Origin of the sequence: Paenibacillus taichungensis, assembly GCF_047302525.1 — a bacterium.
In the GTDB taxonomy this organism is placed as follows: domain Bacteria; phylum Bacillota; class Bacilli; order Paenibacillales; family Paenibacillaceae; genus Paenibacillus; species Paenibacillus taichungensis_B.
The window spans coordinates 3,801,234-4,031,919 of the sequence record NZ_CP168020.1; the positions used below are offsets into that span (position 1 = coordinate 3,801,234).

At 45.0% G+C, this 230,686-nt stretch carries 212 protein-coding genes, 2 riboswitches and 1 other annotated feature (2 of these 215 only partly in view); of the genes, 51 read left to right on the forward strand and 161 right to left on the reverse strand.

What is annotated here, in order from left to right:
* The 3 genes from ppsA to ACDJ58_RS16880 form a co-directional block, all read right to left on the reverse strand.
* Positions 1-1,560: the 5' portion of a phosphoenolpyruvate synthase gene (ppsA, locus tag ACDJ58_RS16870; RefSeq protein ID WP_413372040.1), read on the reverse strand. Its footprint begins 1,056 nt before the window's first position; 1,560 of the gene's 2,616 nt are visible here — the first part of the coding sequence; the start codon lies at positions 1,558-1,560; its stop codon lies off the left edge, out of view.
* A 359-nt stretch (positions 1,561-1,919) separates the two neighbouring features.
* Complete coding sequence (locus ACDJ58_RS16875; RefSeq protein ID WP_413372041.1) at positions 1,920-3,659, reverse strand: sensor histidine kinase; 1,740 nt, start codon at positions 3,657-3,659, stop codon at positions 1,920-1,922.
* The gene (locus ACDJ58_RS16880) at positions 3,656-4,408 is read right to left on the reverse strand and encodes a response regulator transcription factor (protein ID WP_413372042.1); all 753 of its coding nucleotides are present in this window, start codon (positions 4,406-4,408) and stop codon (positions 3,656-3,658) included. Before ACDJ58_RS16880 ends, ACDJ58_RS16875 begins: the two co-directional genes overlap by 4 nt.
* Positions 4,409-4,560: 152 nt before the next feature.
* On the opposite strand from ACDJ58_RS16880, the gene ACDJ58_RS16885 reads away from it, so the two are divergent.
* Together ACDJ58_RS16885 and ACDJ58_RS16890 are read left to right on the forward strand one after the other, a co-directional pair.
* Positions 4,561-4,881 carry a YbjQ family protein gene (locus ACDJ58_RS16885; RefSeq protein WP_413372043.1) on the forward strand — a complete coding sequence of 107 codons (321 nt, stop codon included), beginning with the start codon at positions 4,561-4,563 and terminating at the stop codon, positions 4,879-4,881.
* A 15-nt stretch (positions 4,882-4,896) separates the two neighbouring features.
* Positions 4,897-6,156 (forward strand): TraB/GumN family protein, encoded by a 1,260-nt coding sequence (locus ACDJ58_RS16890; RefSeq protein ID WP_413372044.1) that lies wholly within the window; start codon positions 4,897-4,899, stop codon positions 6,154-6,156.
* A 97-nt stretch (positions 6,157-6,253) separates the two neighbouring features.
* Here the strand turns inward: ACDJ58_RS16890 and ACDJ58_RS16895 are convergent, their stop codons facing one another.
* Complete coding sequence (locus ACDJ58_RS16895) at positions 6,254-6,745, reverse strand: MepB family protein (RefSeq protein WP_413372045.1); 492 nt, start codon at positions 6,743-6,745, stop codon at positions 6,254-6,256.
* Positions 6,746-6,911: 166 nt separating this feature from the next.
* On the opposite strand from ACDJ58_RS16895, the gene ACDJ58_RS16900 reads away from it, so the two are divergent.
* Entirely contained in the window at positions 6,912-7,877 is a 966-nt protein-coding gene (locus ACDJ58_RS16900; RefSeq protein ID WP_413372046.1) for a DMT family transporter, read from the forward strand.
* A gap of 132 nt (positions 7,878-8,009) precedes the next feature.
* Here ACDJ58_RS16900 and ACDJ58_RS16905 read toward each other — a convergent pair whose 3' ends face one another.
* The 4 genes from ACDJ58_RS16905 to ACDJ58_RS16920 form a co-directional block, all read right to left on the reverse strand.
* Entirely contained in the window at positions 8,010-9,143 is a 1,134-nt protein-coding gene (locus ACDJ58_RS16905) for a serine hydrolase domain-containing protein (protein WP_413372047.1), read from the reverse strand.
* 166 nt (positions 9,144-9,309) lie between these two features.
* Entirely contained in the window at positions 9,310-9,825 is a 516-nt protein-coding gene (locus tag ACDJ58_RS16910; protein ID WP_413372048.1) for a GNAT family N-acetyltransferase, read from the reverse strand.
* Between the two features lie 194 nt (positions 9,826-10,019).
* The gene (locus ACDJ58_RS16915; RefSeq protein WP_413372049.1) at positions 10,020-11,528 is read right to left on the reverse strand and encodes a response regulator transcription factor; all 1,509 of its coding nucleotides are present in this window, start codon (positions 11,526-11,528) and stop codon (positions 10,020-10,022) included.
* Positions 11,529-11,546: 18 nt separating this feature from the next.
* On the reverse strand, positions 11,547-13,310 hold the full coding sequence (locus ACDJ58_RS16920; protein ID WP_413372050.1) for a cache domain-containing sensor histidine kinase: 1,764 nt from the start codon (positions 13,308-13,310) through the stop codon (positions 11,547-11,549).
* Between the two features lie 212 nt (positions 13,311-13,522).
* Here ACDJ58_RS16920 and ACDJ58_RS16925 point away from each other — a divergent pair, with 212 nt between their 5' ends.
* The 8 genes from ACDJ58_RS16925 to ACDJ58_RS16960 all read left to right on the forward strand — a co-directional run bounded on the left by ACDJ58_RS16925 (position 13,523) and on the right by ACDJ58_RS16960 (position 19,970).
* On the forward strand, positions 13,523-14,830 hold the full coding sequence (locus tag ACDJ58_RS16925; protein WP_413372051.1) for an ABC transporter substrate-binding protein: 1,308 nt from the start codon (positions 13,523-13,525) through the stop codon (positions 14,828-14,830).
* Between the two features lie 68 nt (positions 14,831-14,898).
* The gene (locus ACDJ58_RS16930) at positions 14,899-15,771 is read left to right on the forward strand and encodes a carbohydrate ABC transporter permease (protein WP_413372052.1); all 873 of its coding nucleotides are present in this window, start codon (positions 14,899-14,901) and stop codon (positions 15,769-15,771) included.
* 1 nt (position 15,772) lies between these two features.
* On the forward strand, positions 15,773-16,603 hold the full coding sequence (locus tag ACDJ58_RS16935; protein ID WP_076289194.1) for a carbohydrate ABC transporter permease: 831 nt from the start codon (positions 15,773-15,775) through the stop codon (positions 16,601-16,603).
* A gap of 280 nt (positions 16,604-16,883) precedes the next feature.
* On the forward strand, positions 16,884-17,615 hold the full coding sequence (locus ACDJ58_RS16940) for a dihydrofolate reductase family protein (protein WP_413372053.1): 732 nt from the start codon (positions 16,884-16,886) through the stop codon (positions 17,613-17,615).
* Positions 17,616-17,651: 36 nt separating this feature from the next.
* Positions 17,652-17,969 (forward strand): carboxymuconolactone decarboxylase family protein, encoded by a 318-nt coding sequence (locus tag ACDJ58_RS16945; protein ID WP_413372054.1) that lies wholly within the window; start codon positions 17,652-17,654, stop codon positions 17,967-17,969.
* A 21-nt stretch (positions 17,970-17,990) separates the two neighbouring features.
* Entirely contained in the window at positions 17,991-18,386 is a 396-nt protein-coding gene (locus ACDJ58_RS16950) for a cupin domain-containing protein (RefSeq protein WP_413372055.1), read from the forward strand.
* Between the two features lie 38 nt (positions 18,387-18,424).
* Complete coding sequence (locus tag ACDJ58_RS16955; protein ID WP_413372056.1) at positions 18,425-19,171, forward strand: SDR family oxidoreductase; 747 nt, start codon at positions 18,425-18,427, stop codon at positions 19,169-19,171.
* Between the two features lie 376 nt (positions 19,172-19,547).
* Positions 19,548-19,970, forward strand: coding sequence for a hypothetical protein (locus ACDJ58_RS16960; protein ID WP_413372058.1), 423 nt, complete (start codon positions 19,548-19,550; stop codon positions 19,968-19,970).
* 145 nt (positions 19,971-20,115) lie between these two features.
* Here the strand turns inward: ACDJ58_RS16960 and ACDJ58_RS16965 are convergent, their stop codons facing one another.
* Positions 20,116-21,156: an NAD(P)-dependent alcohol dehydrogenase gene (locus ACDJ58_RS16965; RefSeq protein WP_413372059.1), complete on the reverse strand. Its 1,041-nt coding sequence runs from the start codon at positions 21,154-21,156 to the stop codon at positions 20,116-20,118.
* Between the two features lie 179 nt (positions 21,157-21,335).
* Here ACDJ58_RS16965 and ACDJ58_RS16970 point away from each other — a divergent pair, with 179 nt between their 5' ends.
* On the forward strand, positions 21,336-21,749 hold the full coding sequence (locus tag ACDJ58_RS16970) for a MerR family transcriptional regulator (protein ID WP_413372060.1): 414 nt from the start codon (positions 21,336-21,338) through the stop codon (positions 21,747-21,749).
* A 92-nt stretch (positions 21,750-21,841) separates the two neighbouring features.
* Here ACDJ58_RS16970 and ACDJ58_RS16975 read toward each other — a convergent pair whose 3' ends face one another.
* The 4 genes from ACDJ58_RS16975 to ACDJ58_RS16990 form a co-directional block, all read right to left on the reverse strand.
* Positions 21,842-22,321: a DUF6530 family protein gene (locus ACDJ58_RS16975; RefSeq protein WP_076289188.1), complete on the reverse strand. Its 480-nt coding sequence runs from the start codon at positions 22,319-22,321 to the stop codon at positions 21,842-21,844.
* Between the two features lie 102 nt (positions 22,322-22,423).
* Positions 22,424-22,783 (reverse strand): GIY-YIG nuclease family protein, encoded by a 360-nt coding sequence (locus tag ACDJ58_RS16980; protein WP_413372061.1) that lies wholly within the window; start codon positions 22,781-22,783, stop codon positions 22,424-22,426.
* Entirely contained in the window at positions 22,770-23,999 is a 1,230-nt protein-coding gene (locus ACDJ58_RS16985) for an MFS transporter (RefSeq protein ID WP_413372062.1), read from the reverse strand. The genes ACDJ58_RS16980 and ACDJ58_RS16985 overlap by 14 nt, the downstream gene beginning before the upstream one ends.
* A 424-nt stretch (positions 24,000-24,423) precedes the next feature.
* A complete protein-coding gene (locus ACDJ58_RS16990; protein ID WP_413372063.1) occupies positions 24,424-25,644 on the reverse strand; it encodes an MFS transporter in 1,221 nt (406 codons plus the stop codon).
* 233 nt (positions 25,645-25,877) lie between these two features.
* Here ACDJ58_RS16990 and ACDJ58_RS16995 point away from each other — a divergent pair, with 233 nt between their 5' ends.
* Positions 25,878-26,741: an AraC family transcriptional regulator gene (locus ACDJ58_RS16995; RefSeq protein ID WP_413372064.1), complete on the forward strand. Its 864-nt coding sequence runs from the start codon at positions 25,878-25,880 to the stop codon at positions 26,739-26,741.
* Positions 26,742-26,840: 99 nt separating this feature from the next.
* On the opposite strand, the gene ACDJ58_RS17000 is transcribed toward ACDJ58_RS16995, so the two are convergent.
* Positions 26,841-27,743, reverse strand: a complete 903-nt coding sequence (locus ACDJ58_RS17000; RefSeq protein ID WP_413372066.1) for a cation diffusion facilitator family transporter — start codon at positions 27,741-27,743, stop codon at positions 26,841-26,843.
* A gap of 314 nt (positions 27,744-28,057) precedes the next feature.
* Here ACDJ58_RS17000 and ACDJ58_RS17005 point away from each other — a divergent pair, with 314 nt between their 5' ends.
* Both ACDJ58_RS17005 and ACDJ58_RS17010 read left to right on the forward strand, forming a co-directional pair.
* Positions 28,058-28,597 (forward strand): GNAT family N-acetyltransferase, encoded by a 540-nt coding sequence (locus ACDJ58_RS17005; RefSeq protein ID WP_413372067.1) that lies wholly within the window; start codon positions 28,058-28,060, stop codon positions 28,595-28,597.
* Between the two features lie 22 nt (positions 28,598-28,619).
* Positions 28,620-29,438, forward strand: a complete 819-nt coding sequence (locus ACDJ58_RS17010; RefSeq protein ID WP_413372068.1) for a MerR family transcriptional regulator — start codon at positions 28,620-28,622, stop codon at positions 29,436-29,438.
* Positions 29,439-29,581: 143 nt separating this feature from the next.
* On the opposite strand, the gene ACDJ58_RS17015 is transcribed toward ACDJ58_RS17010, so the two are convergent.
* The 7 genes from ACDJ58_RS17015 to ACDJ58_RS17045 all read right to left on the reverse strand — a co-directional run bounded on the left by ACDJ58_RS17015 (position 29,582) and on the right by ACDJ58_RS17045 (position 38,757).
* Positions 29,582-30,454 (reverse strand): YitT family protein, encoded by an 873-nt coding sequence (locus ACDJ58_RS17015; protein ID WP_024634073.1) that lies wholly within the window; start codon positions 30,452-30,454, stop codon positions 29,582-29,584.
* A gap of 111 nt (positions 30,455-30,565) precedes the next feature.
* Positions 30,566-31,693 (reverse strand): Ger(x)C family spore germination protein, encoded by a 1,128-nt coding sequence (locus ACDJ58_RS17020; protein ID WP_413372069.1) that lies wholly within the window; start codon positions 31,691-31,693, stop codon positions 30,566-30,568.
* Positions 31,690-32,784 carry a GerAB/ArcD/ProY family transporter gene (locus ACDJ58_RS17025; RefSeq protein WP_413372070.1) on the reverse strand — a complete coding sequence of 365 codons (1,095 nt, stop codon included), beginning with the start codon at positions 32,782-32,784 and terminating at the stop codon, positions 31,690-31,692. The genes ACDJ58_RS17020 and ACDJ58_RS17025 overlap by 4 nt, the downstream gene beginning before the upstream one ends.
* A 3-nt stretch (positions 32,785-32,787) precedes the next feature.
* Positions 32,788-34,263 (reverse strand): spore germination protein, encoded by a 1,476-nt coding sequence (locus ACDJ58_RS17030; RefSeq protein ID WP_413379711.1) that lies wholly within the window; start codon positions 34,261-34,263, stop codon positions 32,788-32,790.
* A 323-nt stretch (positions 34,264-34,586) separates the two neighbouring features.
* Positions 34,587-35,714 (reverse strand): carboxynorspermidine decarboxylase, encoded by a 1,128-nt coding sequence (gene nspC / locus ACDJ58_RS17035; protein WP_413372071.1) that lies wholly within the window; start codon positions 35,712-35,714, stop codon positions 34,587-34,589.
* A 1-nt stretch (position 35,715) separates the two neighbouring features.
* Positions 35,716-36,954, reverse strand: coding sequence for a saccharopine dehydrogenase family protein (locus tag ACDJ58_RS17040; RefSeq protein ID WP_413372072.1), 1,239 nt, complete (start codon positions 36,952-36,954; stop codon positions 35,716-35,718).
* Between the two features lie 681 nt (positions 36,955-37,635).
* Entirely contained in the window at positions 37,636-38,757 is a 1,122-nt protein-coding gene (locus ACDJ58_RS17045; RefSeq protein WP_413372073.1) for an NADH-dependent flavin oxidoreductase, read from the reverse strand.
* Positions 38,758-38,966: 209 nt separating this feature from the next.
* On the opposite strand from ACDJ58_RS17045, the gene ACDJ58_RS17050 reads away from it, so the two are divergent.
* Entirely contained in the window at positions 38,967-39,476 is a 510-nt protein-coding gene (locus ACDJ58_RS17050; protein ID WP_413372074.1) for a MerR family transcriptional regulator, read from the forward strand.
* Between the two features lie 148 nt (positions 39,477-39,624).
* Here ACDJ58_RS17050 and cydC read toward each other — a convergent pair whose 3' ends face one another.
* The 14 genes from cydC to ACDJ58_RS17120 form a co-directional block, all read right to left on the reverse strand.
* The gene (gene cydC, locus ACDJ58_RS17055; RefSeq protein ID WP_413372075.1) at positions 39,625-41,358 is read right to left on the reverse strand and encodes a thiol reductant ABC exporter subunit CydC; all 1,734 of its coding nucleotides are present in this window, start codon (positions 41,356-41,358) and stop codon (positions 39,625-39,627) included.
* Positions 41,355-43,193 carry a thiol reductant ABC exporter subunit CydD gene (gene cydD / locus ACDJ58_RS17060; RefSeq protein ID WP_413372076.1) on the reverse strand — a complete coding sequence of 613 codons (1,839 nt, stop codon included), beginning with the start codon at positions 43,191-43,193 and terminating at the stop codon, positions 41,355-41,357. Before cydD ends, cydC begins: the two co-directional genes overlap by 4 nt.
* Positions 43,194-43,257: 64 nt before the next feature.
* On the reverse strand, positions 43,258-44,271 hold the full coding sequence (locus ACDJ58_RS17065; RefSeq protein ID WP_063562783.1) for a cytochrome d ubiquinol oxidase subunit II: 1,014 nt from the start codon (positions 44,269-44,271) through the stop codon (positions 43,258-43,260).
* A complete protein-coding gene (locus ACDJ58_RS17070; RefSeq protein ID WP_413372078.1) occupies positions 44,268-45,632 on the reverse strand; it encodes a cytochrome ubiquinol oxidase subunit I in 1,365 nt (454 codons plus the stop codon). Before ACDJ58_RS17070 ends, ACDJ58_RS17065 begins: the two co-directional genes overlap by 4 nt.
* A 620-nt stretch (positions 45,633-46,252) precedes the next feature.
* Complete coding sequence (locus ACDJ58_RS17075) at positions 46,253-46,798, reverse strand: TlpA family protein disulfide reductase (protein WP_413372079.1); 546 nt, start codon at positions 46,796-46,798, stop codon at positions 46,253-46,255.
* A gap of 32 nt (positions 46,799-46,830) precedes the next feature.
* Positions 46,831-47,544, reverse strand: coding sequence for a heme ABC exporter ATP-binding protein CcmA (gene ccmA, locus ACDJ58_RS17080; RefSeq protein WP_413372081.1), 714 nt, complete (start codon positions 47,542-47,544; stop codon positions 46,831-46,833).
* Positions 47,537-48,358, reverse strand: a complete 822-nt coding sequence (locus ACDJ58_RS17085) for an ABC transporter permease (RefSeq protein WP_413379713.1) — start codon at positions 48,356-48,358, stop codon at positions 47,537-47,539. Before ACDJ58_RS17085 ends, ccmA begins: the two co-directional genes overlap by 8 nt.
* Positions 48,359-48,383: 25 nt before the next feature.
* Complete coding sequence (locus ACDJ58_RS17090; RefSeq protein ID WP_413372082.1) at positions 48,384-48,959, reverse strand: nitrous oxide reductase accessory protein NosL; 576 nt, start codon at positions 48,957-48,959, stop codon at positions 48,384-48,386.
* Positions 48,956-50,314, reverse strand: coding sequence for a right-handed parallel beta-helix repeat-containing protein (locus ACDJ58_RS17095; protein ID WP_413372083.1), 1,359 nt, complete (start codon positions 50,312-50,314; stop codon positions 48,956-48,958). Before ACDJ58_RS17095 ends, ACDJ58_RS17090 begins: the two co-directional genes overlap by 4 nt.
* A gap of 185 nt (positions 50,315-50,499) precedes the next feature.
* Positions 50,500-51,153, reverse strand: a complete 654-nt coding sequence (locus ACDJ58_RS17100) for a response regulator (RefSeq protein ID WP_413372084.1) — start codon at positions 51,151-51,153, stop codon at positions 50,500-50,502.
* Complete coding sequence (locus ACDJ58_RS17105; protein WP_413372086.1) at positions 51,150-51,995, reverse strand: sensor histidine kinase; 846 nt, start codon at positions 51,993-51,995, stop codon at positions 51,150-51,152. Before ACDJ58_RS17105 ends, ACDJ58_RS17100 begins: the two co-directional genes overlap by 4 nt.
* A gap of 28 nt (positions 51,996-52,023) precedes the next feature.
* Complete coding sequence (locus tag ACDJ58_RS17110) at positions 52,024-52,752, reverse strand: response regulator transcription factor (RefSeq protein ID WP_413372087.1); 729 nt, start codon at positions 52,750-52,752, stop codon at positions 52,024-52,026.
* Positions 52,753-52,942: 190 nt separating this feature from the next.
* Positions 52,943-54,025: an ABC transporter substrate-binding protein gene (locus ACDJ58_RS17115; protein WP_413372088.1), complete on the reverse strand. Its 1,083-nt coding sequence runs from the start codon at positions 54,023-54,025 to the stop codon at positions 52,943-52,945.
* A gap of 101 nt (positions 54,026-54,126) precedes the next feature.
* The gene (locus ACDJ58_RS17120) at positions 54,127-55,740 is read right to left on the reverse strand and encodes a helix-turn-helix domain-containing protein (RefSeq protein ID WP_413372089.1); all 1,614 of its coding nucleotides are present in this window, start codon (positions 55,738-55,740) and stop codon (positions 54,127-54,129) included.
* A gap of 281 nt (positions 55,741-56,021) precedes the next feature.
* Here ACDJ58_RS17120 and nrdI point away from each other — a divergent pair, with 281 nt between their 5' ends.
* From nrdI to nrdF, 3 genes are read left to right on the forward strand one after another with little or no spacing between them, the layout of a single operon-like run.
* A complete protein-coding gene (gene nrdI / locus ACDJ58_RS17125; protein ID WP_413372090.1) occupies positions 56,022-56,381 on the forward strand; it encodes a class Ib ribonucleoside-diphosphate reductase assembly flavoprotein NrdI in 360 nt (119 codons plus the stop codon).
* Positions 56,368-58,452 carry a class 1b ribonucleoside-diphosphate reductase subunit alpha gene (gene nrdE / locus ACDJ58_RS17130; RefSeq protein WP_413372091.1) on the forward strand — a complete coding sequence of 695 codons (2,085 nt, stop codon included), beginning with the start codon at positions 56,368-56,370 and terminating at the stop codon, positions 58,450-58,452. Before nrdI ends, nrdE begins: the two co-directional genes overlap by 14 nt.
* Before the next feature lie 42 nt (positions 58,453-58,494).
* A complete protein-coding gene (nrdF, locus tag ACDJ58_RS17135; protein WP_413372092.1) occupies positions 58,495-59,457 on the forward strand; it encodes a class 1b ribonucleoside-diphosphate reductase subunit beta in 963 nt (320 codons plus the stop codon).
* Between the two features lie 87 nt (positions 59,458-59,544).
* On the opposite strand, the gene ACDJ58_RS17140 is transcribed toward nrdF, so the two are convergent.
* From ACDJ58_RS17140 to ACDJ58_RS17175, 8 genes are all read right to left on the reverse strand, one after another.
* Complete coding sequence (locus tag ACDJ58_RS17140) at positions 59,545-60,588, reverse strand: hypothetical protein (protein WP_413372093.1); 1,044 nt, start codon at positions 60,586-60,588, stop codon at positions 59,545-59,547.
* A gap of 12 nt (positions 60,589-60,600) precedes the next feature.
* On the reverse strand, positions 60,601-61,314 hold the full coding sequence (locus ACDJ58_RS17145) for an ABC transporter permease (protein WP_413372094.1): 714 nt from the start codon (positions 61,312-61,314) through the stop codon (positions 60,601-60,603).
* A 102-nt stretch (positions 61,315-61,416) separates the two neighbouring features.
* A complete protein-coding gene (locus ACDJ58_RS17150) occupies positions 61,417-62,226 on the reverse strand; it encodes an ABC transporter permease (RefSeq protein ID WP_413372095.1) in 810 nt (269 codons plus the stop codon).
* Positions 62,223-63,206, reverse strand: a complete 984-nt coding sequence (locus ACDJ58_RS17155; RefSeq protein WP_072733265.1) for an ATP-binding cassette domain-containing protein — start codon at positions 63,204-63,206, stop codon at positions 62,223-62,225. The genes ACDJ58_RS17150 and ACDJ58_RS17155 overlap by 4 nt, the downstream gene beginning before the upstream one ends.
* A 59-nt stretch (positions 63,207-63,265) precedes the next feature.
* Positions 63,266-64,441, reverse strand: coding sequence for a radical SAM protein (locus tag ACDJ58_RS17160; protein ID WP_413372096.1), 1,176 nt, complete (start codon positions 64,439-64,441; stop codon positions 63,266-63,268).
* The gene (locus ACDJ58_RS17165; RefSeq protein ID WP_413372097.1) at positions 64,413-65,519 is read right to left on the reverse strand and encodes a hypothetical protein; all 1,107 of its coding nucleotides are present in this window, start codon (positions 65,517-65,519) and stop codon (positions 64,413-64,415) included. The genes ACDJ58_RS17160 and ACDJ58_RS17165 overlap by 29 nt, the downstream gene beginning before the upstream one ends.
* A gap of 23 nt (positions 65,520-65,542) precedes the next feature.
* Positions 65,543-66,934: a hypothetical protein gene (locus ACDJ58_RS17170; protein ID WP_413372098.1), complete on the reverse strand. Its 1,392-nt coding sequence runs from the start codon at positions 66,932-66,934 to the stop codon at positions 65,543-65,545.
* The gene (locus ACDJ58_RS17175) at positions 66,921-67,196 is read right to left on the reverse strand and encodes an acyl carrier protein (protein WP_064637210.1); all 276 of its coding nucleotides are present in this window, start codon (positions 67,194-67,196) and stop codon (positions 66,921-66,923) included. Before ACDJ58_RS17175 ends, ACDJ58_RS17170 begins: the two co-directional genes overlap by 14 nt.
* 350 nt (positions 67,197-67,546) lie before the next feature.
* Here ACDJ58_RS17175 and ACDJ58_RS17180 point away from each other — a divergent pair, with 350 nt between their 5' ends.
* On the forward strand, positions 67,547-68,425 hold the full coding sequence (locus ACDJ58_RS17180) for an aminoglycoside phosphotransferase family protein (protein ID WP_413372100.1): 879 nt from the start codon (positions 67,547-67,549) through the stop codon (positions 68,423-68,425).
* Between the two features lie 506 nt (positions 68,426-68,931).
* On the opposite strand, the gene ACDJ58_RS17185 is transcribed toward ACDJ58_RS17180, so the two are convergent.
* Together ACDJ58_RS17185 and ACDJ58_RS17190 are read right to left on the reverse strand one after the other, a co-directional pair.
* Entirely contained in the window at positions 68,932-69,825 is an 894-nt protein-coding gene (locus ACDJ58_RS17185) for an aldo/keto reductase (RefSeq protein WP_413372101.1), read from the reverse strand.
* A gap of 153 nt (positions 69,826-69,978) precedes the next feature.
* Positions 69,979-70,467, reverse strand: a complete 489-nt coding sequence (locus tag ACDJ58_RS17190) for a GNAT family N-acetyltransferase (protein ID WP_076289151.1) — start codon at positions 70,465-70,467, stop codon at positions 69,979-69,981.
* A 159-nt stretch (positions 70,468-70,626) separates the two neighbouring features.
* On the opposite strand from ACDJ58_RS17190, the gene xerS reads away from it, so the two are divergent.
* Positions 70,627-71,733 carry a tyrosine recombinase XerS gene (gene xerS, locus ACDJ58_RS17195; protein ID WP_076289150.1) on the forward strand — a complete coding sequence of 369 codons (1,107 nt, stop codon included), beginning with the start codon at positions 70,627-70,629 and terminating at the stop codon, positions 71,731-71,733.
* Between the two features lie 187 nt (positions 71,734-71,920).
* Here the strand turns inward: xerS and mobB are convergent, their stop codons facing one another.
* Positions 71,921-72,466, reverse strand: a complete 546-nt coding sequence (gene mobB, locus ACDJ58_RS17200) for a molybdopterin-guanine dinucleotide biosynthesis protein B (protein WP_413372102.1) — start codon at positions 72,464-72,466, stop codon at positions 71,921-71,923.
* A gap of 7 nt (positions 72,467-72,473) precedes the next feature.
* Positions 72,474-73,742, reverse strand: coding sequence for a gephyrin-like molybdotransferase Glp (gene glp, locus ACDJ58_RS17205; protein ID WP_413379715.1), 1,269 nt, complete (start codon positions 73,740-73,742; stop codon positions 72,474-72,476).
* 172 nt (positions 73,743-73,914) lie between these two features.
* Between glp and ACDJ58_RS17210 the strand changes: the two genes are divergently transcribed.
* Positions 73,915-74,205 carry an HNH endonuclease gene (locus tag ACDJ58_RS17210; protein ID WP_413372103.1) on the forward strand — a complete coding sequence of 97 codons (291 nt, stop codon included), beginning with the start codon at positions 73,915-73,917 and terminating at the stop codon, positions 74,203-74,205.
* A 113-nt stretch (positions 74,206-74,318) separates the two neighbouring features.
* Here the strand turns inward: ACDJ58_RS17210 and ACDJ58_RS17215 are convergent, their stop codons facing one another.
* The 5 genes from ACDJ58_RS17215 to ACDJ58_RS17235 all read right to left on the reverse strand — a co-directional run bounded on the left by ACDJ58_RS17215 (position 74,319) and on the right by ACDJ58_RS17235 (position 77,249).
* Positions 74,319-75,065, reverse strand: a complete 747-nt coding sequence (locus ACDJ58_RS17215) for a DUF4247 domain-containing protein (protein ID WP_072733273.1) — start codon at positions 75,063-75,065, stop codon at positions 74,319-74,321.
* A gap of 11 nt (positions 75,066-75,076) precedes the next feature.
* The gene (locus ACDJ58_RS17220) at positions 75,077-75,583 is read right to left on the reverse strand and encodes a DUF4178 domain-containing protein (RefSeq protein ID WP_163757911.1); all 507 of its coding nucleotides are present in this window, start codon (positions 75,581-75,583) and stop codon (positions 75,077-75,079) included.
* Positions 75,584-75,606: 23 nt separating this feature from the next.
* Complete coding sequence (locus ACDJ58_RS17225) at positions 75,607-76,008, reverse strand: DUF350 domain-containing protein (protein ID WP_063562809.1); 402 nt, start codon at positions 76,006-76,008, stop codon at positions 75,607-75,609.
* A 95-nt stretch (positions 76,009-76,103) separates the two neighbouring features.
* A complete protein-coding gene (locus ACDJ58_RS17230; protein WP_024634017.1) occupies positions 76,104-76,775 on the reverse strand; it encodes a PspA/IM30 family protein in 672 nt (223 codons plus the stop codon).
* 129 nt (positions 76,776-76,904) lie between these two features.
* Positions 76,905-77,249 (reverse strand): hypothetical protein, encoded by a 345-nt coding sequence (locus ACDJ58_RS17235; protein WP_413025261.1) that lies wholly within the window; start codon positions 77,247-77,249, stop codon positions 76,905-76,907.
* 147 nt (positions 77,250-77,396) lie between these two features.
* On the opposite strand from ACDJ58_RS17235, the gene ACDJ58_RS17240 reads away from it, so the two are divergent.
* Positions 77,397-78,185: a polysaccharide deacetylase family protein gene (locus tag ACDJ58_RS17240; RefSeq protein ID WP_413372105.1), complete on the forward strand. Its 789-nt coding sequence runs from the start codon at positions 77,397-77,399 to the stop codon at positions 78,183-78,185.
* Positions 78,186-78,316: 131 nt separating this feature from the next.
* Here ACDJ58_RS17240 and ACDJ58_RS17245 read toward each other — a convergent pair whose 3' ends face one another.
* The 3 genes from ACDJ58_RS17245 to ACDJ58_RS17255 form a co-directional block, all read right to left on the reverse strand.
* On the reverse strand, positions 78,317-78,973 hold the full coding sequence (locus ACDJ58_RS17245) for a 3D domain-containing protein (protein WP_413372106.1): 657 nt from the start codon (positions 78,971-78,973) through the stop codon (positions 78,317-78,319).
* 2 nt (positions 78,974-78,975) lie between these two features.
* A riboswitch (cyclic di-AMP (ydaO/yuaA leader) is annotated at positions 78,976-79,172 on the reverse strand.
* 285 nt (positions 79,173-79,457) lie between these two features.
* Positions 79,458-80,180 carry an amino acid ABC transporter ATP-binding protein gene (locus tag ACDJ58_RS17250; protein WP_413372108.1) on the reverse strand — a complete coding sequence of 241 codons (723 nt, stop codon included), beginning with the start codon at positions 80,178-80,180 and terminating at the stop codon, positions 79,458-79,460.
* Entirely contained in the window at positions 80,167-81,633 is a 1,467-nt protein-coding gene (locus ACDJ58_RS17255; protein WP_413372109.1) for an ABC transporter substrate-binding protein/permease, read from the reverse strand. The genes ACDJ58_RS17250 and ACDJ58_RS17255 overlap by 14 nt, the downstream gene beginning before the upstream one ends.
* Before the next feature lie 181 nt (positions 81,634-81,814).
* Between ACDJ58_RS17255 and ACDJ58_RS17260 the strand changes: the two genes are divergently transcribed.
* Both ACDJ58_RS17260 and ACDJ58_RS17265 read left to right on the forward strand, forming a co-directional pair.
* Positions 81,815-82,990, forward strand: a complete 1,176-nt coding sequence (locus tag ACDJ58_RS17260) for a M20 family metallopeptidase (RefSeq protein ID WP_413372110.1) — start codon at positions 81,815-81,817, stop codon at positions 82,988-82,990.
* Positions 82,991-83,235: 245 nt separating this feature from the next.
* The gene (locus tag ACDJ58_RS17265; RefSeq protein ID WP_413372111.1) at positions 83,236-84,987 is read left to right on the forward strand and encodes an alpha-glycosidase; all 1,752 of its coding nucleotides are present in this window, start codon (positions 83,236-83,238) and stop codon (positions 84,985-84,987) included.
* A gap of 89 nt (positions 84,988-85,076) precedes the next feature.
* Here ACDJ58_RS17265 and ACDJ58_RS17270 read toward each other — a convergent pair whose 3' ends face one another.
* The 3 genes from ACDJ58_RS17270 to glgB form a co-directional block, all read right to left on the reverse strand.
* Positions 85,077-86,783: a NosD domain-containing protein gene (locus tag ACDJ58_RS17270; RefSeq protein WP_413372113.1), complete on the reverse strand. Its 1,707-nt coding sequence runs from the start codon at positions 86,781-86,783 to the stop codon at positions 85,077-85,079.
* A 73-nt stretch (positions 86,784-86,856) separates the two neighbouring features.
* Positions 86,857-88,299: a glycogen synthase GlgA gene (gene glgA, locus ACDJ58_RS17275; RefSeq protein WP_413372114.1), complete on the reverse strand. Its 1,443-nt coding sequence runs from the start codon at positions 88,297-88,299 to the stop codon at positions 86,857-86,859.
* Positions 88,296-90,317, reverse strand: a complete 2,022-nt coding sequence (gene glgB, locus ACDJ58_RS17280) for a 1,4-alpha-glucan branching protein GlgB (RefSeq protein ID WP_413372115.1) — start codon at positions 90,315-90,317, stop codon at positions 88,296-88,298. The genes glgA and glgB overlap by 4 nt, the downstream gene beginning before the upstream one ends.
* A gap of 195 nt (positions 90,318-90,512) precedes the next feature.
* On the opposite strand from glgB, the gene ACDJ58_RS17285 reads away from it, so the two are divergent.
* Entirely contained in the window at positions 90,513-91,739 is a 1,227-nt protein-coding gene (locus ACDJ58_RS17285) for a glucose-1-phosphate adenylyltransferase (protein WP_413372116.1), read from the forward strand.
* 106 nt (positions 91,740-91,845) lie between these two features.
* On the opposite strand, the gene ACDJ58_RS17290 is transcribed toward ACDJ58_RS17285, so the two are convergent.
* The 5 genes from ACDJ58_RS17290 to ACDJ58_RS17310 all read right to left on the reverse strand — a co-directional run bounded on the left by ACDJ58_RS17290 (position 91,846) and on the right by ACDJ58_RS17310 (position 97,383).
* On the reverse strand, positions 91,846-93,342 hold the full coding sequence (locus ACDJ58_RS17290) for a sensor histidine kinase (RefSeq protein WP_413372118.1): 1,497 nt from the start codon (positions 93,340-93,342) through the stop codon (positions 91,846-91,848).
* On the reverse strand, positions 93,339-94,037 hold the full coding sequence (locus ACDJ58_RS17295; protein WP_063562821.1) for a response regulator transcription factor: 699 nt from the start codon (positions 94,035-94,037) through the stop codon (positions 93,339-93,341). The genes ACDJ58_RS17290 and ACDJ58_RS17295 overlap by 4 nt, the downstream gene beginning before the upstream one ends.
* A complete protein-coding gene (locus ACDJ58_RS17300; RefSeq protein ID WP_413372119.1) occupies positions 94,030-95,307 on the reverse strand; it encodes a hypothetical protein in 1,278 nt (425 codons plus the stop codon). Before ACDJ58_RS17300 ends, ACDJ58_RS17295 begins: the two co-directional genes overlap by 8 nt.
* Before the next feature lie 67 nt (positions 95,308-95,374).
* Entirely contained in the window at positions 95,375-96,100 is a 726-nt protein-coding gene (locus ACDJ58_RS17305; RefSeq protein ID WP_024634002.1) for a phosphonate ABC transporter ATP-binding protein, read from the reverse strand.
* 83 nt (positions 96,101-96,183) lie between these two features.
* Positions 96,184-97,383 carry an MFS transporter gene (locus ACDJ58_RS17310; RefSeq protein WP_413372120.1) on the reverse strand — a complete coding sequence of 400 codons (1,200 nt, stop codon included), beginning with the start codon at positions 97,381-97,383 and terminating at the stop codon, positions 96,184-96,186.
* Between the two features lie 201 nt (positions 97,384-97,584).
* On the opposite strand from ACDJ58_RS17310, the gene ACDJ58_RS17315 reads away from it, so the two are divergent.
* Both ACDJ58_RS17315 and ACDJ58_RS17320 read left to right on the forward strand, forming a co-directional pair.
* Positions 97,585-98,505 (forward strand): ArsR/SmtB family transcription factor, encoded by a 921-nt coding sequence (locus tag ACDJ58_RS17315; protein ID WP_413372121.1) that lies wholly within the window; start codon positions 97,585-97,587, stop codon positions 98,503-98,505.
* Between the two features lie 45 nt (positions 98,506-98,550).
* The gene (locus ACDJ58_RS17320) at positions 98,551-99,315 is read left to right on the forward strand and encodes an HAD family hydrolase (RefSeq protein ID WP_413372122.1); all 765 of its coding nucleotides are present in this window, start codon (positions 98,551-98,553) and stop codon (positions 99,313-99,315) included.
* Between the two features lie 92 nt (positions 99,316-99,407).
* Here the strand turns inward: ACDJ58_RS17320 and ACDJ58_RS17325 are convergent, their stop codons facing one another.
* The 9 genes from ACDJ58_RS17325 to pdhA all read right to left on the reverse strand — a co-directional run bounded on the left by ACDJ58_RS17325 (position 99,408) and on the right by pdhA (position 111,464).
* Complete coding sequence (locus tag ACDJ58_RS17325) at positions 99,408-101,756, reverse strand: DNA topoisomerase 3 (protein WP_413372123.1); 2,349 nt, start codon at positions 101,754-101,756, stop codon at positions 99,408-99,410.
* 125 nt (positions 101,757-101,881) lie between these two features.
* Positions 101,882-102,349 carry a Fur family transcriptional regulator gene (locus tag ACDJ58_RS17330; RefSeq protein WP_024633997.1) on the reverse strand — a complete coding sequence of 156 codons (468 nt, stop codon included), beginning with the start codon at positions 102,347-102,349 and terminating at the stop codon, positions 101,882-101,884.
* Between the two features lie 305 nt (positions 102,350-102,654).
* A complete protein-coding gene (locus ACDJ58_RS17335; RefSeq protein WP_413372124.1) occupies positions 102,655-104,142 on the reverse strand; it encodes a glutamate synthase subunit beta in 1,488 nt (495 codons plus the stop codon).
* 625 nt (positions 104,143-104,767) lie between these two features.
* Complete coding sequence (locus tag ACDJ58_RS17340; protein WP_310853431.1) at positions 104,768-105,256, reverse strand: dihydrofolate reductase; 489 nt, start codon at positions 105,254-105,256, stop codon at positions 104,768-104,770.
* Positions 105,257-105,281: 25 nt separating this feature from the next.
* Positions 105,282-106,076, reverse strand: coding sequence for a thymidylate synthase (gene thyA, locus ACDJ58_RS17345; RefSeq protein ID WP_063562828.1), 795 nt, complete (start codon positions 106,074-106,076; stop codon positions 105,282-105,284).
* Between the two features lie 329 nt (positions 106,077-106,405).
* A complete protein-coding gene (gene lpdA, locus ACDJ58_RS17350) occupies positions 106,406-107,821 on the reverse strand; it encodes a dihydrolipoyl dehydrogenase (protein WP_063562829.1) in 1,416 nt (471 codons plus the stop codon).
* A 3-nt stretch (positions 107,822-107,824) separates the two neighbouring features.
* Positions 107,825-109,138 carry a dihydrolipoamide acetyltransferase family protein gene (locus ACDJ58_RS17355; protein ID WP_413372125.1) on the reverse strand — a complete coding sequence of 438 codons (1,314 nt, stop codon included), beginning with the start codon at positions 109,136-109,138 and terminating at the stop codon, positions 107,825-107,827.
* A 175-nt stretch (positions 109,139-109,313) separates the two neighbouring features.
* The gene (locus ACDJ58_RS17360; RefSeq protein ID WP_062325380.1) at positions 109,314-110,291 is read right to left on the reverse strand and encodes an alpha-ketoacid dehydrogenase subunit beta; all 978 of its coding nucleotides are present in this window, start codon (positions 110,289-110,291) and stop codon (positions 109,314-109,316) included.
* Between the two features lie 105 nt (positions 110,292-110,396).
* Positions 110,397-111,464, reverse strand: a complete 1,068-nt coding sequence (gene pdhA, locus ACDJ58_RS17365) for a pyruvate dehydrogenase (acetyl-transferring) E1 component subunit alpha (RefSeq protein ID WP_053780908.1) — start codon at positions 111,462-111,464, stop codon at positions 110,397-110,399.
* A 255-nt stretch (positions 111,465-111,719) separates the two neighbouring features.
* Here pdhA and ACDJ58_RS17370 point away from each other — a divergent pair, with 255 nt between their 5' ends.
* The gene (locus ACDJ58_RS17370; protein WP_413372126.1) at positions 111,720-112,454 is read left to right on the forward strand and encodes an alpha/beta hydrolase; all 735 of its coding nucleotides are present in this window, start codon (positions 111,720-111,722) and stop codon (positions 112,452-112,454) included.
* A 160-nt stretch (positions 112,455-112,614) separates the two neighbouring features.
* Here ACDJ58_RS17370 and ACDJ58_RS17375 read toward each other — a convergent pair whose 3' ends face one another.
* Complete coding sequence (locus tag ACDJ58_RS17375) at positions 112,615-113,085, reverse strand: low molecular weight protein-tyrosine-phosphatase (RefSeq protein WP_413372127.1); 471 nt, start codon at positions 113,083-113,085, stop codon at positions 112,615-112,617.
* 1 nt (position 113,086) lies between these two features.
* Positions 113,087-113,755 carry a trimeric intracellular cation channel family protein gene (locus tag ACDJ58_RS17380; protein WP_063563197.1) on the reverse strand — a complete coding sequence of 223 codons (669 nt, stop codon included), beginning with the start codon at positions 113,753-113,755 and terminating at the stop codon, positions 113,087-113,089.
* A 187-nt stretch (positions 113,756-113,942) separates the two neighbouring features.
* Here ACDJ58_RS17380 and ACDJ58_RS17385 point away from each other — a divergent pair, with 187 nt between their 5' ends.
* Both ACDJ58_RS17385 and ACDJ58_RS17390 read left to right on the forward strand, forming a co-directional pair.
* Positions 113,943-114,584: a thiamine diphosphokinase gene (locus ACDJ58_RS17385; protein WP_413372129.1), complete on the forward strand. Its 642-nt coding sequence runs from the start codon at positions 113,943-113,945 to the stop codon at positions 114,582-114,584.
* 281 nt (positions 114,585-114,865) lie between these two features.
* A complete protein-coding gene (locus ACDJ58_RS17390; RefSeq protein ID WP_053780904.1) occupies positions 114,866-115,366 on the forward strand; it encodes a C40 family peptidase in 501 nt (166 codons plus the stop codon).
* Positions 115,367-115,492: 126 nt separating this feature from the next.
* Here ACDJ58_RS17390 and ACDJ58_RS17395 read toward each other — a convergent pair whose 3' ends face one another.
* From ACDJ58_RS17395 to metH, 26 genes are all read right to left on the reverse strand, one after another.
* On the reverse strand, positions 115,493-115,945 hold the full coding sequence (locus tag ACDJ58_RS17395; RefSeq protein ID WP_413379718.1) for a winged helix-turn-helix domain-containing protein: 453 nt from the start codon (positions 115,943-115,945) through the stop codon (positions 115,493-115,495).
* 411 nt (positions 115,946-116,356) lie between these two features.
* Positions 116,357-117,406 (reverse strand): MoeB/ThiF family adenylyltransferase, encoded by a 1,050-nt coding sequence (locus tag ACDJ58_RS17400; protein ID WP_413372130.1) that lies wholly within the window; start codon positions 117,404-117,406, stop codon positions 116,357-116,359.
* A complete protein-coding gene (locus ACDJ58_RS17405) occupies positions 117,403-118,170 on the reverse strand; it encodes a thiazole synthase (protein WP_413372132.1) in 768 nt (255 codons plus the stop codon). The genes ACDJ58_RS17400 and ACDJ58_RS17405 overlap by 4 nt, the downstream gene beginning before the upstream one ends.
* Before the next feature lie 3 nt (positions 118,171-118,173).
* On the reverse strand, positions 118,174-118,377 hold the full coding sequence (gene thiS / locus ACDJ58_RS17410; RefSeq protein WP_063562837.1) for a sulfur carrier protein ThiS: 204 nt from the start codon (positions 118,375-118,377) through the stop codon (positions 118,174-118,176).
* Positions 118,374-119,606 (reverse strand): glycine oxidase ThiO, encoded by a 1,233-nt coding sequence (thiO, locus tag ACDJ58_RS17415; protein ID WP_413372133.1) that lies wholly within the window; start codon positions 119,604-119,606, stop codon positions 118,374-118,376. The genes thiS and thiO overlap by 4 nt, the downstream gene beginning before the upstream one ends.
* Before the next feature lie 4 nt (positions 119,607-119,610).
* Positions 119,611-120,228, reverse strand: coding sequence for a thiamine phosphate synthase (locus tag ACDJ58_RS17420; RefSeq protein WP_413372134.1), 618 nt, complete (start codon positions 120,226-120,228; stop codon positions 119,611-119,613).
* 290 nt (positions 120,229-120,518) lie between these two features.
* A riboswitch (TPP riboswitch) is annotated at positions 120,519-120,628 on the reverse strand.
* Positions 120,629-120,764: 136 nt separating this feature from the next.
* A complete protein-coding gene (locus ACDJ58_RS17425) occupies positions 120,765-122,315 on the reverse strand; it encodes an ABC-F family ATP-binding cassette domain-containing protein (protein ID WP_063562839.1) in 1,551 nt (516 codons plus the stop codon).
* Positions 122,316-122,447: 132 nt separating this feature from the next.
* Positions 122,448-123,431 carry a hypothetical protein gene (locus ACDJ58_RS17430; protein WP_413372135.1) on the reverse strand — a complete coding sequence of 328 codons (984 nt, stop codon included), beginning with the start codon at positions 123,429-123,431 and terminating at the stop codon, positions 122,448-122,450.
* The gene (locus ACDJ58_RS17435; RefSeq protein WP_413372136.1) at positions 123,418-123,969 is read right to left on the reverse strand and encodes a hypothetical protein; all 552 of its coding nucleotides are present in this window, start codon (positions 123,967-123,969) and stop codon (positions 123,418-123,420) included. Before ACDJ58_RS17435 ends, ACDJ58_RS17430 begins: the two co-directional genes overlap by 14 nt.
* Positions 123,966-124,364 carry a hypothetical protein gene (locus tag ACDJ58_RS17440; protein WP_413372138.1) on the reverse strand — a complete coding sequence of 133 codons (399 nt, stop codon included), beginning with the start codon at positions 124,362-124,364 and terminating at the stop codon, positions 123,966-123,968. The genes ACDJ58_RS17435 and ACDJ58_RS17440 overlap by 4 nt, the downstream gene beginning before the upstream one ends.
* A 16-nt stretch (positions 124,365-124,380) precedes the next feature.
* Entirely contained in the window at positions 124,381-124,866 is a 486-nt protein-coding gene (locus ACDJ58_RS17445; protein ID WP_063562843.1) for a hypothetical protein, read from the reverse strand.
* A gap of 55 nt (positions 124,867-124,921) precedes the next feature.
* Positions 124,922-126,988 (reverse strand): hypothetical protein, encoded by a 2,067-nt coding sequence (locus tag ACDJ58_RS17450; protein WP_413372140.1) that lies wholly within the window; start codon positions 126,986-126,988, stop codon positions 124,922-124,924.
* Entirely contained in the window at positions 126,978-128,804 is a 1,827-nt protein-coding gene (locus tag ACDJ58_RS17455) for an ATPase, T2SS/T4P/T4SS family (protein ID WP_413372141.1), read from the reverse strand. Before ACDJ58_RS17455 ends, ACDJ58_RS17450 begins: the two co-directional genes overlap by 11 nt.
* A gap of 7 nt (positions 128,805-128,811) precedes the next feature.
* Positions 128,812-129,642 (reverse strand): hypothetical protein, encoded by an 831-nt coding sequence (locus ACDJ58_RS17460; protein WP_413372142.1) that lies wholly within the window; start codon positions 129,640-129,642, stop codon positions 128,812-128,814.
* A complete protein-coding gene (locus ACDJ58_RS17465) occupies positions 129,639-130,352 on the reverse strand; it encodes a hypothetical protein (RefSeq protein ID WP_413372143.1) in 714 nt (237 codons plus the stop codon). The genes ACDJ58_RS17460 and ACDJ58_RS17465 overlap by 4 nt, the downstream gene beginning before the upstream one ends.
* A gap of 69 nt (positions 130,353-130,421) precedes the next feature.
* Positions 130,422-131,444 (reverse strand): SAF domain-containing protein, encoded by a 1,023-nt coding sequence (locus tag ACDJ58_RS17470; RefSeq protein ID WP_413372144.1) that lies wholly within the window; start codon positions 131,442-131,444, stop codon positions 130,422-130,424.
* Positions 131,445-131,470: 26 nt separating this feature from the next.
* Complete coding sequence (locus ACDJ58_RS17475) at positions 131,471-132,949, reverse strand: serine/threonine protein kinase (protein ID WP_413372145.1); 1,479 nt, start codon at positions 132,947-132,949, stop codon at positions 131,471-131,473.
* Between the two features lie 179 nt (positions 132,950-133,128).
* Positions 133,129-134,178, reverse strand: coding sequence for an SAM-dependent methyltransferase (locus tag ACDJ58_RS17480; RefSeq protein ID WP_413372146.1), 1,050 nt, complete (start codon positions 134,176-134,178; stop codon positions 133,129-133,131).
* 6 nt (positions 134,179-134,184) lie between these two features.
* Positions 134,185-134,964: an ABC transporter ATP-binding protein gene (locus ACDJ58_RS17485; RefSeq protein WP_413372147.1), complete on the reverse strand. Its 780-nt coding sequence runs from the start codon at positions 134,962-134,964 to the stop codon at positions 134,185-134,187.
* Entirely contained in the window at positions 134,961-135,278 is a 318-nt protein-coding gene (locus ACDJ58_RS17490) for a thioredoxin family protein (protein ID WP_053780884.1), read from the reverse strand. The genes ACDJ58_RS17485 and ACDJ58_RS17490 overlap by 4 nt, the downstream gene beginning before the upstream one ends.
* Complete coding sequence (locus tag ACDJ58_RS17495; protein ID WP_413372149.1) at positions 135,278-135,616, reverse strand: cyclic-phosphate processing receiver domain-containing protein; 339 nt, start codon at positions 135,614-135,616, stop codon at positions 135,278-135,280. Before ACDJ58_RS17495 ends, ACDJ58_RS17490 begins: the two co-directional genes overlap by 1 nt.
* A 21-nt stretch (positions 135,617-135,637) precedes the next feature.
* Positions 135,638-136,486, reverse strand: a complete 849-nt coding sequence (locus tag ACDJ58_RS17500; RefSeq protein ID WP_413372150.1) for a deoxyribonuclease IV — start codon at positions 136,484-136,486, stop codon at positions 135,638-135,640.
* Entirely contained in the window at positions 136,476-137,297 is an 822-nt protein-coding gene (locus ACDJ58_RS17505; RefSeq protein ID WP_413372151.1) for an Fpg/Nei family DNA glycosylase, read from the reverse strand. The genes ACDJ58_RS17500 and ACDJ58_RS17505 overlap by 11 nt, the downstream gene beginning before the upstream one ends.
* Before the next feature lie 7 nt (positions 137,298-137,304).
* The gene (locus ACDJ58_RS17510; RefSeq protein WP_063562855.1) at positions 137,305-138,114 is read right to left on the reverse strand and encodes a TIGR01457 family HAD-type hydrolase; all 810 of its coding nucleotides are present in this window, start codon (positions 138,112-138,114) and stop codon (positions 137,305-137,307) included.
* A gap of 354 nt (positions 138,115-138,468) precedes the next feature.
* A complete protein-coding gene (rnz, locus tag ACDJ58_RS17515; RefSeq protein ID WP_064640783.1) occupies positions 138,469-139,407 on the reverse strand; it encodes a ribonuclease Z in 939 nt (312 codons plus the stop codon).
* A 74-nt stretch (positions 139,408-139,481) separates the two neighbouring features.
* Positions 139,482-142,922, reverse strand: a complete 3,441-nt coding sequence (gene metH / locus ACDJ58_RS17520; protein WP_413372152.1) for a methionine synthase — start codon at positions 142,920-142,922, stop codon at positions 139,482-139,484.
* A 178-nt stretch (positions 142,923-143,100) separates the two neighbouring features.
* On the opposite strand from metH, the gene ACDJ58_RS17525 reads away from it, so the two are divergent.
* Positions 143,101-143,646: an acireductone dioxygenase gene (locus ACDJ58_RS17525; protein WP_413372153.1), complete on the forward strand. Its 546-nt coding sequence runs from the start codon at positions 143,101-143,103 to the stop codon at positions 143,644-143,646.
* A gap of 89 nt (positions 143,647-143,735) precedes the next feature.
* Here ACDJ58_RS17525 and ACDJ58_RS17530 read toward each other — a convergent pair whose 3' ends face one another.
* From ACDJ58_RS17530 to ACDJ58_RS17565, 8 genes are all read right to left on the reverse strand, one after another.
* Positions 143,736-144,410 carry a GntR family transcriptional regulator gene (locus ACDJ58_RS17530; protein WP_076289099.1) on the reverse strand — a complete coding sequence of 225 codons (675 nt, stop codon included), beginning with the start codon at positions 144,408-144,410 and terminating at the stop codon, positions 143,736-143,738.
* A 104-nt stretch (positions 144,411-144,514) separates the two neighbouring features.
* The gene (locus ACDJ58_RS17535) at positions 144,515-146,146 is read right to left on the reverse strand and encodes an extracellular solute-binding protein (protein ID WP_413372154.1); all 1,632 of its coding nucleotides are present in this window, start codon (positions 146,144-146,146) and stop codon (positions 144,515-144,517) included.
* A gap of 69 nt (positions 146,147-146,215) precedes the next feature.
* Positions 146,216-147,085 (reverse strand): carbohydrate ABC transporter permease, encoded by an 870-nt coding sequence (locus ACDJ58_RS17540; RefSeq protein ID WP_053780875.1) that lies wholly within the window; start codon positions 147,083-147,085, stop codon positions 146,216-146,218.
* Positions 147,086-147,097: 12 nt separating this feature from the next.
* A complete protein-coding gene (locus tag ACDJ58_RS17545; RefSeq protein WP_371129169.1) occupies positions 147,098-148,027 on the reverse strand; it encodes an ABC transporter permease in 930 nt (309 codons plus the stop codon).
* Between the two features lie 580 nt (positions 148,028-148,607).
* Entirely contained in the window at positions 148,608-149,408 is an 801-nt protein-coding gene (locus tag ACDJ58_RS17550) for an HAD family hydrolase (protein ID WP_413372156.1), read from the reverse strand.
* 27 nt (positions 149,409-149,435) lie between these two features.
* Positions 149,436-149,948: a hypothetical protein gene (locus tag ACDJ58_RS17555; protein WP_413372157.1), complete on the reverse strand. Its 513-nt coding sequence runs from the start codon at positions 149,946-149,948 to the stop codon at positions 149,436-149,438.
* 126 nt (positions 149,949-150,074) lie between these two features.
* Entirely contained in the window at positions 150,075-150,284 is a 210-nt protein-coding gene (locus ACDJ58_RS17560) for a DUF896 domain-containing protein (protein WP_024630398.1), read from the reverse strand.
* 96 nt (positions 150,285-150,380) lie between these two features.
* Positions 150,381-150,758: a LysM peptidoglycan-binding domain-containing protein gene (locus tag ACDJ58_RS17565; RefSeq protein ID WP_413372158.1), complete on the reverse strand. Its 378-nt coding sequence runs from the start codon at positions 150,756-150,758 to the stop codon at positions 150,381-150,383.
* 305 nt (positions 150,759-151,063) lie between these two features.
* Between ACDJ58_RS17565 and lexA the strand changes: the two genes are divergently transcribed.
* A complete protein-coding gene (gene lexA / locus ACDJ58_RS17570; RefSeq protein ID WP_024630400.1) occupies positions 151,064-151,690 on the forward strand; it encodes a transcriptional repressor LexA in 627 nt (208 codons plus the stop codon).
* A gap of 112 nt (positions 151,691-151,802) precedes the next feature.
* Here lexA and ACDJ58_RS17575 read toward each other — a convergent pair whose 3' ends face one another.
* Entirely contained in the window at positions 151,803-153,104 is a 1,302-nt protein-coding gene (locus ACDJ58_RS17575; RefSeq protein ID WP_413372159.1) for an aldehyde dehydrogenase, read from the reverse strand.
* A gap of 549 nt (positions 153,105-153,653) precedes the next feature.
* Between ACDJ58_RS17575 and ACDJ58_RS17580 the strand changes: the two genes are divergently transcribed.
* A complete protein-coding gene (locus tag ACDJ58_RS17580; protein ID WP_413372161.1) occupies positions 153,654-154,313 on the forward strand; it encodes a CatB-related O-acetyltransferase in 660 nt (219 codons plus the stop codon).
* A 110-nt stretch (positions 154,314-154,423) separates the two neighbouring features.
* Here ACDJ58_RS17580 and glnA read toward each other — a convergent pair whose 3' ends face one another.
* The 20 genes from glnA to ACDJ58_RS17680 all read right to left on the reverse strand — a co-directional run bounded on the left by glnA (position 154,424) and on the right by ACDJ58_RS17680 (position 179,540).
* Positions 154,424-155,752, reverse strand: coding sequence for a type I glutamate--ammonia ligase (glnA, locus tag ACDJ58_RS17585; RefSeq protein WP_024630465.1), 1,329 nt, complete (start codon positions 155,750-155,752; stop codon positions 154,424-154,426).
* A gap of 129 nt (positions 155,753-155,881) precedes the next feature.
* Entirely contained in the window at positions 155,882-156,295 is a 414-nt protein-coding gene (locus ACDJ58_RS17590; protein ID WP_024630466.1) for a MerR family transcriptional regulator, read from the reverse strand.
* Positions 156,296-156,378: 83 nt separating this feature from the next.
* Complete coding sequence (locus ACDJ58_RS17595; RefSeq protein WP_413372162.1) at positions 156,379-157,632, reverse strand: aminotransferase class I/II-fold pyridoxal phosphate-dependent enzyme; 1,254 nt, start codon at positions 157,630-157,632, stop codon at positions 156,379-156,381.
* Positions 157,633-157,716: 84 nt separating this feature from the next.
* Positions 157,717-159,003: a GTPase HflX gene (gene hflX, locus ACDJ58_RS17600; RefSeq protein ID WP_413025223.1), complete on the reverse strand. Its 1,287-nt coding sequence runs from the start codon at positions 159,001-159,003 to the stop codon at positions 157,717-157,719.
* A gap of 125 nt (positions 159,004-159,128) precedes the next feature.
* A complete protein-coding gene (locus ACDJ58_RS17605) occupies positions 159,129-160,094 on the reverse strand; it encodes an AAA family ATPase (RefSeq protein WP_413372163.1) in 966 nt (321 codons plus the stop codon).
* Positions 160,095-160,203: 109 nt separating this feature from the next.
* Positions 160,204-160,767 (reverse strand): DUF402 domain-containing protein, encoded by a 564-nt coding sequence (locus ACDJ58_RS17610; protein WP_099858299.1) that lies wholly within the window; start codon positions 160,765-160,767, stop codon positions 160,204-160,206.
* A gap of 283 nt (positions 160,768-161,050) precedes the next feature.
* Complete coding sequence (locus ACDJ58_RS17615; RefSeq protein ID WP_413372164.1) at positions 161,051-163,699, reverse strand: PBP1A family penicillin-binding protein; 2,649 nt, start codon at positions 163,697-163,699, stop codon at positions 161,051-161,053.
* Positions 163,700-163,867: 168 nt separating this feature from the next.
* On the reverse strand, positions 163,868-164,110 hold the full coding sequence (gene hfq, locus ACDJ58_RS17620) for an RNA chaperone Hfq (RefSeq protein WP_017687918.1): 243 nt from the start codon (positions 164,108-164,110) through the stop codon (positions 163,868-163,870).
* A gap of 234 nt (positions 164,111-164,344) precedes the next feature.
* Positions 164,345-164,566: a hypothetical protein gene (locus ACDJ58_RS17625; protein WP_413372166.1), complete on the reverse strand. Its 222-nt coding sequence runs from the start codon at positions 164,564-164,566 to the stop codon at positions 164,345-164,347.
* Positions 164,567-164,812: 246 nt separating this feature from the next.
* Positions 164,813-165,760: a tRNA (adenosine(37)-N6)-dimethylallyltransferase MiaA gene (miaA, locus tag ACDJ58_RS17630; protein ID WP_413379721.1), complete on the reverse strand. Its 948-nt coding sequence runs from the start codon at positions 165,758-165,760 to the stop codon at positions 164,813-164,815.
* Positions 165,750-166,529: a class I SAM-dependent methyltransferase gene (locus ACDJ58_RS17635; protein ID WP_413372168.1), complete on the reverse strand. Its 780-nt coding sequence runs from the start codon at positions 166,527-166,529 to the stop codon at positions 165,750-165,752. The genes miaA and ACDJ58_RS17635 overlap by 11 nt, the downstream gene beginning before the upstream one ends.
* Before the next feature lie 17 nt (positions 166,530-166,546).
* Complete coding sequence (mutL, locus tag ACDJ58_RS17640; protein ID WP_413372169.1) at positions 166,547-168,766, reverse strand: DNA mismatch repair endonuclease MutL; 2,220 nt, start codon at positions 168,764-168,766, stop codon at positions 166,547-166,549.
* 21 nt (positions 168,767-168,787) lie between these two features.
* Entirely contained in the window at positions 168,788-171,592 is a 2,805-nt protein-coding gene (gene mutS / locus ACDJ58_RS17645) for a DNA mismatch repair protein MutS (RefSeq protein WP_413372170.1), read from the reverse strand.
* Between the two features lie 199 nt (positions 171,593-171,791).
* The gene (locus ACDJ58_RS17650; RefSeq protein ID WP_413372171.1) at positions 171,792-173,042 is read right to left on the reverse strand and encodes a putative amidoligase domain-containing protein; all 1,251 of its coding nucleotides are present in this window, start codon (positions 173,040-173,042) and stop codon (positions 171,792-171,794) included.
* A gap of 112 nt (positions 173,043-173,154) precedes the next feature.
* On the reverse strand, positions 173,155-173,715 hold the full coding sequence (locus ACDJ58_RS17655; protein ID WP_076289080.1) for an outer spore coat protein CotE: 561 nt from the start codon (positions 173,713-173,715) through the stop codon (positions 173,155-173,157).
* Between the two features lie 75 nt (positions 173,716-173,790).
* Positions 173,791-174,768, reverse strand: a complete 978-nt coding sequence (locus ACDJ58_RS17660) for an aromatic acid exporter family protein (RefSeq protein WP_024630479.1) — start codon at positions 174,766-174,768, stop codon at positions 173,791-173,793.
* A 451-nt stretch (positions 174,769-175,219) separates the two neighbouring features.
* Entirely contained in the window at positions 175,220-176,011 is a 792-nt protein-coding gene (locus tag ACDJ58_RS17665) for an ABC transporter permease (RefSeq protein ID WP_413379723.1), read from the reverse strand.
* Positions 176,012-176,049: 38 nt separating this feature from the next.
* Complete coding sequence (locus ACDJ58_RS17670) at positions 176,050-176,844, reverse strand: ABC transporter ATP-binding protein (protein ID WP_413372172.1); 795 nt, start codon at positions 176,842-176,844, stop codon at positions 176,050-176,052.
* 30 nt (positions 176,845-176,874) lie between these two features.
* Entirely contained in the window at positions 176,875-177,879 is a 1,005-nt protein-coding gene (locus tag ACDJ58_RS17675) for an ABC transporter substrate-binding protein (RefSeq protein WP_413372173.1), read from the reverse strand.
* Between the two features lie 146 nt (positions 177,880-178,025).
* Complete coding sequence (locus tag ACDJ58_RS17680; protein WP_413372174.1) at positions 178,026-179,540, reverse strand: carboxypeptidase M32; 1,515 nt, start codon at positions 179,538-179,540, stop codon at positions 178,026-178,028.
* A 226-nt stretch (positions 179,541-179,766) separates the two neighbouring features.
* Here ACDJ58_RS17680 and ACDJ58_RS17685 point away from each other — a divergent pair, with 226 nt between their 5' ends.
* The 4 genes from ACDJ58_RS17685 (at position 179,767) to ACDJ58_RS17700 (ending at position 181,970) form a co-directional block, all read left to right on the forward strand.
* Positions 179,767-180,342, forward strand: coding sequence for a beta-class carbonic anhydrase (locus ACDJ58_RS17685; RefSeq protein ID WP_413372175.1), 576 nt, complete (start codon positions 179,767-179,769; stop codon positions 180,340-180,342).
* Positions 180,343-180,516: 174 nt separating this feature from the next.
* The gene (locus ACDJ58_RS17690; protein ID WP_063563090.1) at positions 180,517-181,083 is read left to right on the forward strand and encodes a PadR family transcriptional regulator; all 567 of its coding nucleotides are present in this window, start codon (positions 180,517-180,519) and stop codon (positions 181,081-181,083) included.
* Between the two features lie 99 nt (positions 181,084-181,182).
* The gene (locus ACDJ58_RS17695; protein WP_063563091.1) at positions 181,183-181,686 is read left to right on the forward strand and encodes a hypothetical protein; all 504 of its coding nucleotides are present in this window, start codon (positions 181,183-181,185) and stop codon (positions 181,684-181,686) included.
* A gap of 5 nt (positions 181,687-181,691) precedes the next feature.
* Positions 181,692-181,970, forward strand: coding sequence for a YxcD family protein (locus ACDJ58_RS17700; protein ID WP_413372176.1), 279 nt, complete (start codon positions 181,692-181,694; stop codon positions 181,968-181,970).
* Between the two features lie 157 nt (positions 181,971-182,127).
* Here ACDJ58_RS17700 and tyrS read toward each other — a convergent pair whose 3' ends face one another.
* From tyrS to ACDJ58_RS17715, 3 genes are all read right to left on the reverse strand, one after another.
* The gene (tyrS, locus tag ACDJ58_RS17705; protein WP_063563092.1) at positions 182,128-183,387 is read right to left on the reverse strand and encodes a tyrosine--tRNA ligase; all 1,260 of its coding nucleotides are present in this window, start codon (positions 183,385-183,387) and stop codon (positions 182,128-182,130) included.
* Positions 183,388-183,506: 119 nt separating this feature from the next.
* Positions 183,507-183,728 (reverse strand) — a binding site (T-box leader).
* Between the two features lie 99 nt (positions 183,729-183,827).
* Positions 183,828-183,968, reverse strand: a complete 141-nt coding sequence (locus ACDJ58_RS17710; protein WP_413372177.1) for a hypothetical protein — start codon at positions 183,966-183,968, stop codon at positions 183,828-183,830.
* A 28-nt stretch (positions 183,969-183,996) separates the two neighbouring features.
* The gene (locus tag ACDJ58_RS17715) at positions 183,997-185,466 is read right to left on the reverse strand and encodes a protein adenylyltransferase SelO (protein WP_413372179.1); all 1,470 of its coding nucleotides are present in this window, start codon (positions 185,464-185,466) and stop codon (positions 183,997-183,999) included.
* A gap of 253 nt (positions 185,467-185,719) precedes the next feature.
* Here ACDJ58_RS17715 and ACDJ58_RS17720 point away from each other — a divergent pair, with 253 nt between their 5' ends.
* Positions 185,720-186,127 (forward strand): hypothetical protein, encoded by a 408-nt coding sequence (locus ACDJ58_RS17720; protein ID WP_413372180.1) that lies wholly within the window; start codon positions 185,720-185,722, stop codon positions 186,125-186,127.
* 146 nt (positions 186,128-186,273) lie between these two features.
* Here ACDJ58_RS17720 and ACDJ58_RS17725 read toward each other — a convergent pair whose 3' ends face one another.
* The 4 genes from ACDJ58_RS17725 to ACDJ58_RS17740 form a co-directional block, all read right to left on the reverse strand.
* Complete coding sequence (locus ACDJ58_RS17725; protein WP_413372181.1) at positions 186,274-187,590, reverse strand: nucleobase:cation symporter-2 family protein; 1,317 nt, start codon at positions 187,588-187,590, stop codon at positions 186,274-186,276.
* A 353-nt stretch (positions 187,591-187,943) separates the two neighbouring features.
* A complete protein-coding gene (locus ACDJ58_RS17730; RefSeq protein WP_063563097.1) occupies positions 187,944-188,243 on the reverse strand; it encodes a Dabb family protein in 300 nt (99 codons plus the stop codon).
* Between the two features lie 33 nt (positions 188,244-188,276).
* Positions 188,277-188,822, reverse strand: a complete 546-nt coding sequence (locus ACDJ58_RS17735) for a PadR family transcriptional regulator (protein WP_413372182.1) — start codon at positions 188,820-188,822, stop codon at positions 188,277-188,279.
* Between the two features lie 70 nt (positions 188,823-188,892).
* Positions 188,893-190,050 carry a YhgE/Pip domain-containing protein gene (locus ACDJ58_RS17740; protein WP_413372183.1) on the reverse strand — a complete coding sequence of 386 codons (1,158 nt, stop codon included), beginning with the start codon at positions 190,048-190,050 and terminating at the stop codon, positions 188,893-188,895.
* Positions 190,051-190,147: 97 nt separating this feature from the next.
* Here ACDJ58_RS17740 and ACDJ58_RS17745 point away from each other — a divergent pair, with 97 nt between their 5' ends.
* Entirely contained in the window at positions 190,148-191,401 is a 1,254-nt protein-coding gene (locus ACDJ58_RS17745) for a cytochrome P450 (protein WP_413372184.1), read from the forward strand.
* A gap of 110 nt (positions 191,402-191,511) precedes the next feature.
* Here the strand turns inward: ACDJ58_RS17745 and ACDJ58_RS17750 are convergent, their stop codons facing one another.
* On the reverse strand, positions 191,512-192,096 hold the full coding sequence (locus ACDJ58_RS17750) for a TetR/AcrR family transcriptional regulator (protein ID WP_413372186.1): 585 nt from the start codon (positions 192,094-192,096) through the stop codon (positions 191,512-191,514).
* Positions 192,097-192,306: 210 nt separating this feature from the next.
* On the opposite strand from ACDJ58_RS17750, the gene ACDJ58_RS17755 reads away from it, so the two are divergent.
* The 3 genes from ACDJ58_RS17755 to ACDJ58_RS17765 all read left to right on the forward strand — a co-directional run bounded on the left by ACDJ58_RS17755 (position 192,307) and on the right by ACDJ58_RS17765 (position 195,427).
* Positions 192,307-193,449 carry an NADH:flavin oxidoreductase gene (locus ACDJ58_RS17755; RefSeq protein ID WP_413372187.1) on the forward strand — a complete coding sequence of 381 codons (1,143 nt, stop codon included), beginning with the start codon at positions 192,307-192,309 and terminating at the stop codon, positions 193,447-193,449.
* A 203-nt stretch (positions 193,450-193,652) separates the two neighbouring features.
* Complete coding sequence (locus ACDJ58_RS17760; protein ID WP_413372188.1) at positions 193,653-194,507, forward strand: AraC family ligand binding domain-containing protein; 855 nt, start codon at positions 193,653-193,655, stop codon at positions 194,505-194,507.
* The gene (locus ACDJ58_RS17765; RefSeq protein ID WP_413372189.1) at positions 194,504-195,427 is read left to right on the forward strand and encodes a DMT family transporter; all 924 of its coding nucleotides are present in this window, start codon (positions 194,504-194,506) and stop codon (positions 195,425-195,427) included. Before ACDJ58_RS17760 ends, ACDJ58_RS17765 begins: the two co-directional genes overlap by 4 nt.
* Before the next feature lie 100 nt (positions 195,428-195,527).
* Here ACDJ58_RS17765 and ACDJ58_RS17770 read toward each other — a convergent pair whose 3' ends face one another.
* A complete protein-coding gene (locus ACDJ58_RS17770; protein WP_413372190.1) occupies positions 195,528-196,220 on the reverse strand; it encodes a pseudouridine synthase in 693 nt (230 codons plus the stop codon).
* A 200-nt stretch (positions 196,221-196,420) separates the two neighbouring features.
* Between ACDJ58_RS17770 and ACDJ58_RS17775 the strand changes: the two genes are divergently transcribed.
* The 6 genes from ACDJ58_RS17775 (at position 196,421) to ACDJ58_RS17800 (ending at position 202,776) form a co-directional block, all read left to right on the forward strand.
* Positions 196,421-197,305, forward strand: coding sequence for a hypothetical protein (locus ACDJ58_RS17775; protein WP_413372191.1), 885 nt, complete (start codon positions 196,421-196,423; stop codon positions 197,303-197,305).
* Positions 197,306-197,377: 72 nt separating this feature from the next.
* Entirely contained in the window at positions 197,378-197,827 is a 450-nt protein-coding gene (locus tag ACDJ58_RS17780; RefSeq protein WP_413372192.1) for a hypothetical protein, read from the forward strand.
* Positions 197,828-198,179: 352 nt separating this feature from the next.
* Positions 198,180-199,388 (forward strand): MFS transporter, encoded by a 1,209-nt coding sequence (locus ACDJ58_RS17785; RefSeq protein ID WP_413372194.1) that lies wholly within the window; start codon positions 198,180-198,182, stop codon positions 199,386-199,388.
* A gap of 90 nt (positions 199,389-199,478) precedes the next feature.
* On the forward strand, positions 199,479-200,717 hold the full coding sequence (locus ACDJ58_RS17790) for an aspartate aminotransferase family protein (protein ID WP_024630502.1): 1,239 nt from the start codon (positions 199,479-199,481) through the stop codon (positions 200,715-200,717).
* A gap of 200 nt (positions 200,718-200,917) precedes the next feature.
* Positions 200,918-201,967 carry a zinc-dependent alcohol dehydrogenase gene (locus ACDJ58_RS17795; protein ID WP_091000370.1) on the forward strand — a complete coding sequence of 350 codons (1,050 nt, stop codon included), beginning with the start codon at positions 200,918-200,920 and terminating at the stop codon, positions 201,965-201,967.
* Between the two features lie 71 nt (positions 201,968-202,038).
* Positions 202,039-202,776: an HAD family hydrolase gene (locus tag ACDJ58_RS17800; RefSeq protein WP_413372196.1), complete on the forward strand. Its 738-nt coding sequence runs from the start codon at positions 202,039-202,041 to the stop codon at positions 202,774-202,776.
* A gap of 101 nt (positions 202,777-202,877) precedes the next feature.
* Here the strand turns inward: ACDJ58_RS17800 and ACDJ58_RS17805 are convergent, their stop codons facing one another.
* From ACDJ58_RS17805 to ACDJ58_RS17825, 5 genes are all read right to left on the reverse strand, one after another.
* The gene (locus ACDJ58_RS17805; protein ID WP_413372197.1) at positions 202,878-203,060 is read right to left on the reverse strand and encodes a YjfB family protein; all 183 of its coding nucleotides are present in this window, start codon (positions 203,058-203,060) and stop codon (positions 202,878-202,880) included.
* A 109-nt stretch (positions 203,061-203,169) separates the two neighbouring features.
* Complete coding sequence (locus tag ACDJ58_RS17810; protein ID WP_413372198.1) at positions 203,170-203,430, reverse strand: hypothetical protein; 261 nt, start codon at positions 203,428-203,430, stop codon at positions 203,170-203,172.
* A gap of 32 nt (positions 203,431-203,462) precedes the next feature.
* On the reverse strand, positions 203,463-204,323 hold the full coding sequence (locus ACDJ58_RS17815; protein WP_413372199.1) for a Cof-type HAD-IIB family hydrolase: 861 nt from the start codon (positions 204,321-204,323) through the stop codon (positions 203,463-203,465).
* Positions 204,324-204,381: 58 nt separating this feature from the next.
* Complete coding sequence (locus ACDJ58_RS17820; RefSeq protein ID WP_413372200.1) at positions 204,382-204,618, reverse strand: hypothetical protein; 237 nt, start codon at positions 204,616-204,618, stop codon at positions 204,382-204,384.
* A gap of 248 nt (positions 204,619-204,866) precedes the next feature.
* A complete protein-coding gene (locus ACDJ58_RS17825; protein ID WP_413372201.1) occupies positions 204,867-205,397 on the reverse strand; it encodes a GNAT family N-acetyltransferase in 531 nt (176 codons plus the stop codon).
* 208 nt (positions 205,398-205,605) lie between these two features.
* Here ACDJ58_RS17825 and ACDJ58_RS17830 point away from each other — a divergent pair, with 208 nt between their 5' ends.
* Complete coding sequence (locus ACDJ58_RS17830) at positions 205,606-206,766, forward strand: S8 family peptidase (protein WP_413372202.1); 1,161 nt, start codon at positions 205,606-205,608, stop codon at positions 206,764-206,766.
* A gap of 122 nt (positions 206,767-206,888) precedes the next feature.
* Here ACDJ58_RS17830 and ACDJ58_RS17835 read toward each other — a convergent pair whose 3' ends face one another.
* The 10 genes from ACDJ58_RS17835 to ACDJ58_RS17880 all read right to left on the reverse strand — a co-directional run bounded on the left by ACDJ58_RS17835 (position 206,889) and on the right by ACDJ58_RS17880 (position 219,088).
* Positions 206,889-207,287 carry a RidA family protein gene (locus tag ACDJ58_RS17835; RefSeq protein ID WP_413372203.1) on the reverse strand — a complete coding sequence of 133 codons (399 nt, stop codon included), beginning with the start codon at positions 207,285-207,287 and terminating at the stop codon, positions 206,889-206,891.
* 311 nt (positions 207,288-207,598) lie between these two features.
* Complete coding sequence (locus ACDJ58_RS17840; RefSeq protein ID WP_413372205.1) at positions 207,599-209,041, reverse strand: 6-phospho-beta-glucosidase; 1,443 nt, start codon at positions 209,039-209,041, stop codon at positions 207,599-207,601.
* A 34-nt stretch (positions 209,042-209,075) separates the two neighbouring features.
* Complete coding sequence (locus tag ACDJ58_RS17845) at positions 209,076-210,986, reverse strand: beta-glucoside-specific PTS transporter subunit IIABC (RefSeq protein WP_413372206.1); 1,911 nt, start codon at positions 210,984-210,986, stop codon at positions 209,076-209,078.
* Between the two features lie 366 nt (positions 210,987-211,352).
* Positions 211,353-212,192, reverse strand: coding sequence for a BglG family transcription antiterminator LicT (licT, locus tag ACDJ58_RS17850; protein ID WP_413372208.1), 840 nt, complete (start codon positions 212,190-212,192; stop codon positions 211,353-211,355).
* A gap of 740 nt (positions 212,193-212,932) precedes the next feature.
* Complete coding sequence (locus tag ACDJ58_RS17855) at positions 212,933-213,238, reverse strand: DUF456 domain-containing protein (protein WP_113052062.1); 306 nt, start codon at positions 213,236-213,238, stop codon at positions 212,933-212,935.
* Between the two features lie 21 nt (positions 213,239-213,259).
* A complete protein-coding gene (locus ACDJ58_RS17860; protein WP_413372209.1) occupies positions 213,260-213,820 on the reverse strand; it encodes a shikimate kinase in 561 nt (186 codons plus the stop codon).
* 179 nt (positions 213,821-213,999) lie between these two features.
* Positions 214,000-215,088: an acyltransferase gene (locus tag ACDJ58_RS17865; RefSeq protein WP_413372210.1), complete on the reverse strand. Its 1,089-nt coding sequence runs from the start codon at positions 215,086-215,088 to the stop codon at positions 214,000-214,002.
* Between the two features lie 132 nt (positions 215,089-215,220).
* Positions 215,221-215,748, reverse strand: coding sequence for a GNAT family N-acetyltransferase (locus ACDJ58_RS17870; RefSeq protein ID WP_413372211.1), 528 nt, complete (start codon positions 215,746-215,748; stop codon positions 215,221-215,223).
* A 51-nt stretch (positions 215,749-215,799) separates the two neighbouring features.
* Entirely contained in the window at positions 215,800-216,195 is a 396-nt protein-coding gene (locus ACDJ58_RS17875; RefSeq protein WP_413372212.1) for a VOC family protein, read from the reverse strand.
* Positions 216,196-216,376: 181 nt separating this feature from the next.
* Entirely contained in the window at positions 216,377-219,088 is a 2,712-nt protein-coding gene (locus ACDJ58_RS17880; protein WP_413372213.1) for a family 78 glycoside hydrolase catalytic domain, read from the reverse strand.
* 137 nt (positions 219,089-219,225) lie between these two features.
* Between ACDJ58_RS17880 and ACDJ58_RS17885 the strand changes: the two genes are divergently transcribed.
* Positions 219,226-220,107, forward strand: a complete 882-nt coding sequence (locus ACDJ58_RS17885; protein ID WP_413372214.1) for a helix-turn-helix domain-containing protein — start codon at positions 219,226-219,228, stop codon at positions 220,105-220,107.
* A gap of 31 nt (positions 220,108-220,138) precedes the next feature.
* Here ACDJ58_RS17885 and ACDJ58_RS17890 read toward each other — a convergent pair whose 3' ends face one another.
* The 8 genes from ACDJ58_RS17890 to zwf form a co-directional block, all read right to left on the reverse strand.
* Entirely contained in the window at positions 220,139-220,732 is a 594-nt protein-coding gene (locus ACDJ58_RS17890) for a 5' nucleotidase, NT5C type (RefSeq protein WP_413372215.1), read from the reverse strand.
* 122 nt (positions 220,733-220,854) lie between these two features.
* Positions 220,855-222,318: a glycoside hydrolase family 1 protein gene (locus ACDJ58_RS17895; protein WP_163759729.1), complete on the reverse strand. Its 1,464-nt coding sequence runs from the start codon at positions 222,316-222,318 to the stop codon at positions 220,855-220,857.
* 50 nt (positions 222,319-222,368) lie between these two features.
* Positions 222,369-224,288 carry a beta-glucoside-specific PTS transporter subunit IIABC gene (locus ACDJ58_RS17900; RefSeq protein WP_413372216.1) on the reverse strand — a complete coding sequence of 640 codons (1,920 nt, stop codon included), beginning with the start codon at positions 224,286-224,288 and terminating at the stop codon, positions 222,369-222,371.
* A gap of 144 nt (positions 224,289-224,432) precedes the next feature.
* Positions 224,433-225,275: a BglG family transcription antiterminator LicT gene (gene licT, locus ACDJ58_RS17905; RefSeq protein WP_062328359.1), complete on the reverse strand. Its 843-nt coding sequence runs from the start codon at positions 225,273-225,275 to the stop codon at positions 224,433-224,435.
* Positions 225,276-225,645: 370 nt separating this feature from the next.
* A complete protein-coding gene (locus tag ACDJ58_RS17910) occupies positions 225,646-226,749 on the reverse strand; it encodes a metallophosphoesterase (RefSeq protein WP_413372217.1) in 1,104 nt (367 codons plus the stop codon).
* A 288-nt stretch (positions 226,750-227,037) separates the two neighbouring features.
* Entirely contained in the window at positions 227,038-228,456 is a 1,419-nt protein-coding gene (gndA, locus tag ACDJ58_RS17915) for an NADP-dependent phosphogluconate dehydrogenase (RefSeq protein WP_413372218.1), read from the reverse strand.
* A 60-nt stretch (positions 228,457-228,516) separates the two neighbouring features.
* Entirely contained in the window at positions 228,517-229,182 is a 666-nt protein-coding gene (gene fsa, locus ACDJ58_RS17920) for a fructose-6-phosphate aldolase (protein ID WP_079693978.1), read from the reverse strand.
* A 43-nt stretch (positions 229,183-229,225) separates the two neighbouring features.
* Positions 229,226-230,686, reverse strand: partial view of a glucose-6-phosphate dehydrogenase gene (zwf, locus tag ACDJ58_RS17925; protein ID WP_413372219.1) — the 3' portion only. The gene runs 57 nt beyond the window's last position; 1,461 of the gene's 1,518 nt are visible here — the last part of the coding sequence; its start codon lies off the right edge, out of view; the stop codon is at positions 229,226-229,228.

The following is a 230,686-nucleotide window of genomic DNA, read 5'->3' on the forward strand; positions in this document are numbered from 1 at the left end:
AGACAGCGTATCTGCTGCATTTTTCTCACCCAACCACTCTTTCATGTTTTCATTGATCCATGCTGAAGCATTCATGGCGGTCATAAATACATTTGAGCTTTGTGGGTCAGATAGAAATTTCTTCAATTCTTGCAGATCTTCAAGGATAAATTCAAACAAATCCAATCCAGATTTGTTTTGGATACTCCTTTTTAACATCTCTACTGAGGCTTGATTGCTCTTAATCAAATCAGAGACGATGGTCGATTCATTTTCAATATGTGCTTGAAAACCCTCAGACGTGCTCTGTAGATTGTTAGTACGTGGAGTTGGTGCTGGCTGATCAATAGGTAACGATTTTATGAAATTCCCGCGCTCGATTACAGTTGTAAGTGCGTCCTTAAGGAGCGGATCGGATTGTCCCATGGTATTTATGAAGTTTTCTCTCATGACAGGCGAAGCCAGCCTAGGCGTAATATCAACAAACAATCTTCCACCAGCTATACGCATGGGTGCCGGAGTCGTTAATAGAAAGAAAGATAAGCCCAGCGGTTTCATGGGATCAGTCATCATTTGTTGATGACCCACAGATAGGTACACATGATTTTCTAGGTCACTCGCTTCAGGAATCGGGTATAACGTTGTGATTGGCCGACTTTGGACTATATAAAACGTATCATCCGCCAAACACCATTCGATATCTTGCGGAAAACCAAAATGAGCTTCGATCTGTCTTCCTATACGTGCCAGTTCTAAAATTTGTTGATCAGTAAGTGTTTGCGTCTTTTGCAGAATGGGATCGATCTGATGAGTATACGTTCCACCATCTTTGCGTCCATAGATAGCCAACGTTTTGGCAGCTATCCTCTTATCGACAATTTCACCTTCCCGTACTTTATAACAATCGGCAGATACCAAGCCGGACACCAGCGCCTCACCAAGTCCAAAACTGGCGTCGATGGAAAGCAGTTTCCGGTTGGATGTAATCGGATCAGCCGTAAATAAAATCCCTGAGGCCGTTGGGGAAACCATCTTTTGAACGATAACGGACAAATGAACTTGAACATGGTCAAATCCATTTTGAATACGGTAGATTACTGCGCGATCCGTAAACAGGGAAGCCCAACATTTGCTGATATGCTGCATGATTGCTTCTTTCCCAATGATATTTAAGTAGGTGTCTTGTTGACCCGCAAAAGAGGCATGTGGTAAATCTTCAGCGGTCGCACTGGAACGCACTGCATACGCATGCTCCTCTCCAAACTTGGAGAGATGGTGAGCAACTTCTTTTTCAACATCGGAAGGGATTTCTACGCCTATAATAAGTTCCCTTATCTTCCTGCTGATTTCACCAATTTGCTCTCGTTCTTCTACTTTCAACAAGGTTAATTGATCCAGCAAAGCATGATACGTTTCATTTTGTTCAATGGCTTTTTGATATCCGACGGTTGTAACACAAAATCCATCGGGGACCTGTACTCCTTCAACCTTTGATAACTTCGCTAGATTTAATCCTTTTCCACCAACGAGCGCAAGCTGCAATTTTTCCATTTCCTGAAACCTGATAACCAAAGAACTCATTCCGTATCTCCCCTAACCAATAAATTGAGAAAAAAACATTTGACAAAGAGTTTACCGCCATGATAAGATTTAAATATAAGATAAGATATTTATGTCTAAGTATCTCAGGAAACTGTAATCTGATTATATCATTGTGTTTGTTTATATACAATATTGAAGAACCGGGGATAATCACCCAGGTTCTTTTTTTGATTTTAAATAATATTAATCCTATAAAAACATGCCTCTCCTCAACCAGATTACAGTCGTGCAGCATGTTCTGTATTACAGATGTAGAAGCCAACAAAAAAAGCAACCTGCCCTCAAATGAGGTTGGTTGCTTTTTCCAGTAAAGACATTTTCCCAAGACAGTAAACATTTCAACAAGGTAAAAAAATCTCAATCTTCGTACCTTGTCGCACTTTGGATTGTACATGAATTTCTCCGCCGTGTGCTTCCACGATCGTTTTGGCAATGCTCATCCCGAGTCCAGAGCCAGCCGTCGATTCCTCTGTATTTGTTCCCCGATAATAACGATTGAACAAATGCTGCAGCGTTTCCTCGTCCATCCCTTTCCCATTATCGAATACGCGAATACATGCCTTATTGTTCATTCTGCCGATGGAGACGGTGACGTTCACGCCTGGCGGGTTATGCTTCACGGCGTTGGACAGCAAGTTATCCATTAACCGCAGCATCCAGGTTTCATCAGCCTGTACCCACAAGGGATGCTCCTCCCCAATATAGTGAAACTGGTATTCAGACAGCGTAGCGTCATTGACATACTTCAGCACGGAGCAGCGCACCAGCTCAACCAAATCGATTTTCTGAAGCTCCATAATCGAATCGCCTTGCTTGAGCTGATGGATCATGGAAAAGTCAGAGATCAGCTCGAGCATATAATCCCCTTTTTCCCGGATCGTCGCCCCCATGGTACGCATCTCTTCTTGGCTCCATTGTTCCGGTAAACTCTCCAGCATATATCCATAACCTTGAATTGTGGACAGCGGCGTACGCAGATCATGTGAAATTCCTGACATCCACTCTCTTTGATCTTTCTCCAGCCGCTCGCGCTCCTTCTCGGTTTGGGCCAATTGATCAGCCATTTGATAGAAGGATTCAATGACTTCCTTATAGAGCCTGTAGCGGTTTCGCATCGTTCCATTGGAACGGAATATCTTGCGCTTGTCCTTGGCGGTTAGTACCTGATCGTACTGCCCACGCCCCATACGTTCGAACCAGCCTGCGAACAAAATCAGCGGCTGACCGTAACGGTAGCCATGCCAGATCGATAAGGGTACTGCCAAGAGAAGAGCTAGGCCTGCAAACCACATAAGTCCGCGCGTTGCCGTATCCATCGCCGGATGTTTCAAAGGACCTCCCGTTGGATTGGGCGTATAAAGGATCCAGGTCATTCCACTGAGCTGGTCCCGATGGGCGACAATATTCGTATCGTAGTTGCTGGGCGATTGCTGGATTGCCAGAATGTCCAGTGGACGGTACCCCTTCTGTAAATACGTTCCATCGCCGATGGCTTGTTCGATATGACCCGTGGAGTTGATTACCTGCAGATAACTGCCTGTTTCACGCAGTCGCTGATCCAGAAAGGATACCTTTTCGCTAGATACCATGCCCTGCTGCCCGTATTCGTCAAACCAGGCCATGAGCTGGTCAAGGTCAGAACTTTGGTAGCCAAGGATGTACAGAACCGGCACATTAAAAGCAAAGTTCAGATGAGTTTGAACGGCATACGTCCCAAGTGTCCGCGTCTCCTGAATATCAAGTAACTTGGTGATAGAGTACGATGGCGACAGCCCATCATGCGAATTTGTATTTACTTCGTAGATGACCTCACCTTCGGCATTTACAACCTGCATCCACATTCCTTTTTCCTCAATGAGCTTATCCCACTTAGGGGAGATCTGAATCGTCCCGTCCTTTGAAGAAGCTTCTTGAGCAATCAGTTGCAAGGCGCCCACCGGAAAGTTCCGGCGCAACTCACTATTTGTCGTGTTTTGAAAGAATATAATGCAAGCAATGAGGGTAATGGCCAGAATGATCAGGGCATAAAAGATCAATTGATACGTGAAGTGGAATGACATGCGCTGTTGTATCTTCATTGCTCCTGAAACTCCTTTGACAGCTTGTAGCCGAGCCCACGTACGGTCAGCAGCAGCTTTGGATTTCCTGGATCGATCTCGATCTTCTCTCGTATGCGCCGAATATGCACCATTACCGTCGAGTCATCTCCCTGTCCATTGATCCCCCACACCTGATCGTAGAGCTGTGTTTTGGAAAATACGATCCCCGGAAACTTGCAGAAGTGCAGCAGCAGATGGAAAACCTGTGCAGGGCAAGGGACGGGCTGTCCCTCCACGATTAACTCGCCCTCCGCCTCATTCACGGTGAAGCGGCCGAATTGGTAAATCCCTGGTTCAGGACGTTTCACCTGACTCACAGTTGGAGCTTCCGGCTCCAAACGGCGTATGCGTGCCTGAATTCTTGCAGCTACCTCCAAAGGATTGAAGGGCTTGGTAATATAATCGTCCCCGCCCATGGCGAATCCCCTCAGCACATCGAGATCGGATGCCTTAGCCGTCAGAAACAAAATATGCGGATTTCCGTATTCACGAAGCTTGGAGCAGAGCTCCAGACCACTCCCGTCTGGGAGCGTGATGTCGAGCAGGACGATATCCGGGGAAACCCGCTGTACCAGATTGAGAGCTTCCGCACAGGTGGAAGCATCGTACAGCTGATGAAACCCTGCCCTGCGAAGCACCATTTGCAGCATGGTGACTATTGAGGGTTCGTCGTCGACGATTGCGATTTTAATATCCGTTTGATTGGTCATCATTTTCACCCATTTCATAGTAGCATACTCACATTAACAGAACCTAAACGGCCTGTGCAAACTTAAACGATTGTTCATCAACTCGTTAAGGCTCTGTTTCAATAACACTGTTAGCATAGGAAATGAGAACCTGATTCCGACAAATCTATTTTATTTTAGGAGGAAAACATTTGATTATTACAACAACAGCAATTGTTGAAGGTTCCCCCGTCAGACAGTATATCGGCGTTGCAACCGGTGAAGTCATTATCGCTGCCAATGTCGGGAGGGACTTTCTCGCTTCATTCAGAGATCTTGTAGGTGGGCGTTCTCGTACCTATGAGAACAAGCTAAAGGAAGCAAGAGACGCTGCCTTTGAAGAGATGACCCAGCAAGCCTCACAGATGGGAGCCAATGCCTTAATCGGTGTCGATCTGAATTACGAAGTTGTTCGTCAAGGTATGCTCATGGTTGCTGTCAGCGGAACGGCAGTTATTATTAATTCACTATAAGGAGCTTACATGCAAATGAAAAAAATCACCGCTTCAATTCTGTCCCTATGTTTACTTACCTCTGGACTTTCCTCCGTTCATGCTACAGAAAAAGCTATATCCGTATCGCTAAATGGCGAGCCGATCCAGTTCAATCAATCCTCAGCGGTTGTAGATAAAGGTGTAACCCTTGTCCCATTACGTCTCCTTCTGGAGAAGATGAATGTCCATGTGAAATGGGATGAAGCGAACCATACCGTCACGGGTGTCAAAGATGGCCTCTCCTTATCCCTGAAGCTCGGCAGTACGAATGCCATTGCAAACGGCAAAGCAGTCAATTTGGATGCAGCACCAAAGCAAATTCGGAATGTAACGTATGTGCCGCTCCGCTTTGTCGCTGAAACTGCAGGTTATCAAGTGGCCTGGGATCAATCGCTGCGCCAAGTTTCCCTTACTTCTAAGCATCAATCCGATGAAAGCCGAGGCTTTCTGTGGAAAGTAGAGCATAAAGGCAACACGGTATATCTTCTCGGTTCAATTCATTATGTACAGGAAGGCATGTACCCTCTTCGTCCAGAGATTGAAAATGCGTTAAAAGCTGCGGATTACTTGGGCGTGGAGGTTGACTTGTCCAAGATCGCTCCCGAAGAATTGCAAAAACATATATTGGACCTTGGGGTTTATAAAGACGGAACCACACTGAAAGATCATATATCCGCTGATACGTATACCAAGGTTACCACATTATTGAAAGCCAATGGGCTGCCGGAAAACAGCTTTGATAGCTTCAAACCATGGTTTGCTCAACAAAATATTCTGGGCATTATCGTTGGAAATGAAGGTTATCAGTCAGAGATAGGGATAGACCAGTACCTGATCGATAAAGCCAATCAAGCAAACAAACCGGTTATTTCGCTGGAAACTCTTGATTCCCAGTTCCAAACGAACAACAACTACTCCGACGCTCTGCAGGAAAAGCTGTTGCTGCAAACCGTGGACCCATCTGCTCCGGTCACCCTTGCTCCAAGTGGTGGACTCGATGATCTTTCTAAAATGTGGACAGAGGGCGATGATAATGCCTTGAATGCATATACTAATTCTTCTGATTGGGATGCTGAATATCACAAAGCCCTGCTCACTGACCGCAATGTAGAAATGGCTGAGAAGATTAAAGGCTATCTGAACAGCGATAAAAAAGAAACGTATATGGTGGTCGTTGGAATGCTGCATATGCTTGGAGATCAAGGTGTGGTGCCATTGCTGGAGAAAGAGGGCTTCAACCTGGAAAGAAAGTAGTACTTATAGGATCATTGTTCATAACACGGCGGAGCTAACCTTTCAGGTTGGCTCTGCGCCAAAAGCGACTATACATAAATTCATAGTGTATAAAAACCTAACCAAAATATAAGTCTATTAATTTTTGGTCATCTATTTCATCAGATAAATCAATAAAATATTCTTGTTGCCACTTTTGTGTTTGCGCAGCTGATTTATTTAACTCTTTTTCCCCAGAGGGGTAAACTCTAATAGCCATCTTCCCTTTAGTGTCCTCGTTTTTCAAAATTCCTTTTTCGAGTAATTTAGATTTTGGAAAAACAAACTGTCCCTTCATATTTCCATTTATAATTGAGATTATTAGTTTGTCTGGACTTTCGAAAAAGGAATACGGTTGATTTTGATTTTTTTCGTCTTTTTTCCAAAACACAACAAAAAATCCTTTTTTCTTTGGAGTTAATTTGGCGAGGCGACTTCGATATTTATAATCTCCAATATAGATAATCATTCCTTCGTATTCTCTATTATGCTTTTCTTCAATGACGTTCGTAATCTCTATATTATTAAAGTTAGCAAGTATACTATCTATTAGTTCTTTAGATTTAAACATGCCTTCATCCCCTCAATCATTTTTCACAACGTTAATTATAGCCTCTTAGTCTTGTTATGAAACGGAATTTCATTTTTTTGTTACAGCTACTAGCAGTTTGTGATATGGTCAGTGAGGTGCGATCAGCCCGTACACATTTACATATCATGCGAGGAGAAGATTGAAAGTGAATGAAATAAAAGCATTGGAGAACCCGAATAAGTTTAGTGATCCTTTATTTGTGACACTAGTTGCAAGTTTATGTTGCTTGTTATGGGGGAGTGCCTACCCGTTTATTAAGCTAGGATATAGTGCTTTTGACATCCTGGCAGAAGATATTCCATCCAAATTTGTATTTGCGGGTTATCGATTTATTTTAGCAGGATTACTGCTTCTATTCCTGTTTCGTGTCATTAGTAAACGGAAATTTGAACTGTCTGGACGACAATTTTCAAGTTTAATATTGCTTGGCATGTTCCAAACGGGTCTGCAGTATATGTTTTTTTATGTGGGTGTAGCCAATACAACAGGTGTCAAAGGTTCGATTATGAATGCGACAACGACCTTTTTCAGTGTTGTTCTAGCTCATTTTTTATATAAAAATGATAAACTGAGCAAAAATAAAATAGTCGGCTGTTTACTAGGATTTATTGGCGTAATTATTGTTAATTTCCACTCCAATCTGCTGGAATTCTCCTTCTCTCTCACAGGTGAAGGTTTCGTTATTATGGCGGCTCTTATTTTTTCCATTACGGCCATCTATGCAAAGCACTTAACAGGCTCCATCGACGTGCTGGTTATTACCGGAGTTAGCCTGTTTGTCGGCGGACTGGCACTCACCATACTGGGACTCCTGCTTGGCGGCCGGGTTACACATTTTACACTTGAATCAACGGGTATCCTGATTTATTTAGTTTCACTTTCATCAGCCGCATTCTGCTTGTGGAATCTGCTTCTGAAATACAACAAAGTGGGGAAAGTATCTGTGTATAACTTCCTTATCCCTGTCTTTGGTGCATTGCTATCGGCGTTGTTTTTGGGAGAAACGATTTTGGAATTTAAAAACCTAATCGCATTGCTGTTTGTATCAATCGGTATTTATATGGTCAATAGAGTAACCTCTCGAAAGTTCTCAAATACCCTCGAACCTTAGTTCAAAAAGAAAAGGAAAAAATAATAACAGGGGCGCGACATTGCTCGCGTCCCTGTTTGTTTCCAATTGTACGAATACTCAACATCAAGTCGTTGAATTAAGCAAAATGCCTCGTCAGATTCCACTCCCGCTTTACAAACAGGAATAAACAACATTACGCAAGCGGCGATGAACATAAGGCTCCTGATTGTTCAGCAGATGCTGCGCATACATGACCGTGAGTTCAGAATCCGGATCAATGATGGCCATGCAGCCGGCAGCACCACTCCATCCAAATTCACCAAGTGGGCTTAACGAACCGCTGCCGGCTTTGGAGATATGCGTACGTACACCCAGCCCATAACCATACCCTCCCATATGATCCCAGGAGTAATCACCACGGGTCAGATCGTTCAGATGGTCTGTGCGCATCAGTTCAACTGAAGCCTGTGACAGAATGCGAACGCCTTTTGGACTTGTTCCTTTTCCCGTCAGCGCGCTAAGGAACAGTGCATAGTCGCTAACGGTGGACAATAGTCCGGCACCGCCGCTCTCCAAATCCGTGCCTACCCGGAATCCGTTTCCGTCCATTCGGACGGGTTTTTCAAGCTCATCATTGTAAGCATACTGCGGAATCAGGCGGGTCTGCTGTTCCTCGTTCAGGTCGAATGTCGTATCGTTCATACCTAGCGGTCCGATAATTTCTTCTTGCAGATATTTACCAAAACGTCTACCACTCACAACCTCCACCAAAGCTCCGAGCACATCGTGACACATGCTATAGTTCCAATGCGTACCTGGCTCAAACAGAAGCGGTTCCTTGGCGAGCGCTTTCGCGAAGTCTCGTGTCGATAATGTTCCGTTGGTGCTCTGCACAGCTTCCTGAATGCTTGGCGAGCCAATATCATAGGAGAACCCGGCAGTCATCGTAAACAAGTCACGTACTGTAATCGCCTTTGTCGCTTTTTCCAATCTGACCTCGCCGCTCGATAATGTTTTCTTCACCGTCATCTCGGCATATTCAGGCAGATAGTCGGATACCGGATCGCTCAGCAGCATTTGCCCTCTCTCTACAAGTTGAAGCGCTGCCACACAGCTCATGATTTTCGTCATGGAGTAGAGATTAAAGATCGCCCCATCGCCGATGGGCGTTTGTTCCTCCAGATTAGCATAACCATTCCGGTAACGGAAAACGGTATCATTTTGATGCATCACAAGGACCTCTGCCCACGGAATTCTCCATGATGTAATACGGTCAATAAATGAAGCAAGCGGTTTAAAGTCCATATTTCCCCGTCCTTCTATGTAGAATCGTTTATCGTAACACAATGTGGATCTGTATCATACCCAGACCCACATAGTATTAATATACGACCATTCACGTGCGTTGACCATATCTAATAGAAAGCAACTTTTAAACAATCTGTACAATTTTTTAGGAGCGATAAGATTACTAGAGTGTCTTGACCATAATAAAATCGATTTGTTCCTCGTCCCCCATATAAAATGAGTGTGAGCCAGTTTGCACAAATCCCATCTTCTTGTAAAAAGCAATGGCATTGTCATTCTTTTCCCATACTCCGAGCCAGATTTCCTTCTTTTTGTGTTCCAATGCGGTCTCCATGGATTTATTTAGCAGATATTTACCTAGTCCATGCTTTTGGAATTTTTTCCTAATATAAATTCTCTCAATTTCAAGTGAAACATCACTCATTTGTTCGGATTGGGCGCCATCTCTGTTCACTTTTAGATATCCGGCAAGTTCATCATTGTAGTAGACGAAAAAGATGTATGAACAGCTATTGGACAGTTCAGCTTCCAACTGTTTAGCGTTAAATGCTCTTTCCAGATAGGCTCTCATATTATCAGGAGAATTCTGATCTTTAAATGTATCGTTGAATGTTTCTATACTTATTTCTTGTAGTATTTTTAAATCCTCGTGACTGCATGCTCTAATTTCCACTGTCATTCTGATGAATCTCTCCTTCTATAAATCAATTACTTGTTTAAAACAGTTCGGTTTTTTTGTTGCAAATACAACATTAATCACACTCTTAATCTACTCTAAATTTGTATAGTTTGCAACATAAAATAATGAGACCAGGCAGATTAAAATACATAGCAAACGTTTTCGGAATTTTTAATATGTTTTCCTCGGTCAGACTATTTAAGCAGTATTTCTTTATATTCTGTCGGACTGAGTCCCGTATATTCCTTAAACACCTTGGAGAAATAATGCTGATCACTGAACGATAACAGATCCGATAACTCCTTAAACTTCATATCCGGTTGACATTCCATCAGTCTGCATGCTTCCTTAATCCTAAGCTTTGTATAATACTGCACAAACGTGACTTGCGTTACGTTTTTAATGACTCTGCTAACGTAAGAGGGGCTGACGTGAAACTTCATTGCAATGTCATTGATCGATATTTGGGTATACTTGTTCCGTTTGATGTACTCATCCATTTGCACAAACAGATCTTCTCTGCTTTTCCGACCATGGGATTGAAGCATTTCAAAACATTGTCCAATCCATTCCGTTAATTCACTGCAGAAATCACCATATGTTTCTTTATCAAATAGTTTTTTTGCTCTAAGCTCCAGACCAAGCCTAATTCCCGCCCCTTGCTCTTCAACCAAATGTGCGAATGTATCCACCACTAAATTGATAAATCGTTCCAATTCCTTTACATGTACGTTATCCTCCGTCCATCGATTCATCAACTCGGACAGCTTAAGGGTAAGATGCTCCTTCTGACGAGCTTGTATCATGTGGACAAAAGCAGATTCCAATGTGGAATCCAGACAACCTGCTTCAGTTCTTGTTATGGAGACGGGATTTCCGCTATCCAGCACCAATCCATTGTTCAATCGCTGATGCATCGATAAAATGGACGATATTTGGTGATAAAGCTCCGACAGATTAGCGGATTCCGACCATACTAGCTGCCCAGCGATTGTAGTGTCCTTACCTTGTACAACTAAATGACGCCGCAACGATTCGAGACATTCATGTACAGAAGAATACAAATCAAGAATCCCCCTGTTTACAAAAACGATGAATTGCTGCGGAGTTTGACTTAGAAAAACTTTACATGGACGAGGAGCAAAAAAATCTTCTAAAGAAGCCTGTAACGTCTTTTGTCCCCAGCGTTCCCGTTCCGAGGTGAAAGGCTGTCTGCGCAGAATGATCATCATTTGGGCCAAAAAAGCAGCATGTTCTCCTGGCTTAAGTTCAGCATAACTATGGGGATCAACGATCTCCTGCAACTCATGGAAGTTCCTAGACCTCGATTGATCGAGCTGTTTAATAACTCTGCCCATGACTTCCTCCAGCGCCTCAGGTTCGACGGGCTTCAGCAAATAGTCGAACACCTGCAAATTCAATGCTTTTCGTGTATATTCAAAATCACTATACCCGCTAATTAGAATGACCTTCAACTCAGGCTGGGCTAATTTCGCCTGCTCAATTAGTGATAAGCCATCCATCTTGGGCATCCGTATGTCTGTCAACAGGAGATCAATTGGCTGCTTCTGAAGTGCTACTAACGCCTCTTCCCCATTTGTGGCCGTAACTGCCACGTGAATGGGAAAATCCAGCTTATCCATCAGCATTTTAATATTGCGCAATATAGGTTTGCTATCCTCAACGATCATGATATTGTACATGGTCTATCCCTCCTGTGTTCAGTAAAAATCCCTCGTCATCGATCCGATGATTTGAATGGTTGCTCCTTTTTCATTGTCTGAATGATTGTTGTAAATGTTAAATAAAAGCCGATTGCTATACATCAGTTTAAGCCGATTGACGCTATTGACGATCCCCATGTTGCCAAGAGCTGTCTGGCGATCGGGGGTTTGATTCATTCCGGAGCCGGACTTCTGAATATTGGACAAAATCTCTTCTATTTTGTTTGGTTGGAAGCCTTCTCCGTTATCTTTGATCTCCAACGCCCATAATCCGTTATACTGCTTCACGGTAATTTGGATACGCCAGGGAGGTGTGGTATTAAAGAAAGCGTGCTCAATACAGTTTTCAACGAAAGGCTGAATGACCAGCCGCGGCAGCCGGATTTCACTCGTCAGTTCATCAGCATCGATGTTCCACTCCAAATCTTCTTCATACTTTTGTTGTACCAACGACAAATAATGTCTTGTATGCTCAAGCTCATCCGTCATCGTCACATGTGCATAAGGAGATGAAACAATATAACGTAAACTGCCTGACAGATGTTTGCACATATCGGACACGACTTGGGTTCTCCCCTCTTGAGCAGCAATGCTGATCAAATAAAGGACGTTATGAAGGAAATGGGGAGCAATCTGGGCTTGCAATGCGGAATTCCGCGCAGTGACTTCTTCATGTAATGCCTTCTTCTCACGGTCAATGGACTGCTGTAATCGTTCCATCAAGTCCTGAAAAGCTTCATTCAGCAGAATCAGGTCGTTATTTTTGGGTCGATCATCGACTTTCAGCTTCATATTGCTGTAGTTGATGCGCCAAATCTGGCTGCGAAGCTTACGAATGGGAAGCAACAGGTTGCGTGTGGAGAAGAAAATATACACGAAAGAAATGAGCATTAAGACAGTAATCAGTAGAACGGACATGCTTTGTACAGAACGGATCGAGCCTAAAACCGAATTTTTCGGCGTTATTATAAAAGTAATCCAACCCGTATGGTGAGATGTAGAATGCGTAACGTAATTATTTTGTTCATCAACTGCCAGTCCCTCGTCGGATAATGGCTCTTTCCACACCAATGCGTTCTTTCTCGCTTCCGAGCCAGTCATTTGCTCACCTTGCTTGTTCAAAATGAATACATCTCCTGCTGTAATTCCTTCCGTAAGGTTTTGAATGTATGCTTGATCCATTTGAATACTAAGATATCCATATAGCTTGCCATTCTGATCGTTGACCGTACGGACAAATGAGATGGTGTCAGCCTCTCGAAGCAGAATAAAACCGTTCCCGGTCCACTCTCGTCCACTCCTGCTTTTTTCCGTTAGGGTACTTAGGATTGTTGGAGGATGCCCTGAACCCAGATACGATGTGAGCAGCACACCTTGTTTATCATAAATGGACATGTCCTTGATGTTCATGCTGGGGCCAATAGCCTGAAACATGATATCTTTTAGTTTCCGAATCTGCTTTAGTCTTTCATAATTGCTTGGGGCTAAAGAACTCTTGTCCATCGTTGCAAAGATGTCCTTATTGGACAATATGCGCTGGGACATCTGGTTTTGCTGCTCTACATATAGGTCAACTTGTTCTCGTACCTTTGTGGCAGTGACCAGCGTATCCTCCTCCGTTTTTTGTGTGAGCGGGCGGATAACGACAAGGTTCACATAAACGATAAAGCAACCCAGCACGAACAAAAGAAGGGCCAGAAATGTCAAAAGTACTTTTGTCTGCAAGCTGAATTGTGTGGCTCTATGTATAAATTTAGCCATGCTTCGCGAAGCCTCCTGTCCTGTCATGCTGTGAAACTCGTCTGGATCATGTCTTAATGTAGCATGGGTTTGAATGAAATGATAGCGATTTCAAGTTCAGGATTTTACACATAAATATTCAAGCACAGACATGTACCGAAGTAACAGAGGATTTTATAATTGGATTTGTAAACGGATTCATCACATGTTTCAGAGGGGGATTTGCGTTGAACATGCATAAAAGAAAAAAAGCAGCATCCATTTTACTGGCAAGCTTGTTGTCCATTTCACTGACCGCTTGCGGATCAGGAGGTACTGATTCTGATACGTCTGCAAGCAATGGCAATAAGAACAGCAAGGTCACACTGGAATTGGCCATTTCAAAGAGTTCACAGGATTCTGCCTTTATACAGCAGGATATTCTCGATGAGTTTGAAAAACAAACCCATATTTCTGTTAATCTGCAGCTCATTCCGGCTGAGCAAACAACGACCGTGCTGCAAACCAAGCTGGCTGTAGATGAAACGCCCGACATCATCCAGTACAATTTGGCCAGCGCGATTACGGATCTGAATCTTGAACGCAATTTCGAAATTCTGGATAACGAGTCCTGGGCCAGCAGAATTGTAAACAAAGACGTACTCTCCGCTGCCGGCCATATCTACAGCTTCCATGTCAGCCAGGACACGGGCATGCAAGGCGTCGTGTACAACAAACAGATTTTTGCTGACCTGGGTCTGTCCATCCCTACAAGTTACGAACAATTTTTGGCTATTTGTGAAAAAATTAAAGCTGGCGGCATTACTCCGGTATTCATGCCCTATAAAGATGCATGGGCTGCGAACATCTGGCCTGCGGCAGCATTTGCCGATTTTGTAGCCAAAAACGATCCTTCTTTTTTCGATGAGCTCAACAGCAACAAGAAAAAATGGTCCGATATTCCCGAGTTCAAAACATTTTTGCAGCAGCAATACGAAGTCTACACCAAGGGGTATACCAATACGGATGTGCTGAGCGATAGCTATGACATGGCGGTTGGCAAATTCCTGAACAAAGAAGTCGCCATGATGTTTATGGGAGATTGGTTAATCGAAGGCGTAGCAGAACAGGATCCAAGCATGGAACTCGGCGTATTCCCAATTCCGTCTTCCGATGATGCCAAACTGGGTGCAAGTCCGCTTGGAGGACAGCTGTTCATTCCGAAAAAGGCTAAGCATTTGGACGAAGCCAAACAGTTCCTGGACTTTATCGCCTCCAAGGAAATTGCACAACAGATCGTCGATTCCAAGGGCTATGTATCCAATTTTAGCGATGTTACTACACCAGAGTTGCCTGCTTACAAACAGGATATCGTCGACAATTACATCCTGCCCAAGAAAACTGTGTTGACAACGGATGCTTACATGCTGGTAGATCGCAGTGAGCTATACAGACTGTTACAGGATCAATTCGCTGGTGGTTTGACTCCGGAGGAAGTGCTGAAATCTTGGGATGAGAAGTTCAGTCAATTGATGCAAGATAAAGGCGTTTCCGGTTTCTAAGAAATGAAATACAGGGCACCATGTCATTCCTGAATGATGTGCTGCCTAGCCATAACGGAGTGTGAGACATGAAAAGGGCTAAAAATTTATATTCATATTACATGGTATTTCCGGCACTACTCATCTACTCTATCTTTTTTGTTATTCCGGCACTTGCTGCTTTCTACTACTCCTTCACGGATTGGCGTCTGGATCGTATTGATCTGAAGTTTATCGGATGGGACAATTTCGAGAAAATTTTCTCAGACAAAACGCTTATTTTGGCGCTTAAAAATACGGCGATTTTTGCCGTTGTTACGGTTGCTGGCAAAAATATTATTGGTCTGCTATTAGCCGTGGCCCTAAATATGAGATTAAAAACGAAGAACCTGTTGCGCGCTATTTTCTACTCCCCTTCCATACTGAGCATTCTGGTCATTAGCATCCTGTTCACACCAATGCTGCGTACGGAGGGTACGATTAATCACGTATTGGAAGCAGTCGGATTACATTCATTGAGTCAGGCTTGGTTGACCAATCCTTCCCTTGTCATCTGGACGATTGCCATAGTATCCATCTGGCAAAGCGCGGGATTCCAAATGGCCATCTATCTGGCTGGTTTACAATCCATTTCTCAAGAATATTATGAAGCCGCTACGATTGACGGAGCAAGCTCCTGGAAAAGTTTTTTCAAAATCACTCTGCCCCTTTTGTTGCCAGCCATCAATATTAATCTGATGTTGACGCTGATTGGCGGGCTTAAAGTATTCTCGGAAGTGTATGTCATGACCGGCGGAGGTCCAGGCAACGCTTCACAAGTTGTGGGTACAATCATTCTCCGCTCCTTCGGCGAAGGAAACTGGGGACTTGGTACCGCAGTCAACACGCTTCTGTTTGTGGTTGTCACGATTATTGCTATACCGCTATTGATTTTCATGCGGCGCAAGGAGGTTACGGAATAACATGGGATATACACGCAAACTCGCTATTCGCAACTATGTTGTTGAAGGATTTTTGCTCCTCGCCTCTCTACTCATACTGTTGCCTCTGGTGATTCTAATTCTGGGTTCGTTCAAAACGAGCGCTGAAGTGCTCAGCTTTTCCTTAAGTCTGCCGGATAAATGGCAATTTTCAAACTATGTCCGGGTATTTGAAGAAGGCGGTCTGTCCCGAGCATTCCTGAACAGCATCTGGATTACGGGGATCTCGTCAATCATCAACATTGTGGCTTCCTCAGCAGCGTCCTTCATTCTGGCACGCCGGGACACAAAACTTTCAAACACAATATATATGTATTTTTTCATGGGACTGATTGCACCGATGTCGATCATTACGACGATCCGGGTCGTGCAGGGGTTGGGTTTTTACGGCAGCATATCAAGCGTCATCCTGATTTACGCTGCGCTTAATACCGCTTTTAGCGTATTTTTATACAGCGGATTTATCAAAACCATTCCGAAAGCACTGGACGAAGTTGCATTTCTGGAAGGTGCCAGCGTATTCGGTGTGTTTTTCCGTATTGTTACACCGCTCATCCTGCCCGTTAACGCAACGGTAGCGATCATGGTGTTTATGTCGGTATGGAACGATATCACGATTCCGGTATACTTCCTAACGAATAGTTCAACATGGACGATGCCGCTTTCGATCTATAATTTTTACGGCAAATACAGCCGAGACTGGAATTTGATTTTTGCTAATCTTGTACTGACTTCACTTCCTGTGTTTATTCTCTACTTGTTTGGACAGAAATATATCGTTAGCGGACTTACTGCGGGAGCAGTCAAAGGGTGACCATTAGTATTTAAATAGAAATAAAATTAGGACGCTTTTGGGAGGCAACTCTCGAAAGCGTTTTTTGTTCATGCCCTCTTGACGTTTATTTACAATACACACATCTATGTTTATTAATGAACAAATTCAATGAATCTAACAATTGATTATACGATACTCTCTTATATAATAATAGATAGATGTTCATTATTGTATGTATGTAAATTTAAATTACATCCTACAGTAATGGATGATGTTACTTTCCCCCTGCAATCCATTCATATAGAAAGGAGATGCTACGATGGACAGACCCTATATGATTTGTCATATGCTTAGTTCAATAGATGGCAAAATTATCGGGGATTTTTTGGAAGATGATCGGTCAACCTACTTCATTAATGAGTATGAACATATTCATGACCGCTACGGATGTGATGCTTGGATGTGCGGACGAGTCACGATGCAAGAACATTTTGCACATGAATATATTCCTCCATCCAATCAAGACAAGCAGTCCCCGATTCCTCGAACGGATTATATTGCGCAGAAAGACGTTGAAACTTATGCCATCGCCGTAGATCCACACGGCAAATTGGCTTGGACCCATAACTATATATCCGAAGAGAATGGCAACAGAACTAAGGATCACATCATTGAGGTACTGACTGAAGAAGTACCCGATGCTTATCTCGCATATCTACAGGAATTGGGCATCTCTTATATCTTTGGTGGAACGAAAGAGCTTAACGTTGTGACGGTTGTAAAAAAACTGAAAGCATTGTTCTCCATTGATCGATTATTGCTTGAAGGCGGCGGTGTCTTAAACGGCTCTTTCCTGAATGAAGGTTTGATCGATGAGTTAAGTCTCGTATTCGTTCCTTTTGCAGAGGCAAGCTCTCCGGCTTTGACCATCATTGAGAATGGTTCGAGTTCCAAAGAAACCTTCCCCGTTCATTTTGAATTGATAAGAGTCGAACAGATGGAACATAACGGATTGTGGATGACTTATCGAGTAGAAGGAAATTCTAAATAATTCTTAAATGTACAACGAATGGAGGATCACATAGCTATGGAAAAAAAACAAACTGCTGGAAGAGATATATTGGGTGACTTCGCCCCCAAATTTGCAGAGTTGAATGATGATATTCTGTTTGGCGAGGTATGGTCAAGAGTAGAAGAATTATCTAGTCGTGATCGCAGTATGATTACCGTCTCTGCACTTATTGCCGGTGGGAATTTCGAACAATTAACCCCACACCTTCACAAAGCAAAGGAAAATGGAGTAACTCGTAATGAAGTGGCTGAAATGATTACTCACCTTTCCTTCTATGTGGGCTGGCCGAAGGCATGGTCTGCGTTCAATATTGCAAAAGATATTTATAAATAAAAAAGAAAGCAGGGATTCATTATGACAAACGAACATTTGAGTAACAGCACCATCTTCCCACTGGGAAAGAAAGTAGAAGCCAATTTTATTGGAGACGCATATCTGGAAATGGTCTTTACAGATGAAACTCCACTTAATACAAGCATTGGAAATGTCACTTTCGCGCCAGGAGCACGCAATAATTGGCACTCACATGTGGTAGGCCAAGTGCTACTCGTTACAGGTGGTGAAGGCTGGTACCAGGAAGAAGGTAAACCCTCACGAATGCTTAAAACCGGAGATGTTGTAAATATTGCTCCTAATGTGAAGCACTGGCATGGGGCAACAGCCGATAGTTGGTTTGTGCATTTGGCTATGACACCTGGACAAACCGAATGGTTAGAACCTGTGAATGATGAGTGGTACAACGCGCTCTAAGGAAAGAATCTGATCCAAATGAAAGGAATGAACTGAATATGTCTAATATTGAGGGTAAAGTTGTAATTCTTACGGGAGCATCCAGTGGAATTGGAGAAGCTACCGCGAAAGTTCTTGCTTCAAAAGGGGCCAAACTGGTATTGGCAGCTCGTCGGGAAGAGCGTTTAGTACAATTGCAAAAAGAAATTCAGAATAATGGCGGTCACGCTATTGTCAAACCAACAGATGTGACTTCGCAAACTCAAATGGAAGATTTGGCTGAATATGCACTAAGCGAATTTGGTAAAATCGATGTTCTAATCAACAATGCAGGAATCATGCCTCAAGCCTTTCTCTTCAAGAAAAAAATTGATGAATGGGACAACATGATCGATGTAAACATTAAAGGTGTCCTCTATGCTATTGCAGCAGTTCTTCCGACCATGAGAGAACAGAAATCGGGTCATATTTTGAACCTTTCCTCCGTTGCAGGACATAACATTTATCCGGGTGGAACTGTATACTGTGGAACGAAGCATGCCGTTACAGCAATCTCCGAAGGCTTGCGCCAGGAAGAAGCCATGAGCGGCACAAATATCAGAGTCACCAATATTTCTCCAGGCGCTGTCAGCAGCGAGTTACTGGAAACGACAAGTGATCCTGAGTCCAAAGCAGGTTTAGATGAGTTCTACAAAACGGCTATCGATGCCGATAACATCGCACGTGCAATCGCATTTGCAATTGAGCAACCATCAGATGTAGCGATTAACGAAATGATCATTCGTCCAACGGTTCAAGTGGGATAATAGTATTGATTTACGAAAAAAAGGAACGAATGCAAGCTTATTTTTTAGGCTGCTTCGTTCCTTTTTACATAGATAAGCTTAAAATTTTCGAGCTGTCACCTTAAGGCTGTAATAGCTTGTATCCGCAGGGAAATGCCACTCCAAATCTGTGAAACCAGTCGAACTTAATACGTTGTTAATATCTTCTCGCAACAATGCTCTAGAACGGAATCTTTCATTTCCAATCCCCCTCAATTGGTCATGTTTTATGATACTTAAAACGATTCTGCCCGTTAGTTCAAGTAAGATGCCTTTTTAAAAATTATATCAAGAAGTCCAAGCATACTAGTAACCTTTGAATATACTATTCTATTCCACTGATTAGGAGGTAGATTCAATGACAACGTTTATTGATGCGAGAACATCGCAAAACGCAAGTTTGGCTAACTCGATTGCTATTCCGATCTTGGTAATCAACACACCGCAATTGTTTGGACAACTTGGTCTTCAGACAGTAGGTGCAGGTACTAACCCCAGAGTTCAATTTAAAGGAACGATTTCTGTTCAAGTACCGTTAGCTCTTGCTGGAATAACGATTACCATTGTAAGAGGAACACTGTCCACTGACCCTGTAATATACTCAGCAACTTCCACTTTTAATTTGAGTGTTTTGGCGCCTCAAATTATTACGTTCTCTGCGGATGATTTCAATCCGCCAATTACCCCTCAATTGACATACACTGCATTCGTAAGCTCCAACTTGCTGGGTACAATCCGTGTAGGTCCTGAGAACTTTGATGGATTCATCGTTTCAGATTAATACAACAGCTCGTCTTTCTAGTTCTTTCTTTCAGTCTCCTTCATCATAAAAGAAGAAAATCCAATCGCAATGTTATGAGCGATTGGATTTTCTAATTTCTATTTATAGATCAAATGGTGAAAATCTTTACCTACTACTTTGTGACTTAAATTGTGCTAGTGTCAATTACGAATCTGTACTTCACATCTGAAGCTAATACGCGTTTGTATGCTTCGTCAATTTGGTCAGCTGAAATGACTTCGATCATAGGGACGATACTATGTTCTGCACAGAAATCAAGCATTTCCTGAGTCTCACGGATGCCACCGATCATTGAACCTGCAAATGAACGACGGTGACCGATAAGGGACATCACGTTTACTGCCAAAGGCTCCCCAGGAGCACCCACATTAACCAGCGTGCCATCCAGAGTGAGCAGTGAGAAGTAAGCATTGATGTCGATATTTGCACTTACCGTGTTAATAATCAGATCAAAAGACCCGGCGAGTTTTGCGAACGTATCAGGTTCACTTGTGGCATAGTAATGATCTGCCCCGAATTGCAAACCATCCTCTTTTTTCTTCAATGATTGTGATAGAACAGTTACTTCTGCGCCCATGGCATGTGCAATTTTGACAGCCATATGACCCAGTCCACCCAGACCTACAACCGCTACTTTTTTACCTGGTCCCGCTCCCCAATGATTTAGCGGCGAGTATGTTGTAATACCTGCACATAGTAGAGGTGCAGCGACATCCAGCTCGATGTTATCCGGAATACGAACGATGAACTCCTCGGTTACGACGATGTGGGTGGAGTACCCGCCTTGTGTAGGTTCGCCGTACTTATCAACACCCGCGTAGGTAGGAACATTTCCTTTGAGACAGTACTGCTCTTCTCCTTGGCGGCAGTTTTCACATTCGCCACAGGAGTCAACCATGCATCCGACCCCTACTCGGTCACCAACTTTGTACTTTGAAACTTCGGATCCTACATCGGTGACAATTCCTGCGATCTCATGTCCAGGTACGAGCGGATAGTTTACGGGGCCCCATTCGCCGTGAGCAGTATGGATATCAGAGTGGCATATGCCAGCATATTTAATCTCGATCAGGACATCGTGCAAATCAAGATCGCGTCGTTTAATCTCAGCCGCCCGGAACGATTGGTCCGGACCGTCAACAGCTCGTGCTTTAGCAGTTATCATAATAAAACCTCCTAAGATTGTCATTCTTCCTTTTCCCTTGCAAAATTATCTTAATCCCTCTAGTTAACTCTAGGTCAAATGTCTTTTGAAATTTTGACATCCTACAATATGCGTGGTAGAATCCCAAAATAAACTAGAGTTAGCTCGAAGTCTATATTAGTACGAAAAGGGGAAAATAAATGACATATTCAATTAGCGAAGTTGCTAAAGAATTGAAACTAACCGTATATACATTGCGTTACTACGACAAGGAAGGACTCATGCCTTTTGTAGAACGTACCCCTGGCGGAGCTCGAAACTTCAAAGAATCAGACATCGATTTTTTGAAGATCATTCAATGTCTGAAATCTACCGGGATGCCGATCAAGGATATCAAAGATTTTATTGCATGGTGTTCCGAGGGTGACTCCACCTTGCAGGAGCGATATGACATGTTCACGGAACGCAAGGCGAGTGTAGAAGCGCAAATGGAAGAACTTAGAAAGACCATGGAAGTTATTGAACATAAACGTGCATATTACAGGACTGCTCTCGATGCTGGAACGGAAGAGATTCATAAAAGCAATCGAATGGGGAACTTCATTGCTAACTAAAAGCGTTATATTTAACTCACAACAAAGAGCCTAAACGTCTATAGACGTTTAGGCTCTTTTTGCTCAATCCACTTTTGCGTGACGTTATATTGTTAATAACCCATATCCTTTAATATTTTGGATAATGTACGCAAACGCTCACCAATCATTTCATCGTCATCACTCAGAGCTTGGCTGAAAAGTTTAATATCTTCATTAATTCTCTCATTATCCGTACAGATCTCCACGGACATTGCATCCCCTTGTAGGCCAACACGATCGATGACAGGCTGCTCTGGGTCATATAAATTCTCATATCTATAGGCCTCGCGAAAATGTTCCAAAGACCGACAGATCAGAATGGACAAATCCAGCACGCGATGGAGAGGCAGTTCCTCAGATTGTCTGGACCACTTTTCTCCAGTGTATCTCCATACTTTCGCTGAAATATCAACTTTTCCTCTATCGTTCCACTGGGCCAATCCCAGGGAAAGACCTTTTGCGTCCGTGTTTCCGGCCATTCGGCCGTCAACCTTTTCATAATTATCCGATACGACAACAGGTTTATGTTTTAACGTTGTAGGTATTTTCAATTTATTCCCTCATTCCGTTTACCTTTTTACTAATTTACTAAACGACGGTTTCATCTTATCTTGATTTTCACTGTTAGTCAAATCCGTTTCCTGTGACATTATTTAATTCTTTGGAGGTCTATTATAGCCTTTGTCTCCGTAGGGCTGTAACTTCTGAAGCCACGGCTTCAGGATTTGTTTTTGTTCCCAACGAATATCCGTCACCTTATCGATTTCCTTCTGCTCCAGAACCTCATAAGTGAATGTATCTTCTCCGAATTCTCTCCATTCTTTTTGCAACTGGGCATTCGCAAATCTTCCTTGATCCAGTTGCATCTGCAGAGTAAACCATTTGTTTTTCAAGTTGGGATAGCTGTCGATATAGATTTTTCCGTTTACTTTGTTTTTAATTTGGGCTACGCCCATATACGTCTTGATCTGCTTGTATTCCTCCAGCAGCTCCCTGCGCTTATTCATATCCATGTCTCTCTCTCTCCTTATTGTTGCTAATGAACTTATTTCTTCTTTCAATGACAATAGGGAGCAATAGTAGCGCACCGATCATCACAAAAACACCACTCGCTATAAATACACTAAGCAGGGAAAATGTATCCTTGAGATATCCGGAGGTAAGCATGCCAATCACCATCATTCCCATAAAAATCGGCATGATCGTTCCGGATACCCGGCCAATAAATGCCCCTTCCGTATTCCGCACAAGAAGCGTCTGAATTCCACCTTGGATACAAGGGAAGAACAAACCGCTGATTACGAGGAAAATAATGGTTAACCAAATTTGTGTTGATGCGCCCATTCCAACCGTACAGTTGGCACTAACAAGTAAGCCGACTAAAAGCAATAACTGTGGCTTTACTTTTTTAGCGATCGTCATAATTACAGCACCTCCGACCAACATGGCCGCCCCATTTGCCATTACGAGCCATTGTAAGAATTCTTTATCCTGACCTAAATTTTCAATGACAAGAAAGAGCTGAAGCGGCTGAGTCAGTCCTGATGCCAAACCAACTGCCGAGAAGGTTAATCCAAGTGTTCTCAAGGATTTATTCGCCCTGATATAACGCAGGCCATCCGTCAGTTCTTTGACGAAGCCACCGGTATTCCCTGATCTTGCTTCATCTACATCCCGGGGAAGCCATGATAATACGAGCGAAGAGCCCAGAAACATAACAGCTGTCAGGATGAGCGATACGCTAATGCCAAACTTAATGAAAATAAACGTGCCGATGACCGGCCCCAAAACCATAAAGACAGCAACAAGCGTTTGGGACATTGCCATAACGCCCTGCAATTGTTCGGCTGGTACATGACGTTTGTACAGTTTCATCGCGGAAGGTTGAGAAAACTGTGACAAGCTGGCAGAAACGAAAGATCCAATCAGAAGTGCAATCCATCCACCATTCATGACCGCAAGCAACACAACGCCCACGGACAAACCTGATAACAAATCGCTCCATACCATTGTTTTTTTCGGCCGCCATCGATCGGCAAAGGTACCGCCAATCAGGCCAAATATAAAGATCGGTGAAAATTCCGCTACCGAAATCAGTGATATATCAACCGGATTATTATGCGTCAATTCGGAAACATAAAGAAGAACGGCATAATTCCGGATCCAAATTCCGAGTTGCAAGAGCACCCGGGAGAGGATAATTGTTCGAACATATGGATTGGCAAACATGTTAATACCCCATATCCTTTAAGTTTTTTGCTAACGTGCGCACCCGTTCACTATTCATTTCATCTTAAAGCAACGGCTTCTTTCATTCCCCCCTCCTATTCTCCACTTTTTTATTTAGTAAATTACTAATTTACTAATTTACTAAATCACGGCTTTATTTTATACAGGATATCTTCCTTCGTCAACCGTTTTTTTGAATGCTTCCTTTTTACTTCTGTTTTTGAACAAAAAAGTGATCCATGGGAAACAGGTGCTGTTAGCTTATTTTCACAATATTTTTTGTGGTAGAAATGTATCCAAAAAAACAAAAAAAGCCGCTAAAATAGCGGCTTTCCGTGCTCGAACATGTATGATTATGTCGGTTCAATTTTGCTTACTCAATAAATAGTCACACTTGTGGACCAGAGAGCAGACTTCAGGGCAACTAATTGGGACTTGGAATCGAATAGTCTACTTTAGGAGCGGTGGCTCCCTCCGGCTTCAATTGAATGGACCGCTGGCAGATCGCTGTGATCACAAAAGCCATCAGAGCTAGTATCACAGCTACTGGTGGCACCCACTTCACCCCACCTAAATTGACAGCAAGCCCGCCAATTCCGGAGCCGAGTGCTATCCCCACGTTTGCTGCCACGGGTAGCAATGTGGACGCAAACGTTCTGGAATTCGGCGCGATCGCTCCGGAGACGTCGAACAGATAGAGCTGGGACGCTGCGCTCATGGATGATGACAGGCAACCGATCAGGAACAGGAACGCCAAGCCCAGCCACAGGTGAGACACGGTGAAGCTGAGTCCCAGAAAGATAGCAGCTTGAATGACGAAAAGCCATTTAAGCTTGGGCAAGAAATCTCCTTTGGCTATTTTGGCACCGATCCAGTTGCTCAGTATGCTGCAGGCACCGTAGATGAGGAGTACAGCACTAATCCAACGTGCAGGTACATCCATGGACTGCCCGAGCAACGGGGTAATATACGTAAAGATTACAAAAATACAACTGTTTCCAAGAACCGGAATCAAACAGGCCAGCAATATGCGCGGCTTCATAAATAGCGCCATCTGATCACTGAATGAACCGGCAATGGTCATCGTTTGTCGCGGAAGAATCCGGAACATGAATATGAATGGCACCACCCCGATGCATGCTGTAACAACAAACGTCATGGACCAGTTCAGATGCTGTCCGATGAAGGTGCCGAGCGGTACACCAAGCACATTGGCGATGGAAAAGCCACCCAGTATCCAGGCAATCGCTTCCCCTCTTCGTTCCCGGTTAACTGCGTCGCTTGCAATCGAGATCGAAAGCGATATCGTAAGTCCGCATGCTACGGCTGAAACGATCCGAATAACCATCAAGGAATAGAACGTTGTTGAGAAAATGGTAAGTACGTTCAAGGCAAGCACGACTGCAAACCCGATTAAAATGGAGTTTCTTCGGGGAATTTTGGCCAAGAAAGCAACGGCAAACGGTGTTCCGATCGCATAGGCAATGGCGAAGCCGGATACGAGCGCGCCTGCGGCAGCCAGCGATACTTTCATATAGGTTTCGATTTCCTTCAATACGCCCACAATCACGTATTCGGTTGTTCCCAATACAAAGCTAACTAATGTAAGTGTTAAAATAAGTAAATTTTCTCTTTTTCTAGTCACAAATAAGCCCTCACAATTCTCTCTAATGTTGCAAGCGTTTCATTTTCTCAAATGGATCCTATTCTTAACAAATTTTGCTTTCACATCCCTTCAATTCGATATATAGTACATATTATTGAATAGTGAAATTGTACTGTCTGACATGCTAGGCGACAATCAAGGTTGTTGTGATCTTCATCCAAAACATTATGTATATTGTCATTTCACCACAGAATCTTGAAGGGAAGACATTAATGAATACACGCCATGAGCCCGACCGACTGCATGAAGATCAAGATTGCATTATTATTTATGTAGGGAAGTTGGCAGACAATCCACATTGGAGTTTTCCGACCCACAAGCATGACGATTTGCATGAGATTATTTACGTTAATGAGGGTCAGGGTTCGTTCACGATTGATGGGACAAAGCACTCAGCTCAAACGGGAGATCTTCTTATTTATAACAAAGGAACACTTCACGAGGAAAAATCGGACCCCGAGTTCCCTTTATCCACCTTTTATTGCGGCTTTCGTTTCAAAGAGGGTACCCGTGCCAACAATGATTGGGTTGTTCCTCCCGGTAGCGAGCCAGTCGTTCGTGCCAATCGTTATTCGGAAGAGATCCGTTCGTTAATGCAGACCATGTTCAATGAATTTTCAATCCGGGAAGAAGGATACAACTCTATTTCCCATCATCTACTGAATGCCGTTCTGCTGATTATCGATCGCATGTCTCACCATCAGCGCACAGCAAATGAGATCGTTCGGAGCAATACCCTCGCTGAAAGCATCAAAGACTATTTGGATACGAACTATCGTCAAAATATTAAGCTGAAGGACTTGGCGGACCAATTCCATATCGACTTCTACTACTTGATCCATATGTATAAAAATTGCTACGGTACCTCCCCCTATCATTACCTCATTCAGCGAAGAATGGGAGAAGCGACCCGATTGTTGGTTTCGACCAAGAAAAAAGTATGGGAAATCTCCAAGTTGGTCGGGTACGAGAATCCGAACTACTTTACGATTCTATTTACCAAAACGGTCGGTGAATCTCCGAGAAGTTTCCGCAAAAGAAATCAGAAGGACATGTTCGGTGACCCTTCCAACTAAAAAACAGGTAGCCCTCCGGCTACCTGTTCCTGTTTTGTCATACGTCAATAAGAGTATGTCCTTTTTTACTGGCAAGTCCTTATATTTGCCACTCATGTTTTATAATTGAAGTGCTTCATTAGGGGCTTCATCCGAGTCTGGTTCAACATGAACATGAACAGTGTATACCTCATGTTCCTTTAACAATTCGTCTTCTACATTTGTTGAAATATCATGAGCTTTCTGAAGATCCAAATCCGATCGTACAAGAATTACCACATCGACAACGGCATTATTACCGTAATTCCGGGCTCTTAAATCTTTAACCGCCTCTACGCCATCTACGTTGGCAATTGTACTCCTGTATTCCTTGATTAGCTCTTCGTCAAATCCATCTGTAAGATGGTGTGTTGCTTCACGAAAAATGTCCCAAGCGGTTTTACATATTAGAAAGCCCACCGCTACAGCTGTTAATGGGTCGAGCCATGGTAGGCCGAATTGGGAACCAATAATCCCTATAACTGTCCCTATACTAACCCAAGCATCAGAGATATTGTCTTTTGCAGCTGCCATAACTGCCTGGCTCTTGATCTTCAAAGCAAGTCTTTTGTTATATCGGTAAACCAGATACATCACAGCGGCACAGAAAATGCCTGTCCATGCTGCGATGATGTCCGGAGATTCGCTTTTCCCCTGGAATACGGATGTAATCGCTCCGTAAAGCACTTGTAGCCCAACTACCATCATTATGAAAGACGCAACCAGTGAGGCAACGGTCTCTGCTTTCCAATGTCCGTATGTATGATCTTTATCAGCAGGTCGTTGAGCAAGTCTCAGACCGATAAGAACCGTGATCGAAGCTATAATATCGGTAGCATTGTTTAACCCGTCGGCTTTCAAAGCTTCGGAGTTAGACATATAACCGATAATCATTTTGATTGCAGTCAAACAAATATAAGCAATAATACTGATGATTGCTCCCTTTTCACCCAATTTTAAGTTGTCGTACTTTATTTGCTCCACTAACGTAATCCCCCTGATTCCACCTGTTTTCTAGACTTGTACGATAGTATCATCACGATGTTGTGTGGGTCTAGAGAAACGTTTTGAACCAAGTAAAACAATGTCTGCACAACGAAAGAGTTTGACCTCGGCCAAAAAAAGTTGCGATAAGTAAACTTTTAGATATTGTGAATTGCCCCCTTTATCCACTCACAATGCTCCTCTCCACTTCGGTCTGCCCCACCTTTTCCGCCATATTGCTTGACTCTGGTATCGTACCAGGGTTTATCGTGATGTATAACAAATATGGCTTTACGAATCAGGAGTGGATGAAGATGATGTTGCAAAAACAGTTTGACCAAGTGTTTGAAATTATGAAGCAATCGTTTCCCGAAGCCGAATATCGGGAATATTCAGAACAGAAGAAGCTGCTGTCCCATTCATGCTATCGCCTTCTTACAGAGGAAAATGAGCAAAATGAAGTGATTGGCTTTCTCACAGGATGGGAGTTCGAGTCGTTCAGATATGTTGAGCATTTGGCTGTTTCCCCGAACATTCGTGGAGGCGGCATAGGCAAGCGGTTAATGGAGCGTTTCATGAAGCAGTCCACCAAGGCGGTTATATTGGAAGTTGAATTACCAGAAGATGAGCTGAAGCGGAGAAGGATCGGATTTTATGAGCGCCTGGGATTCTGCCTGGGGGACCATTCTTATGTTCAGCCGCCCCTTCGTGCTGTAAGGCAGCAAACCTTATCTTTACAGATCATGAGTTATCCGGAAAAGTTGACCCCGACACAATTTGAAATGGTGAGAAAATTGCTGTATAAGGAAGTGTATGGCGCGACTTCAGCATACGCGCACGCATATAATAGCTAAGTGCAAATGAGGAAGAAAACCAATGAAAAATGATTATAAAATCAATGAAATCTCGAAGCTTTACGGAATAGGTGTTGATGCACTGCGTTATTACGAAAAATTAGGGCTGCTGGAGCCCCGGCGAGACGGAAACGGGTATCGTCTGTATAGCCTCCAGGATATGTATAAGCTGAATATCATCCGGGACCTGCGCCAGTTGGATTTTACCATGCAACAGATCAAAGCTTATTTGGATCAGCAAAGTGTCGAAAATACGCTTGAATTGTTATTCACTGAACAGGAACTAATTAAGGAACAAATTGCAAAGCTCGAAACTACGCAGCGTATTATTCAGGGCAGAATCAAGGTATTGACTGATGCAAGCAAAATTCAGACTGGGGTTTTCTCCATCAAAACATATCCTGACCGGCTGTGTCTGCAGCTCAATACACGCATAACTAGGGATGAGGAGATGGATTATGCCATTAAGAAGCTGCATCAAAAGCATAAAAGTCACATTCCGGACTTCGGTAACCAATTGTATGGTGCATCTGTGTCGCTAGAGGAATTAAAACATGGCGTGAGAGATGTTTTTAACTCTGTCTTCTTTATCTTTAATCCTGGCGATGCCGAGAGGATCGATTATGATTACAGCCTGCCAGCTGGTGATTATCTGTCGCTCTTTTATCGGGGTAACTACCGTCAAAGTCATGAAAAAATGCTTGAGGTCGTTGCTTATGCGAGTGAAAAAGGGGTCCGTGTAATGGGTGATCCTTTTGAAATTTATGAAATTGATAATCGTGATACAATCATTACCGAGCAATTTCTGACCGAAATACAGTTGCGGATTTGCAAAGAATGATAAACTCCTAAAGGTAGAAGTTATTGGATACGACTTGATACCATAACTTCTACCCTTAACATACAAAAAGCCGCTATATTAGCGACTTTTTGTATGTTAAATCCTTTTCTCCCCGACAGTAAAACTCCTGCTCACTGTAGTAATTAGTGAATATCTTTCTTTTTGAAATTGCCGCCCTTAACTTCGGCTACATCGTAAACTACAATAAAAGCATTGGGATCAATTTCGTGAATGATATCCTTGATTTTGCTTTCTTCCATACGGTTGATTACGCAGGTAATCTCTTTGAATTGTTCATTGGAATAACCACCGTAAGCATCGGTATAGGTTGCTCCACGACCTAACCGGTCACGAATGGTTTCGACCATGATCTCAGGTTGATTGGTGATAATTTTAAAGGTTTTGGAGCCGCTCAAACCTTCTTCAACGATATGTATCACTTTGGAAGCGATGTAATAAGCAAGTGCAGATAGGATCGCCCCTTGAAGACCAAATACAGTGGATACGACAATAAAGACAAACATGTTCAAGAATAAGATTAGATCACTGGTTCCAAAAGGTAATTTTCGTGAAAGCAGGACAGCCAACATATCAATTCCATCCAATGCCCCACCATTACGCAGCGCCAAACCCATACCAAAACCGATGATAATCCCGCCCACAACGGTAATTAACAATGTATCCCCTTGAATAATTGTTGGCACATGGTGCATAAGGCTTGTACCGACAGCTAGCGAGGCAATACCGATAATGGAGTAAATAGCAAAGCTTTTACCTATTTGTTTGTAGCCTAACCATACAAATGGAATGTTGATGATACCAATCAGCATCCCTAACGGTAAACCAAACAGTTGTGAGCCAACGATACTAAGACCTGTCACACCACCGTCTGAGACATTGTTTGGAATTAATATGGCTTCCAGACCATATGAGGTGATAAAAGCCCCGATCATAATCAATAATACTTTGGAGATGATTTTCAGTTTGTTAGATTTTTGCACGTTCCTTTGATTCATTCCTTTTCCCCCTTGGACAATTAACCGATAAAAAATAGTCTATAATAAATATCACTATTTTGGCAAATTAATAATCTTTATTAGCAAGACTGCTTCTGTTGATTGTATCAATTACTCCACAGCTCCAGTGGCGCCGATTCGAAGATCAACTTCTACATCAAAATGGGCTTGGGATAGTTCTTCCCCCCAGTTTGCCTGTGCTTCCTTGTATAAGGGGTAGTGATATGCCCTGGCATAAAACCCAAACCCGAAAGGATCGATATCATAGTCCTGGCACTTTTTGATGAGCGCCTCAATGCTTTTTTTCATTTCCTTACTCAATTTATTTTCCATTTCCTCGGAATTTCCCAAAAGTTCAAACTCAAGGAATTTTTCAGTTATACTGACGATCGACTTCACTTTAATTTTGTATTGAAATCTGCCATTTTCATGAAAGGATTTAGTTTTTACGGAAATGTCACCTAAAGAAAAACTCACTTTGTCGATGTTAAATGGCAATGATTGTTGTAGATCATCAACCTGAAAAGTGAGACTGACCCCTGGCTCAGCTTCATTTTTCAAAATGTGAAGAAGTGTCGTTTCCTGATAGCTCAGAGAAGTTCTGTATTGCCCTTTTTGAGATAAAAGAGTCGTCCCTTTTAGCATGATCTTGTTATTTTCGATCTTGATTTCCGAGATGGATGGCGTCATCGCTCGGTCATACAATTGTCTATGTAGCTCCTGCGCGGTTGTTTTTACAGTAGCTGAACTTCTACTGCCTGAATCGACAATCGCTTTTACAAATAAAGGTAACGGCGGTTGATCTTTTGGTTGAAACTGAAAAATATCCGCAATAGAACCATCAAAAGCAACGATGCGATCGGTAATCGTATTGCGAGGATCGCGGAACGTGACATCAAGCACTTTAAACCAATCCTTATATTGAAGCAATTGTTTTCCTACAATAATGACTTGAAAATTACGTCCCGCAAGCGAACCCGGAAATTGGGCATCCTGCTGATTCCTCGACTGTCTTAAACCTTCTGCTATTCCTCCCCCCTCGCGGCTTTTCTTTTGAATGTCTTTACTGAATACAGGTGCAGATATATAATAATGGAGCTTTTTATCTATGACATCCAAACCAAGAGCCAAAGGAACCGTTGCATCTTCTAAATTGGTTTTGTCATTGGCGCAACCTGCGAGCGCTGCCAATAAAATGCAGGACACACTCGAGATAATGAATTTCCCACCCCATCTCATGTGCGTAGCCCCCCTCCCATCTTTTTGCGGATCGCTACATACAGAAGAACGCCCGCAGGCAGAGCAAACTCCATCATAAATCCAATGTAATTGAGTGCGTAGTTTATTTGGGCAGATTCGATAAAGCTAGGACGATAGAGGAAAAAGCTAATTTCAATGACAATACACCACACTGCAAGGTGGTATCTTTCCTGACCTTTTCCTACCAGCGACGCTGAGCACCTCGATACAAGATACATGGAGGGAATCCATATGCATGAGAACACAAACAGATAAAATGCAATGAATAGCACTTCCACCCGCTCAATAAACTGGAATTCAATGGACTTCATAATGCTAATCACCGGGTCGTTATACTCCCCGATCTCATCAGGGCTAAAATACACGTAACAAATCAGGGTGATTCCCAAGTAAACCATGCAAGTGAGCGTGTTTGATATCACCATGGCAGGCAATGCCTTTTCTTTGTTAACTAGATGGGGATAGAGAAACAAAACTAAACCGATGCCGAGCATTGGATAGATCATAAATTTTATGGATGAAAGAACTGGAAACCATCCCTCTTTAAAGATGGGCAGTAAATAGAGCCAATGGGCATGACTCAGCGTAGATACATAAATGAACGGAATCCATATGGAGAGCATCGTGACAATTTCACTGTACCGCCCAATCGCCTGAAAGCCATGCTGCGCAATCTGAAACGTGGGGATGAGCAGCAGCAGGACTAGAATATAGATATATGTGCTTGGCAATAACCATAATTTAATGACAAGTGAGGCAATCATATAACCGTCATATGCCAGAAGCAAATAATAGGCCAAAAATATAAAAGCAGCCACTTTTGCTGCCCACACGCCGATATAACGCTGAATCAATTCGAGTATTGAGCTGTTGGGATTATATTTCATTACCTTGACGATCGGTACGGAGGCCAACGTCGCCAGTCCCCAGCCCAAGATAACCACCAGCCAACCATCCGTCCCCGCATGCCTTGCGAGCTCTCTTGGAAGAGACAAAAAAGCAACGCTGATTTGGAAAGTAGAAATAATAAGAATGAATTGAAGCATAGTTACCGGACGAAAAGTCTTCATGTGCTAGTTTTTCTCCTTCCATCCTCTGCTTTTCCCCTGGCGTCTTGACTGACGTGATTGCGTGCTTACGGGACGGTTGTTCATCATCCACAACGGTACCCTTAATAAGGTATCCTTCCAATCCGCGGCCCTAAATGGAGCTATAGGTGTGCTATAGGAGGTATTGAGGGAGTTTAATGTTATTAATCGGCCGACGATGGTCATCATGCCCACGACCAGTCCGATGAACCCAAACCAGGTAGCGAGTACCATCATCATGAACCGCATGATGCGTACAGCTGCCATCATGTCTTGATTGGGAATAATAAAAGATGAGATAGCTGTAAAAGCAACGACGATAACCATTACATTGCTGATCAGCCCAGCCTGAACAATCGCCTGCCCAATGACAATACCTCCGACAATCCCTACGGTCTGCCCTACCGGAGCTGGAAGCCGAACCCCCGCTTCCCTTAGCATCTCAAGCGTGATTTCCATAATGATTGCCTCAACGAATGGGGGGAATGGAACTTGCCCCCTTGATTCACCAAGCGTTAATAACAGCTTCATCGGTATAATCTCAAAATGAAATGAAATGACTGATATAAAAAATCCAGGCAAAAAAATCGCGATGAAAAAGGCAAAGATACGTAAAATTCTAAGAAATGACGAAATGGACCATCTGGAACTGTAATCATCAACCGTCTGAAAAAAGGACATGAAGGTAACAGGTGCTACCAACACACTGGGCGAACCGTCGACCACAACGACACATCGGCCTTGCAGTATTTGAGAAGCGGCCGTATCCGGCCTCTCTGTCGTAATGATTTGGGGTAGCAAGGCAAGCGGTTGGTCTTCAATAAATTCAGCTAATTCCCCAGTGTTAATAATGGCATCCACATCTATGGATTGAATCCGTTCTTCGAGTACTTTAATCATCTCCGGTTTCGCCACATCTTCCAAATAAAGCAAGGATACTTCCGTTTGGCCTCGCTTCCCAACGATATACCGCTTGAGCTTTAACTCTTTGTCCGCGATATAACGGCGGATCATGGCTATATTTTGAGAACCGGTTTCAATAAATCCTTGATGGGCCCCTTTCAGTGATGGCTCCTGCTGAGGATCCTCAATCGCTCGCTGCGGAAAACCTTTTGTATCTAGTGCATAGGCAACACTTCTTCCTTCGATAAACAGCACGCTATAGCCGAGGATAATGGAAAGTTTGAGATCATCCCACTTGGAATACGGCTTCATATATCCAACCGTTGTTATGAAGTCTCCGGAGGGGTTTCCGGTTTCGAGCTGAAGCGGAGCAAGAACATCATGATTAAGCGACGTTTTGTCTGTCAATTCTTCCATATAGATGATGGTAGCTTGTTCTCCAGTTTGTTTTATGCATAGCTTTCGAATGATCAGATCGGGAGTATCCGTAAAGATTTCTTCAATTCTACGGATGGATTCGTCCAAACTTTTGGTGATGCTTTCTTCTTTCCTGTTCATGGCAGATTGTTCATCCACTACCCTAGCCTCCCTTCTTCCAGCAACTTTTCCTTATTATGACGATTATTGGAGACGATATGCATTCCACTGAAATCTACATCAAAGTTAGTCCACAAAACCTATTTTATGTAAAGAAAAATGTAACAGTTGTCCTTTCAGTCAGGAAAAATATACATCAAGTCAATATAAAAAAGACGCTCCTAGTACCAAATTGGATTGGTAAAGGAAGCGTCTTATATTCGATCATTTCCTAACAGAAACGGATTTATTATAAAATAGACCACTCTGTCTGAAAACGAAGTATAAAGTAAGAAATGATTAAGTTAAGCCAATCTCATTTTGAAGTCCTGATAGCCGAACTCGCGAACCACTTCGCAATCGCCATCTTTTCTTTTCACTGCAATGGCTGGCAGCGGCATGCCGTTAAATGTATTGGTTTTGACCATGGAATAGATCGCCATGTCCTCAAATACCAATCTGTCACCCGTTTTGAGTGGTTGGTCAAACGAATAATCGCCGATCACATCACCCGACAGGCAAGTTTGTCCACCCAGACGATACAGGTGAGGTTTTTCTCCCGCTTCTCCCGAACCGATAAGCGGTGGGCGATACGGCATTTCCAGCACGTCCGGCATGTGGCATGTGGCCGAGGTATCCAGAATGGCAATGTCCATACCGTTCTTGTGGAAATCGAGCACAGAAGTCACCAGGAAACCCGCATTCAGCGCAACCGCTTCGCCCGGCTCCAGATATACTTCCAGGTCATATTTCTCCTGCATGCGTTTGATACAAGCTTCCAGTCTTGGAATGTCGTAATCCTCGCGTGTGATGTGGTGTCCACCGCCGAAGTTGATCCATTCCATTTGTGGCAGCCATTGTCCAAACTTCTCTTCTACCGCATTCAGCGTCGTTTCCAGATCGTCTGAATTTTGCTGGCACAAAGTATGAAAATGCAGTCCGGAGACTCCTTCCAAGAGCTCCGCACGGAAATCCTCTTGTTTGGCACCAAAACGGGAACCAGGAGCACATGGATCGTAAATCTCATGACCCTCCTGGGTTGAGCATTCAGGGTTAATACGCAGGCCCACTTTGCGGCCAGCCTGAAGCGCTTTGCCCTTGAATTTCTCCAGTTGGGAGAATGAATTGAAGATAATATGATCAGAAATCGAAAGGATTTCATCAATCTCATCTTCGCGATAGGCCGGGGCAAAGACATGGTTCTCTTTGCCCATCTCCTCATGACCGAGGCGGGCTTCATACAGCCCGCTTGCCGTTGCACCGCTCAGATATTCTCCAATGAGCGGATACATCGTGGTCATGGAAAATGCTTTCTGAGCCAGCACGATTTTGGCTCCTGTACGTTGCATGACACCGTTCAGGATTTTGAGATTTCTTTCGATAAGTCCTTCGTCAACAACAAAACATGGCGTCGGTAATTGCTCAAACCGCATCTTAACGAACAAGCTCCGATTCTTTGACTTCTTCTGGCAGTTCGTCAACGAGTACTGGATTGAAATCTTCAACCCAAGGGAGACCCCATTTGTTCAACTCTTCCATGAATGGATCTGGGTTGAACTCTTCAACGTTGTATACGCCTGGTTTGTTCCATTTACCAGTCATCACCATTGCTGCACCAATCATGGCTGGAACACCTGTTGTGTAAGAGATGGCTTGGGAACCCACTTCTTTGTAGCATTCTTGGTGATCGCAAATGTTATAAACGTAGTACGTTTTGTCTTTGCCGTCTTTTTTACCTTTGAAAATGCAGCCGATGTTCGTTTTGCCCACAGTACGTGGTCCAAGGGACGCCGGATCTGGCAGTACCGCCTTCAGGAATTGCAGCGGAATGATTTGTTTGCCTTCGTATTCGATAGGTTCGATCGAAGTCATGCCTACATTTTCAAGTGCTTTCAAGTGCGTAAGGTAGCTTTGACCAAATGTCATGAAGAAACGAATGCGTTTCAGACCAGGCATGTTTTTAGCCAGGGACTCCAGCTCTTCATGATAAAGCAGGTACATGTCTTTCTCGCCAACTTCTTTGAAGTCATAGACACGTTTAATTTCCATTGGTTTCGTTTCGATCCATTCACCTTTTTCCCAGTATCTTCCGTTAGCCGAAACTTCGCGGATGTTGATTTCAGGGTTGAAGTTGGTTGCAAACGGATAGCCGTGATCCCCACCATTGCAGTCGAGAATGTCAATATATTCAATCTCGTCAAAGTAATGTTTCAGGGCATACGCAGAGAATACACCGGTAACACCTGGGTCAAATCCACTGCCAAGCAGAGCTGTAATTCCCGCTTTTTCAAAGCGCTCTTTGTAATCCCATTGCCATTTGTATTCGAATTTTGCCGTATCTTCCGGCTCATAGTTGGCTGTATCCATGTAATTAGTTTTAGTTGCAAGGCAAGCATCCATGATTGTCAGGTCTTGGTAAGGCAATGCCAGGTTCATGACAAGATCCGGTTTAACTTCGTTGATGAGGGCGATCAGTTCGTCAACGTTGTCGGCATCCACTTGAGCTGTCGTTATTTTTGTTTTGCCGCCGTCCAGCTTGGCTTTAAGATCGTCACATTTGGATTTCGTACGACTTGCGATGCAGATTTCCTCGAATACTTCGCTGTTTTGAACGCATTTATGAACTGCTACTGAAGCTACGCCGCCGGCGCCGATGATTAGTGCTTTTCCCATTTTCCATTCTCCTAACCCAATATGAATTTTTTTAAAATTAACTTCATTATTTTTCTCATTTTTCAACTTTTCGCCCGTTTTGAACCAACAAAAAAAGCAAGGTGAAAAATGCCCCAAACGCGCATCATCACACTTGCTTGTCGATATACATCATTAAAAAGACGCAAAGTTCCCATAACTAAAAAAGTTCAAAAGAACTCCTCTAGCGGAAAGCTTCTTCATGTATATCAATATCAGATCAGAGTCTATATAGCAAATAATTCGCCTTTACCACTCTTATTGACCGTTTCACAAGTTGATGTGCAGATGCACTGGTTGTAAAGTAACCAACTTATAAAATTTGAGCTTTTAACTCAATCAATAAGGCAACATAAGTTGCCAATCGGCGTTTGACCCGGCTGTCCGTATGGCCTTAACTTCCTTAAGAGAAGTGGTCAAAAATTATCTGCTGGAAAGACCTGATTTATGTTGATATATCTGCTTTCCAAAATCACAGGTCTTACAATATCAGATACATTGAAAAAAATCAAGCAATCACTAAAAAATAATTATTTCATCATATTGGAACACACATTTCGCTCATAAACATACTTGATTATTGTGGCGAATCTTTCGCCTCAGAATGCCATGTTGAAACGCCTAAATCTAAAGGTTTCATAGTCCAAATCGTTCATTACAAATTTAATTTTTGATCGGAAACCATCCTGGAGTACTGATTATTTTTTTCCACAAATGATCAGAAATTCCTAATTGGCCCTGATCATTTAAAGTTATCTCCGTACGAATTTCACTTTCCCTGCCTTGTGCTATTTTTCTAACCCAATTCGGATCGATAATGAGTTCTCGGCCAAGTGCTATAAATGGGGCACCAGATTGTAACGCTCTAAGGGCCTCGTCCGGTGTTTTGATTCCACCTACACCGATCACAGGCACTCTTTGGCTCACGAGCTCATAAATGATTTCCATTCTGGAGCGATTGTCCTCTACTCCCCGTCTGGGCTTTGACCAAAAGTCCATTAAAGAAACATGCAAATAATCCAAATTTTTATTGGCGAGTGCATCCACCAATTCTAGTGTATCGGCCATCGTAATACCAGGTGTCATTTCTTCTTCTGGTGAACAGCGATATCCGACAAGAAACGGCCGTTTGGCGTGTTGATTCACCACTTTTTTTACTTCATCTACAATAGCGAGCGGAAACGCCATTCGTTTGTCCACACTTCCTCCCCAACGATCATCACGTCGGTTCGTGTATGGTGAAAAAAATTGTTGAATAAGAAATCGATTGGCCCCGTGAATCTCTACCCCGTCATAACCAGCCTCGATTGCTCTGCGTGTGCTAGCCCCAAACGCATGAATCATCTCTAAAATCTCCTGCTCCTCAAGTGCTCTGGGCATCACACTCAACCCTTCTTTAGCAACGGCGCTCGCACTTACGATCTCACCATTCGCGACCACTTCAGGCAGACTTTCACGCCCCCCATGAAAGATTTGCAGAATAGCTTTTGCTCCGCCCTTCTTAATTGCAGTTGCCAGGCGTCGTAGGCTTGGGATCATCTCATCACGATCTGCCGCCAGTTCCCCACCAAATACCGTGCCATTAGGTGCGACTAATGTACTCCCGGTGACAGCCATGCCAACACATTTCGAACGACTTTCGTAATACGCGAGCATCGCCTCAGACAGCGTACCGTCTTGCTGAGAGTAAGAAATCGTCATTGGTGCAAGAACGACACGGTTCTTTACTTCGACTCCATTCTTGAAAAGAAACGACTCCATTATCGGTTGATATTTTGAGTTCATAGTTCCACTCCTTAGTTAGTTTTATAATTTCACATTCGTTCGTGTTTGCTGCTGTCTCCTCCTTCCCTTGTAGGACATATGTTATTTGTTGAAGTCGGCTCAAAGTCAAGACATGAATTCAAATGTCGTTTTACTAAGGTTAAAGACTTGACTTGGAGCCGACTCCAAGATGTACAATACCCCCAAGTCTCAATTTCCGGAGGTGCGGAATGATAACCGAGCAAACGTTCACGATAAAACAAACCGCGGAGCTAACTGGATTTTCCGAGGACACGATTCGTTATTACGAAAAGATTCAATTGCTTCGTCAGGCGGACAGGAAGGACAATGGGCATCGCGTCTACCACCAGCAGGACATCCATACGATCAAATTGATAGGCTGCCTTAAAAAAACGGGTATTTCTCTGGAGGCCATGAAGCCATTCTTGAAGCTCTCCACTAATGCTGACCCCAAAGAATACGATGAGTTGGTCGAGGAATTAAGGAGCCAAAGGAATAATATTCTCGGGCAAATCTCATCCCTTCAGCAAATCGTTGATTTTATTGATATCAAGTTGGAGGAAGGTAGGCCACAGCCAGACTGCTCCGATCAAAGTTTAGACAACGTTCTAGAAGAACGCGACGAGAAAACGAACATAAAACCCATTTCCGTTGCAGAGATGAATTATTTCTCTGGAACAGCTTCGAAAATGGGTAAGATCCCAAGTTTAATTAGATAAAAAACGCATCTAAAAATGCGAATAAAAGGATAATATGTACTGTAATTCTTGCACTAACCACAACAAACAGAGCTCAGAATTAACGAGCTCTGTTTGTTGTTTGAAAATTTTTGTCTCCAAATGAGCAATTCACGTATAGGTTACTCTCTTACACTCCAACTTCTCCGATCATTTGCCGCTCAATCTTCTTCATCTCATAAAAATAACCTTTTTGCTCCATTAATTCCGTATAGGAGCCTGCTTCCACTACCCTTCCCTGTTCCATCACCACAATCCGATCCATCTCTTCCAGGCCAGTAAGCCGATGACAGACCAGTAGAAGCGTATCCTCGGCTGCTTGTGAATAGAGATGTTTCATCACACGTTCTTCTGTAACGTAATCCAGTGAGGAAGTAGGTTCGTCGAGAAGCCATAACCGTCCCTTGCGAAGCATGGCCCGTGCCAGAGCCAGCCTCTGCTTCTCACCGTCCGACAGGTTTTCCCCTTTTTCATAGATTACATCAGTCAATGATGTATTGGGCAGTTGCACTTTTGCTAGCACATCCAATAGTTGCTCGTCCGAATGTCCTTCATCATTCAACAGCAGATTATCCCGGATCGTTCCCCGGAAGAAATGACTTTGCTGCAAGACAACATTGGCCGTTTGCCAAATGCTCGCCTCATCCAGTTCCTTCACCGAAATGTCATTTAGTCGAATCTCCCCAGTCGTAGGTGTTCGCAGTTTAAGCAGCAGTTCAATAATCGTTGATTTGCCTGATCCGCTCGGTCCGACAATCGCCGTTTTGGAGCCGGGTAAAATATGCAGCGAAATGTCCTTTAACGCCGGTCTCCACTCCCCTTCATATTGAAACGTAACATTGGAGAGATCAAGCGAAACAGCCTGATTGCCAGATAGCGCGCCTTTGGGCTGCGTAGACACAGACTGCCTATCGGAGGTCTGTATGGTTTCCGTCAGTCGCTTGGCTGCGTGTTCGCTATCCTGCTTATACAAAGGTAATGTCGCCATTGCCGCAGCTTCTTCGAATACGGTTAGTGAGGCCATGACCAGCATAGCAAGAAACACGCCAGCAAGCGCTCCATCGATAATTAGATAAGCACCAAGTGTCAGCACGCCCCAGGAAATAAGGAACGTAACCAAAGCATGCATGGATTGCCCGCGCAGTAGGTGTCCGGCAGCCCGTTGCTGCTGGACCGTCAACGCAGCAGAAGCCTGCTGCAGCTGCTGCTCCCGCTGAGCCAGTTGTCCGTACACTTTCAAATCCCGGAATCCATACAATACTTCGGTAACTTCCGTGGAAAGCAGCGCCCGTTGCTCGCGAACGTGTCCATGTATTTTCCGCTGCCCAAGCAAAACCAGTCCGGGTACAACCAACGCCGTTATGAGCATACCTAATACAAACAGCCCCGCAATCCAGAATGAAAAAGCAGAAGTAAACAACACTGTCGCCAAAAAGACCATAACAACAATGATCGGTGGGTAAGCGACGCGCAAAAAATAATGTTGCAGGCTCTCCACGTCCCCAACAATGCGCGCAAGCAGGTCCCCGCTTCGCTTTTTGTTCAATATACCCGGCGTTAAAGGAATGAGCCTCGCAAAAAAGGAGGTACGTAAACGGCTAAGCATGGAGAACGTCGCCCGGTGGGAATACAAACGCTCTCCGTAACGACTCGCCGCCCGAAGCAGTCCAAGCAGCTTGACCAGCGAGGTGAGTACAATTAAGGTGTACAGCGGTGGCGCAAAGACTGTTTGCGAAATCAGATATCCGCTCGCCGAGAAGAGGGCCACTCCTGCTATCCCGGCAATAAACCCACCTAGAATGGAAAGGATGATATCCTTGCGCTCCTGAATCATGGCTTTGGACAAAATCGCTAGCTCATTCATGCTAAGCCCCCCTTTCGTTGAACATCAATCATCTCGGCATACTGGGGTAGGCGCGCCATAAGCTCTTCATGGCGTCCCGTATCCACTAACACACCTTGGTCCATAAACAATATGCGGTCGGCATGTTGAATGGTATATAATCGGTGAGCCACTGTAATCATCGTCGCGGTATCTGCCAATGTGGCAATGGAATGTTGCAGTATCTGCTCCGTGTGCAAATCCAGTCCCACCGTAGGTTCATCAAATAATATGATGGAAGGCCGCTTCAAAAAAGCGCGTGCCAAGGCAAGTCGTTGCTTTTCCCCACCAGACAGCCCCCGTCCTCCTTCGCCAACCAAGGTATCGAAGCCATGCTCCAATTGGGCAGCAACTTCGGCAAGCCCGGCATCCTCTGCCGCCTGCTCAATTTCAGTCCTGGACACGTTCCGACCCGCACCAATCGCAATGTTCTCAGCAAATGTACCTGCAAAAATATACGGATGCTGTGTAATGTAGCTAACCTGTTCGAACCATGAAGCCTCATCATATTTGGATAGCGGTTGTCCATTTACCATAACTTCTCCTGATGCTGGCTTCAGCAAACCCGCAATGAGATGGAGCAACGTCGTTTTCCCTGAGCCACTTTTGCCGACAATGGCAATATGTTCTCCCGGATCAAGCTGGACCCGGCCAGTCTCAAGTTCGAATGATTCAGGCGCGTATCGAAATCGGAGATGGTTTAATATCATGGATGGCGGCATGGAACTGTCATTGGAACGGTCCATTTGCAATGTCCCTATCCTGTTCTCCCTTTCCATCCGATCCATGTTATCGACCTCGTCAATCCCATCGGATGTACCTAATCCTTCTTTTCCATCTACCGACGTGCTCCCACCAGCCGTTTCCTCAAGCATCTGCTCTACCTTACGAACCGCTCCCATACTTGTTCTTCCGCTGTGAAAAGCCGTTCCCGTATTTTTCAACAGACTGTAAAACTCGGGAACGAGCAGCAGCACGAGAAACGCGGTGTGGAACGACATCGATTTGAATACAAGCAGCTGGATTGCAAGTTCAAGAGCGACGATACCGATGCTAAGCATTACAATCGATTCCAGCATGAACGTATTGGTAAACGCAATCCGCAAAATGCCCATCGTGGCATCGCGGTAACCCAGGCTGGTGCGTTCAATCTCCTGCTGCTGACGGTGAGCCCGTCCAAATATTTTCAACGAAACCAGCCCTTGAAGAGAGTCCAGGAATGTACCGGAAAACTCGGCCAGCTGCGCATATTTCTCCTCTGATTTGTTCTTCGTCTTCAGTCCCACCAAAATCATGAACAAGGGGATAAACGGGGCCGTAAACAGCATAATGAAGCCTGAATTGGCATGCTGCATAAACGTTACCACCAAAATCAGAATCGGAATGATGGCAGCCTCCATCATACGCGGCATATACAGACTGAAATAACTGTCAGCCTCATCCACAGCATCCAGAGCAACACTGACCTTACCGCCTGTTTGTCCACGAAGGGTTGATGGCATCGACGCATGGGTCAAATGTTGCAGCACGGCTGCCCGCATATTCGTCTTCGCACTGGAAGCCATATGCAAACCAACTTTTCCGTTCCCATAAGACAACCCTGTACGTACGACCATGACAGCCAGGAGTATCCCCAGCAGCATGACGACCGACGAAAGGGAAGCCTTCTCCACGAAAATGCGTTGCACAGCTTCAGCAAGCAACGCAGCCTGACTTACAATCGCTGCACCCAGCGCAAGTGAAATGACTGCAAGGAGCACAAGACGTTTTCGCTGGCCAGACATTTGTTGAGAGATCAGGCTTGTTTTTTTCTTCATGTAAGCTCTCCTCCTTTCTATGAACCTGTGAGATTACTCCCTTACATCACTTACTGAATTCAATTTATTTTTTTCCTTTTACATAATCCGCATCAAACAGAAACAGTTTGAAAACCAGAATCAAGGAAGGAATCAACATACACATGCCACCGATAAACACAACAACCAGTGCGAAGCCCATCGCTGGTGAGGTTACACTGTTTTGAATTGTAATGAACGGATCAAGGATATAAGGATATTGACCAATTCCGTAAGCGAAAAAGGCACAGAAAAATTGCAGCATGATACATATAAACGCTAATCCGTAGCGGCGTCCGTTATAGATCAGCCACATCGCAATCATGAAGAATGCAACGGAAAGTGCAAGCAGCCACCATAAATCCATCATATTTTGAAAATGTCGCTCATTGTGCTGTCCCAAATAAATAAATGCAGTCAGTGCGATGATAATCGTCGGTGTGCTCCAGAACAGGGCATAGGTCCGTACTAGCTTCAATGCAGAGTGATCCTCTGCCCGCGATGCATAAAAGGCTAGAAATGAGCTGCTAATGAACAATACGGACACAATCGCCAGTCCAACAATGCTCCATGATAACGGATTGGTAAACAGCGTCCAGTAATCCAGCGAAACCGTCGAACCCTGCTTCACGATAAAGCCACCTTCAGACAGGGTTAACGCCACTGATAGCGAAGCGGGAATAAGCAACCCCGAAGCTCCATATAGAAACAGATACACGATGTTATTTTTGGAACCATAGTTCTCAAAGGCATAAAACGACCCACGAATGGCGAGCAAAATGACGGCAATACTCCCTGGTACGAGCAGTGCTGATCCGTAATAATACGCCGTATCCGGAAAGAATCCAACGATGCCAATATAGAAAAAGACAAAAAATACATTCGTAATCTCCCATACCGGTGATAAATAACGGGAGATCAGACGATTAATCAGGTGATCCTGTTTCGTCAAGCGTGCATAAAAGGCAAAGAAACCCGCCCCGAAATCAATGGAGGCAACAATTAAATAGCCATACAAGAACAGCCAGAGTACCGAAATGCCAATCAGTTCGTAACTCATGCACGCTCACCCTTTTCTATAGACTGATTGTGCTCCTCCTTCATCCATTTCTCCATCTCGACTTCTGCTGGATTATTGTTGAACAAACGTCTTAACACAAGAACACACATAACTCCCAGAACGATGTAGAGAAGCAGGAAGAAGAAAAAGATCATTCTTATGTTGGGTGATGAAGTGGCTGCTTCCTCCACACGCATATATCCTCGGATAATCCACGGCTGTCGTCCCAGTTCAGCATAGAACCAGCCCAGCTCAACTCCGAGAAAAGCCATCGGTGCGCCTAGCGCTATGATCCCAAGCAGCCACTTATTCAGCTCATTGCGCTTTTTCCAGAATACAAACAGGAAATACAGAACTGAAATAGCCAGCAGCGTAAATCCGATTCCGGCCATTAAATCAAACAGGTAGTGAACGAGCAGCGGCGGCCATTCGTCCTTCGGAAACTCCTCCAGTCCGGTTACCTCTGCATTAAAGTCACTAAAGGCCAGGAAGCTGAGCAGTTTCGGCAGGTGAAGAGCTCCTATAATTTCATGCTCCGCATTCAGCCATCCCAATAAAATCAAATCTGCTCCGCTTTCCGTCTCAAAATGCCATTCTGCTGCTGCAAGTTTCTCCGGCTGATGCTCGGCCAAAAACTTGGCGGACACATCTCCCGCTAACGTGTTCAGTAAGCCGAACAGCAGAACCACCGCCATCATGAGGTTCAAGGCTTTTTTGTGGTATGCAGATGCCCCTTTTCTCAGCAGCGCAAAGGCTGCAATTCCGGCTAACAGGGCAGCTCCTGTTAAATAGGCTGAGCTTAATACATGAAACACCTTGGAAAACGTCGCCGTATTCAGCATCGCCTCCACTGGGTTAACCGCTGTGAATTGGCCTGCTTCCATGACAAAGCCTCCAGGCTGGTTCATAAAGCCGTTCACCGTCGTAATAAACACAGCCGACATGCCTGCCCCGGTGACGATTGGAATCGTCAGCAGCCAGTGAATGTACGGATTTTTGAATCGATCCCACGTATACAAATAAATGCCCAGGAAGATCGCTTCAAAAAAGAACGCAAACACTTCCATGAATAACGGAAGTGCGATGACATTGCCTGCCAGTTTCATAAAATTCGGCCATACCAGGGCCAGTTGAAGTGAAATCGCTGTACCGGTCACCACACCAACCGCCACAGAAATGACAAAACCTCTTGACCACCTCTTCGCCATCAGTGTGTAATGGGGGTCCTTCTTGCGAATCCCCATGAATTCTGCAATTGCGATCATTAGAGGTATACCTACGCCAAGTGTCGCAAAAATAGCGTGGAAGCCCAGCGTCATGCCTGTCACTAGCTTGCTCCACATTACCGTATCGATTGCCATACTTTACTGCCTCCTTTCAAACTCTGTTCGATTTTCGTAATGACTTGAATCTTTTAATTATTAGGTCAGTCAGCCCTTGGACTGCGTTCTTTATCAGGTTGATAGAACCCCCACTAGACTGAGTCAGAGTTTATCTTCAAACCGTTCCTCCATCGTTGTATGTACAAAGAGAATTTTTTCACAAAGTAAGAGACGAAGGAGCTTTGCCACAACTTCATTGTGCGCTGCTACAATTAGTTACTGGAATAAGCATGAGTTGGCAAGGCTTGTTTTACCTGATACTGAAGGGCCAAAGTACTTAACGGGACCTAATAGTTAAAATTATTATATCTTTGTGAATTAGCAATTCAATCACTGACACGTCTTCGTCCCTAAATGTTCAAGAAAGGATCAACTCTTTCTGACAACTCGGTGAAAAGCGTAAAAAGTACCCAAAGGAGCTATTGATTCTTTGGGCACAACCGTGGTATTGCAATTTCAATTCCACTATGCGTGCAAGATGTTCGGGAAAACCGTTCGCGGTTGCCTGGATTCTTATAGCAGCTTACAAATAAAACAAAAGAAGCCGCTCGTATAGTGAGCGACTTCTCGACTTCTTTTGTTCATAAGTCTGCATAGCTTCAATTCTTTTGCTGTACGGTCTCCTCCAGCCATTGCTGCAAAGGAATATCCTTGGTCAACTCACCGAGCAGAATGTGACTGAATATGCCTTCCTGATCTATGATCATGGTCGCTGGCAACCCGGTGATGCGATACTTGCTGGAGATCTTTCCGGTCACATCAATGATAACAGGAAAATCGAATTGCTGTTTCTCCATAAATTCACGAATGGTGCCCTTCGCTTCCCCCACGTTGACAAACAGGGTCTCTACATCGTTTTGATATGTCTGAGCGATCTGATTAATCATTGGCATTTCCCTCACACAGGGCGTGCACCATGAAGCCCAGAAGTTAATCATGACGACTTTGCCCCGATAATCGGAGAGCTTCACCTGTTCTCCGGCTGAATTAATCGCAGTGAATTCAGGAACGATTGCACCGGCTTCAATGGCACCGGTTCTTTTGGGCTCGGATGATGAAGTCCCCTGGTAAATTGCCCACGCAGCGGCCAGTAAAGCAGCCATTCCAATCAGGAAAGTAATCAAACGTCTCATTTTCGCACTCATTTTTTTACTCTTTATTTCCAATCGATTCACCTTCATTTTAAGCCAAGACTATGATGAAAAGCAGCATGAAGCGACCCGAACTGTTGACGAAAGTCTTCAGTAGAGCCATTTCCCACATTACGTCCTTGGTTCATAAAAACAATCTGATCGGCAACATCATCTGCGATCTCAAGCTGGTGGGTGGAGAACACGACCATATGCCCCTCTTCCTTGATCTGTTTTATCAGATTTGCAAACTCCTGCATCCAAAAGGGGTCCAGTCCATTCGTTGGCTCATCCATGATCAGCAGCGGAGGCTTGGACAGCAGAGCCTGGGCAAATAAAACACGCTGCCGCATACCTTTGGAAAAGGTCGTGACCCGTTTCTTTTTTTGATCGGCCAAGCCTACCATAGTCAGCACTTCCGTTACTCGCTCTTTGGGCACTTTCCTAAGTGCTGCCCAGAACTGGAGCACTTCCTCTGCCGTCAAACCCTGGTTGAAATGATAATCATCCGGCATATATCCGATCTGTTCCGAATATTGCTTTCGTTCTTTGGACCAGCGCATCTTGTTTACAATGATTTCACCCGAGGTAGGTTGAAGAATACCTGCAAGCATACGCAGAACGGTGCTTTTTCCGGCACCATTTCCGCCGCATAAGGCAAGCACATGACCGGAAGAAACGCGAAAGGATATATCTTCAACAATCTGTTGTTTTTTTATGGATTTACACAGTCCAACAATCTCTGTTTCCACGTTATCCATGGGAACGTCCCCTTTCCCATATCCCGTATACTGCCACGATAGAACATGTAATCCACAGCATACATATCCCCATAAAGATCCAGCTCCCGCTCGATGGATGTACCCAATCTACCCACTGATAATATTCAGGTCCCAGTATCGAGCCCCCGCCAAGTTTGATCACCACAAACAAACGTACCAACTCAGCCGGATTGATGAAGGTTAGAACGGTGAGTAAGGGTTTTACCCACTGATACGGCATGAGTCCCAGCACGGAAATTAGAAGCGTGGGCCACCCGATCACAGCAAAAAACCAAACGGATACCGATATCGTTAACGCTTGCCACCGATTTTTGGATAACGAACCGATGAACAGTGCAATAGTCAGAAATAGCAACACCAGTCCGCAGGAGAATATCAGAAACAAAAGGTATGTCTTAACATCTAAAGGGCTACCCACCCATCCGCTAAGAAGTCCCATCAGGCCATATCCGAATGTAACTATCGTCATTAATACAACCGACAGCCCCAGATATTTGCCAACAATAAAAGACATCGTGCCGATGGGGTAAGTGGACAACAGCTGCCAGCTGCCCTCTTCCTTTTCAGAAGTCAACGAGAACGAGCCCAGAAAGAGGGTCATCAGCGGCAACAGATAAAGAATAAGATTTAACATGGAACCTGTAGTGCCAGAGTATCCTGCTACAAAATTCTGAGAATTGATGATTAACAAACTCAGACTAAACACGCAGAAAAGAATCAAAAATGAATATGACCATGGGTTGCGAAATCCCATTTTCATTTCTCGTCGAACGACTTGTACCATATCTCCCATCATGCATCACCATCTTCATTGGTCATTACTTGTGGCCTGATTCTTCCGTTGATTCGCTTTCCCCATGTGTTTCTTCATGCATGCCTTCACCCATACCCTCTTCGGAATGCCCATGCTCACCCATCATATCCATCGTCTCTGTGTTTTGTTTCCAATCGTGGGATGCGAGGTCTTCAGCGGTCATGATCGTTCCCACACCCTGCTCGGCAACAAATGCTTCGGCAGATGGTTTATCCTTGAAATTGAGGATGCCATAAGCCATCGGTGTACGCAGTGAAGCATCATATACATAAGTGGCTTTGCTGTACTCAATCCATTCCTTGTCATTATAATCACGAACAAAATCCATCCCGATGTTATCTGTTCCGTTCTCTTCTTTCCACTGGTGCATACAACCAATGTCATCAAATTTATAATTTTTACCGTCTTTCGTGGTAAGCTGCGTGGCATAGGCATCATCTTTCACCTGCATTTTGCAAATGGCACAGATATCCACGTCTTCATTGATGGGCAATGCCTCGTATTTTTTTCCGCAAGCTGTTAATAACAGCACCCCAAAGAGAAGCACCATAACTGTTTTCCAATGTGTTTTTATTCTCATTTTCGTAATACCCCCATATTGATCATAATAAAAGTGGCCAGACACAGCAGAATGCATCCGATGATCCAAACCCCGGTTGTATCTTTGACCGCTTGTGTACCTGTCTTCGTCGTCTGTGATTCCGCTTCCATACTCATTAATGGCGATCTGTCGCTTGTCCACTCTGCCTTGCCTTCCGTAAACAAGTTGCTCATAAAGATCATGCCTGGAGATTGAAAGAAAAGCTGATAGGCCGAATTTCGGTTGACCACTTGCTCATAAAAAGGGTTAATCCCATAGGAGAGTTCACTAATTCCATCCTCGTTCAGGTCAAGACCCTGAAAGGAATCCCAGTAATTTTCCTTTATCTCATTGTTCCGGCTGTCCATCGCTGAAGCTTCAATCACATTCGAAACAAATTGGTTTCTGGTAAACTGATTATCCTCCGTAAGCACGAGCTGAATTCCGATGAAATTCCGGAGCACCGCATTGCCGCGAATTTCATTTCCTGAGGATTCAGCAATGTTCATGCCAACACGATTTCCTTCCACAACATTGTTATGAATCGAGGATTGCTGTACGTCATACAACAAAATCCCTTGTGAATGCACATTTTCGCTCTGTTTGCGAAAGGAATTTCCCGATACAACTGTATTCTTGACGCCCATGACCATGGCTCCGGTACTGTTGTTCTCCCCCACATTGTCCACAACAGAAGAACCATCGATATACATACAATGAATGCCATACCTGGTATGTAAGAGCGTGTTAGCCTTAACCGTAAGATTGCGACTGTTCTCCAGGTAGATACCGTCCCGCATACCCGTAATTTTGTTGTCTTCGATGTGGGTACGATGGGAATTGTACAGATCAATGCCATTCCCCTTTTGACCACTGGAAGCAGACTCCGGTCCAGCCCATAAAATAGTATTGCTATGTATGAGCCCGTCGACGGAACCCCGCAGCACGATTCCAAAACTTTGACTCTGAATATCCAGGCCCGTGATCTCTACTCGATCTCCTTCAACCTGAATCGCAGCAGTGGGTTCATTTGTTAAGTGTCGTACCGTGAAACCCTGCAATGTCACTCCATCTGAACGAATGGTAATCGTGGATTCAGCTTCCCTATTCAATACCATTACGGATGAGTCCCCTCGAATGGATATATTCTTGTCTATACTTATGGGACCAGAATATATACCCGGCTCAAGCACAAGCACTTCTCCAGGTCTAGAACCATCAATGATTGGCTGGAGTGGAATGGCATCTTTGGCTTCAGGAGCAGCGTTTGCAGTGTCAAGCGGGTAAGATAGTGGGATCAACAGTAGCCCTATAAACAGCAACATGCCCAGGACAATCCGTTCGCGAAACATCATAACCTCCTTCATGAAACACACTGCTCATAGTGTACATAAAAACAAATTTTTACCATATAGCTCAAGCTAGCTATAGAGCTGGACGTTTTGTGTCCAAATTGTGAGGTCATTGTGGCAAAAGTAGAAAAATTACATCCACTTAACATGAAAATAGAAAGAACACACGGATATAGTAAAAAAGCTTATTACAGACGATTATGGTCTGTAATAAGCCCTTGCTCCAATGCGTAACGTGTCAGTTGAACACGATTTTGAACCTGCAGTTTTTGCAAAATGTTTTTTAAATGATTCTTGACCGTATACTCTGAAATTTTATAATTCACAGCGATTTCTTTGTTGGTCCACCCTGCAGCCACGCCATACAGAATATCCTTTTCCCTTGTCGTTAGTGGAACGTCAGGTTCTTTTTTCTCCGTGAGTGAGACATCCTTCAGGATTTGGTAAGCCACTTCGCGGCTCAATGGAGCTTCTTCTGTAACGATGGAATGAAGATATTCCAGCCACATGGACGGTTCCAGGTTTTTGAGCAGGTAACCCTGAGCTCCCCGCTTCAACGCTTCCAGAAGGTGTAGTACATCATCCGAGACGGTAATCATGACAATTTTCACATAAGGAAAGGACAATTTGATCCGCTGTGTTGCTTCAAGACCGTTCATAATCGGCATCTGAATGTCCATGAGGATTAGATCAGGAAGCCACTGTTCTGTATAGTCAATCGCCTGTTGACCGTCCGATACGACGCCAATCACTTCGAAGCCGGGATCCATGGATAAAATTTCACATATGGCTTCTCTCGCATGAGCGTGATCGTCTACAACAAGTACGCGAGTATGGCTCATAACATCTCACCATCCTTTGAAAATTCGACAACAGTAAGCTGCTGTTCCCTTCGGAATTGCATGTTAAAGTTCAGTTCATTCATCCGCTCTCTCATGATTTTTAGTCCATATCGATCCTTCCGTTCAAAAGGATTCATCTCGAACCCTATTCCATTATCTCGAATCGTGATATTCCAGCACTTCTTGTGCCCATTTCCCTGAATCCATCCTTGGGAAGCAGATGCGTGCTTTTGAATATTAAAAAGAGCTTCCCGAATACAAGCGAGCAGTTCTACTTTCTCTTTGTCAGTAAAAGCATCATCCGGGATGCTCCAATCCAATTCGATTCGGACAGGGATATCTTTGGCAATTCTTCGAACTTGACCAAGTAGTGTGGCCGATTCGTTCATAGCTAAGGCATAATTAGCGTTAGGATCATAACGCAAATCTGCAATGGCCTGACGTACATAACGATTGACTTCATGAACCGTTTTTTTGATCGAATACACATCGTCCAGCTGTTGATCCTGCTTGGCTTGTTCCTCTAAACGCCCCACTTTTACCGATAATAAAAAAAGGGATTGCGCGATTCCATCATGGAGTTCCTTGGCCATCTTTTCACGAGATTCCAATGCGGCTTTGGCTTCACGCTCATGCTCCAGCTCTTCCTGAATACGTTCCAACATGAGAAACAGGCGAGTTAACAACGTTATACTCACTACATATACAATGACAGGCGTAAGCCAGTTGCCCAAATCCATCGATATATAGGGGAGCAGAAACTGATGTCGTACATACTCCCACAGTCCAACGGTCAAGGTGGGAATGAGCAAGATCATCCACTTGATTTGTTTGTAAGACATATTCTCCTCCTGAACTGCAAGATAAGAATCAGTGAGGCAAACGAAGAATATAACCGAACCCCCACAGGGTTTGAATCAGATCCTCCCGATTTGGCACATACTCGGATAGTTTGTCACGCAACCGCTTCACATGGGTATCTACAGTCCGATAATCCAGATCTTCCTCATGCTCCACTTTCCAAACAATTCTCAGCAAATCCTGCCTGGAGAATGCTATTTCCGAGTGTGTCGCCAGATGATAAAGCAAATCAAATTCTTTGGGGGTCATATGAATCTCCTCTTGTTCTACTGTAACTCTTCGGGAAGTTGGATTGATTAGAATGGAGGAAATCAACACCTCGCTCGCTGAATGATCTTTTGGCGCAGGTTCGATTAATCCGTTATAACGAGCCATCATAGTTTTAATGCGGAGCACAACTTCCCTCGGACTGAATGGTTTCATCACAAAGTCATCCGCCCCTGCTTTGAAAGCTTCAAGCCGATCAGTCTCTTCTGACTTGGCTGTCAGAAACATGATGGGTATGCTTAAGTTGGTCCTAAGATAATGGCATATTTCAATCCCCTTAATATCAGGGAGAATCCAATCGAGAATGATCAAGGCATAAGAACCGTGATGAAGCTGCCCAAGGGCTTGCCAGCCTAGCGAAGCCTCCTCAACGATAAATTGTTCTTTCTCCAAATACATGCGAAGAAGTCTTCGGACCCGTTCATCATCATCTACAATCAATATTCTATTTTGCTGCAGGGTCCCGTTCATGTCATACCTCCAAATCTTTGCAATATTCGGGTCATTTTCTTAGTTTCTCATTGTAAATCCTCAAGCCAGTGAGTGAGCTTGATGTAATCAGCATACCTTCAACGTACACAAAAGGCATGACTCCATAGAGCCATGCCTTTAATAATCTATCTCTGAATTGTAGACAATGTATGAACGATTATGTCCATGCTTATTTCTTGCCGGTGACGGCTGCTACGACATCGTCGGCCACCTTGCCGTCTGCAATTGGGCCGGACATCATCCAATGTCTGGCTGACACTTTGAACACATGGTTGTCCTTCACAGCAGGCATCGTTTTCCATACATGAAGTTTCTCGACTTCCGTTGCAACGACACTGTTCTCATTGAACTCTTCTTCCGTGCTAATCGATCCTCCGTAGATGGCAAACACATAATCAGCTCCAATGGAGGGCAGCTTCTCTAGAGATGTCGTGACTCCCCAATCGTCCGTAGTATCCTTCTGGAATGCTGTAACGCTTTCGTCTGGATTCAACCCCAATTCAGTGTAGATGAGTGGTGCAAAGCTCGGGAAGAACACCTGCAGATCCTTGTCCGATGGACGCATGAAGACAACTGTTTTGTCCGGGCCCACAGCCGAAATGATATCTTCCTTGGCCTGTTTCAGTTTGTCAGTGTTCGCCTGAAGCACCTCTTGTGCTTTATCTTCCAGACCCGTTGCCTTGCCAAGTTCCACAATGGTTGTCTCCCAATCATCCGGTGAATAAGCAATGGTTGGCGCAATCTTGCTCAGTTCCTCATAAGCTTTGTCGTCAATGGCGTTTCGCTGAACCACGATAAGATCCGGCTGGGTTGCCAGGATGGCTTCCAGATTCGGATTGAAATCTGCATTTCCAGAGAGCGGAATGTTCAGTGCTTTGAGTTGGTCATCCAAGTAGTAGCCATCAAAGTCGTATGCATAGACCATCGGTACGCCCAGGGACAATGTAAGATCCTCAAGACCAAATACGGCAACACGTTTTGGATGCAGCGGAACTTCCGTTTTGCCCATGGCATGTTCGATGACCTGCGTCTGAGGCTCTTCGGCAGTTTGAGTCGCTGCGCTTGCGTTTGTCTTGGTCGTTTCTGTTGTGGCTTGCTCCCCTGCTGTATTTGTTCTATTTCCGCAGGCTACGACCATAAGTGAAAGAACCAACAGCAGGAGCATCAATCCTGCAAATCCGCGTTTCCTTCCAAGTGTAGCCTTTTTTGAACGACCTCGTCTAAAGAGATCATTATTTTCTGTGTGAGACATGAGTTCCCCTCCGCATTTCTGTATTGAGAATGATTATCACATGATGATTATACAGATGTTCCTCAGCGAAGAAAATAGAAGAAGATGTCTACTTTCGCCCATTACCGGGCACTAAATAGCAAGTTTACTTCCTGAAGCAGAAGTTCATGCCGATTGGCTGTATGTTCCAGGATCGGTTCGCTTAACCAATGGCCTCCCTGTGTCAGATAGACGTGCCGGTTTCGTACGGCATGCAGCTGCTTCCAGCTTTCCGCATGTTGAAGTCTCTCCCACACCATCTGGGAATGATGGTCCTTCATAACACTAACGATGATGACGTCCGCATCGAATGCAGCAAGCTGTTCGGCTTCCACGTATCTGGTAAATTCGATCTGATCCACACCTGAAGCCGCGGCAATCTTCAAATCGTCATAAAATACAGTTCCTGCTCTTCTGCCCCAGATCTGAATGCCCCGGGGAGACACACTTAATGCGATTAGCTTACCTTGTTGAAACGAATCAGGAATATGATGAAGAACCGTTTCCACCTTTTCCTCATATCGAAGAAGCCATCTTTCACTTTCATTCTCCCGGTCCAAAAAACGGGCCGTTCGCCGCAGATGTTGCCGCCAATCCTCTCCGTGCCAACTTAGAAACAACACCGGTGCGATGTGCCGCAGCTTCTCTTTCTCCTCTTCGGGGATCATCTCGTCCAATGCAACAATCCGGTCTGGCCTGGCCCGCATCAATGCTTTGAGGTTGAAATCATAGTCGTGGCTGAGTGCTACCTTGACATCATAACGATATTTCCGACGGTAATCATCTGTCCAAAACTGATCAATGGGCGCTGCGAAAGGGATGATTTGCAGGGTCAGCAAATGCCCAATATTGGGCCAGCTGTACGCAGCTGTTTTGCATTTCCTGTTTGCCATATATGTACGAGGCGGTAATCCGACCTGCTTTTTAAACTGGCTGCTGAAATAGTGTTGGTCCTTGAAACCCGCCAATAGAGCAATGTCTTTCAGTGGTTGTCCTGCTTCCATCAGACGTTTGGCTTCGTTAGTACGAATCTCTGCCAGATAGTCCATCGAACTCTGACCGAATTTCTCTTTGAATGATCTCATGAAATAATAGCGGCTCATGCCCGCCTCATCGGCCAGGTCCTCGACTGTGATTGTATCCTGATAGTGATGCAGCATGTATTCCCGTGCTCTCTCAAGTGCGTTCTCGTGTTGGTTCTGCTTCTTGAACAACAGATGCAGCAGGTCCTGGAAACCTGCTTGACTTGCGAAACGATCTGTTGAATCCCCCGTATGCCAGTAACCGACGATTTTTTCGCAAAGTTGCTGCACCTGTGCATCTGGAACCGTGATTGACCCACCAAGCTCCGTTAACAAACACTCAGAGGACACCTTCTGTCCATCATATGGAATGATGCCGATATGAATCCGGTATACGATCTGCTCTCCATCCGTTAAATAAACGGTCTCGACCCGTTGGCCTGGTAATACTAAATGGGCACTATTTGGAACGAACGGATGAGGTATGCCATCAATGACGATTTTGCCGTGACGATTTGCAGCAACAAGAATGACATGATCTGGTGTTTCTTCGTATATCAAACGGTAGGCCTTGTCGACCGAATCCTTGAATACGTTCTTTAATCCATACCATGCGAGATCTGCTGCTGTCTGTCCTTCACCCTGCGGGTGATTTTGTTGTAATTGTGTCATCATAGCGCATCCCTCTTTTCGAATCTTCTTCAAAATTCTAAATGATAACAATTCTCAATGTCAATCATAATTCTCTCATGCACCAAATATCGTGTCTTCGAATATGGATATCTACTAAGCCACAAATTTTTTAAACCTAGTAATAGAGCCCATTCATCCGGTTTTTCACAAAATTGATACCGATAAGCATTTGACAAAGCTATATATTGATATAAAATTAAGAAATAGGTCTATATATAGTGTTTGTTTTTGATCACCTTTCATTTGTCAAGGAGGATATGATAGTGCTAATTGTGTATGATTCTATAACCGGGAATGTTAAGAGGTTTATTTCCAAGCTTCAACTGCCGACAGTTCAGATTCAGAATCAAATGACGATTGATGAACCGTACGTACTTGTGACATATACAACAGGTTTTGGACAGATACCTGATAAGGTGTCTTCTTTTTTGCAAAAAAACTCTGAATACCTGATTGGCGTGGCCGCCAGCGGTAACCGAAACTGGGGTGAGCGTTTTGCCAAAAGTGCTGATTTGATATCTGCATCTTATAATGTCCCTGTTATTAGTAAATTTGAATTATCGGGTTCCAAAAGAGATGTGGAGTATTTTGAACAGGAGGTGAGCCGCATTGCGTCATATTGAATTAAATAACATGTTGTTAAAGCGCGACTCTGATGGCTTTTTCCAGTTACATAAGGATAAAGAGGCTGTAGAGGAGTTTATGAAAGAAATCAAAGATAAAAGTATGGCTTTTGCCAACATTGATGATCAAGTCAAATTCATGATTGATCATGATTATTACGAGGATTTCTATGCTTCCTATACAACCGATGAAGTTAGAACAGTATTTGAAATTACGCGTGGCTATCAGTATAACTTTCCTTCCTATATGGCAGCGTCTAAATTCTATACTGATTATGCATTGAGAACATATGACCGCAAAACATACCTCGAGCAATATGCAGATCGGGTAGCAGCCGTAGCTCTTCACTTGGGTCAAGGACACTTTGATACGGCTTGTTTGCTGTCTCGTTCGATGATGGAGCAGCGTCTTCAACCCGCAACCCCCACTTTCCTGAATGCGGGAAAAAGTCGGCGCGGTGAATTGGTTTCCTGCTTCCTGCTTGAAATGGATGATTCACTGAACTCCATAAACTATGTACTAAACACTTGTATGCAGTTATCCAAAATCGGTGGTGGAGTGGCTGTCAACCTTTCGAAGTTACGTGCTCGTGGTGAAGTCATTAAAGGGGTTGAAGGTGCTGCTAAAGGCATCACGCCTGTTCTTAAGCTGATGGAAGACGGCTTCTCCTACGCCGATCAGATGGGTCAACGTAAAGGTTCTGGCGCAGCATACTATAATATTTTCGGTTGGGACGTTATGGAACTGCTGGATAGCAAAAAGATTAATGCGGATGAGAAAATCCGGTTGAAAACTCTCTCTATCGGACTTATTGTTCCCAATCGTTTTTATAAGCTGGCTCAAGATAATGAGCCCCTGTACCTCTTCGCACCTTATAGTGTTTATAAGGCGTATGGAACACATTTGGATGATATGGATCTGGACGTAATGTATGATACCTTGCTAGCTGACGATCGTGTGAAGAAGAAAAAATCGCTCAGCGCACGGGATATGCTGACCAAGATAGCGATGACTCAACTTGAATCCGGCTATCCTTACATCATTAATAAAACCAATGCCAATCAAGCACATGCCTTGAAAAACGTAGGACAAGTCAAAATGTCGAACCTCTGCACAGAGATCTTCCAGCTCCAAGAAACTTCTGAAATTACAGACTATGGTCAACCGGATATTATCCGCAAAGATATCAGCTGCAACCTGGCCTCCCTCAATATTGTTAATGTTATGGAGAGTGGCAAGATCAAGGAATCCGTTCATGAGGGCATGATCGCACTAACCTCCGTCAGCGACATGACGCATGTTGCCAATGCTCCCGGTGTGGCAAAAGCCAATTCCGAAATGCATTCCGTTGGCTTGGGTGCCATGAATCTGCACGGTTACTTAGCCAAAAACAGGATTGCTTATGAAAGCTCGGAAGCCAAGGATTTTGTACGTACCTTTTTTATGACCATGAATTATCATTCTCTTGAGAAAAGTATGGAGTTTGCAGAGCAAACGGGTAAACGGTTCTATGGATTTGAGCAATCGGATTATGCGTCTGGGGTATATTTTGATCGTTATGTGACTACGGATTACCGTCCCACCACATCGAAAGCACAAGAATTGTTCAACGGAATTGCTGTTCCGTCTCCCGAAGATTGGAACCTACTTAAGTCTAAAGTGATGACAAATGGTCTCTATCATGCCTATCGTATGGCTATTGCTCCAACGGCCAGCATCTCTTATATCCAAAACGCAACATCCAGTGTAATGCCCATCGTGGAACAAATTGAGACACGGACCTATGCCAATTCAACCACGTATTATCCGATGCCCTATTTGCAAAAGGATAACGTCTTCTATTACAAATCAGCGTATCAAATGGATCAATTCAAGGTGATTGATTTGATTGCGGAGATTCAGCCGCATGTGGACCAAGGCATCTCAACCATTCTTCATGTAAACAGTGATGTATCCACGCGGGAGTTGGCTCGCTGCTACCTGTATGCTGCTCATAAAGGGTTGAAATCTCTGTATTATACAAGAACCAACAAGCTGACGATGGAAGAATGCATTGCTTGTTCAATATAAATAATTTCCCTTTAGGGTATTACGATTGGAGTTTGATATACCATGCCGGCAATTCAAGCTGTGAACTGGAATCGGGCGGATGATGATTTCACACTGATGTTCTGGAATCAGAATATTATGCAATTTTGGACCGATGACGAGATTCCTTTATCCGATGATAAAATGACCTGGGGCATGCTCAGTGAGATAGAAAAAGACGCTTATATGAAAGTTTTGGGAGGCTTAACCCTTCTGGATACGATCCAGGGCGGTGTAGGTATGCCACAGATTATGGAACATGTGGATGGACTGCAACGCAAGGCCGTACTTAGTTTTATGGCAATGATGGAACAAATTCATGCGAAATCATACAGTAGTATTTTTACCACGTTGGCATCAACCGAAGAAATTGACAGTGTATTTAAATGGGTGGAAGAAAATCCATATCTGCAAACCAAAGCGACGGTTATACGTCAGTATTACATGAACATTGAAACTTCAAAAGATCTGTATATGGCGATGGCTGCCTCCGTTCTTTTGGAAAGTTATTTGTTTTACAGCGGATTTTTCTATCCACTCTATTTAGCCGGACAAGGCAAACTCACATGCAGTGGTGAGATCATTGATCTGATTCTGCGGGATGAAAGTATTCACGGTGTATATGTGGGCGTGTTGGCCCAGGAAATATACGCGAGCTTTGATGAAACGCAGCGGAACGATGTGTATCAAGGTTTGGTTGATCTAGTACAGCTTCTTCATGAAAATGAGTTGAAATATACGGAGGAATTATATACCCCTATTCATTTGACCGAAGAAGTAGAAGCCTTCCTTCGTTATAACGCTAACAAAGCTATGATGAACCTCGGTTTTGAGCCATTATTTGATGACGAGGAAGTCAACCCGATTGTGTTAAATGGAATCAGTACACATACCAAACAGCATGACTTTTTCTCTAAAAAAGGCAATGGGTATATTCGTACTCTGAATGTAGAACCCCTGACTGATGATGATTTCAAGTTTGAGTAAGTTATTAAGAGTCATAATAAGGCTAACGTGTAGCCTATGAATATAAATAAAGAAGGCTGTTCCTCCTAGAGGAATAGCCTTCTTTATTTACTTTTCGAGCAATGAAATCAGTCTTTGCAGCAGAGCAGGCTCTTCCTTTCGGAATTGCTCCAACCGGAGCCTTACCTTCGCAAACACTGCCTTGTCTTCACGAATTTCATGACGGATGTATTGATCCCTTAGCTTCATTGCCCTGGTGGTTATATCCTGATAACCATTCACGAGTTCTTCGTCGTATGGGATCGTCCTCTCATCTATCAAGTAGGCAATCCGTTCACTCATCATTTTTTTGTGCTCCCAGAGCACATGAAGATGCCTCACATCGTTGCGGTCACCAAGGCGAGGATCGTTGCTCTCTACGGCATCATAGTACATTTGCAGATAGTCGTAGACATTAATTCCGAAAGCCTGTTCATCGTCAGGATTGTAATTAATGCGGTTCAGATGGGTCTCTCCGTTCAGGTAATCATACAGTTGGTCGAGTGCTACGATTCTATCGAAAGGATAAGGAGAATGCGGCTCGTATTTGTAAAAATAAGTGTGATGATCCGCGGTGAGTCCCTCTCTGAGCAGATGTCTCATGGAATGGATAGCATCCAGAAACTCCGTGAACGGAATCTGTACATTGCGGTAAACTCCCGTATGGTCGAACATGGAAGCATCAAAAACACGTCTCTCCCAATGGAAACCGTATAGAAAAAGATGATGCGGAAACGGTTCTTTCTGATAGGCCGCCGCTGGCGGTAGCTTAGCTTCGTCCAAAAACACGACACAATAATAGCCGTTGCGAATCTGATCCGCAAAAAATTGGGGCCAGGCGTCCAGCGCCAAATGCTCCAGAATCGTATAATTCACAGAGCATGTGAGTAGAAAGGGATTATTGAAATTCAATTCGTTGGGTTTGCCCCGGAAAAAATCGATATAAAACTGTCTGCCATCCTCCAGAAAGGTTTTCTTGCAGGACAACTGAATGAAATTGCTGTAATACCAAGGAATCGTTTCCTCATGTGCACTGGTAATCGAAAGCGTGTAAGCCCACCGCAGAAATCCTTTAAGCGGCGGATTTAACACGGGTAGCTGAACAGCATTCATTCTTTCTCCCCCTTAACTACTTGCACTACTATATCCCTTCACAGCCTGTTTCCAGAGCAATCGTATAACTGTGAAGAGTATAAGCGAAGCGACCAGCGCCAGACCTGTATAGAGCCAGCTGAGCTGTCCTAGCAGGAACATCGGCCCGAAATTGGTAATCAGGAACAACGGAATGACAAAGGTACCGATGCGCCGGACCCAAGTTGGGTATATTGCCATTGGAAAATTGTTGGCATCCCAGGCGGAATGGGCGATCTCCGATGCAGAACCCGTCTGAACGAACCGAAATGACAGCAATGCAGGGATAATCATTAGACAGTATGTGATGATAACGGACACGAATAACAGCAGCATAAACCCGGCTAGCTGGAGAAACGTCAGGGGTATGTCCATGGCATGCCAGCCAATGCCAATCATGACGAAACCAACTAAAATATCAGGGATTGGCAGCGCCAGATCGACATAACGCAAAGAAGCCATGAATTGAAGAGAAACCGGCTTCGTTAGCATTAGATCAAGCGAGCCGTCCTTAATATATTCCGGAATTTTCGTGAAATTTGTAAAAAACAGCCCGACATATATTCCTGTCACTACGGTGTGCATGCCTATAAATAGAAGCAGCCCTTCGGGCGGTATGCCGTCGACGTGAAGATCGGTGCGGAACACAACGAGCACATATAACAGTTTGGCAAGCAGGTAGACGGATTCCACGAGCAGGCTCATCATGAAATTACCTCGAAACTCCATCTGAGCAATGAGACAATTTTTGATGAACATGCCATACAAATGTGCGTATTTTCTCAGGACTCTAAACATATGGAATATCCGCTACCCCCCAACCGCTGAATATTTCTTCATGGATATCCGCCACGTTAGACGGGATAGCCATAAGAACAGGAGTATCCACCCGCACTGGATGAGCAGCCCTTGGTACATCGCCACCACTTCTGTTTTGCCGCTGAGCACATTGACTGGAAAATAAATGGTATATGGAAACGGCGTGTATTGGAGTGCCTCCACAATTGAATCCCCGAAAATCTCCAACGGAAACATACCTCCGCTCAGAATATTCACGAGCAGACTCGTAATGACGAAAAAATAAGAGATTTCATTTAGATAAAAAGCACTTGCACAGATGCAGTAAGAGATCAAGAAATTGAGCAATAGCGCCCCCGACAGCGTGACGACGAACAAGATCATCCGTATGACCTGGAACTCAAGCACACCACCGGCAGATGAGATCCAGATAATCCCGACAAGCAGCACAGCTGTAACGCCGTAATAGATCGCTTTCTGTCCGAAAAAAGATACTAGCCGATATCCGAAGTAACTAACCGGTTTGATCAAATACTTGTTGAGGCCGCCGTTCTTGATATCGTCGACGATCTGGTGCTCGAACTGGGTAGCGATTAGTTTGGATACCAAACCCGCCAAGATCGTATACAAAATAATTTGATTATATGAATACGAGAATAGCGCCGATTCGCCGGAATGTTGGTACACCGCTGTCCATATAAAATACTGGACAAGAATCGGAAACGCGGCTCCGAGAAGACCGAGAAAGAAGTGAAATCGGTATTCCATCGATTGCTGCACACCCATCGAAAAAACAGCCGTGTACAATTTGCGTCCGTTCATCCGACGGATTCCTTTTGGTAGAGCATTGAGATACTCTCCTCGATCGGCACGTCCTCAATCGTCCAGTCAACAATCGGAAACGAATCGAGCATAGCACGCGACACTTCTTTTAGCCGGTGTTTGGGCAGCTCCAGAACAACGCTGTAGTCGTCTGCACTGATCATTTTTCCGAATTTGGCCAGCCGCTGCTCGGCAACCGGCTCCGAGAACTGCAACTTTACAATTTTGTGCTCGCCAAAAAGATCGTTAATCTTATGAAGATCTCCGTCATACAGAAGACTTCCTTCGTTAATGATGATCGTTCGCTTGCACAGGTCCTCCACGTCCTTCATGTAGTGGCTCGTCAGCAGGATCGTGGCGCCAAACTGCTCATTATAGTATTTCAGAAATTCCCGCACCCTCTTCTGAGAGGGGAAATCCAGGCCAATCGTCGGCTCATCGAGATACAGCAGCTTTGGTCGGTGGATCAGAGCGGCGATCAGCTCCATTTTCATACGTTCACCCAAGGACAACCTTCGGACCTGTACATCCAGGAGATCTTGTACATCAAGCATTTCCGATAGTTCGGCAAGACTTCGACGATAGAGATCATCCTCGACGTCATATATACATTTGTTCAAATAAATCGAATCGCTGGCGGGAAGGTCCCACCAAAGTTGATTTTTCTGACCCATTACAATGGAGAACAGCCGTTTGAATTCGTTCTTTCGTTCCCAAGGCACATAGCCAAGTACGTCGGCTTCTCCGCTTGTGGGATATAGAATGCCTGACAACATTTTGAGCGTTGTGGTTTTACCTGCTCCGTTCGGACCCAGAAATCCAACGCACTCTCCGGGGCCGATATCAAAGGAAACGGATTTAACCGCTTCCTTCACAAGTGATTTGCGAGCAAATAAGTTTTTCAGTGAATGTTTGAGTCCTGCTTCTTTCCGGTAATATACGAACGATTTGTGCAGTTCCCGTACACGGATAAAGTCCATCCCCGCTCCTCCTGAATAATTGCATGTTTTCCCTTATTGGCGGCTTAAAGTTAAAGCGATTAAACTCCGTTGTTATACAGAAGCACGCATTTGGAGCAAATCGGTGTCAGACCGCAGGCCAGAATCTCGCGTTGTTTTCGCAGATCCTCACCGTGGAAAATATCGGCCACACTTTCTTCGTATAAATTACCGACACTGAATTCCGGAAAAAATTTGCATGGATTGACCTTACCGTCTGGCATCACGTCCATCCGGTTCGAGATCGAGAAACACTTGGTCCGATTCATGGCCGGCTTTTCGCTACCCCGAATAAAACCTTCTACCTCTTCGGGCTCCAGCGCAGGCTGATAGCGGATACGTACATTCCACACTCGTGAATTGACTCGTTTAAATTCCTCGATTAATGTGTCGAAACGATCCGGTGAGATGTGAAACGTGAAAGAGTGCCAGCTATTCTTGTGGTCGCTCGCAAAGCGGGAGGCAAGGTGCGGAAAGTGCGCATCAAAGTAGGTGTCCATTTTTTCCGCCGTATCGGAAGGGATGTACCATGGGAAGCAGAAGTACACGGAATCAACGCCCAACCCTTCAAAGAATTCCATCAAGCTATAAAGCTGATCGACCATCTGGTCATTTACTGTCAGAGCTACGGACACTTTTCCTTTGTACAAGCCCTGCTTTTGCAGATCCAACAACAACTGTATGGCGTGAATCACTTTTTTGAACGTGCCTTTGCCCCGGATCGCGTCGTTCTCCTTCTCGAATCCTTCCAGGCTGACCAGCATGACTAAATTCTTAGACATTTTCAAAATAGAATCCAGCTTTTGTTCAATGAGAATCGCGTTTGTACAAATGGTCGTATGCCGATCTTCCTTAGCCAGCAGTTCTGCCAGTTCATCGAACTTGGAGTAAAATAGCGGTTCTCCGCCCCACAGGAACACACGTGATTTGCGTTCTCTCGTTTCGGCCAACAGTTTTTCCACGACGGGAATCTCGATTTCGTCTCTCTTCACTTCACTGGCAAAGCCGTGATGGAAGCCATCTGGATTCCATTCAAAGCAATGCTTGCACCGCAGGTTACAGCCGTTATTAAGCTTGATTCCGATCTCATAAGGCACGGGTGCGGCATACGTCGGGTCCTCCCGACGTTTCCTTCCCGTTTCTGCGAGCGGAACGAGGGTTCTTTTCATATTTTGGAATGTCAGCTTATCAAACGTAACTGCTGTTTTCGGCTGCATGTGTTTTCCTCCCCAAATGCTTGATTTTTGATCGCTGCTTTAGCAAACGTCTGTACATTTCTTCAAGATGTTGTTCCGAGTAATCCATGGCTTTCCATTCCGCGAATCGGATACCGAAACCACAGGACTTCCAATAGTTTGAATTCTGAAGCTCATGGTCACCAAACGGCTCTAACATGACAAAAGGTATTCCATAGGACAACGAATCGTTCAGTGTCGCTCCTCCCGGCTTGCTGATAATGGCAGCACAATTGCGCATCAGGTCCGTATAAGCAGAGTAATCACGGAGCGGAGTTGCCCGAAGAATGCCCTCTTCACGCACATATTGGTTCATTGGCGGAAATGAATGCCGCCCCTGGGCATCCCGACTCCATGGATTCCATGAAGCCTCTGTTCCGAAGTAGCGTGTGCTCCCATCGTCCTCCTCCACCTCGGAAGAATCGTAGACGATCACATCCAGCAAATAACCGAGTTGACGAAGCTCTGCAATCGTTGACACGTACGTTCCGATCCCCCAGCCGCCGCCATGGATCAGAATGCGTCCTTCACGCTGTGCATATGGCAGGAGTACCTTTTCATCTGAGGCAATATAGCAGTTTGGAGACAACCTTGAAGGCTCGTAAAGCCAAACGTTATCGTAGTCCGGATACAAGGACTTGTGTACTTTAAACGATGGCGTATCGCAGGCATCCAAGCGGATTATTTGAATATCCAGAGGCTTGTCCGCAATGGCTTTGTAGCGCTCCAGGATCGGGAGCCAAAAACCGGTAAACACAGCAAAATGAGACACACCATCACGTATCCATGCGTCCAAAAGGAACTGGACTTCCTCTTCATTCAGGGAAGAGTCTACAGGCTTGGCCAGTTTATGCCCCATAAGGGCAACAGAGAAATCAGCATGAAATGCTTTTTTGGTGGAATTAATCTTGCACCTGATTTCTTCTTGATACAGGTTCTCCAGAACGTGAACGTCCGTTCTAACACCTCTATCTTGCAGGTACGTGTTCAGATGCATAGCCGGAATGTATGCCCCAAGCGAATTGCCTGACGCAAGCAGGGTAACCGAAGATGAATTCATGCGCAGCCTCCGCATTCCAGAATTTAGTTGTACACTTTAATGGACAAGTCAGCGAGTACCTGCCTCAGACTCACGATCAGTTCACTGCGATGTTCGTCGTCACGGCCCACCACCGATATATACAACCGTCCCTTCGGCATACCACGATGACTCTGGATTCCCTCGGATATACGCCGAGAGGTCAGAATTTCGTTCACCATTATGGTGTTAGATGAAATAGGCATAATTCCGTACTCACCTTGCCCTCTGAATAGAAGACCGGATCCATGCAAAGCGTCCAGCAAACTTTCAAACGTAAAGCCTTCAGGTAGACCGAGAGACAGAAAGGTAAGCAGTCCACTATAGCCGTACGTTTCCCAGCCTTTATCAAGATATGCATTAATGAGACCCATGGACTTGCGCGCGTTAATTTCTACAATGGGTACGACATCTCCGTCCTTCAGAATCATGGAGTCGAAGCACACGAAGCCATGGTATCCGTCCTCGAATAATACCCGAAGTGCCCTTTCTATCGTATCAAAATAACCCGCGTTCTCCAGCAGAAGGAGCAAAGCCTCATCTGCTCTAATAGACCCGCCGTAATTCTGCTGCTGATTCAGCATACGCTGAACCGATAGGAAATCCCTCTCACCGCTCTTATGAATGAACCAATGTGAGCTGAAATCGATCTCTTTTCTCAGCAGTGGTTCCAGCAGGAATTGCGAGCGCAATCCTCTTCTCTCCTGCTTGTCCAGGTGCTCTGCTATTCTTCGTTGCATGGCTTCATTTTCAATGAGCATATTGCCCTTGCCGGAAACACCGAATGGATCTTTCAGTAAATACGCCCCTCGCTTCAGCAGCGTATTTCCGACAGCCTGCACTTCTACTACACTGTTCACTTCCGTACCATAACACTTCTCTCCGATCCTGGTCAGGAGTCGGTTGGAGTAAAATTTGGAATTTACATGCTTAACCGTCTCAAGGTCGGGCAAAGAACCCAACGATCCTTCGGCATGCAGGTACTCCTCCGTATCAGCCGTAATGGCATAAGGAGAGAGATGTTTTACGTTGTGGGTCAACATCGCTTCACGCTGTTGATCGTCTGAAGCAAGACTGAACATGCACTGCTTGAAAACGTCCGGTTCGGGTAAGGAACTCTCCACATCGTTCAAATCAAAGTGGTAACGGCTACGAAAGGAAAAACCTAACCCGTTCAGATACTCGTACAGCTTTGGATCGATTTTGCAGCGGGTGTAGAGGATATCGTCTGGCCCGCAAAATGGAAATAACAGCTCGTCCATACATAGGACAATGGATTCTCTGTCCTTATCAGGCATAGCAGGTAGCTTGGATAAGTCCGGATCCCTCCATCGCGTTTCAGGATCAAACGTCCCCATAACGATCGTTGGAATTACCCCGGCCTCACTTCTGGACATCTTCGTACAATGATTGCTCTTGAGACTGGCAGCTTTTCAGAAATGTTATAAATGTGTCGATCGACTGGAGATGTTCATAATCGAATTCGTCATAGTCAATGATTACGTTTAACTGATCCTCGACTTTGAGCATAAACTGGATCATTTGCAGAGAATCGAGACCAATATCGTTATTCAGTTCCGTTGCTGGGGACAGGGATTGGCGTAGTTCCGGTTGGTCTTCTTTAATAGCGCACAAAATATCTACGATTTTATCGTACATGACTACACTCCTTTAAAGTGATAATTGTGTGAGGTACAACCGAAATTATTGCGCTTACATATGCCATTCAAAACAAACCTCGTTTGGGTTTTGTTTTTCTCCTCCCTCTTCCAAAGTTACAATTATTATCTTTATAATGACATTTTATGTCAAGGGATAAAAACCTATGATATTCTACTCACAACAAGGCTTCTAGCCACTAAAAAACCGCTATTTTGGCGGCTTCCCAGGGTCGGCCCTCCTCATCTCGTTTTAGACGATTTTCTCCCTTTGATAAGATCAAGACAAATTGATAAAATTTATGTACTAACGGTTAAAGCCATCCATTTTAGAGAAAACGAGGCGAGGATATGATTGAAATTACGATTGAACTGGTTCGTCAATTAATCGATAGTCAATTTCCGAAGTGGAAAGGCTTAACGATAACACCCGTAGAAAAAAGCGGGCACGATAACCGCACCTATCGATTTGGAGACGAAATGACAATTCGTTTACCGAGTCACGAACGTTACGCCTCTGCTGTAGAAAAAGAACTGAAGTGGCTTCCTGTTTTCAAACCTCTGCTATCATTGCCCGTTCCAGCTCCCATTGCAAAAGGTGAACCTTCGGACGAATATCCCCTTCCCTGGTCGATCAACCGATGGATTAAAGGTGAGACCGTCTCGCCTGCCAATGTACTCGATCTAGGCGCATTTGCCGAAGACCTCGCTAAATTTCTGAGAGAACTAGAAGCCATTGATGCTAGTCACGGCATACCCGCAGGCATTCAAAATTTTCATCGCGGGGGGAACTTAGCGGTTTACGATACAGATACAAGGACCGTCATTGAAAAGGTATCCGGCCAATACGATCCAAAACTCATGACTGAAATATGGGAGCTTGCCCTGGCAACGAAATATCAAGCGTCACCGTTATGGCTGCATGGTGATGTTGCAGTAGGCAATCTGCTCGTGCAAGATGGACGACTGTGCGGGGTCATTGATTTTGGAACTATGGGCGTGGGCGATCCTTCAAGTGATCTTGTGATGGCATGGAATTTTTTTGATGATGTAAGTCGTGAGATATTCCTAAGCTGCATGAAAGTTGACCAAGATACGGTTGATCGTGCCCGTGGCTGGGCTTTGTGGAAAGCACTCATCTCCTACGATTGGAATGAACAAGGCTCGGAAGCCTCGAATTGGGGAAAGCGTGTCATAGATGTCATTATTCATGACTATAAATCGCTCTAAGCATATTAGCCTACCAAATCCCTACGCAGGGCGCACAGCCCCGCGTAGGGATTTCTTTCTGCTTATCCGTAGATTTGTTTTGCATTTATTTCAGCCATCCCATTTAACCTCTAAATCTTGCAATATTAATTACAAATCAGTGTTGACATTGAGCTTAGGATAAAGCAGTTCGTTATAACAAGCTGGTGAGATGATGTAGTGGTGATGCAGATATGAACTGGGGAGCGTCAATTGATCTTACTATTATGAATTTTTCATATGTTGAAATAATAATATAGTGTACGAAGAAAGATGCAGGTGAGTTAACATTTGAAGCTACACGATTAAATTCCCCCTTAATTTTTGGATGGAAATCTGGCGAAAGCAACCCCATTCCTATGGACATAGCCAGTACGCTTTTGTTGTTGTGAATTTTTCATATAGTGAAAATATAAGGTTGTTGCCAATAAAAAAGCCGCCTTTAAGGCGACTTTGTGATTATCATGCTATTTTTATAGCTGAAAGAATCAAGTTCGTCCAGTCCAGTCAGCTCCCGCTATTTCTTTCCAACGTTCTCTAATCTCGTCATATAGTTCCTTACTCAGAGCTCCTTTGGCGACAAGATCGGCATTTTGCTGCCAACGGTTAGGTTTGGCTGTACCCACAATCGCCGTGTCTACCCCTTCTGTACTGAGCGTAAAACGTAATGCCGTTTCAACGGCTGCTTGTGCATCTTCGCCCAGAAATCCATAACCAAGTTCATTCAAGCGCTTCCAGTATACAAAGGGATATGCTTCTTCCGGAAGCGAGTCATACGTCCATGCCGCATTGGCAATGGGACGTTTGGCAATAACCCCCATATTCCTCTTTCTCGCTTCTGGCAACGTCAGATCGATGGCTTCCTGATCGGCAATGTTCAGCGAGGTTTCAAAGCTGTCGAACACACCTGTCTGAATCGCATAAAGTGCATCTGTCGTATCGCCACTATATCCAATAAATCTTGTTTTCCCAGCTTCCTTGGCTCGTTGCAGCACTTCAATGACCGCTCCTTGCCGAAGTACTTCTTCAGAGCAACTATGAAGATGGATTACATCAACGTATTCCGTTTTTAGTCTTCTAAGACTACGGTCAATCGTTTGCTCTAATACTTTGGCGTCCCAATCTGGGCCATCTACCCCAGCGGCATGTCCACATTTGGTAAACAAATAATAATCGTCTCTGCGATGTGATAGCACATCTCCAATTAACTCTTCACTATCCCCATAACATTCAGCCGTGTCAATGACGTTTAACCCTGCATCCAACGCACTGTTAAGCAATGTTTCTACATCTGCTTTGGATACGTTCTTGCCGATCTCCGCTCCACCAAACCCAAGTGTACTTACTTTCATGCCAGTGTTTCCGTAATTACGTAGTTCCATGGATCATTTCCTCCAAGCTTCGTGAATTTGGTTACAGATAATGAAAGTTCATATAGTACAAAGTAGTCTTCGGTATGTATTACCCTTATGTTGGGTATTACACCCACTTGTTCATCTTACTTTATTTCCTCCAACACGGATACATCCGTTGAATCAGGTTACGAAGAACTGACTCGGGTTCCCCAGTTCAGGATGAAATTTCTCACGAAAGCGGCCTCCCGTGTATTCCCCTATGATTTTTCGCCAGAACGCCTGAGCAATGACATTGTTGCGCACCTGGGTTACTTTCCATCTTCCCGGAAAACGTTCAAACAGCTCATAAGCTGCCCGAGTACCCACTCCACTACGCCGGTATTTCTGCATTACAAAAAACTCGGTCAAATAGTAGTCATTATCTTTGCTGCCTGGTTCACAACGCTCTACTAATGCAAACCCTGCTGGTGCCTCATCACTCGTAATCAAAAAAGGAAACTTACGGTCTTCCTCTGACCAAAAAGCGTCCAATCCGGGATACTCCGGGAAAATACCGTTACTATCCACATCAATATTCAAATATTTAGTAAAATCATACAGATAAAATTGCATTAAGTGCCGAATCACCTGACTGCGTTCCCGGGGAACCAGCTCTATTTTTATATTCATCCGGTTCACCTCCTCTGCTCTACTTATAACTCATACTTTAAAGCTTTACACCGCCAAGGGCAAGGAAGCATGAATCTGCTTATTCCGGTTCCGTGAACAGGCTGTGACGATCTAAATATGGTAAACTAGGATATAGCATATTTTAGAAATTATTTTAACATGGGGGTGCCGAACTTGACCAATGTGCAAAAAGAGATTGACCGACGCAAGCTGGATGACAAACTGCCTTCCATGCCTTGGTTCGTTCAGCAATTCATTGACTATAAATTACCTGATTTATCTCCTTCTACTTTGCTTGAATATTTAAGGGATTATGAAGCCTTCTTTGGCTGGTTACGCGCAGAAGGATTGTCCGAAGCAAGCTCTAATAAGGAAGTTACATTGCTTGAACTGGAAGTCCTTCGAATGGAATCAGTGACATCATATCGATTATTTTTGGCCACCAAGCGTGAAGGAGCCAACTCCAGAATCACGGTTTCCCGCAAACTTTCTTCTCTGCGTTCGCTCTTTCATTATTTAAGTCAGATTGCGGAAGACGAAGATTTCTATCCACTGCTGAAACGAAACATTATGGCGAAGATTGAGATCAAACGTACCCATAAACCCAAAGATACAGCAGCCAAACTAAAGGGTAAACTTCTGGAAGAAGAAGAGTTGCTGGAGTTTATCGGATACATCCTTGAAGGATATGCCGTGGATATGGAAAAGAACAAACAGGCAATCTACTCACATGAGCTAAACAAAGAACGGGATGCCTGCATCGCCAGCCTCATTCTGAATTCGGGTTTGCGTGTATCAGAAGTGGTGAACCTTAACGTGGATGATCTGGATCTGAACAATAAACTTCTATATGTATATCGCAAAGGTAATAATGATGAGACGTTTAAGACACCCGTGTATTTTAGAGAACAAGCCAAGGATGAACTCGCAACCTATATCAATCTGCGCCAGTCACGTTACCGCACACCCAAACGGGAAAAAGGCTTGTTTATCGCTCTTCGCAATGGAGATTCCGAAGGAAGTCGGATGACCAAACGGGCCATACAGGCCATGATCATGAAGTACGCCAAACAATTCGGCAAGCCGTATCTAACTGTGCATAAATTGCGCCATTCTTTTGCGACTGACTATTATTTGCAAAATGATATCTATAAAACGAAGGAACAGCTTGGACACGCTTCTACAGAAACAACCGAAATTTACGCGCACCTCACGGATAAAACGATGTCTGAAGCAATTGAACGCCGCACTGATGACGGGATTTAGTCTATTTTTACAGCTCAAGTATGATTCGATTCCTTACAAAATATCAAGCTAACTTAAAAAAGCGATTCTTCCAGGAAAATGTTCCTGCAAGGTTCGCTTTTTTTATTTTTATTCACTCGCAAAATTAATGAAAACATACTCTTTTCCTTACATTTCATACCATTAAGTTTACATAATAATTATTTCGTCATAATTTTCTTTTCTCTTCATGACGCTCAAGCGAGACCAGCCATCTTGCTATATCCTCTGTCTCATGAATAGAATGCCAAACGAGGCTCCCTCTTGCCTCCACACATTCTCTCCTTTCATCCGTCAGCCATGAAACAATACCAACTACATCCTGTAACGTCTCGATTAGAGAAAGGTCCTTCACTTCACGGACCATGACCAATTTGGGGTAAGGCGCTTGTTTGTATCCCTCAATGAGAATCCAGTCGTACGCTGACAGATAGTTTATCATGTCTTCCAACGGAGTTGCTTGTCTTTCAATGAGTGCAGTACGTTTATCCGACATGACAACGACTGCATCGGCCCCCGCCTGAGCAAAGCTGTAGGAATCTGTTCCTTCGTGATCCATCTCAAAATGATCATGTCCATCATGTTTAATTACAGCCACTCTTCGTCCAGCAGAAGTAAGGTATCGGGTAAGTGCAGCAATTAAGGTGCTTTTGCCTGTGTTTTTATATCCAACAATCTGCATGATATGTGGTGAAGTGCTGCTTATTTCAGACATGTATGACCTACCTGACATGACCCGTGGGAAGTCTGAGAATTCGAACCTGTTCACCAGCAGGAATGCCCTTTTTCTCGGGCGGAACAACGATCAGGCAATCGCTATCTTTAATAGTAATCATGACACTGGATTCGTCCACACGCGAGGCAGAAGGTTTAGCATACACCATTCCGTTACGTATCTCTGTCCGTCCGCGTACAAATCGTGTGAAATTGTTGACCTTTGTATAGTCATCATCCAAAATAGCTGTCCATTCCTCCAAATAAGGATGAGCATCGGCCTGCATCGTGCGAATCGTTGGCCGAACAAACAACCCAAAGCCGACAAAACAAGCTCCAGGATTGCCCGAAAGCGCAAATAGGAGCTTGTCATTAACCACAGCAGCCGTCGTAACACTACCGGGACGCATAGTCACTTTGTTAAACAGCATCTCCATATTCCCTTCCCGAACCAGGTCACCCATAATATCATAATCTCCTACGGATACCCCACCTGTTGTGACCACCATATCATTATGTTCAAGCGCTTCTGCAAGCTTCGTACGTGCGGTATCCACATCATCAGCGATTGAACCATACATAACCGGTTCGCCTCCCGCCTCAACGACCAGAGAACGAAGCATATAGCTGTTACTGTTTCGGATACGCCCTGGTTGCAATGGCTCGTCCACTTCCAATAATTCTGTACCTGTTGCAAAAATAGCTACCTTTGGGCGTTTATATACAGGCACTTGACCTACGCCGAAAGTCGCCAGCACGGATTGTTCACCTGCCTGAATAATCGTTCCTGCTTCCAGCAGCAATTGGCCCTCATGAACTTCCAATCCAATTGGCGTAATGTTAGCATCAGGCTGAATATGACGCTTCAGGGCAATCCATTGTTCCCCGTGCTCTTCTTTACTTTCAGTCATCTCCATCATAACAACAGCATCTGCACCTTCCGGTACTTGAGCTCCTGTCATGATCCGAGCAGCTGTACCAGATGTAATCGTAAGATCCGATGTATACCCGCATGGAATTTCATCAATGACACGGAACCAAATCTGCTGCTCGCTGGATGCTCCAATCGTATCCGAACTTAGAATCGCGAACCCATCCATTCCGGAACGACGAAAGAATGGGTAAGGATGGGGAGCATGAATTGTCTCAGCAAGCGTTCGACCATGTGCTTGCTCAAGTGTTACTTTTTCTATTGAACCCGAACTGACATGAGCAGCAACTTTCGCCTGCGCATCCGGTACTTGTATAGCTTTACGGATAAATTTCGCAGTCGTCATATCCGTTGAATGTGAATTTATTTTCAATGGTGATAGAACCTCCCTGGGTCATTTGTTCATATTAAAAAGTGTAGCCCGAAAGCTAGGTCATGACAAGTACTCTCCAACATACCATTCACATGAAAGACGAATTGACAGACTATAATATGTAAGAGAAAAGGAGCTGACTTTTATGAACCAACGATGCGAATTATGTGGAAGGGAGCCTGTCGAGACAACAGTCCATCACCTGACACCGAAAGAAATGGGTGGAACGCACATGCCTACTGCCGATCTCTGTATCCCTTGCCACAAACAAATTCATTCTCTGTATACCAATCGCCATATTATAACCTTAGGTTTAACTGAGATACAGGCACTAAGGCAAGATAAGCGCATCGCTCCTTATATCCGCTGGATTCGCAAACAACCTGCCACAACCATTCCTCGTGTTCGAAAGTCCCATCATGTCCGCAAATCGTAAAACAAAAAGAACAGCGTCCAAGGTCATTTTCAGTGGCATAGCTCGCTCCACCTTACCTTTTCACTGTTCTTCTGCGAATGATTTGATATTGCGGGCCCCATTCATGAGAAGTGCTACCTACGCCTCATGATTCGGCCACCGCCAACCCTCGTTTTGGGCTTTTTATAAGAGCTCTTCGGTGAATCAAATAATCCTCCAAGGCCGCCACTACTTTTATTACGATCAATTGTGCCTTTGCTTTGTTCCTTATTTCGGCTGAATAATCCTCCACCGGAGCCTACGCTGGAATCCTTATCGCTACCACGCCGGGTAATTGACCCTTTCCGGTCAACGGTAATCGGCGGAGCAACCTTTTTATCTTTACTCGTCGGTGTCCGATAGGAACCTTCACTTGGTTTGTACGTGTCCTTGTTCGTATAACCCCGATACGTACCGGACCCTCTACCCCCAAACGAATCAAACAAATTACCGATTAATGTTGCAGTTAAGTAACCTTGCAAAAAGGACGAATCATAATTCTGCCGAACATATTCCTTGGAATCCACCTCAACCAAGGTGTCTTCCGCTTTATTCGGGTCTTGCTGCAAATGATAATACTGGTCCTGATACACCAGGAACATCCGCTCTGTATTTTCCGCCGAGATCTGATCCGGCTTCCGCTGTTCAGATAATTCCTGAGCAACCTCTGGAACGGTACGATCGGCAGCTCGGTACACATAGGATGTCGTGTTACCACTGCCACTGACCGATTCAAGCGGATATGTGTCCTGAACGGAAGGTGCTCCGCACGCGGACAGCAGCGACATCACAAGGCTGAGGACCAGCATTAATTTTAATCCATGTGCCAAGCGCTTTTTCATTGGAACCTCTCCTAGCTCGAACGAATCACTTTGATATCCGCAGGAAGAATGGACTCACCCTCATACAGCGTAAATCTTCTGTCTTGCCACTCCACACGCAAAAGCATGTTATCATCAGACTGATATTGCCATACTAATTGTTCCCCAGCCTGACCATAGGGTGTCCTGCCTGCAGTGGTTACCATTCCTCCGTATTCTTCCTCCAGATGATACGCACGTCCATCCAGATCCAGCAACGTAGGCACCTCGTCTGGTGCATCAAGACGGCCATCAATTGGTGTATAGAGGGCATACCGGGTCATTTCCCGTTCTTCAATATGCAAATGTCGGATTGCCGTACCATCCTGCAACGTGAGGACAGCCGCATTCCGTGCTCGATGATGTACCCGCCCAACAACTTCATAGGTGACCAGCGAAACCTCACAGATATCACCAGGTGCCAGCTGAAGCATTGTTTTCTCTGCCTGGGGCGGTTCAGGTTTGGCTAGTATACCTTTAATCCGTTTCCACACACTCATGCCCATTACTCCTGTTCTTTATCTTATAAACAAGCTGCAATAATTAATGCGCCCACGATATGTAGTGCACCCGAGAACAAACCGTAACCTGTCTTGCCCTGCTGTATTCCCGTATCCAGATCCAGATTGGCCCATCTCCGAATCATAAAGTGAACCACACTCTCCAGAATCAGCAAAATGATAAATGAAACAACGGATACCAACAACGCTTCTCCAAGATGACCCGCTGTCGAAATGGAGGTGGCGAGTACATATCCCTGAGCAAACAGCTTCATAACCATACGAGTCGTAACGGCCATATTGCCCGCCTTCACTTCGGCAAAATCCTTATACTTCGTGAACAAAGAATCCACATACATTAAAACAAACAGCAAAACCGAACCCGATAACGTCCAGACCAGCATTGCCAAAATGTTCAAATCCATTTACATAGCCCCCACATTTCAACATGAACCGCAATTAAAAGCGAAGGAGAAACGCTGGTCTCTCCTCCGCTGGTACCCCTGCTTGCTTACAAGGTTTAGTTCTTATTTTCGTATTGCTTCATCAATGCTGCCAGTTCATCCTCAACAGCCTGATCCTTGCCAAGCTTCTCAAACTCATCATCCAGCGATTTTCCTTTGGACGACATTTCATTGCTGGCCTCAGCCTGAGCTTCCATCTGCATCATTTTTTCTTCCATACGCTTCATGCCGGCACTTGCAGTATCGGAGCCAAATCCGTTCAGCGCCTTGTTGATTTCGGTTTGAGCTTTTGCAGCGTTGTAGCGCGCAACCAATGTTTCACGTTTATTTTTCATTTGGGTCAATTGTTTACGCATTTCGTCCAGCTTGCCACGAAGGTTATCGGCAGAAGCCTTGTTTTGATCATAGCTTGTTTTGTATTCGGCCATCTTCTCTTCAGCGACTTTTTTCTCTTCCAGTGCCCGACGAGCCAAATCCATATTCTGTGCACGTGCTGCTGTATGTGCTTGCTCCTCACGTTTCTTCACGAGAGCTTCCTGTTCTTCGAACAGCTGCTTGAATTTCTTCTCAATGGCGATCTGTGCAGCAACAGCTTTCTCCGCGTCTTCCAGATCTTCCTGCATATCTCGGATATATTGATCCGTCATCTTGATCGGATCTTCTGCCTTGTCAATAATAGAGTTAATGTTAGACATCGTTAAATCGCGCAATCGTTTGAAAATGGACATTATGGTATTCCTCCTAGTCGATAGTTCATCCTTGTATATAATCATACATACGTGGCAATGTTCTACTCGTTTCAATTTTAACAAAAAAAATCATAAAAAACGATTTTAGCCTGCTTAGCCTATATGGAACTATTGAATCAATCGACCCGTTTGGCACAGCTCTTCATCAAGCAGCTTCTCTGCAGTCTGCACAATCTCATCAATCTGCATCCGCGTAATTGCATCAAAGTGAATCCCCATTATTACGGTTACGGTTACCTTTAAATGAAGGGCAGCCTTACGTGCGAGCCTTTCACACAACTCTTGTTCTTTATGCCCTGGAATATGCACCGTAGCCCCACTCACTCGTTCACGGTCTGGATAAAATGTTGCTACTGCTCCAATATGTGATCTTCCTCCAGTTACCATAAACACTTTGTCTTCCCCTGCCTCAATCACCTGTAAACGAACGGAGTTTAAGTCGTATGTACTCATCCTGCTCCACCTGTCCTTTTCTATATATATGGTGGAATTATGGCTCCGATTTAGCGAATCAGCAATGAAACATCTCACATCATGCATAAATACGGATGGCCCCGGGCATACCAAAGAGAACGCAATTTTGGAAAAGGAGGCACGAACATGCGTATACGCCTCATAATGTTATCCATCATGGTCATTCTTCTGGGAGGAAGTTATGCTCCTGCTCAGTTATGGGCTTCTTCAAGCCCGCAAGCCGAACCTGCTTCGAAGTCTGATTCTCCTGAAGAAGAACAGTTAACTCTGGGACAACTCAGACAGAAATATGCGGATACGTTCAAAACCAATGGCCCCTCAACAAAAAAGGTCGCTCTGACTTTTGATGACGTACCTGATCCAAGGTTCACACCGCAGGTACTGGATATTCTAAAAAAATACAAGGTGCGGGCTACGTTTTTCATTGTGGGAAATCGCGCTGAGAAACATCCGGATTTAGTGAAACGCATGGTGAAGGAAGGGCATATTGTGGGCAACCACAGCTACAATCACCCGGAGTTCAGTAAGTTATCCATGAATGCATTTCGCAAACAAATCTTACATACCGGGGATATTATTCGAAATCTGGCGGGTTACACTCCCAAAATGATTCGTCCACCCTATGGCGACATTAACGAGCAACAGCTGCAATGGGCAGCCAAACAACATTACAGCATTGTGAACTGGAACGTCGATTCTCTGGACTGGAAGGGCCTCTCCAAAGAGGAAGTCAAGCAAAACATCCTGTCCGCCGTCAAACCGGGCTCGATTGTTCTGCAGCATGCAGGAGGCGGTGTAGGATCAAAGCTGAGTGGTACCATTGAGGCGTTGCCTGAAGTTATCGAGGAATTACGAAACCGCGGGTACGAGCTGGTGACTTTGGACGAAATGCTGGAACTGCCAAAGGGTAAATAGGTTTAGATTACGGCAATCGGATATTCAAAAGGGTGTCCTTCAATCACATTATCGTGATTGGAGAACACCCTTTACTGTTTAATTTAGATTTAGTTGGAGTCACATATGATGATGTGAAGTTCGCTTTGATTTTATTTCAAAATGTAAAGTTCAACATCCTGAATACCAAATGTACTCACGGATTGCTTGCTGCCAGGAATAAAGATATCGATCTTGTGACCTTTAATGGCACTGCCCACATCACGAGCCGTAGCGACAAATGCCTGTTTTGGCAGTCCTGGATGTGTATGACCTGTCACCAGTACCTTTGTACCCAATGGAATGATACTTGGGTCTACTGCAATGGTACCCAATTCAAGCGGATTACCGAAGTAATCCACAGCACCCCATCCTCCATTTTCGGAAGCATCCGCGGAGTATGCTGTTGCTTTGACGTCGACAGCTTTGCTGTAATCAAACGTTTTCCCCCAGGCTTGAACAACCTTACTGTCCGCGTTAACGTCAAGACTTGCGGCAGTTACCGTTTTAGCTGCTGCAGCAGAAGCTGTGTTCGTTGTTTTACCAGGAATCGTAATTTTCAAACCGCCATAAATGTTGTAAGCTGAGATATCATTGTTAGCTTTAATAAGAGCGTTAAGTCCAACTCCATATTGTTTGGATAAGGTGTAGAAGGTATCCCCCTCTTTGGCCATATGAACTGAGTCAGCATGAGCCGGAACGGCCTGAATGAGCATTGCTGCTGTCAGCAAAGCTGTTGCTGTTTTGGCTATACGTTTCTTGTTAATCATGGTCTTCCTCCCTCATTATGCCTGCGAAGTTAGTTGTCGGATTCGGATGGAGGAAACCACCCTATAGGTTCAATTACATTAAAAATTTATGTAGCCCTAATTCACCCCAAGCCGTGTGCAAATGATTCTTCCCCAAGCACACCTTGCATCGTTACATCCCCCACACTCCCAACTCCGGAAGTTTCGGCAGGAACAAATATATCACAATTTTGTAACCAAGAGTCGTAGTAAATGTTACCATCTGGCTAATTCACTTCAACATTTATGCTGAATTCTAGCGACTTTTTCAAAAAAATTTCTGTTTGGGCTTATATCGTTGATGACAGAAACGTTACTTTTTATGTAAATCCGTGCGTATCCTTACATAACAAAACAATCCCTATTGACTAATCGTCGACAGGGATTGTTTAGGGGATGAAATTCTCATCCGCAGTATAGATTTTGTATTTTCATCTTGATCTTCATCCTTAATGACTTGGATGTATTAGAGCACTTTAGCGAGGAAGTCACGTGTACGTGCATGCTTAGGCTCACCAAACACTTCATTAGGCGTTCCTTCTTCTACAATAACCCCACCATCCATAAACAGGATGCGATCACCCACTTCGCGTGCGAAGCCCATCTCATGCGTTACAATAACCATAGTCATGCCACCCTCTGCAAGCCGCTTCATGACATCCAGTACTTCACCGACCATTTCAGGGTCCAGTGCAGAAGTAGGCTCGTCAAACAGCATGACATGCGGCTGCATCGCAAGAGCTCTTGCAATGGCTATCCGTTGTTTTTGTCCACCGGACAGCTGATTTGGAAAGGCGTCCTTTTTGTCAGACAGGCCAACCGTCTTGAGCAAGTCTGCGCAGATTTGTTCCGCTTCGTGTGCAGACTGTTTTTTCACTTTAATGGGAGCAATCGTAATGTTCTGCTGCACCGTTTTGTGCGGGAACAGATTGAAATGCTGGAATACCATCCCCATTTTTTCACGAGTTGCATTAATGTTATGTTTGGGGTCAGTGATCGAAACTCCCTCAAAGTCAATCTCACCGGAAGTAGGCTGCTCCAGTAAGTTCAGACAACGTAAAAAGGTACTTTTCCCCGATCCGGACGGACCGATGACCACGACAACCTCACCTTTGCCAATCGTTACGTTAATGCCCTTAAGCACTTCGTTCTTATCATAGGATTTATATAATTGTCTAACGTCTATCACTTGCACTCAACTTCCTTTCCAGTCGACCCAGCAGCTTGGACAAAATGAACGTCAGCACAAAGTAGATGGCTGCCGCAATCAGGAATGGATTCATCCCTTGATACGTAATATTTTTGACCACACTTGCTTGGTACATAATGTCCACCATACCGATAACGGAGATAATGGAGGATTCCTTGATAATGGTCACGAACTCATTACCGATCGCCGGCAACACCGCTTTGAACGCTTGTGGGAGCACGATGAAGCGCATTGCCGCACCTCTGCCCATCCCCAGGGAACGAGCTGCTTCCAGTTGGCCGCGATCCACACCCTGTATACCTGCGCGGAAAATCTCAGCAAGATAGGCACCGCTGTTAATGGATAGAGTGATAATCCCCGCCTGAAGAGCAGAGAAATTAATTCCAAAGGTCAATGAAACACCGTAATAGATAATCATCAATTGCACCAGCATTGGCGTCCCACGAATGAGCTCAACATAAGCTGTTCCGATCCAGCGCAAAATGGCGATGTCATGCAGACGGAACAAACAGATGATTAGACCGATGATAACACCGAAAAATACACCAAGTGCAGAAAGCAGCAATGTGTACCCTAATCCCGTGGCATAAAAGCTTTTGTATTGCCAAAATACTTCAAAAATATTTTGTTTACTCTTCTCTGCCATCATCTGGCTTGCTTCCGTAACCAATTGATCGATTTTATTTTCGCTTTTCAGACGTTCGAGCGTTCCGTTCACTGCATTCAGCAATTCCGTATTGCCCTTACGAATCCCGATTGCCGCTTCGGCCTGCTCCTCATCCGGAATAGCGGGAGCTAGTCCAATAACATCATCTAGATAACCGGCAGCTACCGTATCCTCAACGATTGCAGCATTTACACGATTAGTCTGCAATTGCAGCACGATATCGGATATTTTATCAAGCGCTGTCAGTTTTGCGCCTGGGATTCCCTGGCCAATCGTTTCCTGAATGGAGCCTTTTTGGACACCTATTTTTTCATTTTCCAGATCAGCCATGGTTGGATATTTATCTTTATCCGCATTGCGAATCATGATGACTTGCTTTGATTTATAATAGGTATCGGAGAAGTCAATGCTTTGTCTACGCTCATCCGTTGGTGTCATTCCCGAGATGACCATATCCACACGACCACTCTGTAACGCAGGAAGAAGTCCGTCAAAACCCATATCCTCTATTACAAGCTCTGCGCCTAAATCGGCAGCAATTTCTTTAGCAATCGAAATATCAAATCCGACTATTTGGTCTTTACCATCAATCACTTTATGGAATTCATATGGTGCAAAATCGGCACTTGTACCGAGCACCAGCTTTTTACTGCCTGAACTGCCTGAACTGCCTGTAGTTCCCGCTGCCGACGCAACAGGTGCAACCGTAGTTAGCAAGACCACAAGAGCTAGCAGCATCATGGTGTAACGACTAATCAATTTCAACCCTGTTCTCCCCTTATAATACTTTGTATGCTTTCTGTTGTTGATGCCTGAGTCATTATAAAGTAGAATGCATGATTATGCAATGCATTTCGACATTACAAATCCTGACTAGTTTCTGAAAAATAACCGCAACTATGATATAATTATTGAATTATTTTCATTTTTGCTTAAGGAGTCCACCATGACACATACCAAAACACAAATTTCAACTGTAATTGATCAATATGCTTCCCGTTTTAAGGAGATTTCATCATACATTGGTGCCAATCCCGAACTTGGTAACGAAGAATACCTCGCCTCTGCTCGGTTAAAAGAAGAACTAGCCTACCATGGTTTTTCCGTAGAAGCTCCTGTCCTTGGCTTGGACACCGCATTCATCGGAACGTATGCAGCTTCCAAGCCAGGTCCGACTATTGCCCTGTTATGTGAATACGACGCACTACCGGAAATCGGTCATGCTTGTGGGCACCATCTAATCTGTATGATGAGCCTCGGAGCTGCAGTAGGTCTGAAGTCCATACTGGATGAAGTCGGCGGAACATTAAAAGTGTTCGGTACACCAGCGGAAGAAACGCGCGGCGCTAAAGTGCCTATGGCTGAAGCAGGGTTATTTGACGACTGTGATGTCGCGCTAATGGCTCACCCTTACTACGCCTATGAGAAATCTGGCAGTTCCCTGGCTATTGATGCCGTACAATTTGAATTCCATGGGAAATCTTCACATGCTGCTGCAAGTCCACATGAAGGCATTAATGCCCTGGATGCGGTTATCCAGACGTTTAACGGCATTAATGCGTTCCGTCAACAAGTGAAAAGCACAGTTCGTATTCATGGGGTTATCAATAGCGGAGGACAGGCAGCGAACATCATACCTGACTACGCTTCTGCCCAATTCTATGTGCGTGCCTCGACGAGAAAAGAGTTGAATATTCTCACTCAACGCGTAATTCAGATCGCGGAAGGTTCTGCTCTGCAAACCGGATGCCGGCTTGTTACATCCAATTATGAGACTTCCTATGATGAGATGGTCACGAATGAATCGTTATCTGCTGCTTTTAGTGCTAATCTGCTTGAACTCGGCATTTCTCAAGAAGAGATCGTGAGTGGTAACGACCATGGTTCCATGGATATTGGTAACGTATCCTTGCGTTGTCCTGCGATCCATCCTTATATCCGTGTGGTGGACGAAGTTCATACGCTTCATTCCATTGAATTCCGTGATCTGGCGCTTCAGGAACGGGCCCTGGATGGTATGATCCTTGGAGCCAAGGCACTTGCTGCAACTGCTTATGATGTTCTTACACAGCCTGAACTGCTGCAAACCATTCAAACAGAATTTAAGCAAGCAAGTCGCTAAATTTTTCGTAAACTGCTGCGTATTAACAGCAGGGTGTTCTGCAGGACCTGCATTTCAGGTCTTACAGAACACCTTTTTTGTTTATCATAAATACGTATATACGGACACAAGCTGGAAATGCTGTGAAAAGAAAACGTTGAAAAATGTTGAAATACTTACATTTAGCGGCTGAACTAATGGTTCACATGCTGTCTAACTTGGTTATTTATAGCTATAACTTTATCTTGAGTTCAGGAGGTGTTGTCATGCTGCTCGAAGCGATGTATCACGTTCCCCGCGATAAATGGGCTTATGCTTATAATCCCTCGACGATTCACCTGCGCGTACGAACGAAGAGAGACGATGTACAATATGTGACTGCACTGACTGGTGATAAATACGATTGGAATGGAACCTATAAGGAAATTCAATTGGAAAAAGCGGCTTCAGACAGTATGTTTGATTATTGGGAAACTGCAGTTAAGCCCAAATTTAAGCGTCTGACTTACATCTTCCGTATTACCGCTGGTACCGAAAATATATATTTGGCTGATAACGGAATTCATTATGCTCCCCCGTACCCTACAGGAGGATATTATGAATTTTCCTACATTCATGAAATTGATGTATTTAAGGTTCCCGAATGGGCCAAAGAAGCCGTGTTCTACCAAATCATGACCGAAAGGTTTGCCAATGGAAATCCCGACCTGAACCCGGAAGGAATCCAGGAATGGGGTGGCCGACCTGAACTGGATAACTACTTTGGCGGAGACCTGCAAGGTGTGCTCAATCACCTGGATGATCTGACTAAACTCGGTGTTAATGCCATTTACTTTACTCCATTGTTCCAAGCAAACTCCTACCATAAATACGATACCATTGATTATAAAAAAGTAGACCCTCAATTCGGGGACAATGAAATGCTCAAAAAAGTAGCAGAACAATGTCATCGCCGCGGAATCCGTGTCATGCTAGATGCAGTTTTTAACCATTGCAGCGAAGACTTCCCTCCTTTTCAGGATGTCCTGAAGAACGGCAAAAACTCCAAATATGCAGACTGGTTTCATATCAATGAATATCCGGTGCAGATCAAGGATGGTATACCAACCTACGATACCTTTGGGTTTTATGGCAATATGCCCAAGTTCAATACCGCTAATCCCGAAGTAAAAGACTATTTGCTTGATGTGGCTGAATACTGGATCAAGGAGATTAAACTCGACGGTTGGCGACTCGATGTTGCGAATGAAGTGGATAACCATTTCTGGCGCGATTTCCGCAAAGTAGTCAAAACCGCCAATCCGGAAGCCTATATTGTAGGCGAAGTTTGGAGTGATTCCCTGACATGGCTTATGGGAGATCAATTTGATTCCGTAATGAACTACCCTTTTGCTGACAAGGTGCTTGAATTCTTCTGTGGCTCTATGGATGGTTATAACTTCGCTAACGAGATGGGATCACTCATTATGCGTTACCCGCAGCAGACGAATGAAGTCATCTTCAACATGCTATGCAGTCATGACACCCCACGTCTTCTTACTCGGGCTGGAGAAGACAAACGCAGATTAAAATTGTCGGTTGTGTTTCTTTTCACTTATATTGGTACGCCCTGTATATTCTATGGGGATGAGGTTGGTATACGCGGAGAAGGTGATCCAGATTGCCGTAAATGCATGCAATGGGATCCTGCCAAGCAAGATCAGGAGCTTTATGACTTCTACCGCCTGATGATTGATTTGCGGAAAAGTAATGAAGCTCTGCGCAAAGGCCGCTTCCGTTTTTTGAAAGCCGATCACAATGATCCATGCATCATTTATGAACGTATGGATGACACTCTTCACTTTACGGTGTGGATGAACAATACTCCGCAAGAACGTACCCTGTCACATCCGATGGAAACCAAGGACTGGAAGGATGCCCTAACCGAAGATGCTGTTGTTCCCACCAATGGAATGATGAATATTAAACTTGATCCTTACGGATACCGTATTTTGTATAGACAATTAGAACCGAGCTAATACCTGCCAGGAAACTCCTGAAATAATGAATGACCCTATAATAATCATCAGATGCTTCAGGAGTTTTCTGACGAAGAGCTGAACTAAAGCTATAACTTCGCCGTTTTCAAATCCCCTTTTGCATCTATGGTTATTCTCCACCGCGTAGAATTTGGACCAAGCATGACAATTTCGTTTACTAATTGATATAACGTTCCATTATTATCTTTAACCAGATCAACGACTACGTTTTTCCCATTTGTAAAGGGACTTGCGCCAAAGAGATAACGTCCCGTCGCACTTGCCGCAACTATCAGCATATTATCTCTTATGATGTTGCCTTCCACCGTGTTATTAACAATGTCCAGATGCACTGCCCACCATGTTCCCTCATATTTTAAGCGATTTCCAGTTACGATATTATTGGAGCCACGTAATTGAATACATGTACCTTTTCCTGCAACTGAATTATGAGAAAAGGTACAATCATTATGCAAACTGACCATTCGGTCAGGATTAGCAGTTTCAAAGCCGGGCTCAATGATGTTGCTCGATGCAATCACTCCATTGGCAATATCCATGGCTATGCCCGCTTGTGCAATGTAATTGCCTTTTACGATGATATGACCATCCGCGACAATTCCCCAGTGTTTTCCTCTTGGAATGATGATGTTCTCTGAGATAATTCCGATGTCCATGCCTTCTGCACCTATACTGGTTTTCGCTTCAATGGCAGCAGTAGCACTTGACCTAGAGATGGTGTCGATCAGGTTGCCCTGGATTACAAACAGATGGTTGCTTAGACCGTTGGGATTGTATCTGGAGGGAAAGAAAGATACCGAAATGACAGAAGTGATTTTGATATCCTTAAAGACATTGGAGGTTACAAAGGCGCCTTCGAAACCGATAAGCCCCACACCAAAAGCTGTTCCAATCAGGCTATTGCCATGTATATGCAGATTTTTGGCTCCAGTCTCGCCTCCCTCATTGTTACAGGTAATCCCACCGCCGACTGCAGGCATATTACTCACTTGTTGTCCGCCTGAAAAAGCAGCATAATCTGAATCACTGGATAATACAGGAGTGTGCAGAAAGTTATCGGTGATCGAAACATGCCAAGTTCCCTTGACCAGTATGCCATCCCCAAGATATCGGTAACAGTCATTCTCACGAATCACCACAAAAACCAAATGACTCCGAACTGCAATCGGTTCTTCTCCCAAGTGATGAAGTTTATTGTTTCTTATCACGACATTTCGGGCGGGATTGTCTTGACTGCTGGAACCATTGACTCCAATCCCATCGGTAAATTTACTAATATCGTTATTTTGCAACAATACATTGCTTGAATTCTCGATGTATAAACCTGTCTTGTTTTTACTCCAAGCTGCTTGAGTCGTACGAACCAAAGTCACGCCACTAATCTCTACATGATTGCTTCCTTCAATTCGGATTCCCTGATCCGAGACCTCCAATATTGCTCCTGGCAACGCCTTGATGATGACAGATCTTCCACTAAACATATAGAACCAGCCCATCTTGACAACTTTATAGTGCCCTGGCGTAAATAATAAAACATCACCTTCCTGTGCCGCGTCAAAAAAAGCTTTGATCTGGACTGTCTGATCGCTTCCATCTCCCGGAGCAAAACTCCTAACATCAATAATATTGCCTGTCAGCGTGGATTGCACAGCGGCGATATTACCCATGATCTGGCTAAATATTTCATTCATTTTGACGGCATTATACCCATCGGCACTGCTTAAAGCCTGCAAATTAGGATTGTAAGTAGAGGTAAAATTAATGTAGTTGTTCATTTTAAATTCGCCTCCTCCTTATGATCGTACAAAAAAGCCACAGTACGATATACTGCGGCTCATTTGTGCAAATCTATTTCACAGATTCAAGCGTTATGCGGCGATAAATATCCATATACTCTTCAGCTGAGACGTTCCAGCTGTAGTCTCCGCTCATTGCATTTTTCACGATCTTTTTCCAGTGCTCTGGCTGACGGTAAAATTCTTCAGCACGGCGAATGGTGTTCATCATGTCATGGGCGTTAAAGCTGGTGAAGGAGAATCCATTCCCCTCACCGCTGAATTCATTGTATGCCTGCACCGTATCGTTCAGACCCCCTGTTTCCCGGACAAGTGGTACGCTGCCATAACGGAGTGCAAGCAGCTGGCTAATGCCACATGGCTCGAACCTTGATGGCATCAAGAACAGATCACTGCCGGCATAGAAACGGCGGGATAACCCATCATTGAAGGTAATCTGAGCAGACATTTTCAGCGGATAACGATTAGCTGCCTCACGGAACCAGTGCTCATAAGCCGGATCCCCGGTACCCAATACTGCGAATTGAATGTCGTCATAGTACAATAATTCATCCAGTACACGACATACCAGATCCAAACCTTTGGAATCCACAAGTCTTGTAACCATCACCATAAGTGGAGCATCCGGACGTACAGGCAATCCTAATTCCTTTTGCAGCTCGATCTTGTTCTCGATTTTCTTGGACAGGCTAGTTCTGTATTTAACCGCAATTTTATTGTCCGCTGCCGGGTTGTAACTCTTAGTATCAATACCGTTGACAATCCCACTGAAACGATCGCCCAATGAACTGAGCAATCCATCCAGACCATAACCATAGTAGGAGGTTTGTACTTCCTTGGCGTAGGTAGGGCTGACGGTTGTTACATGATCCGCAAAAACGACTCCTGCTTTCAGGAAATTGACATTGCCATAATATTCTGCCCCGTCCACCGTGAAATACCGATCATCCAGCTCAAGCAAATCACTGAATAAATCATGTGGAAACACACCTTGATATAACAGGTTATGTATCGTAAAAACGGTTTTCATCTCACTATAAAAGGGATCATGAGCAAAGTGAGCCTCCAGTAGTAAAGGAATCATACCCGCGTGCCAATCGTGACTGTGTAGCACATCCGGCTTGAATTCAATTTGCGGCAACACCTCGAGAACAGCACGATTGAAGAAGGCAAAACGCTCCCCGTCATCCATATACCCATACACGCCATCCCGTCCAAAATAGTATTCATTGTCCACAAAGTAGACAGGAATCCCGTCATGGACCAGCATCTCTATTCCACAATACGGTCTGCGCCAGCCAAGAGGAACATCTGTTGTGATGACAGGCTCCATCGCCTCTTTATACTCATCAGGAATGTCCTTGTATTTGGGTAAAATGACACGAACATCTGCCCCACTCTTCTTTAGTGCCTGTGGTAATGCGCCGATGACGTCAGCAAGGCCTCCTGTTTTGATAAATGGATGTACTTCAGCAGCAGCAAATAGAATATTCATGCCTTCGTCCTCCTTTTAGGTTTAACTGTAGTGCTGTCTTTTGTTTTACTGGTTTTAGTGGTACTGACTTTTGCTCTGACGGATTGAACTTCAAGGGGCAATGCATCCGTTTTCCGACGTGTGCTCTTTTTTAAAATAACTACACTTAGCGGTGGCAAAACAACTTCCAGACTATGTGGTTGCCCATGAAAAGGAATCTTTTCTGTAGTAAGCTGCATATCATTGATAATGCCTGATCCGCCGTAATCGGAATGATCACTGTTCAGAACTTCGGTATACATACCGGGACGCATGACACCAATCCGGTAACGCTCCCGCTTGACTGGCTGAAAGTTAATGAGCACAAGGAGTGTATCCGCAGATTTTTTTCCTTTGCGCACATATGAAATGACACTTTGGTCCTGATCATCCGGAGTGATCCATTCATAACCCTCAAAGGAATGATCAAGCTCCCACAAAGCTTTTTCGCCCAAGTATAGCTCGGACAGATCCCGTTCAAACTTGTGGAGTTTACGGTGACTGTCGTAGTTCAGCAAAAACCAGTCCAGTTGATCTTCATCTTTCCATTCGATAAACTGGCCAAATTCTCCACCCATAAACAGCAGTTTTTTGCCTGGGAATGTCATAAAGTACCCCATGAAGGCACGCATGCCGGCAAATTTCTGCTCGTATGTTCCTGGCATCTTGTCTAGGAGCGACTTTTTGCCATGAACGACCTCGTCATGAGACAGAGGAAGCACGTAATTTTCAGTAAAGGAGTATACGACCGGGAATGTCAGCAAATGATGTTTGGAAGGACGTTCGTGAAAATCCGATTCCATGTAATCAAGTGTATCGTTCATCCAACCCATGTTCCATTTGTAGTTGAACCCTAACCCACCCTGATCTACTGGTGAAGTAACCATCGGCCATGCACTGGATTCTTCTGCCATCATCAGCGCATAGGGAAAGTACTTAAAGACCGTTTCATTCAACTGCTGCAAAAAAGCAACAGCTTCCTTGTTTTCCAGGCCACCTTCGTTATTCGTTCGGTATTGTCCTGGCTGCTTTTCGAAATCCAACTTAAGCATACTGGTTACCGCATCGACCCGAAGTCCGTCGAAATGGTACATCTCCATCCAGTACAACGCATTAGAGATCAAGAAAGAACGAATCTCGGGTTTAGAGTAGTCAAAGCTGAGGGTGCCCCAGCCTGGTCTCTCTGCTAACAGTGGATCTGCATATTCATACAAAGGCGTTCCATCAAACAAACGCAAGCCATGAGCATCCTTGGCAAAATGTGCGGGGACCCAATCGAGCAATACGCCTATGCCTGCCTGATGTAGAGTATCAACCAGATACATCAGATCTTTAGGCTGCCCGTAACGGCTTGTTGGCGCAAAAAATCCTGTGTTCTGATACCCCCACGAAAGGTCGTAAGGATGTTCACTCAGGGGCATCATCTCAACATGGGTATATTTCATCTCCAATAAATAAGGAACAAGCAAGTCCGCAAGTTCACGATAACTGTATAGAGTACCGTCCTCTTTTCGTTTCCAGGTTCCAGCATGCATTTCATAAATATGTAGAGGTTTGTTATACACGCCTCGTTGTTTGCGTCTCCACGCGCCATCATTCCATTTGTAACCTTCAATGGAGCTGGTGACAGATGCCGTACGCGGACGAACTTCAGCCTGGAAAGCATAAGGGTCAGCTTTAAGCAATTCGGTCCCCTCTTCCGTTAATATACGGAATTTGTATAAAGTTCCTTCACTGATTTCCGGAAAAAAACGAGTCCAAAATCCAGAATCGGGTATCTTATATAATGGTTCCTGTTCACCTTTCCAATCATTGCGATCAAGCGCTAGACCTACTTCTTTGGCATTAGGAGCCCACACGGTAAAGCGATATCCCTGACGATGATCTTCGATCGCAGGCTGTGCGCCCAATATTCGATAACTGTGATGAAGGTTTCCTTCATGAAACAAATAAATATGCTCCGGCGATATTTCCGGGTTTGCCAATGGTTGAATGGCCAAGAGATCACCTTCTTCTCCAGAAAATAGATGTAACAGTAACCATTACCCCATTCTAGCCAAGTTGAAAGGAAAAATGCGGTGTCTAAAAAAATGTTGTAATTTTTCAGGATTTTTACAGTATACATCGTTTCAATAGCTCCGCATTGCGTTTATGTATGTACTACACTGGACAAATATCTTGGGAGGGAAACGATTATGTTTAATAAAGATTGCATCGCTATGCTGTTGGCGGGAGGAGAAGGGAAAAGATTAGCCCCTTTAACCTCAAGTATCGCAAAACCCGCTGTACCGTTTGGCGGGCACTACCGGATTATCGATTTTCCCCTCAGCAACTGCGTAAACTCAGGCATAGATACTGTAGGTGTTTTGACGCAGTACCAAGCTGATTCATTGCATGATCACATTGGTGGCGGAGAACCTTGGGGACATGGTACTTCAAGTAAGGCAGGAATTTCCTTACTTCCATCTTATCATACAGGAAATGACGAATACTTGGGAACCGCGGATGCTATTTATAAAAATATAGACTATATTGACCAACAAAACCCCGAAAATGTTCTAATTTTGTCGGGTGACCATATTTATCATATGAATTATCGTGAAATGCTGGAAGCTCATACAGCTAATGAAGCGGTAGCGACGATTTCCGTTATGGAGGTTCCTTGGGAGGAAGCCCATCGCTTCGGCATTATGGCAGCTGATGAGAATCTGAAAGTAACGGAGTTTGCCGAGAAACCGGCCGAACCGAAAAGTAATCTGGCTTCCATGGGTATTTACATGTTCAAATGGGAATACCTGAAGCGCCACCTTCTCGAAGATGCCGCTAATCCGGAATCCAGCCATGACTTCGGTAAAGATGTGATTCCTCAAATGTTGAATGAGAATACCCCTCTCTTCGTATATAACTTCAATGGTTATTGGAAAGACGTGGGTACCGTGAAGAGTTTATGGGATGCGCACATGGATCTGCTTCATAACGATGATGACTGGAGCCTGCAAAAAGAAGACTGGCCGATGTTTACTCGTGACTGGAGAACTAAACCGAGTGCATACAAAGCACGTCATACGCGTGCTGAGCTCCTTCAGTCCATGATCCATGAATCCTGCAACATGGATGGCCGTGCTGAACGTTCTGTTATTTTCTGCGGAGCCGAAGTTGGTAAAGGTTCTGAAGTTAAAGACAGCGTGATAATGCCAAATGCACGGGTAGGTCGTGGTGTTCATATCGAGCGCGCCATCATTGGTGAAGGTGCCATTATCAAAGACGGTGCCATTGTCAAAGGCACCGCGGATGAAATCGTGGTTGTCGGACCGAATGAGATTGTCTCGGCCAAACCGGCTGTGCGCACACAACCTGTACGCATGCTGAAAGATGTTTATGAAAAAAGCGGGCGTCTGCGCGCTGGAGAGCTTTCTTCATAAGCATTAAGAAAAGGCGAGCCATATATGGCTCGCCTTTTTGGTGCGTTAAATCCAAACGATATTTTAAACAATACAATATACGTTGCCTTAACTTTGTAATTAGGGATTATGTTTCTTCCTTATCGGTGTTTGTCTGCTGGGCCTGTGTTGTCTCCTGCACTTCTTCAGAGTCACTGTTATGCTTAGGAGCTTCACTTATCACAGCCTCTTCCTCAGGCAATGCTGGCAAAGAAACAGTAACCGTGGTTCCCGACCCAAGCTCACTCTGTATCGTGATCGTACCTTCATGCAGTTCCACAAGTTCCTGCGTAATGGCAAGACCCAGTCCTGTTCCCCCGTTTTGGTGATTCACTTGGAAGAAACGGTCACGTACTTTTATGAGATGTTCTTCACTGATTCCGATACCGGTATCCTGAACAGCAGCTATGATCTGCCCCTTCTCTTCTTTAACAGAAAGGAAAATCCACGAATTCTCATGAGAAAATTTAATCGCATTGTCAACCAGATTAAGAAAGACTTGTTTCAGCCTATTGCCGTCTCCAAATACGTTAAATGCACGGGTCTCATCCGTGTCCAGCTTGAGATGTACTTGCTTTTGCTCCGCTTTGGCCCAGACGTTCAACATCGTTTCCTGAACAATTTCTCGAATGCTGACCGAGCCTTTTACAAGCTTCATCTGATTTTGCTGCAATTTGGAGAAATCGAGCATTTCTTCAACAAGACCGATCAAGCGCTCGGTTTCTTTGGAGATAATACTCATTCCAATTCTCGTCTCATCGGGATCGTACCCACCTGAATCCAGGGTTTCGCTCCAGCCTTTAATGCTGGTCAGAGGTGTACGCAATTCATGCGAAATAGATGAAATAAAGTCGTCTTTAATCTGGTTACTGCGTACAATCTCATGTGCCATGAAATTCAATGTAGATGCCAGTTCACCAAGCTCGTGCTTGTAATTACCTTTAACTCTGACATCCAGACGTCCCCTGGCCATTTGAGCTGAAACGGCTGTAATGTTATTGAGGGGCCGCACAATTGAATTCGCCATTCCGATACTTATAATTAATACAATGACTAGAACGGCCACACCTACAGCAACAGCAAGCAGCCCCATAACCAGAAGCTTGGAATTAACCATATCCAGCGAGGTGAGGTACCTCACAATATAAGTATTTTCGCCACCCAAATCTAGCTTGTGGGATACCGCCATGACTTGCTCACCCGTAAGGGGTTGTCTTCCCACCCAACGGCCAATGCTTCCGTTCATGGCCTGTGATATATCGCTCGTTTGAAGAACGGCATGCTCGGACTCAAAAGCAGTTGAACTAGCCAAGACTCGGCCATCCATATCAAGGATTTGCAGCTCGGTACTACCCAATTGTAAATTAGCGAGCAAATACGATAAATTATTAGCTTCATCCGTACGAGATAACGTTTCTTTAAAATCATTCGTCGATGTAATCTGCTGATTAATCGTATTATAAATACTCTCGTAATAATACCTTTGTACTGCAATCAAAAATACGAATTCCACCAACAGCAGAGCCAGGAAAACTACAATGAAGTAATGTAGTACGATCTGCCGTGTAATGCCTTTTTTGATCATTGATCCCGGCCCTTCCATTTGTACCCGTGACCCCATACAGTCTGCAGGTATTCAGGTTCGGAAGGATTGTTCTCAATTTTCTGGCGCAAGCGGCGAATGTTTACGTCCACGATTTTCGGATCGCCCATATACTCCTTACCCCAGACGTGGTCGAGCAGCACATCACGACTAAGCGGTGTGTTTTCTTTTTCTAAGAAAAATTGAATCAAGGAAAATTCGGTTGGTGTTAACTCAATTAATTCATTTTGTTTCTTAAATTGCTTGGAGATCAGATCCAACGAGAATGGTCCTGATTGGAACGTTACCTTTGCAGCTGTCTCCCGGTGAACATTGACCCGGCGCAATAAAGATTGTATACGTGCAATTAGCTCGGTTGGACTAAACGGCTTACTTACGTGATCGTCTGCTCCAACTGATAGCGCATATACCTTGTCCTGCTCCTGTACTTTGGCTGTGAGGAAAATAATTCCCAAACGTTCATTCGTTTCACGAATACGACGACACACTTCGAATCCGTCAATTCCAGGAACCATAACATCTAGCAAAGCTAAGTCAATATCTGGTACGGATTGCAGAATACGAAGCGCTTCATGTCCGTCTCCCGCTTCAAGCACTTCGAACCCGTTTCTCTTCAAATTAATAACAATAAAGCTGCGGATGGATTCTTCATCCTCAAGAATAAGTACTTTACTCATTAAGTTCTTCCTTTCTATTCAGATGCGACATATTGTCCAGTAATCCACCATCGTTATTCGCAGATTGCGCGCCACGATAAGCAATCACTCGATCGTTCGATTTGGTGATTTCTTTCCACCCTTTACCTTTGTCTTGTTCCCATTGCGTAAGTGTGAAATATTTAATTTCACCCACCGTTTCATCCGTATCAATCATTTTGAAACGAATATATTTTCCCTTTTCCGATTTGGTATCTATTGTAACTTTTCCGTACCAATCCGTTTTCAGGTTAAGATGGAATGCATTCGCATCATCACGATATTGGAAGGATACAAAATCTTTGCCATCCTTACCATTCCATTGATAGAAAGTATAGAACCACATTCGAGCATCAAATACGTAATGTTCCCAGCCTCTGGGTGTTTCCTTCAATCCAAATTCAATAATACCATCATTATTAAAATCACCGCTTAAAATTTTGTCATCTCTATAGGTTTGATCAGGGGAATTGAATGCATACACCAATTTGTTGTCCTTTACATAAACAATCTGTGTAAAGGTACTTCGGTCGTCCAATTCGGCATCCAATACGAAGCCCACTTTATCTTTGGCAATTTGACCACCAAGTGCATTATAAAATTCTTTTACTGTATAGTCCGTCTGTATACGGTCCACTTCCTTGAAGCTTCCATCATCATATTGATATAGGGCAATGGAGGAAAATCCGCTGGTATTGAGCGAAACGATAGCAAAATCATTTTTTTTGTCCCCGTTTAGATCCAAAGGATTCCCTTGTAAATCATCAATAATTAACTCATTATACGGTACTCCGCCCATCACCTGTTCAAGGGCCCCTCCTTTGTAGGAATAGGCCATTAAAGCTTTCTGTGCTTCGAGGCTCACTCCAAGAACAATATCAGGATTACCATCGTTCGTGATGTCCAGCAGTTTAAAGGATTGCAAGGTATTTCCCGGAACATCAAAAGTAAGTTTTTTCACCCAGGTATCACCCTGCTCTTCGAGAAGCATGCCATGAATCCGCACATTTTCACTCGGAGTTTCGTAGAAAACAATGGCTTCTCGGGTTCCATCCCCATCCAAATCTGCCACCCGTATCATGCTTGTATTGTTCAAGTCTTTGGGCCGAATTAATTGGCTTTCAGGAGGTTGTTCTTTCTGTACAATTGTAAGAAGTCTCTCCTTGTCCATCGACATCATGGGTTGTTTCATTAAAAGCTTGGGATCACTCAGGACAGTGCATCCGCTAAGAACGGAGCCAAGTACAATCATAGCTGCTCCCCCCGCTAACAGGCGCCCCCACCGTGAATTAAGCAAATTCATCACTCTTTTCAATAGTTTAAATCATATTTTTTTCTTGCTGTGTCAACCGACGTCCACGTATATCAAAAGCAATCTTGCCTTCCGCAAGACCCCAGATGCGGGTCGCATGTTTCTCTGCCATTTCAATAGGCAATACCGCAATCACGGTAGCCCGTTCCTCTTCGCACAATTTGCGCAGTGTTTCCAGCACCGTATCTGCTGTATGAGGATCAAGTCCGATTACAGGCTCATCCGCCAAAACAACTTTGGCACCATGCGCAAGCGCTCTGGCAATCGCAACACGCTGCTTCTCGCCACCACTAAGCTTCTCTGCAGTCTGGTGCGCTTTATCCAGCAATCCCAGCCCTTCCAGATAATCCATCGCACCCATATAATCATCGGAACGAACCATACCTGTTACCATTCTCCACAAAGGGGTTTGACCAGACCGACCGATCAATACATTTTTCAAAGCTGTACGTCTCGGATACAATTGCGGATTCTGTTCCAAGTATGCCCATTCCCGTTTAATTTTCCGTTTTCCGGACCAACCTTCTTTTATAATCTCGGCGCCGTCCACCGTAAATCGACCACTGTCCCATTTTTCCATCATAGCAAGGCATTTAAGCAGCATGCTTTTTCCGCTGCCACTCGAGCCCACTACACCAATCATTTCTCCCTGTTGCATATCGAATCGTATATCCCGCAGAACCGGAACCCGGTCCGCTCCAACGGATTTGCTTAAACCCTCAACTCTGATCATCGCGATGTCTCCTCTTGTCCATGTTTTTCCCTACTACTAGTGTACTCGGAAATGGACATCAATTTCCATGCGAACACCAGCTTCTATTTTACCACAGATTCGAGCAAAGGTTTACGACGAAATAATACACCTGCTGCACCAAAAAGAAGATACATGAATCCAAGCAAAATAAACATGCTTCCTGGTGAAATCCAGTTGATCACTTGCCCACCCAGATTTGGTCCAATGATGCTTCCAATTGTAAAATGAAATGAGGCCACAACGTTCGCTGCAGGCAGCAGCGCTTTTGGCAAAATATCTGCGGCATAGGCCAGGCCAAGCGAGAAAAATGAACCTACCAGACCTCCTGCTATGGTCAACAGCACAAGCGTCCACCAGAAATGTGTACCGGCCATAGGAACCAGCATGAAGATGATACCGCCAGTAATGCCGGCAAACATTAACGTTTGCTTTCGACCATAACGGTCACTCAACATGCCTAGAGGCAATTGCAGAAACAAACCACCAATTCCGACAAAAGGTAGCAAGGACGATATCTGATTGGCATCCAAACCAATACGCAGTCCGTATACGGGAAAATTGCTGTTCATTCCGGCTTCCATATACCCGTACAATAACGCAGGTAACAGTGCGTACCATGCCCAGGCCAGACTGCGACGGAAACGGCGTTCAGGCAGTTGTCCATGTTCAGCCTTTTCCGGCTTCGTATCGGGAAGCTTCATTAATACAAGGATAAGTACAGCAGCCATACAAACAAACAATACCCAGAATGGTACGGCATCCCCAAACCCGAGCAGCTTGATTCCCAGTGGGCCAATACTGAATCCTAAACCATAGGACATGCCATATAAAGAGATGTAACGTCCGCGTTTTTCGGGTGCGGTCACCAGTAGTACCCATAACTGGGCAGAATAATGGAGTGCACTATCACCGATTCCGACGACGAGACGCAAAATAAACCAAATTTTGATATCCGGAAAATAAGGAAACAGAATCAGGGGAATCATGACAAATAACAGTCCACCGATAATCAGCTTTTTGAAACCAATAGCTCCCAGCAGTCGTTCCGCCACCAAGGTCATGGCAAAAGAGCCAACGTACAATGCGGCTGCATTCATTCCGTTCAAACCCGGTGAGACTCCTTTTTGCTCCAAGAAAATGGAGAGCACCGGCAATAAAAGTCCCTGGCTGATCCCCGCCACAACAATAACGGTAATCAGAATGAGATAGTTTGATGTAGAATGTGATAATTTGGGGGTGGGTATAGATGACACAAAAATCATTCCTCCTGCAAGCATACAAAGAAAAATCGCCATCACTGACGACCTTTCGCATGTTATAACTATTCTATTGATCATGCATGGTTACGCCAGGGGTTTTGCCCTGGACTTGAACATTATAGTGGACAACGCCCTGCAAAACAAGCCATAATAGTACTTAAGTCGCTGCGTACATTTAGATGTGACGGGAGGATTCTGCATCATATGGCTTATCATGTTAAAATCGATGTTTCACCGATATATGAAATGCTCAACAGCTTTTTGGTATATGTAACGAAGAAGTGGATTCAACATCTGGATGTTGGCCCCGAATGGATCATTGAGGTGGAAGGCAAACTAAGTTCCAATGTTCGAGCAGCGCTCGCACCTGCTGCCACCTGGCCTTTTGATGACTTTGATGTTTTGTTTGCATGGGCGGCCTATCGGAACGCTTCTAATGAGAATATTGATTTTCTGGATATGCTTGCTGGACTAACAGCCGAAGAGCTGTTCGCACGCGTATCTGTTTTGCTGCCCCATCTTACAATAGAAGAATCTACACGTATTCGGGATAGCTATGTGCCACTTTTGCGACTCTGGGATCAGCATTACTGCCAGAATATGAGTGAAGATTATCGTACCTGGCTCGAAGAAGACGCTGAAGAGAAACGCGTACTGCTTGATAAAATGGGGCCTGAACTTCTTATTGAATACGCTACTGCGGGTGTTCTGGTTGAACCGATGCCTGGACTGGATGAAGTAATCCTGTTTCCAACCGTTCACAATCGACCCATTAATATGTACTGCTTCTATGAGGGCATGATGATCATGCAGTATCCTGTAGATGCACCCGAAGAGGATGAAGACCAACCACCAACCTGTCTGCTTCGTTTCACACATGCCCTGGCTGATCCGGAAAGACTCCGTCTGCTCCGCTACGTTTCAGGTGAACCGAAGTCGCTCGCTGAGATGTGTGAGGAGTTGGGCAAAGACGAGGATATGGTTAAAGATCAGGTTATGGCATTGCGCATCGCCGGACTGCTACGAACCCATCTGCTCGGCAGTAATCGCAAAGAGAAATACAGTATTCGACCAGATGGCGTATCTGAATTGAACATGTTCCTGGAATCTTATATTCGCATATAAAATATGAACAACTGTGCTGCTGCTGCTGCAAGGAGTGAATTGGATATGAAAATAATAAAACAACATATTTTGTTTGATCTCGATGATACACTCGTGTACTGCAATAAATATTTCAACCTGGTGCTTGGTGAATTCTTCGAGAACATGCAGGAGTGGTTTGATGGACATGCCCTAACGGTTCAACAAATTAGGGAAAAACAGCTGGAGATTGATGTAACCGGGGTCAATAAACTGGGATTTGCAAGTCACCATTTCCCGCAATCCCTTATTGATACCTACCGTTACTTCTCCCAGAAGTTCGTAAAGCCCACCTCTCACCAAGAAGAGTCTTACCTCACCAAATTGGGAATGAGTGTATATGACCAAGAGGTTGAGCCTTATCCTCATATGGTTGAAACGCTTGAGAATCTTAAATCAGCTGGACATGCCCTCTACCTGTACACGGGTGGAGAAACCGTAATTCAGCAGCGGAAGATTGACCAGATGAAGCTCTCGGCTTATTTCGATGACCGGATCTACATTCGGCAACATAAGAATGTTGAAGCGCTTGAAGGTATTCTCTCTACTGGCCCGTTTGAGCGTCGTGCAACTTGGATGATTGGAAACTCACTGCGCACAGACATCATGCCAGCAGTGACGGCCGGCATCCATAGCATATATATCAAACAGCCGAACGAATGGCAATACAACATGGTGGAGCTTCAACCTAATCCCGAGACATCGATGTATACCATCACTGCCCTGGAAGAGGTACCGAAGGTCATCCATGAAAACATACAACAGCAGCAACAAAAAAGGACCCTTGGATAAGGGTCCTTTTATTTTTTGTTTAATTAACAATTGAATTTGACGCTGGCACATCAGGCTTCCCGTTCTTATTACAGCCTTTACATCCAATAAACTTATGCATCCTGCTTTTCAGCAGATAGTTTGCCTGTTGCCTTATCTTGCAAAATAATACGCGCCTTCACCGTACTTCCGTCTTTTCGTTTAAAAGCCAGTACCTGAGTACTCCCCTTCTCAATCAACGCTTTCAACATCGTACTGGTAATTTTCTTGCCGACGTACTCTTTCCAAATGACAAACCCGCAGCCTTCTTTGAAACGTGTACAGCCATAGCCTTTCTTGCCTTCAATAATCTGACCGGTGCAACCCGGTGATGGACAGGATGCCAGCATTTCACGAACGCCAGAATGACTGGAAGTCGAAGATCGCGTTTGCGCCGTCGCGTTCGCGACACTGGCAGTTCTGGATGAAGCTCCCGACGTTTGACGTGAAGTCTTCGAACCTACACTGGTACCTGCGCCTGCACTTGATATCTTGGCAGAAGTTGTTCTGGTGCTGGATCTCTGGGCTTTGGCTCCCTTGCCTTTACCCCGCCCCCCACGTGTATCTTCCCCAAAAGCATCCGCTGGTGCCGGTGCCTGCACACGTACTTTATCAATGATGGACATCGTAAATTTTTTGACGTTCTCCATAAACTTGTCCTGGCCCGCTTCACCTTTGGAAATTTGGTACAATCTTCTTTCCCATTGGCCCGTCATTTCAGGCGAAGTTAACAGATCTACGCCTGCCTTGCGGATCAATTCGATGGCTGTCCGACCCTTCAACGTCAGTTGCATCTTTTTACCCTGCATCGTAATGTAACCCACGTTTTTAAGTCGTTCTATCGTTGCCGCACGAGTCGCTGGTGTACCCAGTCCACTGTCTTTCATTGCATCACGCAGCTCTTCATTCTCGATCTGTTTCCCTGCACTCTCCATTGCTTTTAGCAACGTTCCCTCAGTATAACTCTTGGGAGGCTGTGTCGCCTTCTCCTTGAATTCACTCTTGGTACATTGAACAGGCAATTCAGGTTGAACAGCAAATGCCTTGTCTGTCCATTCCTCTGCTTCCTCTTCTTCATTGCTGTTTTTCTTTGTCTTTTTCTTGCCTGTCTGCTCCTGATCTGAAGATCCCAGTACCACCTTCCACCCCAGTGACAGCAGTTCTTTCACAGATGTCTTGAACTGGTGCTTCTCAACGTCAGTGAGCACGGTATGCTGCTTATACTCTGCTGGCGGATAGAAATGGGATAAGAAACGTCTTACGATTAGATCGTAGATATTCTGCTCATCTTTGGATAACGTACCCGGTCGCTTCAATGTAGGCAAAATCGCATGGTGATCCTCAACTCTGGACGGGTTACATACACCCTTGTTTTTCTTATGAACGAGTTCAGGTTTCGCTCCTTGCGCCAGCTCACTATAGGGTCCATTTTTAAGCAGATTCAGCGTTTTGTGCATACCTTCAATATTCTGTTCCGTAACATAGTTTGAATTTGTCCGTGGATAAGAGATCACCTTATGTTTCTCGTAAAGCGCCTGTGCAATATCCAACGTTTTCTTAGCTCCATATCCATACTTGGCATTTGCTTCACGCTGCAAAAGGGTCAGATCATACAACCGGTATGGATACTCCTTGGTCTGTTTAGCTTCGTACTTGGTAATCTGTCCCGTCTTCCCCTTCACACTGGTAGCAATCGATTCAGCAACGGCGGGGTCGGTCAGCTTGTCCCCTTGACGTAAGCCCCTGTACTCCACTCCTTCTTGACGAAACCAAGCGGCTACTTCATAAAAGGTCTGGGACTGGAACGCTTCAATCTCGATTTCCCGATCATAGATCAAGGCCAGTACCGGAGTCTGCACCCGGCCTACAGAGAGTAAGGCATTGTGTCGGGTGGTGAAAGCCCGGGATGCATTCATGCCAATCAGCCAATCCGCTTCACTACGAGCCCTGGCAGCATGGGTCAAATTCTCAAATTCCGAGGCATCTTTCAAACCGTCAAAACCACGTTTAATACTCTCAGCGGTCAAATCCGATATCCACAGACGTTTGACAGGCTGACGCAGCTTCAACTGTTGTTGAATTAAGGCAAAAATATACTGTCCCTCTCGCCCTGCATCACAAGCATTAACGATGGCCGATGCCCTTTTCGCAAGTTCTCCGATCATTTTCAGTTGATCTTTCGTTCTGGGATTGGGCACAATCTTGAACTGATCCGGAATGATCGGCAGGTCGCCGATATTCCAGCGTTTATACTTTGAATCATAGGCATCCGGTTCAGCAAGTCCCAATAGATGACCAATCGCCCAGGTGATAATGTAATGCTCACCTTCCAAATAATTGCGATTGTTCTTGGCTCTTGGTTCTATGACGGCGGCAATGGTTCGGCCCATGTCGGGCTTTTCCGCAATAACCAGTGTCTTCATCCGTCCATCTCTCCTCCTTCACCGTCCAGATGACGGCAAAAAGGGGCCTTCCGCCCACGGAAGCCCCTTGCTTCTGAAACTTATTATATCAGATTTTGGTTGCGGGAGCATCCTCCCCATTGGATTTACCCTGCTGCTTGTTCATTCAAAGCCTGCTTCGCTCTGCACTCTTTGCATACGCCCTGAAAATCAAGCCGATGGTCTGTAACGGCAAAGCCGTACTGACGCTCGATTTGTTGTTCCAGACGAAGCAAACCATCCTCCATGATCTCTTCTACAGTGCCACACTCTGTGCAAATCAAATGATGATGGTGATGTGAGCCATCCGTACTTCGCAGGTCGAAGCGCGCAGCACCGTCACCAAAGTTAATCTTTTCTACGACCTGAAGGTCACTAAGCAGTTCAAGCGTACGATATACGGTAGCCAAGCCAATCTCGGGGAATTGCTCCTTGACCAGCAGAAATACTTCCTCTGCGCTAAAATGATCCTTCTCATGTTCAAGTAATACACGTACCGTAACTTCTCGTTGCTGTGTCAGCTTATACCCTTTTGCAACCAACTGTTTTTTAATGTCATCAATCTGTTCTGAAATGGATTTGTCCCGGTTACTTGCCATAAAGATTGCACCTCCGGATATTATAATTTCACAATTCGTGTAGTTTTCAATTAAGTGTCATTACGTTTCTTATTTATAATCATTATAATGTAATAATAAATCTTTATGAGATAAAAAGCAATGCTATACCTCACAGTTGCCTAAAATAATTGTAGCTGAACGTCTCAAGTTATCATAAAAAATAACAAAAAACCCCCGCTAATTGCGAGAGTTTTGTTGTATCATTTATATATTTTATTCAAAAATTGCAAATCCATATCCATATGCGGCTCATTAACTCGTTATACGAGAACTGTAGCACCCATCAAGTATTTGTCCACTTCACGGGCAGCTTCACGGCCTTCATTAATTGCCCATACAACCAGACTTTGACCACGACGCATGTCACCTGCTGCAAATACTTTATCCACATTGGTATTGTATTTGCCGTAACGCGCCTTAACGTTGGTACGACGGTCTGTTGCAAGTCCAAGTTGTTCCACCAAAGTCTGTTCCGGTCCGTCAAAACCGATAGCAATCATTGCCATTTGAGCTGGGAAGATACGTTCTGTACCCGGAATCGGCTGATAGATTTTACGTCCCGTCTCATCTACAATACGCTCGATTTGAACGGTGTGAAGTTCTTTGAGATTACCCTCATCGTCACCCACAAATTTGGTCGTCATGATGGAGAACTCACGCGGGTCGTCACCGAACAGTGCTTTCGCTTCTTCCTGTGCATAATCAAGAGTATATACGTTCGGAAATTGCGGCCAAGGGTTGTTAATGCGATCACGTTCCATAGGAGCTTGAGTATGTGTACCAAATTGAGTAATGCTTCGACAACCATGACGAAGCGATGTAGCTACACAGTCGGAACCTGTATCCCCGCCACCGATGACGATAACATCCTTGTCCTGTGCTGACAGGTAGTTACCATCCTCCAGGTTGGAGTCCAGGTAACTTTTGATGCTGCCATTCAGGAAATCCATGGCGTAGTGCACGCCTTTCAGATCACTGCCTTCAATGTTGAACTCACGCGGTTTGGTTGCACCTCCGCACAGGACAACCGCATCATACTCATCCACCAGTTGTTGCGCAGCAATATCTTTACCGATCTCCGTGTTTGTTACAAATTGAATGCCTTCTGCTTCCAGCAAATCAACACGACGCTGAACGACGTTTTTGTCCAATTTCATCGTAGGGATACCATACATCAGTAAACCACCGACACGATCGGAGCGCTCGTATACGGTTACCGAGTGACCTGCTTTGTTCAACTGAGCTGCCGTAGCCAGTCCTGCAGGACCTGAACCTACAACTGCTACACGTTTACCCGTACGTTTCTCCGGAGGCTGGGGAACCACCCATCCTTCTTCAAAACCCTTTTCAATAATCGCTTCTTCAATCGTTTTGATGGTTACAGGTTCACCGATAAGTCCCACTGTACATGACCCTTCACAAGGAGCAGGACAGACACGACCTGTAAACTCAGGGAAATTATTCGTTTTGTGCAGACGATCAAGTGCTTCTCTCCACAAACCACGATACACCAGATTATTCCATTCTGGAATCAGGTTATGCACAGGGCAGCCCGACGTTCCGCCAGTCATATCTATACCTGTATGGCAATACGGGGTACCACAATCCATGCATCGTGCACCTTGTGTTCTGAGCTCTTCTTCAGCCATATGTTTATGAAACTCTTCCCAATCCTTAACCCGCTCCGCCGGCTTACGGTCCGCAGGCAGCTGCCGTTTGTATTCCATAAATCCAGTAGGTGTAGACATCTTACGTTTTCCCCCATCCGTTCTTGTCTTAATCCTTTCATCTGCATGGTTCTATATGAAATGGATTACTCATGTTTGAGTTTTTGTATATTGTATCACAAAATCTTCTCGAAGATATTTCAATTATAGTAGCACTTTGCATGCTGAATATTAAATGGATTATCCGAATAATTATTTGTATTTTATACATCATATCGTCCTAGTCTACACATGGTCAATACCCTTAAATTGGTTATTTCTAAAGTGTGGCTATAAGAAATTAGGCGTTTAATTAATGAAAAAACGGTAGAAACGTTATTTAAATGTAAGGTAATTTATCATTGAAAACAACATTTTTCGCTGTTTTAGGCTACCAAATCCGAACAATATCTGATTTTAGGGCTTTACAACGGTGAAACCCCACATTTTTTATACTTTTTTACTAAAGAGAGATTAGAGGCTATGTATTACAATCATTTTCTTCGTTAATTAAACGTTATATTTATGTCATCTTTATGTGATTTCGTATTTATTTCATTTTATTTTTAAAAGAAAAGACGCTGTTCACGAATATTTCGTAAATCAGCGCCCTTATATTTCGTTTATAGCGTAAGTTTGGGCTCTTCTACTTCATCTTATGTCCCTCTTACCGTTTTCGTTCGTAGAACTCAAACGTATACGCATAAACATTTTTTTCATCTTGCTCGCCTTCGATCTGTTCTGTTAGCTCCCACTCCGACCAATCCACTTCTGGGAAAAAGGTATCTCCCTCAAAATCCTCATGGATTTTGGTTACCACCAGACGATCTGCGAGCGGCAAAAACTCACGATAGACCTGAGAACCGCCAATGACGCAAAGCTCTTCGCCTTTTGTAACTTCCAGACCCTCTTCAATCGTATGCACCACTTCAGCCTGATTCGCTTGATAGTTAAGATCTCTTGTTACAACAATATTTCGACGTTGCGGAAGCGGCTTGCCTCCAAAGGACTCCCATGTATTGCGTCCCATAATAATCGTTTTATTTAACGTACGTTGCTTGAAAAAGGCCATATCTTTAGGCAAACGCCACGGAATGGAATTATTTAATCCAATAACGCCATTCTCGCCCATCGCCCATACAAGTTCAATGCTCAAAGAATACACACTCCTTCAATCCGTGTTATACCGCAATCGGGGCTTTAATACCCGGATGATGCTGGTAGTTCTCAAACTCAAAATCATCAAACGTATAATCGAAAATGGAATCCGGCTTACGCTTGATAACCAACTTAGGCAACGCGAATGGCTCACGCTCCAACTGGGTTTTCACTTGTTCCACATGGTTTGAGTAGATGTGTACATCCCCACCGGACCAAATAAACTCCCCAACTTCAAGATCACACTGCTGGGCAATCATATGTGTCAGCAGCGCATAGCTGGCAATGTTAAATGGCAGCCCAAGGAACGTATCTACAGAACGCATTGTTAGCATACACGATAGTTTACCCTCAGCCACGTAGAACTGAAACGCGAAATGACAAGGAGGCAATTTCATGTTGTTAATCTCCGCCACATTCCAGGCGCTAACGAGGTGACGCCGCGAATCCGGATTATTTTTAATCGAATCAATAACAGCAGCAATTTGATCGATCTTCTCCCCGTTAGGCGCTTCCCAAGTACGCCATTGTGATCCATATACCGGACCCAAATCACCATTTTCGTCAGCCCAATCGTCCCAGATCTTTACACCATTTTCCTTCAGATAGGATATATTCGTATCCCCGCTCAAAAACCACAACAACTCATGAATGACTGATTTCAGATGAATTCGCTTGGTTGTTACCAGCGGAAACCCTTCGGATAGGTCGTATCGGAGCTGTCTGCCAAATACCGACTGTGTTCCAGTTCCGGTGCGATCTCCCTTATGCACGCCTGTATCCAGAATATCCTGTAATAAATCAAGATAGTTTTTCAAATTATATTCCCCTCGCACTTCTAATTTCATAGCAATAAAAACAAACAAGAACATTCACACAGTTGGTGTTTGTTCCAATTTGCCTTATTTGAATACAGCATCGACCTAAGCCCTCCGCTGTCATATTGGTTGTTACAGTGTACCACATTAAGCTTCCGATTGCATGGTGCTTAATTGATTTAAGTGCTACTGAACCTCATTAATTCATGTCATTAACAGGCTCTATCTTAGGAGTTCACATAAAAAAAGGGACAGACAACGCTGTAACACGTTATCCATCCCTTCTTGATTTACGTATAATGCCGGACGAATCCGAAGCTTAGACGATATTAGCGGGAAATGATGTGGATCGGGTGACCCATAACCAGTTCCGCAGCTTCCATCACGATTTCGCCCAAAGTAGGGTGAGCGTGAATAGTCAGCGCCAAATCTTCCAAAGTAGCACCCATTTCAATTGCGAGGCCAAGCTCAGCAATCAGGTTGGAAGCTTCCAGACCTACGATTTGGGTACCCAGTACAAGACCTGTTTCTTCGTCAGCTACGATTTTCACGAAGCCTTCAGCGTGGTTCAAAGATACAGCACGGCCATTACCCGCATAAGGGAATTTGCCAGCTTTTACTTTGTAGCCTTTTTCTTTAGCTTCTTTCTCAGTGTAACCTACGCTAGAGCACTCAGGATCTGTGAACACAACTGCCGGCATACATTTGTAGTCAACTACAGATGGTTGCCCTGCGATCGCTTCAGCAGCCACTTTACCTTCATAAGAAGCTTTGTGGGCAAGTGCCAGACCAGATACAATATCACCGATTGCAAAGATGTGAGGAATGCTAGTACGGCCTTGGTGATCAACTTTAACGAATCCACGCTCGTCAACGTCTACGCCAATCAGGTCCAGACCAAGCTCTCCGTCTGTATTTGGACGACGTCCAACAGTAACGAGCAGATAATCTGCAGTTACTTCTTTGGATTCACCATTTACAGAATATTTAACAGTTACATCTTTATCCGTTTGCTCAGCACTTTCAGCTTTTGCACCCGTTACGATTTCGATGCCTGTTTTCTTCATGTTTTTAGCTACGAGGCTAGTCATGTCTTTATCGAAACCTGGCAGTACAGTATCCAAACCTTCGATGATTGTTACTTTAGCACCGAATTTGGAGTACATTTGACCAAGCTCAGCACCGATATAACCGCCACCGATAACGATCATGCTTTTTGGAACTTCAGGCAAGTTCAGAGCTTCTGTTGAAGACAGAATGCGTCCGCCAAACGGGAAAGGTTTCAGCTCGATTGGACGGGAACCTGTTGCAATGATTGCATTTTTGAATTTGTAACGTGGAGACTCGTGATCATTGAATACACGAGCTTCGTTTTCGTTGATGAACATGCACTCACCGTTGAAAACTTCAACTTTGTTGCCTTTGAGCAAACCAGCTACGCCGCCAGTCATTTTCTTAACAACGCCGTTTTTGAATTCTTGAGTTTTGCTGAAGTCCACTTTTACGTTCTCAGCAGAGATACCAAAAGCTTCGCCGTGCAATGCAGACTCATATTGGTGTGCAGCCGAGATCAGGGCTTTGGATGGAATACATCCGCGGTTCAAACAAACGCCACCTAGTTCGGATTTGTCTACGATCAATACGCTTTGGCCCAGTTGAGCAGCACGGATGGCAGCTACATAGCCACCAGGACCCGCACCAATTACTAATGTGTCGATATTGAGAGAAGCGTCGCCTACTACCATATCTTACACCTCCATAACAAGCAGCTCAGGGTTAGCGAGCAGCTGTTTAATGTAGTTCATAAAGTTTTGTGCTGTTGCGCCATCGATGATACGGTGGTCAAAGCTCAGGGAAAGAGCCATTACAGGTGCTGCAACAACTTCGCCATTTTTGATAACGGCTTTTTCGCTTATGCGTCCAGTTCCGAGAATTGCAACTTCAGGGAAGTTGATGATCGGAGTGAAGAACATACCGCCAGCAGAACCGATGTTACTGATGGAGATAGTGCTTCCTCTCATTTCGTTCGCGCTCAATTTGCCGTCGCGGCCACGAGCTGCCAGATCACGAATGGAATCAGCGATCATCCAGATGGATTTACGGTCAGCATCTTTGATAACAGGAACGATCAAGCCGTTGTCTGTATCTGTAGCGATACCGATGTTGTAGTATTTTTTGTATACAATTTCATTAGCTTCTTCATCGATCATAGCGTTCAATGCTGGGAACTCACGGGAAGCTGCAACCAGAGCTTTAACGATGAAAGGCAGATAAGTTACTTTTGTACCTTTTTTCTCAGCGATAGGTTTCATGCGAGTACGGAAAGCAACCAGTTCAGTTACGTCCACTTCGTCCATGATTGTAACGTGAGGTGCTGTGTAAGCCGATTTAACCATCGCATTGGAGATCGCTTTACGGATACCTTTGAATGGTACGCGCTCTTCTTCCACACGTTGATCAGCTGCAGCAGCTGCTGGTGCTGCGGATTTTTTCTCTTCTTGAGCCGGAGCTTCGGAAGATGCCGCTTCGGAAGAACCGCCACCGTTTTTGAAGGATTCAACATCTTCTTTGGTAACTTTACCGTTGTTGCCAGTACCGTTAACTTGAGCGATGTCTACGCCTTGTTCGCGAGCAAATTTACGCACGCTTGGTGTTGCCAGAACGTCTTTGGCAGGTACTGCCGGAACGCTGTTGTTTCCGCCTTCTTTAGCTGCATCCGAGCTGGAAGCTGCTGCGGAAGAACCGCTAGTGTCAGCTCCGCCTTGAGCTGCATCTTTTTCTTGCTCGCCTGCAGGAGCGTCGTCTTGCTCTGGAAGCTCACCTTCAGCGTCGATGATTGCAACAACTTCGCCAACGTGGCAAACTTGGCCATCTTTTGCGAATACTTCTGTTACTGTGCCGTTAACCGGACAAGGTACTTCAACGACCGCTTTGTCATTCTGTACTTCCATGATGATGTCGTCGTCAGTTACTTTGTCACCGACTTTGATGTGCATCTTGATGATTTCGCCTTCGTGAAGGCCTTCGCCCAGTTCAGGGAATTTGTATTCAAATTTAGCCAACTGAAAAACCTCCTTGATTATGTCTCAATCCTGAAAACAACCCTTAACTCCAAGAAACAACCGTTACTGCTAATGCAATAAACTGTTACTCAAGGGGCTAATGGCTGTTTACAGTGCAGCTTGCGCTGCGGTGTTGATCACCATACTGCGCCTTGCGGCATGTCAGATGATTAAATTAGAAATTTACGACTTTGTTAACCGCAGCAACGATACGTGCTGGGTTAGGAAGCCATGTATCTTCGATTTGTGCAAATGGATATACAGTATCCGGACCAGCTACACGCAGAACCGGTGCTTCCAAGTGCAGGATTGCTTTTTCATTGATTTGTGCAATGACTTCAGCTGCAACACCTGCGCTCTTTTGAGCTTCCTGTACAACAATTGCACGGTTTGTTTTCTTAATGGAAGCAACGATAGTATCGATGTCGATCGGGCTAACCGTACGAAGGTCGATAACTTCAACTTTGATTCCTTGTTTTTCGAGCTCTTCTGCTGCTTTCACAGAAGTGTGAACCATCATACCGTAAGTAATGATAGTTACATCAGAACCTTCACGAACAACGTTCGCTTTGCCCAGCTCAACTGTGTAATCTTCTTCAGGTACTTCTGCACGGAATGCATGGTACAAGTTCAAGTGCTCCATGAAGAATACAGGGTCGTTGTCGCGAATAGAAGCGATCATCAGACCTTTTGCATCGTAAGGGTTAGAAGGTACTACCACTTTAATACCCGGAGTTTGCGTAAGCAAACCTTCAAGGGAATCTGTGTGCAATTCTGCCGCTTTTACACCGCCACCGAATGGTGTACGGAATACGATTGGAGAATTATATTTACCGCCGGAGCGGAAACGCATACGAGCTGCTTGAACTACCATTTGGTCAAGGGCTTCGAAGATAAAACCAACGAATTGGATCTCGGCAACCGGACGGAAACCTTGAACACCCAAACCAACAGCCAAACCGCCAATAGCGGACTCAGCGAGTGGAGTATCAAATACACGCTCTTCGCCAAACTCTTTTTGCAGACCTTCCGTTACACGGAAAACGCCGCCTACATTACCTACGTCTTCACCGAAAAGCAGAACGTTAGGATCACGTTTCAACTCAACGCGAAGCGCATCACGGATTGCTTCTTTCATGTTCATTTGTGCCATTTGCTTCATTTCCTCCTTAAACATTGACAGTTCACATTTGAATTCATACATGTATACCGGGACACCGGAACCCGTCCCGGATGTTTATGCTTTATCGGAAAAAACTTATTGGAAATCAGCTTTTTGCTCTTCCAAGTGCTTAGGCGTTTGTTCGAACATGCTGTCGATCAAGCCTGAAATCGTCATTTTCTCGGTTTTTTCCGCTTTTTTGATCTCTTCGTTCACTTTTGCTTTTGCTTCTTCTTTCACACGTGCTGTATCTTCTTCAGTCCACAGACCTTTTTTCTCCAGATATTTAGCAAAACGCGCGATTGGATCTTTAGCATTCCATTCAGCCTCTTCTTCTTTTGTACGATACTTGGAAGCATCGTCAGAAAGGGAGTGAGGACGGAAACGGTAAGTAACTGCTTCGATCAGAGTTGCGCCTTCGCCGTTACGACCACGTTCAGCAGCTTCCTGAACCGCTTTGATAACTGCGAAGATGTCCATACCATCAATTTTAACACCTTTGATACCTGCTGCTACCGCTTTGTGAGCGATGGACAGAGCTGCCGTTTGTTTGGCAAAAGGAGTTGTGATGGCATAACCATTATTTTGTACAAAGAAAATAACAGGCAATTTGTAAACACCAGCGTAGTTCAGACCTTCATAGAAGTCACCTTCTGAAGAACCACCATCACCTGTGTACGTAATTACAACTTGTTTTTGTTTCTTCAATTTGTAACCCATAGCAATACCCATTGCGTGCAGGATTTGTGCACCAATGATGATTTGCGGCATCAATACATTAACGCCATCCGGAATTTGTCCACCATGTTGGTGTCCACGGGAGTACAAGAACGCTTGATAAAGAGGAAGTCCATGCCACACGAGTTGCGGAATGTCACGATAGCCAGGACATACAAAGTCTTCTTTTTCAATTGCAAATTCACTACCAACCATTGTAGCTTCTTGACCAGATACTGGAGCATAGAAACCAAGACGACCTTGACGGCCCAGGTTTACTGCACGGTCATCCCAAGTACGGGTAAATACCATGCGGTACATAATTTCTTTTAATTGATCGTCGGAAAGCTTAGGCATCATGTCTTTGTTAACGATTTCGCCGTCAGGAGACAGCACGGACAGAGCTTCTACATCCTCCGTATATACTTCATAAGGAACCTTGCTCATTTTTTTCTTCACCTCAACAAAAAATTTGAATATCAAGTTCCGCTGTTATAATATTATTATACACCTGTTTCATTGCATACGTCAAAGATATCCGTAATTTTTTTATGTTTCCTTCCGGATTGTATGTATAACAGGGGCTTAATATTGGTATAACAGCATAATACATGTTTGCGTATTTGACCTATCCCCGCACAAGGTTAATCTTACCGTATTGCGCGGTCGAATGCAAAAATTAACCGAGAAAGGTGACGTTTTATGACGGATTCCCGCTATTTGAAACGCACGATTGTGAAGGAAGAGATTGAGAGCCGCTATCTCGGAGAGAAGCGCACACTACGAATTTATCTTCCCCCAGGCTATAACGAATTGTTATCCTACCCTGTCGTTTATTGTCAGGACGGTGAAGAATTTTTCAACTTTGGACGTATCGCCACCACTGCCAACCGCATCATTCTCGACGAGGGAGCCGAACCTTTCATTATAGTAGGAGTTCAGGTTGACGTGTCTGTAAGAACTCAGGAATACGCCCCTTTCGGCGAGCGGTTCAAGGCGTATACCTCATGCTTCGCTGAAGAGATTATTCCCTATGTAGAAGAGAAATATCCTGTGCGCCGCTCTCCGCAGGAACGTGTTCTTGCCGGAGACTCACTGGGTGGCAGCGTTTCGCTTCATCTTGCTCTACTCTATCCAGACCTGTTCACACGTGTCATCAGCTTGTCTGGAGCTTACTACTCTGCTTCCCAGGAAATCTACGCTGCAGCTGAAGATTTGTCCTGGTTATCGATCTGGATGATTGTTGGTTTGCAAGAGACTGCCTTTGAAGCCGACACCGGCACATATGATTTTGTTCAATTAAACCGGGATACCCGTGATTTGCTGGAAAAACGAGGTGCTCTCGTCTCCTATCAGGAGAAAGACGGGCATCACCAATGGGGATTCTGGCAGAACGAGCTGCCGGAAGCATTGCTTTACTTTCTTCAAGAAAATTAATTCGATCATTGAACAGGCGGCTGAAATGCCGCTTTTGTTTCACAATCATATGATACCGCTTACATTAACACTCAAAAAAGAAGCAGGTTTTCATCTGCTTGTCCGTTCCGGCTTCTTCTTTTGTATCACACGTGTCATTCCTAGAAAACATCACCGATTGTTATATCAAAGAATGTTCCTTTTCAATCCGATCTAGCAACACGTCGCAGCCTGCATCTACCAGCCTGTACACTTCTTCAAAATTCCCCGTATAATACGGGTCGGGTACTTCTCGGAGCGTCTCGTCAGGCAGCAGATCCATCATCTTGATAATTTCCACATCCTCACCACCTGTTACACTTCTTACGTTAGCTGCGTTGGAATCATCCATGCATATAATGTAATTAAAATGTGTGAAGTCCGTACTCCCAAATTGTCTTGCCGCCATATTGGCATAAGAAATTTGATATGAATCCAGCAATGCTCGAGTCCCCTCATGCGGAGGTTTGCCAACATGCCAGTCTCCTGTACCTGCTGAGTCTACTGAAATCTGCTGATCAAGTCCTCTTTCACTCACTTTATGACGGAGGACAGCCTCAGCCATCGGTGAGCGGCATATGTTGCCCAAACATACAAACAAAACGTTAATCATGTTATTCCCCCTTACTCAAGGTGCGGTTTAGTGGCGCTGGTGCTGTCTGAGGTTTCACACTCTCCGTTTGTACCAGAGAACGACGGGGCAGCTTCCATTTATAATGAACAGAACACATCCGGAAGAACACAACTGCGGCGAAACATATTAACAGCCCAACGTTCGTTGTAAACCATCCCATACCTATGGCAAAACCAGCTGTAATTGCCCACACGGCATAAATTTCATCGCGCAGTACCAATGGCTTCCTGCCTGCCAGCAGATCACGAATGATCCCTCCGCCTATACCAGTCATCACTGCAGCTACAATAACGGCACTAATGGGATGTCCCATATTGGCCGCGTACAGCGCCCCTTGAATCGCAAAGGCTGCAAGTCCAATCGCATCAAACAACGCTTCTGTCCGCTTCCAGTGACCAATCCACTTAAGAGGTAGTACAAAAGCAATCGCTACAGATATTAGGGCGAGCATAATCAGCATTCCCTGGCTCCACAGCATCGTTACGGGTACACCAATGAGAACATTACGAATGACTCCGCCTCCAAATGCGGTTACGAGTCCCAGTACCAGCACGCCCAAGATATCATATTCCTCTTCCATTGCCACGAAAGCTCCGGACATTGCAAATGCAATGGTACCTATAATGCTGAATACTTCAAAAATGTGCAAGTCCAACCTGTTCAAACCTCACTTTTCAAGTCATCTCCATGTTGCTCTACCCATTGTATCCGCGCATGCTGAAATTGTGCAACCACATTTTGTGGATTATACTGGTTTTGTGAATGATTTTTGCATCATACTAACACTTTAATTAGAAGTGAATTGTTTCTTTATTGATTAGGAAGGATGAAATAGAATGACTAAGAAACGAATTGTTATTTTTACAGGCGGAAACCTCTCTCCTCAATTTCTAAATGAAATCGGTAAGGATGACATCATTATCGCAGCCGATCGTGGGGCGTTATTCTTAATAGAGAACGGAATTCAGCCACATATCGCAGTAGGAGATTTTGATTCCATTACCGAGCAGGAACGGGAGAGTGTACGAGATAACAGCGAACGGATAATCACCTGCGATCCTGTGCATAAGGATTTGACCGATACCGAGATGGCATTTGAAACAGCATTGGAGCTTGAGCCTACTGACATTCTTATGTTGGGCGCAACGGGCACACGCATGGATCATACACTGGCTAACGTACATATTATGGTCCGCGCTATGCAGCATCATATTTCCTGTACTCTGAAGGATGAACACAATTATATGATGCTAACGACCTCCGAAGCTTTTGTGGAAGACCGTGGATATGAGTACATCTCCCTGCTCCCACTTACTAATGAAGTAACAGGTATTACACTGGAAGGTTTCATGTACCCGCTAGATCAAGCTACTATACGTATGGGACAATCTTTGGGGATTAGCAACAAACTGCTCGGAAAGTCTGGCACCGTCTCAATCGATAGTGGGTTATTACTTATTATTCAGAGCAAAGATTAACCTTCCGCCTTACTTATTACGTTTTTGTAACCTATGATTTAGATTAAAAATAATCGTATAAAACAACGAAGACCCTTGATATATCAAGGGTCTTTTCTATGTTTGTAACATTCGAGGTTCGTCAATGATTAATTTTTTGACATTTTTAATGGTATTTTAATAAACAAACCCAAACCGTTGCGGCCCTAGGGATAATCAGGTTCCATCCAATTTCTAGGCTGTTACAAAGCTGTTATACTCGCTCTAGCAACTAAACGAAAACGAATTTTGGAGGTACTCACATGAAAACAAACATCTTTGTCCAAAAGGCCGTAACCGTCGGGTTGTGCGCTACACTAGGTTTTGGAGCTGTATTAATGACTAATGCACCTGTCGCACAGGCAGCAAGCGCTTCTGTATCCACAGGACAACAAATCGTGAACTATGGTAAAACCTTTACAGGAACTCCATATAAATTTGGTGCGTCAACTTCTACAACCAAAAATTTTGACTGCTCTTCTTTTATGAAATACATTTTCAAAAAGTATGGTGTAGACCTGCCACGTACATCCGTTAAGCAATCCCAAGAAGGTGTAGCTGTTTCCAAAGCTAATCTGCAAGTGGGAGATCTGGTCTTCTTCTCCAGCGGTAGTCGCTCTACAGGCTCCAATATTACTCACGTAGGCGTATATGCAGGAGACGGAAAAGTTCTGCACACGTATGGATCGCCAGGTGTTACTCTCTCCGACTTGAACTCGGGGAACTGGAAAAAAACATATATTAAAGCTCGCCGCGTACTGTAGCTCATATTTCAGAAAATAACGAAGCGAGTGGGGCCGGATCTAATGATCCGGTCCTTTTCTATTTACCCAGTGAAGTTCTCTCTCCAATGTGGTAAACAGGAACTATGTTCGGCGAGACGACCTCTTTTATTGGGTATGAAGCATATAACCGATGCCACGAACGGTATGAATTAATTTGATACTCCTCCCCTTATCCACCTTCACCCGTAAATGTTTGATATACACATCCACTACATTGGTATCCATTGCAAAATCATACCCCCATACTTCCCTTAAAATAACGCTCCGGGGACACGCTTCGTTCACATGACGGGCCAGAAACTCCAGCAATTCGTATTCTTTCGGAGTCAATACCAGATATTCGCCTGCACGACTTACACGACGTGAACGCAGATTGACCTTGAGATCATGTACTACAATGACTTCTTCATCTTCCTGTGAAGCATGCGAGAATACACGTAAAAGATTTCGTATTCTGGCCATCATCACATTACCGTGAATAGGTGCTTCCATCACATCATTAGCGCCGTAATCGAGCAATTCCACAATCAATTCAGGCGATATCTTGGGAGTTATCACAAGCAATGGAGATGTGACTCCTATGTGCACGAAAGACTCTAGTCCACTTTTCAGGGTATCTTCATGACATCCTTCATTTATTAATATGATCATATTGAGATTCGTGAGCGTTAGTTCAGAAAGACGGTTCAGATCCGTCCATTCCATTTGCTCAACTTGGTACCCTTCAGCACACAATATGCCTTGAATAAAAGAAACCAGATCGCCCCTGCCAACCAGTAATATGGATGTTTTCATTTTTTCACCCGGCCTGTCTAATACGCTGCTACATTGATTGGTTTCAATTACACTGGGCCCACATCCTTGTGACCACTGTGCATCGCAGCATTGTTGTATGTTTATCATGCCGTAAAATGAAAAAGTCCATTCCCGGAAGGAACGGACTTGGAACATTCATTTATTTTTTCTTCTCTAACCAAAGTAACGATGAACCAGCGTACGCGCCTCTGCCGTGTCTTTTGTTCCATGAACCAGAACGCGACCATCCTGAAAAATGACCATCCTGTGCGCTCCTGTTGTAAAAGAAACCAAAAATGGATTAGCCTCCACTTTGCCTTCATCCAGCTTGCCAAGGCGATCAGCCGTATGCTGTAAATCTAGATTCATTCGCCGGGAAGGACGAATCTGTACCGTATCCCTACCACATAATACGTCTGTTTTTTCCAGGTTTGAGGCAGAGAGGTACGGATAGTTAGCCTTTACTCCGCAGGAAGGACAATCTTCTTTTCGGGCACCGTCGACATTAATGGATATGTATTCATTTCTCCACACATCGAATGATAACAACTTGCGTCTCAGCGCACTTGAATTACCACTAAGTAACTTCATCGCTTCCGCAGTCTGATTAGCCGTAACCATCTGAACCGCCTGAGGGATAATGCCTGACGTATCACAGGTGTCCCCACCTAACGGAACCTCACCCAACAAACAGTTTAAACAAGGCGTTTCTCCAGGCAGAAACGTGTAGGTAATTCCATAACTGCCTACACATCCGCCATAAATCCAGGGGATACGATACTTCTGAGACATATCATTTATTAATAGCCGAGTATCAAAATTATCTGTTGCATCCATAATCAAGTCTGCGTTCTGAACCAATTCCTCAAGTTCGTCCACCCTGACGTCCATCACTTTACCTACAACCTCAACGGTAGAATTAATGTCAGATAGGCGCTTCTTCGCTGCCATCGCTTTGGGCATTCGCTGAATCGCGTCTTGCTCTATATATAACTGCTGTCGCTGTAGGTTGCTCCATTCCACATAATCACGATCTGCAATGGTTATATGGCCAATACCTGAACGTACCAGTGTTTCAGCAATGCCCGTACCAAGCGCGCCCGCTCCAACAATTAATACTTTGCTGTTATTCAATCTATGCTGACCTTCCTTACCGATAGGTGCATACCGTTCCTGTCTGGAATAGCGGTCTCCCTGTTCAGAAGATCGTGTCTGATTAGTCATGTATGAACCATTCCTTCCGCCGGACTACTCGCTGCTGCATAACGCTTAACGGGAATCATGCCTGCCTCATAAGCCAGTCTGCCTGCTTCAACCCCTATTCGCATTGCCTTCGCCATCTTCACCGGATCTCCGGATCCGGAGACAGCCGTATTCAACAATACACCGTTAGCTCCCAGCTCCATCGCATGAGCAGCATCTTTAGGAGCTCGAAGTCCTGCATCCACAATAACAGGAACGACGGCTTGTTCAATAATAATCTCCAGATTATAGGGATTAATAATTCCTCTCCCCGCCCCTATGGGTGAAGCCCCAGGCATAACAGCATGTACGCCGAGTAGTTGCAATCGCTTGGCCAGAATAACATCGTCTGAGATATAAGGCAGTACCGTAAAGCCCTTTTCAAGCAAGATCACGCAAGCTTTATAGGTTTCAATTGGGTCAGGAAGCAATGTGATTCCATCGCCGATAACTTCTACTTTTATCATATCACAAAGTCCTGAAGCCCGAGCTAGTTCAGCGATTCGCACAGCTTCCTCTGCTGTTGCAGCACCCGCTGTATTGGGAAGCAGGGTATACCTTTTCAAGTCCAGTGTGTCCAGAAAGTGCTGTTTGTTCCGATCTTCCAGATTCAAACGCCGAACCGCGAACGTTAATACTTCCGTACCGGAGGCTTCAACCGCCTGGCTCTGCACTTCCAAGTCCGAAAATTTGCCTGTACCCAGCAGCAATCTAGACTCAAACGTATAATTTCCAATCCTCAACATAATTCAACCGCCTCCCACAAAATGTACAATTTCAATTCGGTCTCCGTCTCTTAACGCCGTCGTTTCATGATATTCCCGCGTTAAAATTTGCCGATTCAATTCAACCACGACGGTTTTTACTTGCAAATTAAATGAATGGAGCAATTTATCTACACGATTTAAGCTATCTTCAATTTGCATGGTTTGTCCGTTGACAATGATGTTCACTGCAACATCTCCTTTATGTTCAAACGTTCTGGACAAAGGTCCTGAATCCCCAGTTCTTCCGAGGTTTTGCCACAAATCAAGTCAGCCATAAGGCTGGCTGTAATTGCACTAAGCAATATGCCGTTACGATAATGTCCAAAAGCAGCGAATAAACCCGGAACACTTTCACAAGCCCCTACATAAGGCAATCCATCTGGAGTCGAAGGACGGACACCAGCCCACGCTCGGATAAAATGTGCTTCCTTCATGCCAGGCACCCAGTTTGTTGCAGCTGCAAGCAGCTTCTGAATGCCTTGTACCGAAACTTTCATGTCTGTTCTTCCAGGAAGGCTTGTTGCACCGATCCATACTTCTCCATTGGCTTTGGGAACAATATATATATCCTCTGCATACACCGTTTTGTCTGGCCTGTACCCAGCATGGTGGGGAGAAAACTGCACGGCTGCAATCTCCCCCTTTACTGGTAAAACAGGCGATTTCAGACCCACATGGCTCATCAATTCTTCACCATGTAACCCTGTAGCAATAATGACATTTCTCGATGTCATCGTTCCTATTGAAGTCTCGATCCCTTGCACTCCATTCACATCCGTATGCAAACGGACATCCTGTACACCTTCCATCACCCTTGCACCCATGGCTTGAGCAGATCTGACATAAGCCTGCGTTAAGTTGACAGGAAGAACCTCGCTCTCGGAAGGTCTGTAAAATGCTCCATACGTATCCCTGTTTAACCATGAAGCTTCCTGTTGGACAGCAACACGATCCCACCAAATATGTTCTGTAGATAAGGTAGACGATCGACGATTATTCTTGTAACTGCTGACCTCACTGTATGAACGAAAAGGAGTAATAAATCCATGCTGTTGCAGCCCCATTTCCACTCCGCTAAGCGAACTGATCCGTTCCTTCTGCTCATGAAGCAAAGCTCTGCTCTGCCTTGCAAGCTTTGCCATTACAGCATGAGTGAATTCCTCACTATCAGCAGCAAGCATGCCTGCGGCTGCACAGGAAGTTCCCCCAGCGATCCGCGCCCGTTCAACCAGAAGAACGTCATGGCCTCGAGTAGCGAGTTCACATGCGATGGCACATCCGATAACTCCTCCACCTACAATAATGGTTTCTGCATGAAGCTTGCCTCGAACTTCCGCTCCAACTTTACTTCCCGAAACTATTCCTAGATGATAGCCTGAACGATTCCTGCTTCGACTTCTTGCTTCCTCTCTCAAGATCTCATCTCCTTGGTTCGGCGTACTTTTCTGAATCCGTGATCGCCTGTCGCAATGAAGCGGCAGCCACTTCCGGCTTATCGGTCGTCCAAATCGTTGAAATTACAGCGGCTCCTCTAGCACCAGCAGTTCGAATGGCAGCAATATTTTCAGGTCTTATCCCGCCAATCGCGATCACGGGAATCGAAACATTAGAGCATACCTCAGCCAACGCACTTAGCCCTCTGGGTTCGCAATTCGGTTTACTATTTGAAGCATAGACATGCCCATAAAAGAGATAATCCGCTCCCTGTTCTTCTGCAACTTTTGCTTCTTCCAGAGAATGAACCGATATGCCTACGCGCAGCCGATCGACTCTCCTCAACTCATCCTTATCATAGCTGCGAATAACTGCTTGACCCCAATGCACACCACCAATTGAAGCATGTTGATCCAGCTGATCTGAGACATTCATAATGATTCGGTTAGATGGAACACCTTGTGCTTTCAGACTTTGCGCCCAATACATCTGTTGTTCAAGGGTCAGCTTTTTTTTCCGAATGTGGATATAATCAACCCACTGCCATATATCCTTAGCAATATTTAGAAAAGAGTCTAAGTCTCCTGTAGCTGGTGAAACCACATGCAGTTCGAATGATCTTGTTATTACATGTTCGTGGAAGATTACCGTCCTGTTCGCCCTCCTCTTGCGAGATTAAAACTATATAAAACAACAAAAAAAGCCACTCCCGTAGGGGAGTGGCCACGAATTTAAAATTCATGGATCAACTGAATGACTGTTCATGCAATTTCTCTATACATAACGCATAACAACTATAGAAACCATCCATAGTCGCAACGCTGTATACATAGAACTGCATGATTCATCTTGCAGGCCATATCGCAAAGTCAACGATAAAGCTCTTTGTCATTAGCTGAAACGCGCCACTTCCCTACGCTGGTATGATCCAGATCAGGTACAAAGGGTCCGGAATCGCATTCTTCCATCTCAGCCGCATCGTGCGGCCCCCCTAGTGTTCATATGAAGCTGTAGCCTATGTTACCATAGACACCTTTTTTTGTCACCGTACATTTCCATTTATTACGTGCTACATCCATTGTTAATGACAATGTAGTTATCAAAGTTGCTGTTCTGGTGCAAAGAATGGTTCGAAGAAACTATTGTTTATCGGACCAAGCTTCAACATCCCACGTTTTGGTAACCCAACCTTCATAAAATTCAGGTTCATGGGATACGAGCAGCACGGTACCCTTGAATTCTTGCAAGGCACGTTTTAGCTCTGCTTTGGCCGTCACATCCAAATGGTTTGTAGGCTCATCGAACAAAATCCAGTTACTTTCACGCATCAGAAGCTTACATAAACGAACCTTGGCTTGTTCACCACCACTAAGCGCGTTAAGCGGGCGGGTGATATGCTCATTTTTTAATCCACAACGTGCGAGATGGCCCCGGACTTCATTCTGTGTCAGATGAGAAAATTCATTCCACACATCTTCGATCGGGGTAATATTACCTGCACGTACTTCCTGTTCGAAATAGGCTGTTTCCAGATAGTCCCCCAAGAAAGTCTTACCGCTAATTGGTGGGATTTTCCCCAAGATAGTCTTGAGAAGTGTGGATTTACCTACACCGTTACATCCAACAATGGCAATTTTCTCGCCACGCTCAATCGTCATCGTCATTTTAGGCAATAATGCATATGAATATCCGATTTCAAAATCAATACCCTCAAAGACGGTTTTACTACTCGCCCGGGCATCCTTGAATTTGAATGTGGGTTTGGCCGCTTCGTCTGGACGATCAATCCGTTCAATCTTGCCGAGCTGCTTCTCACGGCTCTTGGCACGACCGGAAGTGGAAGCGCGGGCTTTGTTCCGCTGAATGAAATCTTCCTGCTTCTTGATAAACTCCTGCTGTTTCTCATAAGCATCAATATGTTGCGCCTTATTCATGTCGGCCATTTCAAGGAATTTGTTATAGTTCGCTGCATAACGCGTCAACTTGGCAAATTCCAGATGATAAATAACGTTAACGACCTCATTCATAAACTCTGTATCATGCGAAATCAGAATAAACGCATACGGGTAATCCTTCAGGTAACGCGTCAGCCATTCAATGTGTTCCACATCGAGATAGTTCGTCGGCTCATCCAACAAAAGAGCTGTGGGTTTCTCCAGTAAAAGCTTGGCAAGCAATACCTTCGTACGCTGACCACCACTAAGCGCGGCCACATCACGATCCAAACCGATGGCGGACAAGCCAAGTCCATTTGCCATCTCTTCCACTTTCACATCAATCAGATAAAAATCACCTTGCTCCAATTGCTCCTGAATGTCACCCATTTCTTCCAGCAACAATTCGAGCTTGTCCGGATCGGCGTCTGCCATCTGATCCGTGATGGACATCATTTCTTTTTCCAACTCAAGCAAGGGCAGGAACGCATCCTTAAGCACATCACGAATCGTTTTTCCAGGCGTGAGCTTGGTATGCTGATCCAGATATCCATAACGAACTTTGGGGGTCCATTCGACCTTCCCTTCGTCCTTTAACAATTTCCCGGTAAGGATGTTCATCAGTGTGGACTTACCCACACCATTTGCACCAACAAGACCTACACGCTCTCCGGCAAGTAAACGAAAAGATACATTTTTAAATAACGTGCGGTCTCCAAAATTGTGACTCACGTTCTCTACTGACAATAAACTCATAAGATGAGGTTGCTCCTATCTATTGGACATTACTATCGTTCCGAAACCCTATTTTAGCACAGGTGTCGCCTTTTCTGAAAGTAATGTAAACATCTCATGCAACCTCGCTTTTATATTACAAACAAACTGCCTTTAATTTATGGAACAGTTATACTCAAAATAACCTTGTGCTGCCGCTTGTTTGGCATTTGTAAACACTTCTTCGGCTCTGTAACCATTTCTACATGTGGAAGGGTAATAGTATTTAATTCCATTTACCGGATCAACTCCGCCAACGATCGCTGTTTTCTTCACCAGTCTGCCACCACCAATGGCATAATTGTTAATCTTTTGGTTACCTACAGGTATTCCCTGAATAAACGCCATCAGCCCCGTATCATTAATCGAATTGTACCAATCTTCCTGAGAAATCAAAGGCATGGTAAAGGTGTAGGAAACACCATTCCTTCTGGCAAACTCATTATGCCGGTTAATAACATCTGCCAAATCTTCCTGCACACTTGTCACGATCCGACTTCGTCTGATCTGCTCAAACGTCTCTGCATTCTGAAGCAGAGGGATTTGTGTGCTGGAGGCCAGTTCTTTCTGGAAACCCTCAACCCACATGCCCAAGCCTGCATCATAGGCATACACATACCCATCAAGTGTGAAGTTAATACTGCTACCATTTGAATCAGAATATGTATAGGGCTTTTTGGGACTCCAAACCTGCCGGAATGAATCTTCAAGATCACCAGTCATCTCTGTTTCGTTCGCCAAAATATAGTAACCATCATAATCCAGCACGACCATTGCAGGAATGTAATTAAACATGGCCCGTATTGCAGCAGGATCATCCTGAATCCCCATATTTAGAGCCATTGTTTGGGTAAACGTAGTTAAGGCAAGCTCTTTGTCCGCTTTTACAAATTTGGTCGAATCATACCCTGCTTCATCGTTTTGCTTCTCATTTTGATGCATCACGGCCCCTGCATCCAGTACAGCCGTCTGAAGTGCCATCTTATATCGATTGCTTAAATATTGTGCCTCTTGGGCATTGTCTGTATTGTGAGAAATAACCCAGAATATAGGTAAAAAGATAAGCACAAACACAATAGAAAGATCAGTAATCTTCATTGAGCACCATACCCCCATATGTGGTAAACACGGCTGCAGCCTGCGCAGACCCGTTCAACCACTCACGAATCAACATGGCAGGTGTGCGATTGGTATTTTTGACGGTTACTGTGAAGAAATCCCCCATTGCCAGTGTATATCTGCGCCCAGGATCGTCTAAAGCTAGCACACCGGACGAAGGAAACAGCTTTGCTTTAATTTGGGCTGAATAATATCCATCTTGCACAGTTTCATAGGTACCAGAGAATGTGCTTTGATCCATCGGATCTGAGTAATGAGGAACATATTTTTTGTGCAAATGCTCCATGGAAATCTCATAGGCGTTCCCCGTTCGGGCCATCTGTTCTTCGAACTCTGCATACATGGCAGGGGAAATGTATCCCTTTGTTCTGACCGCATCAACAAAACGGGTAACCGTCTGAACAACGGTCATACGTGCCATGTCATCCTGTCGATCAGCAGTCTCTGCTGCCGGGTATACATAAAGTAAAATCACTGCCAGCAAAACAGCAAGCAGCTTGGATGCAGCATTAATCAAGGGGTACTGGCCTCCTTCCAAAATGCAATCTTCAGCAGTTCGCCAGCCTCACTTCTTATGAACTCGGGTCTATACGAAGCAGCAAGCTGGACAGGTATGGTTCCTCTTCTGTTTACAAGGGGATCAATGACATATGCATTCCCGTTCACCTCCACACTGACCGCTGTTCCTGTCATTTGCCTCACAGTGTGTAAGACTTCAGCACCACTATAACGGATTGGCTCGCTTATACGCAGAGTGGTATTCAGCCGTCCTTCCATGTCTTCTGTCGTCTGCACCAAATGATTCAAAGCGTCTGATAGAACCCTAACATTCTGCTGCCCGTACAGGCAGGCTGTCACAAATAGGACAACCGCCGTACAGAACAACATGAGCTGCTGTGTATTCTGGGACATGTTAAACCAACTCCTGTCAGGATTGCTGGAAAATAAGCCCTCTTACCACATTGGATCTGTCTTTTACGATAATTGCTTTGAATTTACCACTTGGATTGACATATTGGTTGTCTTTTTCACTCATAGTTTGATTAATAATGCCTACTTTATCATCTGGAGAAATAACTGAACCGTAATCTGCGTTATTGAGATCCTGGGATATATTCAACTGATTGCCATACCATTGACCTCCCTTGTTTTTACCTGTAATAACTTGAATACCGAACTGATCCTTGTCCGCATATTTACGCAACGCGTTTGTGACCTGTGATCCGCTAATGGTTGTTCCGTCATAAACTGTAAATGCAGCTTGGGACAACTCGGTCTGGATATCGGCAAAATTGTTCTGTGCCGTTTTGGTCGCCTCCTGAGCCGAAATAAACAATAGAACCACAATCGTAATAAGGGCGATGGTCAGAAAGATGCCGGCTGCCACCTTTAAAGCGCTTGATGCATTGTTCATGATAAATCCTCCTATATCGTTTTTAATTTATTTCAGACTGTGACGTACATGTTCGTTACAGTTTCTGAATCTGTTCATAATAAATGTTCATTTGCAGGAAACTCATGCCTACCAGCGGAATGACCAGGTAGAGAAAGATCAGGGCATACATCGGTGTAAACCCGATCATTCTTCCCCATGATGCTTTAACATCAATCATCTTGGTGTATTCCTGCTTCCGTTGTTCAAAATAAAAGGCCATCATACTATCCAGATCATCAAATGCTTCTCGAATCGAAATTTTCCCAAGTGCAAGTTGCAGTTTTTCAACCAAACGCTGAAATTCAGGCAGGCCTGCATCTTCTTTCAATTGTTCAAGTGCATGCTCCGGCCCATGTTCAAAGTGCAACAGACATTTTTGCAGTGGTCTTTTGAAAATAACTGCAAAGCGATTGAGCCATTCCAATATCTCCTCTACAGACATACGATCCATCTCCCGCAAGATCGATATAACCGTCTGAAACTGATAGATTTCATGCCTCATGTCCATACTTCTCATCTTGCGCTGGAACATCATTAGCCAGATCGGCATGTGATAACCCGCTATACCTATCATCATTGCAATAATTAACTCCCACCAGTGAAGGTATTGCTTGTTGTAACCTTCCAGCTTCTGAAGGATGCGTGCAATAGTTTCATTCTGTGTATCATGATCCAGTTGAACGGGATTCACGGACTGCAATGCAATGGAGATCTCATCAAAAGTTGCTCCTCGCTTCATTTCAATGCGCTCGAGTACAGCTTGATCCAAGCTTGTCTTTTCTGTAGCCTGCTTCAACTCCGCCTCTCCCATCGCGCCAAACATCCGGTCATCTCTGACGGGATCATGTAAGATGTGATTTCGTTCAACCTGATGCAGTAGAAAGACACAGCCAATGGTCAGTACAAAACAACTTGCAAATAACATCAGCCTTCGTATAGCCAGCCATTCATATTTCAGTTCCGAGCTACTTTCCCTCATCAGTCTTACGGTTTGACTGTAATGGGTACTGCCAGGTTTGGCCACGAACAACATCGCGACTTTACGAATGAACATCTGCTTGTATAGGAACTGATCGATCCTGGAATGTTTGCGCCCTGTCCGATAACGAGTTTCATCATATTGCTGAAGTCTTTGCAAAAGCAGGTAGGCAAGTATGATAATGACGTAGATCGATATTTTGGTTACAAACCCGATTTTGCTGCGATAAAATTCATCCATAGTTGGAAAACTTCCTCTGGCCCAACGTTCGATTGGAGCTGTGAATAGAACGGGGGCCAGGGCGATGATATTCAACCCTTTTAACAGATAGTCCAATTTGTCCCGCCGCAAAATCTCCAGATGAATTTCCTGCGTCAGATTCCCCAGGCCTTTCAAGTAAATCGAACCCTGTGCTCTGTCTTTATCCCCGAACTCCATCACCATATATGAAATACCGGCAAAACCTTTAAGAAAGCGATTTGGCGCAATCTCATAGTACCGTTCCAAAGCTTCGTTAGGATCCGGAGAAGTCAATGCTTCATAGATCAACAGCACTTGCTCGGCAGCCTCTCCTTTACCTGCTTCCGCCGCTTCATAAAGTGCCTCCTCTACCATTCCATGCTGATGATACCGATGTCTCACGTCGGCAAACAGGTCCAGCATCTGTACCAACAGTCGCTTCTCCATACGATTCAGACACATATCCAGCACAAGGCTGTTCAGAACAACAGCGCAAAGTACCGACAATATGACAAAGGCGATACCCGGCTGCATAAGGAAAAGGATTACACTGATACTCCCGTATCCTCCAAAGATAATTAGAACCACGCTCATAGTCATTCGTCTTAATGCTGGTTCGTCGCCGACATGCCGGAATGAGATTCGTTTCTGTACTTGCAAAATATAAGCAGAGAGCAGCGGCACTTTCATGCCCCAGCGATAAGACTGTAACAGGACCGATCCCCACCGCAGCGTACGAGTTCCGTTTAGCGTAGCGATCCCGATAGATTTACTTGCATAGTCTCCTCCTCTGTGACGTAACAGGTTCAGTACAAGTAGCGTGATTATCAGGCCACTTGCACATATCCCAAGCACCAAAAGAAGAACAAACTTAACGGTCATCGGTATCACCCCAATGTTGCTTGATGAACTGTTCGAACAGCGCCGCGTCCTGTAGTGTCATCTGATCCCGCATATCCGTGATACTCCCTATGGAGATCGGAGCTGTGACGACGTAATTGCCATCCCTGTACTCGATCACATTGCGAAACGTAAATCCCGCCCGTTCCTCCACGCTATCCCCTTTATTCGCACGTGGCAGACACTCCGTAATTCGTTCGATATATCTTCGTCCCTCTGCGTCCTTTTTCATATGTACATCGAAATTAATGACACTTACTACTTGCTCCTCGGCAATATGTTCATGTTGGAACATACCTGTTTTGAGCAGTGAATTACGGAGGGAGAAAACCAGATCACGAAACGTTTTGGCATGATGGGTAAACAGGGTGAACAGACTGGCAACCTGGGACATCTGAATCATCCATGCGGCTACTTCGTCACTTGCGACCTCACCGAGAATATTTACAGTACCATCCGTCTTTTTCTGTAAGTCCAGTCCCTGTTGACCTGAGATGTGCTCCGTCTCCCGGAAACTTAGTATGTTACGCCGACTGTATATACGCCGAAGCTGTAACTCGAAAGCCATCTCCTGTACACGCAGGGTATACGAAGCGTAAATATGCTTCACCATTGCCATAAGTAGTGTCGTTTTACCCGATCCCTGTGCTCCTGTTACAGCTGTGATTCGACTGCCTTTCATCAAATATTGCAGCAAAGTGATTGGCAGATCTGCATTGTTACCAGTAATCAACTGTTCTAGTGAAGCATTGGGAATATCGAATTTCCGAACAAAGAATGCCCATGATTCGGCAAAGGGGGGACGTACAACAACGACACGCGATCCATCCTTCATCTCGTTCACCTTGTATCCATTCGCCTCCGAAAGCTGTCCCGGATAGTTGTATTTATAAATATTCTGACATACCCTCTTCAGTTCACGGATATTGCCAAATGACAGGAAGGACAGATGAATGGACTTACCTTTATAGAAAATCCAGACACTTTCCATTCCACTAAGTGGTTCTTCGAAGGGAGCATCTTCAAGTCCATCCGCGAGCAGATCATTCCACGAAGCTGGCTGCCGTAGCCCCATATCCTGAAGGGCATCCAGCATACCGCTCACACCACCACTAACGCCATCTATTCGTTGATCTCTTATTTCATCAACCACCGAGAAACCTTTGTAATGCTGGTAGATACGTTGAACGATGATATCTGTTTTTTCTCTGAATCCAAGCTCTCTATACTCACACTCAAACACATATCGGATGTCCTCCTCGGAGATATAGTAACTTCCTCCGTCGTCTGCACCTTCACTCAGCCTCAATCTGCCAAGATCATAAGTGTCAATCATGCGTGACAAGGCATCGACACCAAATTGCTGCCGGTATAGATAAAACACGATTTCGAATTGATCCTGAACCGTCAGCAACTCAGCTTCTCCAAAATATATGACCTCATCGATATTTGACTTATTCAGTCCTATACTGCGAGTAAGCAGATCACCTATCAGATTTTTGACATACGTTTTGTCACTAATGCTTCCTGATACACAACCTTTAAGCGCCTTGCGCATCTCGGCACGCTGATTGATTCTTCGGCGATATTCTTCTTCATGCAATCCTGCATCAGCAAGTTGACTATGACTAAGCTCATGAAGCGAGTTCTTTACTTTCTCTGTCAGCACTTCAATCGTGAAGGATTCGCGCTCAGGAGCACGGTTATTTTTTTCACGATGGGAAGCTCTATATTTGAACCAAACATACGCAAGACATAACAGCAAAATTAAAATTAACCATAGGGTATTCCAGAGCATCAGATGTTCAGGCTCCCCTTTCCAGTCTTTTTAGTACGGTACGCATCCCTGCCCCATCCATAATAAGACGAGCGAGTTCAGCCATACTTGCGGCAAAGCTCCCTTTACGAATATCTTTATTGTTGCTCAGACCTTCCAATTGCAAGTACGCAGCCGCATCACGACGATTGAAGGCATCCAGAAATCCGGTGGTATAAGGCAACACTGATATCGAGCCTTTGTATCGAAAACGCCGACGAATATTGGTGGTGGTTGCGCGTGAATGAGGATCATACTTATTCAGCACGATGTGCAGTTTCTGATCACCCATGCTCTCGGGTCTGATTTTTTCAAAAAAATACTCCAGATCCCTCATATTTTGATTCAGGTTCACCACAACATAGTCCGCTTGATCCAGCAGAACCTGGTCACTAGTGCCTGCGCGATCTGCATCGAGAAGAACCAGATCATAATATTCATTGGCTACGTGCAGCAGCCTTTTTAATGTCTCCACATGCTCTTCTGTTGAACGTTCCAATCGGTTGATTCTGCCAGTCAACAAATCCAGACGGTCATTGAGGAGCGGCTTGGTATAATCCCTCAAATTATGCTTGTTCAAACTCCCGCTGATATGCAGCCGTTCCACAGCATCCCATCCCCCCTCCTCGAATGTAAATGCTGATCCCGTGTCCTCTATTTCTTTAGGTGGAAGGGCAGCTTCTGTGCTGCTCCCGACTGGACCTGTATTTACAAGCAAAATTCTTGTCCTATATTGAAGTGCCATCGCATAGGCGCCGATTAACGCACTTGAGGTGCTACCTGTTCCTGCAAAAGGACTCCAAAACGTAATGGTGCTCATGCCCTCATCCTTTCAGCTTCTTTAATGGCCCGGCGACTCTGGACATTTTCCCATCCGGTCAACTGCTCCACTAACCTGCATAGCGATTTTTTATAGTTCCGTGATAACGGCCCCAGACGTATCCTACGATGATGCTCGTTTTCCAGTTTGACTGCTGCAGTCAGTTCATCCCATGGCAACATCAGCGATTCCCCTGTCCATACAAACGGACTGCCTTCCAGATACGCCCACAAATATCGAGCTTCCAGTTTGCAATCAACGGCATTGATCAAAATACGCTGAAATGGCAGTTCTGCTGGCAGGGATTGTTCTTCAAGCAGCCGCTTGAGCCAGCCTTTGCCCCGTTCCAGGTTGTAACGTTCATAATCACTGACCCAGACACGGATATCTGCCGTAAGCCATAGATCACGTGATGCAAAGTGTGATGTCTCCATGTCGTAAAGGACGTAATCATAGGTCTGCAATTTCTCGCCACTCGCTTCAAGATGACTCTCAACCGCTGTTGAAGTTACGAACTGACAAGCAATATCAAAACCTTCAAATTCTGTAATACGCAGAGATTGCTGACTTTCCCCAACGCCGTATCCATATTTCTGTTGCAATGTTCCATCAACAAGCAAGACACGTTTACCGGAGGACGCCAGTATTTTGCAAAGGTACAGCATCAGGTCATTCTTCTCGCATAACCCGGCAAAGATCCATGTATGCATAGCTATCAAAGCCCCTTTTAATTTCTTTTAAACGTTGTTACATGAATAATAAATTGTTTCTCCTGCATTTTACTCTCCGCCCGTCAGCAATCTTCTCTGCTCATCTGTACTCGAAGTTGATGCAGAAGAATCATTGCTCCCTGTACCAGTCGCTCCACCGCTACCTGAACCGTCATTCCAGATAACACCATCGGCAGATGAAGAGTTATTCGCTCCGGGGCGATTATTGTATGAAACGGAGGAGTGCGCAACGTCCTGCTCCACACCTTGGGATGGCGCTGACATGGATGCGGCGAGTGAGCTTTCTAACGAACTCCGTACCTGCCGTGCCAACTCCACCTCAGCCCGGCGCACAAGATTAGGATCACTCTCCAGCAGTTTTAACACCTCATTATTGGCAGGGTATGTCGGGATTGCTGGTGTCTGGAACTGTGGTTCTACATAGGTTAGGGCATAGATTGAAGCTTTATGTAAATAGGCATCTACAATTGCACTTGAAAGGGACAGGATCTCCTCCTCCGTCATCGTAATCCATAGCGTAGCTGCATTTAATCTTTCGACTTTCTTTTTGGACAGGAGAATGTAGTCTTGCCCCGTTGGAAACTGAATACGAATATCAATGTTATCACCCTTCACGAGTGAAGAAGGTAATAACACAACCTGTAGTTCACGGTTCCTTAAATCCGGCGGTGCGGGGGTATCCTCATACACCATTTCAGTTGTAATAGCTGTTCCCTTTTTTAATTCTATTTTCGCCACTTGACCATCCATCTGCTTGGTGCTGGACCACAGATTCCTTGGTGCCTGTGCATCCGGAACGGCTATGAGTTTGATATCCTCGGGCAATATCGGCTCTCCTGCTTCAACATCCCGTATGGTCACCCATCCCTGTGCCCCTGAGTTCCATTGTTGCATCAATTCAGCTTCTTTTTGTTCGTAGGCTGATGAGTATCGGGCCTCCACTTCAGACCTCGTATCACTCATGGTTTTGACATTGTAAATGACATATGCCCCAAATAACAAACCAATTGCTCCCGCTCCCGTCAGTCCAGCATAAATCAGTTGACGGCTTTGTTTTCTTAATTTAGACAAAAGAGGCTCTCCTTTCGCAATCTCTTCTAATCATGTACTCTTTTTCTTGCAAAGAATGAACGTTTCTTGGGAAGCTGCCCCATCATATGAGTCAGAATATGAGTAAAAACCTTATCCATCTGCGGTTCCCGATCAAAGGGATCGATATGTAAAGGCAGACCGTAGACACTGGAAGTGTCCAACGTTTTGCGCATGCGCTGAACGGCGTCAGCTGCTGCGAGTGGCAGGCAGTAGATCCATTTGTCTCTCGGGTACCGGTTGTGTGAACGGACAAAAGATCCAATCTCAGCTTGTCTCCATTCGGCACCGGAACCTATAACAATCGGCAAGTCAGCTCTGAGAAACTCTTCAAGCCGGTTCTGATCCTGACCACTGCCCAGATCCATCACAATGAACTGATAGCTGCCTCCCAATAAAGACAGGATGTCTGCACGTCCCGATTGTTTCCAGTAATGTACACCATCCACTGCAAACTGTCTGCCTGCTGGCACGGGTTTACCTGCATGCGCCACTTGTTGAATCCGTGCAAACGATTGGGAACGTGGCGACATCTCGATTAAGGCCACTTTGAAGTTCTGCCGCTCCAGATAGTGACTGATGGCTATGGCCGTATGCGTAACCCCAACTCCGGATGATGCCCCCGTCAAAGCGATCACTCTTGTCCCTCCGCTTATCGTCACCGTCGTTTCTGAACCACCAGCCGCTATTCCCGGTCTGCGCAGCAGCTCCTTACGAACTTCATCAGCCGATTGAAAGCGCTCATTCGGATTCAGTCGCAACAACCTTCTCGCAACAGGAATATAGGTACGTGGAACATCACTGCGAATGGAGCTCTCAACTCCCTGAATCCATTCCGTATAAGTTCCACAAGTCATGAGATAGAGCAACAATGCTCCAAGCCCGTACAGGTCAGAACGCGCATCAGTCTGTCCTGAACCATATTGTTCTGGTGCAGCGAAGCCGGCCGTTCCCAATTTAACCGTATCATCGACTCTTTGTGCTTTATAGCTCCGCGCTATCCCAAAATCAATCAGTCTGACTTCATGTTCCGGTGTAATCATAATGTTGGATGGTTTCAAATCCCGATAGATGACAGGTGGGTCCAGACTGTGCAAATAACTTAATACATCCAGCAGCTGAAGCACAAACTCCGTCATATGTTCAAGCGGAATCTTCCCCCGACATTGCTTGAAATAGTCACTAAGTGTCAATCCCTCAATGTACTCCATAACAAGATAGGTATACCCCCGCTCATCCGGTACAAAAAAATCTACGATTTGCGGTAATCTGGGATGCCTCAGAGATGTAAGAAGAGCAGCTTCTGACTCCATACTGCCTTCGTATGGCATCGCCGTCACGCTTTCTTTGATCGCCCAGGTTTTGCCTGGCAACTTCAAATCCTCTGCTTCATATACATGACTCATTCCACCCGAACCGAGAATGGACACGATACGGTACCTTCCCCCCAGCAGGCTTCCACGCTCGAGCCTGGCCGGATGTCTCATATAGACTCCTCCTTGTGTGCATAACAAAAAAGGGAAAGCTTCACCGAAGCGGAACAGACCGGATATCCGGACTCTTCACTTCGGGATGCTTTCCCTCAACTTGTTATGGTTAATATTGGTATCATTATAGTATAGGCAATAAGGTATTGTAAAGCATAAAATTTAATGCCTTTAATAACTTAATACTTAATCATATATAGCGTGATTTCTTCACGGTTGTGAAACAACTGTTTGGAACGCTGAATCTGCATCCGGGAGCGCTCAAATGTATCGATGACTTCTTTAATCAAAGCGAGCGGCTTCTTATGCAATAACTTCACCGTTACAACCGCTGTTCCCCCAGATTGAAGACTGTATAACAGATCCGATATAAGACGGCTCATCAGCTTGGGGCTCCAGCTCATATCACATACGAGCAGATCGAATTCCCCTTCGCGGAAACGTACATCACCGGCATTTTTTTTCAAAAAGGTCAGTTTGGGTGATTGCAGCAGGGTCGCATCCATCTTGGCCGGATCAACAGCTGTAACTTCAAGCCCGCGCTCTAGCAGGAAAGAGGTCCATCCACCTGGTGCAGCACCGATGTCCAATGCTTTGTGAAAAGAAGTAAAGTCGATGCCAAATGTCTGCTCCGCTTCAAGCAATTTGAATTTGGCCCGAGAGATTTGGCCCTCTTCCTTTTGAAAACGAACTGCTCCGCCGCTCCAGTCCGACAGATTTTGATCAGGTCTGGATACACCGGCATATAACATATCATCCGCAACGAAGACAGATATAACATGATCCGCATCACGGACAACCCACTCACAGCCAAGGTCATCCAGCTTCTCGGTCAAGAGCTGTTTCAGAGAAGCAGCGTTCTCCTGCCAGAAGGCACCTTCGGCTTTACGAACTTGTAATGCAACTTTAGTGCCTGTTAACTCTGTATGGTTCAACACAAATGAAATCAATTTTTCCATTGCTTGCGCTGAATCTTCCGTATTTTCCTGAAATTGAACAGGTTGAATATGACGTAAAAACGTCGGGCTATCTTCCAAAAGCTTGATCGCTACCTCTTCTTCCGCAATCGGAAGACCGGCAAGCAGAATTTCACCTGGTACGAGTACCGTGCTCTTTACTGCCCCAAACGTACGGCGCAATTCCTCCTGAGCATAGGGCGCAAAACCATGATTGGCTGTGCAAATAAAACGGGAGAAGTCTCCTTCACCCCAAGATGACTGTGTACTCAAAATGTGTTACCCTCCAGAACGTACGCGAATCCAGGGACGTCCATCTTCCCACTGGATATCAACCGGAACATCGTACGTATGCTTAATTGTATCTTGTGTTAAAACTTCATGTTTGGGCCCTGCCGCAGCAATACGTCCATCGCGGATCAAGGCCACGTGTGTGAACAAAGGTACGATCTCTTCGACGTGATGAGTCACATAAACGACAGTGATATTTCGCTTACGCAGTCGATCAATTTCGGCCAACATTTTCTCGCGTTCATACAGATCGAGTCCGGCACAAGGCTCGTCCATAATCAGCAATTTGGGATCTGCCATCAATGAACGAGCCAGCATTACTTTTTTGCGCTCCCCTTGAGAAAGGGTGCCGAGCGGATGATTAGCCAGTTTTGTAAAGCCCATTTCATCAAGCAGGTTCAATGCTTTGGCCTTCACATCATCCGGGATCGTTTGATAGAAACGCAAAAAAGCATAAGCTCCTGTTGCGACAACTTCCCACACCGGATCTCGAGGTGTCAGTTTCTCAATCAATGTCTGACTGATATAACCAATTTCTTTTCGAACCTCCCGCACGTCACATTGACCATACAGATTTCCCAATACTTCAATGCGCCCCTGACTTGGAAACATATATCCATTCATCATTTCCAGCAGCGTTGTTTTACCTGAACCATTACGCCCAAGAATCACCCAATGCTCGCCTTCTTTAACATGCAGATGGACGTCATCCAGAATCTGATTGTCTTCGCGTCTAAGAGAGACATGCTCCATCGAGATTACACTCATTTTAGCACCGCCTTTCGGATTTCCCCTAACAGATGCTCAACAGAGTTCATCCGATAAACCATTCTGGGCACATCATGTTCTCCATCAAACAGCATAACCGCAGGCACGCTCGAAATCTGAAACTGCTGCACAAGTTCCGGGATATCGTGAATATTCATCTCGGTCAAAATCCCTTCAGGCAGCAAATGTTCGGCGATCTCAAGCATTCGACGTGCTGCTGCGCAAGTTCCGCATAGCGGGGTATAGATAAATACAGCCTGAGGCATGCCTTCCCATACGCCACGCATTAACATTTTGGTCGTAATTGGCTTCATCAGCTTTCTTCTCCCGCAGCAACACGCAGCATAACCTCACCGGACATCGGACCATTATGGACGGTAACAGAGTCTGGTTTATTGCTGTACAACAATTCGTACATCTGACGTTTGCCATACATGCTGGACGTGTGCAAATAGATCTGGCGTGGAAACAAACCTTCCCGGACGATCGAAGCAGCAACTTCTCCGCCATTCGGTGAATCTGGACCCAGTTCAAAATCCAGGGATAGAGTGTCCACGTCACCTTCTCTAAGCAGCATCAGGCATTCTTCTGCATTGGTAGCCAGAACAAACCCTTTCGGACATGCCCGGTAATCATCCAAAAAAACATGCATTACAATCGCTCCTCTCCCCATTTAAAGCCAGGAACGCATGAGCTCAATGTCACCACGGTGTGTTCCATCTTCGCCTGATTCGGTTTCCAGCACAACTACCGCTTGCTGAAATTCAGGCGCACATAACAGTTCCTGCATCGCTTTTTCCCCTATATAACCCTGTCCAATCCGTGCATGTCTGTCCTTGCATGAACCGGAAGGATATTTCGAATCATTAAAGTGAACAGCAGCAAGAGCATCCCAGTATCCCAGCAGTCTGCCTTTCTCCAGCATCGATGCCTCATTACCTGACGTCCACATGCCTGAAGCAAAAGCATGACACGTGTCAAAACAAAAAGCAATATGTTCAGGATACCGGCTTAGCTTACGAATCTGTATCAACTCTTCCATCGTCGTACCCATGGGACCATGATCCCCAGCCTGATTTTCAAGCAGAACCTTAGCCTGTCCATCCCAATCTGCTAAAGCGGTATCCAGACAGGATATGAGATTCCGATATCCTTCAAGTGGTTCATTGCTCTTGAGATGTCCAAAATGGACTACAGTCCCTACTGAACCGCAGGCATCTGCAATATGCAGATCATTTTGTATCGATGCGATGGTTGCATGAAAACCCGCCTCTCCTCGGGTTTTGCCCAAAGCCGGATTCGTGGGATAGGGTGAGTGGGCAATGGAAGATATCCCCTGCTTCTCACACCAATCCCGACACTGTTCAGCATCTTTGAGGTCCAGTTCTTTCAAGCCAAGGCTCCGCGGGTTCTTCGGAAAATATTGAAATGCCGTAGCCCCCATCTCATATGCTCGCTTGGCTGCCTGAAGAAATCCACCTCTGGTGCTGACATGTGCCCCGATTCCGCTTTTAAGCCTCATGCTGGCAATCCGGACAGAAGAAAGCCTTCTTGCCCGTAATTTCCACGCGCGCTATCGTTCCCCCACAACGAGGGCAAGTTTCCCCTTCACGATCATACACTCGGCACTGCTCGTCAAAACTTCCCGTCTTGGTATCTCCCTGCATCAACGGCATTTCCATATAACCGCCTTCCGAGGCAGCTTCCCGCAACACGGATTGCACAGAATGATACAAACGTGCTGTGAGTTCAGACGAAGCAGCAATATTTTGCGTCTTGGAGCTTGGTCTCAGGCCTGCTGCAAATGCAATCTCATCCGAATAACAATTTCCGATGCCTGCAATAATGTGTTGATTGACCAGTGTAGTTTTGAGTGTACCCCGGCGTCCTTTCAACAGGGCAGCAAAACGTTCTGCATTCATGCGCCGATCAAGAGGTTCAGGTCCAAGGTCAGACATGGCCTCTTCCGTCTCTTTGGAAGTAAGTAGATGCAGAAATCCTAAACGGAGCCCAATAAAGAATAAAGTATATTCTCCAAACTGAATTTCCACTTGAGTGGAACGATCAGGACGTTCAGCTTCTGTGCCCCAGAAAATCATTCCGCCCAGCATAAGGTGCAGCACAAGCCGCTTACCATTAGCCAGATGAAAAATCAAATGTTTGGCCCGCCGCTCTACAAATATGATACGATTGCCTGTCAGTTCACGGGTGAACACATCAGGATCCGTATTAATCGACTTTTCACGGTTAACCACCACACCTGTAATCGGCAAATCGAGTATTTTCTCGGACAGCAAGGTCCGGTAGTTTTCCATTTCCGGCAATTCCGGCATCGTACATCTACCCCTTCTTGGATGCTTGGCTTGTCGTCTGCGACAGCCACTCAATCAGTTTATGCAGATCTTCAAACACATGATCAGGACGAACCTTGGTCGCCTGGATGTGGCTATCCATATTGTCCCGTGTCGTTATTCCAGTAAGAACCAGCAGGGTCTCGCATCCCGCAGCTGCTCCTGCCGCAATATCTGTACGCATATTGTCTCCGATTACAGCAACTTCATCAGACTTTAAGTTCAATCGGCTAATAGCCGACTTCATAATAATACTTGACGGTTTGCCAATGACGGTAGGATGAACTCCGGTTGCTGCTTCTATCGCTGCCCCAATCGTCCCCGCTCCCGGCGTAAGCCCATCATCAGAAGGTAGCTGCAAATCAGGATTGGTCATGACAGATTTAGAGCCGCCATTGATCCAGCGAAGCGCTTTGGTCAATTTATGATAGGAAAATTCACGATCAATTCCTTGTATAACGTAATCAGGTTCATCATCCGTTAGTGTAAGCCCTGCAGCTTCTATCGCTTGCAACAGCCCTTCTTCTCCAATACAAGCCACTTTCGCACCCGGAGACTCTTGGGCCACGTATTCCGCAGCCGCCACCGCAGAAGTGCATACCTGAGATGCATCGGCGGGGATACCCATCCCGTTCAGATGATCTGCCACACCTTGCGGTGTACGAGAAGAATTATTAGTCACAAACAAATAAGGCATGCCTTGTTCATTCAATGTCTGAATAAGCTTATCGGCTCCTTCGATACGATGTCTGCCATGATAGAGCGTACCATCCAGGTCGATCAGATAGGCCTTAATCATATACAGCACTTCCTTTCTTTATTCCATTAACATTTCATGTCCTTAACCATTTGCATCGAACTTCAATGCTAACCTATGTATACAGTACATAAAAATGGCTTGCTCGCATCTGCACGCAACACGTCGAACCGAATCGAACACGGACGTCTGGCCCCGCGCGTCTTCTGTACAAGCTTGTCATTTCCTGCGCTTTCCCGGAAAATAATTGAATCATTTCCCTGCTCATATTGCCCATCCTACACGCTTTCCGGCCAGATTGCAAAAGGGACCTCGGGAGTAACTTCCCCTCAGTCCCGTGCAATTAACGGCTTGTTCTCCCGTCGTGTTTGGCTGTACTGTTTCGCACATCCACCATTAGGATTCGCTCTTACGGTGAACAACTGGAATAAGCTCGTGTTCAATCGCAAGTTTCGTATTCGGGAATATCGATTGAGCTTCCTCCAGAAGTGGCTGCAACTGATCCTCATCTTTGTAGCGAGAGCTAAAATGGGTCATGATCAGCTGTCCTGCACCTGCCGCTCTCGCCGCCTCAGCCGCTTGCTTCGAAGTACTATGATAGTACTCATGCGCCGTATCAGCCAAATCATGCAGAAACGTAGCTTCGTGTACAAGAACATCCGCATTTATAGCAAGTGGCTGTACATTGTCACATGGGCGCGTATCTCCCAAGATGGTAATGACCATCCCTCGCTTGGGTGCACCCAACACATCTTCTGGGCGAAGGAAGTCCCCGTTGTCGAGGGTAATCGTTTCACCCCGCTTCAAGCGACCAAACAGCGGCCCTGGCTTCAAGCCATACTCAGCCAGTTTCGCAGGGTCCAGACTGCCTGGACGATCCTTTTCGGTAATCCGATACCCGTAACTGTCGATACGATGTTCCAGCAACGCAGATTCCACAATGAAGCTCTCATCTTCGAAAAGCACTCCGCCTGTATGTTCTACAATGCTTAGATCATAGTTTAGACGTGACTGACTCAGCTCCATGGTTGTCATGATCATTCGTTCAGTTCCTGGCGGACCATACACCGTTAACGGTGTAGTGCCACCCTGATATGCTCTGCTGGAGAGCAGACCTGGAAGTCCAAATACATGATCTCCATGTAAATGGGTGATAAATATTTTCTCCAATTTGCTCAATTTAAGCGGAGAACTTAAAATCTGATGCTGGGTTCCTTCCCCGCAGTCAAACAACCACAATGCTCTGCGCTCATCCAACATGCGCAGCCCTATGGAAGTTACATTCCGCTGAAGCGTAGGTACACCAGCGTTAGTTCCCAGGAAGTATAGTTCCACTCTGGATCGCACCTCTTTCTGCTGCCAGCAAAAAGCCTCCGACAATGCGGAGGGCTTTGCCTGACCTTTTACTTTTAAGCCTTCTCCACGTTAAAATACTTCGCTTGCGGATGGCTGAATACCATCGCCGATACGGATGCTTCAGGTTCCATCATGAAACCTTCAGTCAGTTCCACACCAATATCCTCAGGCTGTAACAACTTAAACAGTGGCCCTTGGTCTTCCAAATCGGGACAGGCCGGATATCCGAATGATACCCTGATTCCCTGATAGCGTGCTCCATGACGTTGCTTCATGGTCATCTGTGCTGGATCCGGGAATCCCCAGATATCTCTCATCATATGATGAACCCGCTCAGCTAATCCCTCTGCTACTTCAAGCGCTACGGATTGCAGAGCATGTGAACGAAGATAATCACCTTGCTCCTTCCAAGCTGTCGATAACTCCCGTACACCGTGCCCAGCAGTTACGACCATGAAACCAACGTAATCCATTTGTCCGGATTCCACTGGCTTCAAGAAATCGGAAAGGCACAGGAATGGTTCGACTTTTTGACGAGGGAACGTGAATGTATGCAAGATATTGCTTGTATTCTCAGGGTCATAGATGATGACGCTGTTACCACTGGACTGAGCCGGGAAGAAACGATACATCGCGTGCGCCTGAATAATCCCGTCACGAACAGCCTCCTGCATAATATCATCCACTACCGCTTTCAGGTCAGTGGCTTTCCGGTCACCCGAAGCAAGCAGCTGCTCTACCGAGCCGCGCAAACCAAGATGATGCCCGAGCAACATCTGCATGTTCACATACGGTAATATGTGTGATAGCGGATAGTTCCGCATAACATGTCGTTCCAGATCCGGTGGAACGAGAACCGGGTTGTCTATTGCGATATCCGAACGCTCTACCCGAGTTAGCTCGGGAAGGGATTTAACAGTTTCTGCGCCAGCTGCGTCCGCCTCTTTTTCAGCGTCCATCTCCAACTGCATCACTTCGCGAGTGCTTGGGTTCATCAGCTTGTTGGCCAAATCCAGGCCGTCCATCGCATCTTTTGCATATACAACCATTCCGTTATATTCCGGGCGTATACGGTTCTTGGTGAATTTGCGTGTCAATGCCGCTCCACCAACCATAATAGGCACATCAATACCTGCTGTGCGTAAGTCCTGAGCGGTAAGAATCATCTGTTGCGCCGACTTTACCAACAGACCGGATAGACCGATCGCATCGACTTTTTCTTCTCTGTACGCCTCGATAATTCGCTCTGGTGGTACTTTTATACCCAAATTAATGATCCGGTAACCGTTATTGGAAAGGATGATCTCCACCAGGTTTTTGCCGATGTCGTGCACATCGCCCTTGACCGTCGCTAGAATAATCTTTCCTTTAACTGACGTCTCATTCTTCTCCATGAACTGTTCCAAATAACCTACCGAAGCCTTCATAACTTCCGCGCTCTGAAGCACTTCTGCTACGATCAGCTCATTATTGTTAAACAGTCGCCCTACTTCTTCCATGCCCCGCATCAACGGGCCATTGATTACTTCAAGGGCTGTATATTTGGCGAGTGCCTGCTCCAGATCGGGCAGCAAACCTTCTTTGCTTCCTTCAACAACATACGATGCGAGACGTTCCTCCAACGACAGGTTTGAAATCTTTTCTTTTTTCTCAACCTTTTTGTTACGGAACGCCGCTACGAAAGCAGCCAGTGTTTCGTCATTCGTATTGTATAACAGCTCTTCCGAGAGTCTGCGCTCTTCTTCCGGAATGGATGCATAACGCTCTAGCTTCTCTGTGTTAACGATGGCATAATCGAGACCCGCTTTGGTACACTCATATAAAAATACAGAGTTCAGCACTTCACGCCCTGCTTCAGGCAATCCAAATGAAATGTTACTGATCCCCAGTATCGTATGACATTCAGGCATCGCTTCTTTAATGACACGAATACCTTCGATTGTTTCTTTGGCCGAACCGATATATTGTTCATCGCCCGTACCTACTGGAAACACCAGGGTATCAAAAATCAGGTCTTCGGCTTTTAATCCATATTTGTTCACCAGCAAATCGTAAGACCGCTTGGCTACCTCCAGCTTGTCCTCACGACTAATTGCTTGACCGCGTTCATCAATCGTTCCGACAACGACAGCACCGCCGTATTTATGCAACAACGGAGTGACCAGCTCGAACTTTTCCTCGCCGTCCTCAAGGTTAATGGAGTTAATTATCGCTTTACCCTGAGAGTATTGCAGTGCAAGGTCGATGACGGCTGCATCTGTCGTATCGATCATAAGTGGCACCTTTACTTTTTTGACAACAAGTTCAAGGAATTTCTCTATGTCTTCGGCTTCTTCACGGTCCGGGTCTTGAACACAAACGTCGACAACATGTGCCCCATTTTTTACCTGAGCTCGAGCAATTTCTGAAGCTTCTTCATATTTCCCTTCAACAATAAGGCGCTTGAATTTCCGTGATCCAAGTACGTTCGTACGTTCCCCAACCATGTAAGGGCGATTGTCCTGTTCAACGTAGACTGGATCTATTCCCGACAACGCTGGTGGATGTGTTCCGTTCATTTCTCTTGGAGGGTACTTGGCAAGTGTATCCCGCATTGCCCGAATATGTGCAGGTGTTGTTCCACAACAGCCACCTGCGATGTTCAACCAGCCCTGTTCGGCAAAAGCACCGATCTTCTGAGCAAGCGAATCAGGCGATTCATGGTAATTACCGTTTTCATCTGGAAGCCCTGCATTTGGATAACAACTTACCGCAACTGAAGCCATCCCGGAAAGCGAGCGAATATGGTCACGCATGAATTCCGGACCTGTAGCACAGTTTAGTCCAACTGAAATTGGGTTAAGGTGTTCTAGGGATATATAAAAAGACTCAATGTTCTGACCAGCGAGGGTTGTACCCATCGGTTCGATCGTTCCTGAGATCATCAGAGGAAGCTTGATACCACTTTGCTCGAATGCCTGTTGAATTCCAATGCTACCTGCTTTTACATTGAGCGTATCTTGTGAGGTTTCAAGCAGCAGCGCATCAACGCCTCCCTCAATTAAAGCAAGCGCTTGCTCAAAATAACTGTCGATGAGCTCTTGAAAAGTAACTCCACCTGTTACTGACAGCGTTTTGGTTGTAGGTCCCATGGCGCCTACCACATAACGTGGAGACTCCGGTGTCGAAAATCGATCCACGGCCGCTTTTGCAATTCTGGCTGCTTCGAGATTAATTTCACGTGCACGGTCCTGAATGTCATATTCAGCAAGTACAACAGAAGTTGCACCAAACGTATTTGTTTCAATTAAGTCAGCACCGGCTTCCAGATATTCCTCATGAATACGCTGGATTAGCTCTGGACGTGTAAGTACAAGCATTTCATTACATCCATCCAGGTCTTCTCCGCCAAAATCTGCGCCTGTGAGATCAACTTGTTGAATCATGGTCCCCATTGCACCGTCGAGGATCAATATTCGTTGTTTTAATGCATCGTGTAGGCTAAGCTTATCCAATATCGTCACCTCCGCAAAACGTTAAATCTTAGTTTAACAGAAACTAACTTAATGTGAAAGATCGGGTTTGATCAGTCCCCTGGCGGCTTTTATGAAGGTCGAATGAATTTGTGAATCGACAAAAATAGCGGAATCCGATATAATAGCGATTAAACCAAGTGGAAAAGAGGGAAAGAACATGGCTGAAATTGTAATCCGAAATACGAACGAACGTATCACTGGAGACGAAAATGTTCGAAATTTCTTAAACAAATATGAAGTATTATTTGAAAAATGGGATGCGTCCAAATTAAAAACGGATCTGCAAAACAACTTTGGACTCACCGATGAACAAAAAGAAGAAGTACTAAAAACATATGACTATGAAATCAGAGACTTGGCTGCGCGACGCGGGTACCAAATCTGGGATGTCATTACGCTGTCTGAACAAACACCAGATATTGAAGAGAAGCTTGCTAAATTTGAAGAGATTCACACTCATGCTGAAGATGAAATCCGTGCTATAGTAGCCGGCAAAGGGATCTTTGTCATCAAAGCTACAGATGATGTAGGTTACTTTAATGTAGAATTGTCTCCTGGAGACGTTATCTCGGTACCTGAGAACACCCCACACTTCTTCACTTTAATGGAGAACAAACAAATTATTGCCGTACGTCTGTTTATTGAAAAAGATGGCTGGATCGCAGATCCTTACCCGGATCCAACGTTTATCAAACAAGCATAATAAGCAAATTATATTATTTGCTCAACAAACCCCTGTTCAATTCGAACAGGGGTTTCTGCATATTCAGATAGTATACAACATTAGATGTTTTAGATAAAATAATGTGGATATTTTGCCTTCATCTTCTCTTGTTCAACAACAACTAGTCTGAGATGAGCTTCCATAACTTCAACAGCTCGCTCGGTTTCACGTTCCGTGATAAGTCGGTATATTTCTTTATGTTGTGAAATAATAACCTCTGCATCGGAATCTTCAGACAAGCGTAATAAACGAAGGCGATTAAAGGGAATATTGAGCTGCTGCAGCATTTTCCAAGTTCTCATTTTTCCTGTGCCTTGAAACAATATCTGATGAAACTCTTCATCCAGTTCAAAAAGTCGATAGAAATTATTTTTCCCTATACATACTTCCTGCATGGCGATATTGGTTTCAAGCCTGAATCTGAATTCTTCCGGAAAAGAAGCACAAGCCAGAGTGACAATTTCCTTCTCCATCTTCTCTCTCATAAACCGGCCTTCTTCAACATGCTCCAAATTAATATGGGAGACAATGGTTCCACTCTGTGGAATGATATCCAGTAATTCTTCTTCAGCAAGCTTCATGAATGCTTCACGTACTGGCGTTCTGCTTACTTGCAATTCATCCGCAATTTCCTTCTCGGAAATCTTGGTACCAGGCTCAAGTTCAAGGTGCAGAATGCGTTCCTTTATCAGATTGTATGAATAAGCCCGGGTCGAACCTCTAATCTTTTGATTAAGTGACATTCCTTAACCTCTTCCTCTCAGCCGTATTCATCCATCTTAGCACAATTTGCCGCCCCACTAAAATTCCCTCAGTGAAGCGGCAATGGGCAAATTTCAGTTTACAACTATTGTTGCTTGTTTTCTTTGTACTTCTTATATGTGTCATTGGAAAGCTGCATATACTGAGGCAAGCCTTGGCTCTCCAGCTCTTTTACAAATGCGTCAAACTCAGAAAGTTTACGTTCTCCCAAAATGAATTTAAGCGTATTTTGATCCGAAAAATCCTTAAGCGGTGTGCTAAGCAGCGTCACCTGTTCACGATCGATATCCGAGTAAGGAATTGGCGGCTCGGCAGGAACCACTTCTTTGATATCTTTCATGTCTTGCTGGAATTTCAGTTCTTCCTCACTAAACATGGAGTGCAACAAATCTGTCGTTCCTCCATAGGCAAACACACCACCGGAGAATCCGTAATCGATGCGCAAGTCCTTCGTGCCTTTTGGATTCAATCCGTTATAGTTTACATCTTCGGCCAACTTACGGACGCCATCTTGTTTGGTGAATGTTTCGCCTTCTACGCCCCATTTGGCAAATTCCTGACCTTCATCACTATAGTATAACCAGTCAATAAATTGCATGGTTGCTTTGAAATTCTCGTTGTCTTTAATTTTCCCGGAAATCATGACACCGTTTTCAAGTCTGGAGCCAGACATCAATTGACCTTTTGGACCACCAGGAACTGTAATTTTGGCGATGGAGAAATTCCCTTCTCCCAACGTTTTGTTCATGTCGTTACGATGAAGTACTACTGTTTGCGAGTTACCATTGATAATGAAGGATTTTCCAGAAACAAATTTTTGAATAGCCTGGTCATCATCCTGGGTAAAGCTTTCTTTATCCAGCAATCCCTCCGATACAAGCTTGTTAAAGAAAGTTAACATTTCCTTGTATTCAGGCGTAGTCGATGTGTATACAAATTCATCCTTATCTTCTTTATACGTTAAACCATTGCCAAATCCCCACCCAGCTTTCGTTCCAAAACTGGTAGCAGCAATATTCAATGTACTGTTAAATTGGAAACGATCTGAGAACGGAACTGAATCTGGATAGATTTCTTTCAGCTTTTTGGCTGCATCATACAATTCGTCCCATGTCTTTGGAATGGCAATGTTATTTTTCTCAAAAATATCAGTTCTCACAATAAGGGTATAGTCTGGCCATACCTCTTCGTGCAAACCTGGAAGCACATAATATTTTCCATCTTCTTGTCGAAGGCCCTCCAACTCATCCTGAAGTCCCCATTTCTCTACCTTATCCTTGAAATTGGGCATCAAATCAACATAGTCACTCACTGGCAAAATCGCACCAGAGGATACAAAAGCCGCCTCTTCACCCGGATAGGTTTTTGGAATAACCAGTGGGGCATCTCCAGAGCTGATCAGAAGGGATCTTTTCTGGGAATAGTCACTCATTGGAACGATGGTAGGATCGAGCGTGACTCCTGTTTTTTCCGTGATTTTTTGGAACAGGAGCCAATCCTTCTTGTACGGGTATGCTGGTTGGTCACTGTACAGAATAGATAAATTAAACGGTTCAGCTGCTTTGAAGGTCTCCCCTACACCATAGGATTCCATGGCTCCCTTGGATTCCGGTTCGACTTTCTCTCCACCAGCTCCGCTGCTACATGCTGCCAGAACGACACTCATCATTGTTGCCAATACCATCTTGCCTACCAGCTTTCGTGGTCTCTGTTTCATTCAATTCTCCCCCTGCATGTGGTTTAGATTGGCCTTACAATCAAGATGTTGAACTATATCGGGTTAGGATTACTGTTTAACAGATCCCAACATGATACCGGTTACAAAGTACCTTTGGACAAATGGATAAATCGTTAAAATAGGCAAAATGGTGAGTACCATGGTGACCGATTTGATATTTGCAGAAATTTGAGTCAGATTATCCGCTGAAGCACCAGCCGAAACACCACCAGTTGCACCTGCAATCATGTTGCGCAAGTAGATCGTAACGGGAAACAGTTCCTTTTTGTCGAGATACAGGAAGGCAGGAAACCAGGAGTTCCAGTGTCCCACAGCGTAAAACAGAACCATCGTTGCCATGACAGCTTTACTCAGCGGTAGAATGATCCGTAACAAAATGCCATACGTATTCAAACCGTCAATAGCTGCCGCTTCCTCAAGCTCTTCAGGCATGTTTTCGAAAAATGATTTCATAATTAACATGTTATAAATGCTGATTGCACCAGGCACAACCAATGCCCACATCGTATTATTGAAGCCCAGAGAGTTAATCAGGACATAGTTAGGAATCAAGCCGCCACTAAAAAACATCGTGAACACTGCGAACATCGTCAAAAATTTACGTCCCATCAATCTTTTCTTGGATAAGGCATAAGCGAAAATGGTCGTCATGAACATGGAAATCAACGTACCTACAACGGTATATATAATTGTGTTTTTATAGTTGGTCCAGAACATGCTATCGCGAGAGATGGTCTTGTAGGTTTCTACATTAAATCCTCTCGGGATAATACTTACCTTGCCTGAATTGATATAAGCCTCGCTACTGAATGATTGGGCCACGACATTCAGAAACGGATAGAGCGTAATGAACACCACAAGTAGCAAAAAGATGGCATTGAAAACTTTAAATACTTTGTATGATTTTGATTCCAGCATATTGCTCCTCCTTTACCACAAGCTTCGTTGTGTCAGTCTGCGTGATATTGCATTAACCGAGAATACCAGGATCAGTCCAATAATGGATTCGAACAAACCAATGGCGGTAGCATAGCTGAAATTGCTCGACTGCAAACCTACCCGGTACAAATAAGTAGAAATCACGTCAGATGTCTCGTAGATCAGCGGATTGTAAAGGAGCAAGATTTTCTCAAATCCAACCGCAAGGAAATTACCCATGTTCAAAATCAGCAATGTAACGATAGTTGGGAGAATGCCCGGTATGGTTATATGGAGGGTTTGCTTCCAACGGTTCGCACCATCAATCCGTGCAGCCTCATACAAAGAATCATCAATTGTTGTCAATGCAGCCAAATATAAAATGGCTCCCCACCCCATACCTTGCCAAACCTCAGAGGTGATATAGATTGTTCTGAACCATTCCGCTCGCTGCATGAAAGGAATACTGTCTCCGGTAAAAAATGAAACCATTCCGTTAATCGAGCCATTAACTGCCGTTAATTGCAGAATCATTCCGGCAACGATGACGATGGACAAGAAGTGCGGAAGATAAGATGCGGTCTGCACAAACTTTTTGAAACGTTTGCTTTTCACTTCATTCAGTAGCAATGCAAAAATGATCGGAACTGGGAAGGTGAAAAGTAACGCAAGTCCACCGAGCATAAGTGTGTTTCCAAATACTTTCCAAAAGGTTGGGTCTTGAATGAACATCTGAAAATACCTGAATCCAACCCACGTCTCTCCAAAAATACTGCCACCCGGTACAAAACGTCTAAAGGCGATTACATTACCGAGCATCGGCCCGTATTTGAAAATAATAAGATAGATAATTGGAAGAATTAACAGTGAGTACAGCTGCCAGTCTTTGCGAAGCAGAGCTGCAGCTGTTCTTAACCTGCTTTCTTTACGTAAAGATGTCATCGTTAGCGTGGTTTTAGCGGTTCCCGAGTCCATATGTTATTTCACTCCGATCCTTAGCTTGATAAAATAAAAGCGTTTTCGATCAATTCTTATCATCTCTTCTTTTGGTAGAAGACAAGTAATCAGATGAACTTCACCCCCACTGCAGAATAAACAAAACAGAAAATGTAAGCGATATCAATTATGTGAATCACTAGAGATACATATCGATTAAGACGCTTACCCTCATTTTCTTACAAACCACTTCATGTTGTATTTCCAGGATTAAATGGTTTCCTCCGATTATGTAAAGCGCTTACAATGGATATGAAAATAATAGCGAATAACTCCGGCTTTCACTTCATTCGAGTAAGTCAAAAGATATTCGCTGCATTCATTCGCATACTAGTCATACTAGTATGTTAGTTATATTCTAAATCAGCAGTTCTATAATTTCAATAACTTTTAATAAAAAATTTTATCTTTTGTTATTACGGTATAGTTCAAGCATTCCCAAAACAAAAAAACATTGTTAGGTTTTATGGATAAAATACATCTCATAAAACCTAACAATGCTTGAGTAGTACACTAAAAATACGATTTATGATGCACTGAATTCAGCAATGATTCGTTCCAATTCGGATAAATGCTTGATTTGATGGTCAGGCACATACGATTCGGTATTCTCTTTATTCTCACGGTTAATCCAAACAGACTGAATGCCTGCAGACAATGCTCCACGAATATCAGTCGTAAGCTTATCTCCAACCATCATGCTCTCCTCAGGTTGCACTCCCAGCTTACTCAATGCGTGCTCGAAGATCGAAGGATCAGGTTTCCCTTTACCAAACGAACCCGAGATAATAATTTCGTCAAAAAAAGGAGCCAATTCAGGAACGCCATCAAGTTTCTCTTGTTGTAAAGCAGGACAGCCGTTGGTTAAAAGCAAAAGCTTGAACTTCCCTTGTAGATGACTCAACGTTTCCATCGTTTCTTCATAGACATGGGGTCTTGATCTCCGCTCAGCCCCAAATTGTGAGGCGAGTTGTTCCGCCAGATCTTCACGATCAACACCCAGCTTTAACAAGCCTTGACGCCATGACTCTTTACGATATGCGGGTGCAAGCTGCTCCAACTGGCGAAACTCCGGCTGATCCCCACCCGTGAAGTTAGCCCAAAGACCTTCAAACGGGTTAATCCCAATCATTTTGGTAAACGAAAAAGTTTCATAAGACTCATACAGATTACGTGCCTCATTACGAACAGCTTCTTCAAGGTCTTCGGGTTTAACGCCAGTCTCTTGAGCTGCGATCAAGCAAGTCTCATGAAAGGCCTCTCGAACACTGCGCTCATCCCACAGTAAAGTATCATCTAGGTCGAACAAAATCGCTTTTAACGCCATTTCGGTCATCTTCCCCTTTATGCAAAATTACTTTTTCTCGTATGTTTCCACGGTGATCTGATGTGCTTTGGCGAATTTCAGAAGACGTTCAGTAATTGCATCAGTATCATAACGATTGAGTAGTTTGGTAAATACCCATCTCTTACCTCGTGCATTATGCTCAATCACAACCGAACCTGGCTCAATTCTGAATTTCACGATATCGTCGACTCCAATTGAACGCTCACGGTTCCCTTTTGTCGTCAAAATCCGGTTACTTCCTATTTTGACATAAGGACGACGGAGCATGAAGATGACTGCCAAAAATACATACAGCAACAAGGTCACCCAGTCCCAAGTGGTCATCGGAGCTTTGACAAGAAATGTACTCATAAAGAGGTACAGGAATGCTAGTCCGATCAGAAAAATAGGAAACAGAAGACTGCGTCCTTTAAATACGTCCTCACCTGGTGTACCGGAAACCGGTTTACCGCTTTTTTTACGTTGCTGATTCAACTGCTTAGAATTTTTCCGAACCGTTCTCTCGAACGAACGCGACATGAGAATCCCCCTTAGATGTTCTTTGTATCGGCTTACATAACTGCAAACCAACATTTCCCCCTATAATTTGCAACCTCTAGATAACAGGAAGAAACCTAAATATCATAATGATATCATTAGGTTTCCTTAATGTTTGAGTTTGCCTTGGTGGCCTTGATCGTTCTCATCATCTACAATTTCAATCGTATCCAGTTGTTGTCTGAAATTGCTTCGAATGTTATTCAAATAAATTTCTCTAAGCTTGGCACGTTCTGCGAGCTCTTCCTCTGTCAATCCAGTGGATTTTTGCTTACGGGCCAATTCATTAATACGTGCTACCAGACTATCTATATCCAAGCTTGTCCCCTCCAAAAATACAAAGTCACATTAACTTTGACATGATAAGGGCAGCTTGTCAAGCTGACACGCATTAGCGCGTTTGGATATGCAGCTTTATTCTGTGAATTGAGGCAGTATTAAGACTTGCCCCACCTGTATTGAAGTTGAATGAAGTTGATTCACTTTCTTGATTGCTTCTATATATACACGTGTATCCATTGTTTCAGGTTTGTGATCCAATGATATACTCCATAGCGTATCTCCTTGTGAAACTGCCATCTTCCCCCCAGGCAACAGATCGTTCTCATTGCCAGCGAACACAGTCAATACTGTACTGCAACCAACGAGTATGATTAAGCTTACGATTATTAATTTCAAGACCCAAGTTGGGACATTACCTTTTGCAAAAACCTTCTTAAAATTCCTTATGTTAGTTTCGACCACTTCTGAATGCACCGGTTCGTAAATACTTTGATAAGTAGAATATCTCATTAAATATCGACCTCCAAACGTTTGTTCCTATCCGTTGAAATCAATATAACACGAACACTTGTTTTGTACAATAACTTTTTAGAACAATTGTTCGCTTTTTTTTGTTGCATCCTACATTCTATTATCTTTCTTCTATTGTATAGAAACTGTCATTTGCAGTATTTGATTAGACTCAAAGAAAATTTTCATCTTTATTTGCAAAAAAACATTGATTTTATGGCATTTTATTTAGAACTTATGTTTGTACGAACGGAGGTTCTATGTTATAATTTTCCCAAACGTTACTAAAATGGGGTTGATACGGTATGTCGAAGATATCCAGCAGGCAACAGGCTATTCTGGAGTTTATACGCAATGAAGTCCGGTTGAAGGGGTATCCTCCTTCCGTACGCGAAATTGGTGAAGCTGTTGGATTGGCTTCCAGCTCTACAGTACATGGACATCTGGATCGTTTGGAGAAGAAAGGTCTAATTAGACGTGACCCAACCAAACCAAGAGCCATTGAACTTCTCAGCCAGGAAGAGTCAGAGCATTCACATCAGTTTGCTCACAGCGTTGCTCGCATTCCTGTCGTGGGTAAAGTTACTGCAGGGGTTCCGATCACAGCAACAGAAAATATCGAAGATTACTTCCCTCTTCCTACGCATTATGTAGGCGAACAGAAAGTATTTATGCTTTCGGTCGTGGGAGACAGTATGGTTGAAGCAGGCATTGTTAACGGAGACTATGTTATCGTACGTCAGCAGCAAACTGCAGATAACGGCGATATCGTAGTAGCCATGACTGAAGACGATGAAGCAACGGTAAAAACGTTCTACAAAGAGAAAGATCATATTCGTCTTCAACCGGAAAATTCGACTTTTGAACCGTTGCGTTTGAAACACGTTAGCATCCTGGGCAAAGTCATTGGCCTTTTCCGTGATATTCACTAATATGTATTGAAGTTGTTCAGATGTTTCACAATAAGATACTTAAAGAGGTTGTCCCGTTAAACGGGACAACCTCTTTTTTCTCATACTACTTATATTGTTCTACATTAGCCGACTATTCGCTGCGTTTAAGAATGCTTTTATGATGAGAAAACACATCAAAACTCTGTTGGCCATGGTAGGAACCCATTCCACTTTCTCCTACGCCGCCAAACGGGAGATAATGTGATGTCATATGAGACAATGTGTCATTAATACAACCACCACCAAAAGATACTTGATTCAGAACCTGATTCTGCAGATCCTCATCCTGAGTGAAGAGATATAATGCCAGTGGTTTGGGACGGCGAACAACCTCATCTAGCATGGGATTGAGGTCGGTATACTTAAATACAGGAAGGATTGGACCAAAGATCTCTTCTTGCATCACTGGGGATTTCCAATCAACTTCCCCCAAAACTGTTGGTTCAATGAGCAGCTGATCACGTTCAGAACGTCCACCGATCATTGCTTTGCCATCTTGGAGCAAAACCGATAAACGATCAAAGTTACGTGCGTTGACAACGTGCGGAAAATCAGCATTTTTCATCACATCGTCTCCAAATTTATCCTGAATTTCTACGCCGATTAATTCCAATAATTTGTCATGTACGTCCTCGTGTATAAGCAAGTAGTCCGGAGCGACACAGGTTTGCCCTGCATTCAGAAATTTACCGCGAACAATGCGCTGAGCTGCCAGCTTCAAATCCGCATCCTGATGAACAATGACCGGACTCTTACCACCTAGTTCCAACGTAACTGGAGTCAAATGCTCAGCTGCTGCCTTCATAACAATGCGGCCAACACCTGTACTGCCTGTAAAGAAAATATAATCAAACTTTTCTTTCAACAATGCTGTGCTGGTCTCGACTTCCCCTTCCATAACTGCCAGGTACTCACTAGGAAATATCTTATGAACCAAATCATAAGTCAGACGTGATACGGCTGGGGTTAATTCAGACGGCTTAATAATGGCACAGTTACCCGCAGCAATGGCTCCAATTAGAGGGCCGAAAGCTAATTGGAACGGATAGTTCCATGGTGCAATAATAAGAGCAACTCCATAAGGTTCAGGATAAATTAAGCTTGTGCCATCAGGTATAGCAGAATTTGTAGGCACAGATTTTGGTGTAGCCCATTCCTCCAAATGTTCCAATGCAAAATCCAGTTCACCCAACACGATCCGAATCTCAGAGCCATAAGCCTCTGTTTCAGATTTATTTAGATCCGCACGAAGTGCGTCAAGAATACGTTGCTGATACTTCTCAATTCCCTGTCTTAATTGCTGAAGAGCACGAATACGGTACTCAATAGACTTAGTTTGACCTGTATAAAAAAATGTCCGCTGTGCAGCAACCAGTTGCTTCTCTTGTTCCATATTAACATCTCCAATTAATTGTTCAAAATTTAATTTCTAAAAACATAAATGAATTATAACGCAATTATATGAAACTATCAACATATAGATACTGTAAAAATAGAGCAAACAATTAAAACGTACTCTCGCTTCAACGATATGATCATAATTTAATTAACCATTCTATTTCTTATTGACTACATAAAAAGCCTTAACACTAATATGCTAAGACTTATTCTACGAATACTAGCTTCCTCTTTACATTCTTATTTCCGTTCCTGTATAACTCCAACGTGATGTATCCGACCTTCCAAATGGTGGACACGTGTTCTGTCTATATTTTCTCTTCCTGAATTTTTTCTTCATTATATACACTTTGAGGGAGGATACTTACTGACATCTCTTTATCAGAATAGGATTGACAATAAAAGAAGTGATTGCTACAATGGCCCTCATATCAAAAGGAAGGATGATTCAGATGATTCGTCGTCTAAAAAAACTAAAGAATGTAGCTACCGCATCACGCTTCTAAGTTACTCAGAAATATAACTTAGAAGCGAGGAAATTAAAATGAATATAAACCAATTTAATCACTGGTCTGAAATTAAGTATTTAAAGGATATTGTAACCAATCCATTAATCGAAGTCGGCGATTACTCCTATTACTCTGGTTATTACGATAACAATTCTTCCTTTGAAGATGGATGCGTGAGATATTTATGGGGAGATGAAAAATCGAGGAGCTTATTCAACCCCATTGAGGAATTTGGTTGGCAAATAGATCGATTAATTATTGGTAATTATGTATGTATCGCAGCCGGTGTCGTTATTCTTATGGGAGGAAATAACAATCATCATGCGGAGTGGATCACTGTTTATCCGTTTGCTGATCAAATTAGCCGTTCCTTCTCAACCAAAGGAGATACCATTATAGAAAGCGATGCATGGATCGGCATGAATGCAATGATTATGCCGGGTGTTACCATTGGTGAAGGTGCAATTGTTGCAGCAGGCTCAGTTGTAACAAAAGATGTCGCCCCTTACACGATAGTAGGTGGAAATCCTGCAAAAGAGGTAAAGAAGCGTTTCTCAGAAGAAGAAATCATGAAGTTAAAAGAAATGCGCTGGTTTGATTGGAAGAGAGAATCGATTGAAGAAGTCACTCACTTACTTTCCAGTTCTTCTATTAACGAGTTATATGAGCACTACTTATCAGAAATTAAGGACTGAGTTCCTATAGATATAAAGCTAGGTAGAATAATATTCTACCTAGCTTTTTTATATCCCCCGTCCACAAAAAGAAAAACCCCTCAGCGCTAGAGCGCCAAGGGATTCAGCTATTAGTACAACGTGATATATTGATCGCGTTCCCATTGGTGGACTTGTGTACGGTACATGTCCCACTCAATTTCTTTCAGCTCATAGAAGTGAGCCAGGGCGTGGTCGCCGAGAGCATCACAGATGACTTCGCTGCGGATCAATTCGTTCAATGCTTCTTTCAGGTCAGCTGGCAAGCTTGGAATGCCTTCTTCCACACGCTCTTCTTCTGACATGATGTAGATGTTACGGTCAATCGGAGCTGGTAAGGAAAGCTCACGTTTGATTCCGTCCAGACCTGCTTTCAATAAAACAGCCAAAGCCAAGTAAGGGTTAGCAGCCGGATCCGGATTACGAACCTCAACACGTGTACTCAGACCACGGGAAGCTGGAATGCGGATCATTGGGCTACGGTTACTGGCGGACCATGCTACATAACAAGGGGCTTCATAACCTGGTACAAGACGTTTGTATGAGTTCACAGTTGGGTTCGTAATTGCTGCAAACGCACGCGCATGCTTCAAAGTTCCAGCCATGAAGTGACGTGCAGTTTTGCTCAGACCCAGCTCGTCCGACTCGTCTACGAATGCGTTCACTTTGCCTTGGAACAAGGATTGGTTACAGTGCATACCGGAACCGTTCATACCAAACAGCGGTTTTGGCATAAAGGTAGCATGTAGACCATGCTGACGTGCAATCGTTTTAACAACGAGTTTGAACGTTTGGATCTGGTCTGCTGCTTTTAGAGCATCAGCATATTTAAAGTCGATCTCATGCTGACCTGGAGCTACTTCATGGTGGGAAGCTTCGATCTCAAAGCCCATTTCTTCAAGTGTGATAACGATGTCACGACGACAGTTTTCACCAAGATCCGTAGGCGCTAGGTCGAAATATCCACCTTGGTCATTCAGTTCGTTAGTCGGGTTTCCTTTTTCGTCTGTTTTGAACAAGAAGAACTCTGGTTCAGGACCGACGTTGAAGGAAGTGAATCCCATTTCTTCGGCTTCTTTCAGGTTTCGTTTCAAGATGCCACGCGGATCTCCTGGAAACGGATTACCATCCGGAAGATATACGTCGCAAATCAGTCGAGCAACACGGTTCTCGGCTACCCAAGGGAAAATCAGCCAAGAATCGAGATCCGGATAGAGGTACATGTCGGACTCTTCAATACGTACATAACCTTCAATGGAAGATCCATCAAACATCATTTTATTATCCAGAGCCTTGGTAAGTTGGCTCACAGGGATTTCAACGTTTTTGATTGCTCCAAGCAAATCGGTAAATTGCAAACGAACGAATCGTACATTTTCTTCTTTTGAGATGCGTAGTATGTCTTCTTTAGTAAAACTCACGATACCCTCTCCCTTTCTTCTCTGCGTATTTGGCTTGCCTGTTATATTTGTACATTAGAATATTGCATGGGTCAAGGAGTCCTCCTACCCAAAAGCAGGATTTCCCCTGACCTACGAGGTTATACGAACTTATTTTTTATTAAAGAAACGGGAAAGCTCTCCCTGGATGAGAGATACTTGTCCAGGTCTCTTACCTGACACCAGTTGTTGTTTAAGCAGACGATGCAGTTGGGAATCCGACAGCTCTCTACGTTTCACTTCCGTATCGGGTGTAATAACAGTCGCTTCTTCTGACTCTTTGGATACAGGATTCATCACTTGTTTAATGCCCGCGATGTTAACTCCTTTTTCAATCAGAGCCTTGATTTCCAGCAATCGTTCTACGTCATTGAAAGAGAACAAACGCTGATTACCTGACGTTCTCGCAGGAACAATCAAACTGTGCTGCTCATAATAACGAATCTGACGCGCGGACAGATCCGTAAGTTTCATTACAATACCTATCGGGAATAAGGCCATATTTCTGCGAATTTCGTCACCCATCATTCATCAACCTTCCAGTCATCTATTCTTCACTCTATTGTACATTTAGTTATTACTAAGTGTCAATGATGTGTTAGATAAACTCACAATAATTTACGTTCTTTCATGGTCTGTAATGCCATCAAAACGCCATATTTAACATGAGAGTACGTTAAACCGCCTTGCATATAGCCAATATAAGGCTCACGGATAGGCGCATCTGCAGACAATTCAAGGCTCCCACCCTGTATAAACGTACCTGCCGCCATGATGACAGGATGCTCGTAACCCGGCATGTCCCACGGTTCAGGAACAACATGGCTATCTACTGCAGCAGCCCGCTGTATCCCTTGAACAAAGGCAATTAAATGCTCTGCCGAACTGAATTGAACAGCCTGAATCAGATCTGTACGCATCTCGTTCCATGCTGGTTTGGTTACAAATCCGGATGCGGCAAACATCGCCGCAGCGAATGTGCTCCCTTTAATGGCTTGTCCTACAATTGTCGGAGCCATGTAAAGTCCTTGGTAGATGCCACGAGTCGTTCCTAACATCGCACCAACCTCACCGCCAATTCCAGGAGCAGTCAAACGATAGGCTGCCAATTGTACGTACTTTTCCTTCCCGCATATGTATCCTCCGGTTTCCGCCAGACCTCCACCGGGATTTTTAATCAGTGAACCTGCCATCAGGTCTACCCCGGTTTCTGTTGGTTCACGTTCCTCCGTAAATTCGCCATAACAGTTATCCACAAATACGATGACATCTTCCTTAATTGCCTTTACACGTGCAACCATATCAGCGATTTCATCGATACAGAAGGAAGATCTCCAATCATATCCTCTGGAGCGTTGAATACCAATGACTTTTGTCGCTGCATTGATACTTTTCTCTACTGTTGCCCAATCTACTCCGCCATCTTCCAACAGAGCCGTCTCTTGATAGCCAATGCCAAAATCCCGTAACGATCCTGTTCCATCACCAGGCTTGCCTATGACCTTATGCAATGTGTCATAGGGCTTACCCGTAATGTACAACAACTCGTCGCCTGGACGGAGTACACCGAACAAAGCTGTAGCAATAGTATGTGTACCTGATGCAAAATGAGGACGCACCAGTGCCGCCTCTGCACCGAACACATCGGCATATACTTCATCAAGTACCTCACGCCCACGATCGTTATAAGCGTAACCCGTTGAACCCGCAAAGTGAAAATCGCTGACTTTTCTACGCTGAAAAGCATTGATTACTTTCCATTGGTTGTGATCAGTGATACGGTCAATTTGTTGCAATTGCCCCTCAATCTGACGTTCAACCTGTTGTTGAAGTTCAATAATCTCTGAATCAAAGCTTGCCATCTTGCTCCATTCCCCTTCATAGCACGAATCTGACGTCAAACATCAATTATCGTGTCAACTTATCATACAAATATGTCATCGATGTTACAGTTGTATGAAATCTTCAAGTAAATAACCGAATTTCTCATATTCGCCTTTTTGCAATTCCACTTCATAAATTACATCATTATCTTCAAATGTGGTCTCAACAACATCGCCTATTTTGTACAGTACAGATGTAAGATCGCCACGCTCAGCCGGAATACGGAACCGTTTGGTAGCGCCAGTCAATTCAGCCTGGATAAGCTCCCGAATTTTCAGCAAGTCATCTGCATCCAGAGCGCTCACTTTGATATGTTCTTTATCCAAAGGAAGCATTTCAAGCTGCTCCGGTGTACAAGCATCCTTCTTGTTATACAATACCAATTGAGGCTTGTCCCCTGAACCCAGTTGCTGCAAAATCGTGTGTACCGTTTTCATCTGGTCTTCACGCATTGCAGACGATGCATCGACCACATGTAATATAAGGTCCGCTTCATTCACTTCCTCCAGTGTTGCCCGGAAAGCCGCAATCAGATCATGAGGAAGGTTCTGTATAAAACCAACCGTATCTGTGAGTACGATTTCTTTACCACTTGGCAGTTCCATCGTCCGTGAGGTTGGATCCAGTGTGGCAAACAGCTGATCTTGAATGTAAACATCTGCCGCTGTTAATTGTTTAAGCAAGGTTGATTTACCCGCATTTGTATAACCTACAAGGGCTACTTGAACGATCCCCGTCTTTTTGCGTCGCTCCCGGTGCAGCTTGCGGTGACGTGTCACTTCTTCCAAATGACGCTTCAAGTCATCAATGCGTCCACGAATATGTCGACGATCCGTCTCCAGTTTACTTTCACCTGGACCCCGCGTTCCAATTCCGCCCCCAAGTCTGGACAAATTCTTTCCGTGACCCGACAAACGTGGCAGCAAATAGCTCAACTGAGCCAACTCAACCTGGATAATACCTTCTCTTGTGTTGGCGCGTTGTGCGAAGATATCCAAAATCAGCTGGGTGCGGTCAATAATTTTGAGATCCAACGCTTCTTCCAGGTTACGAACTTGAGCACCGGACAGCTCCTGGTCAAAAATAGCTGTTGTTGCTCCCATTTCCTCAGCCACTGCACGAAGTTCTTCCACTTTTCCCTTACCAATGAACCATTTGGTGTCCCGGGTTTTCAGGTTCTGTGACAATACACTCAGCACTTCCACGCCTGCCGTCTCGGCGAGTTTTACCAACTCCTCAAGGGAGTACTCCGGGTTAATACCCGAACGTTTGACCTCATCGGTAACCAGACTCACCAACACGGCGCGATCCTTCTTCACCATATCTGTATCATGTGTGCCATTTGTCATCGTGTATATTCACTCCTTCTATTACGTTTCCGCATATATTCTGTGCCACCATGGTTCCATGGCATGCTTTAAGCCGAACCGGTTAACCCGGCCGGCTGCTTCAAAAATTATATTATCGCTTACTTTTACTCAAACTTCAAATCCTCTGTGCGAATGGTCATCAGCTCCAGTTTTCCCGGATTCCCCTGGGTATACTGTTCCAATAGTCGAACTGCCTGATGACGAATCGATCGTTCAATGGCATTTCGGACATATCGGGCGTTGCTGAACGCATGAAGAGACTCATTTTTTTCCTGAAGCAGATGCTGCTTTAATTTGAGTATGGTCTGTGGCATGAGAATATAGTCACGTTCCTTGGCCATAATCTCGGAGATTTGAATCAATTGATCAATGCTATAGTCTGGAAATTCAACCTGGATCGGGAAACGGGAAGGTAATCCGGGATTCGTCTGCAGAAAAAAATCAATCTCTTCCGAGTAACCCGCCAGGATGAGGATAAACTGATTCTTATTATCTTCCATTGACTTTACAAGTGTGTCGATAGCTTCCTTCCCAAAATCCTTCTCGCCCCCGCGAGCCAGACTGTACGCCTCGTCAATAAACAAGATTCCACCCAATGCCTTCTTGACCAAATCCCTCGTTTTCTGTGCCGTATGCCCAATGTATTCCCCGACCAAGTCTGCACGTTCCACTTCAATCAAATGACCCTTACTCAGTACACCCATCTTCTGAAACAGCTTCGCAACAATTCGTGCTACCGTTGTTTTTCCAGTTCCCGGATTGCCTTTAAAAATCATATGATACACGTGCGCCCCACTTATCAGTCCAGCTTCGGTACGCATCTGGGCAATCTGTAAGAAAGCATAGATTTCAAATACTAAATCCTTGATATTTTCAAGTCCAACCAGTTGCTCTAATTCACCTTGAATCTCTTGAAAATGCGCATGTTTGGCTAAGCCTTTTGCTGCTTGTATTGCTGTCTCTTCTTCTTTGACCAGCATCTGAGGTTCCTGGTTACGCAAAACAACATTAATTTGTCTGGATGGTCTGCCTCCCGGTTGCCCTCCTGCAGCCATGACCCGTCCGTTCATTCGCCATCACCTCTATTTTATCGGGCTGAACTCTCCTGATTATTAATGTATTCTATCAGGTGCTCTAATATTAGAAGGATGGTGAAGAATTCTGCGACTTTTCCATGACTCAAATCTGAATATTTTTTTTGAACTCTCCATTCTCAAACAGGGTCTGTCTATGCTTCAGAGACAGTTGGAAATAAGGAAACACATGTGCATCAATAGCATGCAACAATTCCTTTGCTGTCCGGTTAGCCAGATCATAATCCCCCGTCGTGATGTGCTTACGTGAAAGAGCATCTTCAAGTTCATCCTCGTCCAGCAAAAATATTTCTCCATCCTTCAGGACAACGACATCCAGATACAGATCATCAAACCACGGAACACCCTGATCGGTTATGCCCTGGCTGCGGCATGTGTCAATGTACCATTCAACGATCCGCTCCTGATCGTCAAACATGGCCGTAACAACAAAGTGCTCGCCTTTCGGATAATACTGCAACCAGGAATAACCTTTGTCCGCAATGCAGAAGGTACTTCCTCCATAGGTTTTCCACAAAGGCTCTTTCAAATCTTGTATTGTATACAACGTAATGTAACCAGTAAAAATTTTGGATTGAACGAACCGGCATGTAAATTGTCGGTTCGTAATCCGGCGCCAGTTCGCGCGGTCCCCGAATTTCCGTTTCATACGAACCCCTCTTTGCCGACCACAGGTCCGTGACCTGCTGATATTGGTGAACAGCGAATAACGTCCGCATTGTCGATTCCACAAGTGCCTGAATCCGCTTTGCACAACGTATTACGAATAGTTACAGCTTACCATATTTAAGTTATACACTCAAAATCAAGCTTTGCCCCATCTATTGGAGAGCTCTGGTTCCACGCCAAACGTTACACAAACCAAAAAACCTGCTTCCCTAACATCAGGGAGCAGGTTTTAGGTTGTAATTTTTTAATCCGGCTTATTCTCGTTAACCGCCAGTTCCAGCTTGAGAATCTGTCGGTGCATCCGTTTCTCCAGTATTACTATTGTTGCCACTATCAGGTGGCGTGACTACTTCGCCCGGTGTCGTTACAGCCCCATCATTGGAACCCTCACCCGTACCTCCAGGTTCTGTTGTTCCCTGCCCAGGCGGTGTGTTTCCTTCTCCAGTATGTCCGTTCCCTTGACCTGTCCCGCCATTGTTTCCATTATTCCCGTTACCATTGTTGCCATTTTCATTACCGTTGCCATTGTTACCCTCAGAACTTCCATTCCCCGGCGAACCGTTGTCCGGATTTTCTGTTCCTGGCTGTTCTGTACCCGGTTCCGTTCCTGGCTCCGTGCCCGTATCTGGCTGTTCCGGTTCCAATTCCTCCGCTTCAATCATGAGCGAAATGATGTTGGACGGATTCGTCTCCTGTCCGGAAGCCAGATCATAGGCTGTCACATAATACTCATAAGTGAGACCAGGGAGCGCACTTAGATCCTGCGCACTGGTCGATCCAACCGCATCAATGAGGTGGGTGAACTGACCCTCAGATGTTTCTTTTCTGTAAATCCGATACTGTGTCGAGGAATCCCCCGTTGCAGTCCAATTCAACGATACAGTTTGTGTAGATGGATCATAAGCACCATTCAAACCACTCACTGAAAGCGTTGGTTGCTCTGGTTCTTTTTCCGGCGGAGGTGTCTGGGCTCCTGCTGGAGCTTTGAAGTCCTTCACAGGAACTCCTTTCAACGCGTCCCCCATAACTTTGGCAAAGAACGCCGCTGACAGCTTACTGCTATTCTTGAGCATATGGGTTGCATCAGGATTGTCGTAACCCATCCATACTGCAGCAGTCCATTCTGGCGTGTATCCGACGAACCAAACATCACGGTTGGCACTGTTGCCGGAAATACCACTTTGAACGGTTCCCGTCTTACCAGCAACTGGTCGATCCAGACGTGCTGAACGACCTGTACCGTCATTCACGACATTTTGCAGCATTTGAGTCAGGGAATAAGCATTTTGCTCACTCATAACACGTGTTGTTTCCGATTTATCGTGTTTATAGGTCGTTTTCCCCGCGCTATCCTTAATTTCCTTAATGGAATACGCCTGCTGGTACTCACCCAGATTGGCGAATGCGCTATAGGCTTGCGCCATTTCCAGCGTATTCGTACCTTTGCTAAGACCACCCAGCGCAATCGCTAGGTTTTTGTCTTCATCCGTAAGTTGGATACCTACGCTTTTTGCAAACTGAACACCTGTATTTACACCAATTTTGTTTAGGAGCCATACTGCCGGGATGTTCTCCGATTTTGTAATGGCATCTGTCATGCTAATGGTTGAAGAATACCCATGCAAGTTACCCGGACAGTAATTGCCGAAGCATTGCTTTTCATTACTGAGAGCTGAGTTTGCATTGTAATTACCTGATTCAAGAGCCGGTGCATAAGTCACAATCGGTTTAAATGCCGATCCAGGCTGTCTGCGGCTCTGTGTTACCCGGCTGTAGCCCTTCGTTTGATAATCCCGTCCGCCCATCAAGGCGACAAGACTGCCATTTTCATGGTTCATGATTACCATGGAGCCTTGAACTGGCTGATCATCTTTGCTTGACTCAAACAAACTATCATCCGAGAAGGCACTCTCCATGGCTGTTTGAGCCTGAGCATCCATCGTCGTGTAAATTTTGTACCCGCCGATATTCAGATCATCCTCCGTTTTACCAGTCACTTTCTCCGCTTCACGAAGAACATAGTCGATAAAGGCTTGATACTTCTGATCTTTCTCAGGCGGTGTATAGTCATAATCTACTTCTTTGGCTTCATCCATTTCCGCCTTGGTAATATAACCTTGCTCATACATCAGTTGCAATACCACAGCACGACGTGCTTTGGAGTCGTTGGGATTGCTCAGCGGGTTATAGGCAGAAGGCCCTTTAGGCATCGCTGCCAGTGTAGCAATTTGCCAAATTTCTAATTTGTTAAGGTCAGATACCCCAAAATAAAATTCGGACGCAGCTTTAATTCCATAACGCTGATGACCAAAGAAAATCCGGTTCAGATACATCGTCAGAATTTCGTCTTTTGAGTACTTGCGCTCCAATGCCATTGCAATGGAAACCTCCGTTGCTTTACGGAAGAAGGTCTTGTCACGGGACAAGAACATATTTTTCGCAAGTTGCTGAGTCAGCGTACTGCCACCCTCCACCATGGAGCGGGCCATGACGTCTTTAACTGCCGCCCGTCCGATGGACCAGATATCCACGCCCTGATGCTCGTAGAATCGTTTGTCCTCCGTAGCAACAAAAGCTTTCTTTACTAAGTCCGGAATATCTTCTTCGTTGACCGGCTCCAGCTTTTGAATGGACAACTCGCCCATTAACTGTCCGTTACGATCATATACTTTTGAAGTTTCATTGATTGTTGTTTTGTCCTTGTTGGCTTTGAGCAGATTTTCGCCACTCACCATAATAAATAAATATCCACCCAGTGCACAGAATATGGCGATTGCCATGGTGAAAAACAGTGTCCACCCAACGCGTTTACCCGTAATTTTTTTCTTTTTAGAGGTCTTTGGCTTCGCTTTTTTGGTTGACTTGTTATTGCTGTTGCGATTGTTAGACCTCGACAACGGATCGTTTGGCATGTTACCTCCTGACTCCCTTTCGGTTGCATAATTTCTATTCGTCTGCTGGCTCAAGCTCCTATTGAGCTTATTTTGCCCGGAATGAAAAGAACAACCCTTATTCAGGTTGCTCTGTTTCAATTCCTATACTTGTAGACGAAATGGTTGATAAAAAGGTTTCGTAATTTTTTAAGCTTCGCCGCTATTATCTTGCTGCATCAGCGATACGCTGCGTTGCGGCGTGAACGTGGAGATGGCGTGCTTGTAGACCATTTGCTGGCGTCCGTCGCTGTCAATGACGATCGTAAAATTGTCAAATGCCTTGATCGTTCCGCGGATTTGAAAGCCATTGGTTAGATAGACCGTAGCAGGAATGTTTTCTTTCCGCAGTTGGTTCAAGAACGTATCTTGGATGTTGATGGACTTGTTCATTAGCCGTACCCCCATTGGTTCATTTGAATTCGTGTTATAAGTAATATTCAATATCGCTGAGTAGCTTTCGTGCTATTATATCATGAACGGATTCATATAATCCACAAAAACCCCTTGCCTGCTATTTTGCACCTATGCCTGAGCTTCGCTTGCAACTAGAAGACTTATCCATTATACACCGCTTGTCAGAATTGCAAAAGAGGGACAAATTCTACCTTTTCCCACGTTTCCCTTCTACTTTTCCGGATCTGTGTACGGTTTCCCTTCTTCTCTGGCTAACGTAATATTTTGCCGATTTTTTCTATCATTGATTAAGAGTTTCAGGTATGTATTGGTATTGATTAGAACGATAATTAACCAAATTAAGGCGATAAGACCTCCAATGGCAAAACCAATTCCAAATAATCCTGAGAAAAAGAGATATAAACTCGCCACTCCGCTCGGTTCTGCACTCATAAAATCTCCCCCCCTTCACCTTAGGAACAAAATCAAATAAACCATAAACCGTCATGTGAATTCATTTTAATATTTATGTTATTTTTTTACAATGAGTTTTTCTGCTCAAATCTGTATACGCGACCGATTATTCCCTCTTTAAATGACGTCATTTTATATAAAAAAGTAAAGAACCTCTACCTTTTATTTCTAAAAGATAGAGGTTCTAAAGTCCTAAATATCGGGTGCAACATTCACCTTCTATATTCATTCAAACTTGCGTTTGATCATCTCACATACATGGGCATAATTCCCTGCAAAATCTTCGGTATCCGTCATATCCACCCATTCAATGTCCTTCATATGACGGAACCAGGACAATTGCCGCTTGGCAAAACGGCGCGTATCCCTTTTCAGCCACTCTACAGCAGCCTCCCAGCTTACTTCACCCTGAAGATAAGCCGCAATTTCCTTATAGCCGAGCCCCTGCATGGAGATATGTCCTCTCGCTACGCCGCGCTCCAGTAAAGACTTAACCTCCTCTACCAGGCCCTGCTCGATCATAAGATCAATTCGCTCTTCCACTCGGGCATACAGCTTCTGACGATCCATTGTCAAACCCACAATAAGCAGGTCATATGGAGACTCTTTCTTCTGGGAAGCCAGCTGCTCGGACAACTTCTCACCTGTGAGGTGATAGATCTCCAGTGCACGAACAATTCGGCGCTGGTCATTCGGATGCAGTCGTTCTGCACTAACCGGATCAATGACCCTCAGCTTATCATGTAACGCCTGCGGGCCATGTTGCTCTGCATAACGGAACTGTTCATCCCGGAACGCTTCATCCGAGCCGCTGTCAGAGAATTGAAAGCCGTAACATACCGATTCCACATACAGACCGGTGCCACCAACAATAAAAGGCAACTTGCCGCGCTCATGGATTTCCCCAATCAGACGTGTGCAGCTCTCCTGAAATTCCGCCACGGAATAGGGGTATTCCGGTTCATGGATGTCGATGAGGTGATGGGGAACACCCTTCATTTCATCGCGAGTAATTTTGGCCGTACCGATATCCATTTCGCGATATACCTGCATGGAGTCCCCCGAAATAATCTCACAATTAAACGCCTGTGCAAGTTCAATACTCATTCTTGTTTTGCCCACAGCTGTTGGTCCGACCAGCACAAGCAGCTTCGGTTTAACTTCAGCTTTCAACATTAATCACTCCGTACAGTGTTTTTGCATTTCCCCGGTCATGTACTTCAAAACCGAGTCTTGTAAACTCCGCGCTGCCGCGCTTCTCTTTCATAACTACCCGCTTGCGGGCAACTCTTTTCGCTTCAATAATACTCTGTTCATCCAGTGCACTTGGATTCGCATAATCTCGCAAAGGCTGGATGGCGCTTGAATCGAGCATCGGTTCACGGAACATCGGATCGAAATAGATCGTGTCACAACTTCGGTCTGGCAAGGAACGCAGCAAATCGAGATGATTCGCATGACGCAGATCAATGCGCCGGAAAGCTTCGTTTACCGCAGGCTTAATGCTCTCATATTGAGACATGCCCTCTACCAATAGCGTGTACAGCGGAAGGGAGCTTTCACATGCGATTACCCGACCGCTTTCGCCTACTGCCACCGAAAATACCAAAGCATCGGTGCCCAGTCCGGCTGTACAATCGATAATGCTATCCCCTTCTAATACGGCGCCCGCTTCCAGCATTGGGTCTGCCTCTCCCCTTAATACACGTTTGGCGCGAACAAATCCCATACTGGGGTGAAACTCGAGCAGCGGTGAATCCGGACGAAACAAACGAACTTTACCCTGAAGCACAACTATAATCTCATCAATCCCATAATGTGCAATCATTGCAGGTAAAGACATTCTTTTGCGTGATACATAGGTTCCTCCCGTTGTTTCCGCAAGGTTTCGTGCACGTTCCACAAGGTGGCCTGCTTCCTTTTCACCGGTTGTAATATACATAATTTCCTCCTAAATAGCTACATGACCCGTTTGAACAATTTCTCCAGATCATAGGTTGAAAATGACACCACAATCGGTCTCCCGTGTGGACAAGTATACGGTTGACGGCAAGAACCAAGACGCTGAATCAGCACTTCCGCCTCCTGATCCGTCAATTTCTGATTGGCTTTAATGGACGCTTTGCAAGAGCACATAATGGAGGCCGCTTCTCGCATCTTGGCAACATCAATACTACGTTCACTCAGAACCCATTCCGACATCTCTTCAATAATGTCTTTCTCATCCCCCTTGGGGAACCAGAACGGGTGGGAACGCACCCGGAAAGTTTGCCCGCCGAAATGTTCCAAGTACACACCCGCCTGCTCGAACCAAGCCAGTCTTGTTTTGAGCTTTTCGGTCTCGGATGGTGTGAACTCCAGTGTAATGGGCAGCAGCAACTCCTGCGAAGCCTGAGCCGGATTGCCAAACTGCTCGTAATAATACTCATAATTCACCCGTTCATGGGCTGCATGCTGATCAATCAGATATAGACCATCTTGATTTTGTGCAATCAAGTACGTCCCGTGATGCTGCCCAATCAGACTTAGTTCAGGAAACGCAGGCATGGAAACATCCGATTTAACGGCAGATGCCAGCCTTGCTGGGTCCGGTAAACTTGGAGCCTTCCAGCTTCGCTCTCCTTTTGCACCCGCCGCAGATGGATTATAAGATGAACGACCTTCTCTAACCGGAGAATTCACCGAATTGGAACGATACGCAGAAGCCGGAGCCTGTGAAGTAGATAACCCCTTATCCTCAGTTGAAGGTAAGGCATCTTCCGCAGCACGATCTGTAGTAGCACCGGTACTTCCACTCACAGCAGAAGCTGGATCGCTATGGGAATTTTCGTCATGACTAAAATTATGCTTCAGAACATTAGATCCTGAGTCCCCGCTCAACATCCCGAATGGATCATAGGATGGTGGAATCTCGGGTGGAGCTTCAGGCAACGGCAGCGTCTGACCCTCACCGTTTCCATCAGGACCTGATTGCACATCAACCGGAGCCACATCAGCTGGAGCATCCAGATCATCGTCCTCTGAAGTCATTTTAGCGAGTCCTGCATTTTTCCCTAATGGACCTTGTTGCCCATACCCTGCGGATTCCGTTTTGTCCTTTAGAGGACCTCTGGGGAACAGGAACTGTTCCTGGATAAAGGAACTGTTATCTCCACGTCTGATTTGCTGCTTGGTTACCTGTGGAATGAGCACTTCCTTCCGCAAGATTCCACGTAGTGTCGTTTCCACAAACTCGTACAGCTCCGCTTCCTTGCTGAAACGAACCTCCAGCTTCGCCGGATGCACGTTCACATCGACCAGGGATGGATGCATTTCCAATTGCACCACGACAAGTGGGAACCGATTAATGGGCAGCAACGTATGATACGCCTTCAGAATAGCCTGGTTGAGCCCGTAATTCCGAATAAATCGTCCATTCACAATGGTCGACATGCCGCCACGATTGGCACGAGTCCATTCCGGCAAACTGATCAGCCCGCTCAAACGGTAGTCCAGACTTTCTCCCTGAATGGGAAGCATAGCTTTGGCGGCACTAGTTCCATATATCGCTGCAACCACTTGCAGCAGATCCCCATTGCCCAGCGTCTGAAGCAGCGTATTTTCATTATGTCGCAGCGTGAACGAGATGTTAGGATGAGACATTGCCATACGATAGAGAACATCCGAGATATGTCCCAGCTCGGTCTGGATCGTTTTCATATATTTAAGCCTGGCTGGCGTATTGAAAAATAGTTCTTTCACCTCAAAGTCAGTGCCTTGCGGTGAGGTTTCATCCTCATGTGAGAGAAGTTTGCCGCCCTCAATCACGATTCGGCGCCCTCGCCCGTCATTCCCGCTGGCCGATAACACTTCCACTTTAGAGACAGCGGCTATACTCGCCAAGGCCTCCCCCCGGAATCCAAGACTTGTAATCTGGAACAGATCGCGGCCATGAGCTATTTTACTGGTTGCATGACGATAGAAGGCTGTTTCCATATCCTCTGGCTCGATACCAGCACCATTGTCTTTGACTCGGATACGGAGCAGGCCGCCCTCTTCCACCGTAACTTCAATTTTGGAGGCGCCTGCATCCACCGAGTTTTCGAGCAGCTCCTTGACAACTGAAGCAGGCCGTTCGACCACCTCACCTGCCGCAATCTGGTTGGCAATATGTTCATCAAGCACATGAATTTTCGCCACAGGTTTTCCCCTCCCCTATACTCAGGATAATTGCTGTGCCTTCAATTTGAGATCATTCAGTATTTGCATCGCCTGAAGTGGCGTCATGTTCATTACATCAATATCTTTCATATTACGAATAAACTCCCGGGCAGGCTTGTCAAGGGCAACCACCTCCGTTTTCGGAGTTACACTTGGCTCTTCATCCCCAAAGATGGACAGTTGAACCACATCAGTATGTTTGGAGTCTGACTGCTGCTTACCGTTTTGTTTCTTGTCATGTTGTTTCCGTGCTGGATCTTCAGTCGCAACAGTGAGTTCGACAGGTTCCGTAGATTCCTGCTCCCGAATCAATGACGAATGATCAGTTGCCTGGAACTCTGCACCAACTCGAGCATGATCACCCGATTGCTGCTTGTCATTCCCGGCAAGTTCACTTCCAACCGCAACCTGAGCCGCCGCATGCTCGAAACCGTGCAGCAAGCCATTTGCCCGTTCAATGATGCTGTCCGGTAGCCCTGCAAGCCGTGCACAATAGATCCCGTAGCTACTGCTGGCAGCCCCGGCAATCAATTTACGCAGGAAATTAACCTTGTCCCCGCTCTCCTGAACAGCCATGGAGTAATTCGCCAACTTGTCCAAACTCTCTTCCAGATGAGCAAGCTCATGGAAATGAGTTGATACAAGCGCTTTGCACCCAATGATATCGTGCACATATTCAATGACGGACTGCGCAATCGCCATTCCCTCACTGGTAGACGTTCCCCGACCCAATTCATCGATAATAATCAGACTGCGTGGTGTTGCTTTATCCGTCATGACCTGAATGTCGGCCATCTCTACCATAAACGTACTTTGCCCGCCGATGAGATCGTCTGCCGCACCAATCCGTGTGAAAATGCGATCCATAATCGGTACTTCAGCTTGTCCTGCCGGCACAAAACAGCCAATCTGCGCCAGAATCGAAATCAGCGCCACCTGCCGCATATACGTACTTTTCCCTGCCATATTCGGGCCGGTAATCAGTAGAATTCGGGCCTCTTCCTTCTGCATCGCAGTATTGTTGGCAATGAAAGCTCCATCTCGCATCACTGCTTCAACCACCGGATGGCGCCCCTGTTCCAAGACCAGATCGTAACCATCGGTCAATGTAGGCCGTACGAAATTACGCTCTGCACTTATGACGGCAAAGGATTGATACACATCAATCTCCGCGACCAGCTCAGCCAGTTTTTGCAGCCTGGCGATCTCCTGATTAAGCCGTTCCCGCAATTCCGCGAACAAGCCGTACTCAATATCGACCATCTTGTCCTGAGCTTCCAGAATTAGCGTCTCTTTTTCTTTCAGCTCCGGTGTAATATAACGCTCAGCATTGGCAAGGGTTTGTTTCCGCTCGTAACGGCCTTCTGGCAGAGAAGCCAGGTTCGACTTGGTAATTTCAATATAGTACCCAAATACTTTGTTGTAACCAATTTTCAGCGAGCGAATGCCAGTCGCTTCACGTTCTCTGGCCTCCAGTTCAGCAATCCATTGCTTGCCATTCACCGAGGCTTCCCGAAGCTCATCCAGCCGCTCGTGGTACCCCTCACGGATTAAGCCGCCATCTCGCACCGACACGGGCGGCTCATCAACGATAGCCTGACCGATTGCATCTCGCAAATCACTACAATCATCCATAATGCCAGCAATGTGCTGTAGCGTCGTGGAAGGCGAACCTGCACAATACTGACGTAGCCCCGGAATTTTGTCCAGTGACAGCTTCAGCGCATTCAGATCCCTACCGTTGGCATTACCAAAGGCAATTCGACCCACCAGACGTTCCAGATCGTAGATGTCTTTGAGTTCTGCACGCAGATCTTCCCGCAATATAAACTGGTTATACAGCGTATCTACTGCTTCCAGACGTTCATTGATTTTTCCTTTTTGCAGCAAGGGTTTATCGACCCAGCGACGCAGCATGCGGGCCCCCATGGACGTCTCTGTGCGGTCCAGGAGCCAGAGCAGCGAACCTTTTTTCGAACGTTCACGTACGGTTTCCACCAGTTCCAGGTTACGCCGAGTAAAGGGGTCCAGAATCATAAAGTGATCCGGCTCATACGTTGAAATCTGTGTCAATTGTCCAAGCGAACGCTTCTGTGTCTCACTTAAATAGGAGAAAAGACGCGCTATACAGGCTTGACGTTCAGACTCCAGACGTGCCCATACCGCTTCGCCGAATTGCTGACGCACCAAATCTTCCTTGCTCTTCGTCCATGGTGTGTATACTACAGGTCGACCAATTGGAGATGCCTGGGTAGCCACCGTATCCAGCAACGCAGCATCCCCCACCAGTTCCGAAGGTTCATAGATCCCGATCTCATCCTTGAGCCACTCTTGTGAGTATGGAACAGAGGTCACGTAGAGCTCCCCTGTGGACAAGTCACAGGCAGCCAGTGCAAGTGTGTTCTGATTCCCTGTCAGGCAAACCATATAGTTGTTGGACTTGTCCCCTAATGTCTTGCCTTCCATTACCGTTCCGGGTGTAATAACTCGTACAATTTCACGCCGCACCATGCCTTTGGTTACCGTTGGATCTTCCATCTGTTCGCAGATGGCTACTTTGTATCCTTTTTCAATCAAGCGCTGTATGTAATTGTCAGCCGAATGATAAGGCACACCGCACATCGGGATCTTATCTTCTCCCCCTCCTGCGCGTGCTGTTAATGTAATCTCTAGCTCACGGGAAGCATTAACCGCATCCTCAAAGAACAACTCATAGAAATCACCTAATCTAAAAAAAAGAAAAGCGTCCTGCGCTTCGGCCTTCACTTGCAAATATTGTTGAATCATTGGCGTATACTGAGCCATGAGTATCCTCCATCCGTTCCAATGTTGTCAGGAAGAGAAGCTGTCCCGGAAGGAGCAATAAGGCGGTCAGGCACCTTATTCGTGCCACCGCCTCATGTTTCGGCATCCGCCGCTTCCCTCACAGGTTGCTGTTCCATTTCTTCCGTAACGATGATCAAAATCGACTTATTTCTCATTATACCAAAAAAGTGCCCACTCTTCATGAACCTGCTCGAATATTCCAGAGTTTACGTATATCCCGACTCTCGTCCCATGTTCTACCCTGTCTTAGCTGGCTAATTAATGGAGCGGCGTAACGTTCATAACGCTCATAACCGTCCATTTGCGTCAGATCATCCAGCAGTGCCGGAATATGCGCCTGCATTACCTCACGGTTTCCTTCATAAAAAGCAGTATGAACAGCCGCCTTCGCCAAAGGACGTTGACGCAGCTGATGATAGCCTCTCGCGATAAGACCAGCTAGAGCAACAACACCTTTGGCAACCAGAGGAGATACCAGAAAACTGGGTAACGTGCGGTATTCGAATCCACCGTATGATTTCAGTCGGAAATCACCCAATGCCCCATAACGTGGACGCCGGCCTGAACCTCGTGGGTCCTGAAGAACGGCAAGCGGCAATGCCAAATAATTGTCAAGTGCACGCAGCAGCTCCCCGTTTAGTGTAACGCCACTGAAATGAACATGTCCGCCGAGCGGCAAGCCGCGCTGGGGCATTCCCCCTGCCTGCCAGATCAGCGAGTGATCACTAATACTGCGGGATGCGGCCGCAAAGGCTCTCATCAGATGAGCCAGCAGTTCGCGCGGCTCAGAGCTGGGGGCGGGTCGCAGTTCGGCTACAGGATATATTCGTCGTCCACCGATCGTCACGGAATCACAGCCGGCTACACCTGTTCGTTCGAGAAATCTGGAGGCGGGCACGATTTTGGATTCTGGCATTTGCACAAGTAGGAACTCAGGGTCCATTCCAAGTATGGGGGCTGCATTACGATGCCGCTCTTCATCCAGTTCGGACTGAAGCTGTTTCCAGCCTGCACGGTACATGGCAGAGAGATCTGTCATGCCCTTCCATGGCCTTGGGTCAATTGAGATGACAGAACAACCGCACTTTCCTGACGCTTCCAGTCTTACAGCGCCGTGATCCAGTCCAACCGTATACAATGTTTTGGTGGCAAGCCGTTCAATGCGTTTGAATAACGTTGATGCCGCTTCACGATCCAGCACACTTTCTTGCGCTCCACCCATGCCACTGGTGTCCCTACGTTTGATGCGAATCGCTTGCAGACAGCATATCTCAACATCGTAACGCACACGCAGACCCAACTCCCGGTCACGCCTGCCCTGCGATGCTAGCACTTCAATCCCGGATCGTTTGAGGCGATCTGCTCGTTCACGAGGGAGCATGCGTTCATATCGGCGCACCGCCTCCTCGGCCTCATCTATCACATTCATCCTGTCCCACCTCCCGATACTCGCCCAAAATGAAAAAAGAGGGCTTACGCCCTCTTCATTGCCGCTTGCGGCGCATATGATACCTTAAGTTTATGAATCCGGATCGCTGAGCTTACAGCTCATCGTCAAGCAGGTCGGGATCGAGATCGTCATAATCTCCATCGCCACTGCCGTAGTCATAATCCTTGTCTTCGTAATCTCCACAGCCATCCGTGCACACTTTCACACATACTTTGGTCTCGGCGACCAGTTCAACAGCGAATTCCCGTTCTACCCGGATAATTACGCTGCCTCCACCTGCCGACACCGTGGCTTCCACACAGCTCGGTTCCTGCGTTGCATCCGCAGATACCTCTACAGTGGCGGCCCGGTGTTTCGGGTCCAGATAGGACAAAGGTACATGTTCTACATACGACACCGTTTCTTTGGCTACATCCGTCTGTGAATTTTTGTCATAGGAATACCAAATGTTGATATCGTAAGTACCAATAACTTCAATTCCGTCCCCCGCTGATACGGCTTCATATTGGTGGTTGATAATCCAAGCCCCCAAAATACTGGTCGGACCATGTGGCGGAGTCACGGTATGTGTTACGGTAGAGAACTTACGACCTTTGCCGCAGATCGCCTTCGTGATGATCTCTCTACATTGATGTTTATGACTCAATGACATCTTTAAACCTCCTCCATACAATCATTCTTTACAAGTGTATGCAGGGCATCCGTCTAGGGTGACAACTATTTTCTATTATTCATTTGTAGATTGGGACCGGTCCGATACTGGAGACGGTGCTTTGTCCTTCTTGGCTATTTTCAGATACAGCGCGAGTTCCCGGCACAGCTGGAGAATCGCGGAACGAATCTCGAATTCTTCCCTTGTATCCGGCAACTCCATTCGCTTGAATTCTTCTTGCACATCTGCGAGAAGTTTTTCTGTACGTCCGGTGTAAGATTCAGTGAGCACATCCTGACTGAGCTGGTCGAACAGCTCCGATACCATTTCCGCATGCGGCATCTTCTGATAGATCTGGGATACCAGATGCATCATATGCTGGATGGAATCCAATTGCGTTTTGCGCATATAAAAGTAAACACTCCATCCCTCGTTCGGGTGGATGACCTGATTCTCCAATGAACGTTTGGCCGCTTCAATGCCGCCCAGTACAGCCTTGTCGGCTTCGATCAGCTCTTTCCCTGCCCACACTTCATTCGGATTGCGTAGCGTGGCGGCAAACTCCTTGAAGATAACTGAGAATAACTCATCAATTCTTTTGCGAATACGAAGCATCTGCGGGTCCGCTGCCGGCATATAGGCCAGATTGACAACCATCGCGGAACCGAGACCAATCAGCAACAGCCCAATTTGGACCAAAACCACATGTACGTCCATTTCACCGCCGCCAAATACCCGGAACACCACGACAGAACCCGTCACAATGCCTTCCTTGAATCCGGCCCGAACTATAACCGGAAATGCAATCAGTATGTAGACCGCCAGCACCCAATAATGGAAGCCAAGAAAGTGAAAAAGTACACTTGCAAATAAAAGCCCCACTACGGAAGCGAAAAATCTCGCAGATATGGTGCGAATACTTCTTTTTCGTGTTACATCAACGCCGAGTATGGCTAACAAGCCCGCCGATGTTGGTCCGGGCAAGCCGCACCAGTCCGCAATCAGCACGGCCATCAGCGCGGCTATTGCGGTTTTAATTACCCTAAAACCCATCTAACTCCCTCTCCTCTAAGCTGCAAAAATGTCAAAGCCAGCGAGCCATACCTACCCAGGTGAGCGCTTGTCCAATGCCTGACAGCGTGTATCGTCATATATCATATCCCTAGTATTACACATCCTGCCAAAAACCATTTCTTATCTAATCAAAAGAATCATTCTGGAAGAACCGTATATCGATTTCGCTGCTACACTCATAAACGGCATCAACCGACATGCATATGCATGTCGGTCACAATAACGCGCCCCGGATGAGGGACGCTGGCAATTTGATTGATGCGACGGAAGCCTCTAGGCCCTCTTCTCCAATCGTCGCATTCATTCCGGACTGCGCGGAATATTCGTATTAGTATGGTACTTGATTTTACGGGTTCGGGCAACGTGACACCTCTTGTGAAATTGTATACATATCATGAAGCATTCTATTTTGCATGCACGCTTTGAAGAATTACCTACGTCCTGCCAGCAGCTTGCGTTCTACATATACAACGAGCTGGTACATCGCTGTAGCTACAGCGGCAATAATCAACAGGCTCGAGAAAACAAGGGTAAAGTTGAACACTTGAAATCCGTAGATGATCAGATAGCCCAATCCCTGCTTGGCGACCAGAAATTCACCCACGATCACACCGACCCAGGCCATGCCCACGTTTACTTTTAAGGTAGAGACAATCGCAGGAAAGGAAGCGGGTAATACGACTTTGCTGAAAATCTCGGAGCGGTCGCCACCAAACGTACGGATAACCTTAATATAGTTCTGATCTACTTCATTAAAACTGTTATACACAACAAGTGTAGTTATAATGACTGTGATTGACAAAGTCGTCATGACAATGGCTGTAAATCCTGCACCAAACATGACGATAAAGATTGGACCCAGCGCTACTTTGGGCATGCTGTTGAACACAACCATATAGGGATCAAGCACTTTGGACAAAAAAGGAGACCACCAGATCAGAACCGCAAGCAGTGTTCCGACGAGTGTCCCCAGCAAAAAGCCGACTGCCGTTTCCCCTACGGTTACCCCAACATGCGCCCATAGTTCTCCACTGACGATGTCCTTCCAGATCTGATTGAAAATTTTGCTGGGATAACTGAACAAGAGCACATCAATCCAGCGTAGCCTTCCCGCCAGTTCCCACAGCAAAAACATTAACACCAACATGGACAGCTGCACCGCCAGCACTTTATGTCGCCATCTGGCAACCTGCTGAATATGACTTTGGTGCAGCTGTCTCATCCAATCATCACGCATTTCCTGCTTCTGGTTCGTCTGATTCACCCGTTCTTCTCACCTCCTCCGGACTGATCCAGTTCACTCCATAACGCCTGAAACAGCTCATTGAACCCTGGCTGCTCCCTCGCGTGAAAAGGCTGTGCGTTCCGCAGATCTTCGGGAATGATAAACTCCCGCCGAATGCGACCCGGATTGCGATCAAGCACAATGACGCGGTCACTGACGGCGATAGCTTCGGACAGATCATGGGTAACAAGCACCGAAGTTTTGCCGGATTTCTTCAATGTGTCCGAGACCAGATCCTCCAGTTGCAGCTTGGTTTGATAATCAAGTGCGGAAAAGGGTTCATCCAGCAACAGTATTCCCGGATCCGTAGCCAGTGTACGAACCAAAGCCACCCGCTGCCTCATGCCCCCGGATAGCTCGGAAGGATACTGGCTTTCGGTGCCAGCCAGACCCATACCTGCCAGCAGCTCACGCGTACGCTCACGACTCAGTTCATTGAGCGCACCTGTCAGTTCAAGTCCGATCAAGGCATTATCCAAAATGGTACGCCACGGAAACAGATAATCCTGTTGCAGCATATAGCCAATCTGGGCAGACGGACCTTCGATGCGTTTTCCTTTTACCTTAACCTCGCCTGCGGTCGGTGTGAGCAGCCCGGCGATGATCGACAGCAATGTAGTTTTACCACATCCGCTTGGGCCAACAAGACTAACGAATTCTCCTTGCTCGACCTGAAGATTCAAATTTTCGATAACCAGTGATGCTTCACGCTCGCTGACATAGACTTGCGAAATCCCTTCCAGTCTGATCACCGTTTCGGATTCAGGCATACATGCTCACGTCCTTTCCTGAATACCTGGTTACTTCGCTGATGCTGCTTTTTCTGAATAGGAATTATCGACAATCGTTTGAGAATCGACACGCTGTTTCAATTCTCCCGCAGCACTCATGACGTCCAGCAAGTTATTCCATTCGTCCTCATCAATAATTGGATCGGTTGCATATGTGCCCTGTTCTTTGTAACGGTTCACACTGCTTACCAGAATTGCTGGATCGATATCTTTAAAATAAGGTTTGATGACTTCAGCGATCTCTTCAGCGGTGTGGGAATCCACCCAAGCTTGTGCCTTGTGCAAGCCGTTAGTGAACTTCTGAACGATGTCCTTGTTGTCGCTGATATAGCTTTGTTTGGTCATGAAGACCGTATAAGGCAGATGGCCACTTTCCGTACCGAACGAGGCTACAACTTTGCCGCGCCCCTCTTTCTCAAAGATGGACGCCTGAGGTTCAAACAGCTGCACATAATCCCCCGTACCTGAAGCAAATGCAGAAGCGATGTTGGCAAAATCCACATTTTGAATCAATTCCAGATCATTCTGCGGATCAATGCCATGTTTTTTCAGCGTGAATTCGCCTGCCATTTGAGGCATGCCGCCTTTTCTTTGTCCGAGGAATGTACTCTGTTTCAGTTGATCCCAATTGAAGTCGCCTTCGGGATTGCGGGCAAACAGAAACGTTCCGTCCGTCTGTGTAAGCTGGGCAAAGTTAATGACCGGATCTTCTGCGCCTTGTTGATAGACATAAATAGACGTCTCTGCTCCGACCAATGCGATATCTACTGAGCCTGCAAGCAATGCAGCCATCGTTTTGTCTCCGCCAGCCGTCGTCTGAATGTCCACTTCAAGCCCCTGCTCCTCAAAAAAACCTTGGGCCACGGCCACATACTCAGGTGCGTAAAACACAGAACGTGTGACCTCACCAATCGTAATTTTGGTTTCATCCTTATCTTTATTGCAGCTGGTGAGAGCCACTATGATAATGAGCAAAATGACGATGGCCCGGATGAACCAGGGCGTGTATTTCATGATATTTCCCTCCTTCACTGGTTTCAGCTGTTCTCTCTATTATTGATATGCTGATGCCCAGCAAAAGGTTAAGAACTTGCATGCAAAAGAAGAGCCGGGCAATCCTGCCCCGCTCTTCAAGAATTTGATGATGATGTTATAGCTGTCTACAGCTTGTAAATCTCGGCATATTTCGCTTCCAGATAATCAGCCAAATAGTCTGGGTTCAACTCTTCACCCGTTACGGCCACAATCAGTTCGGAAGGTGTACGGCTTTTGCCATAACGATAAATTTTGTCAGTCAACCATTCCTTGATGGGAATCAGGTTACCTTCGGCAATATGGGCATCGAACTCCGGCATCTCTTTGCGCAGTGTATGTAGAATCTGTGCAGCATACATATTGCCGAGCGAGTAAGAAGCAAAGTAACCAAAGTCACCACCCGACCAGTGAACATCCTGAAGCACACCCATACCATCATTCGGCGGCACAACGCCAAGATATTCCTTGTATTTTGCATTCCAGGTCTCCGGCAGGTCCTTGACTTCCAGACCTTCGTTAAACAGCATTTTTTCAATTTCATAACGAATGATGATGTGCAAATTGTACGTCAGCTCATCTGCTTCAATCCGGATTAGAGAGCTTTCAACCCGGTTAATTGCCCGGTAAAAGTCTTCCAGCCCAACCTCGTTTAATTGAGGGAAGTGCTGTTGCAAATCTTTATAATAACGCGTCCAGAATGGAAGACTACGGCCAATCATATTTTCCCAAAGACGCGACTGGGATTCGTGGATACCCATGGACGTTCCTTCGGCAAGAAGAGTACCAGCCAGGCTGTCGTCAATATTTTGCTCATACAAGGCGTGTCCGCCTTCGTGTAGTGAACTGAAGACCGCACTCGTCACATCATCCTGCAAATAGTTTGTCGTGATCCGCACATCACCTGGATTCAGGCCCGTTGCAAACGGGTGAACGCTCTCATCGAGTCTTCCGGCTTCAAAGTCATAACCCATTTGTCCCAGAATAAACAGACTGAATTTCTCCTGTTGATCCTTGTCAAACAGCTGGTTCAAGAACTCCGTGTTCGGCTTGTTCGCCGAAGCATTGATCTTCTCTTGCAGCGGAACCAAACGGGCTTTGAGACGGGCAAATACCGCATCCACCTTTTCTACAGTCAGTTCCGGCTCATACATGTCCAGAAGGGTATCATAACGAGTATCTTTCACACCCCAGTAATTAATGAACTCTTGTTTGAGCTTCACAATATCGGTGAGGTAGGGCGAAAAACCAGCAAAATCGCTGTTATGCTTGGCATCTTCCCAAGCCGTTTCTGATTTGGCGGTAAGTACGGTATACGCTTGTACTTTTTCTGGTGGTACGGACTGACTGCGATTATATTCTTTCTGGCAATCTTCCACCTGACGGCGGTCGATATCTTCCAGCTGTTCTAGCACCGCTGGATTTGTTAATGTATCCAGGTAGGATTTCATCTCAGCTGAGGTTTGCAGTTTGAATGCTTCGGTTGACAGCATCCCAAGTGTTTCCGAACGTGTCGGGACACCTTTTTTGGGCGCACCTGTGCGCAGATCCCAGTGAAGCAAACCAATGGCTTCATGATAACTCTTAATTTTGCGAGCCAGATTACGGAAGGATTCCAGCTGTTGCTGTGTTTGTTGTTCCATTGTTAACGTTCACCTCTTCAAAAAAATGTTGTTTTCCCTATTGATGATACTTTTTGCAATGCGTATAATCAACTTTTAACAGATGCAAATTGCATTATTCCTCCAAACCGAGGAATAATGCAATTTGCTGACCGTGGTATAATAAATGAACCCAAAGGGCGTAGGACAAGCTGCATTTGATGTAAGTGGCTGTGCTCATCGTATTGGATAACAGGAGGCAATGGACATGAACAACATTCAAGAGATTCTGGCTTACAACAAGACATTTGTCGAGACCAAAGAATACGAAAAGTATACGGCTGGCAAGTTTCCAACCAAAAAGATGGTTATCATCACTTGTATGGATACCCGTCTCGTGGAAATGCTGCCCAAGGCCATGAACCTGAAGAATGGCGATGTGAAAATTATCAAAAACGCTGGCGCAATCATCTCTCAACCTTTTGGGTCTGTTATGCGTAGTGTTCTTGTCGCCATCTATGAGCTTGGTGCCGACGAGGTACTGGTTGTTGGACACACGGAATGCGGTATGGCTTCCCTACACGCAGAGACCATGATTGGACATATGGTCGAACGGGGTGTATCCGAGGAAGTCATGAGTACACTGGAGAACTCGGGCATACGTTTACAAAAGTGGCTACGCGGGTTTGACAGCGTTGAAGAAGGGGTAAAACATACTGTGGAAGTGATCAAGAAACATCCATTGCTTCCGCCTAATGTACCCGTCCACGGCATGGTCATAGACTCCTACACAGGTGAACTTGATCTTGTCGCAGAGGGGTATGGGCAACAGACATCTCTCTAAATGGTTTTGGGTGCGGACCTCGAGGTCCGCACTCTTTTTTTGTCTAAATTGAGGCAGTTGTTCTGTCAGGTTGTCAAACCATACAGTTTCAGTGTACACTTTTATGAAAGCGGTCAAAGAAAGCAATTTTTATTGTTTTTGCTGGCCCAGCCCTAATATTAAGGAGACATGTGCATGAACATACTTTCCTACGGATTGCTCGGGCTTCTTACCCGCGAGGAGTCATCAGGTTATGATCTAATGCTGAAGATCCAGCCGCATTGGCAGGCTAAGCACAGTCAGATCTATCCCCTCCTCTCCAAAATGGAAAACGATGAGCTTTTAGCCTCCCGCTGGGTGCAACAGTCTGACAAACCAGACAAGAAAATGTATGCAGTCACGGAGAAAGGTATTGAAAAACTGCTGGGATGGATGATCACTCCCGTTACCGCTCCGGTTACGCGTGACGAGTTCAATCTGCGCATTTTATGTGTCGGCATTGCAGAAGACGGAAGCATGAGACGCATTCTGAATGAGCGCAAAAACTGGTTCATGGAACGCATCCGTTATTTCGAGGATTTGAAGTCCCGTATCCCTCAGGATAATTTGCGAGTAGGCAGTCGGGAATTCGGAAGTTACATTCTGGTACAAAAAGGGTTAATGAACGCACAAACGGGCATCGAATGGTGTAACTGGGTAACCCAATTACTCGATGGTCAGGCGGCAATTCAGGACCCTTGTCCAAGTATTTCAGAAAAATAAACAAAATTTGAAACGTTCCTGTAAGTTGACCGTATTACTTGAGTAAGGCCCATTTTTGGGCGAATCAAACAAATTAATCGGGGGGTTACGATCTTTACAATGAAGAAAAAATTCGGAATTAAACATCTCATGATGGTTTTCATGGCCTTTACATTACTGTTTGCAACAGTCGGAGTCGCGAATCCGGATTCTGCTGATGCTAGACGTGGTGGCGGTTTCAAATCGGGAACAAAAAGCTATACCAACACACCTAAGAAATCCGATTCCAACAGCAATGTGAGCAAATCGAATACGAATAATAACTCCAATGGAGCAGCTACAACGAACCGTGGCGGATTCTTCGGCGGTGGCGGTGGATTTATGAAAGGTATGATGCTGGGCGGTCTTGCTGGTATGATGTTCGGCGGATTGTTCGGTGGAATGGGCGCTCTGGGTAACATTCTTGGATTGCTCGTAAACGTAGCCGCAATTATGCTGATCGTGATGCTCGCGATGGCCCTGTTCAGAGCCATTACGAATCGCCGTAAACCAGCAGCAGATGGTCGTTATGACCGCAAAAATGATCGTGATGATGATGACCGTAACAGAAACGGACGGTACTAATCTCTATGGTTCTGAGCATGGATGAAATTGTCAACGCGATCTGTATTCACATGGCTGAACGCAAGGGTATTCGCCCAACCGATGTCAATGTGGAACTGAGCTGGGAAGAAGATACGGGATATTCCGCAGAAGTCTGGATTCAAGGCCGCAGTCAGTATCTGGTCGAATCCAACATGATTGAAGCGATCCTGCGCTACCTGCACAGTGAATACGACATTCGGGCTTACCGTGAGAATGTAAGACTTGATCTGGATGAAGAGATCACAGCGATTGTGAATCAATAAATTAATAACTAATTAAGCCATTTGCGGATGGTATGTAAAAGGACCATCTCCATGATGTCATTGACATAATTGGAGATGGTCCTTTTTTTTGTGTTCCTTGGGAAGATGAAACCTCTGCATCTACCTTCCCAAGATTCATACTACTGTAATCCTATGGCTACTTCAATTTCACCAGACTGTAGTTTTTCTTGCCTTTGCGGATAATGATGAATTTACCGCCAATTGCGTGCTCTGCAGAGACCGTGAATTCCAGTTCCGTAACTTTCTCACCATTCATGGAAATGGCCCCTTTGGTGACATCCTCACGCGCCTGACGTTTGGATGGCTCCAGGCCAAGATCCACGAGCCAGTCTACAATATTTTTTGCTTCACCATCGGTTTCGAAGGTCGGCATTTCTTTAAAGCCCTGCTCGATTTCGTCAGCTGTAAGGGAACGAATGTCTCCGCTGAAGAGTGCTGCGGTAATGCGTTTCGCCTGCTCCAGCATGTCGTCGCCGTGAACAAATTTCGTCATTTCTTCAGCGAGTGCCTTTTGTGCTTCACGCTTGTGGGGCTCCGTTTCTACCTTTTCAGCCAAAGCTTCAATTTCTTCTTTGCTTAGGAATGTGAAGTATTTCAGGTATTTGATTACATCACGGTCATCCGTGTTCGCCCAGAACTGGTAGAATTCGAATGGAGTCGTCTTATTCGCATCCAGCCAGATGGACCCGCCTGCGGATTTACCGAATTTCGTTCCGTCGGATTTGAGCATAAGCGGAATCGTCAGACCGTAAGCTTTTGCTTCTGGCCCTTCTTTTTTACGGATCAGGTCCAGACCGCTTGTAATGTTGCCCCATTGATCGGAACCGCCGATTTGCAGCTGTACATCCTCATGTTGGAACAGATGCAGGTAATCGAGCGATTGGAGAATCTGGTAGGAAAACTCGGTAAACGAAATTCCGTCTTCCAGTCTGCTCGCAACCACATCTTTGGCCAGCATCGTGTTGAGGTTAAAGTTTTTACCGTAGTCACGCAAAAATTCAATCACATTGATTTTGTGTGTCCAGTCGTAGTTGTTGACCATACGTACCTGATTGTCGCCATCCGTTACAAAAAGCTTTTTCATTTGTGCAGTCAGAGCATCCACATTGGCCTGTACCTCTTCCAACGTTTGAAGAGAACGTTCCGATTGACGACCACTTGGATCACCAATAGTTCCTGTTGCCCCACCAATCAGAATAACCGGACGGTGGCCAGCGAGTTGGAAACGTTTCAGCATCATGAACGGAATCAAATGTCCAATGTGCATGCTGTCTCCTGTAGGGTCAACCCCGCAGTACAAGGAAACCGACGTGGTCTCGGTCAGCTCACGCAGACCCTCCGCATCCGTCTGTTGGTTAATAGCGTCGCGCCATTCCAGTTCATCAATAATATTCAAAACAAACAACCCCTTCTCTATGCATTGGTATTAGGCCATGATCTACGTTAATTCACAAGGAGCTAAGCCGGGCGAGGCTTTTTTGGACACAAAAAAATCGCCGCCTTGTCATCAATAGACATAGGGACGATTATCATAACCGTGGTACCACCCAACTTGCACAGACAACAACTCACACGCTGTCCATACCGCTTTCAGCAAAATATCGTTTGCCATTCCGCTTGGCATTACCCAAGTACTCCAGAGTGTAATTCGCAGCCCTTGTATGTATCAGGTTCCATCAACCCCTGACTTTCTGTAACAGGGACAAAGCCGCTACTGCGCTCTATCAACGTAATTCATGTATTCAATTTATAGCCAGTATAGCCGAACGTTAATATCATTGCAAGGTCAAGTATTTATCTTTAGATAGAACAACAGATGAGTGCCTGCGCCAAAGTTTATAAAGACATCATGTTCAACTTCTCGTGGTAATATGCATAAGCCTTGTCTGCAATCTGATCTTCATTGTTCCAAAATTGCTGATCCAGCGTATCCAGCTGTTCAAGTTCCTGTGGGCATGATAATGAAAAAGCTGCCATTGGCAGCCTCTTCATAACAAGTTTTCAATCAGGTTCCACAGAAAGTCCGGTAGGAGGCATCGCACTGCGCAGGCAGTTTCGCGTACTCAGCCTGTTCGGGAGAATGTGCAAACGGGTTTGAAAGAACAGCAAGAAGCTTCTCCATCACACTAAGATCTCCGTGATTCTCTGCTCGGTCCAGTGCTTCTTCCACCCGATGATTACGAGGAATCACCGCCGGGTTGCTAGACTTCATCAATTGCTGCGATTCTTCTTTCCCTTCCTGCTGTCTGCCTAATCTTGCCTGGCGACGCTCATTCCACTCCGCAAACTCTGAAGTATCGAATAAAGGAGCTCCGTTGAGCGTATCAAAGGTCAGTGCGAGGAACGTATTTGTGTAATCTGCACTATGCTTCTCCATCAATTCAAGAAGATCTCTGATTAACGCTTCATCCTCAGCCTCTTCATTAAACAAGCCCAGCTTGCTCCGCATTCCCGAGAGCCAGTGGTGATGATACAATTCAGAGAATTGTGCAATCGCATCCTGGGCGATTTGTACAGCCTGTTCTTCATCCTCATGCAGCAGTGGCAGAAGCGTCTCGGCAAACCGAGCCAGATTCCAGCCGCCAATATACGGTTGATTTCCATAGGCATACCGACCTTGCGTGTCAATGGAGCTAAATACCGTCGCTGGATTGTAGGCATCCATAAACGCACACGGCCCATAATCGATGGTTTCACCACTGATGGCCATATTATCTGTATTCATTACGCCATGAATGAAACCAACCTGTTGCCACTTAGCGATAAGTGAAGCCTGCCGCTGAATGACTTCCTGAAGCAACAGCAGATAGCGATTATCGGCTTCCGCAATATCGGGAAAATGCCGTTTCAGTGTATAGTTAGCCAATGCTCTGAGCTCATCAATCGATCCCCATCTGGCTGCGTATTGGAAGGTTGCTACACGTAAATGACTTGAAGCTACTCGAGTCAGGATAGCACCAGGTCGCTCTGTTTCGCGTGTAATGTTTTCTCCAGTAGAAACAACCGCCAGACTTCGCGTTGTTGGAATGCCGAGTGCATACATCGCTTCACTAATAATGTATTCACGCAGCATTGGCCCAACAGCAGCACGTCCATCACCTCCGCGAGAATATGGGGTTCTTCCGGAACCTTTCAGCTGGATATCCACTCGCTCGCCTTGTGGCGTGATCTGTTCTCCCAGCAGCAAAGCCCGTCCATCACCAAGCATGTTAAAATTACCGAATTGATGACCCGCATAGGCCTGAGACAGAGGCTCGGCACCTTCCGGAATCAGGTTACCTGCAAACACCTCAGCTCCTTCATCACTGTTAAGAGCCTCAGCATTCAGCCCCAGGCTGGCTGCAAGCGATGTATTGAAGATGATCAACTTCGGTGATTGAACAGGTAACGCACCCTGATTTGTATAAAAGGTCTGTGGCAAACGTCCATAACTGTTGTCGAAGTGCCAGCCTTTTTTCAGCGTTTCTTGTTGCATGTGATCACAACTCCTTTTCTGTAACCAAGCGATATCAGGATATCCCTTCGTTTTATTTTAGCCTTGTGAACCAATGCTCATTTATGTAGTCGCATGGAAATTCAACGGAAAGAACATGTAACATGTTCATGATGAAACTTTAGCATATTTATATCCCTTTTGCATTCATCCTGCTGTAACTTTCATACCCGGGGCACCGTTTAAGTTTCAAGGGGGGATCAAACTGAGAAAATATATCTATGTGATTGGCTGTATGACGCTTTTGTTTATGTGCCTTACCGGTTGTTCAATGGGCGAAATACAATCGAAAGGAGATCAGGTTATCATTCAACAGTCGGTCGATGAATCAAATAAATACACCCTTCTTAGAGAAATTACCGACCCGACTCAGGTGCAAGCCATCAGGAACATCACCGCCTCTATCCCATCGAACAATACTATAGCGGATATGGTGCGGCCTCCAGATTATAAATTCTTTTTTGAGAATAACAAATCATCCTCAGATAAAAGTGTCATCTATAATCTCTGGATCAGTCCCCATCAGGATCAGGTTGAGATCATCATTGAAAGCAAGCCTACTTATGTTCAATTAACTAAGAAGAAATCTGCAAAACTTTTCGAACTTATCACAGGTGAAAAGCTTCCGGGGTATGTTGAGTAAAACAATCCACTGGTACTCATCAGTTAACACAACATAAAAACCCAAGAGGTTAATTGGCGAGGGGAATCATTCCGATCATCCCACCCCACTCAACACCATCTTGGGTCTGTTCCATTTATTCAGATTACATGCCTACAAAATAATCATTACGTATGTGCCTCTTGAGCCTGTACGGGCTGTACGGGCAGACTCTCCTTTTTAAATCCGAGGTTAAAGAAGATATTGAGCAGAATGGCGCACAGACTTCCTGTGATAATACCATCACCAACAATAATGCGGATACTTTGAGGCAGCTGGGCAAACAGATCGGGCACAGCCGTGACGCCAAGACCGAGTGAAACCGAACAAGCAACGATCAACAAATTGGATTGCTTACTGAAATCCACATGTTGCAGCATTTTAATCCCGGATGAGACCACCATGCCGAACAGAACAACCGTTGCCCCGCCGAGTACCGCGCTGGGGATAATCGTTGCGAATGCCGCAACTTTGGGGATGAGTCCGAGAAAAATCAGAATACCTCCGGCTGCAACAACCACATTGGTCGTTTTCACCTTGGAGAGCTGAACCAAACCGACATTCTGGGCAAAAGTGTTATAAGGAAAAGCATTGAAGATTCCACCAAGCACAAACGCCAGACCTTCTGCGCGATATCCTCGTGCCAGATCCTTTTCGTTAATCGGTTGATCACAGATTTTGCTCAAGGCCATAAACACACCTGTAGACTCAATAATGACAACCGTACCGACAATAATCATGGTAATGATAGGACCGATTTCGAAGGTGGGCCATCCAAAATAAAAGGGCTGTGGCAAGTGGAACCAGGAAGCTTCCTGTACAGAGTTGAAATTCACTTTCCCCATGAGGGCAGCGACGAGTGTACCCACAATAATACCGAGGAGAACTGCGAGGGATTTGACAAAGCCGCGAGCATATCGATTCAGCACCAGAATGAAGAGCAATACCCCGAATGAGAGAGCCAGATTGTCCAGGCTTCCGAAATTCTCACTGTTTGCTCCACCTGCCATGTTTTTGATGCCCGTTGGAATTAACGCCAGACCAATAATGGTTACGACTGTTCCAATCACAACGGGAGGAAACAGTTTGACGATTTTACTAAAGAAGACAGCACATATAACGATGAATATTCCTGCTGCAATGATGGAACCGTAAATGGCCGGAATTCCATATTGTGATCCAATCGCAATCATGGGAGTCACAGCAACAAATGAGCTTCCAAGAACCGCTGGCAAGCCTATCCCCAAATACTTCCCTTTACGTGCTTGAAGCCATGTCGCGATACCACAGGTTAACAGGTCAATCGATACCAAGTACGCCAATTGTTCTGCAGTCAGGTTTAACGCCCTTCCCACAAGCAGCGGAACCAAAATGGCCCCGGCATACATCGCCAATACGTGCTGAATTCCCAGTGAAAAAATCCTCATTCTCTTGGTTTCTCTCATCCCTACCTGCCCCCTGTAATTTAGAATCACTTTACCGCTGCAAAAATCATGTTATGTTGATTCACATTATATAAACAATTGCGGGAAGTTCCATGATTCACAACATAGAATTGTTGCAGGTTATAAAGTGAACTCAGTATATTGGGCGTTTTGTACAAAAAAAGAACGAAAACACCTTCTTTTCTTGTTATATTATCTCACATGAAAATCCTGGAACACCTTTGCCTCTCCTCACTCCATCCCAATCGAAAAACATAAAAAGGTCAGCCAGAAAATTCTGGCTAACCTAATCATCTGAGAGCCACCGCCATGGCGACTTCTTATGCATAATATATTATGGACAATATGAAGACTCAGATCGAATAATCGACCACAATCACATTCTCCAGCCACTCATTCAGAGAGGCTACAAATGCCTGATGTGCAGGATGCGGGCCATAAGCACGCAGCGCTTCCTGATCTTCAAACGTCACTCTCAGGCCAAGTGTGAAGCCCTGAATATGATCCGTCTCCTCTGTTACATTAATGCCTGCGGTGAGATCCACAATTCCAGGAATCTGTTCCTGTAACGCGAGCAATTGAGCCACCAATTCCTGCTGTTTGACCGTAGTGATTTTATCGTTCAATTTGAATGCGACCAAATGTTCATACATTATCTTCTCATCCTCATTCCTTTAACGAGTTATTTAGCTTTTTAATACTCTGTTCTGAACATGATGCAGAAGTTTCTGAAGCCATATAACATCGCTTTGAATAGAGTGATATGCATGATCTCGCATCAACAACAGTGCATCTTTCAGATCCTCCTGCACATCAATCTCCTGAGGTGTATGAGAATCAATATATTCCAGCCTCTTATTCATCTTCTGAATAATATCCTCAATCAAATACGCGATCTTCTGATTATCCACCTTATCCAAATGGACCAACGCAGCGTATAAGGACTGTACATTCGTAAACTTCTGGAACACCTTATATATGCTCTGTTCAAGGGACTGACGCCCTTTTTCGGTAATTCCATATGTCGTTTTGTCTGGTCGATTTTCACTCTGAATCGTTTCTACCTTCTCAATAAGACCCTTCTTCAGCAACACTTCAAAATTATAATAAATGGTGCCTTCCGTAATCTTGGCATCCGTTTGATCCAGATGTTTACCAATTCGCTTCTTAATATCATAGGGATAATAATTCCCTTCACTTAGTGCACCGAGTATAAATATTTGAATCGACATGTGACTGCCCCCATTCTGCTAATCCAAGGGCATAGCTTCTTCTTAATCGCCTACCCTCATATCTTCTATTTTATATCATAACGGGCTGTTGTACAGACTCCTGTGTGGTACTAGTTTGCTTGGCTTTTTTGAAATGATGAATGGCTGTATTGATAACAAAGGCTCCCACACCAACCAATGCCAGCCCAACGGCATAATGCACCGTTCTTCCCCCACCGAAGAGAATATTGTAATCCAGATGCGTTGAATAGAACATCGGTGTAATCTGACTTACGAATTTGAAATATCCTGGCATCATCTCCGGTGACATGGACGTCCCGTTTGCAATGGATTGGCTGAGTACGAATATCATATTGATCAGCATTCCGCCTTGACCCAGAAGCATGATAAAGATACTTGTGAACTCAATCGACACAAACAACTGCAAACCATGCACCATCCACAGTTTCAAAAACGCTTCCACCCCATACCCTTGCACCATAAAATAAATGCCTATCCCTACAAGTGGAGCAAGGATGGAAACAAGCAGGTTGACTCCTCGCATTGCAAAGAATGCTTTCCATTTACCCATCTGCCCTTGCAGTTGTTTCATTCCGCCAATGCTTTGCATCGCATAGATCATGGCTCCAACATAGAGCGCCATTGTGATAAACATCGGTGCCATCTGATTTTGCATGCCTGCTGGTTGCGGGTTGCTCAGAACGATGTCGGATGATACTTTGCCCATGGTCGATTCCACAATCTGTTTCGATTGCTCCGCAGGAACCTGCATACTGCTCAGCACACCCTCGAAGCTCTGTGCCTGAACCTGAGCACCGATCTGCGCAGTGATTTGAGCAGCTACATTTTTCATTGAACTGGTGATCGTTGTTGGGTTCGATTCATTAATCAGGTACTGGAGCTGAGCTTTACCGCCCTGTTCAGACAGTTTCTCCGTAAAATCACCCGGTATACGTATGATCATATGAATATCCCGATCTTCAAGCCCTGTCTTTGCCTGTTGCAATGATTCGTTGGTTACTACCTTAAATGGCAATTGTTCTTGCAATTTTTGTACAAATTCAGTACCGGATTGCTGGTCCTCGTTGACAATGGCGACCGTAAGATTGGTTACATTTTTGGGGATTGCGCTATATCCCGACATAAAAACGGTCAACATTACAATTTGATAAAAAACGATCATGAATATGCCTGCCTTGACTCCGCCGTGCTTCAGTATGTTCTTCACTCTCTACTCCACCTTGTTGTTTTAATTTAAACTACTTGAATTAAAGTACTCTTATTTGTTATATTTGTCAATGAGACCAACCAAGGAGGCGAAACGAATGACGAAGAGCTCTATTATTTCTCTGTCAGAAATCACGAATTTCCAATCGAAAGAAGAAGAATTCAGTCCCTACCGTTGGTATCGCAGCATGTTGAATCAGGAACCTGTCATCTACAATGAAGAGACCGATTCCTGGCATGTATTCAAGTATGATCTTGTCAAAACCGTGCTTAATGATCACGAGCACTTCTCCAGTGTGAGAAAAAGATCAATTGTGAACGTGGGATATTCAAGTGAAGAAAAAGGGGCGGACAGCGAGCATCACATGCCGGACAAGCTGGATATTCACAATGTAGATCCGCCGGATCATCGCAAGCGGAGATCATTGCTGGCAAGTGCGTTTACACCGAGAAGTCTCAAGCTTTGGGAACCGAGAATAGAGGCTGTGGCCGAAGAGCTAATTAGAGAATTTGAGCATCAATCAGAAGTAGACATTGTTGAAGCTTATACGAGCATGTTTCCTGTCATTATCATGTCTGATCTGCTTGGCGTTCCCTCCAAAGATCGTCATTTGTTCAAGGGTTGGGTGGACACCATGTTTATGCCCACTACCGATGCCACCTTTGATCAAATTAATGAAATGAAAAAGATTGCCGGCGAAGAATATTTTAAATACTTGTATCCCTTCGTTGTGTCCAAAAGATCCAATCTGGGAGAAGATATCATATCCGACCTGATCCAGGTGGAAGTGGATGGCGAGCACTTTACGGATGAAGAGATTGTGCGAACCACCATGTTTATTCTGGGCGCTGGCATAGAAACAACAAGCAACCTGCTGGCCAACTCGTTCTATGCCCTTCTGTATGATCAACCGGAATTGTATGCCGAACTCAGGGATAACCTTGATCTTGTTCCAGCCGCGGTAGAGGAAATGCTGAGATATCGCTTTCACATCAGCAAAATGGACCGGATGGTCAAAGAGGATAACGATCTGCTTGGTGTTAAACTGAAAAAGGGAGACGCTATCGTGGCGTGGATGAGTGCAGCCAATATGGATGAGAACATGTTCGAAGATCCGTTCACCTTGAATATTCATCGATCGAACAATAATAAACAGCTTGCATTTGGTTTTGGCACTCACTTCTGTCTGGGGGCTCCCCTGGCGCGTCTGGAGGCCAAAATTGTACTGACCACATTTCTAAACACCTTCACCAGAATTGAACCCGTGGAAGGATTCAATCTGGAGGAAAACCTGACCGCTTCTGCGGCCGGACAATCTTTAACAAGCCTTCCGCTGAAGCTATATACGTAAATCCATCTGACGTAAATTCATTTATGAATTGATAATCTTCGCTATATTTTCGATGGATAAAATCAAAACAAAAAGAGCAGATCTCATCTGCTCTTTCTCTTTACCCTTCGTTACTTCAGCAAACCTGTTCCATTCATCATAAACGGCACCACTCGCTCAGCTAATTCAGCCGGGGATTCCTGTCTTTCCTCCAAATTCCAGCGATACGTCACCCCATAGATAGACCAGCTTAGCATAGTTGCCAAATACGCCAATGTTTTGGGTGGCTCTGCACCCTCCGTTTGACTCATGGCAAGCTCTAGAACAAGCTTCTCTAACTGGGACTTAATGTTTTCTTCAAAGATTGGCGCTACGGACTCATATTTCTTAATACATTGGTTGCTTGAGTCATGATAATTACATAACGAAATCACCAGTTGCTTCAGGGTCTCTTCTGTCAGATGTGCCTCTACATCAATTTGTTTAAGCACATATTCTTGAAAAGCGAAAGACAAAACGGATTCAAGCAGTTCATATTTGTCTGCAAAATGGGCATAAAATGTGGCCCGGTTAATCGTCGCCTTTTGCGTAATATCCTGAACCGTGATAGCTGAGAAATCCTTTTTATTCAAATGATAAAAAAACGCATCCTGAATTAATTGACGGGTTCGGATCACCCGTGGATCATTGGGATTTGGAGAAAACTCACCTGACATATATAAAGTACCCCTTTTAATCGATCTTGTAATCAAACTTCTCAATGCTTCTATTATAAATAGCTCCCGTTAGGTCAACAAGTAATCCAGGGTTAAACCAACATTATTATGGTCGCTTTGCTTAAGCAACACATTGGTTAAATCGTCGGTTGATGCAGGCACTCTCCATTGATAATATTGCACTCGTACCCCGCTTGGAGGTGCACTATTATGGAGGTGTTTGACTTAAGTAATCATCAGCAGCAACAAGTTCAATCGACGGAAAATCTGTTTCAACCTTATACAATTCATAATTTAACCCTGCAGTCTCGTATCGTTATGCCCGCTATGGGTCGGGCTTTCTCACCGGATGGTGTACCGGGTACCGATGTAGCGGCTTATTATCGCAGACGTGCCGAAAATGGCGTCGGACTTATCATTACCGAAGGTGTAACTATTGACCATCCGGCGGCAACCAGCGAACCGCGTGTGCCCCGTTTTCATGGTGAGGAAGCATTGAACGGCTGGGCAGAAGTCGTCAGACAAGTTCATGAAGCCGGGGGCAAGATTTTTCCTCAGCTCTGGCATATGGGTATGGCTCGTCCAGCGGGATCACAGCCTCATCCGGAAGCTCCTTCCATTGGGCCGTCGGGTATTGATCTGGAGGGAAAACTGACGGGTGAACCAATGACCGAGGAAGAAATCGCCAACATCATTCAAGCCTTTGTGGACGCAGCAGTGCATGCCAAACGCCTTGGGTTTGACGGCATTGAAATTCAAGGAGCACATGGTTACCTGGTTGACCAATTCTTCTGGGACAGAACAAATACACGAACAGATCGCTACGGCGGTGATCTTATCAAGCGTACGCATTTCGCCACCGAACTTATTCAGGCCATTCGCGCTGCCGTGGGTCCCGATTACCCGATTGCCGTTCGTTTGTCGCAGTGGAAAATGAGTGATTATTACGTCAAACCGCTGGACACACCGGAAAAACTGGAGCTATTCCTGAATGTGCTGGTAGAGGCCGGCGTAGATATATTCCACTGCTCAACACGACGTTTCTGGGAGCCGGAATATGAAGGTTCGGAACTTGGATTTGCCGGCTGGGTGAAAAAACTGACAGGCAAACCAACGATAGCCGTGGGCTCTGTCGGTCTGGATGATGAATTTACCAGTCTCTATACGGAAGGTAAAGGTGCAGGACATAAAGATCTGGATGATCTTCTCCATCGTTTGGATCAGCAGGAATTTGATCTGGTTGCAGTTGGACGTGCACTTCTTGCGGATCCGGCATGGGCTGTGAAAATCCGCGATGGCCGTGTGAATGAAATTCAGGCCTTTTCGCCAGAAGCGCTTGCTACGTTGCTATAAGAATAATTTAGGTGTAAGTTAATATTGTTATCCGTTGAATGAGCAATAATTGAACCAAAATACTCGTCATCCCCTTAGTGAGGGGCAGCGGGTATTTTGGTTTTTTATATGTTTGAACAAAACAGAGCGAGCAATATCGTCCAAGAACGTTCCTTCTTTTCATATTATAATGACATTAACTTACCAGAAAGAAGGTGCAACAGGTGACTCGCGAAGTGCGAACCGTCGTGTTCGATACCGATCTACAGCTAGAAGCCTATCAATTCGAAGGCATTATGCAGAAATTCCCCAATCATTTTCATGACTATTACGTCATTGGATTTATTGAGCAAGGCAAGCGCCATCTCGTATGTAATAACGAAGAATATATCCTGAACACTGGAGACATGATTATTTTTAATCCGCATGATCCCCATGCCTGCGAACAGGTGGACGGCAGAACCCTGGATTATCGCTGCATCAACATTCAACCTGAGGTCATGCGCCAATATGTACAGGAAGTTACTGGACAAGATTATTTGCCACGGTTTACTTCCCCTGTTCTCTATCAAAGCGAACATGTTACTTCCTTACATGAGCTGCATCAGATAATTTTGGAAGAGCAGGCTGACTTTCACAAAGAAGAACTGCTGCTCTTTCTGCTGGAACAGCTGATGAGAGAATATGCCGATGCCGAACCGCCCATTTCCGCCCAGGATGTCACCATCGAGATCAGACTCATATGCGAGTACATAGAGACTCATTATATGGAGAGCATTACGCTGAACCAATTAGTCGAGTTAACAGGGCTGAGCAAGTACCATCTATTGCGTTTGTTCACTCGTCAAAAAGGGATATCTCCCTACCGCTACCTGGAAACGATTCGCATCAATCAGGCCAAACGGCTATTGGAACACGGCCAGCTTCCGATTGAGGTCGCCGCGCAGACAGGTTTCAGTGACCAGAGTCACTTTACGAATTTTTTCAAAAAGCTAATTGGCTTGACGCCCAAGCAATACAGACGCATCTTCAACCATGAAGTGGATTCCAAGCAGCGTACAGCGGATGACCTGTCATGACAGGTCAGAACAAAGTCTCCAATGGACACCTGCTGGCCTTACTTACGATCCTGATCTGGGGAACAACGTTTATCTCCACCAAGGTATTGCTGATCGATTTCACCCCGGTGGAAATTCTCTTTTTCCGTTTCGTAATTGGCTATGTAGTGCTCCTCCTGATCCATCCGCGTTTGATGCGAATTACCTCACTCCGAGAAGAAATGCTGTTTATCGGTGCTGGATTATGCGGGGTTACGTTATATTTTCTAATTGAAAATATTGCACTGGTGTACACCCTCGCTTCCAATGTAGGTGTTATTGTTTCAATTGCCCCATTCTTTACTGCAGTCCTTGCACATTTCTTCCTGGATGGAGAAAGATTGCACAAGCGGTTTATCGTGGGCTTCGCCATTGCCTTGACTGGCATCATCCTCATTGGACTCAACGGCAGTTTCATTCTGCAACTGAATCCGCTGGGGGATCTGCTCGCTTTCGTGGCACCTGCTGTGTGGGCGGTCTACTCTGTACTCATGCGCAAAATAGGTGAACTTCCCTATCACACCATTGGTGCTACACGCAAAGTATTCTTTTACGGACTATTATTCATGCTTCCGGCTTTGTTCCTATTCGAATTCCACTTCGATCTTGGGCGCTTCGCCAACATGGCCAACCTTTCGAACCTTCTCTTTCTCGGACTGGGTGCCTCAGCCTTATGTTTTGTAACCTGGAACCGGGCAGTGAGTCTGCTGGGAGCCGTTAAAACAAGTGTGTACATTTATTTGGTACCTGTCATTACCGTCGTCGCTTCTGCACTGATTCTACATGAACGGATTACCTGGATAACGCTGCTTGGAGCTCTTTTAACGTTGCTCGGATCATTTATTTCAGAGAAGAAAGTACAAAGAAAAAGAATTCGTAATACGTTGCCGAAACTTCAATAATATATGGTTTCATCGTCCATAACTCAAAAAAAGAGGCTTTAATCCATAAAGGATTAGTCCTCTCTTCATTTTGCCGGGGACATTGCTTCGATGCCTTTCTCTAATTCAACATGAATAGTAGGTTCTCCAACTCCTGCTTCTCCAGATGTCTCCATTGCCCACGCTCCAGTCCTTCCAGCGTAACATTCATAATTCGGATGCGCTCCAGCTTGAGCACTCTGTACCCCAGCGCTTTGCACATTCTGCGGATTTGCAGATTAAGCCCCTGAGTCAAAATGATACGAAATACGTTCTCACTTTGCTTATACACTTCACACGGCTTCGTCACCACATTCATAATCTCAACCCCTTGCGACATCGCCCGTACGAATTCGTCTGTCACTGGTTTGTCTACAGTTACTACATATTCCTTGTCGTGGTTATGCTCCGAACGCATCATCTTGTTCACAATATCTCCGTCATTCGTCAGAAAAATCAAACCCTCGGACGCCTTATCCAGCCTGCCAATCGCAAAGATACGCGAGGAATAATTCACATATTGAATAATGTTTCCCTCCACCTGTTCTGCTGCGGTGCAGACAATGCCGATGGGTTTATTCAGAGCAAGGTAAACAGGCTCGCGATCATTGAAAGGAATCTCCTCACCATCAATCAGTACGATATCCTCGGGCTCTACGTCCGCACCTTTTTCACACACTTTACCATTAATCGTGATGCGCCCGGCTGCAATTAATCGGTTCGTTTCCCTGCGGGAGCAGTATCCCGTTTCACTTATGTATTTGTTAATTCGCATGCTCCACCACTTCTCATCTGTAATATTGCCGCTGGTTCATTAGCGAGTTCATGTCGTCAGTTCATCCACTTCGTTCAATAGGTTAGTACCTTGTACTGATTTTCATCCCACATCATCTCACTTATAATGAAACGAAGCAAATGAATTGTTATACGGAGGTACATAGGAAATCCAAAATAAACTGAGGAAAGGAGTTAACCATGGACAAAAAGTGTATGAGAGTGCTTAAAAAGTTATATTTACACGCCAATGGTGATTATGACAGAGCACGAGAAGTAATGATCTATCAAACGGATACACTAACTGCAGCAGAACAGGAGCTATTGACTGCACAGGGCTGGGTGGCTAATGATCTCGAGCTGATCCACCATGATGATATCCTTCAACAACTAATCGCTTTCCAGCAGAATGAACGTCTTTCCTGGTCCACGATTACCCAAGCATTTATTGCAGGTGTCGGGGGCAGTTATCCACGAGGCATATCTACGCTCGCAAGCTACCATATGATGATTCACTCGCAGATGCATGCTTATGAGGAGACTGAACAGTTCCTTGCTTGCAGAGTTTGCGGTTTCAGTCATAGCGATGAGGGCTGGAAGAATCTATCCAATATCCGTTATGCCCTTCACCAGGGTTATGATTACAGTGGGTCAAGCGTAGGTGCATACGCCGATCTGACAGAATTCATCAACTTACTTGAGAAGGAACCTATTAAACCGACTCCCGAGGATATCACCATATTCAATCAACTGCTTTATATGCTGGATCAGGCTGAAGACGAAGAGTCTCCGGGGAAATTTGAGAAACGACTCACTGCAGAGAAATTGGTCAAAGGACACGCCGGGATTCGCCGAAGTATTCTTCAAGCGCTGTCCAGGGTAGGTGTACTGCCCAATCAGGTTCTCTCCCTCAGTACAGACCATTGGACCAACAACGAGCATATCCTGAACGGTGAGTTGCTGCTTAATAATACCAAAGGCCGCTCTGATATGGAGATGCCTTTGGCGGGCTGGCAAGGTAAACTTGGCGTCGATTGGGACAAAGTGCGCAAGCTGTTTAGACACGTGATTCAAGTCAAAGAGTGAACGGCTAGCCCGTTATAAATTAATATATTGTTCTTTCAAACAGCTTAATCCAGATACAAAGAGAAGTTTACCATGCACAAAGTTAACCAGCTTTCAATTGACCCTGATGTTCTGAACCAGGGTACTGGCATATGGATTGGCGGAGAAATCGCATATGTTACAGATTGGCCGCTTAATCAGGAGAGCCAACCCTTGTTGCATCTGTTCTCCATTGATTGCAATACACTTTTACAACAGCTGCATGTCCCTTCGTTGCCACCCGGGAAGTACATTTCGGTCTTTTCCACCTATTCCGCTTCGGAATACTTTTTGGATCAGGTAACCTATACGGGGGATGAGTTGGAATGGAAGGAGAATATTCTCGCTGGATGTACATACGTATCCGTATCTTCAGAGCCGCTAACTTCCGTATGTCCCATTCAATCCATTCCTCTATGCGGAGTAGGATTGACGGAAATAGAGATAGAGGAACAGGATTTCCCCGATCCCTATCAGGATATAACTGGGACTTTCCGATGCTAATGGATATTTGTTATTACGAACTGGCCCTGCGTCTGCTCAGGCACCCTTGGAAGGAATTTTCTTTGTGCAGACTGCTTAGTGTGGGACGACAGCTTAAGTTAAATCATATTCGGATTAATGTTCCCGAACATCAAGAAGTTTCCTGTCTATTACAGACAAGGAAACTTTTTTTGCTTCGACACGAAATCGTTTTAGGTTGAACATTGTGTGAGAAAGATCATCCATTCGTCAAAAGTTAACATTATTTTACAATAAAAAGCATGTACAATTGCATAATTATGGTATAAGTTATATACGAAAGAAACATTATTTACATAATATAAAATTTATATCCATCTTAGGAGGACAACTTATGAGAAGAATTTTCGCTTTAAGCTGCGGTTTTTATCTGTTAATCGGCATAACCAGCGTTGTACTCGGTGCACTTCTACCCGTTTTATTGACACATTATGAGCGTGGTTATAGTGATGGCGGATTTTTGTTGTTTTTGCAGTTCCTCGGTTTTCTTGTCGGGGTGCTCGTTGCTCCTTCCATGACTGCCCGCATCGGCAGAAAATCCATGTTAACCATCGCATTGATCTGTATTGTGGCCGCCTATGCCGTTCTCGGATTCTTGCCATCCTGGACAATCGTTCTTCTTCTAACCATTATTGTCGGGTTTGGGTCTGGCATCATTGAGCCCTCCGTTGGTGCGTTTACGATAGAATTTACGGAAAATCAGAAAGCAGTCGCAATGTCCAAGCTTGATGTGTACTTTGCCCTTGGAGCACTTCTCATTCCGGCAGTCGCTGCCTTATACATTTGGCTGGATCTTTGGCATCTTACGTTTTATACCGTTTCCGCGTTATCCCTTATTCTCATGCTGCTATGGGTGACCATGCCCTCCTCCGCCGCTTCTTATTTGAAACAAGCTGGTGAAAATACAGTTGGACATGCAACAGGCAGGGCCCAGTATTCCAGAAAACATCTGGGGCTGCTCACGATCTTCGTTATCTTTTTCTTCGTTTACATGGGTCTGGAGTTAGGCCTGATGAACTTCCTGCCTTCCATCCTGGTCGAACGATTGCAGTTACAGGAGTCTGTCGCTTCACTCAGCGTATCTATCCTATGGATTGCTATGATTATCGGTCGTCTTTTTTCCGGAAAAATTGCTGAAGCCGTCAACTACATGCCTTTCCTGATCTGGAGTACGGTAGGTACACTTTTGTTCGCCGTTGCCATGGTATTCGTAACAGGCCAATGGGCAACATACCTGCTAATCTTCGGAACCGGATTGTTCATGTCAGGACTGTTCTGTATCGCACTGGTCTATGCCAACATTCTGATTCCGGGCATGACTGAGCGCACAACCAGCATTCTGATTGCATCAGGCGGTATCGGTGGCGCCATCCTGCAGTATGTAACCGGATGGAGCATGAGTGCGTGGCCTGTAGTAAACACGATCTGGATTTTGGCCGGATTTTGTCTGATTCTGCTCCTCACTCTCGTACTCTCTTATCTCTGGAACGTAAGGAACAGCACCGTAAGTGGAACTCTCGCACATCAAAGTAAAGAGATTTAAACGTTGCTTCTTGAGAGGGGTGATGCCTGCGTAAACCGGAATTTTTGATCTTCGTTCAGGCTAGAACATTACATTTATGGAGGGAATCATATGCAAACCTTAACCAAAAACCGTTTCAGAACCGGACAAGGGATTAAGTTGATTGACGATGCAGGCGTTGAATATCTGGATGGTGTATCCGGTACGTTCAACCTGTCACTGGGCTACAATCACCCACATGTCGTGAGCAAAATTCAGGAACAAGTCGGCAATCTGACGCATATGTCTTCCTCCTTCACAGAACCGTATGTGGATGAAGTGCTCGATCATCTCATTGAATATGCTCCAAACGACATTAATGCCGGTTGGATGCGGGATATTACGGGCTCAACCGCCAATGAATGTGCCACCAAAATTGCACAGAAATACACGCAATCCACAGACATTATCAGCCTGTACCTGTCCCATCATGGGCAGACCCAATTTGCAACCGGGATTTCGGGAAATGCCTTCCGGCGGAAACGGTTTCCCAACTCAGCTGTTGCCAACTCCGTACATGTACCTGCACCATACTGCTATCGTTGCCCATTCAAATCTTCAAGCGGAGACTGCGGATATCAATGTGTTGAAGCTATCTCCGATGCCATAGAATATGCGAGCTCCGGCTCAGTCGCCTGCATGATTATTGAACCAATTCTCGGCAATGGCGGCAATATCATTCCTCCTGCAGGATATTTCAAGCGCCTGCGTAAGCTGTGTGATGAGTACAACATCATTCTTATTGCCGACGAAGTGCAGACGGGAATCGGACGTACCGGGTACATGTTCGCCAGCGAACTGTTCGATATCCAGCCTGACATGATTACTCTTGCCAAAGGTCTCGGCGGAATTGGTGTACCTGTTGCTGCGGTATTGATGCAGTCCCGATTGAACGTACTGGAAAAACATGAACATTCCTTCACCTCAGGAAGCAATTTGATCTCCGTAACCGCTGCCAAATCTACCTTGGAGGTTGTATCCGAACCCGGATTCCTGGATGACGTGAAACGTAAAGGTGAAATTTTAGGTGGATTACTGCAAGATTTGGCCATGAAATATCCAAGCATCGGTGAAGCACGCGGAGTCGGGCTGATGTGGGGATTGGAAATGGTGGGTGACAATAATGAACCGGATACGGATAAAACTAACGCCATTATCGACCGTGCCTTTACGGATGAGCATCTGATTTTAAGAGGATCACGTTACGGCTTCGGGAACGTAGTTAAGGTCAGACCATCGCTAACTACAACAGAAGATGAGTTGGTCGAAATTGTAGAGCGACTCGATTCGGTGCTTGCCAGCGTTCATTAATACGTAATTCAAATTACACTCGGACACTACGCTAACAGAACAGCCTTTCGATCGCTGTTATCCCCAGATTTTTTTGATTCCCTTTTTCAGGGGAAAATCCGGTGATAAAGGCGAACGCTCCGCTTCTCCATGTTTGTTCTGTTCTCTTCGTTATCGTGTAATCTGAATTACATTTTATATTATTATAAGGAGGTTTTATCATGTTAGCATTGGTATACAAATCGGCTTGGGATGTAGCGCTTGAGGAACGGCCTGTTCCGGAAATCACGAGAGATAATCAGGTGTTGGTTCGAATCCGGGCAACGGGTGTATGCGGTACCGACCTCGGTATTGTTAGCGGTAAATACCATGCGGTTCCTTCCGTCATTCTTGGTCATGAATCTGCCGGGGAAGTCATTGCCGTGGGCTCTGCTGTAACGACACTGCAACCGGGCGACCGGGTTGTCATCGATCCTACCTATTATTGCGGGCAATGCGACATGTGCAGAACAGGCAGACAAAATCACTGCACACATAAGTCGGTTACGGAGACAGGTGTGAGTGCTGACGGTACATTTACGGATTATTATGTAACCGAGGACCGCTTTTTGTATAAGTTGAAGGACCATGTGAGCTATGAGGAAGCGACCCTGACTGAACCACTGAGCTGCATGCTTACAGGTATTAATCAGATCCATCTATTGCCGAATTTTAGAACAATTATCCTCGGTGCGGGCCCGATTGGCATTCTATACAGCTACGCACTCGCTTCCAAAGGTGTCACTGGCTGTCTCGTCGATATCTCCGAAGAACGCTTGGCTATTGCAGGTTCGATTGCACCGGACCGCTGGGAGGTTCATTCATCCTTTGAAAATGCGATAGAGTCGCTGGCACCCACAACCAATCAGGTTGATATGATTGTGGATACGACAGGCGTCGTGGGCACACAAGTGCTTTCCCAGCTCGCCAGCGGCGGTTATCTCATGCTGGTTGGTCTGAGAGATGGAAACACATCGTTCAATCCCAAGGAAGTTGTGGACCGCAGTCTGAAAATCATTGGTTCCATCGACTCCCTGGGCACATTCGCAACAGCACATTACATGATTGAGCAACAGATTATCCCGGCGAAAAAAATTATCACCCACTCGTTCCCGTTGGAGGATTACGAAGAGGCATTCCGCACGCTCGGCTGCGATATACAGGGACGCACACTTCAAGCTTCTTCACATGCCATCAAAGTGGTGCTGCAATCCAGCGGCTCCAGTATCTAATGTAGCAAGTTAATCATGATTGAGATAAATTAGAGATAATTGCTTACAGAATCCTGGAGGAGGAATACAACATGGTAGCAAACAAGGAGTTTGACGGGCTGGGAGAGTCGAAGGATGACAGCATTCAGGCGGTCATTTTTGACATGGATGGCGTACTGATTGACAGCGAACCGATTTATTTCGAGATTGAACGCAGCTCTTTTGCCCATTTTGGAGCAAAGATGACGGAGGCGGAACATCACACCTATGTTGGAGTTACGCTGGAATCGATGTGGCGGCAAGTGTTGGACAAGCACCAGTTGACCGCTACCGTGGAAGAAGCCCTCGCCTACCATCAACATAATGTGATGCAGACGATGCTGGCTCACCCGAAGCTGACGGCCATGCCTTCCGTAGAACGCTGGTTAAGCTGGCTGCATGAGCAGCACATTCCGATAGCCGTTGCTTCTTCATCTCCACGTGCACTGATCGATCTGATCATGGACAAGACCGGACTTGGAAAATACTTTGAGGTCCGAATGACAGGTGAGGAAGTTTCGAACGGCAAACCGGCTCCGGATATTTTCCTGACTACATCTGAAATGATTGGAGCATCCCCTTCGAACTGTCTTGTCATTGAGGATTCGCGCAATGGCGTTCAGGCCGCCAAAAGTGCAGGCATGCGCTGCATCGGATACCGTAATCCAGGATCAGGTGACCAGGACTTATCCAAAGCCGATCTTCAGATTTCCAGTTACGATGAGTTATGGACGCTGAAAGATACACTTCCATTGGAAAGCCGATCTCCAAGCTTGTCGGAGATGAACTAAGATAAAATAAATAACCCAAACGGCTTCAATTCCTTGGAATTGGAGCCGTTTGGGTTTTGCTTGCTGCAAATTTAACGCGAGGACGCAAACTCGAATATCGTCTAGACCGAAATATCCAGACTTCCACCCAGATTGGGATGAGGAGCCTGAACCGACTTTAACATTTCTGTTAGTTGCTGACCTTGCTGCTCTGCCATGTCTTTCGACATTGACATGACTTGCAAGCTCGCCGACTGTGACACTGAGACTTGACTCATAGCCATTGATAATGCTGCAATATCCATGTTCTGCACTCCTTTCGTTTTCTGGTCAATAAGCATACCTATTTTATATCGGTCAGATGGGAGAAAATATGTAATTCTCTCCTTCATGTTCAAAAGCTTAACATTCGCCCTAACCCAAATATTTCAATACCCCATCTGTTTCCTTCGCTCTCAGGGTTACTTTGGCTAATAACTGTTCAGGTTGCTGAAAATCCTCTTTGATCTCTGCCATCATTTCCTTTACCAACTCTTCAAGTTGCGCTAATGTTGTTTCTTTAGGTAAAATACGAGTTCTTGCGATCTCATGTTTACGAAAAGAATCGTCGTACGATGGTACTGTTTCCTGACCGAATGCACTAATTTCTAGCTCAACTTTTATTCCTTCCGACATTGGTTTCACCTCTTCCACTCGTTTGGGGTTGATTAGGACTCAATCAATCCATATTTCACAAAACTGTGGTACAAACCATCTTCTTCGATAGTTCCAGTTATATCATCTGCAATGGCTTTGAGACCAGGCTTGGCATTGCCCATCGCAATCCCTACAGCACAATACTCCAGCATCTCGGCATCATTCATGCCGTCCCCAATGGCGAGTGTATCTTCACGTGACATGCCCAGGTGTTCCAGCAAATCGGCAATAGCAATGGCTTTATGAATGCCCGGGATCATCAGTTCACCGCTTCCTTCACCGAAGATGGGCACCGTGCACTGAATGACTTCGAATTTGCCTTCGAACTCCTGCTTGATTCGATTGAACGGAATCGTAGAGCTTTCCAGAAAACAAACCTTATTTACATCATCCTTGTATAGATCGGCTTCACCATACGTCAAACCAGCAATAAACGGATGTGGCTTTTGTTCTTTTTTCGCTCTGGCATTGGGATCATTCTCTACATCACCATAGATGCGGCGTTCCAGATGAGATTGAAGATTGACGCTGGCGTACAAAGCCGAATTGGATTCCAAATAGAAGTCAATCTGGTGTTCATTGAAGAAATCGACCATATGCCGTACATCTTCAGCCGTTACCCTTTTGTGATACAGCACATCCTGACCGAACTCAACATATCCACCACCGGCACCGATCAGACCGTCAAATCCTACATTCCAAATAGAATCATAGATTTCCGCCTTCGATCGTCCTGTACATAAATAAAGCAGATGTCCTTTTTCACGTGCCTGTTTGCACGCCTGTTGTGCAGACAACGGAATGTTGCCATCATCATCTACCAATGTGCCATCAATATCTATAAAAACAATCTTTCGATTCGTTGTACTCATCTGCATTTGCCCCCATCATGTATCTTACCTGTTATAGTATTCATTCTATTCCAGATACCTATTTCACTATAATTCCCCAATTCAATTGTGCGGAAGTTTCAAAAAATATCTCCATTATCGCCATTTTCACCATCTCAAGATTAACCAGATATGTCGTCGGATATTCGCAGGCCTGCCCGCCCACCGTAAGTTCTGTAAAATCTTCTTCATCCTGGCCAGAATCAATCAGATTGCGAATCTCAACATCACTTTCAACGGTAACAACATACTCTCCGGCTCCTCCACCAATCATCATTTGCACGTGATCCTGACATTCAAAATTATTAATTACGAGGTGTTCGCTGATCAATCAATTTTTCCAAAAAGCCAGCAAAGGAGTCCGCATACACTTCAGGTTCCCCATTAAAGTAATCCAAATGCATCACGGATCAGACTTGTATACATAGATACACCTCTCCTATCTCAACGTTCTAGGTTTGTCCTTTTCCAGTTACAGTCTCTTTGTTTGGCTTGACGCTTCCCATACTCCAATAATTCCAATGGTCACTTACATGCCAACTTGTCCATATGCACCGTCTGCCAATCATCGTCCTGCTCAACAACAACCACATATCCCTGCCGTTTCCAGAAATCGACGGCTCCAGGCAAAAAGCGATGCGTATGTAAATACAACGTTGTATAGCGCAGCTCTGCCACCACGTTCTCCAGTTCTCTTACGAGGAGTGAACCGATGCCGTATCTGCGATATTTTGAATCCACATAACATTTCACAATTTCGGCGGCAGACTGCTCAGGGTATCGCCCATTCACAACTTCGATGCGCCCATCATAAGGCAGGATGCCAATTGAACCCACAATCTCTTTGTCTTCCGTGACCGCAACCAGAAAGACAGCATCGGCTGAATCCAGATAACGTTCTTTGAATTGCTCCAGATCTACAGGTAATTCCTCATGATCCAGCATTGGAAATACTTCTTTGCGGACACGCATGGCAAAATCAATTGCATCATTCATTTGGTGCTCCTGAATAGCTATCACTCTCGGTACGGCCTGAAGATGTGTCACAAAATCCACATTCCTTATCCTTAGATTCGAGCCTTTTCAGCTCCGTATACGAACCCAACTAAGCGCAAGTTCGCTCTCTGCTTACAATTCTACCGAAATAAGCTCTTCCTATCAATCTATCTAAACTACTAACCAAAATAGAAGAAAGCCCGCGCGATTTGATAGAGATCGCATACTATAAGGCGTGTCATCAATCAAATTCGAGGGGGAAGAACATATGTGGTTATCGCTAGGAATCTCTGCTGCAGCCCTGCTGGCATTGGGTTTCGCCTATCGTTATGTGGAAGATAAACTTGCAGCCAAAAAGTTTCATCCCCACGCACCCAAGCAGCTGTTAATCAAGTTCAAGGAAGGTACGACAGCCGACGAGATGCACACCCTGCATAAAAAAGCAAAATGCAACGTAGCCGAAACGTATGAAGATCTGGGCTGGTATCGCATGGAATCAAGAAAGAAAATGCAACGTATGTTAAAGCACTACAAGGACCATGTGCTCATCGAGCACGCTGAACCGAACTACTACCTTCAGGCATCGTTTACACCAAATGACCCTTTTTTCCCTTACCAATACAACCTGCAAAAAATTAATGCTCCTGCTGCCTGGGATATTTCCCAGAGTAACAGCTCGGTTAAAATAGCGATCATTGACACTGGCGTGCAGTTAAACCACCCTGAGCTTGCTGGCAAGCTCCTTCCCGGATACGATTACGTTGATTATGATAGTATTCCCGAAGACGGTAACGGGCACGGCACCCATGTAGCTGGAATTGCGGCTTCTATAACAAATAACGGAGTTGGCATTGCAGGTACGGCACCACTCGCTTCGATTGTCCCGCTACGTGTATTGGACAACAATGGACAAGGTACAACGGGCAACGTCGGAAACGGACTTGTTTACGCGGCCAACAACGGTATTCAAGTCGTTAACCTGAGTCTCGGTGGACCAACGGGAGAGGCTTTTCTTCAGGCAGCTGTGCAATATGCATGGGATCGGGGCGCTGTCATCATCGCGGCAGCAGGTAATGATAATACTTCTTATCCGATTGTACCTGCATCTTACCCCAACGTCATTGCGGTTGCTTCAACCAATCCTTCCGACCTCAAATCGAATTTCTCAAACTATGGATCATGGGTAGATATGGCTGCACCGGGTGATACCATTCTGTCCACATACCTGGGCGGCTCTTATGCCTATCTAAGCGGAACGTCCATGGCGGCTCCCCATGTAGCGGGAGTGGCTGCATTACTGGCTGCCCGCGGGAAAACCAATGCGCAGATTCGCGATGCCTTATGCTTCGCATCCGATCCCGTATCCGGTTCTGGTATTTACTGGACGTATGGGCGACTGAATGCCTATCAGAGTCTGCAAGTGCCATAACACAATTACATTCACTCATAATGGCATGGATCATCGCCATTTCCATTTCTAACAAATAAAGAAATAAAAAAAACCATGGGGCTTCTATCGAAGCCCCATGGTTTGAATAAGTTTATTTGGTTCTACACTTTTGCTGCCCAAATTTCGATTTCAATTTTAATTTCGGGTAGACCTAACTCCGTAATATATCCAATTGTCATCGCAGGATAATCATGACTGAATAATTGTCCCCACTCAGCGTATAAGAAATCCCAATCGATTTTCTCCGTTGCCCATACGTTAACTTTGATAATATGTTCAGCATCTAAACGCTCGGATTCGAGCACTGTTTTAATATTATTGAATGTATTCGTGACTTGCTCATTCAGACTGTCCGGAAAGTGTCCGCTACGATCTGCTCCAATTTGACCCGACGTCACGAACAACTCTGCATTCCTCGGAATTCTTGTAATATGCGTGTACTGTCCTACAGGAGCTGGCATATTAGCTGGATTTTTTCTAGTAATTTTGTCGGTTTTCATGTTGATTACCTCGTCATTCTTAAGATTTTTCTGCGGTATTCCCTAGTTTTCTTCCTAATTTGGGCACACTTCTCCCTTGGAATAGATTCTAGAAAAAGACAGCAGTGGAGTATCCATATCCCGGAGATATAAACGCAAGTGATTTTTTCTTCATGATTGGATGCTCCTCCCTTCTTAAGTGACAAGATTCTCTTGATCTTTTCATTATATATTTGAAACAAATTATGAGTCAAATTCATCCTTCATAGCAAAGAGCAATCCCGTGTAAACGAGACTGCTCTTTGTATATTCGAAAGGGACTACACCTGGAGTTAAAAATATTGCGCCCCATTATTGGCAATAACCTCTTTGTACCAATGGAAACTTTTCTTTTTCACTCTGCGAAGTGTGCCGCTTCCATCATTGCTCCGGTCTACATAAATGTAACCGTACCGTTTTTTCATCTCCCCGGTACCTGCGCTGACCAGATCAATCGGTCCCCAGCTCGTGTAACCCAGAAGCTCAACCCCGTCCTGAATGGCTTCAGCCATCTCGGCAAAATGACGATTCAGATAATCAATACGGTAATCGTCTTCAACGGTGTCATTGTCCAGCAATGCATCCGTTGCACCAAGTCCATTTTCCACAATAAACAATGGTTTGCCATAGCGGTCATACAGCTGGTTACAGGTAATTCGAAGACCCTTCGGATCAATCGTCCAGCCCCATTCGGAAGCTTGAAGATACGGGTTCTTCACTGAACCAAACACATTGCCTTCGGTCGAATCCTTCAAAATTTTCGGATCAGTGCTTGTACAGCGGCTAGCGTAATAGCTGAATCCAATATAGTCAACTGTATTCTGCATGAGAATATCTGCATCTTCCGGCTGCATATCAATCACGATCTCGTGTTCTCTGAAGAAACGCTTGGTATACCCAGGATACGCTCCTTTGGACTGAACATCGATAAAGAAGAACGACTCCCGATCCTGCTCCATGGCTTTCCATACATCATCCGGGTTGGAAGTGTAAGGATAGACCATGCCTGCTGCGAGCATACAACCAATCTGAGCACCTGGAATAATTTCGTGACAGGCCTTCACAGCCAGAGCACTAGCAACCAATTCATGATGCGCTGCCTGATAGAGAACCTGCTCTTTATTCTCACCTTCCTGAAGAACAATACCCGCTCCAATATACGGAAGATGCAGCAGCATATTGATTTCATTAAACGTCATCCAGTATTTGACCTTGTCCTTGTAACGATCGAACAATGTCTTTGCATAAGTCTCAAAGAAACCAATCATCTTACGGTTCTTCCATCCGCCATACGTTTCGACCAGATGCACAGGGACATCAAAGTGACAGATTGTGACAACAGGTTCAATATTGTATTTTAACAATTCGTCGAAGACATCATCGTAAAACTGCAATCCTGCCTCGTTCGGCTCAGCGTCATCGCCATTAGGGAAAATCCGTGCCCAGGCTACAGAGAGTCTGAAGCATTTGAATCCCATTTCCGCAAATAGTGCGATATCTTCTTTGTATCGATGATAAAAATCAATCGCTTCATGCGAAGGATAAAACTCTCCATCTTTGGGCTCATATGAATCGACATTTCCCAAAGCAATAGGGAAGCGATTAGCCCCTGTGGGAATCAGGTCAACCGTAGTTAACCCTTTGCCACCTTCAAGATAGGCTCCCTCAAGCTGGTTCGCTGCCGTTGCTCCTCCCCAGAGAAAATTCTCCGGGAAGGCTGTTAATTTTTCATACATTCACGTCTGCCTCCTATCCATAATGAACGTTCAGTTAGCCGAGCACCGTAAGCAATTTGTCTTTCTCTTTCACAGATGCATCCTTCGTGCCCACTACATCCAGATAATTGGACGTGTTCGTAATAATAATCGGTGTAACCGTCTCATATCCGGCATCATTGATCGCTTGCAGATCAAATTCCATGATCAGATCGCCCACATTAACGCGGTCGCCATCTTTTACATGAGCTGTGAAATGCTGACCTTTCAATTGCACCGTATCCTGTCCAATATGAATCAGCATCTCAACACCATCATCGGTTACAAGACCAATCGCGTGTTTGGTGCGATATACCGTTTGTACGACACCCGTGATTGGAGATACTACTCTACCGCTGGTTGGACGAATGGCAATCCCTTTACCCATATGCTCTCCTGCAAAGGTAACGTCATTGATTTCTTTCAGTTCAACCACTTCACCAGCCATTGGGCTGAAAATTTCATATCTGTTGTTCGGGTTTGGATCAAGTACAGGTGTTGGCGCTGGAACTGCATCTGCCTTGTCTTTGAAACCAACAACATACGTAAGAACAAAACCAAGGATGAACGCAACCGCTGTAGCTACAAGAGCCATGTAGAATCCGGAATCAACGCCTGTTTTTGAGTTGATGAAGGTCGGATAGCCGAATACGCCAAGTCCGCCAAACATGTACATTTTCGATCCGAATAATCCTAGAATTCCGCCTCCAATACCACCTGCGATACAGCTCATGATAAATGGTTTTTTCAGTGGAAGTGTCACACCATAGATGGCTGGCTCAGTTACACCGAAGATCCCCGAGATGAAGGCTGGAATACTTAATGATTTCAATTTGGCATTCTTGGTTTTTAACATAACGGCGAGTACTGCACCAATTTGGGCAAAGGAAGCGGCGAAAGACATCGCAACCACTGGGTCAGATCCGGACGTACTCAGGTTAAGAAGCATGACTGGTACGAGTCCCCAGTGAAGACCAAACAATACAAACACTTGCCACAAACCGCCGATGACCAAACCTGTAACGAGTGGGCTTAATTCATAGATGCCTGTTGCTCCTGCACCAATCAATTGACCTGCCCATGTGGATATTGGACCAATCACAAGGAACGTTGCAGGAACGATAACCAGCAGTGTGAAGAATGGAACCAGGAACGTGCTAACCACTTTAGGAATAACATTTTTGAAGAATTTCTCTATTTTCACTGCAAAGAATGTAGCGATAATGATCGGAATAACCGATGATGAGTAATTCATCAGGATTACAGGAATACCCAAGAACGTAATGTGAATTGGTGATTCAAATAATGTACCTGCGAACAAGGTATATAGCGGATCACCCGCAGTCAAACCGGACAGCGTGGGATATACGAGTGTAGCTCCAATCGCCATACCGAGGAACGGTGAACCGCCAAATTTTTTGATGGCCGTATAACCAAGGAATACCGGGAAGAAGTAGAACAGACAGTCGCCCGTTGCATTCAGCAGATGGTACGTACCTGATGTGTCCGCTATCCATCCGAACGATAAAAACATAGCTGTAAAACCTTTGATCATCCCTGTTGCAGCCAGCAGACCAAGCAGCGGTGTAAATACACCAGAAATCATATCGATAAAACGACCGAACAAACTCCCCTTGTTACCAGAACTATCCTGTTGTTCTGGAACCTGGCCCTCAGCAGGCAGATTACCTGCCTTTACAACGGCTTTATATACATCCGGCACTTCATTGCCGATTACGACCTGATACTGTCCACCACTCTGCATGACGGTAATGACACCCGGCAGATTTTTAAGTTCTTCCGTTTTAGCAACGCTTTCATCTTTGAGTTTAAAGCGCAATCTGGTTACGCAATGGAATACACTGTTTACGTTTTTAGCTCCGCCTACACCAGACAAGATGTCTTTGGCCAGTTGATCGTAGTTCATAGTAATTCTCCCTCTCTAAGTAGACTCCCGATGCTTGTGAAACAAAGAAAACCTGAACTACTGAACATACACAACGCACCGGAAAATCCGGAAACAAGTCGTGATATTCAGCAATTCAGGTTTTGCCCTTAACGGTTGCAACCCTGTAAGGCTGTACACAGCGATATTCAGTTGTAGCATTAACAACTTCATCTTAAAGTAAGTTACAACCCATCTTTACGGACCCAGAGTGGTCGGAAGTATCGGAATTGCCTGATTGAACAGTTACAATCCGATTGATGTATGCGCTTACTTTATGGATTCATAATATAATAACTTCTAACCTTTTGCAAGCGTTTTTTTAAGAATCTTTATTTTGTAATATCGTTACTCTGAAGTGGCATGCACCACTCGCTCAATATGAATGGTTAAATACATCATTTCTTCGTTAGTCAGTTGATACGTGTAGTTATTTTCAATGAATTTTCTGATTTTCTCTGAGCACTTGTGCGCTTCAGGATACTTTTTCTGAATCATTTCGAATAACTCATCGTCGTTATTGCTCTTGTAATGCTTGCCTTTCACCAGACGTTGGGCGAAAAACTTCAGATGGGTCACAAATCGATAATAATTCAGTGAGTTCTCGTCAAAGTCCATTTTGAAATGATATTTGATGATCGTTAAAATCTCCTGCATGACCTGAGTCATGCTTCGGATGTTAGGCATTTCTTCGTTTAGTGCTGCATTTACAAAATGAAGTGCCATAAACCCCGCCTCATCTTCCGGCAGAAGCACACCAAACTGATCACAAATCATATTTAACGCTTCCAGCCCAACCTCATATTCATCCTTGTAAAGCTGCTTAGTCTCCCAGAGCAATCCATTACGGATGGGCAGATTGTTACGGTAACGTTCAATGGCAAAATGAATATGATCCGTCAGATGCAGATAAATGCTCTCGTTTAGCTTTTTAGCAAGCTTCAGCTTGGCATAGGCAATAATCTCCTCAGACACTTTCATGTATTCCAGTGGTATGCTCGCGATTAATGCCTTGAAATTTTCCTGAATATTTTCATTCTGTAAAGTAAATATCTTATCAATATGCTGCTCGGACACCTCATCTCCGGCTCGCTTCTGAAAAGCAATTCCCCGGCCAATGACGATGACTTCACGTTCGTCTTTAATCGCAACTACAGCATTATTGTTTAACACCTTCTCGATCTTCACTTTATCCACTCCAATATACAGAAAAAGGCAAACCGTACCTTCCACGAGGTCACTGGCCTTGCCCATTTCACTTCAATGTTAACTATATGTGCGTTCATGGTATTACATTTTTCTACATTGTGCAACAAAAAAATCGATTATACTTTCCACCTAAAAAAACACTTTTTGAATGCATAAATGAATCTGTTTATCTGCTTTGTATTTTTTTCTGTTTGCGCATAATCATTCTGTATCTATCTACCTTCCCATAAAAAGCACTCCCTTAGCATGACGCCTTATCCAGAGAATTATACTTGCACCCACAGCTCCAGATCCAGAAAATCAATACCTGTCTGTATCAGATCTGTATTAGACAGCCTACTACTCGCCTTCCACTTCATGCATTTATAAACCAAAATTAATAGGTACGTTCATGAACATTTTCGCGTCATTCCAGACAAAAAGTGTTTGCACTTATTCACTATATTTTTGCTTATATGCTTCTTGAAATCCTCTTGAATTCGGATCATAAATAAACAAAAAAGCCCTCCATAGAGAAGAACTTTATGTGTCCGAATGATGAAAAATTGCATACAAAAAAATTTATTATTATTATTTCGTCACGCTTTTCTCACTTTTTTGCAGACATATATCATCTCAACACTTTCTCCAGTCAACGGCGTACCATACCCATCTTTATAGAGATGTAGAATCTCGAATCCATTCGCGCCCTATTTCTCCCTTTTCGTGTAGTCATTTGATCATGATTTATTCTTTTTGCTTTCCTTCTCCAGCTCTGCTTCGATTCTTCGATTAATGATCTTCAACTGGTCCGAATCCAAGTGTTCGATATCAGTTAACTGTTTATCAATCTGGTACTCTTCCGCTTCACCCTTGTGCATCAGTCCTAGATGATGCTTGATGGATCGAATATCCTCGCGCATACTCATGGTCTGACGATAATTGTCTGCAACAAGTGCAAATATAATCGCGCCTGCCAGAATCGTACCGTATGGGATCAGAAGACACAGAACAAATCCTACTATTAAAGCCAAAATGATATACATGCTTCTCCCCTCCACTTTCACTTACAGATTGAATCGTTCTTGGATCAGCTGTGCCACGTCTTTCGGGCTCCTATCGGTGTTATTAATCCGAATATAATGCTCATGCGTAATTTCTCCCGGCTCTGAGTTCAATCGATATTTCTCCATACTCGAAAGCAGATCCTGCTCTGACCATTCGACATTACGCTTCGTTGCTTTGTGCAGCAGCCGATGTGGACTCTTGTTACGCTCCAGTCGTTCCGTCGGCTCAGCCTCCAGTTCAACATAACATACCTCTGCACCTCTGGACTCAAACAACGCACTGACTTTGCGAATATACTCCCAATCCTCTTTCATATCGAATGCCCACACAAATGTAAAAATCAAACCGGGCAGCTCGCTCTTCGCCACTTCTTCAAAAATCTCCTGACGGAACAGATTAACAAGCCTCTTTCCTTGAGATGTACCATAACTAAAATAAGGGGACACGAGTTCAATCGTCATATGATTGTGAAACAATTTCAGATCGGTGATCTTCTCCAATTCCTGACCCACCGTCATTTTTCCCACAGCCTGTGGACCAAAAATAATGATGAACTTCATCCCACCACTCCTGACATCAACGATATGTGTCCCATTACTTGAATTTTATGGACATTAGTCCATAATAACGCCTATTGGACAAATAAAAAAGAGATTTCAAGCCATCCGCTGAATGTTCAGGGCTTGAAATCTCTTCTTCGGTTTTACTTTATATTCATCGTTTCATAATCTGCCCAACGTTAACGTCCGATCAGAACCCATCCCCACTTCATTCGACGAAGCCCCATGGCAATCATCCATGAGAGTAAAATCGCCACAACATAAGACAGCATAATGCCAAGGCTGAAGTGTGGGGCGAGTTCCACGGTGAGTTCTCTTCTCCAGAACAACAGCACTAATGGATGTATTAAGAATACACCAAAGGCCACCGTACCCAAAGAGTTTAGAATGCGAGTTGTCCGATTAGATCCATTCTGTTTCCATGCACCCATTCGTTCACATACGATCAACAAGAGTAAGCAGGCCGAGAGGGTAAACAGATTACGGAATAGAAATAGCAGCGTATAGGTTAGCGCCGGAGTTGCGGCGAAAGCCGTTTTCACATAAGTATTGCCATAAATAAAGACTACTCCTCCGCTTAACAATGCAGCCATCAGCACATAACGGTACGAGAACAATTTCTTCAAAGCCGCATCGAAGTTCAACCCAATCCATGCACCGAATCCAATAACAATTAGGTAACTGGGCAATAAACTCCCCATCCGTGAGAAATGAAACTGCAAATGCAATGCGTAAAAAACAGCCTGCGCCGCAATAAAGAACAACGGTAAATATCGATTAAATAAACGATAACGAGTTAACGAAAGAAGCAGTGGAAAAACCACATAAAATTGCAAAATAATCAGAAAAAAATATAAATGCGTGTGTGCAGTACCGGTTAACAATTGCTCCGAGAACTGCTTCACATGTGCCAAAGGCTCTTTGCCTGCTAGCCATTGTTTGACAATAAAATAAATGAGTGACCAGGCCAGATAAGGCACAAAAACATAAAATAATCGCTTTTTATAAAAAGCAGGCATCCAGCCCTTTTCCTTCATCTTGGAGCTGTAATTGTAGAACAACACCAATGAGGACAGGAACAGAAATGCAGGTACGGCAAATTGCAGAAAGCTGTTCCAAAAATAATAAAAGTTATGATCCAACGTGTGCTTGGGATAATGTGCAACTGCTGTTGAAGTCGCATGAATGGCGACCACTGCCATAATTGCAAAAGCACGATAGAGATCCAGATACTCAATACGCCGGGGCCGATTAACCGGTTGATTCATAATAAAACCTCACTTATGCCTGATAGGATGATAGTTTCCGGCCGCAATCCAGATTCTAACCTTTATTTTAATCAGCAGACGTAAGTAATACAATCATGATCTATATTATTTTTCATCATTATTCGACATAAGCTAATTGCCTATCCAGAACCGCTCAACGATATTCCCGTCAGGCTCTACATAGTCTTGATCCTGGATGCCACCGTTACGAAGAATAACTCTTCTGGATACCTCATTATGGGCATCACATACGACTAATACTTTGGTAATTCCGAGATCTTTGGTAATTTCCAAGGAAAGCTTGAGGATCTCCGCACCGTATCCATTCTGACGCTCGCCTGGACGAATTCCATAACCAATATGCCCTCCGCTATGGAACAGCTTCTCATTCAATTCATGTCGTATATTTACGGCTCCTACAACTCGATCACTCTCCGTCACAAGCCAGTATGTACTGTCCCTAACCCAGCCTTCCGGGATATCAATGCCTAGTTCACTGCGTTCCAAAAAAGCTAACATCTCTTCAAAAGGAAAGGGCTCTTTCGAAATGACCCACGGTACCATCGATTCTCCGCTTGCAACCCAGTCTTCATAAAATGCTACATACGTTTCTTTATATTCTGCTGAAGGTTTGACCAGTCTAACTTTTTCTTTGCTCATTCTAAGTACGTCCTCCTCACTCATATTAAGATATTGCTATGCTACTTCACCCTAATACACTAATTCACAGTCATGATGCTCCCAGACGTCGAACAAATTACCGTCCAAATCCTCAAAAGTAAAAAACTTTCTGTATATGCCCTCATCACTAACTTTGCCAACACGGACATGATCAGCAGTGAGTTCAGTATGGAGTTTAACGATATTGTCTGTAAAAAAGGTGATCACCCATCTCTTTTTCTGCTTCACTTGAAATACGGCTCTGGAATCATGATCACTTTCAATCAGATCGAGAATTGGCCTATTGTCTCTAAAGAGGCTGATATAGCCTTCTCTTGGCTGTCTAATATTAAATCCAAAATGGTTCACAAACCATGCTGCTGACTGCTCTACATTTTTTACAGGAATGACATTGTATGCAATACCCAATATTTTTCCAGTCGTCAAATTTATCCTCCTTCTCCCTTCATTGCATTAATGAGTTGTAATCCTTGTATCGTAATGCAGAAAAGTGTCTCTATTCAAGTAAAAAAAGAGAACCTGCGTGTGCAGATCCTCTACTCGGGTCCAGCTTTCGCTATTATATTAGTTCACGATCCTGTTTGCAGATTCCTCTAATGCACACCAGTTATACTGATTCTACCTGTTGTGCGTGCACTTCCTGATCTGCTTTAATTACCTTGTATGTGAATTGATAGCTTCCTGATCCCAGAGCAATTCGTACATCCGATCCCTGCGTTTTAATTTCATGAATGTCCGCTACTTGGTCCACAGCTTTTCCGTTCTCCAGAACTGTCTGCACATCTGCTCCAGGAAGAAGGACCGTGCCCGTCGTATTGGCAGGAATGGTCACACGAACCTCCATCTCGTTATTATCGCGGCGATACCAGTTGGATGTGACAGAACCGTACATGGTCTCGAAACTCGCTTCGACCCACTCCAGTCCTGGTCCTGGTTTGGGCTCGATGTGTACGATGCGGAACCCGGGCTGTTGCTCATCTGTGTTAATTCCGGCAACATAACGATATAACCACTCCCCTATGGCGCCGTAAGCATAATGGTTGAAGGAATTCATGTCTGCACTCCACAGACTGCCATCCTCCCTGATTCCGTCCCAATGCTCCCAAACCGTAGTCGCACCTTGTGTCACTTGGTATAACCAGGATGGATAGTCTTCCTGAAAGAGCAGCGTATAGGCCAGATCATGATGTCCTGTATCACTCAATACCGGATTCAGATAAGGTGTTCCAACAAATCCGGTGGTCAAGTGGTTTCCAGCGTCCGCAACCAGTTTTCCCAATTGATCAATGGTACGTTTCCGAGCTGCAGAATCCAATAGGTCAAAATGCAAAGCAAGAACATGCGCGGTCTGAGTGGGAACTGCAAGTTTGCCCGCAGGTGTCACAAATTCATCTTGAAAGGCAGCAACAATGTTGTCATGCAGATTATCATAATAAGCTACATCTTCCGCCTGCCCTAACACCTCAGCAGCCTTCCGTGTTAGAGAAACAGAATAGGCGTAGAATGCAGTTGCTACGAAATCCTTATCTGTAGCCCCAATATAGCTGTCCGGCTTGGAATCCAGCCCGAGCCAATCCCCGAAGTGGAAGCCAGTATTCCACAAGTAAGGATTCTCTCCTTGAGCATGAATGTAATTAATCCAGCGCTTCATGCTGTCATATTGCTCGGCCAACAGCCTGACATCACCGTACATCTCGTAGATCGTCCATGGACAGATCACTGCGGCATCCCCCCAGGCAGCAGAAGAATGATTCGTGTCCCCCCATCCGTCTGACGTGGAACTTCTCAAATCAGGAACGTAGAAAGGAATGCCTCCATCCTCCCCCTGATCCGCCTGCAAATCTCTCAGCCATTTGGTGAAAAAAGGCGCCGTGTTCATCAGGTATGAGGATGTTCGTATAAACATCTGCGCGTCTCCTGTCCAGCCCAGCCGCTCATCACGCTGCGGACAATCTGTCGGTACGTCAACGAAATTCCCTTTTTGCCCCCACAATATATTGTGATGAAGCTGATTCACGAGTGAACTGGAGCTTTTAAAATCACCGGTTCGCTCCATATTGGAATGAAGAACTACACCAGTGAAATCCTCGAGCCGAATCTCGTCCGGAAATCCAATCAACTTCACATAACGGAATCCCTGAAATGTGAAACGTGGCTCATATGTCTCCACTCCACTGCCTTTTAGGGTATAACGAATGCACTGCGTTGCACCACGCAGGTTTTCAGTGTAGAAATTACCCTTATGATCCAATATCTCGGCATGCCGCAACTCAACCATATGCCCCGTCTCACCCTGAATACTGAATCTCACCCAACCGACCATATTCTGTCCCATATCCAGCACATGCTCACCCAGTGGAGTTGTAAGCAAGGCGATAGGTTTAATTTGCTCTAATGGCGTGACGGGAACGTTCTCTTGTGCAATAATAATCTCCTTCGAGTAATCCAGCACACGTACCGCCGACCATTGGACTGAGGATGAATCCTGCCATTCAGATTCCATACGTGCATCATACGTTTCGCCCATATAAATGTCCGAGCTGCGAATGGCGCTGGGGGAACTCTTCCAGTTTCGATCCGAAATAATATGTTCTTCTGAACCATCGGTATAATGAATATGAAGTTCCAGCAGCAAGCCTGCATTCGTACCGTATATCTTCTGCTTTTTCTCCCATCCCAAATGTCCTTTGTACCAGCCATCTCCCAGATAAGCACCGAGTATATTCTGTCCATTCTGAAGCTGATCGGTAACATCATAAACCTGATATTGCAACCGCTTACTATAACTGGTCCAGCCCGGGGTGAAGTATGCTTCGCCCACTCGCTGGTTATTCAGATGAAGTTCGTACAATCCAAGTGCAGTCACATATATTCTTGCCGAAGCTACAGGCTTTTTCAGTTCAAACAAGGTACGCAGACGTGGGCAAGACTCATCCTGCTGAGAGGAAGGATCGACTGTGATCCACTCCGCCTGCCAGGCATCTTCACTACCCATGAATCCCGTCTCGAAATACGCTGTCTCCGACCAGTCCGATTCATCTCCTGCACGTTCCCAGGCACGAATGCGATAATAGTAGCGGGTTCGTGCTTCGGGCACCCAGTGCTCCAGTTCAACATGAATGGACTGATCAGAGCTTTTTTTGCCGGAATCCCACTCAATCTGAGCAAAATCTTCCGTCCGTGACAACTGAATTTGATAATCTGACTGTACACAATTTCTGTGATCGGATTGCAAATGCCAGCTTAATCTGGGTGACGTGATATCTAGTCCAATCGGATTTATTCTATACTCACAACGCAGATGACTTACGGTCAACATCAGAGAAACATCCCTTTCCATCGTGGTTTCCAATTCAAGGTTACGATATAATTATATCGATTCTGTGATCGGAAATACCCGGCAATGAGGACAGTTTAACCCGGTAATCTGGTCATTCCAACCAAGGAGGCTATTCCGTGAATCCAACCGTACAACTGTTCAAGAGTGAATCCTTTTTCCAGAATAATCTGAAGCTGTTCGTGAACCGATGTTCCGAGGATTTTGTGGTTCCTTTTCACACACACGAATTTGTTGAGTATAGTTACGTGGCTGAAGGAAAGGGCTTTCACCACATTGGTGAAGATATTATTCCGGTACACAAAGGGATGTTATTTGTCATTCCGGTCGGCGTTCCTCATGTATTCCGCCCGGTTACAGCGAATGTATCAGAGCATCCACTCATTATCTATAACTGTCTGTTCAATTCCGAACTGATCCACACCCTGTCCATTATTATTCAGGAGGAGGAGATTCGAAACCATCTGACAGATCTGGAAAAGAATCGGGTTCCTTATGTATCCATCACAGATTACAGCCAACGGATGGAAGAATTAATGGTAAAGCTGTACCGCGAATCTGCCGTTCCGGGAATCGGCTCTTCCACGATCCTGTACACGCTTGTTAGTCAACTCGTCGTGACAACTTACAGGCAGATCCATCAAGCTACCTGCAATGAGAAGGAAAATGCGACTGATATGGAACATATCCTTCATTACCTGGACCAACATGTTAACGAACGAATCCGTCTAAGCGAACTGGTGAGTATTTCTGGTTGGAGCGAAAGACATATTGGGCGGATGTTTGTGACCCATACCGGGCGGTCGTTTGGTGCCTATCTGCAACATTTGCGCATACAAAAAAGCTGTGAATTGCTAAAGAATTCACAACATAAAGTCAGTTTAATTGCTGAACTTGTAGGTTACCGGGATGTAGATTCATTTTACGCCGTCTTTAAACGAATTACAGGAGAAACCCCGCAGGGCTATCGCAGGAACTTCAGAGCTGAACCATTGAATTAAGTGTTTCTGCCTTCCGTTCCTCTCTCAGGGTTCATCTCTTTACAGAATCAAACTTGCTCTCTGCAGCTTCTGTTTCAAGCAGACGATCCACATAAGACTTTGCACCTTTCCATGAGGTCATCAACGGAAACTGATGTTGCTCCCGTTCGTTTATATTCCATGGATGAGGGATACAGATGACTTTTTTTCCGTCATTCATCGCGGGTATCAGATTATGTGCTCCATCATCAATTAACAGATCGAAGTTAATCAAGTTTTTCCGTTTACAGGTTATAAACTGTTCTGGAGATATGTAGGGCATATGCTTCTGGAGCCAATTCCACTTCTCCACAACCGTTTTGGGCTCAGCCGCCGTTAGGATCAGCAGATCATAGGCTTGATGGAGCTTTTCCACCTCTTCTACTACATATTCATCGTAAATCTCCAGTTCCTCAAACAGCCCTGGCCGACCGTAAAATACATCATGCGTACATTCTGGATGGCGCATGTGGGATGTATCCCAATGTATCATATCCTCATATCGCAGCGGATGGGTTGGGAAGTTGATGTTGTTATGATAGATGGCTCGCTTGACCAGATGACATATTGTATCATCCATATCTACAGCAATAATAGGTTTCTTCATCTTTATCCCCTCCAATAGGATCACAGTATATCATCATCGTTGTAACAGCGCTATCCTTTTTGAGCTCAAAAAAAAGCGGCCCCTGCGCCGCAATAACTGCTGCGCAAGGACTGCCCCCGAAATCAACCCAAATCTTCGCCATTCGTAGCGATAACCTTTTGATACCAACCAAAGCTCTTTTTCTTATAGCGATCCAATGTGCCTTGTCCGTTGTCGTCCTGATCGACATAAATTACGCCATAACGCTTGGACATTTCCGAAGTGGACGCACTGATGATATCAATCGCACCCCAGTTGGTATAACCCATAAGGTCTACCCCATCCATGACTGCTTCTTTCATTTGTGTAATATGTTTTCTCAGATAATCAATCCGATAATCATCATTAATGGAACCATCGGCCTCTACCGTATCCTTAGCACCGAGTCCGTTTTCCACGACAAACAATGGCAATTGATAACGATCATACAGCTCTTTCAACGCCACACGAAGTCCAATCGGATCAAGCTGCCAGCCCCATTCTGTACGCTCCAGATTCGGATTCTTAATCGTACTGTACAGGTTGCCCCCAGTTACCCCATATTCCTCCGGATTCACTGCGGATACCAGCGATGTATAATAACTGAACGAGATGAAATCAACCGTATGCTCTTTCATAATCGCTTCGTCTTCAGGTTCCATCGCAATGGAAATGCCATGCTCAGCCCAATAACGAGCCATAAAGGTTGGATAACTGCCTCGCACCTGTACATCGGTATGCAGCAGATTCAGCTGATTATCGATCTGAGCTTGCAATACATCCTCCGGCTTCGACGTTGCCGGGTAGTGAATCATGCGCGCAAGCATACAGCCAATCTGGAAGTCCGGGTTAATCTGACGCGCCTTCTGCGTTACCAGACTGCTGGCAACAAACTGATGGTGAAGTGCTTGATAGGAAGCTTGCATCACGTTATCGACACGATCTTCAATGATGCCTCCACCCGTGAATGGCTCAATAATGGTCGTGTTGATCTCATTAAACGTCAGCCAGTATTTCACCTTGTCTTTGTAGCGATTCATTACGGTCTCGGCGTATCTTACAAAATGTCCGATAACTTCCCGTCCTGCCCAGCCATTGTACTTCAGCACCAATGACATTGGCATTTCATAGTGAGAGAGCGTCACGAGAGGTTCAATATTGTGCTTCCGCAATTCGTCGAATACTTCATCATAGAAACGTAATCCTTCTTCATTCGGCTCCGCATCGTACCCGTTCGGGAAAATACGCGGCCAGTTGATGGAAAGACGGAATGTCTTGAAACCCAGCTCAGCGAATAACGCAATGTCCTCTTTGAAGCGATGATAGAAATCAATACCGTAACGCTTCGGATATCCCTTCGCACTGTGGTGAGCCATCGCTTTCTCAACCGTTGCACTGGTCACGTGCATCAGTTCTCTAAGGTTGGTGTAATCCTTCTTCTCAAAATAAGGAACCATATCCGCCGTGGACCAGCCTTTGCCCCCTGCATCAAATCCACCTTCAGCCTGGTTGGCGGCAATTGCGCCGCCCCACAGAAAACCTTCTGGAAACCCTTGTCGATTGATCATGCGTATCTCTCCTCTTCTTATTGATGTCGTCTTTATTTCGTCTTTATACTTTAAATTTCAGCTTTCAAGACTTCTTCACCTGTCGTAATTGCACCCAATTTCACAGGTAGAACCTGCTTGTAATCTGCTGTATTCGTAACGACCATCGCCGTTGTAATGTCATATTCCTTGGCGATTTGATCAAGTTCAAACGTGAGTAACTTGTCTCCAGCCTGTACTCGTGCTCCCGTAGCGACATGGGCTTCAAAATACTGACCGCGCAGTTTCACGGTGTTGATCCCCACATGGATCAGAAGCTCCATTCCGTTATCACTGCGGACCACGATCGCATGTTTCGTTTTGAACACATTCATGATGGTACCTGTAACTGGTGACACCAGTTCGCCCACCGTTGGAACAAATGCCACACCTTTACCCATCAATTCATCGCCAAACGTTGGATCATTAACTTCTTTAAGTGCGATCGCTTTACCCGTCATCGGTGCAACGGCTACCGCATCACTTGTTGGTGTTGGAGCACCCATATCGTCCACGTTCACGGTTGCAGCATTGCTGGAAGGTGCTGCCGCTGGTGCTGTAGAAGCGCCTGGTGAGAATTGAGCCAACGCCTCTGCGTCGCCCTCTTCTTCCTTGATCCCGAACACAGTAGACATAATTGCACCCACTACAAAGGCGAGAATCATACCACCAAAGGAATACCAGAAGGTTTGTCCGATCAGGGATGGTAGACCAGGAAGACCACCGTTACCCGCAAGCACATAAGCTTTGGCTCCAAAAGCAAGAGCGAATCCGCCACCCACTGCACTACCAATCATCGCAGCGGCAAACGGTTTTTTATATTTCATGTTCACGCCGTACATTGCTGGCTCGGTTACACCCATCAGAGCTGTGAAGCTGGTGGACAATGCAACTGTTTTGAGCTTTTTGTCTTTTGCACGGAAGAATACGCCCAACGTCGCTCCGGCCTGCCCCATATTGGAGATGAACGTCAGTGGCAAGAATTTATCAAAGCCTAATGTAGCAATATTACTCAGGATGATCGGTACAAGCGCATAGTGCATACCTGTCATAATAATGAGCGCCATCGCGCCGCCCAGAACAATCCCTGCAATTAAACCGCCTTCGTTCAGCAGCCAGTTAATACCGCCAGACAAGCCGCTACCTACAAATGTACCCAGTGGACCGATTGCGATCAGCGTTACCGGAACCATGACAAGCAAGGTAATCAGTGGCACAAGCAGAAGCTTCAATGCTGCCGGGATAACGCGGTCAACCCATTTCTCAACATAGGACATTAACCATACGGCAAGCAAAATCGGAATAACCGATGACGCATAACTAACAGCTGTTACCGGAATGCCAATAAAGGCAACCGATTCACCGCTGGATAGCAATGCGCCCATATCGGGATACATCAGCGCAGTACTTAGCGCAATGGCTACAAACGGATTACTGCCGAATTTACGAGCGGCACTAACCGCGATCAGCAATGGAAGGAAGTAGAATACTCCATCCCCAATAGCGGAAAGGATACGGTACGTGTCAGTACCTGCTGACATCCACTCCAGGGATACGAATAATGCAAGCAATCCTTTGAGCATACCCGCAGCTGTAATCGCTGGCAGCATTGGTGCAAAGACACCTGCAATTGTCTCAAAAATATTGAGAATCACATTTTTACTTTTTTCCGGTTTAGGCTGTTTATTTTCTGAACTTTGCTGTATTGCCGGATGTTCCTTCACCATAGCATCGAATACTTTCGACACGTCATTACCGATAATCACCTGGAATTGATCTCCTGAGATATTCGTTCCCATGACTTTATCCAGTTTCTTGAGTGAGTTATTATCCACTTTATCGTTATTTTTCAAATCAAATCTCAGTCGTGTGACGCAATGATACACCGAGTTGATATTGTTTGTTCCCCCAACGGCTTTGATGATTTCCTGTGCCGTTTCCTGATGTTTCATGATCATTTCCTCCTCATTTTTCCAATAAAAAATACCCGAACAAATAGCCACGTCTTCTACGTGTCATTCATTCGGGTATTGCCTGATTGAACAGTAACAAGCCCATTTGATATTTAGTTAGGTTCTGGTTCATGTGCTGATATTTCATTGGTCACGCTTCGGTTTCATTAACCGCTCCAGATGAAGGGTCAGATACAACTGTTCTGAATGAGTCATATCATACTGATAGTTCTTATGGATAAAAGTCTCAATCTTGCCGATACATTTGAAGGTTTCGGGATAGTTTTTCCGTACGACCTCGTATAAATACTCCTCCGCATCGTCATGTGACGAGTGAGTAATTACCCGTTGGCAGAAATACTTCAAATGAGTAATGAAACGGAAATAGTTGACGCTATCTTCATCCAATTCGACATTGAAGTGATATTTGATAATGTTCATGATCTCCTGAAGAAGCTGCATCAAATGAGTAACATCGTTCATGGAATCATTGACTTCCGCATTGATGAAATGCAGCGCTATGTTGCAAATTTCATCCTTGGGAAACTCCACATCCAGTCTTTCCTTCAGCAAGGTGAGCGCTTCCCGGGCCACGTCGAACTCGGCCTTGTAGAAATGCTGCACTTCCCAGGAGAGCGGATTTCGTGTAATCATTCCCTTTTCCAGACGCTGGACAGCAAAATGAATGTGATCCGACAGTGAGACATAAATCCCGTCACTGATGGTTTTGTTCAATTGCGTACGTGCCAGTGTCACAATATCATCTGTCGCCTGCAGGATTTCAATCGGCACTTCCGTGACAATGGACTTGAACTTCTCATAGATTGATGCATCCTGAAGACGGAATACTTTCTCAATCCGTTCTTCATCAATCTCATCGCCTGCCTTGAACTTAAACCCGATACCCCGGCCGAGGATCAGCAGTTCCTGATTTTTGTCATCCACTGTACTGACAATATTGTTATTAAATATCTGTTTAATAATCATTATGGACCCACCTGTTTTTTTTGAGGATTAAAAAAGGGCAAAACCAAAATAGAAATAATAAAATCATTTCCATAGTGGTTTTGCCCGCATTACCGGTAACAAGCCTCGGATATAATTTATCATAACCTGAAAACGGTGTCAACCCAAAATGCTACCACTGCTATTTTACTTTGTCTTGCTTTCAAGAAATATTTCCCTACAGTTCCACGAGTGAAGGTATGCAGTCTTAATATGTACATGTTGATACAGAAACAAACTGGAGAAGTCTTCTACTCAAAATGGAAATGTTTTCTTTTCACGGTAACTCATCTGCCTTGAGCACAAATAGAAGCCCTTCTTCCGAAGGGCTCACTGTTACTAATATCGCTAATTATTGCTGGAACGTCACATGAATCTGTACAATCTCGGATCGACTGCTTGTACGAATCGGAGGTCCCCAGAAGCCGAAACCAGAGGTCACGATAGAGTGCATGGACCCTTTTTGAAGATAACCCCAATCATTCTCGTATATGGCCTGTGTAATAAACTGAGCGGGTGCGATCTGACCACGATGGGTGTGACCAGACACTACTAAATCTACATGGTTTTGCTCCGCAATATCCAAATCATAAGGCTGGTGATCCATCATGAGCACAGGCTTGCTCAAGTCGGTATTCTGCATCAATGTTGCTACTTCTGCCCGATCCTTCTCTGTTCGGTCTTTGCGTCCAATTAGAGTGATCTTGTCATCCAATGTAATTTTATCATCATACAGAACTTGCATATTACTCTTCTCCAGAGCAGCAATCAGATCCTCGATCGGACCATTATACTTATCGTGATTGCCCAGTGAGGCGTACACTCCATAAGGGGCCTGAATGCCGCTGATAATATCCGCAATCCCACTCTTGAGATACATATCCAGGTTGTCATCGATAATATCACCAGGATAGAGCACCAGATCCGGCTTCAGTGCGTTAATTTCTTCCACCATGCGTTTAGCATGAGCAGGACCGGACAACAGACCAAAGTGCATATCTGCAGCCATAACAATGTTGAGGCTGTCGACACCTTCCACTTTTTTATCAATCTGAATGTTGTATTGTCTTACGACTGGACTATAGGCGTTATAGATACCATAGCCCAGCGTGGACAGCAACAGCACGAGGGTGACCACACCTGCCCATTTATGAGCGTAATGTCTTGGAATACGGGTTAGTCTAAGTAACCATAACGTTAGATGAACCACTGGCAGAATCAATAACAGCAAAGAAAAGATCGCAAGCCAGTAAGAACCAATTACACTAAGGAAGGAAACACTTCCAAACAACCGTGCCAGTATGAATGAAACTGCGAGGAATACAAGCGCGACTATGTAAAACCAACGAAATCTAGCAGATACGACAGGCTTCATCCAACTCCAGCCGCTCCATCCTATGTAAAACACTAATAAACCGTACACAACCAAAAACAAGATGCCTGCAAGTACGAACATGCCTCCGTTAACCTCCACGTCAATAAGTTGATTGCTGAATTTTCTCTTTAAACGAATTCCAGTCCATCTGAACAAGTATAACGCAGTTAAAGGGGTCAGGACATCTGTTTCCATCCCTCAGATGCGTACATTTTATTACAATTTGGGATACTTAAATTCCAATCATTATATATCAGCCGATACGTCAATCCATAGCCTGTCATTTGAATAAAAAAACATTCCTGCGTCCGCTCATGACTAAAACATCATGAACGAGCACAGGAATGCTGAATGATCTCGAATTACATATTACTCGTTAGTGTCCATCCATTGGAAGTGGAATGAACCTTCTTTGTCCACACGTTTGAATGTGTGAGCGCCAAAGTAGTCACGTTGTGCTTGCAACAGGTTTGCAGGCAAACGCTCAGTGCGGTAGCTGTCATAGTAAGACAACGCGCTGGAGAATCCAGGAACCGGAATTCCTTGAGTTACCGCAGCTGCAACGACTTCACGCCATGCACCTTGGTAGGATTCAACAATGTTTTGGAAGTATGGGTCCAGAAGCAGGTTTTTCAGTGCTGCATCCTTATCATATGCTTCCTTGATGTTTTGCAGGAACTGCGAACGGATGATGCAGCCACCGCGGAATATCATGGCGATGTTGCCGTATTTCAGATCCCAGCCATATTCATCTGAAGCTGCACGCATTTGAGCAAAACCTTGTGCGTAAGATACGATTTTACTTGCAAACAGCGCTTTGCGCACATTTTCGATGAACGCTTTTTTGTCGCCAGAGAATGCTTCAGTTGCTGGTCCGTTCAAAATTTTGCTTGCTGCTACGCGTTCATCTTTCATTGCAGACAGGAAACGGGAAAATACGGATTCCGTAATCATGGACAATGGTACGCCGAGATCCAGCGCGCTTTGGCTTGTCCATTTACCTGTCCCTTTTTGTCCAGCTGCATCCAGAATGACATCAACCATTGGTTTGCCGGTTTCCGGATCGTATTTGGAGAAGATGTCTGCCGTGATTTCAATCAGGTAGCTATCCAGCTCGCCTTGGTTCCATTCAGAGAAGATTGCATGCAATTCTTCAACGGAAACATTCAGCACGGATTTGAGCAAATGATACGCTTCTCCGATCAACTGCATATCCCCGTATTCGATACCGTTGTGCACCATTTTCACATAGTGTCCGGCACCATCTGGTCCGATATATGTGCTGCAAGCATCGTCGCCTACTTTAGCGGAAATGGCTGTCAGAATGGGTTCAACGAGCGCATACGCACTTTCTTGTCCGCCTGGCATGATTGCCGGGCCTTTCAACGCGCCTTCTTCACCACCGGATACACCAGCACCAATGAAGCGGAAACCTTTGGCTTCCAGATCTTTGCTGCGGCGTTGGGTGTCAGGGAAGTATGCGTTACCTCCATCAATGATGATGTCGCCTTGGTCCAAGTGTGGCAGCAGTTGTTCAATAGTAGCGTCCGTTGCTTTACCTGCTTGAACCATGATCAGGATTTTGCGTGGGGATTCCAGGGAAGCTACGAACTCTTCAATCGTAAATGCGCCTGTCAGGTTTTTGCCTTCGGCTTCTTTGAGAAGATCGTTCGTTTTCTCCGGGGAACGGTTAAATACCGATACCGAGAATCCTTTGCTTTCAATATTAAGGGCAAGGTTCTTACCCATTACTGCAAGTCCGATGACACCGATCTGTTGTTTACTCATTATGTCCTCCCAATACTCTTTATATATAGTAGGTTAAAATTCGAGATCAACAATCCTTTATTACTGAACTGTTTTTTTCCAGTCTGCTGCGAATTTCTCCATGCCTTGATCTGTCAGCGGGTGTTTGGAGATTTGTTCAATGACGGAGAATGGAACAGTAGCAATATGTGCTCCTGCCATTGCTACACGTGTAACGTGGTCCGGATGTCTTACAGAAGCCGCAATAATTTGTGCATCCAGGTTATGTGTACGGAACAGCTCAGCAATTTTGGCAACCAATTGTACGCCATCTTCGGAGATGTCATCGAGACGTCCCAGGAACGGGGATACATATGTTGCACCGGCACGAGCAGCAAGCAGCGCCTGGTTCACGGTGAAGATCAACGTTACGTTGGTTTTCACACCTTTTTTGGTCAGGTAACGGCAAGCTTCCAGTCCTGCAAGTGTCATTGGCAGCTTGATTGTGATGTTTTTGTCGTTGTTATTGATTTTGATCAGTTCGTCTGCTTGAGCAATCATCTCTTCAGCTGTGATTGCATCTGGTGTTACTTCCGCAGATACAGATTCAACTTCAGGTACCTCACGCAAAATTTCTTCAATGCGGTCTTCGAATTTCACGCCTTCTTTGGCTACCAGAGAAGGATTCGTTGTTACACCAGACAGGACGCCGATTTTGTATGCTTTTTTGATGTCTACCAAGTTTGCTGTATCGATGAAAAATTTCATATTCAATTACCTCCAAGGGATATGTTTTATTGTTTTTTTTTTGTTACAGATTTGCATTAACAGCCAAAGGAACTTCAATATCATCTTCAGCCTGCTGATCGGCAGGTTGGTCAAACCACCAATGGTGCCCTTCCGCAGCGAGCATCTCATCCGACTCTGCTGGTCCATAACTTCCAGCCGGGTACAGATGAAGTGGGAGCAAATTCTCCTGGAATGCATCCAGAATAGGTTGTACCCAAGCCCAAGACAGTTCTACTTCATCCCAATGGGCAAAGAACGTTGGATCACCATGCAATGCGTCATGAATCAAGTTCTCATAAGCCTCGGCCAGATCCTCACGATCTGGTGACAGATCGATATGAACAGGTTTGAACTCCCCTTTGTTTTGCGGGTCGCTCGCATTCAGCTGCAGCGTCATGCTCTGGTCAGGACTCATCTCAATCACAAGCAGGTTCGGTTTGGAACCGTTAACCACGTTAGCCTGTCCGGATGGTTCCTTGAATTCGATGACAATGCGAGTTGATTTTTCCTTCATTCGTTTACCGGTACGGATATAGAAAGGTACTCCGCGCCAGAAGAAGTCATCAATCTGCAATTTGGCAGCAATAAAAGTATCATTCATCGTATTCTCGGCAACACCCGGTTCAGCTGCATATCCGTTAACGGATTTGCCTTGAATGTTTCCTGCAGCATACTGTCCGCGAATGACACTTGCACCCACGTTTTGCTTTTGCAGTGGCTGGATGGATTCCATGATGTGTTTTTTCTTCAAACCGACTTTTTCCGTGGTGCTATTATATGGAAGCTGGATCGCCATCATCATAAGCAATTGCAGCATATGATTCTGGAACATGTCACGCACGGCGCCTACATGATCATAATAGGATGCCCGTTCTTCCACGCCAACAGTCTCATTAGCGGTGATCTGCACATTGGATATATAACGGTTGTTCCACAATGCCTTCATGATCGGATTACTTTGATGCAAGGTTTCAAGACGCTGCACCATCGGTTTGCCCAAATAGTGGTCAATCCGATAAATTTCTTCTTCGGTGAACGCCTCGCTTAATTTGCGATTCAGGTCACGAGCCGATTGCAGATCATGTCCAAATGGCTTTTCGATCACAAGGCGTTTCCAGCCCTCAGTTGATCCAAGTCCACTACCCTGAATGTTCTCTGCAATGGGTTCGAAGAATTCTGGACCAACCGAAAGGTAGAACAGACGATTGGATGGAATGCCAAGTTCAGCCTCTCTTTGTTCCACTAAATTTAACAGCTCTATATAATCTTCCTTATGGCTTATATTCAATACACTGTAACGGAAAGCCTGCACAAATGATTTCACAACTTCAGGATCAGCAGGGCGTCTGGAAAATTCATTTAATGATTTTTCCACTTGTGCCTGAAAGAATTCATCAGACCATTCTCTGCGTCCCAAGCCAATCAGCGAGAAGGATTCCGGAAGTTTCTTCTCAATGTATAAATTATATAATGCTGGATATAT

Coding starts and splice junctions, on each gene's coding strand:
- ACDJ58_RS17895 (WP_163759729.1), bottom strand. CDS start 222,318: ATGATCAATCGACAAGGGTTTCCAGAAGGTTTTCTGTGGGGCGGCGCA.
- ACDJ58_RS17665 (WP_413379723.1), bottom strand. CDS start 176,011: ATGAGACAGCTGCACCAAAGTCATATTCAGCAGGTTGCCAGATGGCGA.
- ACDJ58_RS17775 (WP_413372191.1), top strand. CDS start 196,421: ATGGACAAAAAGTGTATGAGAGTGCTTAAAAAGTTATATTTACACGCC.
- ACDJ58_RS17635 (WP_413372168.1), bottom strand. CDS start 166,529: ATGTATATTACAACCGGTGAAAAGGAAGCAGGCCACCTTGTGGAACGT.
- ACDJ58_RS17090 (WP_413372082.1), bottom strand. CDS start 48,959: ATGAGAATAAAAACACATTGGAAAACAGTTATGGTGCTTCTCTTTGGG.
- ACDJ58_RS16915 (WP_413372049.1), bottom strand. CDS start 11,528: ATGTACAATATCATGATCGTTGAGGATAGCAAACCTATATTGCGCAAT.
- ACDJ58_RS16890 (WP_413372044.1), top strand. CDS start 4,897: ATGAAAAAAATCACCGCTTCAATTCTGTCCCTATGTTTACTTACCTCT.
- ACDJ58_RS16940 (WP_413372053.1), top strand. CDS start 16,884: ATGGACAGACCCTATATGATTTGTCATATGCTTAGTTCAATAGATGGC.
- ACDJ58_RS17510 (WP_063562855.1), bottom strand. CDS start 138,114: ATGATTAAGGCCTATCTGATCGACCTGGATGGTACGCTCTATCATGGC.
- ACDJ58_RS17485 (WP_413372147.1), bottom strand. CDS start 134,964: ATGAGTGTAATCTCGATGGAGCATGTCTCTCTTAGACGCGAAGACAAT.
- gndA (WP_413372218.1), bottom strand. CDS start 228,456: ATGAGTAAACAACAGATCGGTGTCATCGGACTTGCAGTAATGGGTAAG.
- ACDJ58_RS17325 (WP_413372123.1), bottom strand. CDS start 101,756: ATGAAGACACTGGTTATTGCGGAAAAGCCCGACATGGGCCGAACCATT.
- nspC (WP_413372071.1), bottom strand. CDS start 35,714: ATGCGGTTTGAGCAATTACCGACGCCATGTTTTGTTGTTGACGAAGGA.
- ACDJ58_RS16965 (WP_413372059.1), bottom strand. CDS start 21,156: ATGATAACTGCTAAAGCACGAGCTGTTGACGGTCCGGACCAATCGTTC.
- glgA (WP_413372114.1), bottom strand. CDS start 88,299: ATGAATATTCTATTTGCTGCTGCTGAAGTACATCCATTTATCAAAACA.
- ACDJ58_RS17445 (WP_063562843.1), bottom strand. CDS start 124,866: ATGAACAATGCATCAAGCGCTTTAAAGGTGGCAGCCGGCATCTTTCTG.
- ACDJ58_RS17615 (WP_413372164.1), bottom strand. CDS start 163,699: ATGCCAAACGATCCGTTGTCGAGGTCTAACAATCGCAACAGCAATAAC.
- ACDJ58_RS17310 (WP_413372120.1), bottom strand. CDS start 97,383: ATGATTTTTGTGTCATCTATACCCACCCCCAAATTATCACATTCTACA.
- ACDJ58_RS17580 (WP_413372161.1), top strand. CDS start 153,654: ATGAATATAAACCAATTTAATCACTGGTCTGAAATTAAGTATTTAAAG.
- ACDJ58_RS17540 (WP_053780875.1), bottom strand. CDS start 147,085: ATGCTGGAATCAAAATCATACAAAGTATTTAAAGTTTTCAATGCCATC.
- ACDJ58_RS17185 (WP_413372101.1), bottom strand. CDS start 69,825: ATGGAACTACGTAATTACGGAAACACTGGCATGAAAGTAAGTACACTT.
- ACDJ58_RS17320 (WP_413372122.1), top strand. CDS start 98,551: ATGAAAATAATAAAACAACATATTTTGTTTGATCTCGATGATACACTC.
- ACDJ58_RS17525 (WP_413372153.1), top strand. CDS start 143,101: ATGGCTGAAATTGTAATCCGAAATACGAACGAACGTATCACTGGAGAC.
- licT (WP_062328359.1), bottom strand. CDS start 225,275: ATGATTATTAAACAGATATTTAATAACAATATTGTCAGTACAGTGGAT.
- ACDJ58_RS17595 (WP_413372162.1), bottom strand. CDS start 157,632: ATGGCAAGCTTTGATTCAGAGATTATTGAACTTCAACAACAGGTTGAA.
- ACDJ58_RS17210 (WP_413372103.1), top strand. CDS start 73,915: ATGAACCAACGATGCGAATTATGTGGAAGGGAGCCTGTCGAGACAACA.
- ACDJ58_RS17140 (WP_413372093.1), bottom strand. CDS start 60,588: ATGAATGCTGTTCAGCTACCCGTGTTAAATCCGCCGCTTAAAGGATTT.
- ACDJ58_RS17465 (WP_413372143.1), bottom strand. CDS start 130,352: ATGCATACATGGATCTTTGCCGGGTTATGCGAGAAGAATGACCTGATG.
- ACDJ58_RS17660 (WP_024630479.1), bottom strand. CDS start 174,768: ATGGGTTTTAGGGTAATTAAAACCGCAATAGCCGCGCTGATGGCCGTG.
- ACDJ58_RS16995 (WP_413372064.1), top strand. CDS start 25,878: ATGAATACACGCCATGAGCCCGACCGACTGCATGAAGATCAAGATTGC.
- ACDJ58_RS17765 (WP_413372189.1), top strand. CDS start 194,504: ATGACAGGTCAGAACAAAGTCTCCAATGGACACCTGCTGGCCTTACTT.
- pdhA (WP_053780908.1), bottom strand. CDS start 111,464: ATGAGCAAGGTTCCTTATGAAGTATATACGGAGGATGTAGAAGCTCTG.
- ACDJ58_RS17115 (WP_413372088.1), bottom strand. CDS start 54,025: ATGTCTCACACAGAAAATAATGATCTCTTTAGACGAGGTCGTTCAAAA.
- ACDJ58_RS17270 (WP_413372113.1), bottom strand. CDS start 86,783: ATGAACAACTACATTAATTTTACCTCTACTTACAATCCTAATTTGCAG.
- ACDJ58_RS17455 (WP_413372141.1), bottom strand. CDS start 128,804: ATGCTCTGGAATACCCTATGGTTAATTTTAATTTTGCTGTTATGTCTT.
- ACDJ58_RS17385 (WP_413372129.1), top strand. CDS start 113,943: ATGACTAAGAAACGAATTGTTATTTTTACAGGCGGAAACCTCTCTCCT.
- ACDJ58_RS16955 (WP_413372056.1), top strand. CDS start 18,425: ATGTCTAATATTGAGGGTAAAGTTGTAATTCTTACGGGAGCATCCAGT.
- ACDJ58_RS17770 (WP_413372190.1), bottom strand. CDS start 196,220: ATGCGAATTAACAAATACATAAGTGAAACGGGATACTGCTCCCGCAGG.
- ACDJ58_RS17680 (WP_413372174.1), bottom strand. CDS start 179,540: ATGGAACAACAAACACAGCAACAGCTGGAATCCTTCCGTAATCTGGCT.
- ACDJ58_RS17450 (WP_413372140.1), bottom strand. CDS start 126,988: ATGACCGTTAAGTTTGTTCTTCTTTTGGTGCTTGGGATATGTGCAAGT.
- ACDJ58_RS17810 (WP_413372198.1), bottom strand. CDS start 203,430: ATGTCGGAAGGAATAAAAGTTGAGCTAGAAATTAGTGCATTCGGTCAG.
- ACDJ58_RS17715 (WP_413372179.1), bottom strand. CDS start 185,466: ATGCAACAAGAAACGCTGAAAAAAGGCTGGCACTTCGACAACAGTTAT.
- ACDJ58_RS17505 (WP_413372151.1), bottom strand. CDS start 137,297: ATGCCGGAATTGCCGGAAATGGAAAACTACCGGACCTTGCTGTCCGAG.
- hfq (WP_017687918.1), bottom strand. CDS start 164,110: ATGAACAAGTCCATCAACATCCAAGATACGTTCTTGAACCAACTGCGG.
- ACDJ58_RS17780 (WP_413372192.1), top strand. CDS start 197,378: ATGCACAAAGTTAACCAGCTTTCAATTGACCCTGATGTTCTGAACCAG.
- ACDJ58_RS17085 (WP_413379713.1), bottom strand. CDS start 48,358: ATGGGAGATATGGTACAAGTCGTTCGACGAGAAATGAAAATGGGATTT.
- ACDJ58_RS17530 (WP_076289099.1), bottom strand. CDS start 144,410: ATGTCACTTAATCAAAAGATTAGAGGTTCGACCCGGGCTTATTCATAC.
- ACDJ58_RS17840 (WP_413372205.1), bottom strand. CDS start 209,041: ATGTATGAAAAATTAACAGCCTTCCCGGAGAATTTTCTCTGGGGAGGA.
- ACDJ58_RS17750 (WP_413372186.1), bottom strand. CDS start 192,096: ATGTCAGGTGAGTTTTCTCCAAATCCCAATGATCCACGGGTGATCCGA.
- ACDJ58_RS16895 (WP_413372045.1), bottom strand. CDS start 6,745: ATGTTTAAATCTAAAGAACTAATAGATAGTATACTTGCTAACTTTAAT.
- ACDJ58_RS17235 (WP_413025261.1), bottom strand. CDS start 77,249: ATGAGTACATACGACTTAAACTCCGTTCGTTTACAGGTGATTGAGGCA.
- ACDJ58_RS17225 (WP_063562809.1), bottom strand. CDS start 76,008: ATGGATTTGAACATTTTGGCAATGCTGGTCTGGACGTTATCGGGTTCG.
- ACDJ58_RS17735 (WP_413372182.1), bottom strand. CDS start 188,822: ATGTCGATTCAAATATTTATACTCGGTGCACTAAGTGAAGGGAATTAT.
- mobB (WP_413372102.1), bottom strand. CDS start 72,466: ATGTCTGAAATAAGCAGCACTTCACCACATATCATGCAGATTGTTGGA.
- ccmA (WP_413372081.1), bottom strand. CDS start 47,544: ATGGATAACGTGGAAACAGAGATTGTTGGACTGTGTAAATCCATAAAA.
- ACDJ58_RS17835 (WP_413372203.1), bottom strand. CDS start 207,287: ATGAAAACCGACAAAATTACTAGAAAAAATCCAGCTAATATGCCAGCT.
- ACDJ58_RS17650 (WP_413372171.1), bottom strand. CDS start 173,042: ATGAATGTGATAGATGAGGCCGAGGAGGCGGTGCGCCGATATGAACGC.
- ACDJ58_RS17075 (WP_413372079.1), bottom strand. CDS start 46,798: ATGAGTGCGAAAATGAGACGTTTGATTACTTTCCTGATTGGAATGGCT.
- ACDJ58_RS17105 (WP_413372086.1), bottom strand. CDS start 51,995: ATGTCTTACAAACAAATCAAGTGGATGATCTTGCTCATTCCCACCTTG.
- ACDJ58_RS17495 (WP_413372149.1), bottom strand. CDS start 135,616: ATGCATGTTTTTTTGGATGATTACCGGGCATGTCCGAAAGGGTTTGTT.
- ACDJ58_RS17390 (WP_053780904.1), top strand. CDS start 114,866: ATGAAAACAAACATCTTTGTCCAAAAGGCCGTAACCGTCGGGTTGTGC.
- ACDJ58_RS17625 (WP_413372166.1), bottom strand. CDS start 164,566: ATGAGTGCAGAACCGAGCGGAGTGGCGAGTTTATATCTCTTTTTCTCA.
- ACDJ58_RS17260 (WP_413372110.1), top strand. CDS start 81,815: ATGACACATACCAAAACACAAATTTCAACTGTAATTGATCAATATGCT.
- ACDJ58_RS17805 (WP_413372197.1), bottom strand. CDS start 203,060: ATGGATATTGCAGCATTATCAATGGCTATGAGTCAAGTCTCAGTGTCA.
- ACDJ58_RS17300 (WP_413372119.1), bottom strand. CDS start 95,307: ATGATTGTACTTGGCTCCGTTCTTAGCGGATGCACTGTCCTGAGTGAT.
- ACDJ58_RS17265 (WP_413372111.1), top strand. CDS start 83,236: ATGCTGCTCGAAGCGATGTATCACGTTCCCCGCGATAAATGGGCTTAT.
- ACDJ58_RS17870 (WP_413372211.1), bottom strand. CDS start 215,748: ATGAGCAAAGAAAAAGTTAGACTGGTCAAACCTTCAGCAGAATATAAA.
- ACDJ58_RS17675 (WP_413372173.1), bottom strand. CDS start 177,879: ATGAAATACACGCCCTGGTTCATCCGGGCCATCGTCATTTTGCTCATT.
- ACDJ58_RS17690 (WP_063563090.1), top strand. CDS start 180,517: ATGAACATACTTTCCTACGGATTGCTCGGGCTTCTTACCCGCGAGGAG.
- ACDJ58_RS16970 (WP_413372060.1), top strand. CDS start 21,336: ATGACATATTCAATTAGCGAAGTTGCTAAAGAATTGAAACTAACCGTA.
- lpdA (WP_063562829.1), bottom strand. CDS start 107,821: ATGGTAGTAGGCGACGCTTCTCTCAATATCGACACATTAGTAATTGGT.
- ACDJ58_RS17855 (WP_113052062.1), bottom strand. CDS start 213,238: ATGTATATCATTTTGGCTTTAATAGTAGGATTTGTTCTGTGTCTTCTG.
- ACDJ58_RS16925 (WP_413372051.1), top strand. CDS start 13,523: ATGCATAAAAGAAAAAAAGCAGCATCCATTTTACTGGCAAGCTTGTTG.
- ACDJ58_RS17655 (WP_076289080.1), bottom strand. CDS start 173,715: ATGTCATTGAGTCATAAACATCAATGTAGAGAGATCATCACGAAGGCG.
- ACDJ58_RS17695 (WP_063563091.1), top strand. CDS start 181,183: ATGAAGAAAAAATTCGGAATTAAACATCTCATGATGGTTTTCATGGCC.
- ACDJ58_RS17720 (WP_413372180.1), top strand. CDS start 185,720: ATGACGCTTTTGTTTATGTGCCTTACCGGTTGTTCAATGGGCGAAATA.
- ACDJ58_RS17830 (WP_413372202.1), top strand. CDS start 205,606: ATGTGGTTATCGCTAGGAATCTCTGCTGCAGCCCTGCTGGCATTGGGT.
- ACDJ58_RS17220 (WP_163757911.1), bottom strand. CDS start 75,583: ATGAGTGTGTGGAAACGGATTAAAGGTATACTAGCCAAACCTGAACCG.
- ACDJ58_RS16875 (WP_413372041.1), bottom strand. CDS start 3,659: ATGAAGATACAACAGCGCATGTCATTCCACTTCACGTATCAATTGATC.
- ACDJ58_RS16950 (WP_413372055.1), top strand. CDS start 17,991: ATGACAAACGAACATTTGAGTAACAGCACCATCTTCCCACTGGGAAAG.
- ACDJ58_RS17400 (WP_413372130.1), bottom strand. CDS start 117,406: ATGACTAATCAGACACGATCTTCTGAACAGGGAGACCGCTATTCCAGA.
- ACDJ58_RS17550 (WP_413372156.1), bottom strand. CDS start 149,408: ATGGCGTTAAAAGCGATTTTGTTCGACCTAGATGATACTTTACTGTGG.
- ACDJ58_RS17900 (WP_413372216.1), bottom strand. CDS start 224,288: ATGAAACATCAGGAAACGGCACAGGAAATCATCAAAGCCGTTGGGGGA.
- ACDJ58_RS17100 (WP_413372084.1), bottom strand. CDS start 51,153: ATGAGCCATACTCGCGTACTTGTTGTAGACGATCACGCTCATGCGAGA.
- ACDJ58_RS17180 (WP_413372100.1), top strand. CDS start 67,547: ATGATTGAAATTACGATTGAACTGGTTCGTCAATTAATCGATAGTCAA.
- ACDJ58_RS17240 (WP_413372105.1), top strand. CDS start 77,397: ATGCGTATACGCCTCATAATGTTATCCATCATGGTCATTCTTCTGGGA.
- ACDJ58_RS17405 (WP_413372132.1), bottom strand. CDS start 118,170: ATGTTGAGGATTGGAAATTATACGTTTGAGTCTAGATTGCTGCTGGGT.
- ACDJ58_RS17015 (WP_024634073.1), bottom strand. CDS start 30,454: ATGAATCAAAGGAACGTGCAAAAATCTAACAAACTGAAAATCATCTCC.
- cydC (WP_413372075.1), bottom strand. CDS start 41,358: ATGAATGAGCTAGCGATTTTGTCCAAAGCCATGATTCAGGAGCGCAAG.
- ACDJ58_RS17150 (WP_413372095.1), bottom strand. CDS start 62,226: ATGAACGGACGCAAATTGTACACGGCTGTTTTTTCGATGGGTGTGCAG.
- ACDJ58_RS17535 (WP_413372154.1), bottom strand. CDS start 146,146: ATGAAACAGAGACCACGAAAGCTGGTAGGCAAGATGGTATTGGCAACA.
- ACDJ58_RS16910 (WP_413372048.1), bottom strand. CDS start 9,825: ATGACAGTGGAAATTAGAGCATGCAGTCACGAGGATTTAAAAATACTA.
- ACDJ58_RS17430 (WP_413372135.1), bottom strand. CDS start 123,431: ATGAAGATTACTGATCTTTCTATTGTGTTTGTGCTTATCTTTTTACCT.
- ACDJ58_RS17190 (WP_076289151.1), bottom strand. CDS start 70,467: ATGAATATAAAAATAGAGCTGGTTCCCCGGGAACGCAGTCAGGTGATT.
- ACDJ58_RS17155 (WP_072733265.1), bottom strand. CDS start 63,206: ATGGACTTTATCCGTGTACGGGAACTGCACAAATCGTTCGTATATTAC.
- ACDJ58_RS17555 (WP_413372157.1), bottom strand. CDS start 149,948: ATGTCGCGTTCGTTCGAGAGAACGGTTCGGAAAAATTCTAAGCAGTTG.
- ACDJ58_RS17815 (WP_413372199.1), bottom strand. CDS start 204,323: ATGAGTACAACGAATCGAAAGATTGTTTTTATAGATATTGATGGCACA.
- ACDJ58_RS17755 (WP_413372187.1), top strand. CDS start 192,307: ATGGAGGTGTTTGACTTAAGTAATCATCAGCAGCAACAAGTTCAATCG.
- ACDJ58_RS17005 (WP_413372067.1), top strand. CDS start 28,058: ATGATGTTGCAAAAACAGTTTGACCAAGTGTTTGAAATTATGAAGCAA.
- ACDJ58_RS16985 (WP_413372062.1), bottom strand. CDS start 23,999: ATGTTTGCCAATCCATATGTTCGAACAATTATCCTCTCCCGGGTGCTC.
- ACDJ58_RS17070 (WP_413372078.1), bottom strand. CDS start 45,632: ATGGCAATCGATACGGTAATGTGGAGCAAGCTAGTGACAGGCATGACG.
- ACDJ58_RS16945 (WP_413372054.1), top strand. CDS start 17,652: ATGGAAAAAAAACAAACTGCTGGAAGAGATATATTGGGTGACTTCGCC.
- ACDJ58_RS17285 (WP_413372116.1), top strand. CDS start 90,513: ATGTTTAATAAAGATTGCATCGCTATGCTGTTGGCGGGAGGAGAAGGG.
- ACDJ58_RS17590 (WP_024630466.1), bottom strand. CDS start 156,295: ATGGGTGACGAAATTCGCAGAAATATGGCCTTATTCCCGATAGGTATT.
- ACDJ58_RS17865 (WP_413372210.1), bottom strand. CDS start 215,088: ATGAATCAACCGGTTAATCGGCCCCGGCGTATTGAGTATCTGGATCTC.
- nrdF (WP_413372092.1), top strand. CDS start 58,495: ATGCCGGCAATTCAAGCTGTGAACTGGAATCGGGCGGATGATGATTTC.
- ACDJ58_RS17670 (WP_413372172.1), bottom strand. CDS start 176,844: ATGCCTGAATCCGAAACGGTGATCAGACTGGAAGGGATTTCGCAAGTC.
- ACDJ58_RS17460 (WP_413372142.1), bottom strand. CDS start 129,642: ATGAGCACCATTACGTTTTGGAGTCCTTTTGCAGGAACAGGTAGCACC.
- ACDJ58_RS17475 (WP_413372145.1), bottom strand. CDS start 132,949: ATGAGACATCCGGCCAGGCTCGAGCGTGGAAGCCTGCTGGGGGGAAGG.
- ACDJ58_RS17290 (WP_413372118.1), bottom strand. CDS start 93,342: ATGATCAAAAAAGGCATTACACGGCAGATCGTACTACATTACTTCATT.
- ACDJ58_RS17685 (WP_413372175.1), top strand. CDS start 179,767: ATGAACAACATTCAAGAGATTCTGGCTTACAACAAGACATTTGTCGAG.
- ACDJ58_RS16905 (WP_413372047.1), bottom strand. CDS start 9,143: ATGGACTTTAAACCGCTTGCTTCATTTATTGACCGTATTACATCATGG.
- ACDJ58_RS17845 (WP_413372206.1), bottom strand. CDS start 210,986: ATGAACTACGATCAACTGGCCAAAGACATCTTGTCTGGTGTAGGCGGA.
- ACDJ58_RS16880 (WP_413372042.1), bottom strand. CDS start 4,408: ATGAAATGGGTGAAAATGATGACCAATCAAACGGATATTAAAATCGCA.
- ACDJ58_RS17860 (WP_413372209.1), bottom strand. CDS start 213,820: ATGAAGTTCATCATTATTTTTGGTCCACAGGCTGTGGGAAAAATGACG.
- ACDJ58_RS17890 (WP_413372215.1), bottom strand. CDS start 220,732: ATGAAGAAACCTATTATTGCTGTAGATATGGATGATACAATATGTCAT.
- ACDJ58_RS17730 (WP_063563097.1), bottom strand. CDS start 188,243: ATGTATGAACATTTGGTCGCATTCAAATTGAACGATAAAATCACTACG.
- ACDJ58_RS16935 (WP_076289194.1), top strand. CDS start 15,773: ATGGGATATACACGCAAACTCGCTATTCGCAACTATGTTGTTGAAGGA.
- ACDJ58_RS17820 (WP_413372200.1), bottom strand. CDS start 204,618: ATGATGATTGGTGGAGGAGCCGGAGAGTATGTTGTTACCGTTGAAAGT.
- ACDJ58_RS17490 (WP_053780884.1), bottom strand. CDS start 135,278: ATGAAGCCAATTACGACCAAAATGTTAATGCGTGGCGTATGGGAAGGC.
- cydD (WP_413372076.1), bottom strand. CDS start 43,193: ATGAAGAAAAAAACAAGCCTGATCTCTCAACAAATGTCTGGCCAGCGA.
- ACDJ58_RS17095 (WP_413372083.1), bottom strand. CDS start 50,314: ATGATGTTTCGCGAACGGATTGTCCTGGGCATGTTGCTGTTTATAGGG.
- ACDJ58_RS17145 (WP_413372094.1), bottom strand. CDS start 61,314: ATGATGAGCCTGCTCGTGGAATCCGTCTACCTGCTTGCCAAACTGTTA.
- ACDJ58_RS17030 (WP_413379711.1), bottom strand. CDS start 34,263: ATGAACAGGAAAGAAGAAAGCATCACCAAAAGTTTGGACGAATCCATC.
- ACDJ58_RS17700 (WP_413372176.1), top strand. CDS start 181,692: ATGGTTCTGAGCATGGATGAAATTGTCAACGCGATCTGTATTCACATG.
- ACDJ58_RS17360 (WP_062325380.1), bottom strand. CDS start 110,291: ATGGCACAAATGAACATGAAAGAAGCAATCCGTGATGCGCTTCGCGTT.
- ACDJ58_RS17020 (WP_413372069.1), bottom strand. CDS start 31,693: ATGAGATGGGGTGGGAAATTCATTATCTCGAGTGTGTCCTGCATTTTA.
- glp (WP_413379715.1), bottom strand. CDS start 73,742: ATGACGACTGCGAAATTTATCCGTAAAGCTATACAAGTACCGGATGCG.
- ACDJ58_RS17545 (WP_371129169.1), bottom strand. CDS start 148,027: ATGACATCTTTACGTAAAGAAAGCAGGTTAAGAACAGCTGCAGCTCTG.
- ACDJ58_RS17120 (WP_413372089.1), bottom strand. CDS start 55,740: ATGATGACACAATTACAACAAAATCACCCGCAGGGTGAAGGACAGACA.
- ACDJ58_RS17800 (WP_413372196.1), top strand. CDS start 202,039: ATGGTAGCAAACAAGGAGTTTGACGGGCTGGGAGAGTCGAAGGATGAC.
- ACDJ58_RS17025 (WP_413372070.1), bottom strand. CDS start 32,784: ATGAAGACTTTTCGTCCGGTAACTATGCTTCAATTCATTCTTATTATT.
- ACDJ58_RS17315 (WP_413372121.1), top strand. CDS start 97,585: ATGGCTTATCATGTTAAAATCGATGTTTCACCGATATATGAAATGCTC.
- ACDJ58_RS17910 (WP_413372217.1), bottom strand. CDS start 226,749: ATGTTCGTACTTGCAGGCATCTTGTTTTTGGTTGTGTACGGTTTATTA.
- xerS (WP_076289150.1), top strand. CDS start 70,627: ATGGGGGTGCCGAACTTGACCAATGTGCAAAAAGAGATTGACCGACGC.
- lexA (WP_024630400.1), top strand. CDS start 151,064: ATGTCGAAGATATCCAGCAGGCAACAGGCTATTCTGGAGTTTATACGC.
- ACDJ58_RS17335 (WP_413372124.1), bottom strand. CDS start 104,142: ATGTCTACACCTACTGGATTTATGGAATACAAACGGCAGCTGCCTGCG.
- mutS (WP_413372170.1), bottom strand. CDS start 171,592: ATGGCTCAGTATACGCCAATGATTCAACAATATTTGCAAGTGAAGGCC.
- ACDJ58_RS16920 (WP_413372050.1), bottom strand. CDS start 13,310: ATGGCTAAATTTATACATAGAGCCACACAATTCAGCTTGCAGACAAAA.
- ACDJ58_RS17745 (WP_413372184.1), top strand. CDS start 190,148: ATGACGAAGAGCTCTATTATTTCTCTGTCAGAAATCACGAATTTCCAA.
- ACDJ58_RS17230 (WP_024634017.1), bottom strand. CDS start 76,775: ATGTCCATTTTCAAACGATTGCGCGATTTAACGATGTCTAACATTAAC.
- ACDJ58_RS17040 (WP_413372072.1), bottom strand. CDS start 36,954: ATGGGAAAAGCACTAATCATCGGCGCCGGCGGCGTAGCTTCAGTAGCA.
- ACDJ58_RS17065 (WP_063562783.1), bottom strand. CDS start 44,271: ATGAGTTACGAACTGATTGGCATTTCGGTACTCTGGCTGTTCTTGTAT.
- ACDJ58_RS17500 (WP_413372150.1), bottom strand. CDS start 136,486: ATGAGGCTTAAAAGCGGAATCGGGGCACATGTCAGCACCAGAGGTGGA.
- ACDJ58_RS17565 (WP_413372158.1), bottom strand. CDS start 150,758: ATGAGATATTCTACTTATCAAAGTATTTACGAACCGGTGCATTCAGAA.
- ACDJ58_RS17710 (WP_413372177.1), bottom strand. CDS start 183,968: ATGGCAGCTTTTTCATTATCATGCCCACAGGAACTTGAACAGCTGGAT.
- ACDJ58_RS17050 (WP_413372074.1), top strand. CDS start 38,967: ATGATAACCGAGCAAACGTTCACGATAAAACAAACCGCGGAGCTAACT.
- ACDJ58_RS17165 (WP_413372097.1), bottom strand. CDS start 65,519: ATGAATTCATCTTCGGTTACCCTGCTTGCGTCAGGCAATTCGCTTGGG.
- ACDJ58_RS17295 (WP_063562821.1), bottom strand. CDS start 94,037: ATGAGTAAAGTACTTATTCTTGAGGATGAAGAATCCATCCGCAGCTTT.
- ACDJ58_RS17175 (WP_064637210.1), bottom strand. CDS start 67,196: ATGTACGATAAAATCGTAGATATTTTGTGCGCTATTAAAGAAGACCAA.
- ACDJ58_RS17160 (WP_413372096.1), bottom strand. CDS start 64,441: ATGCAGCCGAAAACAGCAGTTACGTTTGATAAGCTGACATTCCAAAAT.
- ACDJ58_RS16980 (WP_413372061.1), bottom strand. CDS start 22,783: ATGGATATGAATAAGCGCAGGGAGCTGCTGGAGGAATACAAGCAGATC.
- ACDJ58_RS17440 (WP_413372138.1), bottom strand. CDS start 124,364: ATGTCCCAGAATACACAGCAGCTCATGTTGTTCTGTACGGCGGTTGTC.
- ACDJ58_RS17795 (WP_091000370.1), top strand. CDS start 200,918: ATGTTAGCATTGGTATACAAATCGGCTTGGGATGTAGCGCTTGAGGAA.
- ACDJ58_RS17605 (WP_413372163.1), bottom strand. CDS start 160,094: ATGAACGGACGGGTCATGGCTGCAGGAGGGCAACCGGGAGGCAGACCA.
- ACDJ58_RS17790 (WP_024630502.1), top strand. CDS start 199,479: ATGCAAACCTTAACCAAAAACCGTTTCAGAACCGGACAAGGGATTAAG.
- ACDJ58_RS17785 (WP_413372194.1), top strand. CDS start 198,180: ATGAGAAGAATTTTCGCTTTAAGCTGCGGTTTTTATCTGTTAATCGGC.
- ACDJ58_RS16930 (WP_413372052.1), top strand. CDS start 14,899: ATGAAAAGGGCTAAAAATTTATATTCATATTACATGGTATTTCCGGCA.
- ACDJ58_RS17215 (WP_072733273.1), bottom strand. CDS start 75,065: ATGAAAAAGCGCTTGGCACATGGATTAAAATTAATGCTGGTCCTCAGC.
- ACDJ58_RS17610 (WP_099858299.1), bottom strand. CDS start 160,767: ATGAAACGGAAATTCGGGGACCGCGCGAACTGGCGCCGGATTACGAAC.
- ACDJ58_RS17010 (WP_413372068.1), top strand. CDS start 28,620: ATGAAAAATGATTATAAAATCAATGAAATCTCGAAGCTTTACGGAATA.
- ACDJ58_RS17245 (WP_413372106.1), bottom strand. CDS start 78,973: ATGATTAACAAGAAACGTATAGCCAAAACAGCAACAGCTTTGCTGACA.
- ACDJ58_RS17725 (WP_413372181.1), bottom strand. CDS start 187,590: ATGAGAGAAACCAAGAGAATGAGGATTTTTTCACTGGGAATTCAGCAC.
- ACDJ58_RS17370 (WP_413372126.1), top strand. CDS start 111,720: ATGACGGATTCCCGCTATTTGAAACGCACGATTGTGAAGGAAGAGATT.
- hflX (WP_413025223.1), bottom strand. CDS start 159,003: ATGACAAATGGCACACATGATACAGATATGGTGAAGAAGGATCGCGCC.
- ACDJ58_RS17170 (WP_413372098.1), bottom strand. CDS start 66,934: ATGTCCAGAAGTGAGGCCGGGGTAATTCCAACGATCGTTATGGGGACG.
- ACDJ58_RS17110 (WP_413372087.1), bottom strand. CDS start 52,752: ATGAACGGGACCCTGCAGCAAAATAGAATATTGATTGTAGATGATGAT.
- ACDJ58_RS17880 (WP_413372213.1), bottom strand. CDS start 219,088: ATGTTGACCGTAAGTCATCTGCGTTGTGAGTATAGAATAAATCCGATT.
- ACDJ58_RS17575 (WP_413372159.1), bottom strand. CDS start 153,104: ATGGAACAAGAGAAGCAACTGGTTGCTGCACAGCGGACATTTTTTTAT.
- ACDJ58_RS17305 (WP_024634002.1), bottom strand. CDS start 96,100: ATGATCAGAGTTGAGGGTTTAAGCAAATCCGTTGGAGCGGACCGGGTT.
- ACDJ58_RS17375 (WP_413372127.1), bottom strand. CDS start 113,085: ATGATTAACGTTTTGTTTGTATGTTTGGGCAACATATGCCGCTCACCG.
- ACDJ58_RS16960 (WP_413372058.1), top strand. CDS start 19,548: ATGACAACGTTTATTGATGCGAGAACATCGCAAAACGCAAGTTTGGCT.
- fsa (WP_079693978.1), bottom strand. CDS start 229,182: ATGAAATTTTTCATCGATACAGCAAACTTGGTAGACATCAAAAAAGCA.
- ACDJ58_RS17425 (WP_063562839.1), bottom strand. CDS start 122,315: ATGAGTTTATTGTCAGTAGAGAACGTGAGTCACAATTTTGGAGACCGC.
- ACDJ58_RS17045 (WP_413372073.1), bottom strand. CDS start 38,757: ATGAACTCAAAATATCAACCGATAATGGAGTCGTTTCTTTTCAAGAAT.